Origin of the sequence: Gemmiger sp. An120 (genome assembly GCF_002160955.1) — a bacterium.
In the GTDB taxonomy this organism is placed as follows: Bacteria; Bacillota; Clostridia; order Oscillospirales; family Ruminococcaceae; genus Gemmiger_A; species Gemmiger_A avium.
This window is the reverse complement of sequence record NZ_NFLN01000001.1, coordinates 1-230,686: the sequence shown is the minus strand read 5'-3', so window position 1 is coordinate 230,686 and position 230,686 is coordinate 1. Positions and strand designations below refer to the sequence as shown.

Here is a 230,686-nt window from a genome sequence, read left to right as displayed (position 1 = left end):
GTAACTTTCATACCGGGGCACAAGGCCCTGCAGAATGCGGCAGGCCGCCTCCGGGGTGGGCTCCTCCACCGTCACGGTGCCGAACCGCCGTTCCAGGGCAGCGTCTTTCTGGATGCAGCGGCGGTATTCTTCCTGGGTGGTGGCCCCGATCAGCTGCAGTGCGCCCCGGGCCAGCAGCGGTTTCAGGATGCTGGCCGCGTCGATGGCGCCCTCGGCGGCGCCTGCCCCCACGATCACATGGATCTCGTCAATGAACAGGATGTCGTTTTTATCCCGGGACAGTTCATTCAGCAGGTTTTTGAACCGCTCTTCAAAATCGCCCCGGTATTTGGTGCCTGCCACCAGCGCCCCCATATCCAGGCTGATGAGCCGCCGGCCCCGCAATGCAAGCGGCGCGGTGCCGGAGGCGATTCGCTGGGCCAGGGCTTCGGCCAGGGCGGTTTTGCCCACCCCCGGTTCCCCCACCAGGCAGGGATTGTTTTTGCGTCGGCGGCACAGGATCTCTTCCAGGCGGGCCAGTTCTTCCTCCCGGCAGAAGACCGGGTCCAATGCCCCTTCCGCCGCCATACGGGTCAGGTCCTGGCCGTACTTCTCGCTGGCCCGGCTGGCTCTGGCCGGCGCAGCGGCCCGGGGCGGCGGCAGCGGCAATACCAGCTGACCGGACAGCTGACGGCATTCCCGGGCGGCTTCCCCGGTTTCCACCCCCATCTGGGTCAGCCAGAGGCAGGCGGTACAGCCCGGATCCTCCAGCATGGCACAGAGGAGATGTTCTGTCTGCACATATTTAATGTGGGCGCTGCGGGCCCCCACCTTGGCGAACTCCATGGTTTTGCGCAGTTCCGGCGCGGGAGCGCTGCGCACCGCCGACGCACCAGGCGCCGCCAGTGCCTCCACCCGGCGGTCCACCGCCTCGGCGGTGATCCGGTGCGCGCGCAGAAACGCGGTGGCCGGGCCGGGGCCCTGCTGCAGGATCGCCGCCAGAAGATGCCCGGTGCCCGCCTGGGCCAGGCCCTGCCGTCCGGCCAGGGTCAGCGCCTGCCGCAAGGCCTGCGCCGCCGACCGGGAATATCCCCGATACAACTGCATGATCGTTTCCTCCGATGGCAAAAGATTACATCCGGAGTATGGCCGCTGCAGCGGCGCTTCAATCAGCAGGGCGCAAAAAATGCCCGTCGGAGACACCGGCGGGCATTTGGGTTTACAGCACCCCTGCTTTGCACATTTCGATAAACTGGCGGGCCACCCGCGGGCTGCGGCCGCCCGCCCGGATGGCAAACGCCTCCGCACGGGTCAGCAACTGGTCGGCAGGCTGATCCACGCCGTACTGGGCGGCCAGATCCTGCACGATGCGGGAGAACCGCTCCTTATCCGGGCGGGTAAAGGTGACGGTCAGGCCGAACCGGGCCGACAGGCTCATCAGTTCCTGCATGGTATCGGCGTGGTGGATGTCATCCCCCTCCCGGTCGGACAGGGTCTCCTTAATCAGATGGCGGCGGTTGCTGGTGGCATAGACCGCGATATTGCTGCTGCGGCCACCCACGCTGCCCTCCAGAATGGCTTTGAGGGCGGCAAAATTGTCGTCGTTGGCGGCAAAGCTCAAATCATCAATAAAGAGGATGAATTTCAGCGGGTTGGCGGCCAGCGAATCCATCAGCCGGGGAATCTGGTACAGCTGGTGCTTTTTCACCTCCACCAGGCGCAGGCCCTCCGGCGCAAACCGGTTGGCAATGGCCTTGATGGCGCTGGATTTACCGGTGCCCGCATCACCATACAGCAGCACGTTGTTGGCAGGCTGACCAGCCAGCAAGGCCCGGGTGTTGGCCACCACCTTTTCCCGCTCGGCCTCATAGCCGGGCAGCTGATCCAGCCGCTGGGGATCCGGATGTTCCACCGGGATCAGTTTGCCGTCCTTGACGGTAAACACATGATACCGGGCAAACATTCCGTAGCCGGTACGGCCCACGTTGGCCAGACGCGCTTCATAGGCGGCCGTCAGATCCGCCGGGGTTGCGCTCCACCGGGGCAGGAATTCCAGCCGGGGCGCTGTCGCCAGCACCTCGTCGCTTGCCAGGGCGGTAAGACGGCTCAAGAATGTCAGTTCACTGTCCAGCATGGCACGCATCCCCTCCGGCGCCCCGCCGGGGCCGCAATGCCGCACCACGTACAGGTCCTCCTGCTGGAGAACAGCTTCCTTTAAATATCGTCCCCAATCCAGCGTATGGGGAAACAGCGCCGCACAAAACGCGCCGTAGGCGTCAGCAAAGGCAATTTCATCCGCGGGGTCACATTCCAGCAGCGCCAGCAGGCGGGCCACCACCGGGTCTTCCAGCAGCCCGCGGAAGATCACCAGGCCCCGCATCCGCAAGGCGATCGGTCGAATCTGCAAATCCCATCCCTCCCTCTCCGCAGCAGGCATGCAATCCCGCCGTGGGAATGGTTTCATTATACCGCGGGCTCCCCCTTCGCTTCAAGCCGCTACTTGACAAAAGTGCATGAATGTTGTAGGGTAAAGATTATTAAATCTGCCAAGAAACGACCATTCAGAGAGGGGCCTTTACCGTATGTTGACCTTGGACCGTATCTACCACGCTGCGTTTGTGCTGAAAGAGGTGGCCCGCAAGACCGACCTGATTGCCGCACCCAATCTGTGCCCGGACGCCCAGCTGTACCTGAAAACCGAGAATCTGCAGGTGACCGGCAGCTTCAAACTGCGGGGAGCCTACTATAAAATCAGCCAGCTTTCCGAAGAGGAAAAGGCCCGGGGGATTGTGGCCTGCAGCGCCGGCAACCATGCCCAGGGTGTGGCGCTGGCCGCCACCAAGAGCGGTATTCCCAGCACCATCTGCATGCCGGACGGGGCCCCCATCAGCAAGGTGGAGAACACCAAGCGTCTGGGCGCCAAGGTGCAGCTGGTAAAGGGCGCCTACGACGATGCCTACGCCTACGCCTGCCGCCTGCAGGAAGAGACCGGCGCCACCTTCATCCATCCCTTTGACGATGACGAAGTGATTGCCGGACAGGGCACCATCGGTCTGGAAATTCTGGATCAGCTGGCCGATGTGGACACGGTGATTGTGCCTATCGGCGGCGGCGGCCTGATCAGCGGCGTAGCGTTTGCCATCAAGAGCCTGAAGCCGGAATGCAAGGTGTACGGCGTACAGGCGGCGGGCGCCCCCAGCATGTTCAACAGCGTAAAGGAACACAACCAGATCACTCTGGACACCGTATCCACCTTTGCCGACGGCATTGCGGTAAAACACCCCGGTGACACCACCTTTGCCATGGTAGAAAAGTATGTGGACGAGGTCGTAACGGTAACCGAGGACGAGATTGCCGCCGCTGTGCTGGCCCTGATCGAGAAGCAGAAACTGATTGCCGAGGGCGCCGGTGCGGTAAGCGTGGCTGCGGCCATGTTCGGCAAGCTGCCGCTAGAAGGCAAGAAAGCTGTCTGCGTGGTGAGCGGCGGCAACATCGACGTGAATATCCTGAGCCGGGTGATCACCCGCGGCCTTGTGATGAGCGGGCGGAACGCCAACCTGACCATTGCGCTGGAGGACAAGCCCGGCCAGCTGCAGGGGGTCAGCGAGATCATCAGCCGCTGCGGCGCGAACGTGGTAAGCGTACACCACGACCGGGGCGACACCAGCATGTCCATCACCAGCTGTTTCCTGAAGCTGGGGCTGGAAACCCGCGATCGGGACCAGATCGAGCAGATCCGCGAGGAATTGACCAAGGCAGGCTTCAAGCTGGTCACCGAACGGGTATAACAGCATTGTATAAGGGCCGTCCTTTGCGCAAAGGGCGGCTCTTCGTTTTGTCAATTTTGCCATCGAGATATGTTCCAGGTTTTGTTTTGCAGAAGCATATTCCCGTTCGCCCGGATTTTCCCTCTTGTTTTTTATGCCACACGTCAAAAAGCTTTTCTTGCATTTGTAAGATGTGCACAGGGCAAAACCACCAAATTTGCAGGAATGATTTCATGCTTCATGCGAATAGCCTTTTGCGCCGCTTTCCTGTATGATAATAAAACAGTGTGCGAGAGACAGAGCGCAGCACAGAACCGTCTGGTTTGTGCTGCGCTTTTTTATGTATGGAACGGAGGCAACAATGAAAAAATTTCTGAAACGCGCCGCACTGGTCTGCGGGGCACTTGTGGCAGTTCTGGTACTGGCAGTTGGTGGGTACATCGGGTATCTGCAGCTGCAATACTACCGCATTGAGGACGGAATCCCGCTGGAGGTCGTTACCCCCCAGGAGGCGACGCTGCAGACGGACACCCCCTATACCGCCATAAGCTGCAATCTGGGATTCGGCGCGTACGGGCCGGAGTACTCCTTTTTTATGGACACCGGCGTTATGGAGGACGGAACCCCCACCCAGGGGATATACGGCAAGGCCCGAAGCCAAAAGGACGTATTGGCCAACACTACCCTGGCGCTGGAAACTCTGCAGCCGCTGGATGCGGATTTTTTTCTTTTCCAGGAAGTTGACCGGGATTCCCACCGCAGCTATCAGGTAGACCAGCGGGAAATGGTCGCCGAAGCTTTTCCCGGCTATGGCTACACCTGGGCAGAAAATTTTCACAGCGGCTATCTGGCGTACCCGCTGAACGACCATCACGGCGCGGTAACCGCCGGTCTGCTGACCCTGACCCGGTACTCTGTATCCGATGCGGTGCGCCGCAGCTACCCTATTGACGATAACTTCTTCATCAAATTTACCGATCTGGACCGGTGTTTTTCGGTCATGCGGCTGCCCGTGGAGGGCACCGACCGGCAGCTGGTGCTGATCCACAGCCATATGTCCGCTTACGACAGCGGCGGTATCATCCGGGCGCAGCAGCTGGAATTGCTGTGCCAGGTCTTGGAAGAAGAATACGCCGCCGGGAACTATGTGATCGCGGGCGGTGACTTCAACCACGCCCTGTATGGCACCGAACTGGCGTTCCCCTCTCAGCAGCAGTTCCCCGGCTGGGTACAGTCGCTGGGTGACAGCGATCTTCCGGAGCACTTCTCTTTTGTGCAGGCAGACAACGGTTTTTCTGTGCCTACCTGCCGCGGGGCGGACATTCCCTACGAAAAAGGGGTCAACTACACAACGGTGGTGGATGGATTTGCCGTGTCGGACAATGTGATTGCCAAAGCGGAAAACCTGGACACGGATTTTGCGTTCAGTGACCATAACCCTGTGCAGCTGACCTTTGAACTGGCCGCATAACCCAGCCTGTATCCGCGCATAAGACGGCAAGCCGGCGGGTCTCTCCTCTCCTGCCCGGCTGCCGGGTTTTGGCGCATACAATAAAAGTCAGGAACATTTCCCGCCGGAGGGATCGTTCCTGGCTTTTCTGTGTTTTACTGGTCCTGCTGTGTCTCCGGCTCACCGCCTGCCGCCCGGATCTTCTCCTGTGTATCCGCCAGGACCTGCCTGCGAAGCGCCAGCATGGCCGGGAACTCTTCCAGGTTCTCCCAGCCGTAGGTCTGCTGCAGCTGGTATTCCAGCGGAATCCAGGTTGCAATGTCCGACTCGTTGTGCTGGATCACCGCCTCAATCCGGTCCAGCGCCTTATATAGCCGCGCTTCCGGAGTCCCGAGTGCATCCATCTCGGCAAACAAGGCATGCATCTGTGCTGCATCGGCAGCCGGAGCGGTATCCACCAGCTGCGCCAGCGCCAGGCGTTCCTGACTGCGGTGCTCGTCCGTCTTTTCAAATGCCGGAATATCCCCGGTAACCGCCTCGCCCAGATCGTGGATCAGACACATCCGGATCACCTTATTCATATCCAGTTCCGGAAATTCCGACGCCAGCAGCATGGCTAGCAGCGCAGTGCGCCAGCTGTGCGCGGCCACCGTTTCCCGCACACCCCCTGCCGTATAGGCATGGCGGGGATTGGTTTTCAGGGTTTCGATCCGGCGGAGAAACGCAAGAAGCTGAACAGGATCCATACAGAATTGCTCTCCTTTCACAAGCGATGGTATCGATTTGCTGTACAGTATAGCATATCGGCCCGTCGAATGCCATAGCATACACCAGAAGGAGGGTCTTTCATCATGCTGTTTGTCTTTTTGCAGAACATCGCTTCCCACTTGCTTTTCTGGGCGCTGCACCTGGAGGCGGGAAGCTTTCCCCGGCCGCTTTCGCCCCGGCAGGAGGCAGAGGCATTCCGCGCTTTGCGGGCGGGCGACCCACAGGCCCGGGACAGGATCATCCGCCACAATCTGCGGCTGGTGGCGCATATTGCCAAGAAGTACTACGCATCCTTTGGCGACCAGGACGACCTGATCAGCATTGGCACCATTGGACTGATCAAGGCCGTAAACAGCTTCGACTCGGAAAAACAGGCGCGGTTCAGCACCTACGCCAGCCGGTGCATTGAGAATGAACTGCGGATGCAGTTCCGCAAGGTGCGCCGGACTCCCACCGCCCTTTCCCTGCAGGATCCACTGGACAATCAGGAGGGCGGTCTGACCGTTATGGATGTGGTGACCGACAATTTTCTTTTGGACGAGGACTACGAACAGCAGGAAGAACAGCTGCGCTTGCATGAGCTGGTGAATGGGCTGCAGGGCCGGGAACGGCAGGTGTTAATCCTGCGCTATGGTCTTGCCGGACAGCCCCCTCTGACCCAGTCCGAGGTGGCGCAGATTTTGGGGATCAGCCGCAGCTACGTATCCCGCATTGAAAAAAAGGCGGTGGAAACCCTGCGCAGGCGGTGGGAGAAAGAGCCGTATTCCGGCAAGGCACAATAATGGACAGCAGCCGGGCCGCTCTGTGAGGGCGGCAAAAAGATGCAGGGTGCACCTGCCGGGGAAAGCGTTTTTTGGCGTTGTTATCTGTTAGCAAAAAAAGCCCCGGAATCTGGCTGAACAGCCAATTCCGGGGCTTTTTGTATGGCTCCCCAAGTTGGACTCGAACCAACGACCCTGCGGTTAACAGCCGCATGCTCTACCGACTGAGCTATTGAGGAACGGAACATTTATTATTATAGCGCGTTTTTTTGATTTTGCAAGAGGTTTTTTGCAATTTTCATCGCCGGTTGACGGGCAAAGGGCGGGCATATTATAATACTGATTGTGGAATTTTGTGCATCACATCCCCACTGGGGCTGATTTCCTTATTGGAAGAGGACAGAGCATGCAAAAGAGATTTGACTGGAAAGAGGAAGGCATCACCCTGCTGCTGGAACTGATCGGCAGCTTCATGGTGAGTATCGCCCTGTACAATTTTGCCGCACAGGCGGAGTTTCCCATGACGGGATTCTCTGGTCTGGCGCTGATCTTATACCGGTTGTTTGATCTGCCCATCGGTATCACCACCATTGTGATGAACATCCCGGTGGCTCTGCTGTGCTACAAGCTGCTGGGACGCGCGTTTTTTCTGCGTTCCATGCGGTGTATGGTGATCAGCAGCCTGATGGTGGACTACCTGGCCCCCCTGCTGCCTGTATACCGGGGCGACCGGATTCTGGCCGCGATCTGCACCGGCGTGCTGGGCGGATTTGGCTACGCGCTGATCTATGTGCGCGGATCTTCCACCGGCGGCGCGGATTTTATCACCATGGCGGTCAAAGCGGTGCGGCCGCACCTGTCGCTGGGCGTGATCGTGATGGCGCTGGACATGGCCATTGTGCTGCTGGGCGGCATCATCTTCCAGGATGTGGACGGCATCATCTACGGCTGCATCATCAGCTATATCTACTCCATCGCGGTGGATAAGCTCATGTACGGCATGAATGCCGGCAAACTGGCGCTGATTGTAACCGCACCGGAAAGCGGCTCCACGGTCAGCCAGGCCATTCAGGACGCCTGCGACCGGGGCGTCACCCTGCTGAAAGGGCGGGGCGGCTATACCAACGACGACAAATCGGTGGTTATGTGCGCCTGCAGCAACAAACAGATGATTGAGGTGGAACGGGTCGTGCGCAAGGTGGATCCGCAGGCGTTCATCATCATCCTGTCCTCTCACGAAGTGCTGGGCGAGGGCTTTATCGAACGCTGAATTCCCTTTTATTGGACAGACAAAAGGCCTCCATGCCTGCGGGCATGGAGGCCTTTGCTTTGCAGAATTACTCGCCGATCTGGGCGAGGCTGGGCATGACGGCCCCTTTCTGGGCCACTGTAAAAGCGGAGCACCGGGAAGCGAAGGTCAGCAGCCGGGACAGCGCCGCGCTGTCCAGACCGGGCAGATCGGCGGGCGTGCAGCCGTTTTCCAGCAGCTGATAGAGCAGCGCGCCGATGAAGCAGTCCCCCGCGCCGGTGGTGTCCACGACCGGGCCCGGGCAGACCGGGCAGGCTGCGTGTCCGGCAGGCGTCCAGGCCTCCGCACCGTCCGCGCCCCTGGTGATGACCACCATGCGGCAGCTGGCCGTCAGCAGGGCTTTGGCGGCGGCCTCCCGGTCGGAGATGCCGGTGACGAACTCCACCTCTTCCTCCGACAGCTTCACGATATCGGCCAGCGGCAGGAACTGGCGGATGGCAGCCTGGCAGGAGGCCGCGTCCGGCCAGAGCGGCAGGCGCACATTGGGATCAAAGCTGACGATAGCCCCATTTTCCCGGGCGATCTGGATAGCCCGACGGTGCGCCTGGCGCACCGGTGCATCCACCAGATCCACCGAGCAGAAATGCAGCACACCTGCATCCCGCAGCAAAACCGGGTCGATCTGGTCCTCGTTCAGAAACAGATCGGCGCTGGGTTTGCGGTAGAAGCTGAACTGCCGGTCGCCGTTTTTGTCCAGTGCCACAAAGGCCAGGGCGGTATTGGCTTTATCGGTGCGGAAGACACCGGCCGTCTCCACCCCGTGGGCCTGCAGGTTGGCCACCAGATAGTCGCCGAACGCCTCGGTACCCACCTGGGAGATCATGGACGCATAGCCGCCCAGGCAAGCCACGGCCATTGCCACATTGGCGGGTGCGCCGCCGGCCACCCGGTCAAAGCCGGTTACATCCGCCAGCGCGCAGCCGGACTGCTGCGGCACAAAATCGATGAGGAGTTCCCCAATCGCCACCAGTTTTTTCATTTCGTTTCCTCCTGCGGTACAAGCCAGCGCATCTGACAGGGCTGCATCCAGCCGATGCTGCCCTCCATCACATCACCGCTGATCAAATCCACCCAGCGGCCGCCTACCAGCGGCGTGGTGAGTTCCTGCCAGCTTTCCGAGAAATTGAACACAGCCATCAGGCAGCGGCCGTCTTTCTCCCGCACCAGAACCAGCACATGCGGATTGCCGCAGTCGGCGGTATGCACGGCGGCATCCGCGTCAAAAAGCGGCTCGCCCCGGCGCAGGGAAATCAGCTTCTGCAGGCCGGTAAACATCCGCCCTTCCACCGTATCCGGATTATGCCGGTTCTGGGCAGCTTCCCAGCTGAAAACGCCCCGATGCAGGAAACGGCTGTCCCCCGCTTTGGCGGGATCGTTTTTGTAGCTGTAATCGTTGCGGGCCGCAATCTCGTCCCCGCTGTAAATTACCGGAATGCCGGACTGGCTCAGGATCAGGCCGTGGATCAGCAGATCCCGGCGCAGGGCCATATCCAGTGCCCCGTTATCCCGCTGCTCCAGCGCCGCCTGCACGCCGCACAGGCTGGCGGCAGTGCCGCAGCTGCGGGCGTCCTGGGTGGCAGGATCGTAGTTGTACAGCTCGCCCCGGGCAAAGGAGCCGGGATAATTGCCCTCAAAGAAATGGTAGAGGAACTTTTTGTGCTCCAGCGGGTCCATCCCCAGATAGCGCACCGATTCCTCCTCCAGGCCCCAGCCGATGTCATCGTGGCAGCGCACATAGTTGACAAAGGTGTATTCCCGGGGCAGGGCCGCCAGTGTATCCAGCTGCCAGCGCAGCAGGGTAGCGTCCCGGGTGGCTACGGTATTCCAGATGCAGACCATGCTGCTCACGTTGTAGAGCACGTCACATTCCGGCTTATCCACCGGGCCGAAGTAGGGGGCCACCTCGCTGGGCTTCATGACTACCTCGCCCTTGAAGATCACCGCCGGGCAGACCAGCTTGGCCAGGATGCGCAGCATCCGCATAATGGTATGCACCTGGGGCAGGTTACGGCAGCTGGTGCCCAGCTCTTTCCAGATATAGGGCACGGCGTCGATGCGGAACACGTCCACCCCCAGATTGGCCAGGAACAGCAGGTTACAGGCCATCTCGTTAAAGACCACCGGGTTGCGGTAGTTCATATCCCACTGGTAGGGATTGAAGGTGGACAGCACATACTTGCCCATCTCCTCGCACCAGATGAAGTTGCCCGGCGCGGTGTTGGGGAACACCTGGGGCATGGTCTGCTCAAACTGGCGGGGAATGTCATAGTTGTCATAGCACTGGTAGCGGGCCTGGTACTCCGGGTCGCCTTTACGGGCACGGACGGCCCAGTCGTGCTCATCGGAGGTATGGTTGACGATAAAGTCCAGGCACAGGCTCATCCCCCGGGAGCGGCAGGCATCCGCCAGCTTTTCCAGGGCTTCATTGCTGCCCAGCCGCGGGTCCACCTGACGGAAGTCGCTCACGGCGTATCCCCCGTCGTTGAACTCTTCCGGCATCTTGAGCAGCGGCATCAGATGCAGATAGCGCACCTGCAGTTCCGCCAGATAGTCCAGCTTTTCCCGCACGCCGTCCAGGTTGCCCGCAAACAGATCGGTATAGAGCATCACGCCGATCATGTCCGACCGGCGGTACCAGTCGGGATCCTTTTCCCGGGTGGCGTCCAGCTTGACCAGGGCGCTTTTGCGATGGATGAAAAATTGCCGGGCGGCATCCAGCAGCTGCTGAAAATGCTCCGTCTGGCCGTACAGTTCGCAGTAAAGCCACTTGAACTCGTCGTAGCAGGCGGCCAGCCGCCGGTCAAACTGGCGGGAACGGGCTGCCGCAGTGGATTCACTCATGGGTATCCTCCCCCTGACGTGCCGGTTGCCGCCGCACCTGTTCGTCGTTGGCACGCCAGGTGCGGGGCGACACGCCCATCTCTTTCTTGAATACTTTGGAAAAATGCAGCGGGTTGGCATAGCCGACCATCGGCGCGATCTGGCTGATGGGATAATCGGTGCTGCGCATCAGTTCCATGCTTTTGGACAGGCGGTACCGGATCAGATATTCCTGGGGCGTGCTGCCCATCATCTGCCGGAACACCCGCCCGAAGTAGGTGCGGTTCAGGTTACAGGCTGCTGCCACCTGCTGCACGTCAATATCCCGGTGATAGTTCTGCGCGATGAAGTTCAGCGCCTCCTGCACGTAGAAGCTCTTCTGGGACTGGTTGCGCAACTCCCGGCGGGAGCTGGACGCCTGGGTAAGCGCGTCCAGCAGCAGATACAGATGACCCAGCAGGAACAGCGGCGAGGCGTCCTTGCTGCGGACGATGGATTCCATTTCCTGCCGTACCGGCCGATGTGCCAGCGGCGAGCGGAACCGGTATACCGGATGGGCCATATCCAGCCCGGCCTGTTCCAGGCGTTTCAGCGCCTGGAGGCCGTCAAACTCCACCCAGGCATAGGTCCAGGGGTCTTTTTCGTCCGCCCAGTAGGTGTTGACCTGGCCGGGGCAGATCAGGAAACCGTTTCCCGCCGAGAGCTCATATTCCCGATCCGTCCCGTCCGGCCCGGCACTGCGCAGAACGCCGTGCCCGGACAGGATCAGGTGAAACAGGTAATGGTTGCGGATGGCCGGGCCAAAAGAGTGCAGCGGTTTGCACTCCTCCCAGCCGTACTGAAAGATCAGCAGATCCACAAAGTTCTCGTTGGGGAAGATGGAAAAGGAATAGTTGTCGTCCATGGAGATCTCCTTGCCCGGCCGCCGGCCGGCTCTTAACCCTGTCGGGTCAGTTCAAACTGCATGGCCCGGTAGTCGCCGCCCACATGGGGGAGCGGGATACCGCCGTACATCAGAACATCGCCCCGCACCGCATCCGCGCCGTTCACGGAATAGAGCGCATCCGGCAGAAGGTTGCGGGGATACACGGTAGCAAAGGCATCGTTGGAGCGGGCCATACCGGTGACCACCGTTACCAGGGCCGCGGAACCGTCCGGCGCGGTCTGCTGCCAGGCGGTAAAGGGGCCGGGGGCAAAGGGGTCGGTAAGCCGGTCATAGTCGCCGTACTGGATCAGATCATACAGATGCCGGAACCGGTCGATCTCCAGGCGCATCTGCTGACGCTCCGCCACGCTGAGGCTGCGGGGGTCCAGCTCATAGCCAAAGGTACCCGCCATCGCCACCGCCGCCCGGGTATCCAGCCCGGTTACACGGCCGGTCTGCTCGTTGGGAACCGCCGACACATGGGAGCCCACCACGCTGACCGGGTAGCAGAAGGAGGTGCCGTACTGGATCAGCAGGCGATCCATGGCGTCGGTGTTGTCGCTGGCCCAGATCTGCGGGGTGTAATAGAGCATGCCGCAGTCAAACCGGCCGCCGCCGCCGCAGCAGCCCTCCAGCAGGATATGCGGGAAGTCCTTGCGGAACTGCTCCAGCATGGCGTACACACCCAGCACAAACCGGTGGTAGACCTCGCCCTGCCGCTCGGCAGGCAGCGCAGCCGACAGCACGTCGGTCAGGCTGCGGTTCATGTCCCACTTCACATAGGTAATGTTGGCGCTGGAAAGCACTTTTTTGATCTGAGCATACACATACTGCCAGACCTCGGTGCGGGAGAAATCCAGCACCAGCTGGCTGCGGCCGCGGGTAGCCGGACGGCCGGGAATGCGCAGCGCCCAATTGGGATGCTCGGCAAACAGCCGGCTGTCCTCGCTGACCATCTCCGGCTCGATCCACAGGCCGAAGTCCAGGCCCAGTTCATTGACGGCGTGTACCAGCGGCGCCAGACCGCCGGGCAGCTTCTGTTCGTTGACGAACCAGTCGCCCAGGCCGCCCCGGTCGTCGTTCCGGGTGCCGAACCAGCCGTCGTCCATCACCAGCAGTTCCACGCCGGTTTCGGCGGCACAGCGGGCGATTTCCAGCAGCTTTTCCGAGTCAAAATCAAAGTAGGCCGCTTCCCAGGTATTCAGCAGCACCGGACGGCGCCGGTGTGCCCACTCGCCCCGGCACAGATTGTCCCGGATGGCCCGGTGGAACTGATGGGTCATGCCGGAAAAGCCTTCCCGGGAGAAGATCATGACGGCTTCCGGTGCGGTAAAGGTTTCGCCGGGGGCCAGGGTAAAGCGGAACTGCCAGGGTGAAATGCCCAGGGTCATGCGGGCAGTGTCAAACTGGGTGCGCTCCACCGCCGCCTCAAAGTTGCCGCTGTATACCAGCGCAGCGCCCAGGCACCAGCCGTGGGTCTCCCCTGCGTCGGGGGCGCAAAACATGATAAAGTTGTTGTGCTGATGGCTGGTCGCCCCCCGGGTGGAACTGACCATCTGGATGCCGGGAGCCAGGCGGCGCCGGTGAGGATGACGTTCCCCGGTATGGCGGCCGTCAAAGGTGATCAGGTCCAGATCGCCCTGGTGCAGATCCAGACACAGGCTCATTACCCGGGTCAGGGCCACCGGTTTATCCCCCGCGTTTTCAATGCGGACAGCCCGTGTAATCATATCACGGGATTCAATCACGCCATAGTAGAGCACCGCCCGCAGACCGGTAACCGGGTCTTCCAGGGTAATTTCCAGCGTCTGTGCATCCTCTTCCTTTGCAAAAAAGGCAGGCAGGCCCGGAAGGGCGTATTTGCCCGGCCGGATTACATGGCTCTGATACCGCAGATCCGCCGCACGGCTGCCGTCGGCGTTTTCCACCTCCAGCACCGGAATGCGGAAGTCCCCCACTCCGCTGGAGGGATACTCCTGCGGCTGGGTATCCAGCGAAAAGGTACGGGTATGCCCCTCACTGTTGGGATTGGGCGAAAAGCCACGGTCCGCCTGGCGCAGGCGATAGGCAAAGCTGCCGCCGCCCACGCGGGGGCCATAATAAGTATGCAGTAAATATCCGCTGGGGTCAACCATGAATTGATAGCTGCTGGAGCGGGTATGCAGGGTAAACAGATGGTTTTCGGCTTGGTATCCGATCATAGGTTTGTCCTCGTTTGAAATATGTTTCACTATACGGCAAGGCAGCCCCGGCCTGTACGGCACGAGGCTGCCCGCCTGAAAGAGAGCATGAGGCGAGCGAACGTTTTACTTGCCGCCTGTCATGGAGATGCCTTCCACGAACTGCTTCTGGAAGATCAGGTACAGGATGAGCATGGGAATCATAGCCAGCAGGCTGCCCGCCATCAGTACCGGGTAGTTGGTGGTGAACTGGCCTTTCAGGGTGGCCAGGCCGGAAGACAGGGTCATCATGGTGATGTCGGTGTTGACGACCAGAGGCCACATCAGGTCTGCGTAGGCAAACACGGCGGTGAACACGGTAAGCGCCGCCACCGAAGTGCCGGTCAGAGGCGCCATGACCCGGGTAAAGGTCTGCCACTGGTTGCAGCCATCCAGATAGGCGGCTTCGCCGATCTCATCGGGAATGCCCATGTAGCTCTGGCGCAGGAAGAAGGTGCCGAAAGCGCTGACCAGGCCCGGGAACACCAGCGCGAAGATGCTGTTGGTCAGGCTGAACTTGGCCAGCATCTGGTACTGCGGAATGGTGAAGATCTGGCTGGGCATCATCATCTGGATCAGAATCAGGCTGAACAGCAGATTCTTGAACCGGAAGTTCAGTTTGGCGAAGGCGTAGCCCGCCATGGAGCTGAACACCACCGCGCACAGAACGCGGAAGAAGATCAGCAGAATGGTGTTGATGTACAGATTGACGAAGGGCAGACTGGTGATGGCGTAGGTGAAGTTTTCCAACACTACCTTGGCCGGGAAGATGGTGGGCGGGACCTGCATGCTTTCCGCCAGGGTCTTCAGGCTGGTAAGGATCATCCACACAAAGGGGAAGATCATCACGATCGATCCGGCGATCAGGAACAGATAGGTGAGGATCTTGCCGATCAGCATGGAGCGCCGCAGCGATTGTTCATTTTTCATCGGAGCCCCTCCTTACACATCGTAGTTGACCCACTTCTTCTGGCCGATGAACTGGATGATGGTCACCAGGCCGATAAGCAGGATGGTCCACATACAGATAGCCGCCGCGTAGCCCTTGTTGCCCGCCACGAACGCTTCGCGGTAGAACAGGTACATCAGGCTCTGCACGTCCGGCAGAACCGGGTTGGAGGTGTCGATCATCATGTAGATCAGGTCGTACACCTTCAGGGAGGCCATCATTCGCATGATCAGGGTAACGAACAGAGTGGGCGAGATCATGGGCAGCGTGATGCTGAAGAACTGCCGGATCTTGCTGGCGCCGTCGATGTCGGCGGCTTCGTAGTAGGTGCGGCTGATGTTCTGCAGGCCGCTCAGCAGCAGCACCGCATCGTAGCCGACCGCGCTCCAGATTGCCACAATCGCGCAGGCGATCAGCGCCGTGGAGGGATCGGTCAGCCAGTTGATCTGCTTGCCCAGAATGGTGTTGATAATACCGTACTGGCCATTGAACATCCAGCGCCAGACCATGGCCACCGCCGCAGGGGCCACGACCATCGGCAGGAAGTAGATGGCGCGGAATCCGGATTTGAACCGGACCTTGGCGTTCAGCAGCAGGGCCACCAGCAGGGCCACTGCCATACCCACGGGAACAGTCAGTACACAGAACCAGATGGTGTTCCAGGTAGCTTTCCAGAACTCGGGGGTGCTGAACATGGTAATGTAGTTTTCAATGCCGTTGAAGGTGGATTTGCCAAAGGTCTGCGTTTTGGAGAAGCTCAGCCGGATGGTATCCAGCAGCGGGTAGTAGTTGAGCACCAGCAGACCCAGAATGGTGGGCGCGATCATCAGGTAAGCCCAACGCTGTTCCCGCTTCTCCGCCTGCGTCAGTTTTTGCTTCATGATACGATCTCCTCTCCAGGCATCCGCCGCAGAGCGCGGCCCCTAAGAGCCGCGCTCCCCTGCCGCGGGGCAAAAGGCTTTATCAGCCCGCCGCCTCGGCAATAGCGTCGTTGATGATGGTGTTCATGTTGGCCAGGCCGGTATCGATGTCCACCGTGCCGCCGTAGATCTTGAGCAGTTCATCGGTGATCTTGCTCTTCCAGTTGGGACGGGACTTGTCGTTGACCGACTGCACGCTGTAGTCGAACATCTCGATGAAGGCTTTCACGTTCAGGTCGTAGTCGAACTGATCGAAAGCGGAGACCCAGGTGTCTTCCAGGCCGATGTAGGCCGGGATGGCGGCGCCGCTCTCACCCTGGATGCGCTGGCCTTCTTCGCTGCCCAGGAAGCGCAGGAAGTCCAGAACGGTTTCATTGTTCTGGTTGCTGGCGCTGGTGGCGTAGCACAGACCGTTGGAGATGGTGGCGCGGCCGTCGCCGCTGGCGGGGTTCGGGCAGGCGGGCAGAACAGCCACGTCCCATTTGCCCTGCATGTCGGGGTAGTTCTTCATTTCGCTCATGATGTTCCAGTCACCTTCCAGGAACATAGCGCCCTGGCCGGAGAAGAAGGCGTTGCCGGGAGCGGTCTCTGCGAAGTAGACCTGATCGGGGCACCACTCGTTGTCCTGCAGGCCGATGTAGAACTTCATAGCCTCGATGGTGGCGGGCTGGTCAAAACCGGCAGCGGTCTTGTCCTCGTTCAGGATGTAGCCGCCGTTCTGGTACACGAAGTTCCAGTAACCCAGCTGATCGTCGGCGTAGGCCATGTAGCCGTACTTGCCGGTAGCCTCGTAGATAGCGGCGCTGGCGCTTACCAGGTCATCCCAGGTCCAGGTGCTGTCGGGGTAGGCCACGCCGGCGGCGTCGAACATTTCCTTGTTGTACACCAGACCAACGGTATCCTTATCCTTGGGCACGCCGTAAATCTTGCCGTCGCTGCCCTGCGCGTTGGACAGGGACACTTCAGAATAATGAGTGGTGTAGAAGTTGGGATCCTCTTCGTCATACAGGCCGCTCAGGTCAGCCAGCATGCCGTTGTCAGCGTACTGCAGGATGTAGTTGGTGTGCATCCAGAACACATCCGGCAGGGTGTTGGAGGTAGCGGCGGCTTCCAGCTTGGTCCAGTACTCGTCCCAGCTGGTAACCTGGATTTCCACGGTCACATCGGGGTTGATCTCGTGATAGGCATCCGCCAGAGCCTGCATACCGTCGCGCTGGGCGGTATCCCAGATCTGCATGGTGATGGTTCCGTCGCTGCTCTTGGAGCCGCAACCGGTAAAGCTGAGTGCCAGCGCTGCGACCAATACCAGCGCCAGAATGCTTGCAATCTTTCTCATGTGGATTTGCTCTCCTTTCAAACTTTGCGAACCGTTTTCCGCAGCGGCCGTCTGCGGTTTTCGTTGATTATATGGTATGGCGATTTGCGTCCTGGGTAAATGGCGGTGTGCAGTATAAAACATGTATTTTTGCAGCTTCCGTCGCATTTCGGACAGGTCAGGTTGCATTTGGACTATTGCGCCCGTTTTTCTTCTTGTTTGTCGGTTCTTTCTGTGCAAAACGTCAACATTTTTCTGGCTTGAGCAGGCGTTTGGCCGATATTCACAAAAAGAATATGTCTTTTTTGTGAATATCGTTTCATTCCCATGGGATAATGCAACTTTTTCCCCATGCGAACAACACGATCAGACAATTCTTTTTTGGGTAGCAAAAAGCACGACACGCAATGCGTGCCGTGCTTTTGTGTAAGGGCAATCAGGTATTGGGATTGTTTTTGAGCACCACGTCGTGGCTGCCGCCCTCCACAATGCTGGTAGAGGACACCACGGTCAGACGGGCCTTTTCCTGCAGCTCCGGAATGGTAAGAGCACCGCAGTTGCACATGGTGCTGCGCACCTTGTACAGGGTGGTGTTCACGCCGTCGGCCAGGGAACCGGCGTAGGGCACATAGCTGTCCACGCCTTCCTCAAAGCTCAGCTTGGCGGCGCCGCCCAGGTCGTACCGCTGCCAGTTGCGGGCGCGGTTGGAGCCTTCGCCCCAGTACTCCTTCATATAGCTGCCGTTGATCCGCACCTTGTTGGTGGGGCTTTCGTCAAAGCGGGCAAAATAGCGGCCCAGCATAACGAAATCCGCGCCCATGGCCAGAGCCAGGGTGATGTGATAGTCGTGCACAATGCCGCCGTCGGAGCAGATGGGCACATAGATGCCGGTCTCGGCAAAATACTCGTCCCGGGCCTTGGCAACCTCGATCACAGCGGTAGCCTGGCCGCGGCCGATACCCTTGGTCTCGCGGGTGATACAGATGGAACCGCCGCCGATGCCGATCTTGACAAAGTCAGCGCCAGCCTCCGCCAGGAAGCGGAAGCCTTCCCGGTCCACCACGTTGCCGGCGCCCACCTTGACGGTGTCGCCGTACTTCTCCCGGATCCAGGCCAGGGTCTGGGCCTGCCAGGCAGAGAAACCTTCCGAAGAGTCAATGCAGAGCACGTCCACACCGGCTTCCACCAGAGCGGGAACACGCTGCGCGTAGTCACGGGTGTTGATGCCCGCGCCCACCACGTAGCTCTTGCCGGCGTCCAGCAGCTCGTTGACGTTTTCTTTGTGGCTGTCGTAGTCCTTACGGAACACCATGTACTTCAGATGGCCCTCGGCGTCGATCAGGGGCAGGCTGTTGATCTTGTTGTCCCAGATGATGTCGTTGGCTTCCTTCAGGGTGGTGGTGTCCGGCGCGGTGACCAGCTTGTCCAGCGGGGTCATAAAGCTGCTGACGCACACATCGGTGGACATGCGGCTTACACGGTAGTCGCGGCTGGCCACGATGCCCAGCAGCTTGCCGTGCGGGGTGCCGTCGTCGGTAATCGCCACGGTGGAATGGCCGGTCTTCTGCTTCAGGGCCAGCACATCGGCCAGGGTGGCGTCCGGGCTCAGGTTGGAATCACTGGTGACAAAACCGCGCTTGTAGCTCTTGACATGAGCCACCATGGCGGCCTCGTCCTCGATGCTCTGGGAGCCGTAAATAAAGGAGATGCCGCCCTGACGGGCCAGCGCAATGGCCAGCTTTTCGCCGGAGACAGACTGCATGATGGCGCTGACCATCGGAATGTTCATGGTAAGGGGGCAGTCCTCCTGGCCTTTGCGGTACTTGACCAGCGGGGTCTTGAGGCTGACCGCATCGGGGATACACTTCTCCGAAGAATAGCCGGGAACCAGCAGGTATTCGCCAAAGGTACGGGAGGGCTCTTCAAAATAATACGCCATATTCTTTCTCCTTTGCTTTTTGTCCAATTCCGCGCGAAGAACAGAAAACGGCACGGAGAGCATAGTTTTCCGGGCCGCGCGGCAGCGTCTTATATTTGTACGAGTATATCACATTTCGCCGGGAAATGCAAAATGCGGGCGGCACAAACTTTTTCCCTGCCAGAGAGCAAAAGCATACATTTCGCCCGGCAAAGAGCCGAACAGTCATACTTTACAGCGGCTTTTGCTTTTGCCCTTCAGCGTGGTACAATATACAGACCGAAAGGCTGCGGCATGCTTGCTTTCTGCCCAGCCGCTTTGCTCGCTTCCGGGCACTGTCAGGCAAAAAGATTTTTCACCGCAGGCCCGGCTGCCAAACACAAAAACCCCCGCCGGAGGGACGGCGGGGGTTTTTGCGCAAAGAGAGATCGGCGAGACGCCTGTGAAACCGTGTGCTTGAAAACCGCAGGGGGTGCGGCAGGAGGAGGAGCACACCAGACGCCTCAGAACACATGAAAAAGGTTGTAACTTTCTTGCAATTAAATTGTAACCGTTTTGATACTCTTTGTCAATAGGTTATTTCAAAAAAGTTACAAAAATCAAAAAAACGGTCCCTTGCCGGGCAGATTTGCCGGGCAAGGGACCACTTTTTCTGTTTCGGATCGGGCGGCGATCAGCCCAGCCACAGCTGTACATCAAAGCAGGGCTTGTTTTGCCGCCAGCCGGTGATGCGCCAGCTGCCGTCCTCCATGCGGGCGCGGGTCAACGGTGCGCTTTGCCCCAGGGGGATTTCCTTGTGGTAGTGGATGGTCATGCGGCGGACCGCGGCATTCTGCCACTCCTCCACCGGGATCACATCACAGGCCACATCGGCATAACGGGTGTTGTTCACATGCCCGTTCATATCGCACTGGGTATAGCGGGCCAGCACTTCTCCGGCCGGTTCCATGTCCTGCGGCCGGGCGGGCAGGCCTACCTCCAGCTGACGATCCACCTGTACGGGCCAGTCCAGTTCCATTTCGGGCGGGGCTTTGCGCAGAATATGGCGGCTTTCGGTATCCACCAGAACCCAGCGGCTGTCCACACAGGCAACCTCCTCCCCTGCCTCGTCATAAACCAGGGTGATCCGCTTATAGGTGGCCCGCTGGGGCGCTTCGGGCAGGGTAACAAAGCGCAGCGTTTCGTCCACATGGGGCACACGGTAGAATTCCAGCGTCTGGCGCACCAGCAGAAAAGCGGTGTGGGTGCGGGCGTACACCTCATCGGTCAGGCCCATGGCGTTGCAATGGTCGGTAGCCACCTGCTGGGCAAAGCGAAGCAGCGCACCGGGCAGCATCCGCCCCTGGAAATCCGCCTCATGACGGAACAGAAAAAACGACCGGGTAAAATTGGGGATAAAATCCATCTTCCAAGCACTCCTTTCCGATGGGCAGCGCCGCAGAATCAGTATTCGTCGCGGCGGCGGCGCACACTGCGCCGCCAGGCGATCCAGGCTACCGCCAGCACCGCCAGACCCAGCAGGGTAGGGATGGATTCGCCGCTGTCTTCGCTGTAGCTTTTCATGCTGCTCCAGGCCTTGTCCATGGCGGCATTCACCTCGTCCGGCAGCACCTCAAAGGTCTCGGTGTTGGCCAGCACACTCTCGTCAGGATAGGCAATGGGGCTGTATTTGATCTCGTCGTCCAGGCGCTCCCACACCGTATCCAGCGGGGTGGAATAGCCCAGATATTCAATATTGGCCAGGCCCACATCCGGCTCACAGAGATAGTTGATGAAGATCTCCGCCGCCTCTTTGTCGGCACAGCCCTTGGGGATGCAGATAGCGTCCACAAACCGGTTGGTTCCCTCTTGGGGAATCACAAAGCCCAGATCCGGATTTTCATCCATCATGGTCAGGGCATCGCCGGCGTAATAGGGGGCAAAGGCAGCCTCGCCGCCCTCCATTTTGTCAAAGATCTCGTCCATTACATAGGCCTGCACCAGCGGTTTCTGGGCCTTGAGTTCCTGGGCGATCTGCTCCACCTCTTCCACATTGGCGGGATTCAGACTCATGCCCAGCCGCCGCGCTGCAATGGCAAAGGCGTCCCGGCTGTTGTTGAACATCAGGATCTGGCCGGAATAGGCCTGATCCCACAAAGCATCCCAGCTGTCCGGCTCCCCTTCCACCATGGTGGTGTTGTAGACAAGCCCCACCAGGCCCCAGGTATAGGGCACCGAGTAGGCATCGTCCGGGTCATAGCTCAGGCCCCGATAGGCGTCGCCCACATCGGCCGCGTTGGGAATGTTGGCAAAATCCAGCGGTTCCAGCATGTCCTCGGCAATCATCTTGCCCACCATGTAGTCGCTGGGGAAGATCACATCGTACCGGGCACCGCCGCTTTTCAGCTTGGCGTAGAGGCTTTCGTTGGTATCAAAGGTGGTGTAGTTCAGCTTGATACCGGTGAGGGTCTCAAAAGCGCTGAGCACATCCACGCTGCCGTCGGTGCCGTCGGAAATATACTGGCCCCAGTTGTAGACGTTCAGGGTAATGTTCTGGTCAGCCAGACGGTCCCAGTCGTAATCCGCGGATACCGAAATATCCTCCGTGACCGGGAGGGTATTCTCCCCCGCCGCGAAAGCGGAAAGCGGCAGGCAGAACGCTGCCAGCACCGCGGCCAGCACAGCCGCAAATCGTTTGCTCATACTTCCTCCTTCTTCGCCGCCTTGTACCGGGCGCGGCGGCTGTCCGCCAGGTTGGAGATCAGGATGATGGCCAGAATCACCAGGAACATGATGGTGGACAGGGCGTTGATCTCCGGGCTGACCTTTTTGCGGGTCATGCTGTAGATGGCGATGGGCAGCGTTTGCAGCGTGCCGCAGGTAAAGTAGGAAATGATGAAATCGTCAATGGAATAGGTCAGGCTGATCAGAAAGGCCGAGAAGATGGCCGGGGCCAGTTCCGGCAGCACCACCTTGAAGAATGCCTGCCGGTGGTTGCAGCCCAAATCCAGCGCAGCCTCGTACAGGCGCACATCCATCTGGCGCAGTTTGGGGGCCACGTTGAAGATCACGTAGGGCAGGCAGAACGAGATATGGGCGATCAGCAGACTGGGGAAGCCGATCACATCCTCCGGGAAAAAGCGCAGGAACGCCGGGGCGTTCTGGTTCCACCAGGCGGCAGCGCCGCTCCAGGCCACAAACAGCAGCATCAGGGAGACGCCGGTGATGATCTCCGGATTGACCACCGGAATATAGCTGACGTTGTTGATGATCAGGCGGCTTTTGCGCCCCATGCCGCTGATACCGATGGCCGCCATGGTGCCCACCACCGTGGCGATCACCGCGCTGATCAGCGCCAGCGCCAGACTCAGGCCCAGGGCGCTGAGGATCATGTCGTTGTGGAACAGGCTCTCGTACCATTTCAGGGTAAAACCGGTGAAGTTGCTGCGGCTTTTGCTTTCGTTAAAGCTGTAGACCATCAGCACCACGATGGGCAGATAAAAGAAGCTGAACAGTAAGACCAGATAGGCGCGCATCAGCGCGCTGCCATGCCGTTTGCCCATCATACCACCCCCTCAATGCCGTCCTCGCCGCCGGAGGTGTTGGTGACCCCCATGCAGAGCAGCACGATCACCATAAGCACCAGGCTCATGGCGCTGCCGAGGTTATAGTTGTAGCTGTTGCCCAGGAACTGCAGTTCGATCAGATCGCCCACCAGCATATTGCCGCCGCCGCCCAGCATCCGGCTGATAATAAAGGTGGACACGCTGGGCACAAACACCATGGTGATGCCGGTGGAGATACCGGGCATGGACATGGGGATCAGCACCCGGGTAAGGATCTTGCGGGTGTTGGCGCCCAGATCCTGCGCGGCTTCGATCTCGGAATTGTCGATCTTGACCATGATGGTATAGAGCGGCAGGATCATATAGGGCAGGTAGTTGTAGACCATGCCCAGCACCACCGCGCCGGAGGTGTTGATCATGGGGAAATAGGTGATGCCGGTAGGCAGCGAACAGCCAAACAGGCCGTTGAGCGCGGCGTTGATCCCGTTGACCAGGTCAAACAAGTGCATCGCGCCGAACAGCCGGTTGAGCAGGCCGTTGTTTTCCAGCAGGGTCATCCAGGCGTAGGTGCGCAGCAGAAAGTTCATCCACATGGGCAGCATCACCAGCATCAGCATGATGCGCTGGTGGTTGGCCCGCAGGCGGCTGAGCCACCAGGCGGCCGGAAACGCCAGCACCAGACAGATGACGGTGGCGCGGGCGGCCAGCAGCAGGCTGCGCAGGAAAACCGGCGCGTATTCCCCGATCTGGCGCAGATTGTCCAGGGTGAACTGCCCGGCTTTGTCGATAAAGGCAAAATAGGCCACAATCAGCAGCGGCACGGCGATGAAGATCACCATCCATACCACATACGGATAGGCCAGACGTGTATCTCGGCGCATGGCTTATTCCTCCCGGGGCATGATGTGGATCTCGTCCGGCCCGATGCACATGCCGATCATCTCGCCGGGCTGGCTGGCGCGGGTGGAATGGATGATCCACTCGAAATCGCCCTGCTCCACATGCATTTCAAAGTGCACACCCTTGAAGATCACATCCCGCACCACGCCGGTGAGCTGGCCCTGAATGGCCGGCACCACCTGGATATCCTCCGGGCGCACCACCACCTGCACCAGCTGGTTGGGGGCAAAGCCCTTGTCCACGCAGGTGAATTCCCGGCCGGCAAACTCCACCAGGAAGTCCCGGTGCATGACGCCGTTGAGGATGTTGCTCTCGCCGATGAAGTCCGCCACAAAGGCGTTGGTGGGCTCGTTGTAGATATCCTCCGGGCTGCCGATCTGCTGGATCAGGCCGCCGTTCATGACCACCACCGTGTCGGACATGGTAAGGGCTTCCTCCTGGTCGTGGGTCACGTAGATGAAGGTGATCTCCAGCGCCTGCTGCAGCCGCTTGAGTTCCAGCTGCATCTCCTTGCGCAGCTTGAGGTCCAGCGCGCCCAGCGGCTCGTCCAGCAGCAGGACGCGGGGCCGGTTGATCAGGCCGCGGGCAATGGCCACCCGCTGCTGCTGACCGCCGGACAGGGTGGTAACGCGGCGGCGCTCGAACCCTTTAAGGCCCACTACCTCCAGCATCTGCAGCACCTGGCTTCGGATGGCCTTTTCGTCCCGGCTTTTCAGGCGCAGGCCGAACGCCACGTTCTCGAACACATTCAGGTGCGGGAACAGGGCGTATTTCTGGAACACCGTATTCACATGGCGCTTATAGGGGGGCAGGTTGGTGATATCCTGCCCGTCGAACAGCACGCGGCCGCTTTTAGGCTGCACAAACCCGCCGATCACCCGCAGCGTTGTGGTTTTGCCGCAGCCGGACGGCCCCAGAAAGGTGACAAATTCCTTGTCGTGAATATCCAGCGAGAGACCGGTAAGCACCGGTTCCCCGTCAAAATCCACCACGATATCCTGTAAGGAAACAACAACCGGATGTTCCATTCTGCACACGCCCCCAGAACCGGGCCGTTTTGTGCCGCCGGGGCAACACAAAAAGCGGGGGCCTTTGCCGCCCCCATAGCCCATTATTTATTAAGGTATACTATACAAAAACAGCCGAAACTTGTCAAGAAAAGGGCGGGGAAAATCCATCCTGCCACCCTTGCGCCATCGCGCCCGACGCGGTATACTGGCAGAAAAGGCACAAGCGGGAGGCAGCGATGAACATTCAGATTTTTGGCACCAACAAGTGTTTTGATACCAAGAAAGCCCAGCGGTGGTTCAAGGAGCGGGGCGTTCGGTTCCAGATGATCGACCTGAAACAGAAGCCCATGAGCCGGGGCGAGTTTGACAACGTCTGCCGGGCCGTAGGCGGATGGGAAGCCCTGACCGATCCCAAGGCCAAGGATCAGGCCACCCTGACCCTGCTGCGGTATCTGGCCGGGGAGGAAGCCAAGGCCGACAAATTGTATGAAAACCAGCAGCTTCTGCGCACCCCCATCGTGCGCAACGGCCGTCAGGCCACCGTGGGGTACTGCCCGGAGGTCTGGCAGGGCTGGGAATAACAAACTGTAAGGGCGTGACCGCGGTCACACCCTTATCGTTTACAGCATATTGGTGTAGCCCATCAGGAATCGATCCACTTCCCGGGCGGCGGCGCGGCCCTCCGCGATAGCATGCACCACCAGCGACTGGCCCCGGCGCATATCCCCGGCGCAGAACACCTTCGCCACGCTGGTGGCATAGCCGTCCGGCGCGGTGGAAACGGTGCTGCGGGGGGTACGGGCGGTGCCGAACGCATCGGCAATGCTGTCCGCCGGGCCCAGGAAACCCGCCGCGATCAGCACCATATCCGCCTTGATGGTGCTTTCGCTGCCCTCCACCGGCACCATACGGGTGCGGCCGGTGGCTTCGTCCTTTTCCGGCTGCAGCCGGAGGGTTACGATCTCTTTCAGGCGGCCCCGGGCATCGGGCACAAACTGCTGCACCGTGGTCTGGTACAGCCGGGGATCGGCGCCGAACACAGCGATGGCCTCCTGCTGGCCGTAGTCGGTTTTGCAGACACGGGGCCACTGGGGCCACTCGTTGCCCGGCGCGCGGGTATCCGGCAGCTTGGGCATCATCTCCAGCTGGATCACCGACTTGCAGCCCTGCCGCAGACAGGTGCCCACACAGTCATTGCCGGTGTCGCCGCCGCCGACCACCACCACCCGCTTGCCGCGGGCGGAGAGGGCGGATTCGCTCCCGGCCAGTACCGCCCTGGTGGCGGCGGTGAGGAAGTCCACCGCAAAATGGATGCCCTTGGCATCCCGGCCGGGCAGCGCCAGATCCCGGGGCTTGCCCGCCCCGGCGCAGAGCACCACCGCGTCGTACTCCGCCATCAGGTCGGCGGCGGGCAGATCAGCGCCCACCTCCACGCCGGTGCGGAACGCAACGCCTTCCGCCTCCATCAGGCGGATGCGGCGCTCCACCACCGACTTATCCAGTTTCATGTTGGGGATGCCATACATCAGCAGCCCGCCCGGACGGTCGGCCTTTTCCAGCACGGTGACCTGGTGGCCCCGGTGGTTCAGCCGGTCGGCGCAGGCCAGACCGGCGGGGCCGCTGCCCACCACCGCCACCCGGCGGCCGCTGCGCACAGCGGGCGGCCGGGGCTGCATGAGCCCGGCGGAAAAGCCGTACTCAATCAGCGCCAGTTCGTTTTCCCGCACGGTGACCGGATCCCCGTTGAGCCCGCAGGTGCAGGCCGCCTCGCACAAAGCCGGGCAGACCCGGCCGGTGAATTCGGGGAAATCGTTGGTCTTGAGCAGACGGGCCAGCGCATGATCCCAGTTGCCGGTGTAGATGCCGTCGTTCCATTCCGGGATCAGGTTGTGCAGCGGGCAGCCGGTGGCCATCCCGTTGAGCACCATGCCGGACTGGCAGAACGGCACGCCGCAGTTCATGCAGCGGGCCCCCTGCTCCCGCCGCTGCTCCTCCGAGAGGGGCGGGTGAAATTCATTGAAATGCCGGATACGCTCCAGCGGGTCCTGTGAAGCGGTGTTGCACCGCGTATATTCCAGAAAGCCTGTTGCCTTTCCCATTTGTCCCCTCTCCTCTCATCGGCCGCTCACGGCGTAGAATGCTTCCAGTTCCGCCTGCTGCCGGGTCAGGCCCTTTTCCTCAAAACGGCCGATGGCAGCCAGCATGCGGCGGTAGTCGTTGGGCAGCACCTTTTTGAAAAGCGGCAGCCAATGGTCGAAGTCTGCCAGGATCGCCGCGCCCCGTACCGAGCCGGTGGCCTGCACATGGGCTTCGATCAGCCCGCGCAGTTCCTCCGCATCGTGCTTTTCGGTAACGGTGCTCATGGTAACCAGTTCTTTGTTGAGCCGCAGGTAGAAATCGTGCTTTTCGTCCAGCACGTAGGCAATGCCGCCGCTCATGCCGGCGGCGAAATTCTTGCCGGTGGAGCCCAGCACCACCACCCGGCCGCCGGTCATGTATTCGCAGCCGTGGTCGCCCACGCCTTCCACCACCGCCGACGCGCCGGAGTTGCGCACGCAGAACCGCTCGCCGGCCGCGCCCGCGATAAAGGCCGTGCCGGAGGTGGCCCCGTACAACGCCACGTTGCCGATGATCACATTGTCGGCCGCCTCAAACCGGCTGCCCTTGGGCGGATAGACCGCCAGACTGCCGCCGGACAGGCCCTTGCCGAAGTAGTCGTTGGAATCGCCTTCCAGCCGCAGGGTAAGGCCCTTGGGGATAAAGGCGCCGAAGGACTGGCCACCGCCGCCGGCGCACTCCACCGTGAAGGTGTCCGCGGGGGCATCATGCCCCAGGCGGCGGGTGATCTCGCTGCCCAGAATTGCGCCGAAGGCCCGGTCGGTGCTGGACACCGGCACCTGCACCCGGCGGGGGCCGCCCTGCATCGCTTTGTCAAAGGCAGGCAGAAGAACCCGTTCGTCCAGGGTGTTCTGCAGCTTGAAATCAAACACGTCCTGAGCGCGGAAGTGGCAGGCCGCGCCGCTCTGGCTGTGGTTGGCCAGCACGCGGCTCAGGTCCACCGCGCCGCCCCGGCCGGTGGTTTCGGCGCGGACCTTCAGCAGGTCGGTACGGCCTACCAGTTCCTCCACCGTGCGCACGCCCAGGCGGGCCATGATCTCCCGCAGTTCCCGGGCCACAAAGAGCATGAAGTTCATCACGTATTCCGGCTTGCCCGCGAAACAGGCCCGCAGCTTGGGATTCTGGGTGGCGATGCCGCAGGGGCAGGTATCCAGGTTGCACACCCGCATCATCACGCAGCCCATGGTGACCAGCGGCGCGGTGGCAAAGCCGAACTCCTCGGCGCCCAGCATGGCCGCGATGGCCACGTCCCGGCCGCTCATGAGCTTGCCGTCGGTTTCCAGAATCACCCGGGAACGCAGACCGTTCCGGATCAGGGTCTGGTGGGCTTCCGCCAGGCCCAGCTCCCAGGGCAGGCCCGCGTTGTGGATGGAACTCTGGGGCGCGGCGCCGGTGCCGCCGTCACAGCCGGAGATCAGCACCACCTGGGCGCCGGCCTTGGCCACGCCGGCCGCTACGGTGCCTACGCCGGCTTCGCTTACCAGCTTGACCGAGATGCGGGCGGCCCGGTTGGCGTTTTTCAGATCGTAAATCAGCTGGGCCAGATCCTCGATGGAGTAGATATCGTGATGAGGCGGCGGCGAGATCAGGGACACGCCCGGCGTGGAATACCGGGTGCGGGCGATCCAGGGATAGACCTTCTTGCCGGGCAGGTGGCCGCCCTCGCCGGGCTTGGCCCCCTGCGCCATCTTGATCTGGATCTCCCTGGCACTGACCAGATATTCGCTGGTCACGCCGAACCGGCCGGAGGCTACCTGTTTAATGGCGCTGTTCTGCTCGGTGCCCAGGCGCTCCGGCTTTTCACCGCCCTCACCGGAATTGGATTTGCCGCCCAGCCGGTTCATGGCAATGGCCATGCACTCGTGGGCTTCTTCCGAGATGGAGCCATAGGACATGGCGCCGGTCTTGAACCGCTTGACGATCTCGGTTTCCGGCTCCACCTCTTCCAGAGGGATGCCGCCGCCTGCCGGGAAGTCAAATTCCAGCAGCCCCCGCAGGGTGTGGGGACGCTTTTCGTCGTCCACGCGGGCGGTATATTCCTTGAAGCGGCTGTAATCGCTGTGCTGGGTCGCCTCCCGCAGCGCGATGATGGTTTGGGGATCATAGAGGTGATCCTCCGTGTCCTCACCGGAACGCAGCTTGTGCCGGCCCACGCTGTCCAGGGTGGTATCCACCCCCAGACCCAGCGGATCAAAGGCGTGGCTGTGGCGGTATTCCACATCCTCGCCGATCTCCTCCAGACCGATGCCACCCACCCGGCTGACGGTATTGGTGAAATAGTCGTCGATCACATCCTGCCGGATACCGATGGCCTCGAAGATCTGGGAGGACTGATAGGACTGCAGGGTGGATACGCCCATCTTGGCGGCAATCTTGACAATGCCGTGCAGGATGGCGCTGTTGTAGTCGTCGATGGCGGTGGACACATCCTTGTCCAGCATGCCCCGGTCCACCAGCTCCTCGATGCACTCGTGAGCCAGGTAGGGATAAATGGCCCGGGCGCCGTAGCCCAGCAGGGTGGCAAACTGATGCACGTCCCGGGGCTCGCCGCTTTCCAGAATGATGGAGACGGCGGTGCGTTTTTTGGTGCGGACCAGGTACTGTTCCATGGCCGACACCGCCAGCAGGGACGGGATCGCCAGATGGTTTTCGTCCACGCCCCGGTCGGACAGGATCAGAATATTGGCCCCGCCGCGCCAGGCCCGGTCACAGGCGACAAACAGCCGGTCCAGCGCCCGCTTGAGCGGCGTATTTTTGTAGTACAGCAGGGATATGGTGGCGACGGAAAAGCCCTCCCGCTGCATGGCGCGGATCTTCATCAGATCCACCGCCGTAAGGATCGGGTTCTCGATCTGCAGCACCCGGCAGTTTTCCGGCTTTTCCTCCAGCAGGTTGCCGTCCGAGCCCACATATACATGGGTATCGGTGACCACCTGTTCCCGGATGGCGTCAATGGGCGGATTGGTGACCTGAGCGAACTGCTGCTTGAAGTAGTTGAAAAGCAGCGGATGACGGTCGCTGAGCACCGCCAGCGGGATATCCGCGCCCATGGAGGCGGTGGCCTCCCCGCCGGTGCGGGCCATGGGCAGGATGGCAGATTTCACATCCTCATAGGTGTAGCCGAACGCCTTGTACAGCCGGTCCCGCTGCTGCTGGGTATAGTGTTCCGGCCGCTTGTTGGGCACCGGCAGCTCGCTCAGCTGCACCAGGTGCATATCCAGCCACTCGCCGTAAGGGCTGCGGGAGGCATAGCGCGCCTTGCATTCCTCATCCGAGATCAGGCGGCCGGCACGGGTGTCCACCAGCAGCATTCTGCCGGGACGCAGCCGGTCTTTTTTCACAATATGTTCCGGCGGGATGTCCAGCACCCCCACCTCGGAGGACAGGATCAGCCGGTTGTCGTCGGTGATATAGTACCGGGACGGGCGCAGGCCGTTCCGGTCCAGCACCGCCCCTACCAGTTCACCGTCCGAGAACAGGATGGCCGCCGGGCCGTCCCAGGGCTCCATCATGGTGGAGTAATACTGATAGAAGTCCCGTTTTTCCCGGCTGATGGTGTTGTCGTTGCGCCAGGGTTCCGGAATGGTGATCATCACCGCCAGCGGCAGCTCCACCCCGTTCATGACCAGGAACTCCAGCGTATTGTCCAGCATGGCAGAGTCGGAGCCTTCCCCGTTGATCACCGGGAACACCTTCTCCCGCTGCTGGCGCACAAAGGGGCTGGTCATGGTCTCTTCCCGGGCCAGCATCCGGTCGGCATTGCCCCGGATGGTGTTGATCTCGCCGTTGTGCAGGATCATCCGGTTGGGATGGGCCCGCTCCCAGCTGGGATTGGTATTGGTGGAAAAGCGGGAGTGCACCAGCGCGATGGCGCTCTCGCAGTCCGGGCTGGACAGATCCGGATAGAACCCCCGCAGCTGCTGCACAAGGAACATGCCCTTATATACAATCGTACGGGAAGACATGGACGCCACATAGGTATCCACGCTGCTCTGCTCAAAGGTGCGGCGGATCAGATACAGCCGCTTGTCAAAGGGCAGGCCCGGCTCCACGTCCGCGGGCTTTCGCAGAAAGCACTGCATGATGCAGGGCATGCAGTCCAGCGCCCGTTTGCCCAGAATCTCCGGCCGGACCGGCACCGAACGCCAGCCCAGAACCGGCACGCCCTCCTTTTCCGCGATGATCTCCAGCATCTTGCGGGCCTGGCTGGCGCGCAGGGTATCCTGCGGGAAAAAGAACATGCCCACGCCGTAGCTGCCGGCCTCCCCCAGCGTTACGCCGCACTCCGCGGCCGCCCGCCGGAAAAAGGCATGCGGAATCTGCAGCAGGATGCCCACGCCGTCGCCGGTTTCACCTGCGGCATCCTTGCCGGCCCGGTGTTCCAGTTTTTCCACGATGCGCAGCGCATCGTCCACGGTGGCATGGGACTTTTTGCCGTCGATGCTCACCACGGCCCCGATGCCGCAGGCGTCATGCTCAAAGCGCGGATCGTACAAAGTCTGTTTGCGGTCCATAACCCGTTCCCCCTCTTTATGCGGACACAAAAAAGCGGCGTTCGCAGCCCCTGCACAAACGTGCAAAGGCTGTGAACGCCGTTGTCCACTGTATGGGGGATATTCTACTCCGAAACAAACCCCTTTGTCAAGGGTTGGTTTATAGACAGCGCAGCAGATGGATGTAAAATTCCACCGTGCGGTACAGGGTCTCCAGCGGCACACGCTCGTTGTTGCCGTGGATCATGGCCCGCTCTTCCTTGGAAAGTTTCATGGCCGAGAAGCGGTACACCCGGTCGGTGATTCGGCAGTAATGGCGGGAATCGCTGCAGGCCATCATCAGATAGGGCGACACCACTGCCTGGGGCCAGGTGGTGCGGATGGCCCGGCCCAGCGTGTTCCAGGCATCACAGTTGGTATCGGAGCAGAGGGACGGGTTCATGCCGGTCTCCACCCGGTACTGGATATCCGGGTCGCCCACCAGCTTTTTCAGCCGTTCCACCGCGCTGTCCACCGTTTCAGGCGCCAGCAGACGCAGGTTCATGCCCACGGTGGCCGAGGGCGGCAGCACGTTGAACGCCTTGCTGCCCTCCATGCGGGTGAGGGCGCAGGTGGTGCGCATCATGGCGTTAAGTTCCCCTCCCGCGGCCCGGCAGATCTGGTTGAGCAGCGGCTGGAAGCACCACAGGTTGGCAAACAGCACCTTATACCCGAAAGAGGAGTACCGGCCCAGGGTGTTGAACATGCCGGCCACCGGCGGGGTGAGCCGGGCCGGGAACGGGTGTTCCTCAATTTTGACCATGGCTTTGGCCAGACGGCCTGCCACCGTATGGGCCGGCGGCGTGGAAGCATGCCCGCCGGCACTTTGCAGGGTGAGTTCCAGATTCACCGGGCCTTTTTCGGCCACGCCGATCAGGGCGCATTCCCCCGGCACGCCGGGGAATACCTTTTCCACCACGGCGCCGCCCTCATCCAGCACAAAGGCCGGGCGCACGCCCCGCTCTTCCAGCCAGGCCACCATGGCCGGGCAGCTGTCGCCGCTGACCTCCTCGTCGCCGGAGAAAGCCAGATACAGATCCTGTTTGGGCTGGTAGCCTTCCGAGAGCAGCTGTTCTGCCGCCTCCAGCACACCGCACAAAGTACCCTTGGTGTCCAGCGTACCGCGCCCCCAGAGCACACCGTCCTCGATCAGGCCGTCAAAGGCGGGCTTGTCCCAGCCGTTTTCCTCCACCGGCACCACATCGTAGTGGGCCATACAGACGCTGGGGGCGTCATGGGCCTGGCCGGGAATCCGGTAGATCACGCCGGTGGCGCCCACGCGGGTGCGCTCCGCCGCCGCGTGTACCAGCGGGAACCGCTCCTTGAGCAGCGCCCGGAACCGGCGGAACTCTTCAAAATCGGTCAGGCTGTCATCCGAATGAGACACCGTCCTGACCCGGATCATCGCCTGCATATCCTCGGTGATTTTCTGTTTATTCAGCGTCGCTTCACCGGGAAGCGGTTCCGGCAAAGGCAGCGGTTTGAACATAGCCGCCCGCACCAGAATCACCAGGATGAACAGCACAAGTGCCGCCAGCAAAACCCATAACAGCCATATCATAGAAGATTACTCCTTTCGTTCTTGGGTCAGACAAGGCCCTTTTTGTACAGCAGACGGACCACGCCGATGGAGATCAGCGCCCCTACCGGAACCAGAATGCCCACCGAGCTGGACAGGGAGGGCACGCACAGAAACAGCGCCACCATAAACACCGCCGGGGTCAGGGCGATTTTCCAGTTTTTGCTGATATAGACCACCGCCAGGCCGCCGAACAGGGCCGGGAGAATATTGTCAAAGGCGGGTTTCAGCACCGGGTCATTGAGAAGCGGCGTCAGGAAGGACAACCCCAGCACCCCCAGCGCTATCACCGCAGTGGTGACCAGCGAGCTGGTGGCGATCGCAATGGTGGAGATGATCTCCCCTTCCTCACTGCCGGGACGGACACGGGCGTTCTCCATGGCGTTGAGCGCGCTGGGCGCTTTCAGGTTGGTGATGTTGCCGGTGACAAAGGCCAGGTAGGAGCCGCCGGAGCCCAGCATCGGGCCATAGGTGAACACTTCGATAATGCCCACCGTCCAGAAGATGGGGGCCACACCCAGCAGCCCTTTGAACACCGCCGTCAGAGAAGGCCAGGCATTGTAGTACACGCAGATGGATACCGGCACCGCCAGCACCACCGAGATGGCCAGTACCATCCAGATACGCCCAACGGTATGGGTACGGTCGTCGTAGCTTTTCATGAGCAGATCTCCTTTCTCAGCCGATGAGCGGTGTGATGATCACCGCAAACACCAGCGAACCCAGCATACTGACGGTGAGCGCGTAGGTCTCCAGCCATTTCCAGCCGCAGCGGCGGATGAGAAAGCCGCAGATCCCCATAAGCAGCGCCGAGAACAACAGCACAAAGATCGGAATAAAGCCGGGCAGTCCGCTGCGGATATCGGAGAAAACCATTCCCAGAAACGCCGAGATCATGCCCAGGAAAAGCGAAGTCAGGAACAGGTCCCCCCACTTGCTGTCCTTTGTTTTGAGTTTCAGAATGCCGTGCTGCATCTTTTTCAGGGCAAACAACACCACAAACATGCCCGGCATAATGCCCAGGGTCATGACCCAGGCAATGGCGGAATACACCCGCGGGTCGGTGATGGTTTCCGACAGGGAAACGCCCAGCGCCTGGGCAGTGGTGGTAGCAGCGGGCAGCTCGTAGGTAATGGCACCAATGATGCTGAGCCGCACCCAGGGCAGCGGAATTCCCAGAAACTTCGCCAGGGTGATGACCCCCAGCAGGATTGATACCGCCGGCGCAACCGTAAATACCGCCGTGGACAACACGGTGCGCCGCAACACCGCTTTGTCCATGCCAATGGCACAGCCGCGCCGATAAGCCCGGACCAGGAAGAAGATGGACTGGGCAATCACAAACAGGATGACTGCGCCCGCCACGCAGAACAGGAACAAGCTATTGGGATTAAATTGCATAACACGCCTCCTCACAGGTGGTACCTGCTTACAGCAGGTTTTCTTTATCATAATACAGTGACAGAGAATTGGCAATCTTTTACCCCAAAAAGGCGCCGCATTCTTTTGTGCATTGAAAGCCGGGCATCCCCGTGCTAAAATGTTGGCAAAGAATGTAGCGAAAGGACGAACGACCATGATCAACACACTGCGGCGCATTGACCGCAAACTCAGCGATGAAGACGCTATGACTGTACTGCGGGAGAGTGAATACGGGTTTCTGAGCACCATCAACGAGGACGGAACCCCGCACTGCGTTCCCCTTGCCTTTGCTCTGTATAACGGCGCGCTGTATTTCCACTGTGCCCGTGCCGGCCAGAAGCTGGATAACCTGCGTCGGGACAACCGGGCCCAGTTTACCTGCGTGCGCAACAGCCGCACAGTGCCGATGCAGTTCACCATTGAGTTTGCCAGCTGCATGGTGGACGGCCTGATACATTTTGTAGAAGACGAGCAGGAACGGATGGACGCCATGCGGGCCATCTGCGAAAAGTATGATCCGGAAGGTCTGGATACCCCTTCGTATGAGCGGATCATGCGCGGTATGCCGGCGGTAGTGATGCTGCGCATGGAGATCACTGCCCTGTGCGGCAAGGCCAACCGGGGTAAGCTGGGATGATAACTTTCTCTCCCGCGCACAAATGAACCATGCCAAAAAGAGAGCTAACTGACGAATCAAAATCAGTTAGCTCTCTTTTTATGAATAATGAAAAAGTGTTGCCAAATCGTTGCCACAGAGGGCGTTAACCCCTCAAAAAGCCAGCAAAATCAAGCTTTTCCGGGCTTCTGAAATCATTCCCACTCGATGGTGCCGGTGGGCTTCGGGGTCAGGTCGTAGAGGACGCGGTTGACGCCCGGGACCTCATGGGTGATGCGCTTGGTGATCAGCTGCAGCAGGGTGAAGGGTACATCCTCCACGGTGGCGGTCATGGCGTCCACCGTGTTGACGGCGCGAAGGATGACCGGCCACTCGTCGGCGCGGCGGCCGTCCCGCACGCCCACCGAACGGATGTCGGGGATCACGGTGAAGTACTGCCACACACGGCCTTCCAGGCCGGCGCGGGCGAACTCTTCCCGCAGGATCGCGTCGGAGGCACGCACCGCTTCCAGGCGGTCACGGGTAATGGCACCCAGGCAGCGCACGCCCAGGCCCGGGCCCGGGAACGGCTGGCGGTAGACCATGCTGTCCGGCAGGCCCAACGCCTTGCCGCAGGCGCGGACTTCGTCCTTGAACAGCATCTTCAGGGGCTCAACCAGTTCAAAGTTCAGGTCTTCCGGCAGGCCGCCCACATTGTGGTGGCTCTTGACCGTCTTGACCGTTTTGGTGCCGCTCTCAATAATATCCGGATAGATGGTGCCCTGGCCCAGGAAGCGGATGCCCTCCAGCTTGCGGGCTTCTTCCTCAAACACCCGGATGAACTCTGCGCCGATGATCTTGCGCTTCTGCTCCGGATCGGCCACGCCGGCCAGCTTATCCAGGAAGCGGTCCACCGCGTCCACATACACCAGGTTAGCGTCCATCTGGTTGCGGAACACCTCCACAACCTGCTCCGGCTCACCCTGGCGCAGCAGGCCGTGGTTTACATGTACGCAGGTCAGCTGCTTACCGATAGCCTTGATGAGCAGCGCGGCCACTACGCTGGAATCCACACCGCCGGACAGGGCCAGCAGCACCTTGCCGTCTCCTACCTGGCGGCGGATCAGTTCCACCTGATCGGCGATGAAGTTTTCCATATTCCAGTTGGGCTGGGCACAGCAGATGCCGAACACCCATTCAGACAGCTGGGTGCGGCGCGCTTCCTGCATGGTGGGGAGACCCGGCTGGCCCTTATGATCCAGCAGCATCACCGGCACCGGCAAATCGTACACATAGGGGGCCACGTCAATCTCCACACCGTCCACCACACGGTTGGGGCCGCCGTTCAGGATCACGCCCTTTACATTGGGCAATGCTTCCAGTTCTTCCCGGCTGATGTCATGGGGATGGATCTCGCTGTACACGCCCAGGGCGCGGATCTCGCGGGCCAGGCGGGGATTTTCCTCGCTGCCCAGGTCCAGGATTACGATCATATCCTGTTTCATATTGTACCTCCCGTATCGATTCTTCCGGCTCCGCAGCACACGGGCCGGTCATACAGTTTCATTATAGCGCACCCGGCACAGGCATTTCAATATGCCGGCAAATCTCTTGCACCGCCGGCAAAACCGGATATAATGAAAGTACACGATCCATTCCGTGCGGCGTAACGCCGCAAAAAATTTTTTGCATCGGCTGCAATAAACGATCTGTGCCGTGCATTACCAAGATGACAGGAGCGAACAAGTCATGCTGATGAGCCTATTGGCAACTGGCGCTGCACCCGCCACCGCGTCCCCCAGCCGGGAATTGGAACGGCTGCTGGGCGGAGTGGCTGCCGGAGACCGGGATTCTCTGGCGGAACTGTACAGCCGCACCCGGGCGGCTGTGTACGGGTTGGCGCTGTCCTACCTGAAAAACGGGCAGGATGCCCAGGACATCACCCAGGATACCTTTGTACGGGTCTGGGAGAAGGCCGGGCAGTATCGTCCGCAGGGCAAGCCCCTGAGCTGGATGCTGGCAATTGCGCGCAATCTGGCCCTGATGAAGCTGCGGAGCGCCCGGCACACCGACCTGCTGCCTGACGAGGAGTGGGTACTGGTGCCCGCGCCCGACTCTCCGCTGACCGCTGAGGACCGGCATCTGCTGGAACTGGCTGTCAACGCACTGGCCGACGAGGAACGCCGTGTGGTAATGCTGCACGCCGTAGCCGGTCTGAAGCACCGGGAAATCGCCGATCTGCTGGAGGTGCCGCTGGCCACCGTCCTGTCCAAATACCACCGAGCATTGAAAAAGCTGAATAACCGGCTGAAAGGAGATGGAGCGCAATGACCAACCGTGAACTGGAAGCGCGGCTGCGGCAGGCAACCGAGCGGGCTGTTCCGGACGAGCTGGATGCGATTCTCTCCCGCTGTGACAGCCCCAGGAAAGGAACTGTGATCGTGATGGAAGAAAAGAAGAAATCGTTCAGCCCCAAGGCTGGATTGTGGATTGCAGCCGCCGCTTGTGCCGCGCTGGTACTGGGCGTAGCAGGCTTTGGTTTGGGTGCCGGCTGGCAGGCCGGCGGCCAGGTAGCCAGCATTGTTTCGCTGGACGTAAACCCCAGTGTTGTGCTGGAAGTAAACAACAAGGAAAAGGTGCTCAGTGCCCAGGCCATGAATGCTGACGGCGCCGCCGTGCTGGGCGATATGAATCTGAAAGGCAGCCAGCTGGACGTGGCGGTAAACGCCATCGTGGGATCCATGGTTAAGAACGGGTATCTGGATGAACTGGCCAACTCCATTCTGATCACCGTGGAGGACGACGATACCGCACGGGGCCAGGCACTGCAGCAGTCCCTGACCCAGGAAGTGAGCGAGGCGCTGGCTGCCAATGCACAGGACGGCGCAATTCTGGCCCAGACAGTGGACCACAGCGACACCGCCCTGCAGCAGAAGGCGGACGAATACGGCATCACGCTGGGCAAAGCCACCCTGATTCAGTCGATGGTGGATCAGAACCCCCAGCTGCTGTTTGAAGATCTGGCCGGGCTGACGGTCAACGAACTGAACCTGCTGGCCGCCAACAACAAAAATACGCCGTCTCAGGTTGTTTCCACCGGTACCGCCAGCGACAACGCCTACATCGGCGTAGATGCAGCCAAAGCTGCCGCTTTTGCCCACGCGGGTGTGAACGAAGCTGACGTGACCGCTTTGGAAGTTGACTTTGACTACGAAATGGGCCAGATGGTCTACGAACTGGATTTCCATGCAAGCGGCGTGGAATACGAATACGATGTAAACGCCTCTACCGGCGCCATTGTAAAATTTGAGCAGGACGGGCAGAAAGCCGGGCAAACCACGCAGGGCGGACAGAGCCAGAGCAGCACCTCTTCCGGTGAACAGGGCACGGTTTTGACCGCTGAACAGGCACAGGAAAAAGCGTTTGCCCATGCAGGTGTGGACGCTGCATCTGCCACGGTAACCAAGTGTGAGCTTGACCGGGATGACGGCCGCCAGATTTATGAAATCGAGTTCTGGGCCGGACGCGTTGAGTACGATTACGAAGTTGATGCGGCAAGCGGCAATGTGCTGAAGCAGGAGCAGGAGACCCACGCGCTGGGGCTGAACGAAGCAATCACTCCGGACGCCGCCCGGGACGCCGCGTTGGCGGCAGCCGGATGCGCTTTGAACGATGTATGGGATCTGGATGTCAGCGAAGAACTGGACGAACGTGTTCCCTGCTATGAGGTGGAATTCAAGCACGGCGGTATCGAGTATGAATACCGGATCAGTGCCGCCGACGGCAGCGTGCTGGACGTCAAGCAGGAGCGTGACTGATTCATCTCCAATAAAATAAAATAAATCCGCCGGGCGAAGCAAGCGCTTCGCCCGGCGGATTTTTCTTTTGGCAATCAGAAATGGATAAACTTCTGAATATCCTTGTTGGCGCCCATGATCAGGATGGTCTCATCGCTTCCGAACACATGCTCCGGCTTGGGCAGCGGCTCCAGCACTTCGCCACGCTTGGTAGCCAAAATGCTGATATGGTACTTCTGCCGCACAGCCAGCTGAACAATGCTTTTACCCAGCCAGCTTTCCGGCACGGTGGTTTCATAAATAGAGTGGTCGGCCGTCAGCTCAATGTAATCAAACACATTGTCGGAACCGAAGCGAACTGCCGAGCGGATAGCCATCTGCTTTTCCGGATACACCACATCGTCCGCGCCGTTGCGCAGCAGGAACTTGGCATGCACATCCCGGTTGGCACGGGCCAGCACAAAACGGGCGCCGTAATCCTTCAGCAGGGCCGTGGTTTCCAGCGAACTCTGGAAATTATCGCCGATGGCCACCACACACAAATCAAAGTCCCGCACACCCAGCGACGCGATGAACTGCTCATTGGTGGAGTCGCCGATCTGCGCGTTGGTTACCAGAGGCAGCACCTCGTTGACGCGGTCTTCGTTGATGTCCACCGCCAGCACATCGTGGTTCATTTCATTGAATTTCTGCGCCATATGACGGCCGAAACGGCCCAGACCAATCAAAAGAATGGATTTCATACTATTCCTCCTGTACAGTTATAGGCAATCAGCCAATGGTAATCCGCTCCTGCGGCAGCTGGGACGGTGCAGGAATGTGCCCGCTGACCAGCGCGTAAATCATGGTCAGACCGCCTACGCGGCCAAAGTACATCAAGAGAATCAGAATTATCTGAGAAATCGGCCCCAGGCTGGTGGTGCACCCCAGCGTCAGACCCACCGTACCGATGGCAGATGCACACTCAAACAGCACCATGCTCAGCGGCAGACCTTCGATCAGGGTAATGGCCACCGATCCGGCCACAAACAGCATTATATACATCACGATGATTGCCACCGCGCTGCGCAGCACGTCCTGGGGAATGCGGCGGCCGAAGGTGTTTACCCCGTCCCGCTTGGCGTATACGGCGCGCACAGTCAGGAACACGATCGCCAGCGAAGTGGTCTTGAAGCCGCCGGCCGTGGATCCGGGAGAGCCGCCGGTGAGCATCAGGAAGATCATCATCAAGATGGTGACCGGATGCAGCAGGGTCAGGTCCACAGTGTTAAAACCGGCGGTACGGGGCGTGACCGATTGGAACAATGCCGCCCAGACCCGCTCGCCCAGGGTCAGATCCTGCCAGGCAGTCTGGTTGAACTCATACAGGAACAGATAGAGTGCCGGCAGAACCAGCAGAAGGCCGGTCGTAACCAGCACCAGCTTGGTCTGCAGCCGGTAGGCATGGAAATGGAACTTGTTGTGCAGGATATCGCTCCAGGCAAAGAAGCCGATACCGCCCGACACGATCAGAACCATAATGACCAGGTTGACCAGCCAGTCACCGGTATACGCCACCAGCGAGCTGAACGGTGCGCGCACCCCCATCAGGTCGAATCCTGCGTTGCAGAACGCCGACACAGAATGGAACAATCCGTACCAGGCGCCTTTCAGCGGACCAAACTCCGGAATGAAACGGATCGCCAGCAACACCGCAGAGATCAGTTCCATGGTGAGGGTGAAACGAAGAATAAAACCGGTCAGCCGCACAATACCGCCCACCTGAGGCGCGGAGATGGACTCCTGCATCACATACCGCTGGCGGAAACCGATCCGCCGCCCGGACAGCAGCGAAACGATAACCGCCATGGTGACCACGCCCATGCCGCCGATCTGGATCAGCAGCAGAATGACCGCCTGGCCGAAAACCGACCAGTAGGTAGCGGTGTCCACCACCACCAGGCCGGTCACGCAGGTGGCCGAAGTCGCCGTAAAAAGTGCGTCAATAAAAGGGGTGAGTTGCCGGCTCTGGGACGAGATAGGAAGCATCAGAAGCAGCGCCCCCGCCAGGATCAACAACGCAAAACTGCCCAGGACGATCTGGGCCGGCGCAATATGCCGCAATCGCTTTTGCACGTTCTCCTCCGAAATATTCAAAATGTAATAAACCCGCCTTTCCAAACCTGGCAAGGTACAGAAAGGTGCGTTGGCTCTACTATAATACATCTATGCCCCGTTTGCAACCCTTGTTTTCGTGCAGCCCATCTTTTTTTCGTCAAATGCTTGACAAGAGGCAGCATCAGGTATAACATATGAATAGATGTTCATATGTTTTTTCAAGGAGGCGACTGAATGCAGAGAGATGACAGCGTGGAACGGTGCGGGTTTTTGCACCTGCACAAAGACACCCTGGCCCGGGTTATGGCCCAAATGCCCGCCGATGAAGAACTGTACGATCTGGCAGAGCTGTTCAAGGTGTTTGGCGACTCGACCCGGATCAAGATTCTGTATGCCCTGTTTGAGTCGGAACTGTGCGTATGCGATATTGCCCAGCTGCTGAATCTGACCCAGACAGCGGTAAGCCATCAGCTGCGGGTGCTGAAAGGCAGCAAGCTGGTGAAGTTCCGCCGGGAGGGAAAAACTGTATTCTACTCGCTGGACGACGAGCATGTGCGCAGCATCATCGGGCAGGGTATGGAACATCTGAACGAGTGATCCGGAGCTTTCCCTTAAATAATTTTTTATTTACCTTAATAGTAACAGGAGGAAACAACCATGCGTAAAGTATTCAAACTGACCGATCTGGACTGCGCCCACTGCGCCCAGAAGATGGAAGATGCCATCGCCAAACTGGACGGCGTGGAAAAGGTACATGTGAACTTTCTGGCCCAGAAGCTGACGCTGGTGGCCGACGATGCCCGTTTTGATGAAATTGCCCGGCAGGCCGCCGAAATCTGCCATCGGGTAGAACCGGACTGCACACTGGATATCTGAAACCGAACTGCCGGGAGGGAACGGCTATGAGCAAAAAGCAGAAAAAGATGTTGGCCCGTATTCTGGCAGGCGGCGCGCTGTTTCTGGCCGCAGAGCTGGCACCGGTGGAAGGCGTGGCACGGCTGCTGGTTTTTCTGGTCCCCTATTTTGTGGTTGGCTGGGACGTGCTGTGGCGGGCGGTGCGCAATATCGCGCACGGACAGGTTTTTGACGAGAATTTTCTGATGGCACTGGCCACGGTGGGCGCACTGGCACTGGGGCAGTACGATGAAGCCTCTGGCGTAATGCTGTTTTATCAGGTAGGCGAACTGTTCCAGAGCTATGCGGTAGGGCGCAGCCGGCAGTCCATTGCCGCCCTGATGGACATCCGCCCCGACAGTGCCAACCTGGAACGGGATGGCGAGATTGAAGAGGTGGATCCGGACGATGTAGCCATCGGCGATGTGATCGTGATCCGTCCCGGTGAAAAAATCCCGCTGGACGGACAGGTACTGGAGGGCAGTTCCTCCATCGACACGGCGGCCCTGACCGGCGAATCCATGCCCCGCATGGTAGAGCCGGGCGGCGAGGTCATCAGCGGCTGCGTGAACCTGACTGGTCTGCTGCGGGTACGGGTAAGCCGGGAGTTTGGCGATTCGACCGTCTCCCGCATTCTGGATCTGGTGGAAAATTCCAGCGAAAAGAAAGCCCGCACCGAGGCGTTCATCACCCGGTTTGCCCGCTGGTATACCCCCATCGTAGTGATTGCGGCGGCGGCTCTGGCATTTATTCCGCCGCTGTTTGTGGGCGATTTCCGCGGCTGGATCACCAGTGCGCTGACCTTCCTGGTTATCAGCTGCCCCTGCGCGCTGGTGATCAGCATCCCGCTGAGTTTCTTTGGTGGAATCGGTGGGGCTTCCCGCTGCGGAATCCTGGTCAAAGGCGGCAACTATCTGGAAGCCCTGGCCAAACTGGACACGGTGGTCTTTGACAAAACCGGCACCCTGACCCGCGGCACCTTTGAGGTGGTACAGGTTGCTCCCCAGCCGGGCGTCAGCCAGGAGGATCTGCTTCTTACCGCCGCGCTGGCCGAACAGTATTCCAACCATCCGATTTCCCAGTCCCTGCGGCGGGCTTGCGGCGGGGAACTGGCAGCCGAACGGGCACGGGATGTGGAAGAAATTGCCGGACGGGGCGTCCGGGCGATGGTAGACGGGCAGGAAGTACTGGTAGGCAACGCCCGACTGCTGGAAGACCACGGGCTGCGCGTACCGGGATGCAGCGAAGCAGGTACCCTGGTGTATGTGGCCCGCAGCGGAGCCTGCCTGGGATATATCCGCATTGCCGACCAGCTGAAGCCTACTGCCGCCGAAGCGATCGGCCGTCTGAAACAGCTGGGTGTGCGCCGCACCGTTATGCTTACCGGCGACTCGGAGACGGCTGCCAAAGCCGCGGCCGCCCCTCTGGCGCTGGATGAGATCCATGCCGGGCTGCTGCCCGCCGACAAGGTACAGCACGTGGAGGATCTGCTGGAAACCAAGGCGCCCGGCGGTCAGCTGGCCTTTGTGGGAGACGGCGTAAACGACGCGCCGGTACTCTCCCGCGCAGACGTGGGTGTTGCCATGGGCGCGCTGGGTTCCGACGCCGCCATCGAAGCGGCCGACGTTGTTCTGATGGACGACGACCCCGCCAAAATTGCCCTGGCGGTGGAAATCGCCCGCCGCACCCTGCGGATTGCCCGCCAGAACATTGTGTTTGCCCTGGGCGTCAAGGGGATTTTCCTGCTGCTGGGTGTGCTGCGTATGGCCACCATGTGGGGCGCCGTCTTCGCCGATGTGGGTGTGGCCATTATCGCCATTCTGAACGCCATGCGTGCGCTGAAAGTTCCCCGCAAGGACACCTGATTTTTTGTGTTCATATGCATTTTTTCTTCCCTCTCCGCCTTTGCAGAGGGGGAAGTTTGCGTATCTGTGGCTTTTTTCGTCCAGAAACATGGACTTTTGTTGAATCATCTGGTATAATGGTCAGCGTACAGGCGGGAGGTGTTTGCTGTGTCGGGTGTCTACAAACAGTCATTCAAACAGAATTATACGGATAACGTGGAGCTTTCCATCTTCAACTGCGGGCTGGAGTCCTGCACCCCGGGCTACACCTGGGGCCCTGGTATCCGGGATCACTATCTGATCCATCTGGTGGTATCCGGCAAGGGAACCTACCGGGTGGGCCAGCAGGCCTATCCCCTGGAAGCCGGGCAGCTGTTTTTGATCAAGCCCAACCAGCTGATCAGCTACACCGCCGATCTGCAGGATCCCTGGGAATACTACTGGGTGGGGTTCAACGGTGCGTTTGCCAGCAAATTTGTGCAGCAGACCCCGTTTACCGATGCCCGCCCTGTGCACCGCTGCAAGGACACGGAAACCCTGAAAGAGCTGCTGCACTGCATCTATCTGCATCGGGGCCCGGAGCCGCAGAACGAAGCCATGATGGTGGGGTATCTGTACCTGTTTATGGCCAACCTGATCAAGGAAGCGCAGGAAATGGAAAGCCGTACCGGAAATTCCAGTTCCCAGTATGTGCTTAACGCCATCAAGTACATCCAGTTCAACTACTCCCAGGACATCAGCATCGACGACATTGCCAAGGCCGTGGGGGTAAGCCGGAGCCATCTGTACCGGGTATTCATGAGTAATGTGGGGCAAAGCCCCATCGATTACCTGACCAGTTACCGCATCAACGAAGCCTGTGCGCTGCTGCGCACCTCGCAGCTTTCCATTGCTGAGATTGCGGTATCGGTGGGATTTTTTGACCAGTTTTATTTTTCGCGGGTGTTCAAAAAGGCCAAAGGGGTACCTCCCAGCAAATACATGGCCAGCTTTGAGCATCCATCCACCTCTGAAAAGTAAGGAACCGCATCCTATGAACCGCTATCTTCTCCGTATTCTCAAGTTTTATCTGGTGGTAGGCGCCCTGTGTGCCTGCGGATATGCCGCCCTGCTGCTGGGCGGCTATTTTGATGAAGCCCCCATGGTCGGGTATATCTGGCAGGATGCCGCAGGCGGGGCCTTTCCCGAGCAGATTGCCGGGCAGCTGGGCGATGATCTGGTGCTGAATGTGGTCAGCGTTTCCGGTGACCCGCTGGAACAGGCCCGCACCCTGCTGGAGCAGGGCGCGCTGGCGCTGGTGCTGGACATGGCGCAGGCGCCCGAGGATCCGGCTGCCTTTTCCTCGCTGGCCGCCGAATACCAGATTCCCATGATCTGGCTGGGGGAATATCCGGGCCGGGCGGCACTGGAATACGAAAACTGCTGGTACGTAGGCAGCGACCCCGCCCAGGCCGGCGAACTGCTGGGGCAGGAAGCGGCGATGCTTTTCCGTGACGGAACGGCCGCCGATCAGAACGGCGATCTGCTGCTGCAGTATGTGTGGGCCGGGAACACCGGGTTCTCCGGCTCTGCTACCCTGAAAAAATATATTCTGGACGAATGCGAGCACTACGGCGTCTATACCGCCGACGCCGGTTCTCTCAGTGCCGGCATGCAGGATCTGGCTGAGCAGGCCGCCCTGGAACTGGCCGAGCCTGCCGCCCAGCCGGAAATCCTGTTCTTTTCCGATCCGCAGGCGCTGGAGGCCATGGAACTGGCACGGCCGTCCCTGGCCTGGTGGGGCGAGGGGGCTTTGCTGCCCGTGCTGACCACCGCCGGCAGCGAAACCGAAGCCGCCGAGCTGATCGAGAGCGGCCGCGCTCTGGCGGTGGCCTGGTACGACGGTGCGGAAGCTTCCCGGCTGACCGCCGCCATGCTGAAGAATGCGGCCACCCTGAGTTTTGTGGGGCAGGGGCAGGATATCCAGCCCGATGGCCAGACCTTTGCAATCCCCTACCAGCTTATGACCGCCTGAGCGGAAAGGAGGGCTTCCTATGTCGCTGCGAAAAAATACCGTCGTACCGCTGGAAATTGAGAGCCTGTCCAGTGACGGCAACGGCGTGGGCCGGGTGGATGGCCAGGCAGTCTTTGTGCCGGGCTGCGCTGCGGGCGACCGTATCCAGGCCCGTATTGTAAAGGACTGCGGCCGGTATGCCTTTGCCATTGTAGACCAGCTGCTGCAGGCAGGCCCGGGCCGCGTGGAACCGGATTGCCCGGTATGCGGCCCCTGCGGCGGATGCTGCTTCCGGCATCTGGACTATGCCGCCGAATGCCGGGCCAAAGAAGGGTTTGTGCAGGATGCCTTTACCCGCATCGGCGGATTTGACCTGACGGTAGAACCCATCCTTCCGGCCCCCTCTCCCCTGCGCTACCGAAATAAAGTGCAGCTGCCGGTGGGCACAGGCCCGGACGGGCACCTGACCACCGGATTTTATGCCGGACGCAGCCACCGGATTGTGCCCTGTTCCGATTGCCTGCTGCAGCCGGAATGGATGGATCAGGCCGCGCAGAAAGCCTGCCGCTTGCTGGAACAGGCCGGCGCTTCGGCTTATGACGAGACCACCGGCAAAGGGCTGGTGCGCCATCTGTTCCTGCGGCAGGGCTGGCACAGCGGCCAGCGGCTGCTGTGTTTTGTGATCAATGGGGACGCTCTGCCCCGGGAAAAGGACATTGCGGCTGCGCTGGCCGAAGAATTTTCCCTGACCACCATTCTGGTAAACCGCAATACGGCCAACACCAATGTGATTCTGGGCCGCAGCACCCGCACCCTGCTGGGGCCGGGCCGCATTGAGGACACGCTGGCCGGTGTGCCCATCCGGATGGGGATCCATGAATTTTATCAGGTGAACACCCCCGCCGCCGAACAGCTGTATGCCGTGGCCCGGCAGTATGCCGCCCTGCGCCCGGAAGACCGGCTGCTGGACGTGTACTGCGGGATGGGGACCATCGGCTTGTCCATGTACGCGGACTGCGCCCGCCTGACCGGCATCGAAGTTGTGCCCCAGTCGGTGGATTCGGCCCGGGAGGTAGCGGCCCGCATGGGCGCAGACCGGGCGGAGTTTTTCTGCATGGATGCGGGCCAGGCCGCGGAAAAGCTGGCTCGCCAGGAGGGCTATAAGCCGGATGTGATCGTGCTGGATCCACCCCGCAAAGGCTGCGACGCGGCCACCCTGGACGCCGTAGTGCAGATGAGCCCTCGCACCCTAGTGATGGTAAGCTGCAACCCGGCCACGGCGGCACGGGATGCGCGCACTCTGGCGGAAAAGGGTTACCAGCCCCGCCGCGTGCAGCCAGTGGACCTGTTCCCCCGCACCAAGCATGTGGAGACGGTAGTACTTTTGTCCAAACTCAACACCAAGCAGCATATCGAGGTGGAGTTGAATCTGGACGAGCAGGATTTGACATCGGCGGAGAGTAAAGCCACCTATGATGAGATCAAAGCCTATGTGCTGGAAAAGCACGGCCTGAAGGTGTCCAGCCTGTATATCTCCCAGGTTAAGCGGAAGTGCGGACTAGATGTGGGGCAGAATTATAATCTGTCAAAGAAAGAGGACGCGAAAGTGCCACAGTGCCCGCCGGAAAAGGAAGCGGCGATTGTGGATACACTGAAATATTTTCAGATGATTTAGAGATAAACTAAAGGACATGGGTAGCCGCCAATAGGCGGTTACCCATGTCCTTTAGTTTAGGCCCTTAATATTATTTTTAAGGGTATTTTAGATATACTTATTGAGTCTTAGCTTTTCGTTTTCTGCACTGTGGACACCCCTTGCCACGAAGCAAATCATGCGGCCGAATATCCCAACAATAGTTACATACCTTGCATTCGATTTTGACCTTCGTACTTGCACCAGAATATGTACCAACAACTTTCAAGTCAGGAAACTTTTCAGCCAGTTCTTGCTCAAACTGCTGTTGAGTGCGTTTCATTGATCCGCCACACTTGGGACAGCCATGTCCCGACATAAGGGTTACCGGATCTCCATCCCATATATACCCGCAATGTTTGCATTTTACCAACACTTTGTTAGCACTACCAGTGTACTTCCCGAGCACTTCGATTTTTGAGTTTTTTATTGAGAGCAAATTCACAAATTCAGCATGAGTACGGGTATTTTTCTGCGCGGCACGTTTCCTTCCACAAAGTGGACACCCTTGCCCTTTAAGAAGATGGTTAGGTAATGCGCGCCATTCATTCCCGCAGACCGTACACCTACATAAGAGCTTTTCTTTTGATCCCAGATAGGGTTCCTTAATTTCAATAGATGGGTTTATTTCAGCCATTCGCTCCAAAAAGGTATGTGGATCACTTCTATGTGCTAGATTTGTTGATTTTCTACCACAAACTGGACATCCATGTCCGCTCAGCAGACTATTTGGAGTAGCTTCCCATTCGTGGCCACAAATATTGCAACGCAAAGACACCTTCGAAGCGCTATCAATATATTCGCTACGCAAAACAATGTTGGGGTTAATCTCCTTAAGCTCAGAAATGAATTTCTCCTGTTTTTTCTTCTTGCTTTTTTTCTGAGCATAACCTCTTACACATACCCATTGTTGTTCTGACAGTGCCAAACCATACTTTGCAAGCAACATCGCTATGGTTTCTTTCGTTTCATTCCATGTTGCATTTCCAAGATTGTGTTTGCAGACAATACAATCCGAAGAATACGGTGGAGTGTCTTCCTTGTAATCCGTAAAGATATTAATAAGACGGATTCCTTTCTCTGCGCACCGTTTTCTTTTCTCAGTATCCCGCTTTTTCTTATTATAATGCCAATCCCAGCTGCCTGGTTCAAAAGCAACATTCAGGCACGGAATGTAGATATCTAATTCCATACCAATCATTTCGTGATTTCTGGTAAGTACAGCATCTTCTCCGAGACATAGTCTAAATGCATAGAGGATTGCCTGCTCAAAAAAAGACGTTGAAGAATGTGCACACTCAGGGCACCCGTGTCCAGCTAATACACTATACGGCGTAGTAAACCAAACCCGTCCACATTCTGCGCATTTAAAATGTATTTTTTGGTGATTGTTATGATATTCATCAAGGCATTGTATGTTAGGATTGACCTTATGTAAGTCTTCTACAAACTGCTGATGGCTGCGCCGTTGGGCGTTTTTCTGGTTGGATAGGCCGCATCGTGGACACCCGTGCCCACCCAGCAAATCATGAGGAGTTGGTGACCACTCATACCCACATTTACCACATCTTACTTTTATTTTATGTTTGTTACCTGTATATGTGCCTATGACAATCAAATTGGGATTTTTGTTACGAAGTTCTTGAACAAATTGATCGTGTGTTTTTCGGAGGCTATTTCCAATTTTTCTTTTGCCACATTCAGGACATCCGTGACCATTTAATACCGAATTTGGCTTAGCCGCCCATTGGTAGCCGCAAACCTTGCATTGAAATCTGATTTTTGTCAAGGCAGTTACATATTGATCCAATGGTTGGATATCGGGGTTTATCGCCTTTAATTCTATTACAAATTCTTCATTACTTTTCTTTTTTGACATCTAAACCCCGCCCCCCGCAAAAAATCCTATTTTCAATTTCTAAAGGCCATTAGAAATAGCAGAGCCTTCAACGTTATAAAATTGTCGCCATAGATATTGTATTCTTACTGTCGTTGCCCTTAGTGTTCTACCCAGCATCATCGTAGCTATTTTGGCAATCTGGCATTCGGTATGGTTCCTTCTAGTAGTAGTTGCTTTTTTTATCAATTCAGGTGTTGGTAGTCTCAGAGTTCTGCTGTGATGGTTGTTGGCTGATCGTAGCCATCAACTGAATATCTTCCCATTGAGCTTTTCGTTCCGCATTTTTCTCAACCTGCCACATACTCAAAAACAAAAATCCAAATGACAGCACGGTTGCTATATCACTGATTTTTTCGTTGTACAAAATCGGAATTGGGACGGTCAATCCAACAAATAGTATTGCAAAAGCTATACATTCAAATATCGTTGCAGCCTGATGCACTCGTTTTTCGTTCTTAGTAGAGAAAAACCAAGGAGCATACCTTTTTAGTATCATGAGCTGAGATTGATTGAGATTGAGTGAGCCAATGGAATTAAAAGTATCAAGTTGTTGTTTGTGTTCTTCATTCTTTAAATCCACACTATTTCGGAACGTTTGCGCAAGGGTATAAACAAACGAAGAAATCGATATGGCTATGAGCGCCTGATCGCTTATTCGAAACACAATTAACGCTGCTGCTAAAGCAAAGAAACCTACAGCCAAACATAGTGTAATGTTGTTTTTCTTCATAGTCCACTCTTAACCCTTTCCCCCGCCCAGCCACTTTTTAATCTTGGAATCATTGACATTTACATCTGATTTATAAAAGATTTAGCTGCGCCTCGGTGAACATTCCACTTTTCCTGAGCAACTTTTTTAGGCACTCCTCATACGCCTTATTAATTGCAACACGAACCGCCTCTTTTAAGTATACGATTCCCACTATAATCTGAAGCTGTCGGTCGAGTTCCTGCAAAGTGGCCTCAGCATAAAACTCCGCATTCACTGGGTAGACACAAACCCCGGTAAGTAAAGTTGTCTCATTGATAAATTTGCCATATTCTTTAAGGTATTCCTGTAAAACATTCCATTTTCTTCTTTTGTCTTGTGTCTGAACTGCAGAAATGGCCTTTGCCGCTTTTTTATCCGCTATGATGACTGTATGTGTCATCTCCGCGGCTTTTTTTACGTACCCTATCATCTTGGTGGCATTTTCTTGCGCTGGCAAATCTATTTTTTGATCTACTTCAAACATCTTAAGCAATCTCCTGTCGTATAAATATATTTAGGTCGTAGGAAGCAAATCGACAATATCTCCTATATTAACTCCCAGCACACCGCAAATTTTCCCCAGCGTTTCTAGGGTCACTTCTTCATCGCGGTTTAGTTTTGTCATAGTATTGGGAGCGATTCCCGCCGCTCGGCGTAAGTCTGCCTTGCTCATTTTGCGATCAATGAGCAGTTTCCAGAGCTTATTGTAAGAGATGGCCATATGGGTACCTCCTGTCAGAAAATTCGACTGTTTTATTATACCAGATATAGGAACTCGGGACAATTAGTTTTCGCACTCCAATACGAAATTTTCCAACCAAGACCGAGGGTTCTGCAAGGCTTCCGCGTATGCTTTGCCCAGCCACCGCTGAACAAAAACAGGCACAGAAATCTGCCCGCCACCCGGGCAAATCTCTGTGCCTGTTTTACCTGTTCGGGCAGGAGCGTATCCGGCGTGCGGAAGCAGGATGGATAGCCACTGCGTGGACAGGCGGGGTGTCCAGAGGGGCATAGCCCCTTTGGCTCTGGGTTTCCAATAGGGGCGAGCAGCACCCCTGTTGGCACACGATTTTCCGTAGGAAAGTCTAGTGTGTTATACCTTTGCTTCCGGCTGGCGCCGGGAAGGGGCTGGCTGCGGCATCTGCAACTTGGGCAGATGGGCAGCGGGCAGACACTTCTCGGCGGCAGTAGGGCAGGAGGATTTTGTACAGCCATGGACGAAATCAGGATTTGCACAGCGGGCAAAATCCGCCTGGCCGGAAAAGGAAGCAAAGGTATATCAACCCCTTGTCCCGCCACAGCGACAACGCCCTCATTAGTCTGCTTCCCCCTTGGATTTCTCACGGCTTTTGTAGACATTGTACTGGTTCTTGCACCGTGGGCTGCAAAAGGCCGCATTGGACCGGCTGCCCAAAAACACCTTCTGGCAGTGCTTGCACAGGCGCAGGGGCTGGTCATTGTCCACCAGCATGAAGCTGAACATCATCTGGATACCCAGCAGCAGCGAATGAAAGTCCCAATAAATGGTTGGCTTATATTAGACGAACCAACTTTTTTGTAGCATGAGAAAGCGCGACATTGTAGTGTTTGCCCTCCGCACGCTTCTTAGCAAGATAGGCAGCAAAGGTCGGATCCCAGTGGCAGACATACTTGGTCGCGTTGTAAAGAGCGTAGCGTAGGTATCGAGAGCCATGCTTTTCCATGTGTGGGTAGCAATTCTTGAGTTGTCCAGACTGGTAAGTTGAGGGCGACATCCCAGCGTAGGCCAACAGCTTGTCCGGGGAATCAAAACGAGTGAAGTCACCAACCTCAGCAAAAATCATGGCAGCCATTCGGAATCCAATCCCTGGGATAGTGGTAATGGGAGAATTAAGTTCATCCATAATGGCTTGAATTTGCTTTTCAATTTCAGCAATTTCGTCGTCCAGTTCTCGGATGAGCCGGATGGTGTGCTGCAATTCAAGAGACTTGGCAGGCATCCAGGAGCCAATAGAATTTCTGGCGGCATCCCGGATTTCAAGAGCCATGTCCCGTTTGTAGTGGCCTTTAGAGGCGGTTTCGAGCAGTGTTTTCAGCCTCGTCAAATGAGTTGCGGCAATCTGTTTGGCACCGGGGAACTCCTCCAGCAGGGCGTAGACAGAAGCAATATGCAGAGAAGGAACGAGCTTTTCCAACTCTGGAAACAGGATGCAGACCAGTCGAGCGATAGAACTTTTCAGCTTGGCACGCTCTTTCACCTTGTCAAAACGGTATCTGGTCAGTGACTTTGCGCACAGATACCCTGACTGCCTGGGGTGTTGCCGTTCTTAGCAGATCTGAGATGAAAAAATCTATAAAAACGGTAACTTTTACAGCTTGAATATGGTATTATTATCAGCATAGAAATGTGTTTTCAGAGGAGTGAAGAGGATGGACAAGCTATATAAAACAGTGCTCGCAGCGGTGACAGCTGCTTCGGTACTCGTCTGCAGCGCCTGTGCGGGCGCTCCGGCAGCAGGTCAGGTCCAGGACCCGGATGCCGGAAAAACATTGCCGGAGATGACAGAGAAGATTACCATACCTGCCTCGATATTTAAGTTTGCCAATACAGATATCGAGGACAACATGGAGGCTTTTGAAGATTACTGTACCGATGTAAGGCGTGACGGGGATGATCTAATTCTGGAAGTGACGCCGACGCAGAAAGAAGAACTTATAGAGATGTACGCCGGGTCCATTGACGATGTGCTGGAAGATATGGAGAAAGACGAACAGGGCTATTATGTAGAGGCGGATACCGATCACAGCCGTTTCATATATCATATCGACGAGAATATCGACGGTATTCTACAGGCAAAGATGCTGTTGACGATCACGACATCGGATGTCCTGACCGGAATCATGGAAACAGGGGATCCAAACTGGAGTGTCAGCGCAAAGATCGTGAACTGCCATACGGGGCTGACTGTCGGTGAAGGCACATTTCCGGACGGGAGCATCACCTTCGGGCCCGGCGAATGGAAGGCCAGCTATGACGGCGGCGCATGGCTTGGTGCCAGACAGGAAGAGGTTATGGACATGACAGGCCTTACCGGGCCTTATGAGGGACTGACCGATACACAGAAAGGGGTCGTTACATCTGTCGTGCAGATGCTGGACTGGATCGAAGGGAAATATGAGCAGCAGTTTCATTATATATCCTACGCGCCGGGAGACGCCGTCGAGCAGGAACACCTAAAGGTGTATCCGGAACAGGGCGGTGAATCGGATGTCGTGACAGTGTACCGTACCTATGAAAACGGCCTGTACCGGTATGAAGATGATTACGGAGAAATTCTGAAGCGCCCTTCCTACGAAGAGCAGGTCCGCATATTTGCGGAGCAGTATCTGCCTTCTGAAGGGATAAAGATATACACGGAAATTAAGGATGGAGGAAACGGTGCGGCGGATGGAGAATCGTTTTTAAAGGAGGTTTCCGCTGTGACGTATATTTTTATGGATGAGGCCCTATGTTCAGGCCAGTACGAGACATTTTTGGAAGCCGTACCGGACTGGCTGACGGAGAACTGTCAGGGCGTGCCGGCTGGGATCTATCTGCGCATGGCAGAGTCTGAAGCGTGGAAACAGATTGGCAGATCTGATTATGAGGATAAACTCCGGGAAGATATCTATACCGAAGAGGCGGAGTGCGCGATATCCGGGAGCGGGAAAGTGACCGTATATTAGCTGAAAGGAAGAGAATTTATGAGGAAGGTATTACTGCTTATCGTATGCTGCGCCCTTGTATGCAGTTTGAGCGGATGCATCGTTTTCAAGCGGGGATCATCCAATGCATATCGTTCTGATGAAGAATTGGCGGATGAAATGATAGAAAACATTATCAGGTGCGCAGAGAAGGAAGATGCAAAAGCGCTGACGGGATTATTTTCGCAGTATGCCGGGGAAAGTACGTTAAACTTAACGGAACAGGCGGAAGAATTCATAGAGTTTTTTCAGGGCGAATGCAAAAGCTGGAAAGGAAATGCAAGTTCCCATGAAAAAAGTGAACACGGAAAAATAACATGGCGGGAATTGAGAGGGCACTATTCGGTTATTACAGATGAAGCACAATATGAAATCGCATATATTTATATTCCTTTTTACAGAGAAGAACCGGATAAAGAAGGGCTTACTGCGATAGAGATCACTACGGAAGAAACTTTTAACAAGGATGAATTTCTCTGGAGTCTGGATCAGAAACCGGGTATCTATGTGACAGAAACCGGGGAAGAGACGTATTCGGAACAGAGGCTGATCACTCCGGAAGAACTGATCCGGGCGGCAGGACTTACAAAAGAACAGTACAGCAAAGTTGATCTGGAACAGTTTATTGAGGATTTTGACATCACGACAGAAGATGTGGATACGCTCAACATACCTTTGCTCCTGGAAGAATACGAACCGGAACGCAAATTCGGCATGTATGATGTAAGTTATCTCCTTGAAGACGGCATAGAAGAACGCACATCTGACTTTACGGAAAATGTATATGCTGTCGCTTTTATGGAAAATAAGAACACAAGTACAGAATGTGTATACTATGATCTGTTGGACAGTAAAAGATATCGAACGTCGGATGCGTATCTTTTTGATGATCTCCACCAGGTACAGGGCGGATATTATGCGGATGGACAGCAGATTGTTGAGGCGTTAGACAAGTATGGTGTTTTTGACTGGGAATCCGGAACGGGTGAAGAGGAAATCACAGATCCCCAGCATATGGTGCTGGCTGTATTATATGATGACGGAACGGTCTTCCGTGTAGAAGCGTCCGGCTTGTTGTCGCAGGCGCTGCCGGACGAGTACGATGAAGTGAGGGATATGCTCCTGTCAGGAGAATACAGCGGAAGTTAGGGGAAAATAAGTATTGTTTCAAAGGAGGAGGCTATGGACAGAGTATTTGAAGATGAATTTATGGAGGCCCAGTCGCGGATTGTTGCACTATGCGTCGAATTCGCGGGCAACAGGGCAGATAAGGTTTATGCTTATGGCTCCATCGAAGAAAGCAGTATTTCTTTCAATGCATTTTTCAACATTGACGGTCAGATTAAAACAACAAATAATATAGCTGCCGATCCGGACGCGATATGGGATTTTCTGGATCTTGGAGAATCAGATCTGGAGAAGATAAGACAAATATGCATACATTACGGAAAACCTGTCCCCACAGAATTAAAAATAATCTATGACTGTAAAAGCGGTAAAATAGACACGGAATATAAGTATGAAAGTATCTGTTCCGCAAAGACGGGGATAGATTCAAGCGAGATTTTTATGAAGTGGTTAGATGAGGTTCGCCAAAGCACATGGAAGAGATAAAACAGCATTGTGAAAAAGTCATACAGATACTCTGTTCCGATTATAGTATGCAGTTACAGTATTCGGGAATAATCAAAAAAATATACGACGTTATGCAGCAGATCATATCCTGCGATAATGTTAATGAACTCCCGGATATCCACTGGAACAGCATAGCGCGGTGCTTTGCTGACGAAACGACGGATTATCAAAGTCCTGTACTTTTTGAGATAGATAAAATCGCGAAGCTGACAGCGGAAAAATAATGAAACAGTTGAGAAAAACAGAATGGCGGAGAGGATACCCCATTAAGAAAAACCTTGCCCTGTGTGCATGGGGAATGCTGGCGCTCGCAGGCTTCGCCGGGATACTGGCGCGCCCGGAGAATATTCCGTCGCTGGCAGCGTGTGTTCTTGCATTGGCGGGCGCAGTCCTGACGCTGCCGCGCCTGCTCCGATATTATAGAACAACATACCAGAGTCTGCCCGCTCTGAACAGGCGGTTTACAAAAGAAGAGCAGGAGGAGCTGATCGAACAAGAAAATTTTGAGACGATCACTGAGTTGAAGACAGAATCAATGCGGTGGACAGACTTTGCTGAAAGTGTGCACTGGCTCCGGATTAATGGAAGATATGTTCCGAAAGAACTTGTGATCTTAGGAGGGGCTGAAGTAACTTACAGTGTAATGAATCGGGACACAACACCGTTGATATTCCTTTATGCGACCGGTGATATGGTAAAAATTGACCTTGGAGTTCAGGTCAGTGTTCAGAAGATCCGGGAACTTAACGCATATCTCTGGTCCTGTTATCATATTTTCCCGGGACGCACAGACAGGAAAAAGGCAGATGAACTCAGCAGTATATTCAGGGTAATTTACACAGAATATCTGAAAGAAAAAGAACCCAGGAAAGAGAGCAGAGTTCTTGCAGACCTTATAGAAGATGCAGGAGAATTGCGGAAGAAATGTATCGAGAGAATGCCGTCATATTTGAAAAAGGTTGACGAAAAAGCATGGTGGAATGAGAAAACGAGAAAGAAGATGCAACAGTGGAAAAAAGACCGGGAGAATACATCATGAGTGAAATAAAGTTTAAAGTTATTAAAGATGGGAATGAAAAGAAATATATTCCCTTGATCAGAAAAATGCTGAATCGTTCCCTTATGGAAATAAAAGAATGCTTAAGTAATAATGGCTATATTGATATATGCAGTCTGGATAACATAGACGGACTGCAGCATATGAATGAACTGATTGATGAGTTACAGAAAAAAGGAGCGGAAATTGTACTGTATGAGAATGACAGAGTTGTAGAAACTGAATTCTTGAAAAACATTCTTGAATCACATTTCGATACAGAAAGATATTTGCAGGAAACGGACGATAAAGTTATTGAGCAAGATTGAGTGATTTTAGGAGTGAGATTTATGAGGATTACAGACATTTTTGATGCGGTAAGAGACGCAACTTATTCGGACTTCCGGAAGTTTTATACAGGTGATCCGAATCTATTCCATAAGTATACAGGATTAAGTTTGTTTCAGTTACTGTTTGTCAATGACCACAACACAGACGAAAAAATAAAGATGATTCGATTTTTAATATCTGAGGGGGCGGATGTTAACTTTAAAAGTCCAAAAGATCAAAGAAATGCACTGCATATATTTTACTTTTCGGTTATGAGGCCCGATCCACAGTACATATTAAAAGTAACTCAGCTGCTGGTTGAGGCTGGGGTGGACATAAACGCCAAAGACAAATATGGGGCAATTCCACTTAATTATGCGATTACTGTTGTAAAGCTGCCGACAGAGACGGCTATGCCGGTATATCAATATTTAATAGATCACGGTTCAAATATCTATGAAAAAGACAATTTTGGGAAAGCATGCATTGATTATGCAAAGGAATTTTCATGGAGAAATGATCTTGTAAGTCTAATGGAAGGAACCGAATCATGAGCAAAGTGAGAAGAAAAATAACAAAATATGAGATCATTCTCTGTGTTCTTGTACTGGCGGTCATAGTTGCCGGTCTGCTTCTGCCTAAGACAGGAGAGCTGGTGTTACTGGATGAATTCTGCAATATATCCGTCATATGGATCGTGTGCATCTATGTGGTCGTGCGGGTCATACATAACTGGAAAACAGGGGAAAAAAGTAACAAAACAGCAGGAGTGATCATCGCGGTTTTCTGTGCGGCAGTCTGCATGTGGTTTACGAAGGATTTTGCCGCTGATCTGGCGTCGGGTACGAAGACGGTCACGCTGACAGATATAGAAGTAAGTGAAACACAAGCGCATACCAGCATTTTTTCGCATCATTATTATCTGATGGGGACGGATTCTCAGGGATTAAGGACCCGTGTGGAAATATCAGCAGATGACTATACGATGATGAGCCAGACAGGAAATGGAACTGCGGTTCTTGTGTATTATGAGCATACCGGACGGGCTGTGTCGGCACGCTGAGAGGAAGTTATTGCTACGACAGCATAAGGGAAGTGGTACGCAGGGTTAATCGAAACACCGGGATAGGGATCTTGAACAAAACGACCATATATACAAAGTCCAGACATGTCTCGGTGGAAACCCTTGCAACGGTGTACAAAGGGAACATAATAAAAAACTTAATAATGGACTGCCAATCTTACAAAAAGTACCGCCCAAACGAGACTACGGGCGGTATTTTTGTATCTTGGCGGAGAAAGGAGGAACTTCCCACGGGGGCTTGACTGAAAAGTTGAGCCCTTTTTTTACGCCCAAAAACAGGAGGTAAATAAAAAAGACTCTGAGTTCAATGCGGAAGCAGTTGAAAGCAAAATTGCTGCATGATATAATAAACGTGATATAAGTGTCCAAACAAGAGGATGGGTCTACTCTCTGTCCTCTTGGAACATAAAAACGGAATCAGATGGGAGCGTGAACAAATGGCGGAAGATAAAATGAGACCAAATCAGGGCCAGGGTGAGATTGTAATTTATCAGGCGGAAGATGGACTTACAAAGGTAGAATGCCGGTTTGTGGACGAAACCGTTTGGCTGACACAGCAGCAGATGGCGGAACTGTTCCATACGTCCAGAAGCAACATTGTGGAGCATATCGGCCACATCTATGAAGAAGGCGAACTGGATGAGACTTCAACCTGTCGGAAATTCCGACAGGTTCGAATGGAGGGCAACCGGCAAGTAACCAGAGAGCTGCCTTTCTATAATCTGGACATGATCATTTCTTTGGGGTACAGAGTAAAATCTTTGATTGCCACCCAGTTTCGCCGGTGGGCCACTGAGCGCCTAAAAGAATATATGATCAAGGGCTTCACGATGGACGATGAGCGCCTAAAAAATTTGGGCGGTGGCAACTATTGGCGCGAACTGCTGGAACGGATTCGGGACATTCGTTCTTCGGAAAAAGTCATGTATCGTCAAGTGTTGGACTTGTACGCCACCAGCGTGGACTATAACCCCAGAAGTGCGGAATCTGTTGCGTTTTTCAAAATGGTGCAGAACAAGCTTCATTGTGCAGCGCATGGACATACGGCTGCGGAAGTGATCTATGAGCGGGCCGATGCGGATAAGCCATTTATGGGGCTTACCACCTTTTCCGGGGATTTTCCCACGGCAAAAGATATTGGGATTGCCAAGAATTATCTGACGGAGGAAGAACTGCGGGTTCTGAATCAAATGGTATCCGGTTATTTCGACTTTGCCGAGGTGCAAGCCATTCGTCACCGGCCCATGTATATGAGTGATTATGTGGAGCAGCTGGATAACATTCTTCGGGCGACTGGGGAAGAAGTATTGACCCATGCAGGGAAAATCAGTCATGCACAGGCGATGGAAAAAGCGAAAGCAGAATATAAACGTTATCAAGCACAAACCCTTTCCCCTGTCGAGGAAGAATATCTGAAGACCATCAAACAGTTGGGGAAAACGGCCAAGACGGAAGCGGAAAAGCAGGATGATACTTCTAATCCAAGTTAAAATAGCCAATCCAATTTTTCGATTGGCACCACATGAGGAAGATTAAGATGCAGAAAGAGAAGATAAAAGTTTACACCTATACCAGAGTCTCCACCGCTATGCAGGTGGATGGCTATTCGCTGGATGCACAGAAAGCCAAAATGAAAGCCTACGCAGACTATAACGATTATGAGATCGTCGGTGAATATGAGGACGCGGGAAAGTCTGGAAAATCCATTGAAGGCCGGGCGCAATTCAGCCAGATGATGGAGGACATCAAATCCGGAAAAGATGGCGTGTCCTATGTTCTGGTATTCAAATTGTCCCGCTTCGGCAGAAATGCGGCGGACGTGCTTTCTTCCCTTCAGGTCATTCAGGATTTTGGCGTCAATCTGGTATGTGTGGAGGACGGCATTGATTCTTCCAAAGACGCGGGCAAATTGATGATCTCCGTCCTGTCTGCTGTGGCGGAGATTGAGCGCGAAAATATCCGTGTCCAAACCATGGAGGGCCGTATCCAAAAAGCAAGGGAGGGCCGCTGGAACGGTGGCTTTGCCCCCTATGGGTATCAGCTGGTGGATGGGAAACTGATTATCAACGAGGAAGAAGCGGAGGCGATCCGCGTCATCTATGACCAGTATGTACATACGGATATTGGTGCAAACGGAATCGCTAAATATCTGGAGAACCATGGCATCCGCAAAATCCCCCGGCAGAATGGGAAGAATCCTCTGTTTGACGCACATTTGATTCGCTTGATTTTGAAAAATCCGGTGTACTGCGGGAAAATCGCCTATGGCCGACGCAAGACGGAAAAAGTTCGTGGCACAAGATACGAATATAAACTGGTGGAGCAGGACAACTATTTGCTTGCAGACGGGCAGCATGAAGCGATTGTTTCAGAAGAAGTCTGGCAAGCGGCGCAGGTGAAGCTGCTGGCACAAGCAAAAAAGTATGAACACGTCAACCGCGGGAAGGACGAGCATGTACATCTTCTTTCCGGCATTGTAAAGTGCCCTGTCTGCGAGGCAGGAATGTATGGGAACAAAAGCATCAAGCACAAAGCGGACGGCACCAAGTATAAGGATTTTTACTACTACGGTTGCAAGCACCGCTCCATGATACGTGGGCACAAGTGCGATTACAAGAAGCAGATTCGGGAAGAACTGCTGGACGATGCCGTGGCAGAAGTCATTGTAAAGCTAGTGAGCAATCCGAAGTTTGCTGCCATGATGCAGGAAAAAATCAACATGAAGGTGGATACTGCCGCCATTGACCAGGAGATTGCAAATTACGAAAAGCAGCTTCGCCAGCACTATTCCATCAAATCAAAGCTGGCAGAAGAAATTGACTCTCTCGACCCGGATGACCGGCACTATGTGCGGCGCAAGGCTGATCTTGATGACCGCCTTTACAGGATGTATGATAAGATTGAAGATACAGAATCGTCGCTGATTGCTGCCAGAGCTAAAAAGCAGGCCATTGAAGCAGAAAAGCTGACCGGCGACAATATCTATAAAGTGCTGATTTACTTTGAGAAGCTGTATGGCGTGATGAACGATGTGGAGCGGCGTCAGTTGATGGAGATGCTGATCTCTGAGATTCAGATTTACCCGGAGCGTCAGCCCAATGGGCAGTGGTTGAAATCCTTTAAATTTAAGCTGCCGATCATTGAGGAAGATACGAGTATCAGTTTGGACGATAAAGAGCAAGTCGAAACGGTGATTCTGCTTTCCCGATAAATATTTCATTTCAAATCAAAACAGGACGCCCCGGCCAACAGGCGGGGCGTCCTGTTTTTGTTTGGTTTCACAGGGTCTGTGACAGCAGCGGCAGGCGCGCTTTCAGATCCTCCTGCCCGGCGTAGCGGAATACTGCCACACGGCTGCCTTTTCCGATGGCAAGCCTCTGCCAGACACCGCCCGGTTCGGTGGCGTGGATCACAAAATCCAGGCCGGGCCAGGCGCTTTCCTCATACGTCCATCTCAGATTTACAAGGCGATACAGGTCCATCTGTGCCTGTGCCACCGGGCGGGCAAGGGCCGGCATCAGCAGATCAAAATAGGTCGCGTCCAGGCTGGGCGCATAGCGTGCCTCGCCGTTTTCCGGGTCTGGCGAAAAATAGTTAGGCTGCGAACCGCTCTGCGGGCTGTACCCTTTCTGGGTCACCGTATACCAGCCCGGCGCAAGAAGCGAGAAGTCCAGCTGGGCATAGTTCTCCGCTTTTCCATCCAAAGAAGGCTGGTCCGGCAGTTCCTCCCAAGGCAAAACCGTTTGCTGCTCCAGCGATTGCAGCGAGACATATCTGCCGGAACATCCTCCAGCGGAAAACGGGCCCACTGGCTCCAGACCTGGGCAGCGCTGGATGCTACCATCAATGCCAGCAATACCAAAAAGACCACCTTCTGACACAGGATCGCTTTGCGGGGGCCTTTGGAGGACGGCGGGGCAAGCCCCTGGATCAGGGCCTGGTAGGTGCGGTGGAGCAGCCGGCTATCCTGAACCGATTGTACCCAAATCCCAATCATACAGGCCGCAAGCAGCAGAGCGTTCGGTCGGAACAGAATCAGAAGCTGCAGCGGCAGCCGGGCGGCGCGGTCAGACTGAATGTCATATTCGCTGCTGTAAAAGAACATCGCCCAGACCAGTAGCGCCGCCAGGATTGCATAACCGGCCCACCTCCTGCACCGGCAGGAGATGATCCGCTTTCGGATTGGCTCCAAAGAGATTCCCCGGCTTTCCCGGTCGGAATAGATTTCCGCGGCGTTGGGGTCGGTGGCGCAAAAGAGATAGTACACGCTGGAGACAGAGCTGATATACCGCCAGCCGGCTTCTTCAAAGAGCTCCCGCTCCTGCGGGGCATTTCCTCCTCTTTCCCCGCCTTGACCACCAGGCGGAAGCGGGTGCCGGGCACCCCGATCGGGCTAAAAACTGCCTGAAAATAGCCCAGCTTCACCGGAAACAGCCCTTCATTGGCCCGGGATTCCAGCCAGCTTTCCATGCCGGGGCCGTCATAGAGTGACAAGGGAAGTAGTTTGCGGGTCATTTTCATAAAAGAGCCTCCTCTCCGTCACGAACACAGGTTTTCAGCCGTTCCAGTTCCTCCCGATAGGCCTTGCGCCCTTTCTCGGTCAAACGGTAGGTCCGCTTGCGGCCTGCCACGCTGCTTTCTTCAATCAGCCGCTCGTCCTGAAATTTGCCCAGCAGCGTATACAGGGTGCCCGGGCCAAGATGAATCCTGCCGCCGGTTTTCCGGGCCACATACTCTGTAATTTCCGTGCCGCACCGCTCCTGTTTCAGAAAGGACATCAGAATGTAAAACATCGGTTCGGTGAGAGCGCTGCGCTCTTTTTCTCCCACACAATCCCCCCTTTTCTTTCTGCTGCGGGGTAATATCGTCTAACGATATTGCAACATCGCGTCGCGATATTGCCAATCGAGATGGGCCGCACGCAAAAAATTCCCGGTCTGCTTTGCGCAGGCCGGGAATTTTCGTTCCGGTATTTTGTTTACAGACGGGCCAGCGTGAAGCCTTTTCCGTTCACTTCATCCACATGGGACACAATCACAAACGCAGTGGGGTCGATTCCGCTGATACAGGCCCGCAAAGCCGGCAGTTTGCGGTAGGGCACCACCGTCAGCAGGATCTTGGATTCCTGGCCGGTATACCCTTTTTCAACCGCCAGCAGGGTGGCACCGGCATCCAGCTGATGCAGCACCGCCTGGCGGATCTCTTCATAATGGTCGCTGACCACCACCATCTGGCTCAGGCTGGAACCGGCGCTGAGGGTCTTGTTCAGCACCATGGAACTGAGCGCCGTGGCCACCAGGCCGTAGAAGATCTGGGTTACATCCCGCAGCGGAATCTGCAGCAGCAGGATGGTAAGGTCGATGGCATACAGGGACAGATGCACCGGGATATGGCGCTTTTTGTTCAGAATCAGTGCCAGAATATCCACGCCGCCGGTGGAAGCACCTGCCCGGATGACCAGGCCGATACCCAGCCCAATCAGGCAACCGGCAATTACGCTTGCCGCCAGCGGATCCGGCATCCATCCGTTCAGGCCGGGGCACCGCTCAAACAGGCGCAGAAACAGCGGAAATACAAAGGTAGAGGCCAATGTGGTAAGAGCAAACGCCCTGCCCAGCACCAGCCAGCCTGCCAGGAACAGCGCCCCATTGGCCACGGCCGCACCCAGACTGACCGGAATATGCAGATAATTCTGCGCTACCACGCCCAGACCGCTGACGCCGCCCACCACAATGCTGTGATCCAGCATCAGGGTGCTGATGGCAAAAGCGACCAGCAGGTTTCCCGCCAAAATGGACGCCGTGCAATAGATGCCTTTTTTCATATATACTCCCCCGTTTCCCCCATTTTTCCCTGCGCACAGAGTCAACTATAGCACAACCCATTGTGCCGAATTGTGATACATGTTACAATTTGGGCAGAAAGGGAGAGATTGTCATGCGCATACGGGATGAGCAATTTGACATGTTTGAGGCCGTGGGGCAGCTGCTGCATTATCGGGCCGGCGAGCTGATCTATATGCAGCAGGATTCGGCGGATATCCTGTACCTGATACGGAAAGGCCGGGTACGGGTCTATCTGAGCACCGAAAGCGGCGAAGAGGTCACGCTGGAAATCGTGGAAAAGGGGCGCATCTTCGGCGAATCCTCCTTTGTGCAGGACGCCTGCCGTCCCACGACCGTCTCGGCGGTGACCGACACGGAGTTGGTGGCCTGCCGCCTGTCGGAACTGGGGCCGGCGCTCTGCGGCTCCTGGGAACTGACCAGTGCCCTGCTGCAGATGATGTCCGACACCTGCGATTACCTGTCCCGCCTGGTCAAGCGGGCCTACCTTTACGATCGGCGGGAACGGCTGGCGGCCTTTTTGCTGGAGCAGACCGCCGTGGACAACCCCGACAAAGGGATCGTGGACGGGGCACTGCCCTACACCCATGAGGACCTGGCGCTGGTGGTAGGGCTTTCGCGGGTAACGGTGACCCGCGTGCTGGGAGAATTTCAGCGTCAGGGCTGGGTGGAATGCGGCTACCGGAAGATCCGGGTGCGGGACCGGGAGGGGCTGCGCCAGGCTCTGGGGCGTTTTGGAAAATCCGCCTCCTGAATTTTTGACAGATCCTGTAACGAAACCGGGGCAAAAGGGCACTAATGCAGTGAAAGGAGGGGCGATATGGAGGCATTGCTGGATGAACTGTTTGCCGCCTGTCACCGGGATGTGTACGCCTATCTGTACAGCTTATGCCGGGATGCCTCTCTGGCGGAGGATCTGACCGGGGAAGTGTTCCTGGAGGCCGTGCGGTCGATACGCGGATTTCGCGGCGAGGCGGACTGCAAAACCTGGTTGTTTTCCATTGCGCGGCACCGGTGGCTGGCCTGGCTGCGAAAGAAGAAGCGGCAGCCGCAGCTGGAAGCCCTGCAGGATTTTTTGCCCGACGGGGGCGAAAGCCCGGAGGATCTGGCCCGGTACACCGACCTTTTGGCGCGGGTCCGCAGACTGCTGGACAAGGAACCGCCCCGCACCCGGAAAATTGTGGCCATGCGGCTGGATGGCTACTCCTTTTATGAAATCGGGCTGGCGTGCGGGGTATCGGAATCGTCAGCCCGGGTAATCGATCATCGGGCCAAGGCCCGCATACGGGATGCATTGCAGAAGGAGGGATACGATGGCCAGTGAAATCAGTTGCGATATCTGCCGGGATCTGCTGCCGCTGGTGCAGGACGGGGTGGCCAGTGAGGACAGCCGGGCAGCGGTGGAGGCCCATCTGCGCAGCTGCCCCGCCTGCCGGGCCCTGGCCGGCGATGCCGCGCCCCCGCCGCCGGACGGCCAGGAACTGCTGCGAAGGATACGGCGCCAACTGCGCGGGGCGCTGATCATTGTGCTGCTGGCCGGGATTCTGTTCGGTCTGGAGCTGACCGAGGGAGTGGACATGTTCTACAACAGCCTGCTGATGCCCGCGCTGGGGGCGGTGGGGTACCTGGTGTACCGCTGGAAAGCGTTGTGGCGGATTCCCCTGCTTCTGCTGGTGCTCTGCGGCGTTGTGGCGCTGCTGAAGCTGCTGCGCGGGCTGGCGGTAATCGACGCGGCCTCGCTGCTCATCTGGACAGGAATTTATTGCCTGTTCGCCCTGGTCGGGGTATTGATTGCCGGGCTGCTGCATTTTGCCTTGAAAAAGGAGGGCTGACGGATGACGAAACGGATACTGAAAATCGGCGCACTGGTGCTGGCGCTCTGTTTGCTGGCCGGGATCGGCTGGTTTGCCAACGGCCTGCTGGGCAATCCGGTGTCCCGCTGGCTGGCCCGGCACAGCGCCGAAGCCTATCTGGCCGAGGTGTACCCGGGCACCGACTATGTGATCGAATCGGTGCGGTACAGCTTCAAATCGGGGGACTACAACGTGCAGGTGGTCTCCCCTTCCAGCATGGACACCCGCTTCACCCTGAGCCTGTCCATGACGGGGCGGCTCTGGTGGGACAGCTACCAGACCTCTGTGACCGGCCGCTGGAATACCTGGGACCGGCTGGAGACGGAATACCGGGCCCTGGCCGACCGGGTGTTCGAGGACCCGGGCTTTCCCTATGACAGCAACATCGCCTACGGCAGCCTGTGGATGGATCAGGAGTATGGCGAGCCGGCCCCGCCGGGTTTGCTGCTGAGTGAACTGGAACTGGACAAGCAGTATGATATGCAGCAGCTGGGAGCCGAGTGCGGCCGGCTTTGCTTGTATGTGCGGCAGGAGGAGGTGACCGCTGAGGCGGCGGCTGAGATCCTGCTGGATGTGCGCCGGCGGTTTGACGAGGCGGGTGTATCCTTTTATTGCATCGACTTTGTGCTGAACGGCCCCCGGAATCCGGACGGAAGTATTCCCCGTGATGACCGCCAGGTAGAAACGCGCTATTTCCTCTATAATGACATTGTGGAGGACGGACTGGTGGAGCGGGTGGAACAGGCAGCCAAAGAGGCCGAAGCCTACCACGCTGCCCGGGATGCGGAAAAATAAGCAAAAACAGGGCCGCCGCGTTGGCGCCGGCCAGACGGCCGGAGGTCAGGGCCCAGCCCTGAGCACAGCCGCCGTAGGTGACGTAGGCCTTGTTGGACTCGTTGAGCACGCCCAGAGAGTCGTTGCCCACCACATACACATTGTCGATGGCGGTGCCGTCGGTCTTGAGCAGGTTCATGTTGGTGTCCACATCCAGGCCGCCGCAGGTGGAGTACACGTAAGCAGCGCCCTTGATGCAGTAGATCTTGCCCTCGGTCTGGCCGTGAACGTCTTCCAGGTTGATGGTCATGCCCAGCTTGCTCTCCAGATCCTCCAGAGAGTCGGCCACCACTACGGTATTGAATTCCTCGCCCATGGCGATGATGTCGTCCAGATTCTCCACCGGGGTGCCCTCTTCGTAGGTACCGCCCTGGTTGAAGAACATGGGCTGATTGAAGGAGATCAGGCCCTCGGTCTTGATGGCGTTGTACTCCTCCTCGTTGATGAGCACGTAGTAGTTGGAACCGGCCTCCCAGGCATTGAACGCGATGCCCAGGCCGTTGTAGTTGCCGTCAAAGCTGTCGCCGTTGCTGTCGATCATCTGGTAGTTCAGATCCAGCACCAGAGAGGTCAGGATGCTCTTGTCGTCGTTGCTGTAGTCATCCGAACGGATGATGGTATCCAGCTGGGCAATGTGGTCTTCCACAGCCACGTCCTCGTTGTAGAGGGCGCCGCCCAGCTTCAGGCCTTCCTGAATGGCAAAACCGTCGCACTGGGTCATGCCCTTGGTCTTCCACACATAGCCGGTATACTCGGTGGTCATTTCGGCATTGCCGATGTAGCCGCCGGTGGCCAGGATCACGGAATCGCCGTAGATCTTATAGATAGTGCCGTCGTAGTACTCCGCCTGCACGCCGATCACCTTGCCCGCGTCGTCCAGCAGCAGGTTGGTGGCGGTCAGTTCGGTCATGTAGTCGTTCTTCTCGTTGTAGCCCTTGGCCTTCTCCATGGAGTTCACATAGGCCAGATCCTTGGAGGTCATGGTGGAGTCATAGTACATGGTCCACAGCTTCCAGCCATGAGAATCATAGAACGCCATCATGCTGTCCAGGAAGGAGAAGTCGTAGTTGTCTTCCAGCCAGCCGAAGGTCTCGCCGGACTCATCGATGAACAGCTTGACCAGTTCTTCCTTGGCATCGCCGTCGGTGTACTCCATCCAGGCAGCCAGCAGCTCGTCCGGATCCACGAAGTTCTCGCCGCCGTTGGCCGCCACCTGCTTGGCCGGGTTCACACCCAGAGGGCCGGCGGTGTTGGTGCCGTTGCCGCCGATCTTGGCAGCGGTTTCAATGCCGAAAACGGTAGCGCCGTTCTCGGCCGCGCTCAGATAGCTGGCCATGCCGGAAGAGCCCAGGCCAACCACGATCACATCATAGCCTTCCAGGGTCACTTCCTCGGTGCTCTTTTTCACCGGGGTATACCACTGAGAAGAATCGCCGCCGTTGGCGTCGATGATCTCGGCAACGATGGTCTTGGCCGCGTTGCTGGAAACCGTGGCGCCGGAGATGGCGTCCACCGCCAGAGACTGGCTCTCGATGATGCGGGGGTAGAGGTTCTCTTCTACCGTGGCGTAGATGGGGCTGTACTCGTCCTCATCGGCCTGGGTAGCGGAACCCGCGTTGATGGTGGTGATGTCGGTGATCTGGTTATCCGCAAAGGTTACGGACAGTTCCATCTCACCCATGACGCCGTAAGAGGGGGCCTTGGCGGTATAGGTGCCGTCGGCCACCGCTGCCTTCTCCGAAGACTCGGCCTCTTTGCCCATCGCAGCGTCAATGGCAGCCTGCGCAGCCGCCTTCACGCCGTTGCTGGTCAGGGTAGCACCGGCCACGCCGTCGATCTCGGCGCTCTGGGCCTCTTTCACCTGCGCAGCCAGCTCTTCCAGAGCCGCGCCGCCCACAGTGGGGGTCTCATCCGCGCCCTCGGCGGTGACTTCCAGGATGGAATTTGCGTCGGTGGTGATGGTCACGGTAACGGTGCCGCCGTAGCCCTGCCCTTCGCCGGTATAGGTACCAGCGGTGTAGGCGCCCTCACCGGACTGAGCGGCCGAATTGCCTCCGCAGGCGGAAAGCAGCATGGCTGCCGCCAGCACGAAAGGAAGAATTCGTTTCGTTTTCATGGTCGTCCTCCTTAAGATAAATAAAAGCGGACAAAGCCCGCTGAGTTCAGTATACCGGCCTGTGAAAAGAAAAGCAAGATTTGTGCCGCTGCCTGCCGATTAGAAAAACTGATGCATCCATCAGAAAAACTAAACAATAAAAATCAGCCGGCACGATATCTGTTCCGGTACGCAAAAAACCGCTGCCCGCAATATGCGGGCAGCGGTTTTTCGCGGATTTTATCGGTTGGTTAGTCTAAAGCCCTATGCCTCGCTTCCGAGTTGCGAAAGCGATTGGATCAGCCGCTCACGGGCGGCTTTCGCCGTCTGTTCCGGCTGTCTGTTGGAAAGATACAGCAAGGCATCGTTCCACTCCCGAAGCGATGCCGCGGCTGCCGGAATATCAGCCAATACACGGGCTAACCGCGTCCGCTCATAATTTGACAGTAGCCGCAGGTCAGAGAGATAAAAGACGCCCATTCGCACCTGCAAGACTTCAAGCAACGGAATTTCCGCAATCATAGTATATTCTCACCTCTATCATGCAGTTTTTTGCACTCCGATTACAGGTTGAGCCTGTGTATATTATAGGTTTAACTTCTATAAAATACAAGCACAACTTGTATCATTTTTACGAGGTGTTATTATGCAAAATCGGATCAAGCAGCTGCGAGAGGAAAATCACATGACCCAAGTTCGCTTAGGAATTGAACTGGAAGTATCGCAAGAGACGATCAGCGCCTATGAAAAGCAAAAGCACTACCCGAGTTTTGCTCAGCTGCTTCGACTGGCAACCCTGTTTCATGCGAGCATCGACTATATTATGGGGTTATCTGACGTCCGTACTCCAACGAATCCGGCAGCAAGCGGCGATTTGGGAAAGCTGATGGCACTGGGGCAGAGAATGGATGAAAAGCAGCTTGAACTTGTGCTTGCTTACGCGCAAGGGATGCTTGATTGTCCCAAATGAATTTTAAACGAAAAGGGGCCGGCTTCCTCATGGGAAACCAGCCCCTCCGTTTTTTAATCAGATTGTTCTTATTTATTATGGAATTCCAACTTCAAAAAGAACCCGGCGCCCACCATAAAGTGAGTACCGGGTTTTTCATGTTATACACGCCGCTTTTTTCCGGGCGATCGTCGTAAGTTCTCTGACAAATCCACCCCTATCAGCGCTTCGCGGCTTGTTTTTAGTACATGCCGCCCTTGATGGTCAAGTCCATTTCGACCATAGAGCTGCATAGAGATATGTAGAGAAATGCAGCGTTCAAGCCATTTTTTCAGCTTTTCTTTCTCCTTCCAATTTCTCATAAGTCTACGTATTTCTACGCATTCTGAGAGGCAATTGGCGTAAGTTTTGGCGTAAGCTACATGTTTGCTCTCTTATAGGTTTACAGCGATATTATCAAATGCTTTGAGCACGGAAGAATAGTCTGTATGTGTGTAAACATCGAGGGTTACACTCGCATGGGAGTGGCCCATCAGGTACTGTAAGCTCTTTACGTCCAATCCTGCTTTTTGAGCATTTGTGCAGAACGTATGGCGTAAGACATGGGGTGTAACACGTGGAAACGCTGTGCGCGTTTCTTTCTCATGCTTATTTTGGATATTTCTGAGATAGTTTTCGAGGTGCATTGCTACTTTAGGCATACCGTATTGGTCCAAAAAAAGAAAACCGGTATGTCCATCAATCATAAACTCTCCCTTGAATGGATTACGATTCTGTATCACACGGCAGAATGCTTCATACACTTGATCGGTTAGCGGAATTCGCCGAATTCCACTTTTGGTTTTGGGTGGCGTAATGAAGTACGGTTTGCTGGCTGTCCGGCATAATTGATGCGTGATTTCAAGATACCTGTCTTTCAGGTTCACATCGCTTAAAGTCAGCCCATATAATTCACTTACTCTAAGTCCAGTCCCTAGCAAGATTACAACATCATCATAATAGTTTCCATTCCCATAATTCCGAAGAAAATCCAGGAACATCTGCTGTTGCTCTTTTGATAGTGCATATCTCACATTTGCATCATTTGGCAGGATATCCGACATCTTAAACTTAAATGGATTCTTTCTTATCATATCGTCATCAACTGCCATCTCAAAGGCCGGACGGACAACAGTCTGGATGATTTCTATTGTGTTTGTTTTCAAGCCACTGTCATGCAGTTCCAAAAACCACGCTTTTGCATCGGAGATCTTGATCTGTTTTATCTGCCGCTGTCCAAATGCGCTCGCTCGTATCCGATTAATTGCAGACCCATATGCACGCAACGAGTTTGATTTCAGATTGCGCCGCAGGTTGATATAGCGATCAACTAGCTCAATTACAGTGATTTCCCCTGCGGCATAATCTATGCCATCCCATAGATCCTTTGCAATCTCAGCTTCTTTCTTTCTGAGTTCGGTCAATGTTTTAGCATTTGCCGGTAAATCTGCTTAGAGAGCTGCTTCAACGCAGAAATATCCCATCCCAACTCCTGCCTTGCCAGATACCGAAATGCGGCAGGAGCGATGGCAACCCACATCAGCCTTTCACAATATGTATAGTTCATGACAAACCTCCGTCTTACTTCCGCCCCACCAGCATCCGGGAGTCGCCCAGCATCATCATGGCCGCCCGGCGGCGGGAACCGAAAGCCTCCTGGGCCGTGTCGATGAGCCGTACATCCGCATATCCCATGTCCCGCAGTTCCTGGGCGAAGGCCTCCATGTTCCCGTACATGTGGGGCTTCATCTCATCGTTGAGGGCGAACACGCCGCCTTTTTTCAGCACCCGCAGGGTCTCCAACAGCAGAGCCTGCTTGTCCGCACCCATTACATTGTGGTAGACATAGTTGCTCACCACGGCGTCGAAACTCTTGTCCGGGAAGTCCAGCTTGTTGGCGTCCCCATGCTGGAACCGGCACCGGGCGGCTACACCTTCGCTTGCGGCGTTTTTCTCGCACATAGTCTGGTTGTAGCCGAAGTCTGCGCCCCAATAGTCAATGCCCGTTACTTTTGCCTCCGGCCACATCAGGGCCGCCCGGATGGACAATGGCCCGGAGCCGCAGCCTACTTCCAGAAGCTGCCCTTGCCCGTCAAAATCCAGATGGGAGAGGACAACCAGATGGGTCCGATCCATCATGCCGCCGCCCCCAAAGGCATACTGCCGCCGTATCCAGGCGCACCACAGGAGCAGCGCCAGCAGAATCACTGCGGCAATCACGAACACCACACCAAGCGCCGTGATATGGAACACCGCAAAGGACAGTACCGCCAGTACCACAGACAACGCCAAAAGGGAACCTATCACATAGAAAACAGGGTTTGACATCCAGCTCCCGTAATGTTCCCCATGCGTCCCAAGGCGGATTTCTTTTTGCTGAACTTGATTTTGCTTCATTTGAACCATCTTCTTATTATCAAATTTTTTGCAGCAGCAGACACAATCCCGCCTGGGCCGCCGCCATGAGGGGGCACAGCAAGAGCGGCCACTGGAGCAGATGCTCCGGCAGAGCGTATTCCTTCATCCAGGCTTTGAACCCATAGCCTGGGTGCCCTTCGGTTCCTGAGATGATAAAACGGCGTTTTGCTTTTTTCTGTATCAGCCAGAAGTCCAGAAAAAGCAGATCACAGACATTGACGACCATCCACTGGATATATCCCGTCAGGGCCAAACGCCAGAAGCCGGTTGTCCCGCCCTCCACAGTGCTGACCGCACCATAGAGAAGGAGGGGCAACCACTCTCCGAAGCAGATCCAAAGCCGGTAAAAACGATTTTCGGCCTTTGTCGGCGGATCTTTTGCCGCCTTGATGATGGCGGGCGGATAGCAGGGAAACATCAGCCGGGGCCTATACAGCGCCACCGCCGCGGCGAACAGGTTAAAATAGGCCGCCATGGCAATCCCGTCCAGGATGGTGCGTGTCCAATTCACATATATCCCCCTTTCACTTGTAAGTAATCATAAGGTTAGCAATAACTAACCGATATGTATTCAGTATACCTTATCCCGCGTGAAAAAGCAATGCACCATTGATGCCTTCCCACGACAAACGCATGAATGTGTTTCCCAACTAAACCTATCGATTTTTAAAATTTTTACAAGTTCATAAGTTCATCCAGATATTTTTCCGGATTTGTTCCTATCGCATACCGTTTCTTTTTCATGCTCATTGGACAGCGTCCCACTTCTGATATCTTCAAGATATTCAATGCCAGCTTCCTGATAATATTCAGATTATAAGCTGCCTGCTTCTCTAATGTGTGATTCCCATCTTCCCGAAATGTACATCTAAATGCCAGTGATAACTTTCTATCATCCAATGTCCGCGCACTGCTCTGGCGGTTTCTTCTATCTCTGTTGGCAGACTGCTGATAAAATATCTCTCCTCCACAGTCTCTTTCCCATCTGCTCCTGTTATGGTGTTCCGCGTCAGGATTATGCTCTTTAGCCCCATCCACTCTTTCTTCTGGCTCAGCCACGAAATATCTTCTGTCTGCCAGTACTCCCTCTTCTCTATCTTCCCCCGCGCTTTTTCTACTTTCTTTTTGTATGCACATTTTTTCAGCAGTCCTCCATCCGAAAAATATTCCCTTACTTCTTCCAGCAGGCTTCCCTGGTTCCCTTTTAATGCCAGCACATAATCCGCACGTTTCTTCCGGATTTTCTTTACTATAGCTGTTTGTGTTCCCATGGCATCTGTTGTGATAATGGTTCCCTTGATGTTCAGGCTGTCTATTAATTCAGGAATTGCTGTAATCTCATTCGTCTTTTCTTCCACGCGCTTTTGCCCCAGGCAAAAACCTCTTTCGTCTACTGCGCTGACAATATGATTGCCCTTCTGATTTTTATTCCCATTCCCCCTCTGGGTTTTGCCATCTATCGCAAGCAGGCGCTTTACTTTCTCTCCCTCTTCGCTATTTAACAGTTCATTCCATTTTTTCTGGAAATTCTCCAAAAATCCAGAGGGTAGTATTTTCGTTGAACAGATTTCGCAGCGGGGTAAAATCGTTGTCCATGCCGCCGTTTGCGCTGTCCACATTGTCGTTGACAGCGATAAACCGCACACCCTTTTGAGGGAACAGCATTTCCGTGTAAAACCCCACTTGCAGGTAGTTTCGCCCCAACCTCGACATATCCTTGACGATAACGGTTCCCACTTTCCCAGCTTCAATGTCTGCAAGCATAGACTGAAAGCCCGGCCTTTGGAAATTTGCCCCGGAATAACCGTCGTCGGTGTACCAGCGCAGATTGGTAAAGCCGTTCTGTTTTGCGTAGGCTTCGAGTATCCTTTTCTGAGACGAGATTTGTCAAGGAGTGTTTTTGCAAAGCAGTGTGCAATTTGCATTGACAAGCAGCAAAAAGAACGCTATAATAATGTCGTTATCGATAATGATGTTATTATTTAGGCGCAGAGGAGTGAAGACATGGCCAATAGGGATCATTCCCTGGATGATGGGATCATTCAGGCTGCTTATTCGGAATTTCTTGCTTACGGCTTTCAGAAAGCCTCTCTGCACAAGATCGCCGAAAAAGCCGGTGTTACTACGGGGGCAATCTACACAAGATACAAGAATAAAGACGCGTTGTTTGCCAGTCTGCTTCAGGATTTTTTTGAGACGATGCAGGTTCTCTTTGCTCCCATCGCGGAAGAATACGAAAAAGCAAAGTGCAGCGCGCAGCCGGATGATATCCTCCGCGCCATAAACGCCGAAGAACAGGTATATTTTCAACTGCTGACCGAGCACTGCAATGACTGCACTTTATTTTTCTGCCGCAGCGATGGCAGCTCCATAGAAACCGTGCTGCATAAACTAATGGATCAAAAAGCGGAACAAACGGTGGAATTCTTTTCGCATATCTATGGGAAAGCGCCAAATGCCGATGCGATCCGTCTTTTGGTGGGCTCACAGTTCTGGTACTTCCGCCAGCTGCTGGATCAGCATATGGAGGAAGGCAGAATGCTTACCTGCTTACAGGCAGTCCTTGATTTCACCAACGCTGGCTGGCGGCAGCTATGCGATACCTTGCAATAAATCCGAAAAGTTAATTCGGACGGTCCATCCGTCCGTTTCTTACGGCCGCTGGTTAGAGACGGCTAACTAATAAGAAAAGAGTTTGCGATGATAGATTTTGAATTTGAATTTCAATATGCAGAAGAAAAGCAGCCCACCTTGCAAAAAGTCGGCGGCAGCATCCCAGCCGGACGCTGTGTGGTGCTCTGCGGCGGCAGCGGCTGCGGAAAGTCCACACTGCTACGGTGCATCAACGGATTAATCCCCCAGTTTTACGAGGGAGAGCTAAAAGGCTTTTGCCGCCTGAATGGGCAGGACACCGCCGGAATACGTATCGGCGAGATCGGCGAGTTGGCCGCCTCGGTCTTTCAGGATCCTCGCAGCCAGTTTTTCACCGTGAACAGCTCCAATGAAGTGGCCTTCGGTCTTGAAAATCACGGTCTGCCGCAAGATAAAATCCGACGGCGGGTAGATGAGGCCTTCCGGATCTTTCATCTGGAGCGGCTGAAGGATCGCAATGTCTACGAGTTGTCCAGCGGCGAGCGACAGCTCATCTCCATCTTGTCCGCGTGGGCAATGGACACAGATATTTTTCTGCTGGATGAGCCCACGGCCAATCTGGACTTTGCAGCCACGCAGCAGTTAAAAGAGATTCTGCTTGCCCTGAAAAAGCAGGGCAAAACGCTGCTGCTCAGCGAGCACCGACTCTACTATCTTGCCGACATTGCCGACGAATTTTGGGTCATGGCAGACGGCGAGATCAAAGGAAAATATACTGCCGCAGAGGCAAAGGCGTTCTCAGTGGAGCGGAGACAAACACTTTCTCTGCGCACGCTCGACCTTGCGGAGATCACCGTGCCGGAGAAAGAGCCGCTGCCGAAAACCGCGCCGACGGCGCTTGCCGTCTCAGATGTCTGCTATACATACGGCAGGAAGGCCGGAGATACCCTCTCTGGTGTCAGCTTTTCCGTCCGTGAGCATGAGATCGTCGGCCTTGTGGGCGCAAACGGCTGCGGCAAAACGACCATCGGCAAGCTGATTGCAGGGCTTTACCGCCCCTCCGGCGGCAGGATAATGCTTTTCGGAAAGTCGCAAAATCCAAAGCAGCTGCAAAAGCAAGTGCTGTTCATCCTTCAGGAGGCGGAGTTCCAGTTCTTCACAGGCTCCGTCCTGCACGAACTGCAATACGGCCATGCGGTGACACCGGAGTTTGAAGCAAAAACGGAAGCGCTGCTGAAAAGTATGGATATCGGCATTCAGACGCCGGATTCCATATCTTCATACTTCTCCACAAACACCGCTAGAGCCTGATACAGCGCCGTTTTACGCAAAACCGACCAAATTATAAGTTCATATTTCTCTATGCAGCCCCACGCAGAAATGGCGTAAAAATGGCGTAGAGAAACCGACTGATTTGCAGGTGGAGAAGAGCACTACTACTCTAAGAAAACACAAAGATGAGCACGGCCTATACAAACGGTTCGTGCTCATCTTTTTCATAGGGTAGTCACCATAAGAAAGAGGCAGCAGATTTCTCTGCTGCCCCATCAGAAAACATGAGATGCGGTCATTCACTTGTTATAAGGCTTCAACAGTCTCCAAGAACTGCCCCATGCTCACTGCTCCATGCGGCAGATTTTCCTCGTCTTGGAACACCATGTAATAGCGGTACCGATTTCCCGCTGCGTTCCGCCAAGCCGCACCCAGTTCGATCTTCTCCTGACTGTCGTCGTTTTTCAGGTGATCACCCTTGGTTTCGGCAAGGATGATTTTGCCGCTTTGTGTCATAATCATAATATCAGGGTAGTGGTTGAAGTAGCCGTTGATGGCAAAGCCGTGCCGGGCGATATTCCGGTGCCACCAAAGCACATTGGGAATGGCTGTCAGCCGCTTCACTAGCTCTTGTTCCAGCTCGTTCATGCCCTCCTCAGCCTCATAGAGCGACTTTCCGTAAATCGCCGTGCTGCTTGTTGGATGGATTGCCGATGGCAGACGGTAGGACGGCTCGCACACAATTTTGCCACGGTCCAGCCATGTGAAGAAGGTCTCCTTGTAATGTTGATCCAGCAGGCTTTCGATTTTGGCACGGATTTTTGCCGCAAAGCCCAGTGGGGCCTTTTCCATAGCGGCAAGCTGTTCCCGATCCATCCCGTCCACAATGAGATTGACATAAGCGCGTAAATCTCCGCCATCCACCATGTTCAGCTTGTCCAACTGGTGGATCATCATGTCCTTGCACTGGCGCACTCGGCTTTCCGATGGGAGATTGCTGAAATATTCCTTGAAATACCGCTGGTCGGCGGCTTCCATCTGGTAAGCCCTCGGCACACTGCGGCCAGACGCCACATCGACCTTGACGATCTCATCGTCTGCCGCATCAAAATCAATATCGTATGCTTTACCTTTCAAAGTGAAGCCGTCGGCAAGCTGCTCCTTGCTCAGCAGCACCTTATCCCCGTTCGTAAACAGGGATTGCGGGATCACCTGGAAGAACTGCGGGATCAGCAGCCCGTCCACGCTCCCTCGATATTGGGGGATGATAGGAAATGTGTTCACTTTGTCCCGCACCTCCCACGGCAGAACGGCAGCAAACGGATCGTTGTCCGCGCCCTGCACCGCCTGATTGTATGCGTCGCCCGCCTGCCGGGCCTCGGCAAGCATACTGTCTGCTTTAGGGGCGGAATCCGGCGTTTTTTCGCTCTCCCTGCGCCGTTGCAGCTTTGCCCAGATGGATTTCCCGTCCAGCCCGGCAAAGTCATCCTGCGCGGTTTCCGGCTCGAACATCGGAAGCTGTTCCGGCACGGGAGCAGGTTTAGCAGGTTCTATCGGCTCGGCAAGCCGGTAATCCCGGTCGCTGAATCCCGCGCTGTTCAGCCCGCGGATGATCTGCTGTACTGTATCGTTAAAGTCGTTGGAAGAAGTCAGCACATAGGACATATTCAGGGCTTTTGCTTTGTGCTCGGCGGTGTAGGGCAGGCGCAGAATACGCCCCAAAATCTGCTCCACATCCACCTGACTGGTCTTGTTGGCAAGAGAAGCCAGAATATAGGCAAACGGGCAGTCCCAGCCCTCTTTCAGCGCGTTTACCGTGACGATGTACCGTATCGAACAATCCGGGGACAGCAAATCCACGTTTTTCAGCTCGTTCACATCGGCGGTGCGGATGGCTATGTGTCCGGCGGGAATCCCGGCTTCCACCAGTTCTTTCCGCATTTTTTCAAAGGTGGTTGCGTCCTCCTTCCCCTTTGGCTGTGCTTGGAACAGGGCAATGGGGCGGATGTACTTTCCACCGTTCTGATATTCTGCGTTGGCGATTTCTTCCAACCTATCCCGAAGGTCAATCGTGTCCATCAGCACCTCAGCCTGGCTGTCCCGGTTATAGACGATCACCGGAAGCTTGACCATGTGCTCCGCCTTGAGCTGCACCGCATCCACATAGGAGATGATGTTGCTGCGCTTTTTGGGTGTGGCGGTCAAGTCCAGCACAAAGCAGGGGTTAAAATTGGCGAGCATTTCTATACTCAACTCGGATCGGGCATGGTGGCTCTCGTCCACGACCACCAGTGGATTGAGTTGGTTGATGACCTGAAACAGCGCCGTTTCATCCGCATTCTCAATGGGGTTTTCCGGCGCGCCCAGCACTTTGGCAAAGGCGGCAAGATTGCTGTTCTCCTGATAGGCTTTTAAGCCCTCTTTACCCCGACCGCGGAAAGAATCGTAGGACAGCACCATGATGGAGAGCTGTTCGGTGACGGCAGTTGGGTTGAAATTCTGCCCGTTCAAAAGCTCCTGCTTGGTATAAACCTCTACCCGCCCTCCGAAATCCACATCAATTTTCTGCCGGTAAGGATGGCGCGGGTCTTTTAGGGCTTTTGCGGTTTGCGTCAGAATTGCGTCGGACGGCATCAGCCACACCACCGCCTTAGTCTTGGTAAACGGCAGTGCGTCAAACACAGGCCGGACGGCGCTGCAGGCGAGGAAGGTTTTTCCGCCGCCGGTGGGCACCTTGAAGCAAAGGTTGGGAACGCCGGGCAGCACATCCTGATACTTACAACCATAGTTGTATAATTTTCTGAGTATATCCCGGCATCGTACTTTGGAAACAATCCTTGATTAGGCGCCACTATTCCACCGATAATAGGTAAGCGAAACTGTCCTCCGTGTGCATGGCCACTCAAAACAAGGTCAATATTTTCGGATACATAGTCTTCAAATGCTTCTGGTCTGTGTGAAAGCAACACACAATAATTGTCAGTTAGATTCATATTATTGATTTTCGTTTTTATCATGCTTTGCTGAAGGGGGGCTCTATCTGTAAAATCGGGGTCATCTAAGCCAGCAAGCTGTATGCTTTCCGTGTTTTTTATCAATTGTACTGCTCTATCATGGAGAATAGCAACACCTTCATCAAGCAATATACTTTCTAATTCCTGATATTGCTCACCAAGCCATGCCTCATGATTTCCTGTTACATAATAGCAAGGTGCAATCCCTGTAAGAGTTCCCACGAGTTTTTGGGCTATATCAATATTGGTCTTGTTGGAATCTACCAAATCCCCAGTTATTACAATAATATCAGGCTTTTCTTTTTCTATCAATTTTATTAATTGACTGTTGTTTTCACCGAATTCGGCATTGTGTAGGTCAGAAACGACAACAATACTATAATGATCAAATGAAGCAGGGAGCCTATCGCTTGCAACCGTATAGTGCGTAATCCCCACAGTTGTATTGCTCCATGCGGTCCATATTACGAGAAGAACCATTATTACTGTTACTATATAAAAATGCCTTTTTGATTTTTTCCTTAACATAATGCTTCCCTCGCTTAATTTCCCGCTCGATAAACCTGAGTACTTGCATGAGAAGGCTGTCCGACAACCACAAGATCCCTCGGGAGGCCCAGTCCTACATCATCGACTCCACCGGCGCCCCAGTCTGCGCTCTGCTGCCCTTCTCCACATGGGCGGTCTTCTTCGCCGGTCTGTTCTACGCCGAAGCCGGTATCCCGGAGCTGGGCTACGGCAGTGCTATTGACACCTTCTACCACATCATCCCCTTTACCTTCTACGCCATCGCCGCCGTAATCATCGTCCCCCTGTTCGCCTATGGCCTGATCCCCAAGTGGGGGCGGATGCGGAAGGCATATCAGCGAGTGAATGAAACCGGGCAGGTCTACTCTCCGGAGAGCCGGGACCTGAATCTGGATGAGGAGGATGAGTCCCCCGACATCAAAGGTAATATCTTGGATTTCGTCCTGCCCATTGGTGTGCTGATTGCCTTGACCATCGTCACCGGCGAGCTATTCCTGGCCCTAATCGCGGCTATAGCCGTGTGCTTCCTGCTTTATATCCCCAGGCAGAAAATGACCGCCGCCCGTTTCTGCGACCTTGCCATGCATGGATTCTGCAACATGATCCCCACCGTTGCCATCATCTTCTTTGTCTTTGTCATGCAGCAGGGCATGACCGACATCGGAATCGCCAGCTATGTCATTGACGCCGTGCGGCCCGTGATCAGCCCCGTACTGCTCCCGGCCATCACCTTCCTGCTGGTAGCAGCGCTGAACTTTGCCACCGGAAGCGCCTGGGGCATTCCTGCTCTGGTCAGCCCCATCATCCTTCCGCTGGCTCTGTCCATCGTCGTCAACCCTCTGGTGGTCATGGGTGCCATCGTCTCCGGCGCCACACTGGGCAGCCATGCTTGCTTCTACTCCGATGCAACTGTCCTGACCTCCAGCTGCTGTAAGATGAACAATATGGATCACGCGCTCTCGCAGTTGCCCTATGCTATGTGTGCGGCCGGGATTGCAACGGCGGGCTACCTGATTTGCGGTTTTCTTCTGTGATGAAATATGGTATGATTTCGATGGAGGTGTTTGCATATGCGTATCGTACTTGGGGATATTACTAAAATGGACACGGACGCCATCGTCAATACCGCCGTTTCCGATCTCTCCCCCTGTCCCGGAATATGCAGCGCAATCTTTGCCGCAGCGGATACGGAGGAGTTGAAAAAGGCCTGCCGGAAGATTGGGCGATGCCGAATCGGCCACGCTGTGGTCACGCCCTCCTGCGGACTTCCGTCCAAAATCATTTTCCATGTGGCTGGCGCTGGCTGGTATGGCGGGGTCCAGCGGGAGCGAATGCTCCTGGAGGAATGCTACCGCCGGGCGTTGCAGAAAGCTCTGCTCTACAATTGCAGGACTGTGGCAGTTCCACTGATCTTCTCCGGCGACTGCCATATGCCTCGGGCCGAGTCTATCCGCATCGCGGGAAAAGTTATCCGGGAGTTTGAGGTTCGCCATCCGGACATTGAGGTCACTCTGGTTCTCTACCAAGAGGGGGTCTATGAGATGGCCCGCCGTCTGCTGGCTCAAGATAAGCCAGACTCTACTGAAGCTGATGTTGGTCGCTCGGAGCCGGAGCCTGGCAAATCACCGAATCGCCCATCTATATAACACAGTAAGCAGGAGGCTGGTCGATACCGACCGGCCTCCTGCTGCTTTGAATGGCTTTGCCCATAGATAGAGGCGAAGACATTTTCAGGTCTTTACAAAGAGGTTTCATTGAATCATAGTTATGCCGCCGGCATACGCCTTTGCAGGCCCCGAATCTTTTTGAAACCTCGTTTCCAAGGATAAGAGTCACCGTCTATGCGATTGGGCTTGTGTAGGTAAACCGGTGCCCGTTGAGCTCCATGTCCAGCACGACGCTCGTCTTGGCTTCAGCATAAACAGACGGAGGGAGCAAAGCGGTGACAACTGTGATATATTGCGTTATAGTCTGACGTTCATCCGGATTATCCCAAGAGGAAATCTCGGTTTCCTCCGTTTCACCGTCAACTGCGTAGTTTTCCTGAGGGATGGGCTGACCATCCGCCAGCACCGTCACACTGACAGTTTTACCCACCGCGTCTTCCGGCGCACCGCACACCACGGGGAGGAAGTCCTCTCCTTTAAACTCATACAACCGGATTTCCACCATACCAGTATCCGGGTCATAGGAGCAGCGAAACTCGGGGCTTCCGCCCATATGCTCGGCCACATAGGTTTCCGTTTCTCCATCGGTCCGCTCAATGGTCAGGGTGATCTCAAAATCCGGATGGCTCCCCTCGCCGTTGGCCGCCCAATATGCTTCGAAATCGGGCACAAAATTATCATACATCGCGCTGTAATGCCCGGTATCGATCTCCTCCCTGGAAATGCCTTCACCAAAGATGTCTTCATAGAAAGCCTTTTGAGAAACTAAATCAAACACATCGATCCTGGCCGATGAAATGGTCTCCGGATTGGCCAGAGTCGCGTCTATCAGCCCATAGGAGCTGTTTATGATGGCAGTGTAGATTTGGCATTCCTCCTGCGCATCCGGTTCCTCCGCATCAGAGGATGGCACTTCATGCGGGTCAGAAGCCTGCAGTTTCGGAGAGCCTGTCGAGGATTCCACGACAGATCCTGTATCCGAATTTTCTGTTATTTTTTCTGCCGACTCTCCACACCCAGCCAGGACGGTCAGACACAGGAGAACGGGAATGAATAAACTCCATTTTGGTTTTCTGCAGTCACTCATCGCGGCCCACATCCTTTCCTTCTGTTTTTTCTAAAGCCTTTTTCCTGCGAACCAAAACGAAAAAAGCCAGTGTCACTACTGCGGCTAAGAAAATGGCGGCGGCAATGGAGAGCACTGTCCATCCGTTTTCATACTCTTCCGGCAGATCTGCCGGCGGGGAAATGGATTCCCCGTCAGCCGGGTCGACGGGATCTACATTTTCCCTTCCGGCTGAAACGGCGGCGGCATCTCCAGATGGGGATATCTGAATCACATCATTTGTGCAGTAATAACTATACATACCTGTTTTTTCAATTTCAGGCCGATAATCCTCCGGAACCGCGCTTTGATCGGTGGTGAGGTTCCTTAGACCGTCCACAGGAACTACAAGCTTTGCAGGTGCCGTCTCGCCGCTCCATGCATCTGTGATTGGGATTTCCATGATGCTCCGATAGACGGAATACATGTACTCCTTAGGATACTCTTCGCTTTCTTCCAAACCGTCCGTGCCCCAAAAGAATATTTCTCCATCCTTTTCAATGGCCCCCATGCTGGATAACTCAGACTGTCTTAGGGTCATCATTTTGTTTTCAGGGTCTTTGGTGTATTCCTCCGGCCATCTGTCTTGACGGAGGGTAGCGACGCTGACAGCGAGATACTCATTTCCACTTGGAAGCCCGGCGGCAGGGATCAGTTCAAAAATATCCACCTGCCCTTCGGTAATGACCTCATCAGGCTCAAGAACCCGGATACCATAGAGCCGATTATCGCCTTTTTTGGAAGCAAGTTCAACGTCGGCGGTGTATTCGCTTTCCTTTATGACTGTTTCTCCAAGCCAGGCCTCTTCTTCCATGCCGGAGTCATCTGTCAGAATTGGTTCTGCTGCCAGCTTGCCCTGCAAGGGAAAACTGCTGGAAATAGAACCCACAAACGCTGCGGAATAATATTCGGCGTCGGAACCTCTATATGCTGTCAGCGTAGCTTCCGGACCGATTTTGAGAACGCCTTTCGTCCCTTCTGCCATAAACCGTATCGCAATGGGGGATTTCTTGGTCTCATTGATAATCAGCGAACCGTCCCCGATGATTTCCAAGCTTCCACCCCATCCGAATCCCCACACAACAAGAGCGGAAATATGGTTTTCCCCAACTAACTTCAGCTTCAAATCATCTCCCATTTCATTGGTGTTCAAACTGGTGTTCGGGTGATTGTAGTTGGTCAGCGTGATGGTGTTGGTCTCACGATCATAGGCCGCTCCCGCTACTTCGACAGCCGGCTCGCTGCTGCTGAATAGAAGCTGCGCTTCTTCTCCTTGAATCAGTTGAATCCAGGCGCTGCTCCATTCTCCGGAAGACGGTCCGTTTTCCGCGAATGCCGCTACGGGCAATCCAGCAGCGATGCAAATGGTCAGCAACACTGCAATCAGTCTCTTCATGAGCTCTCCTCCTTTTTCCGGCTTTGCCGGGGATAAAGCTGGACAGGATACAATGGCATGGTATCCCGATGTTTGTATGGTTCTGATAGTCTCATCCTATTTATGAGATGATGCTTTTTTTCTGCGTGCAAGGAGGATAAAAGCCGTAACCCCTGCTGCAACTGCTGCGGCAACGATCAGCCCAACCGCCATATAGGAAGTTTCGCCGTCATCCTTTTCCGGTTCGGGTTCCTCTGCCTGCGGACTGTCCGGTGAGACTGGTTCTTCAGAGCCGTTGCCATCGGACGCCTGAGCGGAGGTTTCCGGGGTTTTGCTTTCCATGGAAGCAGTTCCAGACGCTTCAGACTGTGGGCTATCCGAGGAAGCGGCTACCGGCACAAAGGGCTTGTCGGATCCGAGGATAGCGATCCGCCCCGGGGAAGGGGCTTCAAAAATCAAAGCGTCGCCCTCGGAAACGGTTTCAAGAGGCTCCGGCTCCTCACCGAGATAAACCGCCTGATGATGGCTTTGGCTTTTCAGATGATCATTTAAGGGGATGCGGATCTCTATCGGAATGTCCCCCAGCTCCAGCCGTCTGCCGCTTTGCCGGATCGAAATCTCATAGACCGATAAAAGCCCTGGCAGCTGGGCTTCCAGTCCGGGATCGGCGCAGAGCAGGCTTTCCGCCGCCATTGTATCGGCATAGAGCTCTGCATCCTCCGATAAATCCGCTTGGAGGGAGACGGACACGCCGTTATCCGGAAAGGTGAGTTCCACCTTCCCGGAGCCAGCCGCAGCAGGGGCCGGCCCGTCTGCTTCCGGGCCGCTGGAGGCCCAGGGCCCCCAGTCCCCAACATCGGCTACCATATATTGGCCGTCCGGATCCCCGACGATCATAATCCACCGGGCACGCACCCGGATGGTGTATTCCTCCTGCGGCAGGGTCACGGTATCGGATGAGAAAAAGACATAGGGCTGGATCTCCGACGTCTGGTTTTCCAACACCTCGCCTTCGAGAAGCAGATGAGCCTCGTACTCGAAACTGTCGCTGGAACCGGCGTTTTCCGGCTTATCCCACTGCACTTGATTTTTGTAGCCTGACCAGCGGGGATTGCCGGGTATATATTCTTCCGCAGCCAAAGCAGGCTGGGCAAGCGCTGGGAGCGTGATGCAAAGCGCCAGTGCCATTCCCCATATCCGCTTTTTCCATGTAGCCCGAATCTCCATGGCACACTAGATCCTCCTTTTTTACTGTAAGGCGCGGGAAGAAGCTGTCTCCCCGCGCCTCTTGTTTCCTGCTCTCAGTTCAGTACTGCGCCGCCCCACTCGACCGCCTCAAAGCCGCTACGGTCCATGGGAACGATTTCCGGCTCGGGAACCGCGCCGCCCTCGTACCGGACAAAGCCAAACCACAGGCGGAATATGTTGTCCGGCTGGACCGAGAAGCGGACCGGCATTTCCGCATCCACCCCTTCGGTGAGCAGCGGATACATCACATAATCTACGCCGGGCTCCAGGTAATCCGTCCAGTATTCGATAAAGTCCAGAATTTCCTGCTCGTTGAAGCCATAAGCCTCCAGCACCCGGCGGTAGGTCTGCTCCCGCTGCTCCGCCTTCACCACAAAGCCCTCGTCCAGGCGGAAAATGGAGGGATCTGCCAGGCTTTCGTAGAACAGGAAGCCATATTTGCCGCCTGCATCCTCCAACGTGCCGTCCGGATGGGCGGTAACTGTCCATCCGTCCCCATACAGCGGGTCGGACACGGTCAGAAGCTCCGGCCGGTCAAAGGTGACGGTGATCTCCGTCTTCGTTTCGGGGTACAGGTAGATGTTGGGCTTTTTGACCTCCACTCCCCTGGGGGTCATGGAGGAGGGATCCTGATTCATGGAGTTGAGCCGGTCCAGAAGGGCCTGAGCCTCGGCTTCCTTGCCCGCGGCGATCAGCTCGGCGTACCGCTGGTACAGCTGGGCGATCCTCCAGTCCTGCCAGTTCTGGCCTTGGACATCATCGAAGGCGTTGAAATCCCCCGCAAGGGACTCATACCCGTTATCGCGGATGTTCCGGATATAGGCGTCCCCGTCCCCGCCGAACAACTCGGTGATCCCCCAGTTCATGTCGATGGTCATCTGATCCATGAAATCAATAATGGGATGCTTGTTCTCGGCAATATAGTCCACCACCGGCTGGGACTGGATCACCCCCTGGGTCACCTCTGCGGCGGTACCGATCCGCTCTGCGCCGGGATGCTTGACCATCTCCGATGTGGCGCCGATTCCGGTTAGGATATTATCGATAAATTCCATCCCGGGGGAAATATTGGCGTAGGGGCTGCTGCCCGGGGTCATATCCTCCACCGCTTCGGTCAGGGTGGAAATCTTTTCCACCCCATTCTGGAATCGCTTGGCCCCCCGCCGGACAGCGGCAGAGCTGGGGGTCTGGCTTGGACTTTCCCCCCGGGGTCTGGTCCAGTTCTGGATCGTCTCCTCGGTTAGCATGAGATAAACGCCTCCGGCGGCGTCGGAGCCGGAGGGCCGGTAGCCCTCAAAACTGCTGGGCAGCGACCCGGAGGGCGGGTCGTCGGCGTAGACCGGCGTTATGGCGGCCGACGCCGCGATGATCGCCGCCAGGGCAAAAGGCATCCATTTTCTTCTCATTGCAGTTTTCCCTCCTTTTTCGTAAATTCCGTGTATTCCGCTATGGTCTGGGAGAGCGCCTGGTCCTTTCCGTCGTCCAGTTCCGTCGCCTGATCCAGATAGGTCAGGGCCAGGGGGTAGTTCCCCCGGATGCAGTTGGCCACCCCCAGATAACAGTTGGTGTAGGGATTCTCGGGGTTCAGTTCGTAGGCCCGGCCGAGGAAGAAAAAGATGGTAGGCAGGACATAATCCATATCGCGTGCAGTCACTTCGTCCAGTATGCTAATCCCTCGCATCAGGTTGGCGGTCTCCCACTGGGGATAGGCGTACACGGCATCCAGCCAGTTGTTTCGGAAGCCTACATCGCTTCCCATTTGGCGGCACAGCTCGCCGTACTGGAGGAAATACTCCTGGCTTCCTTTGTCGGCCACTTTCTTCAGAGCTGCCTCTGCCCCGGCCGGATCTCCAGCCACGAGGCAACACTGGGCCAGGAGCAGATGTACCGTGTCGTCCGCCGGGAGGAACTCCGGCGCGCCGTTTTCCGCAATATCCTTTTCACGTCCGGCAGTGTATTCCGCCGCCAGTCGATCGCCTTCAATCAGATCACCTGAGAGCGCCGCCTCCGTCAGTTGTGCAATCAGCGGGTTCTCAGCTGGGCTTTCTTCGGACAGTCCGGACGCTGGAAAAAGAAGTCCCGTTCCGGCCGCAACTGCAATCAACAGTACGCATCCTGCCGTCGCCAGCTTTTTCTGGGGATACCTGCGCCGCAGCACTGCCAGGGCCGCGGCCCCAGCCGCCAGGGCCATGCCGAGGATCCCCCCCAGCAGACTTCCCTTCAGGAAAACAGTGCAGCACAGAAACAGAATAAACACAAGGATCGATATGGTCATCATCATTTCAGTTCCCTCCCTGCGCAAGCTGTCCTCGGACCCGTTCCAGCGCAAAACCCGCGTGAACGGACACCCCGGTCCAATCTCCGGTATGGCTGCTGCCGATTTTCGGCATGATGTCCAGACTGATCTGGAACGCCTGCTGGGCGTTTTGCAGATCTCCCAGTTCCTCATAACAGGCGCCCAGGGCGTACCAGATGTAATGTTCGTCTGGTTGCTGAGCCAAAGCCGCAGTGTATTCCCGGATTGCCTCTTCATACCGGTCCACTCCATTGAGAACCATCCCCCGGATATAGTGGGGGAAGCCGGCTTCCTCCTTCATGGAGATGAGGGCGTCCGCCAGCTCCAGCGCCCTTTCTCCCTCGGGATCCTCCCATCGATAATAACCCAGATCCACCACCGTATTGTCTGTGGATGCGGCGAAGGCCTGGATATAGGCGTTGAGGTATTCGTTCTCCTGGATCTGCTTCAGCTGCTCCTCCGGCAGCTCGTGGTAACAGGCGGCGCCGGGGAACCTGTCGCTCATTGCATACCAACTGTCCTCCACCGTGAGGTAGCTGACGAACTGATAGAGCATATAATCGGCGTAAGGGTCATCGCTCTCTTTGGCGATATCCGACAGGCGTACTCCATAGTCCGCCACCGCCGGGTAGTCGTCCAGCAGCATGGCGGCCCTGCCGGCATAGCTGAGGGCTATAAAGCTGTCAGGATCCTCCTTCAATGCCGCCTCTGCCAGCTCCAGGCACTCCTCTCCCTGGGCCAGCATAAAATAGCCGTACATAGCCTGTTCGGTAAGGAAGGGGTCACCTGTTTCCTCTGCGGCCCGCTGAGCGTAGGCGGCCCCCTTTGCGGTGTCCCCCAGCTTCAGATAGATACCGGTAAGCTTCTTCATGTGGGCCAAACGCTCATCCTCACTGTCCTCAGCCATAAGCTCCTCCCGGTAGAGGGTATCGTATCGGTCGACACAGGCGAGGATCTCAGAGGATTGCGAGGATCCCGGGACAACCGGATACCCGTCCAGCATGTAAAGGACCAGGTACTGGTAGGCGATCTCTTCCGGGAAATCCTCTGCCAGCCCCATAGTCCGATGCATGATATCGTTGTCCACTCCGCTTTCTCCGACGCTATCTCCCGCCTGAGCCCAGGAGATCAGGTCCGCGCAATTATACTGCACCTCCACCTGCGCCCGGCCGGCCAGAAGCCGTTCCACGGCGCTGGGGGAGAGTCCTGTTTCCTCTTGTGCGGCGCCGCTGTAAATCTGGGCCGCCGCCAGCTGCACCACAGCATCCTGCTGGAGTTCTTTTTGCGCATCGGACAGCTCTTCGGCCTGCCGATATGCCTCCAGCAGCCGGAAGCACAGGGCCGATGTGATCTTTCCCTGCCGGTACTGTTCCTCCAGCAAAGTAAGTTCATTCGCTCCGGCAGTTATATTGACCAGCTGCGCTAGGGTCTCGTTGCGGGTGTGTGCACTGGCATGGAGAGAACCAAAGTGTCCTCCTTCCGCATACTGCTCCAGCGCGTCCAGCGTTTCCAGATAATCTACATACTCCTTTCGGGCAGAGAGATAATCCCCTGCCGAAAGATAGGACTGTGCGGCGGAGAGCTGCTGCTCCATGCTGGCCAGGAAGCCGGTAGACCCGGCCTCCGTGGTGGTAGGAAGGGCTCCCCACAGCAGTGTGAGCGCCAGAACAAGGCAGGAGAGGGCCGGGCGAAACCAGCCGCTTTTCCATACCGGCGATTTGGGAGGCGGGGCTGCGGATGCGTCGTCTTCTCCGGAAGGCTTCTGCGCGCTGGGCATTTCAGTTGGCAAACCAGTGGCCAGGGGCCGTCTGGAAGCGGCGGCGAGGATCCCGGTCAGCACAGCCCATTGGACAATGGCCGAGACCAGCCTGGCCAGCCCGGCGGCGAATACGCTGTCGCCCGCTGGCTGGAGCAGAGCGACCGCTGAGCTCAGCATCGCAGAACCCATGAACAGCCCGACCATGATCACTGCGGAGAAGATGGCTGAAACAGACACACCTTTCGCTCTCTTTTCACCTGTAACCGTTTCCACCACATGAAAAAGAAGCATAGACGTCAATACAGAAGCGGTCGCATTGATCAAAACAGCGGGAATCCAGACGCTCCAAAGGTTTTGGAACATCGGCGCAAGGTAGGTTTGGAGCAGCGACAGCAGCAATTCCCGGCCGTAAAATACGGCGAGCAGAGGAAGAATCCCGCTGAACAATAGCCGGAAAGGGAACCTCTTATCAGGCCGGGCTGACCGGGCTGCAGCCAACACAAAGGCCGCGCCGCCCAATATCCCGGCAGAATCCGCAAGGAACAGGGTCAACACATCCAGCGAATGTTTTTCTATGTAGAGCAAGGCTGTTTTCAAAAGAAAGGGAAGCAAAAGCTGGCAGCAAAGCCCGCCGAACAGCCATTTTGCCCAGCCGCTTTGATATGCGTCAGCCAACGTTCGCATCAGTCGTTGTTTTTCTTCTTTCAAGGCAAAAGCCTCCTTTCAGTGGAGTCATTGTTCATCTGGCCGAGGGGCTTGTTCCGGCTGAGAAAGAGCCGTGCCGCATTCCGGGCAGAATTTCACTCCCGGTTCCGCAGCCGCCCCGCATTGTGGGCATACAGCAGGGGACTCTGCCACCAGTTTTGTTCCACATTGCCGGCAAAATTTTGTTCCCGCTGTGTTCTCTGTCCCGCAGGATGGGCAAACAGGACCTGCCGAGGCCGTCGTGACAGCCTGCGCTGCTTCCGCCGCGCGGATTCGGTCAATCTCCAACTGTGCATGTGCAGCCTCATCGTAATGGGCTTTGGCCGACTGACAGGCCTCCAGTATCTCTGGCTCTATCTGGCCGCCGGAAAGAAATTGGCCATAATAATACTCACCGATTTTTCTCAGCTCTGTTTCCGCAAGAGCCTTTTCCGATGTAATTTTTCCGTTCAACTTGCTCATCGCAATCGCTTCGTTGGTTTTATCCCCCAAATTTTTTGCCAAGCTGCCTAACTTATCCAGAAACGCCGTAACAATACTCCTCTCTTATGATTTTGTTTATCTGACAGATCCGTTTTCCAGAGCCGTTTTCCGGCTCATGATTCAGTCTTTCGACGGGTCGATTCATTAAAAGCTCATTTTCGAGATACTGTACGATCCGATCCGACATAGCGGCCATCGTCCGTTCTTTTCCCTGTTCAGACAATCCCCCGCATGGCTGCAGCAACGCGACCCTCAGCTCGGTTCCTACCTCCTTTTCCTCGGCAGAAATAGAAAAGACGCTGATATTTCCATACACCTTTGCCCTGGCCACGATCGCGTCTTCTTCCTTGTGATAGGAAATGCTCTCTTCATCCAACACATCGTAGATCGCCATCAGCACATACCGCCTCACATAGGGAAGGATCCGTTTTACATTTTCCATATCATCGCCTCCTTTTTTCTTTATCGGTTCTCTATTTGTGGCTGTCATTCGATATATCCGCTGATGGGTTCCAGATACATCGAGTCTTCTGAGACCAGCTGATACCGGTCGCCATGATACCCGTCGCTCCAGCCGTTTTCCGCTTTGTAGATTTCCCCGGTTTCGGTATCGCAGATACGCTCGTATCCGAGGGTTGCATCGCTTTGCTTTTGACTGATGATATCCTGACTGGTGTTTCGGTTTTCCCAGGAGGACATAATCCCGTCTAGCACCTCGTTTGCATTCCGGCTGAACTCCATAGCCCGCGCGACGGTTTCAGTTCCTGCCTGTTTTACGGCATTTACATAGCTTTCAGAATATTCCAGGCTCCTTGCGCACTCCGTAAGGATGTCGACCCATTCCAGAAAAGAATCTTTCACGGCAGTTACAGCCATCACATTATAGGCCATATAATAGCCGCCATCCGCCGATGGGACCTGATATCCTACTGGTGGCCCCGCCGCAATCTCAGCACTTCCGAAATCCACCACTGACGCGGCAAACATGCCCTCACCCTCTTTTCCTCCTTCGGTAAAGGTAGCCCGTAGAATCTCATCGTTCAGTGCGTAAGCACTCAAACCGCCGGTTGACGGGAAACGCTCGGTGACAGCAAATCCTTCAAACCGGGGGAAGGTATAGCCAGTATAACCCGGCTCAGCCTGCACAGCAAAATCTGCATACTGCGGAAAAATTTTAAAAAAGTTCTCAGTAGAGGGGGTTGACAGGACTGGTGCCAGGGCAAATATCTGCATTCCGGGGACGCCTGAAATCCCGGAATAATAAGCCCAGGCGTCCTTTCCCTCCTGACTGTGGAGCAAAGCATCTGCCTTCAGCAGCACGAAAATCTGGTTGAGAGGCTCAGCAGGATCCTGGACCCGGATGGAGTGATACATGCCTGTGCCGCCGCTCGTTACCGTCCATCCCTTGGGGATTTGCAAACTGAAATCTGCTGTTTCATACAGCTCCAGTTCGACCGATTTGGCTGCTGTTGGCGTGACGGCGATCTCGTCCTTCGATGAAGATAAAGCTTCCTCCGAAGGAGGGGTATCTGGTTCTGTGTCCGAAGGATGGGTTTCCAATTTGGAATCCGAAGAGATCTGAGACTGCGCAAGGTCTCCAGCTTCTCCGCATCCGGAAAGGGTAGTCAGAAAAACTGCTGCCACTAGTAGAAATATAAATATTGTCCGCCTCAACTTTTTCATACCATAAGTCCTCCTGATCCATACAAACGCTTTAGATAGAAACGTAAAATTTGCTGAAATAGTGATTTCACGGGATTGTTTTACAGCTTTATATCCACTCCTTCCGGTTTCTTGTTTGCAGAAAACTTCTGCGCAAATAAAATAGCGCCGCATCAGAAATTCTGACACAGCGCTATACCGCTTTTCAGATCTCCGCGCCAGTCCCTTAAACAGAGAATAGCATGGAGTATCCTAAAATATAAGGTTACATTCATCTCTTTTTTGTTTTTATGCTGTTTTTTCTGAGATAACAAGGGGTTGCATTTGTCTCAAGCCCTAAAATCCGGGCTTTTTTCAAGGGCGGCGTCTTCTTTTTCCGGAATCCACTCATAATAAAATTGCAACAGGCCGATTCGGCTTTTGGTACCTGTTTTTTCATTGAGACTGCTAATATGGCGGTACAGTACGGGTCTTGAGATCGCCATCTGCTGCGCGATATCCTGCACACTGCTATCGGAAACCAGAAGATACTGCAGAACATCCTGCTCTCGGTCGGTCAATGAAAAAAGACTTGCAAAGGAAGAAAACTTTTCTTTTGGCGTGTATCCTGTTGCCGGGGCCTCGGGCGGGGCCAATGCCGTATGGGATCTAGTCGTATAGGCAAACATCAGAATACTGACAGCAACAAACAACACCAGCATGAAGATGACCAGTGTGAGGTTTCTGCCTGAAAGGAGCAGAGTTACTGAGCTGTTGGTAATCAGCGCCGCCACAAGGTTATTCACCGCCCGTCCCATGCCTGCCCAGAGATCTGGTATACGCATGCAAGCCGCAAATTCTAAAAAGCTAGTGGTAAAAAACACAACAAAAAATCCGGAAGCTATATAGGCGATCACTACTCCGGTCAAAAATGGGCCGCCCCACCGAAGTATTATCACACACAGAACAGAGAATACCATTACGCAGTACATCATAAGCGTCATGTATTTTCTGTTCCGAATATCAAAGAGAAAGCCTGCCGCCAGGCCGCTCAGCGCCAGCAGAATGCGGGGCCATTGCCCGATATCCATTGCGCCTGCAGCATGGCCTAAGGTGATTGCGTTGTCCAATGTGCTGAATACGCAGGCCATCAGGGCCACTAGAAAGACCAGGAGTAAGCCCGTCGTTATTTTTTTCTGTATTGGGCCGTTTGTTTTCTCCAACGCTTTAGATAAAGTTTTCTCTTCACCCATCAATTCCACGCGAAAAACATGCCTCGTCCGTATAAACAGAACGCTCAGCACTGCTAGAAAAACAGAAAGAATGACCGCTTCGGCAATTTCTATGTTGATTAAGTTGTTATTGATATATTGCAGAAGAATACCGCCCGCATAGGCAAAACCCACCAGCCGGGCCAGTGTTCGCTCCCCATGGATGGTACAGACAGCCAAATAGTGAGCCGAACTGCCGAAAAGCCCCATCAGAAAAAACAAAATCAACCCTGCTGTTAGGGTAATGGCGTATGAGATATGTTGCTGGATTAGAAAAATGCAGATGATGGAGACCAGAACGGTAGAAAAGGTAAGTAGGGCTTTGAACCGTTCATGAACCGCCCGATTCAAAACCGGATACAAGATAAATCCCAAAACGCTGATACCGAGTGCGTAATTTTGAGCAATCACTGTCTGATCCTCACCAACCATACGAGACATCATATTGACATAAAGATACTCCACGCCTAAAAAGACGAATGTAAATATGCTCAACAGCAATATGGCATTGATGGATGCTGGTGTTCTCAATCCCCTTGTCTTCATAGATTCCCCTTCACTTTATGCAATACGCATGGTCTCATCACACACTCTCTTATATTCACCATTATAGGAGATATAGGCTGTATATTGTTAACGCCCATTAGGAAGAGGGTGATATTATATTCATCAAACTCCACGACTCAGTGCTGTCCGGGACGAACTCTACGATGTCGGCAATATTGCAATCCAGAGCAACGCAAATCTTACGAAGAGCCTCCATAGAGACATCCTCGCCCTTTCTCAGTTTCGTCATGGTGCTGGATGACAAGCCACTCTTCTTGTGAAGATCACCCTTACTCATTTCTTTATCAATAAGTAATTTCCAGAGCTTTTTATAGCTTGCTTTCATGATCTTTACCTCCGAATAGGTCGTTTTTAATTAGCATAACACGAATTGTCCTGTTTCGCAAGAAAGTCTCCTTGCTTTCAGACTATTTCAACGTTATTGCACGATTATGTAGCGAATAAGCGATGCTTTCAACCAGTAAATCAAAAAGAGATTGTATGCTGCTCATATCGAATTTACTCGGAACTGAGCTACCAGCTTATAGAATGTACTCCGCTTTAAGCCAAGCGTATTCATTGCTGCAACCGCAGTGATTTCCCTCCGCCTCCACTGCTGGTAAACCTCATCCCAGTTCGCCGGATACGCGATGGCCGGGCGTCCAAGATGTACGCCGTTCTCCTTGGCCACTGCAATCCCTTCCGCCTGCCGCTGTTTGATAGTCAGACGTTCCTGCTCAGCGATGCTGGCCAGCACTTCGATGAGAATGTTGTTGATCATATCAAAAACCCACTGCTGCCCCTCCGGCAGGTCAATCATCGTTGTGGGCAGATCCAGAACCTGAATCTTGATGTGCCGGTTCTTGAAATATTGCAGTTCCTGGATGATATGCTCCTTGTTTCGGCTAAGCCGGTCCAGGGATTTCACAACAAGCGTGTCGCCATCCCGCAGCATGGTACTTTTGAGAGCAGCGTATCCCGGCCTCTCCAAACTAGCGCCACTGGCGTGATCCGATACAATATCCCGCTCATCGATGCCATGATCCAGCAGAGCATTGATCTGACGATCAAGGTGCTGTTCTTTTGTGGACACTCTGGCATAACCGTAGATCTTTTTCATCTCAAACCTCCTCGGAAATTCAAATTACATCCGAAAATGTCTGTTTCTTTTCAGATATATCCGTATAATCAGAAATAGCCTTTTCGGATGTTGAAAACGGGGGTGCGCCCCCTGATTGTGCGCTATCCAAAAAGGTACACCTTTTCAGAGCTATCTTATTTCACCGGCAAAGTTCGTGAAATACAACACGTAAACTCATAATCTTGATGAATTTTTGCTTTTCGGACATTCACGTCGGAATATTCGATGTTAACAAAAGTTTCTGACTTTATATTCCGAAACTGTTGACCTCTTGCTTTCTTTTGAGTATAATATTGAAAAAGAGAGCAGGAGGCGCACTATGACTGAACTTATAAATCGCCCTGAATATCTAAATCAGCTGATTCAACATCGAGATGTGGATTTGGTCAAGATTGTAACTGGCATCCGGCGATGCGGAAAATCATCCCTGCTGGATCTGTTTCATCAATATCTGTCCGATAGTGGAGTACCTGACGTCAACGTAATTCACATGAATCTGGAGTCGTTACGCTACAGGAACCTTACTAACTATCTTTCTTTTTATGACTATGTCAGTGAGCGCATACCCAAGAGCGGGAAAACCTATTTGATCTTCGATGAGCTTCAAGCAGTGGAGCATTGGGAAAAAGCCATTGAATCCTTCCGTCTTGACTTCGATGTGGATATTTATATTACGGGCTCCAATGCTTATCTGCTTTCGACGGAGTTCTCAACGCTGCTCTCCGGCAGATATGTTGAAATCCGCATGTTGCCATTATCTTTCAAAGAATTTTTGGCATTCTATGAATTTGCTCCCTCTGTCACAACTGAAGAAAAATTTCAGAGGTATCTGCAGTTTGGCGGTATGCCGATTCTGAGAGAATACCAGTTCAATGAAGCAAGAAGCAATCAAGCACTAGAAGGCATCTATTCTACCGTAGTGCTGCGCGATATCCTCCAGCGAAACAATCAGGTAGATCAGAAAATCCTACAAAAAATCATGCTTTTCCTTTGCTCCAACATCGGGAGCATTACTTCACCCAACAACATTGGAAATGTTTTGTCGCATGAAGGCGACATTCAACAGGGCAGCAGAAAAAATGTCGCTGGTAAAACGGTCGATAAGTACATCTCGATGCTGCGCAGTGCCTTTATTTTCTTCTCTGTGGGAAGATACGATGTAAAGGGCAAACAACTGCTGAAAACACTGGGAAAGAACTACATCATCGATATGGGCTTCCGCAATATGCTCCTGGGTTATCGCGATGCAGACCGAGGGCACATCATCGAAAATATTGTGTTTCTGGAACTCATCAGACGTGACTATCGCGTTTATATCGGAAAAGTTGGGGAAACTGAAATTGATTTTGTTGCAGAGAAGCCGAATGATAAGCTGTATATCCAAGTAACGGAAAGTATGCAGTCACCAGAAACGCGTGATCGAGAACTTAAGCCCCTTCGGATGATACCAGACAATTACGAAAAAATCGTATTGTCCATGGATAGAAACTATATCAATTCTTATGACGGTATCAAATCTTTGAACCTGATCGATTGGCTACTGTCTTGATCAAAAGGTGTGATCCGAGGCAGACTCACCACAGTCGCACGATAGGTCCGGTGGGTGGATCGTTCGTGATTAAGGAGACAGGTATGGCACGACAATATAAGTTGGCCCGAAAAATGAAGAAAATCACGCTGACGGCAGCAGCACGGGAGCTGGGGGTAACGCAGCCAGCTCTCAGCAGCTGGGAGAGTGAGCGGAAGGCGCCTTCAATTGAAGCGTTGATTCGCATGGCGAAGTTTTATGGAGTCACAACTGATTTCTTGCTCGGGCTTTCTCAGGAAGCTGATCCAAGAAAAGACTGGCTTGAGCCAATTGACCCTTCACTGATTCCAGTTTTACATGAAACACCAGTATTTTCTCCGACTCGTGGCTGGGCATTTGTTGACGCGGTTACCAGCGAATTACATTTTGCGAATGGCGAAACCCTGCCTGCTTCCAATTTGACAGAATTGTATATTATGGCACCTGTTCTTATGTGCCCGTCGGTTCCCAACAATCCGGCGCTCACTAAGTCCGAACTGTCAAAGTATGATGAAGTGTGGGTGGAACCAATTTCCACTGACCGTATGTTGCGGCAAGAACTGCGTGGATGGTACTGCGTGAAAAAGTATTATGTAGAAAACACCGTAGGTCAAAGATTCTATTTTGATTTCTATGGCGCTAAGTGGTTGGCATTTTCGTTGGAAGAAAAGGAGACCCAAAATGAAGTATAAATTGTATCGTGCTCAGTATGAAATGCAATTTGATGAAAACGGCGAGCCGCTCGAATGGGAAGATGCGTTTGAATTGGTAGGTGTGGAATATGCCCAGGATGTTGATCGTGCAACTCCCCTTCTGATCAAGGCAATTACTGATGAACTTGGCACGACACCCCAATATGCCAATTGTGAAGTCGCTGCTTATGCACCGGATCTGTATAGACAAGAGTTGAGCGAGGATTACGACTACGAGATGATGGGGATTGTGTATCCGCCAAACGCGAATCACAATATATTGATTCCTTTCCTGGTTAAGGAAGAAACAGAGACTCCGGACTGATTGGTCTGTGTTTCTAACGTGAAACAGACTGCGTTTCCTTGTAAGATCCAAAAGCAACGGGTTGCCTTGGTATCAGCAGTTGCAAGGAGCGTAGCTTCTATGGATTATTTTTTAGCAGATATTGATTTTGATCTGGACATCCGATATACTATATACAACAGTATCCGTCATTGCTTCGGCGATGAAAGTATTCTAGTTGCACAGCGTCTGAAAGAGCCATTCTTTCAGGCGCTTTTTTGTTCTGATGCTTCTCAATGAAGAGGCACAGATCGAAATAACGCGCAGGGACGTGGCCTTGCGCCGTCAGTTCGTATCATGGCTTTATGCCACAAAAGCACTCAGAGGATGAAAGTCCTTTGGGTGCTTTTTTATATAGATTGGAGTCGCAAGGCTCCCCACCTTTTTTCTCGGGGAGCCTTCGGGCACACCCGTTTACATAGATACTCTATAAAGAAAGGCGGGTGTGTTAATGGACGCACTCAAAGATGCATGTCGAGCAAGTGGCGACTATTCGATTACACTGATTCCCTATTATGCACAGGTGATTGCCGATTTCGATACCGCCGACACAGTGCGACAGCGCAGGTTTGAATCATTGCAAAAACTTCACGGCCAGCTTCATCTTTACAAAAAAAGAGGGTATGATGCTGAGCTACTCTGTTCACTGGCCGCGCGAAAAGCGGAACTCATTATGAAAGCAAGCACAAAGGCTGAAATGGCACAGTTGGACAGGCCAAAACCGCCTCACTATGATGGCGTGAAGTTCTATCCGAACCCTTACCTGACTCCGGAAGAGGAGTTGATCTGCTGGTGCGAGACATCTCTCTTGGCCCCGCTGGACAACACCGCCGTGCAAAGGTACATGGAAGTGTTTCGCCAAGTCTTTCCGGAAAAGGCCAACTGGGCATTTGGGGAGGTGCTGCAGTGAGCAATCATGCAATGGTTACCGCTTCTCAATTTGACCCGGCGCAGCTCACCTTCCGGGATTTAATCTGTCACTACGGTACAGGACGAGTGATCCATATCGATGGCAGAGGCGCCAGCAAGCAGATTCAATATCGCTTTGGCATCCAGACGGAGATTGGTGACTTTGAAGTGCATGAGTGGATGAAACTGGTCCGTGTTCTTATTGAACGAGCCGGCGAAGAACCACTTCAGCAGCGCCTTGTAGAACTGCTTGAACAAGAAATGCCTTGGCTGCACAGGGATTTTGAACGCCAGTTGGAAGCGCTTGAGCTGCACGCACGCAGAATATTTGAAAACCCGGAATGGGTTGCTTACGAGAAATTCAACAGGAGGTAGCACATGAGTGCGAATCAAATCAGTAATGAGCATGACCGTATGCGCGAACTAATCGGCAAAATTCACGATGCCGACGTAGCCTATTACCAGCAGGATCGCCCGATCATGACAGACCGGGAATATGACCAGCTGGTGGATGAGCTGCAAGCACTGGAAACCGAGACTGGACTGATCCTGTCCAACTCGCCCACGCAGCATGTGGGCGGAGAGATCCTGAACGAACTGGTTCAGGTACGACATACCAAACCGATGCTGTCAGCGGGAAAGACCAAGCAGGTCGAAGATCTGGTCAAGTTCGCCGCCGGTCGAGCCGTGTTGCTCAGCTGGAAGATGGACGGGCTGACGATCGTGCTCCGGTACGAGAACGGCGGCCTGCAGCAGGCCATTACCCGTGGTCGGGATGGTATCATCGGCGAAGACGTGACCCATACGGTCCGTACCTTTCTGAATGTCCCACTCACCATACCCATTCGGGAGCCATTTGAGGTGCGCGGCGAAGGCGTCATCTCTTGGGACAATTTTGAGAAGGTCAATCTCAGTCTGGGAGGCGACTACACGCATCCGCGCAACCTGGCTGCCGGCAGTGTGCGAAAGCTGGACTCCGGCGAGTCCAGAAAACGGAAATTGGAATTCTGGGCGTTCGACCTGGTCAGTGATACGCTGGAGCATCAGAGCAAACTGGCCCAGCAGGAGCTGCTGCAAAACAGTGGTTTTTCTGTTGTGCCCTATATCTTCCTGCCCGAATCTCATACGGAGCAGGAGGTGCGCGATGCTGTTGGCGCATTCCAACCTAAGCACTTTGCCTATCCGGTGGACGGAGTCATCATGGAATATGATGACGTTTCGTATGGGCGTAGTCTGGGTGCAACCGGGCATCATGAAAACCGGCTCATTGCTCTGAAGTGGCAGGATGAACTGTATGAAACTCGCTTTACCGGTGCAGAACTGGCAACGACCAGAACCGGTATGGTGAGTATCACCGGTTTGTTCGACCCCGTCAACATGGACGGTGCTCTGGTGAGCAGAGCCTATCTGCACAACGTCGATATCTTTGATTCGTTCCAGTTTGGAATCGGTGACACGATCAAGGTGTACCGCGCCAACATGATCATTCCGCAGATCGCAGAGAATGAAACGCGCAGCAACACCTTCTTCCTGCCGCTGCAGTGCCCTTGCTGCGGGCACAGTCTCTCGATCCGCCAAACTTCCGGTGGAACGCGACAGCTTTACTGCGAAAACCCGCACTGCGCTGCCAAACTGGTGCAGAAGTTTGCTCATTTCTGTGAGAAAACCCGGATGAACATTGAAGGATTATCGGCGGTTACGCTGGAAAAATTCATTGGCCATGGCTGGGTGAAGAATTTCGGTGATCTCTATCAGCTGGATCAGTTCCGGGATGAAATCATCAGCACGGACGGATTCGGTGAGAAATCCTATGAGCGAATCCATGACGCCATCGAAAAAAGCCGCAGCTGCACCCTGGCAAAGTTCATTGCCGGACTCGGCATCCCAATGGTCGGCAGGCACGCCGGTCGTGAACTGGACCGTTTTTTCCACGGGTCCTGGGACGAGTTTGAAGCTGCGCTGCAAAAGCATTTCGACTTTACGGTCTTGCCGGATTTTGGCCAGACCATGAATGACAACATCTACGCCTGGTATGCGGACAAAGAGGAAGAAAAACTCTGGCGTCCGCTGCTGGCACAAGTACATTTCAAAAAGGAGAATACGGATATGGAATCCATCAAAAAGACCCCGTTTTGGGGAAAGACCGTTGTCGCTACCGGAAAGCTCATGGGCTATACCCGTGACGGGATTCAGGAGAAGCTGCTGAAGCTCGGCGCCCGACCTGCTTCCTCGGTAACGAAAAAAACCGATTATCTCATCGTTGGGGAAAAGGCTGGCAGCAAGCTGACCAAGGCGCAGCAGCTCGGCATTCAGACCCTGACTGAGGAAGAATTCGAGAACATGATCGCGGAATAACCGCAGCACAACCGTAGCGGAGCAGCACAGACTGCTCCGCTTTTCTTTTATGAAAGGAGCCAGAACATGAACAAGCGTCGCGTAATTATCGAAGGTCGCCCTGTTGCGGCTGTCACTGTGGGCTATCCTGCTTATATCCAGCAGTCGAACGGGATTTTGCGTACTTCTCCGATCGTGGGAATCGGCAGCTTGTCCCCTTTTGAACTGCAATTTGAAACCCAGAACACGCGCTACACCCTGAACATTTTGACTGCAGATGAACTCTGTAGACCGAATGGAGGGCAGTCTGCATGAAACCCCCGAAGGAAACCAAAGAGGAACGCTTTCGTCGAGTGGCAGAAGCACGGGTCAATAAGATTCTATGCATGATTCGGTTATTGGGAAATTGCGCTGGGACTGCTGTCTACAGGTATTCCCAGGACCAGGTGGATCAGATATTTGACACGCTACAGGCAGCACTTAGCTCAGCTAGAGCAAGGTTCGAGGGCCCCAGGTCCCGCTTCAGTCTGTCTCGGCCCTATAACCTGCGCCGCACAATGAAGCTCAATCCGCATGTAGCGCTGAAAATGCCGGATGGCTGCATTGTTACAGCAGTTGTGTATGCCGAAGATGAGTATCCGGCCATTAATGTGTATTGCCAGAGCAATGATGATGAGCCGGAGCTGGTCTGCTTTGTCGAGTACAATGCCGAACACGAACCGGATCAGGCGCTGCATATCGGGGTGTACCGTGAGGATGAAGAGGATACACAATATTATGCGCCCTATAGGGCAGAAGGGATTTGAATGGAAGAACAGATTGATATCTTGAAAACCCGGCGAATGTCTTGGGATGCCGTGAGCCGAATCTTGGAAGAATCCGTTCATGAGCTCCTCGGGAAGAAGATCCGGATCAGGGCCTGGGCGGAAGATACGGACTACTGGGGTGCTATTGCTCAGGATTATAGGTTCAGTTTAGATGATTTGAATCGCCTGATGGACTCGGTCCAGGCAAATAGCACTGTGCGGCTAAGGACGCTACCGGAAGACGACACAACGACGAACAGTTTCGGTATGGATCTGGGAGAGCTTTTGCTCAAGCGAAAACTCCAGGCAAATTGGTCTGATTGGCATATTGCGAAACCTTGCCTGTGGTTGCTCGGCTATATCAGCCGCCAAACGCATCCGTATACTGCGACCGGGCTTTTGAATTCTCTGCCGAAAGACAAGCTCATGAGCACTGAGGATGTAAAAGACTACCTTTACCGGAATGGCTGTTCAGATCGCGCACTTTCGGAAATCCGCGAGGCATATCTCGAAGAATTTGGCAACGAGCTGTGTTGGCGCTATCCAATTTCGGACGAAAAACATCTCGGCGCTTTCATTCTTGTCGTGCAGGAAGGATTTCTGCATATTCCGTATGATTGCGTGTACTATGAGCCGTATGAACTTTTGGAGATGGATGACATCGCGCTCCATAACGCCGAATCGCTTGAGTTGTTCCTTGCAGACTGGATCAATTTTTCTGATGATCTGGTAGATGCGCTGAATGCTATGAGAGACAAAATGTCGCCCCAGCTCTAAGTTTACACAAAATGTACGGCAGCCTTCGGGCTGCCGTATTCTTGAATATCGGAGGTATATCACAATGGATAACAGACTGAAATACATCGGCGAGCACCTGGAGGAAATGCTGATCAGCCCGGATGAGAAGTTCCGGTTTCACTGTACGCAGTGCGGCAAGTGCTGCATCAACCGAGAGGATATCCTGCTGAATCCGAAAGATCTCTACAACATCGCGGCTACGCTGTCTATCTCGCAGGAAGAAGCGGTTGAACGGTATTGCGAGACCTATATGGGCGGGACTTCGCGGCTGCCTATCGTGCGGCTCCGGCCGCAGGGCAGCATCAAACGTTGCCCGTTGCTGAAGGATCGAAAGTGCATGGTTCATAAGGCGAAACCCACCGTTTGCGCCATGTATCCTTTGGGCCGTTGCCTTGCAATCTCACAAGATACAATGAGCCGTATTGAAACCGCTGAACTGAAACCGCAGTTTATTCTAAACGATGTGAGCTGTGGGGATTATGCCGAAGAGCATACCGTGCGCGAGTGGCTGGAATCCTTCGGTATCCCCGTTGAGGATCAGTATTACATTCGCTGGCAGCGGGTTGCAATGCTTGCATCGAAGGTAATCAAAGGTGTGGAAGGCAGCTGGACGACCCACGGACTCAATATGTTGTTGACGCTCATCTACAACGTGCTGTATCTTGGGTATGACATGGACAAGGAGTTTGAGCCTCAGTTTGAAGAGCGGGCCGAAGAGCTGCGAACCATTCTGGTCAAGATCGAGTCCGGTATGGGAGGTGCCGAGAATGCAGGATGAACGGAACCAAAACCAGATCATCCGTAAGGATGCCCGGGAGTGTTTTGTAGAGAGCCTGAGCGATGCCTTTCCGATTGGAAGAGCTCACTTCGCTTTTGCTTCCTACGATGTTTCCCGACCTGCAGGCCATCGCCAGACCAACAATATCCAGATCTATATCGGCATGGATGAGATCCTCGAAATCTGTCGAAAACTGGAGTGTGGCGAACTGCGGTATCTCCTCCAAAGCAAGAAGAAAGCGAATGATAAGACGCCCCTCTTTCAGTGGCTTGGCGGGACTTCTGCAGAAAAGCTGCAGAGTTACGGACGTGCCCGGGCAGATGGGAAAAGCCTATCCCGAACAGCACAGCTCCTGCCAGGCGCCAAGGCAGACTTTTTACTCGTGGCTGACAGTGGTCCGGGAGAGACAAATGCCAAGGGCCTGATCGTACCTCGGTTTGGAAACAAACCAGAAAACCATGTTGCCATCAGTATGAGCTTTGAAACGTTCAGCGAGTTGGTGCTGATGACCAGAACACATTTTAATGCTTGGCTTGCAGCGGAATACGTAAAGCGTATATCCGTTACAGCAGCAAACACCGATACAATGGCCGTGTCCTCAGTGGACTCCACAGAGATGGAACAAAAGGCCATGTTCTAATAAGCGCAGCGGCGTCCTTTCTTTTGAAGGGGCGCCGCTGCTCACTTAGAATAGTTTATTGTGAAACCGCAGACGCTCGGAGAGTCTGCGGCTTCTTTTTGTATTGAAATTGTATGCTGCATTTTCTTTATAAAACTATTAAAAGTACATTGCCAAATGAACCGTTTGAGTTGTAAGGTGTATATGTAGGTGAGAGGAGGTGCAGAGTGTGTGATAAATCAGTACATCCAACAATATGGGAAACGCCTCTATGGCCTTTGTCTGACCCTCTGCACCAATAAACTGGAGGCTGACGATTTGTATCAGGACACATGGCTACAGGTAGTCAAAAATTTCTCTCGCTATGATACAAGCCGGGAGTTTGAGCCGTGGCTCACCCAAATATGTGTCAACCTTTATCGGAACGCTTTGCGGCGCCTCTCAAGAAGCCCATTCCTCTCTTTCCGCAGCAATGAAGAGAAGGATTATCTGCTCTGCTCTATACCTGCCCCAGAGCAAAAAACAGATTACAGTCCACTCTACGAGGCAATTGATCACTTGCCGGAAAAGTATCGTCTGGCCGTGATACTCTATTATTTCGACGATATGGACATAACAGCAACCGCGCAGATTTTAAGGATTCCCAACGGTACTGTAAAATCGCGGCTGAACAAAGCCAGAAAACTGCTCAGGGAGGCGCTTGGAAATGAAACAGATTTATGATTTTGAAAAGCGCACGCCTCCGGTTCTCAATGAACAAATGCTCTTGGCAGAACTGGAGCGGCGCAAACTGCGGATTCAGACCACCATCGCAGTTCTGGCAGGATTCCTTTTGATGATTGCTGCTGTGTTGCTGGGATACTCGGCTATCGACTGGTATCCTATTCTCTCACTACTCTGCTTTGGATATATCATCACTGCGGCAACAGGCGGTGGTGTGATCGCCATCGTCTATTCTTGTAAAGGAGGTAAGACAACATGAGTACCATTGCGACTGTCCCCGTAATGATTGTACTAGCCCTCATCATCATCCTGCCATTTATTGTCGGCTTTTTTGTCTATCGTGATGCTAAGCAGCGTGATATGAATGCAATCCTATGGGCATTCGTCGCCGCACTGGCCCCCGCTTTCATCGGCCTTATCGTGTATCTCCTGGTTCGCGGAAACTACATGAACTTCAGATGCCCGCAATGCAGCACGCCGGTTATGGAAAGCTATGTAGTTTGTCCTAAGTGCGGGGCTAAGCTTCGCCCCGCTTGCCCAAACTGCAAGACGCCGGTTGAGCCAGATTGGAAGGTCTGCCCCAAATGCACCACGCCGCTCCCAGAGTACCATGCTGATATCCAGACGCCGGTGCGTCCCAAAGATCGGACCGGTTGGAAGATCCTTCTGGTGATCCTTTTGATTCCGCTGCTGCTGATTTTGTTTGCTGTCTTCGGACTTATGGGGCTGAAAGCTGGCGGTTCCGTCAGTATGCAGGAACTGAGCCGGGACGAATACTACGCCGAGATGGAGAGTCTGTCGCAAGGTGAAGCCATAGAAAAGGTGCAAAAATGGCTGGATGGTCTGAATCAAGAAGGAACTCGTGCTCACGCCCTGCGTTATGACTATTACAACGGTAGCAGCACTGAGTATTATTTCCTCGTCTACGTTCCTGGAGGCGGAGATTCCACTCACTCTGGCTTAGGCCAATCTACGAGTATTTTCGGAACAACATTGAAGTTGGAACTGGAGGAAACCGGCAATGACGGGACACTATTCAGCATCATGTCTACTGCAGAAAAGGTGCCGAATCTGAAGATCACCTTGGGCGGAAAGCGGATTCCCTGTGATGTGGATACCGTTGACTTCAACCCCACTGTGTACTATATTGTTCCTAATTATGATGAACTGGAGCCCGGGGCTACGGATATCTTCATGCCGGAACGCATCTCCGTGGTTCGCATTATTGGAAATTCTAATGTGGGCCATGTGGAAATTCAGAATAACGATCAGGCGCTTGAGATTTTGGATGGTATTGACAGCGCACCCTATCTTGACCTGGAGCATGACATCTATGGAAACCCGGATGGGACCGGTGGCTATGACTTCAAAGATGGTTATGAGATTCGGATTGAGTACCAGACACATGATGAACTGATTAGTCACGCAGATATGATTACCTGTCTGGCATTCGAGCAGGATGGCAGTTACTACCTGATTGACGATCGTCCAGACAATGGCCGCATTATCCGTCAGATTGATGAGACGTTCTACCTCGAATTAGAGTCCCTCTTTGAAGAAACATCTTAATGCTGGTGATATCAAAGGAGGTTCTGTGATGGAATTTGTGCTGAATTTCTTGTTAAATTACATAACCCTCAGCGTGGCTGGCATGGCATTTGTCTTAATCCTGGCCGTATTAATTTGGAAAAGAAAGGTTCTTGCATTCAAAGACAAAAAATGCCTCATGGCGTTACTGGTCATTCTTGTTGTCTACTTTGCATTTATCCTCATCGTAACAATTACATCTGGATCGATCCATCCCACTGGCGGGCCAACTCCTACGAGTCCATAATTTGAACTAAATATGGGCTATCAATAAACAAAGCAGCGACCTTGACTCTGCAAAGTCGCTGCTTTGTTTATTTTGTCGGTTCTGCGCCTATGTGTCTGGCTGTACGATATCCGGGCCGCCCTCGCGGACGGCCGCCTGCCCGAAACCGCTGCCCGCCAGTCCGCCGCCCGCCTGATCGCCCTGGCCAGCGCCCTGCGCGGGGGGTGAGCACCGGACGGCCGTGACTTTGGGAGATTTCTTTCACACGCTGACATTCTTCTGTCTTGTATAGTACGCGGCGCGGGGATTTGTGCACGCCACACAAATCCCCGCGCCGTTTCGGTTTCAGCCCCATCGGCGGATGCGCGCTTTTCTGTGTTGCTTGCAGCGTTGGCGCTGTAAATCCATACCAAATAGAACGCAAACCGGACAGAATCGACAAACCAAATTGACAAAACCGCCGGTACTTTTTACAGTATATTACAGTATAAGTAACCGACAATTCGCGTTTGCCGCCCCCCGGACGGCCGCTATCCCAATCGCAGAAAGCGAGGAAACCATCCATGAACACGCCCCTTCACGGTTTTACCGAAATCCGGCAGGCCCCGCTGCCGGAACTCGACGCCACCCTGCACGAGATGGAACACGCGCAGACTGGCGCGCGGCTGGTCTGGCTGGAGCGGGACGAGGTGAACATGACCTTTGGCATCGCCTTCCCCACCCTGCCAAAAGACGACACCGGCGTCTTTCATATCCTCGAGCACTCGGTGCTCTGCGGGTCGGACCGCTACCCGGTCAAGGAGCCCTTCGTCGAGCTGCTCAAACACTCGATGAACACCTTTTTGAATGCGCTGACCTTCCCGGACAAGACGCTGTACCCCATTTCCAGCCGCAACCCCAAGGACTTTCTGACCCTGATGCGGGTGTATCTTGACGCTGTGTTCCACCCGGCCATCTACCACAACCCCGCCATCTTCCGGCAGGAGGGCTGGCGGTACGAGTTTGACGCCGACGGCCAGCCCCACTACAAAGGCGTCGTGTTCAACGAGATGAAGGGCGCGTTCGCCGATGCGGATGAGCTGGAGACGAACGCCCTCAACCGTGCCCTCTTTCCCGACACGCCCTACCGGTTTGTGTCGGGCGGCGACCCGGCCTGCATTCCAGACCTGACTTACGAACAGTTTTTGGCCGCCCACCGCAAGTTCTACGCGCCCTCCAATGCGCTGATCTTTCTGGACGGCGCCGTGGACCTGGACACCGTGCTGCGGGTGCTGGATGAGGAATATCTGCGCAGTTTTGCGCGCAGCGAGCGCACGGTGTTCCCGCCGCTGCAAGCCCCGGTGGACGGCGGCGTGCAGCGCATCGAGTACGAGGTGGCCAGCGAGGCCGAGGAGCCCGGCCGCACCCGTCTGGGCTACGGCTTTGTGCTGGGCAGCTACGCCGACCGCGAGACGCTGGTGGCCGCCGGGGTGCTGGCCCAGGTGCTGGCCGGCGACAACGAATCCCCGCTGTGCCGGGCAGTTTTGTCCCGCCAGCTGGCCAAGGACCTGATGCTGCGGGTGTATGACAGCGTAGCCCAGCCCTGGCTGCAAATGGAGATCACCGACCTGCACGCCGAGAACGCGGCCGCCGCCGAGCAGGCGGTTCTGGACGAGCTGCGCCGCCTGGCCGAGCAGGGCATCGACCGCGCCAAGCTGGAAGCCGCCCTGGCCCGGCGGGAATTTGAGATGCGGGTGCGGGATTTCGGCCCCTACACGCCGGGCGTGGGCCTGTGTATGCAGACGCTGGAAAGCTGGCTGTACGGCGGCCAGCCGGAAGCGAACCTGCAGGTGGGTGACCTGTTCGACAGCCTGCGCGCCAAGATGCGCGAGGGCTACTTTGAGGACCTGCTGCGGCGCATCTTCCTCCAAAACCCGCACAAGGCCAAGGCGGTGCTGACCCCGAGCCACACCGCCGGCGAGGCCCGCCGCCAGGCCGAGGCTGACCGTCTGGCCCGGGAGGCCGCCGCCTGGACCGAAGCCGACCGAACCGCGCTGCAACAAAAGCAGCAGGAGCTGGACGCCTGGCAGCAGACGCCGGACAGCCCCGAGGCGCTGGCCACGCTGCCCAGCCTGACCTTGGCCGACCTGCCCGCCGCCCCCACCGACCTGCCGCTGGAAACCGTCACCCTGGCGGGGGTTCCGGTACTGCGGCACCGGGTCAAGACGCGGGGCATCGTCTACCTGACCTTCTATTTTGACGCCGACGGTTTGCGCCCCGAACAGATGAGCGAACTCGGGTATCTGTGCCAGTTGCTGGGCCACCTGCCCACCCGGCACTACACGGCGGAACAGCTCAACGACCGCATCCGGCTGACCTGCGGCGAACTGCGGTTCTACGCCACTGCCTATGCGATCCCCGGCGAGACCGGCCGCTGCCATGTCAAACTCTGCCTGAACCTGAGCGCGCTGGAACCCAAGCTGGCCGCGGCGCTGGACCTGGCCGCCGAGGTGCTGACCACCACCGACCTGAGCGCCGAGCCCGCCGCCCGGGACATCCTGCGCCAGCTGCGGACGCAGCGGATGCAGAACTGCATCATGGCCGGGCACAATGTGGGCATTGGCCGGCTGGCGGCGCAGTTCTCGGCTGCCGGCGCGGCGCAGGAATATCTGACCGGGTTTGCGGGCTACCAGTGGGTCAAAGCCCAGGAGGATCATTGGGACTGGGCCGCCCTGCGCCCGGCCTTGCAAAGCCTGCTGGACGCCATCGCCTGCCAGGCCCGGCTGACGCTGGCCGTGACCACCGACCATGACCTGGCCGGGCAGACCGCCGCCCGGCTGGCCGCGGCCCTGCCCGCAGGCGCCGCCGCCCCCGAAGCCACCGCGCTGGCCCCCTGGGGCGCGCGGCGGGAGGGCATCGCCATCCCGGCCGACATCGCTTTTGCCTGCTGCGGCGGCAACGTTCTGGCAGGCGGGCAGCCCTACACCGGCGCCTGGCAGCTGGCATCCAAGCTGCTGGGGCTTGAATACCTGTGGAACGCCGTGCGGGTACAGGGCGGCGCTTACGGCACCGGGCTGGCGGTGCGGGATACCGGCCTGGCGGCCTGCTGGTCCTACCGCGACCCGCGGGGCGTGCAGAGCCTGCAGGCCTATACCCGCTGCGCGGAATTTCTGCGCCAGTTCTGCCGGGAGGGCCGCGATTTGACGGGCCTCATCATCGGCGCAGTGTCGGACAGCGAGCCGCTGCTCTCGCCCCAGGCCCAGGGCACCACCGCCGACACCTGGTACTGGCAGGGCGTGGACTACACCGAGCGCTGCCGCCGCCGCAAAGCGCTGCTTTCCGCCACGCCGGACACACTGCTCGCCCTGGCCGACGCGCTCGAAACGGCATTGCAGGGCGGCGTCTGTGTGGTCGGCGGCCAGCCCCAGTTGGAAGCCTGCGGCCTGGACCACATCGAGAGCGTTTGAAAGGCCACCGAGGAGGATACCATGGAGGACAAAATTTACAGCGAATACTGTGCCATTCTGGCCGAGGAGCTGCAGCCCGCGATGGGCTGCACCGAGCCCATCGCCGTGGCCTACTGTGCCGCGCTGGCCCGCAAGACATTGGGCTGCCTGCCGGAGGATGTGCAGGTGTACGCCAGCGCCAACATCATCAAGAACGTCAAGAGCGTGGTCGTGCCCAACACCGGCGGCCAGCGGGGGCTGACCGTCGCAGCCGCCGCGGGCATTGTGGCGGGTGACGCCGATGCCAAATTGCAGGTGCTGGCCGGCATCACGCCGGAACAGGTGGAACAGATCGCCGGTTATGAAAAGCGGGGCATCGTCCACGTCCATCCCTCGGAGAAAGACTACATTTTTGACATTCAGGTGCGGGTGAACGCCGCCGGGCACACCGCCTTTGCCGAGATCGCCGGCTTCCACACCAACGTCATCCGGCTGGAACAGGACGGCGCCGTGCTGCTCGACCGCCCCTACACCGAGGAAGGCCCCAAGCACGCCACCGACCGCAGCCTTTTGACGGTGGAGCGCATCGTCGAGTTTGCGGACGCCGTTAAGATCGCCGACGTGCAGCCGGTGTTGCAGCGGCAGATCGATTGCAACACCGCCATTGCCCGGGAAGGCCTGCAGGGGCAGTGGGGCGCAAACATCGGGCGGATCTTGCTGGAATCCTACGGCGACTCCACCCACAATCGGGCCAAGGCCTGGGCCGCCGCCGGGTCGGATGCCCGGATGAACGGCTGCGAGCTGCCGGTGGTCATCAACTCGGGCAGCGGCAACCAGGGGCTGACCGCCTCGCTGCCGGTCATCATTTACGCCCGGGCGCTGGGCTCGGCGCAGGAGGAACTTTACCGGGCGCTGGTGGTTTCAAACCTGGTGACCATTCACCTGAAAACCGGCATCGGCAGCCTGTCCGCCTACTGCGGGGCCACCGCCGCCGGGTGCGGTGCCGGGGCCGGGGTGTGCTACCTGCACGGCGGCCGGTACAAGGAGATCGCCCACACCATCGTCAACGCGGTGGCCATCGACTCGGGCATGATCTGCGACGGCGCCAAGGCCAGCTGCGCGGCCAAGATCGCCTCGGCGGTGGAGGCGGGGTTGCTTGGCTGGAAGATGCAGCAGCACCACAGTCAGTTCTACGGCGGCGACGGCATTGTGGTCAAGGGCGTTGAGAACACCATCCGCAATGTGGGCACCCTGGCCAGCGAGGGAATGCGGGAGACCGACCGCACGATCATCCGGCTGATGACCAGCGGGATGTGCTGAGAGGCAAGCCAGCCAAAGCCTCGCCGCCGGCGCCAAACCCAAACGAATAGCAATAACAACCGGCCTGCCGGGAGATCGAGAGATGTCCCCGGCAGGCCGGTTGTTCAAAAGTCAATGTTGGCGTATTTTTCTTTCAGCAGGGTGAGCAGTTCGGGGTATTTGTCGCGGCTGAGCAGGATTTCGCCGTCATAGCCGTCAAACTGGATGGCATAGGTTTTGCTGTTGCCATCCGCCCGGATGAAGGAAACCTTGGACAGGTTGACGATAAAGGACTGGTAACACCGGTAAAAGCCGCACCCCTCCAGCATCTGTTCCAACTGGTTCATCGTGTAGCCCAGCGGGTGGATCTCGGTGCCGGACTGGGTGACGATGCGGTTTTTGCGGTTGCTGCGCTCGACAAACAAAATGTCGATGACCGGCGTGAGCTGGTAGCCGCTGCGCGTTTTGATGAGCAGGCTGCGGTTGGCGGCTTCCCGCTTGGTCTGCTGCAAATCGAACACATAGCGCAGGCGGTTGACCAGCGCCTGCAGCGCCAGCGGGTCGAAGGGCAGCAGCAGGTAGCCGGCGCACTGGCTGCGGTAGGCTTCAAACGCCCACTCTGTGGTGTCGGCGTACATCACGACCTGTATGTCCGGCTGGTTTTGGGCGAGAACCGTGGCCAACCAATCCCCCGTGCTGGTGCGGTTGGGCGGGGCCGGCTGGTGGTTGCAAAATACAACATCCACCTTCTGCTTCTGGAGCAGGGTCACAGCCTCCTCCGAAGTGTCCGCCTCGCCTGCCAGTGTAAACACTTGATACATGCGCAGCAGGTTCCACAGTTGCGCCCTGCGTTTTTGATCGCTTTCGACGAGAAGAGCCCGCATTTTCATCTCTTCACCCCGCTTTTGTTTCACTTTGCCCAAAGGCCATAAACGCATCGGTCAGCGCGTCCACGTCGCCGGTGTAGCCCGTTGTCAGCAGCGCGAACGGGCCGTTGCTGGCCGGGGAGATCAGGCTGCCGCTGTTGAACAGGTCGATGCTGCCCTCAGTTTTCAGGCTTTCATAGGCGGCGTACTCGGCGCTGTCCTTGTCCAGCGCATCCAGGTCCCACCAGTAGAACTCGGCTCCGCTCTCCGAGACGGCCAGCGAGCACAGCCCGTCGCTGGCCAGCGTGAGGCGCTCCCCGCTGATCAGCCCCTTCTCTTCCAAACAGGCAAGAAGGTTGTCCATCGTTTCGTCCCAGACGGGGGCGTCCGGGTCCTCCGCCTGCGCCGCCGGTACGGCGGCGGACGGCGGCACGAAATCCGGCGTGGCGGCCACATAGGCGAGGGTGCCGCCAAAACACAGCACCAGCAGGATCGAGAAGATCACCGTAAAGCGTTTCATTTCGCCGCCTCCTCCCCGGGCAGGGCAAAGCCCTGCTTCGCAAGATAGTCCCGATAGGTGGGGCTGGCCGCCAGCAGTTCGTCGTGGGTGCCGGTGGCTTCCAGCTCGCCGCGGTTCAGCACAACAATCAAGTCAGCATCCATCACCGTGCGCATATCGTGCGCCACCACAAGGATGGTGTGGCCCTTGAGTTCCTCGCGCACCGTGCGGAAGATCGCCGCGTCGCTGCGGTGGTCAAGGCTGGCCCCGGCTTCGTCCATCAGCAGGTAGGTGGGGCGGATGTACAGGGCCCGCGCAATGGCGATTCGCTGCCGCTGCCCGCCGGACAGCAGCGCGCCCGCCGCGCCCACGTCGGTGTCATAGCCGTTTGGCAACTGGCGGATAAAGCCGTCGGCATCGGCCAGGCGGGCCGCCTGCTCGACCCGGCGCTGGTCGGCCGAGCCGGTTTCGCCGTAGGCGATGTTGTCGCGGACCGACCCGGAGAAGAGCGGGTTATTTTGCAGGATATACCCGAACTGCCGCCGCAGTTCGCAGGGCTTCGACTTGTCCACCGGCGTGCTGCCCAGCCAGATACGGCCGCTGTCCGGCGCATAGATGCCCTGGAGGAGTTTGAGCAGGGTGGATTTGCCCGAGCCGTTGTTGCCGATGATGGCCGTCACCTTGCCATGGGGGATCGTGAAGGACAAATCGTGCAGCACCGGCTGCTGGGGAATGTAGCCGAACGAGACGCGCTCCAGCCGGATATCCTGCGCCGTTTGTTTGTCCGGCAGCGGATTGCCGGCCTGGGGGTCCTCCTCCGGGCCGTCCAGCAGCACGCCCACATACTGCAAAGCGCCCTGGGTGCCCTTGAGGGTCTGGTAGTGGGTCAGCACCTCCGCCGTATACTGGTCCACCCGGCCCTTGTAGGTGGAGAAATCGTTGATGCCGGTCTCGGGCATTTTGCCCTGGCGGATCAGATCCGACCCGCACAGCGCGATGACGATGGTGCCGATGGTGTTGTAGAGGGAGTTGGACAGCGTCTGGACCGCCACCATGAAGGCGTAGTAGAGGTCGGCCTTGTACCGCGAATCAATGGCTTTGAGCCCCTCCGCCATCTCCAGGTCCTCCATTGCCTGGGCCTTGACGTGTTTGGCCGCCGAGATATGCTCGGAGAAAAAGGTGGTCATCACGTTCAGGCTGTCGTACCGCCGGAGCATCATCTGGTATTGCAGATGGCCCACAAGTGCAAACACCAGCACCGCGATGGGTAGCAACAGCAGCATGTACAGCGAGAGCGTGCCGTCAAAGCGGTACATCTCCCAGCAGCAGCGGAAAAAGCTGTACAGGGACACAATGGTGTTGAAGGCCATCTGGACCACCAGGCTGGCCTGGGTGATGTCGTTGACCAGGCCGGAGATCAGGGCGGAGGGCTGGCGGCGCTCCACCTCCCGCATGGGCAGGTGGAGGATCTTGCGCCAGAGCAGTTTGCGCGCCCGCAGTGTGACCAGGGCGCTGCCGTACCCGCCGGTCAGGTTGATGAGCATGCTGAGCAGGGCGTTGAAAACGTTCATCAGCGCATAGCCGATGATGACCCCGTTGTACAGCTCACCCTTGTTGATGCGGATCAGATAGTTGGAAACGGCCAGCACGACCTCGGTGTTGGCAAACCCCAGGAGCAGCGAGAGCAAAAACAGCCACCACGGGATCGGGAAGCGGGTGAAAAAGGACAGGTACGCCCCAAAGGAGAACTTGGCTTTCTGCTTGTTTTTCATGCGGAGGCCCCTCCTTTCAGGTCCATCATTTCACGGCAGAACGCGCTTTGCTGCAAAACCGTCTGGCGATCGCCCGCCGCGGTGACCGTCCCGTGTTCCAGCACCAGGATCCAGTCGGCGTTTTGCAGCGTCTGGGCGTCGTGGGCCACATACACCACCGTCTTACCGGCCATCAGGGTGCGGATGCTCTTCCAGACGCAGTCCTTGCCGGCTATGTCCATGGCGGCGGTCGCCTCGTCCAGCAGCAGGATGTCCGACTTCTGCAAAAGTGCCCGCGCTACCGAGAAGCGCTGCCGCTGCCCGCCGGACAGGCTGGCCCCGGCTTCCCCAACCGGTGTGTCGTAGCCTTCCGGCTGCTCCCGCACAAAATCCAGAATGCCCACGGCCTTGCAGACCCGGTCCAGTTCCCGGTCGTCCGGCGTGCGGTCCAAACCATACAGCAGGTTTTGCCGGATGGTGCCGGAATACATCACACTCTCCTGCGTCACATACCCAACGGCCTGGCGGAAACTGTGCAGGGAGATACCGGCAATGTCCTGTCCGCCCACGGCGATGGTCCCCTTCGCCAGCGGGTACAGCCGGTCGATCAGGTTCAGCAGCGTTGTCTTGCCGCTGCCGGAGGGGCCCACAATCGCGGTAATTTTTCCTGCCGGGATCTCGGCGCTCAGGCCGGTAAACAGTGGTTTGTCCCCGTAGGAAAAGCACACGTCCCGCAGCGAGATGTTCCCCCGGAGCACTTCCGCAGCACAGCCCTCGTCCAACGGCTCCTCCCGCTCGTCCATGATTTGGGACACGCGGTCCACAGACCCCTGCGCCCCCTTGAAGTTGGACCAGGAATTGCAGTAGTTGCTGAGGATGTTTGTGAGCTGGATCGCAAACCCATAGTAGGCGATCCACTGGGTCAGGTCCAGTGCGCCGGTGCTGTAAAAGGCGCGGCCCGCCAGGATGATCGCCACACTTTGCAGCGCGCTGGCGATGGCGTTGATCGGCAGCGCCAGGCCGCGCACCCACAGGTCGGTCACCTCGGCCTGGTAGGAGGCTTTCATCCGTGCTTCGCCGGCGACCGCTTCTTTTTCCTCGGTGCCCATCGACTTGATCAGCAGCATATTGTTGGCCCGCTCCGCGATGGCCGCGGTCAGCTGTGCGTTGCGCCGGTTGATCAGGTCCGCCACGCCAAAGCGCATCCGCCCCAGCACAAAGGAGATCAGGATGTTGACGGGCAGCACGATCACCAGCGCCCACATCAGCCGCTGGTCATAGCTGGAAACGCGCCCCAGCATCAGCAGGCTGGAGTACGCCGTGGTAAACACCGGCAAAAGCACCTGCATGATCAGGGTGCTGATGCTGGTCACATCGGTGGTGATGCGGCTGAGCAGTTCCTTGGGGTTGTTGGCCTCATAGAATTGCAGCGGCAGATGCACGACCTTTTTCCATACCATTCGCCGCAGGTTCCGGTCGATCCGCGCCAGGCACAGGTTGCTTGTCAGGCTGGAAATGGAGCCGATCACCAGCGACAGCAGCGTAAAAAACAGGTAGGGCAGCACGACGGCGAAAAGGCCCACCTGGCCGGCGAACAGCGCGGCGCTGTATTCGGTCGTGCTGACACTCACGTTGGCAATGAGGGCCGATACCGCCAGATACCCCACGATCCAGAGATAAGGCAGCCGCGCCTTGCCCAGCATGACAAAAAAGCGCCGAAAACTTCCGTACCGCTTGCGGAACAATGCGTTCTGTTCCATTTGCTCCTCCCTTCCCTTTCCGGCAATGCCCCGGAAAGCAAGCGAGACCCGCCGGTTTTGCGGGCGCGGCGCGCCCGGTGGCCGGGGGCGCCGCAGCCGCGCACAAAACTGGCTGGGTCTCCATTGACTTTACTGTCCTGCCTGCGCCCGGTCAAGCGTTCGGGCGACAGGGGCCGGCGGCGCCGGGTGTGGCTGTGTGAGGGCTGCCGCTTTCATCCTGCACACATCCTTTCCCAGACGACCGGCTTGGTTATTGGCTTTATTTTACCACATTTTTACACGGGAAAACAGCAGCGGTGTCGATTCTGTCCGATTGCGGGTCTATTCTGCCGCTTTCCGCCGCAGGGCTCAGTCATACATGTACCGGGCGATCACGTCCTTGACCTGCTGCGGCTGCATCACACCCACCTGGCTGTGAACCAGCTTGCCGTCCTTGTAAAACTGGACGGTGGGCACCGCCCGGATACCGTACTGTTCGGCCAGGCCGGGGTTCTCGGTGGTGTTGAGTTTGACGATGTTCAAAAATGGGATCTCGGCGTCCAAATCCTCGAGAATGCGGGCAAAGAGCTTGCAGGGCACGCAGGTGGTGCCGTAAAAATCGACGATCACAAAACCGTCTTGGACAAGGCTTTCAAAGTTTTCGCTGTTGGCCTGTTGAATCATAGGGGTGCCTCCTGTTGTGTTTCATGGGGATGGGTCATTCCGCGTCGGGCAGCGGGTTTTTGTCCCGGTACAGCCGGTCCGCGTGGGCGCGCCAGACCTCCTCGGCATGGGCAGCGTACTGGTTGAATGTATAGGTTTCTTTGGGCATGGCGGCCCGGGCCTCCTCCGCGGTGGTATGCCAGGTGGCGGCGTAGTCCTGCAGGAACGCGGCGTAGCCCGCCTCAGTCACGGCAAAGCCGTCGTTTTGGGCGTAATGCTGCCCCAGCAGGCAGCAGCGCAGGCTATCAAAGCAGGTGTCCTGGGTCATGGCCACCAGTTCGGCGTAGCTTTTGACCGGGATGTTCCCGGCAAACTGCTCGGGGGTCATCTGTTCCAGCACCATGCCGCTCTGCCGGGCGATGGCACGGCAGCGGTCCAGCTCCCGCTCCACCGCCTGCTTCCAGTCCGCCTTGCAGAGCACAAACGCGGACCCGTCCAGCACCGCCCGCTTGATCCGGGCGGCCAGCGTCCAGGCGGCCTGCGCGGCGGCTTTGTCCCGCTGCTGCGCCAGCAGGTAGCGCCGGTACCCGGCCACCGTGCGCACCCCCGGCAGCTTGCACGCGGCGGCCATCTCGTCGGTCAGCGCGGGCACAACCCGCTTTTGCACGGCCTGCACGGTCAGGGCGACCTCGCCCTCCGGCAAGGTCGCCGTGCGGGTCTCGCCGGCCTGCATGCCGATGGCCAGGGCTTCCAGCGTTGGATTGTACATCCCGCTGCCCGCCACAAAGCGGATGCTGTCTTTTTGAAAGCGCGGCAGCGCAGAGTGCAGCGAACAGCGGACCATATCGCCGGCAGCCGCCGTGCCGCCCGGCTCCCAGGTCACATACGGGTTGCGGAGCCGGTCCAGCTCTTTTTGCAGAGCGGCCTGGTCGGGCACAAACGCCGGGATGTCCAGAGCCACTTCATGGTAGTCCTTGGCGGCAACAAGTTTGGATTGCATACGTTTCCTCCTATTTTCCCACCGGCAGGGGGATGCGCGCGGCGGTGAACCCCTGGCCCTGCACTTCCCGGACGGCGGCGATGGTCAAAAATGCGCCGGGGTCGATGCGGCGGATGGCCGCCTTGACGCCGTACAGCTTCTTGTTGGGGATGACGCAGAACACCACGCTGCCCGGCGTCCGCCGCAGGCCGGTGTCTGCGTGGAGCATTGTCACGCCGGCCTGCGCCTCGCAAAGCAGGGCTTGCCGGATTTCCTCGTAGTGGTCGGAGATCACCAGCAGCTGAAGCTGGGCGGCGCCTGCCACCATGGTCCGGTTCATCACAAAAGTTTCGATGGCCAGGGCCATCACGCTGAACCAGAGGTTGCGCCCGCCAGCCATCCAGAACGCCATGGCCATCACGCCGTAGTCAGCGGCCATTTTGACCCCCGCTACCGGCAGCCGGATGGTTCGGTGCAGGATCATGGCCAGCGAGTCGCTGCCGCCGGTGGAAGCGCCGGCCCGCAGTGTAACCCCCACGCCGGCCCCCACAAAGCAGGCCCCGCACACCAGGGCCGCGAAGCGGTCGGTTTCGAGCAGGGAAAAGGCGGGCAAACGCTGGCACAGCCCCAGAAACACTGGATAGGCCAGCGACCCGGCCGCTGTGTTGATAGCAAACTCCCGCCCGATGCAGATCCATCCGGCCACCAACAGGCCCAGGTTCAGCACAAAGACGGACACAGCGGTGTCCAGCCCAAACAGTGTGTGGAGGATCAGCCCTACGCCAGTGGCGCCACCCACCGCCAGCCCGGCAGGCAGGTAGACCGCTGCCACCCCGTAGGCCAGCAGCGCATTGCCGGCCAGCACGCCCGCCAGCCGCCCCAGGTAGCCCAGCCAGCCGGGTTTCATCGCGGCTCCTCCTGCGGTTGTGCCAGGAAAGCCAGCGCACTGTGCACCGCCACATTGCCCTCGCCCACTGCCTTGGCGTACTGGTAGGGGCGGCCGGTGCAGTCCCCGGCGGCAAAGCAGCCGGGCAGGTTGGTGCGCTGGGCCCGGTCCACCTGGATATGGCCGTTTTCCATGGCAAGGCCGGATAGGAGCGCCTGCGGGGCCACCGTTTCCCGCAGGCAGAACACGCCCTCCACCGGGAGGGTCGCATCCGCCCAGCGCACCCCGGTCACCCGGTCGTCCCCCTCGATGGTCTGGGGCCGGCCTTTGTGGCAGCCCGGTGTATCGGCCAGACCGCCCGCGTAGGTGCAGAACAGTTCCACATGGCCCGCCACGCTTTGCAAAAAGCGGACGTCCTCCTCCAGGCTCTGGCTTTCGCACACCACCGCGATGTTCCGCCCGCGGTACAGCTCGCCGTCGCAGGTGGCGCAGCAGCTGACCCCCTTGCCCAGCAGCCGGTTTTCGCCGGGGATCTGCCCGCGTGCCGCCACGCCGGTGGCCAGGATCAGGCAGCGCCCTTCATAGAAATCCGGCCCGGCGCAGACAGCATAGTGCCCGCCCATCTCGTAGACCGCCGCCACCCGTGCTTGCTGGATTGGGACGCCAAGATCATCCACCTGCCGCAGAAAAGCGTCCCGCAGCTCCCGGCCGGTCACCCGGGGCAGGCCGGGGTAATTCAGGATACGCTCTGCCTTTTCGACCTTGTCACTGAGCCGACGGCTGCCAAACCAGAGGAACGAAAGCCCCCTGGCCCTGGCGGTCAACGCGGCAGATACCCCGGCCGGGCCGGTGCCCACGATCAGCAAATCCCACATGAACGGCGCCTCCTGTCCATCTTTTATTATGCAGTATACAGGGCCCGCTGCCGCCGCTCAAGGGGGATTGTCTATCTCGTCCGAAATCCGGCTTATTTTGCCGGGGCGAGGCTCAGGGGCCGCCGGCGTTTGAACTTTTTCATTTGGCCCTTCGATTTGCCCTTCGGCGCCGGATCTGTATGGCGCATATTTTGTCAAGTCTCCCACCTTTCCTCACAAGCGCCCTGCCCACCAGGCATCGGCCGACATTTTGGACATGCGGGCCGATTTGGAAAAGCTACCGAATTGCTATGGTTATCCAATGGGGCGGGCATATTTTGTCACGGAAAGAAAAAGCCCCCTTGACAAATCGCTTTCCATTCGTACTATTTATGATGAATCACCGGGATAACAAGTCAATTTCCGCAGAAAAGCTCCGGTGCTCACGAAAAACGATTCTCCACTCCACCTGCTCCACAGGCTTAAAATGCAGAGAGGAGCAAGCCGCATGGAGCTTTCCTTGTTTTTGCTGATCATAAATAATGGCCGTAGGACCGTCTGCACCGCCGATAATGCCAACTACCATGGCGCATGAGGCAGCGGTGGGCTGACCCGGGGCCGGCGGGGCCTGCCGGGGGCGGTCCCCTTCATTGCAGTCTGCAATGTCCATCACACCATCTGGAGGCTCCGGTGTGATGGTATAGCTCATGGCCACATAGTGGCTTGGATACTCCAGCTCTGTATCCGGCATCAGACTCCAGTTCATTTCCTGTGCCTCATACTCCTGCAAGGTCAGAATATACTCCTGGCCGTCATACGAGAAACGAACCGTATCCCCTGGAGTGCTGAGCCGAAAATGCGGACCAGGTACGGAAACTGCATCCGGGAGCAAGGTGACAGAGAGTTGGCGGATTTCTGGCTTCCGCTTGGTTGCCCAGGGATAAGAGGATCGCAGGATGACCCATGCATAGTTCAAATCCAATCCATAGTGCTCCACGGTACGCTTGGCCTCGTCCTCCACCACACACTCAGGCCCCAGGCACGGATTATAGGAGGTCCCATAGCCGTGGGTGGAATGCAGCTCCTTTCCGTTCAAATGGAGCAGAGAATGAAAATCCATGTGGAGGGGATTGTCCAGATCCAGCTGCATCTGCTGCTCCTGAGTGAACTGCCGCTCTGTCTCGTTTTCCGGAGTAAGGTCCCATTTGTTCAAGAAGTCGCGGATTGCAGCGGTCTCCACCCGCATACAAAAGTCCATTACAATCCCCTTGCCGCAGAGATAGATGGATGGGATCGCCCAGTGGTATCCAGCCCAGTCGAATTCCTTGCGGATGGGCAATTCTTTCCCAGGGCGTCCCTGACGACTGCTCCTGAACCCACCGTCGAAGGAGACCTCCCACTTTGGTGGCGGCTGCGGGGCATCTGGATTCATGTCCAGGTCATAATAATCTTCCGTGAATTTGATTTTGTCGTAAGCAAACCCGCTCTGTACCTCGTGGAGATACTGCCATGGGTGTTCCATGGGAGCGAGGCCGGTCTGCTGGGCCAGCTGCTCCAGCACTTCCGTTTGCTCTTGAGTGGGGGGATTTTTTGCAAGAAATGTTTGAAACTGCGACTCGTCCCACTGCCATGCCTGTTCCAGCGTATCGCAGCTGCCGCAGGCCAGCAGCAGCCGCAGAAAGTCCGAAAAAGTCCGGGCCAGCGGATGAACATAGTTCGGAGCAACATTCATCGGGCTGATGGCAAACACCATCTCCCCAAAGCCGCGGATCAGGCAGTAGTGGATGCCATCCACACCCGCCCAGCCGATGATTTTGGCCCCCTTGGGGGTGCAGAAATAGGTTTCATCCCCGGCGCGCTTTTCAACCCCCAAGAGCGCCAGGTCAATGCTCTTTTTGGTAAAGTTCCGATAGGTCCATTCCATTGATTTTTCCTCATTCATAACCAGCACTGGCCTGCCGACCAGTGCTGATCAGCTCTGTGCCGTAATGCTCCGACCAAAAGCCGTTATCAAGTGAGATCGTGAAGAACGGCGTCATTTTGTTATATAGTTCTGTGTCTGTGGGTTTGGGAAGCCCCAGCAGAAAATCACAAAACTTCGGTGTCACATCGCCGGTGATGATCTTCCCATACTGCCAATCGGAATCTTTTTGCTTCCCGTATTGGAGCGCCAGATCTATGCACTCCGTTTCATCTGCCCAGCAGTGGATCTCAAATGTCTTCGCGGTTTTCAAAGCGTTGAACACATGGATTTGCCACCTGCTGTTGGTTTCCTCGGTGCCATCCAGTTCCACGAACCATTGCTTGGCGGCATCTTCCACGGGATAAGGCTCAGACTTGAGTTCACTAATCAATCCTGGCAGAACATCTTCTATATTCTTACGCTCCATAAGGCACTCCTCATTTATTTGTCCGTGAACCCTGCAGCAAAGATTTTGTGGCATATTATAATAACAATGTCTCAAGTATCAAGTGTACAGTAGTACAAAGTATTGGTGTCGGTATCATACAGTCCAACCGTGACATTGAAAGAGGAGCGCTCCAAAATGTCAGTCTCTTGGTCTTTCTGGCGATCTATCAGGATGTAGTAGCCATTTTGGATTTCTCGCACAAGCGGATTGCCGGTCCCGTCGTTGATAAATGGCCCAATACTGCTTGTTTCATCGTTCACTCCATACACCAGAGCCTGTACTGTTTCGTCCAGTGGGAATGCCTTCCACTCCGCATTCCCTTTAATTTCATCCAGAACACTAAGATCGCTGAAACTGAGGGCAACGCTCGAGACCCCATCGCCGTGGAAGCCGCCATGCGTATCCGTAGCAGATATTTCTTTTCCGCCCGATGCATCAATGCCAAGCTCTGCTGAAACGGTTTCTTGTACACTTTTTGAACCACACGCTGAAAAAGCGAAGAGGAAAAATAGAATTGCTAAAGAAAAGGCTGTCTTTTTCATAGTTCTTAATTCTCCTTACTCTTAGATACAACATTTTTCGACTCAAGACATCAAACTATTTCTGCTTTGACCGTTTTTTAGGATCAGGTCGCCGATCATACCGAAAAGACTTGCCACCACAAAACACCACATCCAGATTATCCACAGATTGTTCAAGCCTTCGCCGTAGTCATAACTGAACAAAGCGCCAGCAACAAACCCGCCAATGTAGCCGAGCGCAATCAAAGGCGGCGAGACCTTGTTTTTTCTTATTATGCCGGTGAACACAATTAGAAGCACACCTGCCAGGCAAAGAATGAAGGGGAACTCCTTCATGCCATGCAAGTCAAACAACAGGTATCGAAGTATGAGATAGGAAGCTAGGACTGCAGCCAGAGATAAATTGCCAATCGTTCTTTCTTTCATGGTTATTCCTCCTGCAGGGTGGCTTTCGCATACCGCCAACGCCATTCATTCCAAAACGCTATGTAGCCGTTTCTGGTAAACTCATCCTCTGGGATCTTTTTCGGTTGGCAGGACTGATAGTAGCCCGCCACCTTATCTGCAAAGTGGAGCACTTCTGCTTGATATTCACGCAGCGATATCCATTCTGACTGACCGGATGGGAGTATAAGCCGAACCCCATCGTTTTCGTGGATGACAGACCAGTCCAATCCATTATCGCATCCAGAAATCGTTACCTGAGATAAATCCTTATTCGCAATTAGAAAATGACCGCAGCACGGAACCATCTGAATATCATGTTCTGACATGACCTTATCCTCAGTCAAGGTTTTCAGCAGATAAAGCGCTGTCGCGCTGACGGTTCCGTCATACTCCAGCGCGGCATCCCCAATCCTTACCGTAACATGGCCGTGGAGGCAGAGATCTTCAGGATCATCCTCCGGCCCGCAAATCCAAGTGAATTCGTCAACGTCAATAAGAAAGGTTCCCAAAGTGTTCACCGCCTTTATCCTGTAATCTCCAAACAGTAAAATGATGGCCGATTGTTATCGTTGTTGTCCCAGTTCTCGGCGCTGATGATTTCTTTCATGTCACCTATGGTCAGTTCCTCCATCCGGAGCGTTCTTTTTCGGATATACGGCCTTTCATCGTATTCCCAGTAGCCCAGGAGCCATACATTCCAAATTTCCACGCAATCAGTCTGGAGCAGTGCTGATTGGATGTAGTCCATAATTTGCCTGGCTCGCCCATCGGTATATTGAGGTAACTCCAGAAATAGCTGAGAACAAAGCGATAGACTTGTATCGGCGGCGCCAAAAGCGCCAGGTGGTTGAGTTAAGTGATGACCTGCCAGGGGTTACTGCTATTTATGAAGGTGAGAACACGCTTGCCGCCTGTATCCTTAAACTCCCCGCACGGTATCGTGAAGTGATCCTGCTCCGATACTATCAGGGGTATAGTGTAAAGGAAGTGGCTGCAATCCTTGGACTGTCCCTTTCGGCAGCATCGAAACTTAACCAGCGCGCCAAGAACAGATTAAGAGAGCTGTATGAAAAGGAGGACAGATTGTGATCACCGATGAAATGCTGAGAATTGCCGCTGCTGAAGCCGATCAGGCCATCCGCGAATCGTTGCCGAGCCCAGAGGATTGTGACCACCAGTTTTCCTCTGAGTTTGAGCGCAAAATGAGGCATGTAATCCGCCGAGGACGCCATCCCGTGGTATATAAATATATGCAGCGCGTTGCATGCTTCCTAGTCGCCGTAACACTGATCAGTGCCTCATGGCTCACAGTGGACGCAGAGGCCCGCGGTGCCTTTTTTGCCTGGATACGGCATCAATATCAAAACTATGTGGAGTATCGGTTTAATGGGGTGGCCACTGATGAAGAAAAGACGACCAGTTTTGCTCCCACATGGTTACCCGATGGATATGAGGAAACTAACGCACAATCTTTAGGAAACACTTCTTACAGAACTTATAGCAACGGAAGCGGTGAAATGATTCATTTCATGTGCTCCTCCGGTGCAGACGCCACAAGCCTCTTTTTGGTTTCAGATAACATGACCACAGAGAAGGTAATCGTGGGAACACAGGAAGCTGATCTCTACCTGGATGCCGATCCCCAAAATGCAAATGCTTTGGTGTGGCAGTCTGAAGATGGGACTATTCTGTTCTGCATTTCGGCATCACTGACCAAAGATGAAATGGTCAAAATTGCAGAATCGATTACTGTGACCCCGTAGAATAATTGGCAGTATATAAAGCTTTGACTCAAAACTTGATGTCAAAATATTTCTCTATGTTATTGATTGGGAGGCAAGTATGGGTAACACAATCTTTTTTGTCGTGATCCTTTTTGTCTTTTTCCTTGCCATCGAGTTCATAATGATGGGGGCATTTCAGGCCTCCAGTTCCACAAAGACAAGAAGTATCTTAGGCAGCTTCTGCCGAATCTTTTTGATAACCTGCATTTTGGCTTATCTGCTCTTGGTTGGACTATTTCTCTTTGTTGGAGTCGATCTTCTCCTGAATGGGCAGATAAGCAAGGGTATCTCCCTATTGCTCAGTGCTGCTATTGTCGCAGTCTGCGTGTATGTGTGGTTGATACGTGGATGGATTAAGCATATTAGAGAAAAGCGCTGGAAGGACACTTAACACTTAATTAGAGGTATTTGTGAGGATGGAAAGAAAGCATTTTGGAATTATGTTGTTCTTGGTGGGAAGTATAGGATACTTGATTCTGAGCCTGTATCTGTCCATGAACCGATTTAATTACAACGGAATGACCGGCACCTATGCTGCCCTGCTCGGCAATGAACTGCTGGTTCCGTACATAATTTTTTGCGCTATGGGAATAGTTGGGTTCATCATTTGCGTGTACGAAACTTATTTTTGCAAAAAAAAATAATAGATGCATCTATTGGGAGTTACTGTATAAAGGGTGGTTTACGCTACCTACTACATTACATCGGCTGACGGTTCATTTGTGGCAAAAGTGATAACCAGCAGAGGGAAAGGAGTCATATATGCAACGGGGCATGGCGCTACGGGAAGCGCCATGCCCCATCTTATTCGGCCCCCCGACAAATGGGAAGTTACTTGTTCCTTTTTGCTTTAGCTGCTTTTATGCCCCAGCCAATCAACAATATAAGCCAAGCGCATAATCCTGCGATAAACCCTGTAGTCCCTATGCTTTCAAACTGCAATTTCAGCGCAACATTGAATATTTTTACAACAATAGTTCCACATAGCATCAAAGCAAGCAATAAAAGAACTTCCAATCCAATATATTTAAAAATTTTATTTTTCATAAATGGCCGCCTCCACAGCTTCTAATTTGTTGCCCTGTTTGTTCTTAATTATAACACATAAAGGAAATCGCTTTCAAGTTGTCCCTGGCCAGAAAGTAATTATACCTAGGGCGCACTTACTCACCACCCGCAAGCGGGCGGAGGTACTGCCTGACGGCAGCCGTGCGCTCTCCGAGGGGGACGCTCCAGCGGGCCCACGTCCTGCTGGTAGCACCGAAGCTGGGAGCCGTCAAAGGACCGGCTTCGGTGCTACCAGCTTCAGTGCTTTATGGTGGCCAAGAGGGGCTTAAGCCCCTCTCTTTCAAAATGTGTGCTTTTCAGGGGGAAAAACCCTTGACAAATCGCTTACTGGCAGGTGATTATATGAGAAACAAATTTACTTTCAAAGCCCAGTTATTCTGGGGCGTTATTATTGCCATTGTAAGCTGCACGCTCTCGTTTACTCTACAAAAAAGTTTCTTTATGAACGCCGCCTGGATCATATATGGGTTGATGTGGATTTTCCATCCTGTATACCCGGAAGGTTTTGATGATAAGCGTGGACGCCAACTTGCCCGGGTTGCCGGTATTATCTGTATCGCTATTGGGCTGATCGTAAAATTTGGGATTGGATGAAGCATATCCTGTACTTAACAGCAGGGTGATTCCTCAGTGAGGTAAGAAAGATGGGAAAGAAAACCATGTTATTGGGAATTGCAGTTATCGTGGCTGCGATTGCTCTATCGATTAGTAATATTATCGCTATTGTGGGAGGAATCGCAGGACTCTTCATTGCAATCATCGGATTTTTCATGCGTGACAAAGAGAAGTAGCACTGCGTCTGCAATATTTGAAGTGTAACACGAAAAATACAAATTGCTCTCTCTGGCGAAACACCGTATAATGAGATTTAAGATCACACAAAGCGAGGGTGCTTCGTTATGGCCAGAGTTTCCACAAAAGCGAACAAGAACATCTACCAAAGAATTCGGGAGGCGCTTCATCTAACCAGAGAAACAGCCAGCGATCTGCTGGAATCTCTTCCTCCTGAACGCATTGAAAAAATAGAGAATGAGCGGTCTCTCCCGCATCCGGATGAAGTCCTGCTGATGGCAGAAAAGTATAAACAACCCAACCTCTGTAACTATTACTGCGCCAATCAGTGCCCGATCGGGCAGCAGTATGTCCCAGAGGTCAAAGTCAAGGATCTTTCGCAGATCGTTCTGGAAATGCTGGCTTCTCTCAACTCTATGAACAAGCAGAAGGATCGGCTGATTGAGATCACTGCAGACGGAGCCATCAGTGAGGATGAGCTGGCGGATTTCATTTTCATTCAACAGGAGCTGGAACGCATCTCAATAACCGTAGAGACTTTGCAGCTCTGGGCAGAACGTATGCTGGCTACCGGCGCCATCGACGCAGAGCGGTATCAGGCATACAAAGAGAAACTGGAGAAACGGTAATCATCGTCGAAATTTGCTGCGTCAGTGGAAATAAGCACCTCTATTTTGCTGATTCTGTGCTGGCGATGTACAATATTTCTTGATACAATGAATTCATCAGCTAACAGTACAAAAACTGTTTTCTGTGAGGTGATAACATGGATGCGAGGAGAAGAATGCAAGCACTCCATTTGATGGACATGCTCCAAAGAAACCCCGCATACGCAAAAGCGCTTGGGATCGAGATCATCATGCAAAAGTTGGTTGAAGATAGGGTATCTCATATCGGCTATGTTTGGGGTTTCACAGAGCAGTGAAGCCCCTTTTCTGTACACGGAAAGAATTGGTATTCAATAGAACGGAGAGGAAGAAACGATCATCTATGAACTGTTATGATGAACAACTGCGCCAGCTTCAGGCTCAGTGTGCCCGAAAGAAAAAGCTAGTGGCCTCTATTGAGGAACTGCGTGTTCAGCGGGAGGCCTATGCGGCCCGTGCGCAAGAACTCCAGCAGATTATGGCTGACGAACAGGCAGATGTGGAGCGATTGGAGGGGCGGAGCCTGTCTGCGTTCTTCTACAATGTCATCGGGAAGATGGATGAGAAATTGACGCAGGAGCGGCAGGAGGCCTATGCGGCGCGAGTGAAGTATGATGCAGCCGCCAGAGAGCTGTCTGGTATTGAAGAAGATTTGAAACGGTATGAGGCTGAACTGGACTCGCTCCAGGGATGTGAGAATCGCTATGCCTCCATCCTACAGGAAAAGACTGCGGCAGTAAAATCAGCGGGCGGAAGCACTGCCGAAAAGATCCTCCAGTTGGAGGAGCGGAAAGGCTATTTGATGAGCCAGAAACAGGAATTGCAGGAGGCGATGGATGCCGGCAGCGCTGCTCTGTCTTGTGTGGATCAGATCCTGTCGGAACTGGACAGTGCGGAAGGCTGGGGAACCTGGGATCTCGTTGGCGGCGGTCTGCTCACAGATCTTGTGAAGCACAGCCATCTGGACGAGGCCCAGGCATCTGTGGAAACCTTGCAAACCCAGCTGCGCCGCTTCAAAACGGAACTGGCCGATGTGACGATCGATGCAGAGATTCGGGTCACCATTGATGGTTTCCTGCGGGTGGCCGATTATTTCTTCGACGGAATTTTTGCCGATTGGGCTGTGCTGGACCAGATCCAACAGTCACAGGAGCAAGTGCATCAGACAAAAAGTCAGATCAGCATCGTATTGGATCGTCTGCAAGTTTTGATGAATCAGACAGACGTGGAGATTTGCCACTGTTCTCAGGAAGTGGCACAGTTGGTCGCAAACGTATCCATGTAAAGCATTGCGTACACTAAGAGGAGGAGATAATGGAGAAATCAAATACCGTAACACAGGAAGTATATAAACTCTGGATCAGCCAAAATGAACACATCGTTTCATTTCATGAAGAAGAAGGCGACGACTATGAGCAATTGGTGTTCACAAATCAGAACGAGAAAATGGATTTTGTGTTCCAAAAGTCTTCCAACGGGTTTCGCATCCAATAAGAGTAATTCCACATAATCACAAGGAGATTTGTATGAGATTTGTCATTGACCATCTTTCAAAGCATTTTGAGAAAAAGGAGGTTTTGAAAGAGATCACATTCACTTTTGAGGAGGGCAAAATCTACGGTCTGTTGGGCCGAAACGGCGCCGGTAAGACCACGCTCTTCAACTGTCTAAATCGAGACATCCGGGCTGATGGCGGCACTTTTTTCCTGGATGAAAACGGTACGCCCAGAGAAATCTCCGCCGAAGACATCGGCTATGTGCTCTCCACCCCGACAGTACCTGAATTTCTTACCGGGCGCGAGTTCTTGAAGTTCTTTCTTGACATCAACGCCTCTTCCATTCAAAATCTCCGGTCGTTGGACGAATACTTTGACATGATGAGCATTGCTCCAGAAGACCGGGACAAGCTGCTGAAGGATTACTCCCATGGCATGAAAAACAAAATGCAGATGCTCATCAACATCATTGCCCAGCCCAAGATATTGCTGCTGGATGAGCCGCTCACATCTCTGGATGTGGTGGTGGCAGAGGAGATGAAACAGCTGCTCCGTTCCCAAAAGGATGGCAAAATCACCATTTTCTCTACCCACATCATGGATCTGGCCTTGGATCTGTGCGATGAAATTGTGCTCCTCAGCCATGGTGTGCTGGAGGTCGTAGAGAAATCCAATCTGGACAATCAGGAATTTAAAGAAAAAATTATTGCGGCACTGAAAGAGGAATCCTATGCTTAATACATTGCGGCTATCCTTTTCCCTAAAGAACACCTATCGGGTGAATGCCATCCTGCACTCTCTCAAACAGATCCCGCTGCTGAAACGCCTTTTGCCGGAAACTCTGTATCAAGTGCGCGGATTGAAGGTCTTTGCCAATGTTCTGACGGCGCTCTGGGAACTGATCACCATTTTTCTCTTCAAGTACCTCTACTTCTTTATTATGGTCTGCGGTTTGGAACTGATCCGTCCGGAGCTTCAGTCCAAAGAGGCATTTCTGCACGTCCTATTGCTTCTGACGCTGATAGGCTCTTTCATGCACACCAATATGTTCGATGCAACACGGGACAAATACTATGCCATGATCCTGCTTCGAATGAATGCCCGGGAGTACACTCTGGTCAATTACGGATATTACCTATTAAAGGGAATTGTCGGTTTCCTACCATGGGTACTTGTGTTCGGTCTTGGCCGGGAAGTCCCTTTATGGCTGTGTCTGTTGATCCCGTTTGCCGTTGCAGGAACAAAGCTGGCGGTGGATTCCTATTCTCTGTGGGACTATGCGCAAACCGGCCATGTACGCAACGACAGCAAATGGAAAAAATGGCCATGGCTGCTGACTGCCGTCCTGTTGGCTCTGGCCTATCTGCCCTTGCTGGTTGGGGCCGTGCTGCCGCTCAAGGTATCTGCTGTTCTGTGGGTCCTCTGCATCCCGGCAGGATTACTGGGGCTCCGCCAGATCCTCTTATTCCGTTATTATCGGGAGATCACTCAGGAACTGCTGGCTGGTCTGTTTACCCAAATTGATGCGGTTCAGAAGGCGGTGAAAACCGCGAATGAAAAAGTTATCTCCGCAGATCTCACCATCACCAGTCAGAAAAATGGATTTGAATTTCTCAACGAGCTGTTCATCAAGCGGCATCGCAAGATTCTGTGGCGCTCAACGCTCCGGATCGCTGGGATCTGTGCCATCCTCTGTTGTGGAGTTCTGTTTCTCATGGCCTTCAAACCAGAGTTGAAGGCAGACATCAACGAGATGGTTATGACTTGGCTTCCTTACTTTGCCTTTATTATGTACCTGATCAACCGTGGCACTGGCTTCACCAATGCGCTGTTTATGAACTGTGACCACAGTTTGCTGACATACTCGTTCTACAAGCAACCCAAGTTTGTGCTGAGGCTGTTTCAGATCCGGTCGCGGGAAATCATCAAAATCAATGCCGTGCCGGCTCTGGTCATCGGCGCCGGGCTCTCGGCGATTCTGTATGTGTCCGGTGGCACGGAAAATCCATTGAACTATGTAGTCCTGGTGTGTTCCGTGACAGCTATGAGTGTCTTTTTCTCTATCCACTATCTCACCGTTTACTATCTGCTCCAGCCCTACACGGCGGGGACGGAGATGAAAAGTGGTACCTACCGCATCGTCATGGTCCTGACGTATGTGGGATGTTACGCCCTGATGAATCTTCGGCTGCCCATTTTGGTGTTCGGTGTTGCATGCATCGCCTTTTGCGTGCTGTACTGCGCAGTTGCCAGTGTGCTGGTCTATAAATACGCACCTCGAACTTTCCGGCTTCGAACATAAGGATACTGAAGAAAAACAGCTGGTGTCTTCCATCAGGAGGCACCAGCTGTTTTTTACACAAAAGAATGGAATTCCTTACATGTCTTGAGATATGCGCGTGCTTTGGCAACCCATGCGGTTACATGGTTAGCTGGGGCTCCCATAATTTGTCCAATCTCCCGGCTTGTATAGCCCCTTGCTTTCAGTCTTAGAGCACGGATACCTTTGGCGGTCACACCTGAAACCTCATGTTCTGCTTTGTCAAGCAAAGTGTTGAGATCAATATAATCAATCTCTGGTAGTGCAGCCTTGGTAACAGATTGCCCCATGATATCCGGGTCAGTCAAAGCTTCTCTTGTGGTTCGGACTGAGGCATACTCCAAAGCAGAACAGATCTCATTCCAAATCAAACGATACGCATAAGTGGAGAATACCCCGCCCTTATCTGTTGCTGCAGCTTTGCACAATCCGATACATCCGATCTGAAATAGATCATCGTAAGAAAACATACCCAATTGTTGGGGACTATGTACTTTGTCGTGGATGACTTTATGAACCAGTCTGAGATTCTCTGTAACAAGGGTACACTGTGCGTTGTTCAGTTTCATGAAAGCGCCTCCTTGCTGGATCGAATTGCAGCACGCTGCGCATACTGCTGTAGCATACGAGTGCTCTCATCTATGACCTTACGGCAGGAATACTCACTCAAAAAACCGATATGTGCCTGTGATTGAGGCGCCTGAAGGAGAGCGGCAAGCCAGACATAGGCATCTCTCTTTGTCATGTATCCGTTCTGATGAATTGCATCAAAACAGCGATGGGCTTGAATTCTTAATGCCCTCAACTCACGGTTTGCTGGAGTGCCTAATGGCTGCGCGGTGCCAGGCCGCGTGCGGACATAGGTATCGCACTCGGGATAGTTTCTACAAACATACAGAGTATTGTGCTGCGAATTGTCTTTATAGATCCCATCGGCGCTCCGCAGAATCATTGGTGCCCCACAATAAGGGCAGCGCATTTTACTAGGATTATTCCCTTTCTTTTTGTTTTTTCTCATTATGAGGTTCCTCTATTCAGCTAAAAATAGAAAAAGAGCCGGAAAACCGCATGGGAAACAAGATGGCAAAGGAGATTTCATATTCATCTCCAGCATCTTGCTGATCCCAGCAGCCTTCCGGCTCTAAAATGATCAGATGTGACTTGCGCCGTGTGGATCGCTCATTGCGCGAAATCCGATACAGTTCCCCGCCCGCAGGGAGGGTCTGACTCCGGGAGCTCTTCCGAAGAGACTGTATGCCTGAGCGCAAGCCCCTGCCACATCTTCAGAATAGCATACCAAACGGCGATTGTCAAGCCTATTTGTTATATATTCGATTATAACAATGTGATTATTACCAATCGTTTTGTATGTTGCGTTTTAAAATCAGTCTGGGAGCGTTTTCATCGTTTCCCAATATTGCAGTAAGCAATACCACCTCCTATCCCTACACAAACGCCTATAGCAAAAACCAACACTCCGACCATCACAAATATCGGCCATGTTTCCTTGTCTGCGTTCATGTCACGTTGGTCCTCCTGGGCCAGTGCGGAGGACACACCTGTTTCCTCCGGGAGCGTAACCGTCAGCGTATCATCCGACAGATTTGAGAGAAGATAATTTTTGCTTCCGCCTATCTCCAAATGGAGTATTCCATTTTCATCAACTTGGATGGTGTCTGGATAGAGCCCCATATCTGTACGGAGCTGAAACTCGGTGCCGGCCCAGTCTATGCCCAATTGAATTTCAAGGTACGACGGTTCCAGTATTTGCAATTCGGTTCCGTCGGTATCCGCATAAGCTGTTTGGCCCATAAAGATGCATAAACAAAGGAGCACCAGTAATATGGTTGTTCTCGCTTTCATTCTGCCTCCTCTGGATATTAAGGTCACGATGATTTGATCAGTTCATTCAAAACCATGTCAACTTCATCGTAGGAATTGATAGAAAGGTTTGTTTCAGCCAAGTAAGATAATGTTCTCGACCATTCCGGAAGAGAAACACTATCTTTATTTGGCATACAGATCAGCTTGAGTATTGTATTGTGACGGTAATACATCACAAGGCGCAGATTTGATACCACAGTATCCTGCTCCCGCGCCAGTCTATCCAACAGATGCTCCGTCTGTCTCATCCCCTTTGTGAACGCCAATACAGTTCTACAAATAATCACTCCGCATTCGTTTCAACCGCAACAACTACTGTTCTGGCTCCGTCCCAGTCATATGCACAAGTGATGAGTGTAAGTAGTGTGAGGTCGCTATTGGGCATGGCATCGGTATCCTGCAGCATTTGCTCTGCAAATGTAAGGAAGTCATTATCGCTTTGGAACATGGTTTGGTTAAACGGAAGTTGTGTTAAGTCCGTTTTCATCGCGGACACAACGCGGAAATAGCGTGTGCTATCTGCCGTATGCAGTATAATCTGTGAATGCTCTTCGCGGAATTCTGCATCAAACATATTGCGAAGGCACGCAAACATCGATCCATCCGACATGTTGTGACCAAAAATCACCAAATTGCGTGAATCAAGTGTACAGTCGTATTGAAAAAACAGGCTGCCTGCCATACGCCAAGTATCATCGTAATTGCGTCGGAGATAGTGCTCCGGATCATCCTCACTGCTCTGCAGAACAGGATAATCGATTACTGTCCCCGGCACAGTGAGCCAAGCTTTGATATCCGGGTACTGCCGCTGCATAGCGAGAATATCTACGGAGGACTCCTCGCCAACAGAATCTCCGGGGCTTGTGGCCCCGGAGACAGTTTCAGAATACTCATCTTTTAGTTCCGCAGCATCCCGGGCGGTCAGCTGCGGTCGGACAATCATAAGCCAGATCAGGCCAATCAAAGAAATCCCCAGTATTCCATAGAGAAATCCTTTTAGAAAGTACCTCATTGCTCGTGATCCTGCTGTTCCTGCTTCGAATCATCATTGCGCAGGGCAAGGTCGCGCTTGCGGCTCATGACCAGAATACCGACAGCGGCTCCAGCTGCTACAACACCGAGCGCAACCGGCAGCCAGGGCAGGTCACCGGTCTGAGGCAGTGTCGGCGGGGTCGGAGTCGGGGGTTCCGGAGTAGGCTGCTCAGGAGTGGGAACGCGGCTGTCATACATGATGACAGTCTGGATCTCGCCAGTGGGTTTGACCTCAAACTCAATCTTCTCTGCGACCAGATACCCATCAGGTGCGCTCTCCTCGATCAGCACATACTTGCCGGCGGGGAGTTTTTCGATGTAGTAGGGCTTATCCGAGGAGACCCAGCTGGCAACCACATTGCCGTTCTCGTCTTTGATGACCAGGTGGGCACCAGGCAATTCCTGCTTGGTGGTGATGTCCTGCTTGGAAATCTCAACACGGATGATATCATCACGCATAACCACCATGCCGTCTTCCATCTTCTCCCAGTGGTCAAAGATCAACCAGTCCTTACCGGTGCAGACATAAACATCTGCAGCATTGATGAGATCGCCGTCCTCATTCTTACTCTGAACCAGTTTGAACCGGATGTCTTCTGCAAGCGCATAACCGGGTGCCGGGTTTGTCTCGGTCAGGGTATATACCTTGTCGAAGAGCAGACCGCGGATCTCCACAGGTTCTTCACCACTGATCCATTCCCGGACCACATTGCCGTCCGTATCTTTGATCGTGAGTTTTGCTCCGGGAAGTTCCTCATCCCCAGTCAGCTCGCGCTTGGAAACGTGGAAGGACGTAGCATCATTCTGGAAAGTCGATTCAATGGTGACAGTAGCGGATTCTGCGCCTGCATAGGTGAAGGTAATCTCTGCATCCGGAGCGTCCAGATAATAGCCGTCCGGCGCCTTAATCTCGCGAATGATATAGTTGCCGCTGTTCTTGGTGTGATCAGCGTCAGTGCCGTAGATGTTTTCAGGGATATAGACGCCATCGACACCATAGTACTGGCCGCGCATCGGCAGATCGCAAATGAAGGTGGTGTGACCGTTTTCATCCGTCGGCGCAGAGGTAGCAATCAGATCCCCGGCGTGGAAGAGCAGTTTGCCATCTGCATTGTAGATATTATCAGTGGTAATCAGATTGTAGACAGCACCTGCGACCAGTTCACCAGTTTTGATATCCTTCTTGTAGATATCAATCTCAGGTTTCACGCGATCATTGTGGAATTTCAGGGTCTGCTGCTCAGTGAACTCTGCATTTGCATCCTCTGCATTGATGATCTCAAACTCGGTCGTGGTGGTATTGCCGTTCTCATCCGTGCTGGTGATGCTCTGTGCCATAACCACGCTGTTGGTCTGGTTGTCCCAAGTGAAGACAACATCGTAGCTCTGAGCAGTGCCGGTATAACCATAGGGCGGCTTGGTCTCCTCAATGTGGTAGCTTCCAAGCGGCAGAGTCACGGTGACTTCTCCGATCGTACCGTCGTGGATCACACTGAGGAAATCGTAGGTGGCCTGAGTGCGGCCAGGGCGGAACACGTTGATATCGCTGGTGCCGTCGCCGGTGGTGACTACGGCCACAACGTCGCCCTTGGCATACCACAGGGTACGGTTGCCTTCGGCATCAGTCTGCCGATCCTGGGTATAGATATCATCATTGGCAGTAATGGTATACTGCGCACCAGGAATTGGACGATCTTCATAAACAAAATGTCCAGGACGCGCCATGCCGGAGTATTCAGGATCAAGGATGTCACCCTCATCTTCCTGCCAGCCCAACAGGACTTCACCGATTTTTCGAATGGTGAGTTTGCCGAGGGTCTCGTGGTTGATGTACTCTTGGGTGAGAATGTACTCATCCATGCCGTTGACGGCATTGCCAACCACTTCCCACGCAGAATCCGAAGAGATCTCGAACTCTACAGAATACCGCTCATCGTTCAAGAATCCGTTCGGGCCTTCCAGCTCTTCAATGAGATAACGCCCCAAAGGCAGTTTTTCGGGCGTCTTCATCATACCATTCTCATCGGTATAGAACACATCGGTTTTGACAGTGGGATCACCGCTGTCGGGGTCGATCATGGACAGGCGTTCCCTGCTTCCATCATCATTAAGCTTATAGATGGCAAATGCAGTATTGGCCAGCTTGACAGCCTTGCCAGTCTCGGCGTCCACCTTGACTAGCTTCAAGTAGCCTTCCATCTCCTCATCCAAGATGTTGTAGGTCACATAGCTGTTGCTGGGCTCTGTTACACTACCATTAGGCTGACAGAAGATACTCTGGGGCGTGTCGCTGTCCACCGTAAAGCCAAAGGGATCGGCCTGGAACACATCTTTCGGGATAGTGGTCTCAACGACCAGATACTGGCCATAGGGCAGGCCGGTCACACGAATGATGCCTTCCTCATTCGTGTAAATTTCGCTCAGACGATATTCGTTGGTCGTGCCAGTAGGTACCCAGCCGAGACCGCTGCCGTTGGCGAAATCGCCTGCATCGGTCAGAGTCGCGTTATAAGCGTACACCAGCTCGGCCTCGCTCTCGAACATCCGGGCGATTGCCTGGGCTTCGCCAGTGAAATCATATTTCAGAGTGTCGGGGTCGTAGTTGTCCTTGCGGTAAGCGTCCAGTACGCTCTGGATGTTGTAGCTGCCGTCCGGGTTGCGGGTGAACTGGTCTGCCTTGCTCAGGTCGGGGATGCGGTAGACGGTAAAACCAGCGCCTTCCAGCTTGGGAGCGGGGCTGCCCGGGCCGGTGGTGCTTACCAGTTTGCGCAGTTCGAAACCGCCCTTCAGCACGGCATCCAGGCTGTGTTCGCCTTCACGGACTACATAACCGGATTCATCACCATAGGACAGGGTTTCGTAATGGTTGATCTCATCACAGAGATAGCCTTCTGCATAGCTCAGGTAATAACCATCATAGGTTTTGAAACCTTCCGGCGAACGTCCCTCCGCTACAGCGGAATACTGGTTTTTGTAGACATAGTCGGTGTATTCGCCATAATACTCCTCCAGCGGAGAGTACTCACCAGTAGGCTCCAGTTTGCGGTTCAATTCAGGATACTGACCGGTGATGTAGAACTTGCTGTTGGTATCCACGGGCAGCACAAGGCCGGTAGCCCGCTCTACCAGGTAGTATTTGCCCAGGTACAGATTCCCGAAAACCAGCAGCCCGTCTTTGATCTCGGCGCTCGCCACCAGATGATCTTTGGAAAGGATAGGCAGGTAGGAATCATCCCAGCCACTGTTGGTGCGCACTGTGGTATGCCAGATGGGATTGCCGTCCTGATCGGTGATCTTGCTGTAATCAACCACACCACTCACACCATCAGGGTGGAGAATATCCTCGGCGGCATAAAGGTCGTAAACGGCCCCTTCAATGCTGGCTTCGCCATGGGGCGCAGTACCGGGAACTTCCCAGTCTTCACCATTCTCGGCCACCGGGGTGGGACGCAGCTGATCCAAATCGGATTTCGCCAGGATGATCTCGCCCAGAACGCGGTCATTTTGGAAAACATTGTCCTGGGGAATCATGGTGTAGCTGTCCTCGTTGTTTGCGAGGCCGGTGCTGTCAGTCACATAGGTTCGACCGGCATCCTGCGGCCGACCATAAATGGTTACGGTTGCTTCTCGTCCGTCGAAGGTCAGCTTTGTGCCGCCGGTATAGCTGGTGGAAATGTCAGCATTGTAGTCGGCGTTATCCAGCCATATCACACTGCCGTCTTTATCCTTGGTGATTTCGATATAGTAAGCACGCTTACCAAACGGAGTACCGGGCTCACCTGGATGGTCAATATCTGTCCAATCGCCGAAGTAGCCGTCCGGCGCTTTGGTCTCGACGATGATAAAACGGCCCTGGTTGCGCTGGGTGTAGTACATGGTCCGGGAGGTATCGAACTCGGTGCCATAATCGGTGCTGTTGGCGACGGAATAAGTTCCATCCTCATTGCGGACCATATGGTATCCGTTATAGGTGGGTGCTGTTGCTTCGCGCGGCTTTTCAGCGTGGAACGGGATATACATCTGAGAAACAACATCCCATTCGAAGACCTCATATTCCGCATCAGAAGCGATCGTTTCGCCGGTTTCGCTGTCCGTTTTCCGGATATTGACCTGCAACGACCATTCATCGTTTCGCATGAGGTATTCATCCGAACTGTCCATGGGGACCGAGATGGTCTGCTTGCTTCCATGTTCACCATCGTAGAACTCAAATCCTACCGGGACGACCGTCTCATCGAAACGGAAATCAATGCTGGCCAGCTCGCTTTTGGCCGCAGCAATGGCTCGGTCTACCATGCCTTGGGCTTCGGCGCGCAACTCAGACTCTGCGCTGGCCTTGGCACTGGCCGCTGCTGCGTCTGCCTCAGCCTGGCTGGAATACGGACCCTCGCTCCCACTACGGCTGCTGGTGGAGGTCTTGGTCACACTGTAGTGCAAACTCCAGCTGGCGCTGGCGTCACCGCCGTTGTTCTGGAACTCATCGTCCATCGTATGGCCGCTGGTGGTCACAGTCTGCTTTTCCGCCGGAGTGATGCTCCAATTGCCACCGTCAATCGTACCACCCTTTTCCAAGGGTTCAATCTCAATGGTGGCACCGTCCACTTTTTCGCCGGTTTCAAGTTGCTGCTTGTCTACGTTGACTGTGTAGTTCGCATCAAAACTGCCGCTGGCAGTCTGGGGCGAAGCCGACCAACTGGCGTAATACTCGGCACCTGCGGGAGGAACGTCCGGATCAATGCTGCCAGTGGGAGGTCCGATCAGTGCAACAGTCTGCCAGCCGGAAATAGGGGGTTGGTAGATGTAGGTATAATAGTCACTTTCCGCCACATAAGTGGATACACCGTTGCTCATCTGCTCGAAGGAACGGATATAACTCTGAGCCGGAACGCTGTCAGGATAGTTGGAAATAATCCAACGCTGTACCTCATCATAGACGGAATCCATAGCAGCATCGGCACTCATCAGACCGAGAGACAGCTGGCCCAAACCGCCCCAAATATTTACTTGGTTGCTAAAATGATCGCCGGGCGTGTACTGGGCCGCCGTTACGATGGAAGTGTGCGAATAATTGTAGGTAGGACATCCGTTAGGACTGCCCTTCGCACCGTGGGTGCAGCAGTATGCTTCCTGCCCGTTAAACCAAATCAGCCATGAACCATTTACTTTCTGCACACTCGTGATTTTACCAGTCTTTACATCCGGCTCGGGGCGTGCTTCGTAAGTGCTGATTCCATTGGCCTTCGTCGGCTGTGTCTCCGTTTCACCTTCCAGATGGACATTCAAGGTCTTTTCCAGACTGGAACCATCCGGAGCGTTGTAGCGGAATGTCACGGCAAAATCGTGGTCTGCCTGCACATAGATGCCGGTCGTGACTGCAGAAGATTCTACATAACTGCTGTTCAGAATGGCAGCAGTGGTCTGCTCATCTGCCGGATTGCCGGAATAGTCCAGCAGGATCACATCTTCAGGCAGGATGATCTGCGAAGTGCTGTTGTTGGCGGGATATTCAACCTGCACAAAGATGGGCACAATGGCAAAGGACTCGCCGGCCTGACGGTGGACTGTGATGGACAGCCCATCCGAATTCAGCGCCTCGGAATCCATATAGCCAATGGCAACCGACGGGTCATCGTTCCAGTGGCTGATGCCAATCTTGGTGTCACCAGTCGCAACGGGAAGACCATAGCTGCCCATATAGCTATCTGTGGGTGCATCAGGAAGATCCCCATACAACATCTGGTGAATCTCTTCCAGATCGGGAGGAGATCCGGCATCGTCACCACCATCCCCTTCGCTCGGAACAGAGGGATTCTCGATGGTCGCCTGCATGGTTACAACCAGCGCAGCAAGTGCGGAATACGCAGCCGCTACGGCCTCGTTTGCCTTTTCTTCCTCCGTAAGGGACAGGTACAGGTCTTCCGCAGCAGTTACCGGAGCGGAGGCTTCGTCTGACAACACCGTAGCTTCGTCCAGAGCGGCGATAAGATCAGGATTTTCTTTATCTGCCTGCCAGGCCTGGCTTGCCAGCGCCCAGCTGTTGACTGCCGAGAGAATGCTCTCACGATCGAGCGCATCTACAGCGGCGATAAAAGCCTGTGCCTGTTCACTCAGGGTCGGGGAATCCGGAGCAGGCTCCTCTGTGCTGGTACTGGCACTCTCGGAAGTTGCTGCAGAACTCGCTTCGGATGCGACTTCCGATTCCGGTACAGAACTGGAGTCCGGCTGCGGCTCACTTGCCGACTCAGACACAGAACTGACCTCGCTCGAAGCAGGGATTTCTTCAGCGAGCACAGTCGCCGGCATCAGCGACATACACATAAGAAAAGCAAGGAGCAAGGCCGTAAAACGGTGCCTAAACTTGTATTTCTTCATAATTTCCTCCATAAAAACAGGCGCCTGCCATAAAGCAGACGCCCAAAGATGATTGATTCGGTTATTCAAAGGTGACAACCCAGTAGGTATATTGCCCCTGGTCGGTCGAGCAGAACCAACAGCCAACGCCCATTTTTGTGAACTGGTCACTGACAATGTTCGCATAATGGTCCGGACTGTTCTTCCAGGCTTCGCAGACAGCGGCGGCGGACCCGATCGGACCACGAGCACAGATCTCACTGGCTGTTACCATACCGGAATGGTCAAAGGGACCACCGGCGACAAAGCTCTCACACCGCGAGCTGGCCGTAGTACTCAGACTGTCGTCCATCTCCAAAGCGCCAAGCCCGACCGATGCGCGAATTGCGTTGATACCGTCCTGCACTGCCCAGTATGCGCTGTCAGTGCTGTCGATGTACCACCATTTGTCCGTCCCCTCAGCAACACTGAACGGGATTGCACCAGTGGCAACAGTCTCGCTTGGTGCGGTCGTCTTGTCGGCTTGCACCGTTGACTCCGGGGCGGGAGAGGCTTCCTCAACCGGCTGTACAGAACTGGAAGGTGCAGAACTCGGAATCGGATTAGGAGTTGCGCTCGGATCAGGAGCTGCGCTCGGCTCAGGGGCGCTCGTGGCAGCGGATTCCGGTTTGTCCGGAGATGGTGCAGGGGTTGCCTCCGAAACACTCACGCTGCTTTCGCAAGATGAACTTTCCGAAGATTCAGCTGCAGGTGAGGCATTGCTGCAACCTGCCAAAATCAGAGCTGACAGGATTACCGCGATCAGTTGTACTTTCATGTCACATCCTCCTTGTGCTTTTTCCTTATTACACGGATATGGCACAGCATTTACAACGGCTCAGCCGGATTTCAGCATATCGTAGCCTCTGTCTGCCTCCTCGAAGCACCGATCCAGGATTTCCTGAAACCGATTTTCATCCAATTCAGTGTCCAGCCAATGCGTGCTGCGGTAAGCATAGCACCCCACGTCCTGATTGATCGCATGGCTGCCAAGCACGCTGGTCAAGTTCAATTGGTTGACCAGCCGCTGTTTCTTGGCGCTACCCGGGTGATTGATGCCCTTCGCCAGACTGATCACCAGCAGCGGATGCAGCGGAGAAATAGACACCTGCATGTAGTAGCCTTGGTAGGGCGCTGTCAGCGAAGTTTCATCCTGATCCTCGACCGGGAGCACCTGTGTAAGCATGACACGCGCATGTTCCGCCAGTTCTTTGCGGCGCTGTTGTTCTTCTTTGCTCATGAAATAGTTCATAATTATCCCCCCTTTCACCGCGGAGTAGCCACATGAGTGATGGCTCCCCAAATGCGGTTGGTCTCATGGTTGATTCCCAGGATACGAATCGTCACCCGGGCGCCTCTGGGAGGACGGCCTCGTTTCGGGTAACTGCACAGACAATCGATGCCGCCATCCAAAGCCACAAAAACCCCTGTGGTGTCCACCATACTCACGGTTCCCACATACCGGTTACCTACAGAGTATCGGCGCAACGCCTTTTCATACGGGTTTTCACCGGCATGCTTGATGGAGGCGGCGACACGAATATGTTCACGATCACTGCGATCGATCCTGAGAATCTTGACCAAAATGCGCTGCCCGGGCTGGTACACGGCACTGGCATCCAGCATGCGCTGGTAGCTCAGTTCCCTCAGCGGGATGTAGGTTTCAAGCCCGAACAGATCCACAAAGATACCGGCTCTGATCACCGACACAACACGGGCTTCCGCGCATACGCCCTCATACAGCAGATTGTTCCCATCTCGGTCCGTACCGAAATAATAGGAACGGCGGCGGGCTGCCATAGCTTCCAGACGACTGGCTACTGCAATACCGGCTTCGCCGTCAATTCCTTTGACGATGTAGTCCACTTCTGCACCAAGCCGCTTGGTCAGAGTATAGTGCAGCACTTCTTCTTTGGACCTTCCGCGCAGATCGTCAGGGATTTCCACAGCCTCTTCTGCCGGAATCATAATTTTGAAATCACCGTGGTACAGGACTGCAAGGGACCGTGTGGGATTATCCGTAGGCCGCTCCACACCCTGAATAGTACCCGTCAGGATGCGTTTTGTTTTCATGGACTCGACCAGGTCCAGCAGTGCATCCCGGGCTTTATCGGCTTCGGTCTCTACGCTGAGCTGGCCATCAATGGAAACGGCGGTGGGTTTTGCTTTGGTGCGGCGGCGCCGAGGTGCGGCGGGCTTTTCAGTTTCACCGCCAGACGCTCTTTTCTCAGACTGACTTTTGCGGGAGCGACGGGATCGTGCCTTCGGCGCCTCTTCAGCCGGGATGCTTGCGCTTTCAGAGTCAGTCTGGAGGATGGGCACTTCTTCAGCCCCTTCGGCGTCGTCTTCTGATGTCAAAGCCTCCGTAGACTCCATTTCAGAATCAGTCTGGGAGAAGGCGGTTTGCGCTTCGCCTTCAGACACCTGATCCAAAATTTCTGTCGATTCCATTTCAGTCTGGGGAATCGCCTCAGTCAGAACATTCATTTCGTCATTCATTTGGTGCCTCCGTTATCATTAAAAATCTTCCGGCGGTGATGCTGAGCTGTACAGACTCGGTCGCATCTTTTTCCGTTCCGGTTTCGGTTCTGGGACGGGTTCTGGTATCGTGCGGGTTATAGAGGGTTGAGGAGTATAATCCAGAATACTGCGTTTCTCAATCTGAGCTGCCATGGGGAGCCTGGTGTAATCCAGCTTGTTCAGCTTCAAAACATTGTGGCCACGAATGATTACCAGGAGTTCTTCGTTCGGTAGCCGAAGGACCTCGTCAGGTGTGAGCAAACGCCGTTTGCCTTGGCCTTCCGTGTGCCGGTATTGCGGTATCATCTGCGCAACGGCGAGGGTTTGCCGAACCGTCATCGTGGTATTGATTTGGATACTCATGTCGCCGCTGCGCGCAGAAAAATATTCGGCGCTGATGTCATCGGTGCAGCCGAGCATCAGCTGCACATCAGTATTACCCAGGATCTCAGCCCAGAGATTGTTTGGGTATCGATTCTGAAGTTGGCCAAGGCTTTGGATAGCAAGCATGACATAGATTGCACGACTTCGGATCACTGAAAGGGTTCTTGCGAAGTCCGAGCCGTCAGCGGCGCCGCCGAGTTTCCCGACGTTGTTGAACTCGTCGAAAACCAGATTGACAGGGACGGCGCAGCGCATCTGGGGAGTGCTGTCCGCATAGCGAACCAGTTTGATGAACAGGAACGAGAAGAACAGCGATGACAGAAAGGCCATCGTGGCATCCTGGTCACTGAGGATCACAAAGTATGCGCATTTCCGTTTCCCGGGCTCCGTGAGATCTATGTCGTTTTGGCTGATGATCCGGCGCACGGCTTCGTTCTGGAGAACCTGTAGCCGCGTGCCGAGGCCGAGAATAATGCCTGAACGAACCGTGTCACTTGCCTGGGAAAACAGATTGAATGGTGCCCTGGCTGGATGGTCAATTGGCAGTTTCTCGAACATGGCGGTCAACTGTCGCTCGTTATTTTGGGTGAGCAGCTGATACACAGCGGCCAGGTTTTTCTGGTCCGGGCTTCTGGTTCGGTCCTGATCCACATAGAGGATGAGAGCCCTGAGCAGATTGCCCTCGCCGTTATCCCAGAAGTGGTCCCCTTTGCCTTCGCTGGTATTTCCAATGATTACATTGGTCAGGACCTGAGCAAGAAGAGTATCGCCATTCAAGTCGGACATGCAATTCCATGAATCCCCGTGCTGCGGGTTGACCAGATTGAAAACCCGCACCTCATATCCGTTCTGTTGAAACAGCGCGGCAAGATCTCCGTACATCTCCCCTTTTGGATCTGTGATAATCGTGGATTCACCGCGCCGGATGATGTTAAACAGCGCCGGACGAATCACGGCTCGGGATTTCATCGTTCCTGACGAGCCACAGATGGTAATGTGACGATTGAGGCGTGTATCGACAGGCAAACAAATAGCCTTGCCATCTTTTTCACCCAGGATAATACCCTCGGCCTGCGGGATGGGCTTGGCCTCAAGGACCTGCCGCATTTCCTTATCGCTCATCCAGGATGCTGTGCCATACGTTCCTTGTTTGCTTACCGAAAAGCCTCTGGGGTCATTCGTTTTCCCTCCGAAGCGGTCATGCAGCTTTATGTAAGCAGTGAGCCCGCCACCGGCAAGTAGGATAAGCCCCAGGCTTTTGAGCCCTCCGATGCTGAAGGTGTTTTTTATGCATGGCCCCACCGACCAATCAACAGGCCGCATAACAGTCTGTCCGCTCATACCACCATTTGATTGCCATTCTTCGTAATTGTTGAGCGTCTGGCCGAGCAAGCCGCTGATATAGAGCAGCATGAATAGCGCAAGCAATACGGTCAAACTGATCACGATCCGTTTGAGCGTTTCATTCACGGGCATCCCTCCTCTCTGTGAAACTGATCCAAAACTGCATTCAGCGATATAACCTTTAAGGTCACCTCCGGCGGAAGATATTCCCGGAGCAGTTGCATCTGTTCTGGAAAACACAGCACCTCAAAAACTCCGTTCTGGATTCTGATGGCTTCGCGGAAGCGGATCAGTCTCGCAAGATCGCCATCCAAGTGGGACAATACATATTTGCCGTCAATGTAAGCGTCATACTCCAAAGTGCCCCGGCCATACGAACGAACATCTGCATCAAAGAGCAGGTCCATCAGGCGGTTGTTCCAGTTTTGGATGGTAAACAACCGCAACAGGCTTGCCCCAAACTCGTTCAGTGGTACGAAATGTACATGCTGATAAATGGAGTCAAACCGGAACTCAGGGCGATGGGTGCGTTCGGATTCCAGCAGGGTATCCATGGCCGTCATCTCAGACTCACCCATCAAAACCGCAGAATCGACTATCTCAATGCCGGCATTCAACCGGGCTATTTCCTGGAGACTCAGACGGGACTTGAATTCGCCCATGCCGCTCCATTTCATGATAGAGCTTCGCGTGTTATAAATCGCATAGCATCCACCGGGGTAAAACAGCGCGCCCACGGTTCGGGTGAACATGGTCTTGTTCTGTTCCGATGCGTTGATTTTCTTCAGATCTCTTGCAAGGTACAGGCTTGGCCGCTCCGATACGGTATGCTGGATGGATTCCATCTGCAAAGCAGGGAGAAGATAAGGCACGATTTCGATTTCCGATTGTGCGCACAATGCGGTCGCCTCAGCCACACGATGATTCCGGTCCCTATGCGCAGCATCTCCGGGAAAGCGATGGCTCCAGAACGAGGCCATATAGTAGTCAAATGCATCCGGGTGCATCCATTCCAAAATGGGAAGAGCACCTCTGTACAACCGAACCGACTTAGCGGCTCCTTTGCCACTGATTTGGACCAGTTTCGTCTGTACCGAATCAGCGCCAGGCAAACGTACCAGCTGCGGTTCGCTCATACGACGGACAAGATCTCGCATTACACGAGGGTTGCCCAACAAATGAAGAGAGTGAATGGGGTATTCACCCGTCACGGACAGCATGGAAATGAGCCGGTATGCCAGACTGCCGGGGCGCAAGGTAAGCATTGTGATACACCTCAGAATGATTGGGTCTTACCGACAAGAGGACTGCTCTCTTTGTCGGATTGCTGCATAGTCGATGTCCCCAAAAAGTGGATTCCTCTGCGCTTTTTCTGCCAATTGCAGCTATGTCATTTTGAAGCGGCGGAAAAGAGCAGTTTTTACATATCTTTTTGGGACTGTTTCGGGGCAAATTCGGACAAGGCTGGACCGTTTGCAGGAAAGTCTTTTTCCTGACTGAGCCATTGGATGAACTCCTCGGAAGGGACAACATAAACTTCTGTTCTTTCGCTGTCCGATTCAGCGCTGCAGTAGTAATGGCGGCATCGTGAGGGTGCGTCATCCAGCATGGTATAAAGAGCTACAATGTCCGAAACCATATTGATCTCGATATTATCGTGATCCCTGCGTTGGCGCTCCGGCCGATCCCGTGAGTAGACGTGCCGATAGATCAGCACACAATCTTTGAACCGGCAGGGGGCTTGGTTGTGGAAAAACCGCTGCATTTCAGGGAACAGGATAGAACGAATATAGTCGGCTGATCCATGTTCTTTTTTCGGAAGCAGCATCGGCATCCGCAGTGAGAACCACCCCTCATCTGTGAAGCCGATTTCGACAGGAACTACGGAAGCGGTCTGCTTGGCAACCATCATGGCTGCGTCAGGCGCACCGGTATAAGCCGGCAGTGCTCTGGCAACCAGCACGGCTTTTTCCATCAGTTCCGCTACTCGCAGCGATACATCGTAGGTCAATTCCATGTTTTTAACACCGAACATACAGCGGGTATTGCTCACGGCCATATCGAGCTTGGCCATAAGCCGTTCCAGTTTTGTCAGCGTTCTGGCAAACGAACTGATGTCGTCCATTCCTCATCACCTCCTCGGTAAAACAATACCTCGGGGATTTTCTCCCCGTTGAACTCAACCGTCGCAAACAAACAAGGCGCCGCAGGTAGTACCAGCTGCGACGCCATCTGTATATTGGGTAATACAAAAATGTATTTGGTATCATCGTCCTGCGGATGCAGCAATTTACTCAAGTGCTGTTCACCTTCGTACAAAACCACAATTTCATAGCCGGTGTTCTCTTTCAGAAAGAAGAGTTGCGCCGGGTAAGTCGCAGGATAGTGCGCCATGGGATCGACGACATTGATGAATTTCAGCAGTACCCAAACGGCCAGGATCATTCGCTGATCGGGCTTGCATAATCCATCCAGGCCAAGATAATAGCCGCCGCCAACATCGGTGATCTGCATGTTCCGTTTGAGATTGCGGATGATTTTCTCGGCTGTACTGCGCGGCTTATTATAGAGCATCTGCAGGATCTGCGTTTTGGGCAGGGCTCCGTATTGGGACAGCCATTTGATCACATGCTGCTCATCTTCCAGCAACATAATTTCACCTCCTTGCTGTACGCATTTTCATATCAAATGCGTATTTCATTCTGAATGCGTTTGATTCTGCTGCCGTTCGTGGAGAAGGGTCTCCAGTTCGGCACGGTCAGTGGTAATCATTTCTTTCTCTATTTTGGATGCCTTGATCACCACCGGGACCTTATTATTGTTGGAGCTGATCAGAGCCTCACCCCGTTCAAACTGGGTAATGGCGCGCACTTCTGTGCGGGTAAGCTTGAGCGTTTCCCGGACATGCTCAGCCTCATCGGGTTCGAGGTTCAGGATAATCTTGTTTTTCGAGTTGTTGATAATGGCTCTGCCGTACCGTCCGTCATCAAGACCAAAGAAGTCCGATAGGTCTTGTGTTGCAGAAATTGCAGCGCCGCCAAATCCACGGATGACCTTAAAAATCTCCAGACAGAACTCGGCGGCCATACGGTTGGACCCGGCACCGATGAGCTGCCAGATTTCGTCGATAAAGATGGCCTTCCGTTTGGTACGGTCAGATTTGATTTCATCCCACACATAGTCCAGAGCAATGAACATGCCCACAGGAAGCAACTTTCCCTTCAGTTCACTCAGGTCCAGAACAATATACTTGTTGCTCAAGTCCACATTGGTGGGGCGGTTGAAGCTCTGGGCCGACCCGGTCACAAACCGGCTAATGATGGCCGCCAGTCTTTGTGTCATGGGGTTTTCCTGCAGGTGTTTGTGTAGATCGCCCAGAATCGGCATTTTCTTCATCTTGGGCGGAGTTGCCGACAGATCTTCATATACCGACTGGTTATCATGGGTGATTCCAAAGCCTGCGTAGGTTTTGATCAAAGCCTCATCCAGCATCTGCTCTTCCTCATTGGTGATGTCAGGAATCAGAAGGCCAAAGAAGATCATCAGCTGCTGGATTTTACGGGCAAGAAGAGAATCCATTTCCGAATAGTCAATTTCATCAATGAGTTCCATCTCAGGGGAAATCGTATGACGGATCTCCATGATATTGATACAATGGGGTGATCCCGGTGCTATGCGGATAAATTCACCACCGATCTTGTTGCAGGCACGCCGGAATTCGTGGCCTTTAATCGGAGCAATGATATAGCACTGGATTCCGCGCATTCGCATCCGCAGTGCCAACAGCTGCATGGTGAAGGTCTTACCGGCGCCCGAGGTCCCCAACAAGTTCAGATTGGCATTTTTGTGCATTTTGGTGTTGAACAAGTCCACAATGCACAGGGAATTATTATGCCGGTTGACCCCAAGAAGTACGCCGGTATCGTCGGACATCTCGTAACTCGTAAAGATATAGCTGGAAGCGGCGCCGCTGGTCAGCACGTTCCGCTGTGCCTTTTTCTCCAGTTTGGGGGCTATCTTTAAAAACGGCATGATTGACTGCAGCGCAGCTTCCTGCTGGAAATTGCACTCGCTGATGAACATGTCCATGGATTTGAGCAGGTCGGTCATTTGCTGCTTGCGCCACAATAGCTCCTCGTAGGTCTTTGCTGACACGGTAATGAAGGTGCTCATGTAGAACAAATCTTCGTTGTCATTGGCAATACCGTTTTTGATGTAGTAGCCTGCCTGGATGGAATTGGCCAGCTCCTCGTAGTCGGTGCTTGTGTCCTGCATTCCTTTGATTTTTGTTCGGTTCCACCGGATTCTTTGCGCAACCTTGTCGATGGCTTTGCTGCGGTTTTCGCGCCGCAGATGGATGTCAATGTCGATTCCTTCGCCTGCGTTGATCAGCGCAGACATCCATCCGGCCCGTACCTTGCTGGGGTATCCGTTGCCTCTGATATAAAGGATCGTATAGTATCGCCCGTCCATGATGATGTAGTTGTGGTGGGTAAGGTCGATGCCACGGGGAGCCAAAAAATGTGCGATAGGGATGCTCGGAATCGGGTCAATACCGATGACCTTATTCTCTGCAGCCATGGTATCAACCACGACGCGGTTGACCCGCGACGAAAAAGGTTCATTTACACAGGAATGCCGGTTATAAAACATGTACAAAATCTCTGCGGTGGCTTCATCCGGGTCTTTTGGTTGCACGATGCTGTTTCCACATTGAAGGAAATATGCCCGGGCATTGTGTTCTACGGTCTGAAGTGCAGCATAGATTTTGGCATAATCGTTGCTTTCGTGGCGGCCAACAGCCTCGTACTCAAAGACGAGGAAGAACCGCCTCGTAAGAGCCTCTCGGCTCCCAACGTCACGGATCAGTTCGATGTATTCTTCACCGAGCGCGCGGCACTGTGCGTTGTCCTCCTGTGCCAATTCTGCTTGTACCATTGCGATGTGTTTGTCAGAATCAGCCTTTCGCGTTATGGACTTGAATTGCAGGCGCATAGGGGAGATTTTCAGCCAGCTCGCAAAACTGGAAATAATGTTGTACTGTTCCTCATCGGACCTCAGTGTGAAATTGATGGGCTCGATCTCCAGGATCTTGATGTAACGGCCATCGGACATTTCAAGGATGCCATTCCTCAGATCCCGGATTCCGAGATAGTCCTGGACAAAATCAAGCTTTTGCTTTTTTGCCCTTGGCTTTTTTGCGTTTTTTTCCTGTTTGCTGCGCATATTGGTAACCAACCCTCCTGCAATGAAGCTTACGGCGATGCGTGAAAAAACAGACGATATTCCAGAGATACTGTAAGAGAGAGCCTCCATCAGCTCCCATGAGGGCGACTACTCCAAGCGGCAGCAGGGTCACCGTCATGCAAACGATGCGGATCGTGGTGGGCATGGGTATCCAAAACAGCTCCGGATACCCAACCAGCCCCACTAAAAAGATTGCTTCCACTGCGCATCGGGTCTCCACCATTCCTCCCAGCAGCTTGCCGGAATCGGTGTAGTTTGCGGGGATCGCATAGATATTGCTGTATTCTTTTTCTTCCATTGTCTGAACTCCTGGCTCATTCACTGTTCTGTGATGGCTCCGTCGTCTGGAGCCCGGTCCCGGATAAAACGGGCGCATCATAATCGACGTTGATGGGACGGCGATAATACGACACATAGTCCGGGGAGTTGAGGACAACACCTGAACCACTTGTGCAATGAACCCACATGTGCGCACCATCCTCATTCTCGCCTGCGTATATCAAAACATGGTTGACGGGTACAGTGCCGGGCACAGCCATAAATCCAAGATCGCCCGGAAGCAGTTCCGCCTCCGTGATGGCATAGCTGTTATCCCATTGGTTCCAGCTTCCAGCTTTGATGCTTACGCCCATTGCCGTTTTGAACACCCAGTCCGTGTACCCGCTGCAATCCAGGCCGTAAGGAAGGATCGTGCCGGTTGCGCTGGAGCCGGTAGCCGTGACCACTTTGGGGGTGTTCCATTCATCGTTCCACCCGGCATCGGATTTTCCGCCCCAGAAATATGGAACCTTGCCAACGAGTGACAGTGCTGTTGACAAAATGTGCTTGCGCGTTTCGTTGCAGTTCTGCCGCTCGACAAATGCGATGAGTTCTTCATCTGTGAGCGGAACCGATTCTCCGCCTTGACTGCCGCCCTGGGCACCGTACAGCGTCTTCTGTAAGGCTGTCGCCATATTACTGATAGCTTCACCATAGGTGATTCCAAAGTTGTCATACGGCGCGTCAGGATCGATTCCAAACGCATCCAGAACGACATCCTGATCAAACGGATGGATGGTACATTCCAGATACACAACCGTTTCTGTGCTGGGGGTGAGAGTTTCAGTCCCATCCGGCACATAGTATGTGGCACTGGTCGTGCCGGAGATACGGCCATCGGTGTAAACGGGAACCGTGACATCTTCGGCACGGTATGCAGTGGTGGTTACAGGCTCCAAGGTTGTGATGCTTCCGTCGGGTTCATAGTAGCCCCCTCTGACGGCTACATCATACCGGAATTGCATCTGGCCATTCACGATACCGATAAAGGTTTGACCATATACCACAGTAACGGTAACTTCCCGGTATGTGGTGTAGGTCAGGGGAATGACCCGTTCCTTCTCTTTCTCTTCGCTGGAAATGGGAAACATTTGCTCTGCCACAGCGTCAAGTTTCGCAGTCATATCATCCGCGCTTGTGCCTTGCTGCAGCATGGATGCGGAATACGCAGCCAATACATACGCGGCATTGAAACCGGAGGCACTTTTCGCTTCGTCGATCAATGACTCTATGGACATTTCATAGTCATATCCACCGTCCTGGATAAGTTGATCCACGCGTTCGAGCGCTACCTGGTATCCCCGGTCTACGGCTGCGGAAACTTCAGCAGACATTTCTTCATACGACTGCATCATAGACATGGGGTTGTCCATGTCAACAATCGACCCGTTCAGGCCCAATACGCCGTTGAGCACGACTGAGGGAATGGATACGATCAGAATTACAAATATGAGAAGAAGCACACAAAGACATGCGAGTATCTTAAACAGGGTGTGCCGTAACGACCACGCCGCTGAAAGGATTGCCCCCCACGGGCCACCTGCTGCGGTTCCGGCTGCAATCTCTGATACAGCTTTCCCGCTCTTGATGCCGGATTGTACCAGGGCGGCTGCTCCGTTTGACACAGCTTGTCGGGTTCCGGTTTGCCCAGCTTGCTGGAGAGCATCGCTTAATTGACGGGCAGCACCGGCATAGTTGTCTCTGCCGTCTCCGAATTGCTGTTTTTCCGGTTCTGCCATCTGTTATCCTCCTGAAAAACAAGGCGGGCCAACGGAATGTCACCGAAGGCCCGTCTTGAATATATTTATCGTTTCCGGCGCGGTGGCTGGAAATCATAGTTTTCGCGCCGCTCAGGTTCTTTGAAGCGACTGGGAGTGTTCTTGTAACGGACGGTTTCCACCGAGACCGTTTTAACGTTTTCGCCATCATAAACGGCCTGACCGTTCTCGTAAACAGGACGGCGTTCCACCGCCGCGTCTCCGTGAATTGCAATCCACTGCTTCCCATCGAAGCTCTCGTAGACCTGGTAGTCGCCCCTGGGCGTATCAAACTGTGCGGTGTCATAGAATGCTGTACCGGAACCATCTTCGTGACGAACTTCGAAATGCCCGTCATCACGATGTCTGGAATCAACCGCAACAATCTGCTCCTCAAAGCCAGGCATGAACTTCCGGAATTCAGCCTGATTATACGCGATTGCTGCATCACCCTGTTCAAATCGAGGCGCATCTGCTTTAGGCTGCATAGCATACCATTCCACGCCATTGTCCGACTGCATGACGCTGTGTGGAGCATCTGGCTCGGCAAAGAACGCACTGTTGTACCAGAGCGAACTTCCGTTATCCGTGGTTGCCTCAAGCACACCTTCGCCAACCGTGCGCAACATCGTCCCCTCGGCAGCGCCAGGGAATGTTTCTGCCACCCGGGCAGCTTCCGAAGCACTTCCTGTGAAGTTGGGTGCGTCATAGAAGGCGCCTCTTCCTTCACCGGTTGCGACCTGATACCACGAGCTTCCGTCTGCAGCATTGACCAGCGAGTGAGGCGCCGTCGGGGCCTCAAACTGTGCAGCGTTGAACAGTTCAACATTGCTGGTTTTACCGGCAGCATCGGTTGCCGTCGTGCTGATATGGCCGCCGGTGATCTGCGTGTTGCTCAGAGTATGCCGTCCCAACTGCGGCATATAGTTACCGAGACTGCGGTTCGCAATATCGCCGCCAATGCTACCCGACACACTGTCAGGGCGTGTAGCTACAGAGGAGATGGAATCGCCGGTCAAGGTGGCGCCGTTGCGCGCAGCAATACCGCCAAATGCGCGTCCGACAAAGCCAACACTGCCGCCCAACCCCATTCGACTGCCGCCTTCCACTACAGCATCGCGCACATAGCTATTCGGCTTGAAACGGTTAGCGAACCCAGCTGCAAAACCGGTAGCTGTAGCCGTTCCAGCTGCAGAGGTATTCCGGAAAACACTGCCTGCGCTGCTGGCGCTACCGGCGAATCCGGTAAGCACCCGGGCGGCCATCAGCATTTCCATACCCATGCTGGAACCGGTCTGTGCTACGTTCAGGCCAATGGAGGCCAAGTAGCTGTCAAATCTTTGCGCCGTCTTCAAAAACGCTAATGCGCAGAAGAACCAAAGAAAGATCGAACCATGTCCGGTCGAAACCGCACCGCCGTTTCCAATATACTGGCCCACAGACGAGCTGAAGGCTCGCAGAAACCATACATTCATGACAAGTAACAGGAGCTGCGAGCCGACCATACGGCACCAGCTCTTGAATACCTGGTTGGTTTCTTTGGAGCCACCCATGGCGAAGGCGAGTGGGCTGGTGTAGCAAAGCACACCGACCACGATATACCGTTCTACGGTTTCAAGCAGCAGTTTGAAATAGTTCCAGCCAATCGAAATAAGCAGAATCAGCAGCAGAATTGGAGCAATAACGGTTACTGTCGATGCGATTGTCAGCAAACCATTGCTGAGCGTCTCCTCAAGGCCTGCAAAAGTAAAATCCTCGCTGGTCATGCTGAGATCCAAGAGCGCTGTATATGGAGCACGCGCAATGTCCAATGCCACCATAAATATCGGTCTTGCATACCCGATAAGCAGGGCAAAAATAGAGCTGCGTGCGATTAGATGCAGCGGGTGTTCCGCCTCGGTGATGGGGCCTCCAAACGTCCGAAACAGCTGCCAGACTGTAATCAGAAAAAGAATCGCCCACGCCATATACTGCATGACCGTGTATGCCACCGTGATGAAGGGGAAGTATTCCTCCATAACGGTCATATCGGCACCCAAAGCGTTCAGAAACAGCCCAGATACAGCGTCCATCAGCGAAGAGGCAATGCTGGAGATCCAGGTGATGATCCCTTCAAAAATCCAGTCTAACATGCTGGTTCACTCCTTGCTTTCTCTTCCATGGCTCTCCGTCAGGGCGTATACTGGCCGCCAGAGATCAGCGGCTGCAGGTAAGCAACGATGAAGCCCAGCGAGCTCAGTACGATCCAGGTGATAACAATGCGCTTGAGCCAACCCGTGGCTTCGTCAACAGCCCGCTGATTCCGCGAAACCATACGGATAATCAGTGCGATAGATGCCACTGTAACGGCTACGATCGTGCTGATGGCTACCAGCTCGCCATAGACATCTTGCATGATCGTGGAGAAGCGGCTCCAGATATTCTCACCACCGGTCGCAACATCTTCTGCGAATACCGGCTGTGCGGTAAGCATCGTCATGTAGAGGATGCCAGCAGTGGCGCAAAAAAGCGGCTGCAAGCGCTTTTTGCACAGTGAATAGAGTTTTTGCATTGATTTGTCCTCCTGTTTTTCGATAAAAAATGCCGCTTCCAAAGCTTTGTGCTTCAAAAGCGGCGTTTTCGTTTTGTCCTACTTTGGGACAATATCAGTATACCTTTTTCGCATTTACATGTCATCGGCGCCCACCTTGCCAATTTTGTGCCTTTTTCTTTGCCATCACATTTTCATCAAAGGCTTTCAAGCAATGTGAGGATTTCAAGCCAGGAATCAACCTCGTTGGAAGGAGCGGACCACAAACGAATTGACAGAATGGTGATGGCCTGCTGACGAAGCCGGTAATAGTGACGCGAGGAGATGTCAAGCCGGTACAGCAGGTCAGCATGGCTCAGTTTTTCGGGGGCCAGGTAGGTTTGGTAGATGAGTTCATACATTTTGGGGCCATTGTCAGGCTTTCGTTTCAGAACAGTCAGAGCCTCGTTGACCCGATCCAGCAACAAACGGGACTTTTTTACGCTTTCCAGACGACTCTCCAGTTTGCGGTTCCCAAGACCCATTTCCAGATCCATCTTGCCGAGCAGAGAGTCCAGATCCCCCAGCGGGTGATCCAGATCCGCAGCAATCGTATCGGGGAAACATTCCAGCGCCCATGCGATATTCCGGTATTGTTCCAGGAGCAGCCTTGTGTTGTGATACATACGGCGCTGCTTTTCCTGCTGGGCTTGCCGAATCCGTTCGTCCTTGATCTGATCGTTTCCCAGAATTCCTCGCTGTGTCAAAATCCGGATGAAAGCATCGGACTTTTCTTGTATCTGCTGTTCTTCTTGTTCGTATAATGCCTTTTCGGCAATCGGTTGTTTGGCCACGATAATCCTCCTTATCTTGTCGATCGTTGAAAAACGATTCAGGTGCTTTCGATAAAACTTCACACTCACTGCAGTCAAACATACAATTCTTGCAATTCCAACACAGAGAAAAATACGCGTATTTAATAGAGTGCGAAACTGCAACGCGAGCAATTTCATCCTGTGCTGGGACGCAGCTCGGTTCACCGCTTAGTTGTCTGCTATACCACAAAACCATCTTGCAAAGACGGGCATGGTCTGTGCCAGAAATGTGCGTATTCTGCCCCATAATGCGTATTTTGGTCAAAATGCGTTCAACATCGGCCTGTTTCGGCAATTCAGAATAGGGTTCGGTCGGATACAGGGAATTGAATACCAGGCACCCAAAGGCGCCGGGGAGACGGTAAAGAGGAAAGGCACCCTCATGTTTTCTGAAAAACCTCCAGACCTTAGTCCGTTCCCAGCCCCAGCGTTGACCGAGGTATTCAAGTGTCAGAACTGCTCCGTATTCACCAAACTGAACTGCCGGCGCTAAAAAAGAAAACGCATTGCGTGAATCCTGCCATGTTGTGTGGCACCATAGATCCAGCAATGCGTCTGCTTCTTCAAATTTGTAGTTATGCTTGACAAGCCTCTGTGTGATATTGCGCGGGAGGCAGAGGAAACCATACCCATCTGTGGCATATACTGTTCCGGCTGAGCATCCCTGGCCGGAGCAGCTGATGACCCAGTCGCAGATCTGGTAATCCAATCGTTTGGTCTTCTGATCCAGGCTATACCTTATATAACCGAGCGATTGTAGCTGATCCATAATCTGAAGCGCCTGAGCATGTCGGCGAACTCCGAGGATGCTTTTTAGGCCGACGATTCCGCCAGACCACATACCGGGCACAACTTCATTGTGATAGCCACAATAACATGCCGTGCCTTTTCTGAATGCTGCCCGAGCCGCGAGTCTGCTCCAATAACCCAATACGCCCTTGCCCTGAGGAAGTTGGGCTCTGGGAAGCTTGACCCAACGATATTTGAGCAGGCACTTCATGTCATGGTTCCTCCTGATTGCAGGTTTGGTGTGATGATCTTTGGAACGGTGTGTTTAGATGCGGACTCTTAACCCCTCCAGGTTACTTGTTTTTATGCCGACCAGATACCAGGCTCTCCCCAGTTCAATTCGGGTGGGTATCCACCGGCGACCAATCAGAACGTCGAAAGTCGTGCCGCAGTGCAGGCCCCCATAATAGTTCTCCAATCCGAAGCGAATATCCATGCGCTCATTCTCGCGATCATAAACTAAAACTCCGCTTTTCATAAGGTTCTCCTTTCCTCTCGTTGAAAAAAGCACACTGGAAAGATACCCAGTGTGCTTTTTAACAACAAAGACCGCTACTCACAAATGTGAATAGCGGCCTTTTGATTTACCTATTCGGCGCTTCTCTTTGGCGTAAGATTGGCGTAAGTGTGGCGTAAGTTAGACTATCCAACCCTGAAAAATGGCCTATTTACAGGCTTTTTTTGTGTTGCTCAGTACATGCCGCCCATGCCGTCCATGCCGCCGGGGGCAGCCGGAGCTGCCGGCGGTTCGGGCTCGTCAGCCACCAGGCTCTCGGTGGTCAGAACCATGCTGGCCACGCTGGCAGCGTTCTCCAGAGCGGAACGGGTCACCTTGGTGGGATCCACGATACCGGCCTCGATCATGTCGCCGTAAACCTCATTCTGAGCATCAAAGCCATAGTTGACCTTGCCGGAAGCCATGATCTTGTCGATGATCACGCTGCCTTCCAGGCCGGCGTTCTTGGCGATCTGGCGCAGAGGAGCCTCCAGAGCCTTCAGGACGATCCGGGCGCCGGTGCGCTCGTCACCCTCCAGCTCGTTGCAGACCTTCTGCACAGCGGGCATGGCGTTGATGGGGGCGGTACCGCCGCCGGCCACAATGCCCTCTTCCACAGCCGCCTTGGTGGCGTTCAGGGCGTCCTCGATGCGGAGCTTCTTATCCTTCATCTCCACTTCGGTAGCAGCGCCGACCTTGATGACGGCCACGCCGCCGGCCAGCTTGGCCAGACGCTCCTGCAGCTTCTCCTTATCGAAGTCGCTGGTAGCAACCTCCATCTGGGCACGGATCTGGGCCACACGGTCCTTGATGGCCTGCTTGTCGCCCATGCCGTCCACAATGGTGGTGGTCTCCTTGGTGACCTTGACCTGACGGGCACGGCCCAGCATGTTCACGGTGGCATCCTTCAGCTCGTAGCCCAGCTCCTCGCTGATGACCTGACCGCCGGTCAGGATGGCGATATCCTGCAGCATCTCCTTGCGGCGGTCGCCGAAGCCGGGGGCCTTGACAGCCACGCAGGTGAAGGTGCCGCGCAGACGGTTGACAATCAGGGTGGACAGGGCCTCGCCCTCCACATCCTCGGCCACGATGACCAGCTTCTTGCCGCTCTGCACGATCTGCTCCAGCAGGGGCAGGATGTCCTGGATCACGCTGATCTTCTTGTCGGTGATCAGGATGTAGGCGTCGTCAATGACGGACTCCATCTTCTCGGTATCGGTGACCATGTAGGGGGTGATGTAGCCACGGTCGAACTGCATGCCTTCCACGACCTCGGAGTAGGTCTCGGCGGTCTTGCTCTCTTCAATGGTGATCACGCCGTCGGCACTGACCTTCTCCATGGCCTCGGCGATCAGCTCGCCCACGGTGGCGTCGCCGGCGGACACGGTAGCCACACGGGCGATGTCCTTGGAGCCGGAGATCTTCTGGCTGTTGGCGGCAAACGCTTCCACAGCGGCCTTGACAGCCTTCTGCATGCCGCGCTTCACATCCATCGGATTGGCGCCGGCCGCCACATTCTTCATGCCCTCGTTGACCAGAGCCTGCGCCAGAACGGTAGCGGTAGTGGTACCGTCGCCCGCGGCGTCGTTGGTCTTGGTGGCGACTTCGCGCACCAGCTGAGCGCCCATGTTCTCAAAAGCGTCCTTCAGTTCGATCTCCTTGGCGATGGTCACACCGTCGTTGGTGATCACCGGGCTGCCGAACTTCTTGCCCAGCACCACATTGCGGCCCTTGGGCCCCAGGGTGATCTTAACGGTATCGGCCAGGGTGTCAATGCCGCGGGAAAGGGCCTTGCGGGCCTCTTCACCATGCAGAATCTGCTTTGCCATAGTAACTCTCTCCTTTTTGGGCGGCCGCGCCCTCAAAGCGGGCCGTTGTCAGTATTAGCTGTGAATGTCAGGAACGATGCGTCCGGGATTACTCCACGATAGCCAGGATATCGCTCTGGCGCACGATGGTGCACTCCTCGCCGTCCACCTTGACCTCGGTGCCGGAATACTTGCTGGTGAGCACCTTGTCGCCCACCTTGACCAGCATCTCGACCTCTTTGCCGTCCACAAGCCCGCCGGGGCCTACAGCCAGCACTTCGGCAACCTGGGGCTTCTCCTTGGCGGAACCGGCCAGGATGATGCCGCTCTTGGTGGTTTCTTCTGCTTCCACGGTCTTGATGACGACCCGGTCAGCAAGAGGTCTGATCTTCATAACGCATAGCCTCCTAAGCTTGTATAATAAATTTTGCTTTGTTTTTGTTTAGCACTCATTATCCCTGAGTGCTAATACATATTTTACGCAGTTTTGATACAAAAATCAAGAGGGTAAAATAAAAATTTTTTGTGAACAGTTTGCAAAAGCGGCCCCGGACTGCCAACCCGCCAAAGCGGGCGGCCCGGGGCCGCTGTATCAGGATATGCAATAACTGCGCGGGTTATCCTTCGGCAGGCAGAACAAACCGCACCGCGCCGGGCACCACCCGGGCTTCCAGGCCGGGAAGCGGGGCGCACTCCCCGTCCCGGTTCACCACAATGTTGCCGCCGTCTGCCGGGTGCACCGTCACATGCCGGGCCCGGGTGGTCCAGATCACGTCCTGCAGCTCCGGCAGGACCTCCCCGTTCCGCATGTGCCGGCCCTCCTTATACAGGCCCAGCACCCGGGCAATGCGCAGCAGACTGATACGGCGCACCACCACCACGTCCAGCAGGCCGTCGGTCAGGCTGGCCTGGGGCGCGGCATAAAATCCGCCGCCATAGGTACTGCCGTTGCAGACAGCCGCCATCAGGCAATCCTGTTCCATACGCTGCCCGTCGATCTCCAGCACCAGACGGCGCCCCAGCGGGCCCAGCAGCTGCTGCAGGATGGACAGTTTATAGGCCATCGTGCCGCCGCACAGCGGGATGCGCCGGAATTTCGGGATGCCATAAGCCACCTGGGCGTCCAGCCCGGCGGAACAGATGGCCGCGCAGTATCCCCGGTCGGTCAGGATCACGTCCAGCGACTGGGCTTCGCCCCGGATCTGGGCCTTTACATCCCGGAACCGCTCGATCGGGCAGGCAAAATTGCGCACAAAATCGTTGCCGCTGCCCAGCGGCAGACAGGCCAGTTCCACCTGCGGATGGCCGGCCGCCCCCTGCAGGATTTCATTGAGGGTGCCGTCGCCGCCGCAGGCGTACAGCCGCACCGGCCGCCCGCAGGCTGCCATATCCCGGGCAATGCGGGCCGCATCCCCCGCCGCCCGGGTGATTTCCACCCGTACGTCCACGCCCAGTTCCCGGCTGACCTGCCGGATACGGGGTTCCAGTTCCACCGCCGCATTGGTTTTGCCGGCCACCGGATTGATGATGAAGATATGTTCCATCGGATCGTCCTTTCACGGCGGCAGAGAGCCGCCGGTCTGATTCCTTCTTTTTTATTGTACCGGAACTGCGGCCCCGGGGCAATAGGCAGACCCGCCATAACCGGTTTTCTGCACAAAAAAGGACTGCGTTCCTCACGGAGCACAGTCCTGTATGGCGTTGGAAGAATCAGTGGATAAAGGCGCTGTGGATGGCAGCCACGGCCCGGTCAGCCTCGGCCTGGTCGATAATCACGCTGATCTTGATCTCACTGGTGGAGATCATGCGGATGTTCACATTGGCCTCATACAGGGCCTCGAACATGCTGCTGGCCACGCCGGAATGGCTCTGCATGCCAGCGCCCACGATGGAGACCTTGGCCACGCCGGTGTCCACCTTGATGTCGGTGCCGCCGATACGGCTCAGGTTCTCACGCAGGACGGCCAGGGCCAGTTCCGCGTCGGAACGGGGCACGGTGAAGGTCAGGTCCTTGCTGTCGTCACGGCCCACGCTCTGCAGGATGATGTCCACGTTGATCTTTTTCTGGGCAAGAGCCCCGAACACCTTAAAGGAGATGCCCGGCACGTCCGGCACCTCCAGGATCGAGATGACGGCCACGTTGTCGTCCTTGGCCACCCCTTTGATCAGCATACCTTCCACGTCTGCTACCTCCTTCACAATGGTGCCGGGGATCGGATTGAGGGAGGACAGAACCTCCAGCTCCACCCCGTATTTCTTGGCAAGCTCCACGCTGCGATTGTTCAGTACCTGCGCGCCCAGGCTGGCCAGTTCCAGCATCTCGTCAAAGCTGATCTCCTGCAGCTTGCGGGCGTTCTTAATATGACGGGGATCGGCGGTGTACACGCCCTCCACGTCGGTGTAGATCTGGCACCGGTCCGCATGCAGTGCCGCCGCAATGGCCACCGCGCTGGTATCGGAACCGCCGCGGCCCAGGGTGGTGATGTCGTCCATCCGGTTCAGGCCCTGGAAGCCGGCCACTACCACCACACGGTTGCGGGCCAGTTCACTCTCGATACGCTCGGTGTCCAGCTTGGTGATGCGGGCCTTGGTATAGGCCCGGTTGGTACGGAAGCCCGCCTGCCAGCCGGTCAGGCTGATGGCCGGGGTGCCGATGGAATCCAGCGCCATGGCCAGCAGCGCAATTGAGATCTGCTCGCCGGTGCTCAGCAGCATATCCATCTCCCGCTGGGAGGGGTCATGGGTGATCTCCGCCGCTTTTTCGATCAGGTCGTCGGTAGTATCGCCCTGGGCAGACACCACCACCACCACATCGTTGCCCGCATTGCGGGTGTTGGCCACGATCCGGGCCACGTTGAAGATCCGTTCACGGTCGGCAACCGAGCTGCCGCCGAACTTTTGCACGATCAACGCCATATCATCACTCCTTCAAACGATTCGGCAAACGCCGTTATTCAACCACAGCGCCGGTATTATCCGGCAGCAGGCGATGCAGGGTAAAGGCTTTGAGCGCATCGTCCTGGGCCAGGCATTCCGCCGCCCGGGCAAAGAACCGCTCGTCGCTGCGGTGCAGGACCGCCATAATGGTGGGGCCCGCGCCGGACAGGTAAACCGCGTAGGCGCCCAGATCCAGCGCCAGTTCAAACACCTCCGTACCGCCGGGAATCAGCGGCAGACGGTATTTCTGATGCAGCGCGTCCTTGGTGGCCACATGCAGCAGGTCATATTCCCCGTCGCAGAACGCGGCGGTGGCCAGAGCGGCCCGGCTCAGGTTATAGACCGCATCTTTATGGGAGACAGTCCCCGGCAGGGCCTGACGGGCCTGCTCGGTGAGCAGCTTGAAGTTGGGCACGAAGGCGCCGAACACCAGGTCTTCCCGGATATCCTTTTTTACGCTGTACACCTGGCCCTCGTCAAAGGCGCTGGTAACAAAACCGCCCAGCATGGCGGGGGCCACGTTGTCCGGATGGCCCTCAATGGCGGTGGCCAGCGTGAGCATCTGCCGCCGGGTGAGCGGGCCGCCCAGCAGGGCGTTGGCCCCCAGGATGCCCGCCACGATGCAGGCGGAACTGGAACCCAGGCCCCGGGCCATGGGGATGGTGTTGGTCTGCACCATGCGCAGGCCGGTGAACGGCCGATCCACCTGGTCATACACGGCCTTGGCCGCCCGGTAAACCAGGTTGGAAGAACCGGTGGGCACCTTGGTACCGTCGGAGGTAGAGATCTCCAGACGGTCGCAGGGAGAGAATTCCACCACGTTGTACATACCTACCGCCAGGCCCAGCGCGTCGAATCCGGCGCCCACATTGGCGCTGGTGGCAGGAACGCGAACTCGGATCATCAAGCACTCCTCCTCATTCTTCCAGACGGCGCAGCACCTGGTGCACCGTACCGCCGGCGGCCGCCACTTTTTGTTTCAGGGCTTCCAACGCATCGGGGGTGAGCGCCGGGGTCAGCCAGCAGAGCTGGCCTGCCTGCGCAAGCACCGGCTCGCCGCCGCAGAAAGCGCTCATTTCGTTCTCGCCCACACCGGATACCCGCACCAGACAGACGGCGGGCGCCGGGTCCTGCAGCAGGCCCTCCGCGGGGGCGGCCTCCTGCCAGAACAGGCTGTCGTGGATGTGGGAACCATTCTTGAGCGCGTCGATCACATCGGCCACCACCGCGCTGGCGGTGGGCAGTTTGCCCGCGCCCTTGCCGTAGAAGATCACGTCGCCCAGCATATCGCCCTTGACCAGCACCGCGTTGAATACGTCTTCCACGCCGGCCAGCTGGCTGGTCTGGGGAACCAGCATGGGCTCCACACCGGCCCAGACCTGCCCGTTTTCGTCCTGGCGGGAGTGGACGATCAGCCGCACGACCCCGTCCAGCCGGGCCGCCGCCTGCACGTCCAGGATGGTCACATCCCGGATGCCGCGGGTGGGCACGTTCTGTGGATAAATATGATGGCCGAACGCCAAACTTGACAGGATGCTGATCTTGCGGCAGGCATCGGGGCCGTCCACATCGTCGCCCGGATCCCGGGTCTCGGCGTAACCCAGCTGCTGGGCCAGCTTGAGGGCCTCGGCAAAATCCATGCCTTCGCGGGCCATCTTGGTAAGCATAAAGTTGGTGGTACCGTTCACAATCCCCTGCACCTGGGTAATCACGTTGGCTGCCAGGCACTGGTGCATGGGGGTGATAATGGGGGTACCGCCGCCCACGCTGGCCTCAAACAGGAATGCCGCCCCGTGGGAACGGGCAATGGCCAGCAGTTCCGCCCCGTGGGTAGCCACCAGTTCCTTGTTGCTGGTGCAGACGCTGCGGCCGCTTTCCAGCGCGGCTTTTACATACGGATAGGCAAACCGCACCCCGCCGATGGTCTCCACCACCACCCGGACCTCCGGGTCGGACAGGATCACATCGATGTTATTGACAAACAGGGCGGCGTCCGGATGGCCGGAGAAATCCCGGATATCCAAAATATACTTGACCTCCACCGGTTCCCCGGCGCGGCGGCCGATCCCGGCGGCGTTGCGGCGGATGACCTCCAGCACACCGCTGCCCACCGTACCGAATCCGAGTATTGCGATCTTAGCCATAAGGCGTTCTCTCCCCTCTTTACAAATGGTAACGGGGGATCACACCCCCTGGCGCACCTCCACCACTGTGCGCTGACGGCCCAGACGGAGCAGCATCTCCTCCACCGACATCTGCATGGTGTTGGTTCGGATGGAAACCGCCACCTGCGCGGCGCCGTTTTCCGGCGTGGACTGGTTGATGGTCACAATGCTGGCGCCGGCGTCGGATATCCCGGCCAGAAGCGCCTGCAGGGCACCGGTTTCGTCCAGCAGCGTGGCCAGGACCGTGACCACTTCCCGGCTGTTTTCCGCGTCAAAGACACAATCCTTGTACTTATAGAAAGCGCTGCGGGAAAGCCCCACCTGCCGGGCCGCGCCGGAAATGTTGGCCGCCGCGCCGGACGCCAGCAGTTCTTTGGCACGCACCACCTTGATGAACACCTCCGGCAGAACCTGCACGTCCACCAGCAAGAACTTTCGCTGCATTGATGTGTCCTCCATATGCGAACAGTTGTTTTTGAAACTAAGCCTACTATACCACTTTTCCATGATAGAGCGCAAGAGAAAAAACAGCTGCGGACAGGCTTTTCGGCGGTTTTTGGCGATATGCCACAGATTTGTAAACAATACCGGCCGCCGGACACACACAATACACAAACCCCGACCTGTGCGCCGAGTGCATACACAGGCCGGGGTTTTCCAGCTGAAAACGCTGTTTTACGGATGCAGGATGCAGGTGTCGGGCACGTTGCTGCTCAGGTAATAGCCCACCCGGGTATTGGGGCAGTTGGGGCCCGCGATATCGCCGCTGTCGGCGCAGAAGGTCAGCTGCAGCACATCGGAGGAGGAGTTGAACTCCTTCTTCTCCAGGCCGTCCTGCACGATGTTCATATAGTCGCGCCAGACCTTCTTCATGGGATCGTTGCTCTGGTTGCGGATATCCCGCATGCTCTTGGGCTGGTCATAGCCCCACCACATGCTGGTGACGTAGTAGGGGGTCAGGCCCACAAAGGTGTAATCCTTCCAGTCGTTGGTGGTACCGGTCTTGGCGGCAGCGGCCATATTGCCGCCGGTGGGCGCCATGCCCGCCGCTGTACCGTTGATCAGCACGTTCTGCAGCATCCGGTTCATAACCATGGCCGCCCCTTCGTCCAGGGCCTGGGTCACGGTGATGTCGCTGGTCTTGTCGATATACACGTCACCGTTGGCATAGGTGATGGCGGTGTACAGATGGGGGGTTACATAGGTGCCGCTGTTGAAGATCTGATAAGCGGCCGCCAGCTCCAGCGGACTGATACCGACGGTCTGGCTGCCCAGTACCATCGGGCCGTAGTCCATATCCGTCTCGGCGGACAGCTTGCTCAGGTGCAGGGTGGTATGGGCAAAGTCAAACATACGGTTGACGCCTACCCGGCTGCCTACCCATACCGCAATGGTATTCTTGGACTTGGACAGCGCATCACAGGCCAGGATCGGCTGGTTGGTGATGGAGTCCACGTTGGCGGGCCAGGACTTGAACGCATTGGGGTCCGCCTGCACGCGGGCATCGTTGACGTTCAGCGGATAGCCCATCCGGTTGCAGTAATCCACGTCCAGAACCTTTTTGTCTTCCTTGGTATAGAACGGAATGTCCATAAAGGGCATGGAGTAGTGGATCGCACCGTCCTGAATCGCCAGGGCATAGGCGGTAAGGGGCTTCATGGAAGAACCGTTGGGCCGGTAGCCCTCGGTAACACGGTTGTAGGTCAGGTTGCCGGTCTTCTCGCCCAGGCCGCCCACCAGGGCTTTGACCTCGCCGTTGTAGTCGATGGTGACCATGGCCGCCTGCGCGTCCACATAGCGGTAGTACTTGCCGTCCTTGCTCTGCTTGAGGGTGCCGTCCTCGTTATAAACGGGGATGTCATCCTCGCCCAGGGCATCCACCTCCTGCTGGTAGGTCATATCCGGGAAGTACTTGTGATCCTCGTTGTACATGAACTCTTCCATGGTACGCTGCATGTCGATGTCCATGGTGGTGTAGATCTTCAGACCGCTGTTGTACAGAATATCGTAGGCGGCGCTTTCCTCGCCCGCTTCCAGGCCCTCTTCTTCCATGATGTCCTGCACCGCCGCCTTGATGACTGCGTCGGTGAAGTACGAGTTAATGGAGGAATTGGTGCTGGAAGCCGTGTCGTCCGCGCCGGTGGCCAGCACCAGCGGCGAAGCCACTGCCTGGTCATACTCCGACTGGGTGATCTTGCCCTGCTCCAGCATCAGGCCCAGGATATGATTCCGGCGGGTGATGTGGTTCTCCGGGTTGATGATCGGGCTGAACTTGGTGGGGCTCTTGGTGATGGCGGCGATGGAGGCACACTCGGCCAGGGTCAGATCGCCCACGTCCTTGCCGAAATAGGCCTGCGCACCGGCCTGCACACCGGCGATGGTACCGGTCAGGCTGATGGTGTTCATGTAGGCTTCCAGAATGGTATCCTTGCCGTACTTATCGTCCAGCCAGATGGCACGGAAGATCTCACGGATTTTACGCATGGGATCGGTGTCATCGTCGCCCGTGATATTTTTGATCAGCTGCTGGTCGATGGTGGAAGCGCCCTGCTGGGAAGAATACAGCGTGATGCGGCCGCCGGTGAGCTTATCCAGGAACAGGTTGATGGTGGCCGAAATGGTACGCTTCCAGTTGACGCCGTTGTGCTCGTAGAAGGTTTTGTCCTCGGTGCACACGAACGCCCACTTCAGGTTGTCAGGTACTTCGCTGTGATCGACCCATTTGCGGTCGTTGTTGCGGCTGAGCTCGGCGGTGACCTCCCAGTTGCCGGTATCGTCGTTATAGGCCAGCAGCTGGGTGGTATAGGACAGTTTCATGTTGTCCAGATCCAGAAGGGTCGCGTCATCCTCGGTGACCTTGACCACATACATGCTCAGCAGCACGGCCAGCACCGACGCCACCATGATGCCCAGGCAGCAGCAGATGCAGAACAGCCGGACCAGGAAGCGCAGCACACGCCATTTCTTTTTCTTTTTGCCGCCGCCCCGGCGGGGGGGCTGACCGCCATCTCCGGAACCCTGGGCCGCGGGCCGGGGCTCGGCACTGCGGTGGGTCTGGCTGGTGGAAATCACCCGCCGTCCGGAGGACGGATGGGATGAAGAATGGTTGCTGGTTGCCATGAAAGGGGACCTCCTTGTAAACCTCTCGTTCAGGGGAAATACAGCCGCTCTGCGGCCGGAAAGCAAGGGGATGCACATGCGGCAATTTGCTGCATGTAGTGATATTATACCACAACCACCCGTCAAAAGTATAGAGACCACCGGTGAAAATTGCCGTTTGGCCACCGGTGAAAATTGCCGTTTGGGCGGTTGAAACCGGGAAATCGGGCCAAACTAAGCCTGATACCGTTTGCCATGGTATCGGATAACGCAAGAACGCGCAAAGGAGGATTTCCGAATGAGCAAGCGATGGTTTTGGGTGCTGGCGGCCCTGTGCGCACTGGCGCTGGCACTGGCGCTTTTGTGGATGCTGGCCCCCCGCTCGGTGGAACCGGCGCCCCGTCAGCCGCTGTATATCCTGCGGGATGTGAACGGGCGGGTGGCCCGGTATGAACCGGACCAGGATACCGCGCAGCCCCCTGCCGAAGTATACGCCGGGGTATACACCAACCTGTTGCCGGAGCAGGACGTGCTGGCACTGCGGGAAGGCATCCCGGTTTACAGTGAGGAAGAGCTGCAGCGGCTGCTGGAGGACTTTGGCTGGTAAGGGGTGGAAATACCATTGCGAACATGGTAGAATAAAAAAGAAATGAAACAAAACGCCGGGAGTATTTCCCGGGATGGAGGCTGCCATGAATATACTGGATCATCCCATCGACGCCGCCCGCATTCTGCAAAAAAAGCGGGCCTTGAAGCGGGAACTCAGCGCCCGGGAAGGGCTGGTGGAAAAGCGGGTCGCCATTCTGAGCGGCAGCACCATCGGCGAGGTGCAGAACATTCTGGAGGTGTTCCTGCTGGCGCAGGGGGTGCGCCCGGTATTTTATCAGGGCGGCTACGGGCTGTTCTACGAAAACCTGGTATTCGACGATGGCAGCCTGGCGGCCTTTGCGCCGGATTTTGTGTATATCCACACCAGCAGCCGCAACATCCGCAGCTGGCCTTGCCCTGCTGACAGTGCGCAGCAGGCCGAGGAACTTCTGGAAGCGGAATACAGCCGGTTTGAAGCGGCGGCGAAAGCGGCCCTGAAACTGGGCTGCCCGGTCATTCTGAACAACTTTGATCTGCCGGTGTACCGGGTGATGGGCAACCGGGAGGGCAGCGATCCGCGCGGCCGGGTACGGTTTGCCCGGCGCCTGAATGAAAAGCTGGCCGCTCTGGTGGACGCCACCCCCAATTTGTATCTGAACGATCTGGCCTACCTGCAGGCTCAGCTGGGCATGGAGCGGTTCAGCGACCAGACCGCCTGGTACGCCTACAAATATTGCTGCGCCATCGAGTGTATTCCCTATCTGTGCCAGAGCGTGGCCAACATCATCAAAAGCTTGCTGGGCCGCAACAAGAAAGCGCTGGCGCTGGATCTGGACAACACCCTCTGGGGCGGCATTGTGGGCGACGACGGGCCCGAGGGCCTGACCCTGGGCAGCGAAAGCCCCGCCGGCATGGCCTACAGCGAATTCCAGACCTATTTAAAGGAGTTGTCCCAGACCGGTGTGCTGCTGAACGTGTGCAGCAAAAACGAAGAGGCCAACGCTCTGGCCGGCCTGGCCCGGGGCGACAGCGTACTGCGGCGGGAGGATTTTGTCAGCTTCAAGGCCAACTGGGACCCCAAGCACGAGAATCTGGCCTCCATGGCCAAGGAGCTGAACCTGCTGCCGGAAAGTTTTGTATTTGTGGATGACAACCCGGCGGAGCGGGAGATCGTGCGCACCCAGTTGCCCGGCGTGGCGGTGCCGGAACTGACCTGCCCCGAGGAGTACATCGCCGCTATCGACCGGAGCGGATACTTTGAAGTGACTACCCTGTCGGCAGATGACCGCAAGCGGGTGGAGATGTACAAGCAGAACGCCCAGCGGGCGGCCGCGGAGCAGAGTTTTACCGATTACAACGACTATCTGCGCAGCCTGGACATGACCGGTGAGTTCGGTGCGTTTGACAACGAGCACGCCGAGCGTATCTGTCAGCTGATCAACAAAACCAACCAGTTCAACCTGACCACCCGCCGCTACACCCCCGCCGAGGTGGAGAGCCTGATCGGCGACGAGGGCCACATCACCTTGTACGGCCGCCTGGTGGACAAGTTTGGCGACAACGGCATCGTGACCGCCCTGATCGGCAAATGCGAGGGCGACACCCTGGACATGGAACTGTGGATCATGAGCTGCCGCACCTTCAAGCGCCGGCTGGAGCATGCCATGTTTGACGAGCTGGTGCGGCTGGCCCGGGAGAAGGGCATCAAGCGGATCGTAGGGCATTACTATCCCACCGCAAAGAACTTGCTTGTACGGGACTTTTATGCTACAATCGGCTTTGAGCAAACCGCCGAGGATGAAGCCGGGAACCGCACCTTTGTGTTTACCGGATTCGAGGGGTATCAGCCCCAGTGCGGCGTAATGGAAATCAAACGGGTATAAGGAGAGATATGAATTATGGAGCGTGACGCGATTTTGGCCGAAGTGCAGGAGATCTTCCGGGACAACTTTGACGACGACAGCCTGGTGATCGGGCCGGCCACCTGCGCCGACGACATCGAGGACTGGGACAGCCTGGAGCAGATCAATCTGCTCACCGCCATTGAACGCCGCTTCGGCATCAAGTTCAAGCTGGAGGATGTGCGCGGGCTGCAGAACGTGGGCGACCTGCTGGATCTGGTGCAGCGGCTGACCGCCTGAATCCAATCTCCGGGCCGGACGCCGGCCGGGCGTAAATGCCCGGCGTATGCGCCCGGCCCTTTCTCTGTGGGAGGAACTGTTATGAACCACTATACCATGGAACAGCTGCAGCCCGGCATGGCCGAGGAATTCACTGTGACCGTGACCGAAGAAATGATGGCGCAGTTCTGCGCTATGAGCGGCGATGTGAGCCCCATCCATATGGATGCGGAATACGCGGCCGGGCGGGGGTATCCCGGCCGGGTGGTGTACGGCATGCTGGGCGCGGCCTTTTTCTCCACCCTGGCGGGGGTCTATCTGCCGGGTGAACACTGTCTGCTGCACAGTGTGGAGACCAAGTTTGCCAAGCCCGTTTTTATCGGGGATACCCTGACGGTACGGGGCGAGGTGACCGAGGTGAACCCGGTGTTCGGGGAGATCACCATCCGGGCCAGCCTGACCAATCAGGATGGGAAGAAGGTCACCCGCGGCCTGATCAAGGCCGGCGTGGCCCGCTGAGCAAGAGGAAGGAGCAATCTATGCAGAACGTCTACCTCATCACCGGCGCTTCCAGCGATGTGGGCTGCGCGCTGATCCGCCGTCTGGCAGATCACGACAGCCAGGCACTGATTGTGGCCCAGGGTGCCGGCGATCTGAACCGCCTGGCCGAACTGTGCCGGGAGTTTCCCGGCCGGATCCGCACCTACGATGTGGACCTGACCGACGAGAACGCGCTGAACGCCTTTATTGCCGATGTGCAGGCCAGCTGCCCCGCCCCCACCCATCTGGTGCATCTGCCTGCGCTGCGGGTGATCAACACCAAGTTCAAGAAGTTCGACGAGGAACGGTTTGAACTGGATCTGTCGGTGCAGGTACGCAGCGCGGTGAAGCTGTGCAAGACCTTTGTGCCCCTTATGGCCAAGGCCAAACGGGGCCGGGTGCTGTTTATGCTGACCAGCTATCTGATCGGTGTGCCGCCCAAGAACACCGCCGCCTACATCATGGCCAAGAGTGCCCTGGGCGGGCTGGCCAAAAGCCTGGCCGCCGATTACGCGCCCTTTGGCGTAACGGTAAACTGCGTGGCCCCCAGCATGATGGAGACCCGTTTTCTGGCCGACACCAGCGATCTGATCGTACAGGCCAGCGCCGAAGCCAATCCCATGGGCCGCAACGCCCGGGTGGAGGATGTGGTTCCCGCCATGGAGTTTCTGCTGGGTGACGAAGCCGGCTTTATCACCGGCGTGACCCTGCCCATTACCGGAGGGAGTGCATTTTGAGCGCGGTGGAGTTCCGGCTGGCGCGCCCGGAGGAAAAGCAGCGCGTTCTGGATTTTGTCAACGCCAATTTTGACTGGCGGCTTCCGCTGGTGAACCGCCCGGAGTGGTTCCGCTTCTATTACGAAAGCGGCGACGGGCTGCAGTTCGCGGTGGCGGAGGAAAACGGCGAATGGCTGGCCGCAGCCGGTTACATACGGGCCAACCGCTCCCCTGCCCCGGATATCTGGGTATCGGTCTGGGTGGCCCGCAAAGGTCACAACGGGGTGGGACTGGAGCTGATGGACGCCCTGCCCCGGCTGACCGGCGCCCGTGTGGTAGCCTGCAACAACATCCGGCCCAAGACCATGGCGTTTTACCGGTTCCTGGGCTGGGAAGCCGACCGGGTCGGGCACTTTTTCCGGCTGGCTGACCGGGCGGAATACCGCCTGGCCGTGCCCGGGCCGAACGCCGGGCGGCTGCCCGCCGCCGGAGACCTGGCGCTGGAGCCGGTGCACAGTGTGACCCGGCTGCAGGGAATGGGGATGCCGCCCAGCTCCCATACGCCTGTCAAGGACATCTGGTACATGACCCGCCGGTATTTTGATTTTGATCACTACCGGTATGACGTATGGTGCGCCACCGAACGCGGAAAACTGCTGGCCTATCTGGTGACCCGCACCGCCGAGGTGACCCTGAGCGACGGCAGCCAGGTAAAGGTGCTGCGGATGGTGGACTTTATCGGCGAGGATGCGGTACTGGCCCGGCTGGGTACGACGCTGGACCGTATGCTGGCGGAGAGCGGCGCGGAATATCTGGACTGCTACTGTGCCGGCATCCCGGCCGAAACGATGGCGGCTGCCGGTTTGAGCCAGCGGCAGGAGGGCGACGGGACGGTTATCCCCAATTATCTGGACCCACCTGTGCAGGAAAACACCGAATACTACTATTTCACCAACCGGCCGGAAGGGTTTGTGCTGTTCCGGGCGGACGGTGATCAGGACCGGCCCAACCTGCCGGCCGACTGACAGCCCGTCAAAGGAGGAATCTGCTGTGGGACGTACAAGGGGAAATCTTGCGCTTCTGATCCTGGGCATCACCTTCTCCGCCATTGGTATTCTGGAATACGGCGGCCTGCTGGTTGCCTGCGTGGTTTGCCTGGTGCAGGGCGGGCCCCTGCCTCCGGTGCCGGTGTTTCTCTTTCTGCTGCTTCACGGCGGGATCTTTGGCGGGGTCGGGCTGGGTGCTTTGTCCGCCCGGGCCCGGGGAGCCAGGAAAAAAGCCCGTCTGATGGCGGAGGGCGTTCCCGTGCTGGCACATATTGTAGAGGTAAAGCGGGATTACTCCGTGCGCGTCAACCGGCAGTACGCCTGGCGTGTGATCTGCGAACTGGAAGAGGGCGGCACCGTGTACCGGTTCCGCAGCGACCGGCTGTGGGAATACCCGGAACTGAACAATGAGTATGTAGCTGTCTACCGGGATCCGGCCAATCCCCGCTGCTACTATGTGGATGTAGAGGGCAGCTGCCGCCCGGTTGTGGAACTGTAAACATACAAAAAATGTCCCGCACAGTTTGTGCGGGACATTTTTTGTTACAATCAGCCGGCTACACGTTCACCGGTCATGGTCTGCTCCACAATGCTGTCCATGATCTCCCGGGTCATGCTGCCGCTCAGATAGCCGAACACGTTGCCGTCGGTATCGATCATGAATGTGGTGGGGAAAGAATACACCCCATAACTCAGGAACAGTTCGCCAGTGGTATCCATGAGAACCGGATAGGTATAGCCCTGCTCATCCAGCCAGGCAGCGATCTCTTCCGCGGACTTGTTATCCGCCGGATACAGGCTGTCCTCCGCTTTGGGAGCGGCTACCCCCAGCACCACCAGGTCGCCCTCATTCTCGCCCCATTCCTCATACAGGGCCTGCAGATCGGGCATTTCCTGCTGGCAGGGGCCGCACCAGGTGGCCCAGAAGTTCAGCAGGATGGTTTTGCCCTCGTAATCGGCCAGGGTATGGGTATTGCCGAACTGATCCTGGAGGGAAAAATCTATGGCCGGAACGGTCTGTTCTTCCGGCTGGCTGTCCGACGCTGCGGAAGACGAGGACGCGCTGTCCGGCGAAGAGGCCGGTTCGCTTGTGTCCGGTTCCGCCTGGGAAGAACTTTCTTCCTGCTGCACCACCGACGAGGAAGTGCTGCTCGTACCGCCGCTGCCCAGCCCGGCCAGATAACCGGTAAAGCTGCTCATCTTGCCGGAGATCATGAGCACGCCCAGCAGGATCAGCAGGGCGCCGCCCGCTTTGGCTGTGTATTTCAGCCAGTTCATGTGGCTGCGGAAGAACCGCAGCATCTGGCCGGTAAACAGGCCCACCAGCAGGAAAGGCAGCACAAAACCCAGCGTATACACCCCGATCAGCACAAAACCCAGCACCCGGCTGTCGGAGGAACCGGCCAGCAGCAGCACGCTGGTCAGGGTGGGGCCCACGCAGGGGGTCCAGGCAAAGCTGAAGGTAAAGCCCATGACCAGCGCGGGGATGGGGCCCATTGCCCATTTATCCAGCCGGAAGGGCAGCCGCAGCTCCTTGGTGGAGATGCCGCCGAAGAACAGCTGCCACACGCCCATCAGCAGCACCACAATGCCGCCCGCCACCGTGAACGCGGTGCGGTACCGGCTGAAGAACTGCCCCAGGGCGGTAAAGCCCATCCCCAGCAGGAAGAACGCAAAGCTGATGCCCAGCACAAAGAAAAAGGTGTTGAGCAGGGTACGCCGGCGGGCGGCCTTGTCCAGCGCGGCTTCCGGCGCACCGCCGGCCAGATAACTCAGATAAAGCGGCACAAGCGGCAGCACGCAGGGCGAAAAGAAGCTCAAAAGCCCCTGAAAAAACACGGTAAGCGCGGAAACGCTGGTTTGCAGATCAAATCCCATAGTAACTCCTTTCGGTGGGCTGAACGCCCGGGAAACTGGCCCGCCCTTTTTGGCAGAGCGGAAGCTGGGTATCAGTATACCATATTTTTTCCGGCTTGTGTGTGACAGAATCACATCGGTTTGCATTCCGGCCGGCGGCCGTGTACAATAGAAAGAGAAACTCCGGCGCGCCGGCGCCGGGAAAGGGTGTGGGGTATGGATTTTTCCCAGTTGGCATCGATCCGGAAAGACAGCCTGAGCCAGGCTATGGAACAGTTTGTATTCTACCCGCTGGCATTCGGCCGCTGGAAGCAGGGGCCGGGCATTCCGGATGCCCGGCGCAGCCTGTCCCAGCATTACAAGCTCACGCTGGTGGCGGAGGGTACGGCCCGGTTTTCCTGCTCATCCGGCACCCATGTGCTGCACAGAGGCGACGTGGTGTTAATGGCGCCGTTTATCCCCTATGAGGTGCGCATGGACCCGGAGGACGGGCTGGACATGTTCTATCTGTACTTTGAAGTAACCCCGGCCTCCAGCCTGCCGGCGTTCAGCCAGCTGTTCCAATGCACCGACGCGGCGCTTTATCCCGGCCTGATCGACCCGGCACTGCGGATCATGCTGGAACAGAACCTGGATCTGTACCAGCGGGGTACGCCCGGACAGTTTTTGTCGCTGCAGCTTCTGCTGACCCGGCTGATGCTGGTGATGCGCCAGCGCAGCGACGGCCTGCCTGCCCCCCGCCGGGCTGCCCAGGTATCCAACGGCGAGCGGGTGGTGCAGGAGTGCGTGGAATATCTGGACGAGCACATGCGGGAAAATGTACAGGTGCAGGATCTGTGCAAAGCCGCCAACGTATCCCAGAGTTATCTGTACAAGTGCTTCGACCAGATGACCGGCATGTCCACCCGGGAGTTTATCCGGCGGTACCGGATGCCGCAGATTGAGATGCAGCTGCGGCAGGAAAACCTGAGCATCCAGCAGATTGCTGAGCAGAATGGGTTTTCCTCGGCCAGTGCGTTCAGCCGGATGTTCCACAACCAGTACGGCATTTCCCCCGCCGCCTACCGCAAACGCAGCCGCTGAGCGCGGTTCTTATACAGGAAAACAGGCGCTGCCCGCCGGATGCCGGGGGCTGCGCCTGTTTTCTGTGGACCGAATATACGGGAATCGCTTAATCAGGTTTGGCGGCTGCCGGCCGCCGGGACATCAGGCTATGAGGGAATCTTCTCCACACAGCTGCACACGCCGCTGCAGGGGGAGGTCTTCAAATTCATCGCTTGCGTCGTCAAATTCCTCGCCGGCATAGCGGCATTCATCCAGCGCCATGGCCTCCCGGATCGAAGCCCAAAACTGTTTCAACATACTGCCTTCCCCTTTCTATCAGGTTTTGTATCTGAAATGGCAAACCGCGCGCCGTGGGTAAGCTTGCGGGACCCGCAGCGGTTTTTGTTTGCTCTCTGCCCTTAATACGAAGTTATACGGCTCTTTATTTCAATTCGATTACAAATTTTGCAGATTTTTTCTTCTTTTTCGATTTAGTGCGGTTTTTCTTCTGTATGTACCAAGTATACCGCAGATTTCCCGGCTAAATCTTCAACGTTCTGTTTCAAAATCGTAAACAGTGCCGTGTTCTCCAGCCTATGCGGCTTGCCCGGGAAATGTTCCCTCTACGGCTCTGTTCCCTGTCCGCTGTTTTCCAGGCAGCGGCGCAATTTCTGCAGGCCGCGCTGGCCACGCTTTTTCACCGTCTCATAGGGCAGCTGCAGGCTTCGGGCTATCTCGGTATAGCGCATTCCTTTCCAGTAGCGCATGCGCAGAATACGGGCGTCTTCCGGGTCCAGCATCTCCAGCGCCCGCACAAAATCGGTACTGCGCACCCGGATGCTTCTCTCCTTGAACAGCTGTGCCGCCGCCTGGCAGGCCCGTTCCCAGCGGCAGTTCTGGCGGAATTTGTCCAGCGCTTTCCGGTCGGCAATGGCCGCCAGATAGCTTTTCAGGCTGCCGGATTCAGGGTCAAAGCGCTCCCACCGCAGACAAAAATCCCCCAGCGCCGCCAGCACACATTCCCGGATGTCTTCCGGGTCATCCAGACGGCGGGCGCAAATTCCCCACAGCATGTGCTGATATTGTTCGATCACAGCTGCGCAGCCGGCTTCCCGGTCTATGCCCAGAATCCGCAAAATTTCCTTTTCTTCCATCTACGCGTGCCCCTTTCTGGAAATGATTTCGCCGGTTTTCGGCAGAAAGGGACAACGCTGTTCTATTTTTTTATAAACGGCTGCGCAAACGGTTGTTTTGGACTGTCCTTGCCAGAAAAAAACAGGGCGGGGACATATGTCCCCGCCCTGTTTTACCTTGCCATGATTTGCTGTACGGCTTACTGCTCGGCCATACGGATCGCGTCTTCCGCGTCGCTGAAGCCCATGTTTACCGCCAGCAGGCCATCGCCGTATTTGTTGAACATCCCCACGGGAATCGCCCACAGATCATCCACCGCGTCGTCGCCGGGCAGATCGTCCCGCACGTTGATGCTTACCTTGTAACGGATCTCGCCGTCCCGGTGGTCCAGTTCGAAATTGCCCACCGTCAGGCCATAGTTGGCCCGGGTCAGGTATTCACAGACCTGCGCCATACTGCTCTTGTCGGCGCTGATGGCGATGTTGCCGTAGGCCAGCAGGGCCCGGCAGTAGTTCTCCTCCCCGCTGATGGGCCGCACATAGACTACAATGTCGCAGGATTTGAGTTTGGTGCGGTTCAGATTGAACCCCATCGTAAACTTGTTTTTGTCCGCATCAAAGCGATAGTTGTAGCCTTTTCGGTCCAGAACGTTCCGCACGCAGGCGATTGCCTGCCGCATGGTAGTTGCCATTGGATATTGCCTCCTTTTTCTTGGGGCCGCAGTGCGGTCCCGCCTTTACTATAGAGTTCGCCGCAAAAGGTGAAAAAGGGACAAAACACAATAAAAAAATCCCCGCTCCGCCACGAGGGACGGAACGGGGATTCAAGACTGTTTCTCAGATGGAGATGGTATTGGACACATCCAGCAGGAAGGTGTCGATGGTCTTGTGCATGGACAGAGCCACGTTGATGTCAAAGTCGACGATCTTGTCGGCGGAGACAGCCACAACGCGGTTGTAGATGCCGCGCTCCAGCAGGGCCACAGCGTGGTAGCCCATGGTGGAAGCGGTGACGCGGTCCCGCAGGGTGGGAGAACCGCCGCGCTGCACATGGCCCAGAACGGTGGCACGGGAATCAATGCCGGTGGCCGCCTGGATCTCGTTGGCGATATCCTGGGCATGGCCCACGCCCTCGGCCACGATCACGATAAAGTGCTTCTTGCCGGTCTTCTGGGTAAACTTCATCCGGCTCAGGATGTCCCGTTCCAGATCGTAGGGACGCTCCGGAATCAGGGTGGCCACGGCGCCGCAGGCAATGCCCACATTCAGGGCGATGTAGCCGGCGTTGCGGCCCATAACCTCCACCACGCTGCAGCGGTCATGGCTCTGGGTGGTGTCGCGCAGCTTGTCGACCATCTCCACCGCGGTGTTCATGGCGGTGTCGTAGCCGATGGTGTACTCGCTGCAGGCGATATCGTTGTCAATGGTGCCGGGGATGCCGATGCAGGGAATGCCCAGCGCAGCCATATCCTTGGCGCCGCGGAAAGAACCGTCGCCGCCGATCACGACCAGCGCGTCGATGCCCAGTTCACGGCAGCGGTCGGCCGCCTTCTGCTGGCCTTCCTTGGTCTTGAACTCCAGGCAACGGGCGGTGTACAGAATGGTGCCGCCGCGGTGGATGATCTCAGACACGCTGCGCAGGTCCATCTCCCGCACTTCGCCGTTCAGCAGGCCGTTATAGCCGCGCTCGATACCCATCATGCGGAAGCCCTTGCTCAGGCCGGTACGAACCACGGCGCGTACGGCAGCATTCATGCCAGGCGCGTCGCCGCCGCTGGTCAATACACCGATTGTTTTGATTTCCTTCAACATAACTGCTGCCTCCCAAATACTCTTTCTGCCATTGTGTTTTGGATTGATCTTACTTTTTCTGCGCACGGGCGGCCTGCACCGCCACGTTTCCCTGGCCAAGGATCCGTTCCAGCTCTTTGCGGAGCAGCGGATGATCCAGTGCCCACATGGTGCGGGGCGCCAGTGTGAGCTGCCGCACATCGGCGAAATACATATACACCTGCATTCCGCCGTCGAAGATGCTGAGCAGGTTCTGCACCTTGCGCATCTGCGGGCATTCCCGCGAGGGAAGCTTCAGGTACAGGGCCATCGGCGCTTCGCTCTGACGTGGCCGTGCCGCACCGGCGGGCTGATACTCCTCAATGGGCACGATCTGCTCCACGATCAGTTTGGCTGCCTCGTCTTCCTTGACCGAAACGCGGCCGGTGACCACCACCACGCTGTTGTCCACCAGCACCGGGCGGCATTCCGCCAGCACGCGGGGGAACAGCAGCAGCTCCATACTGCCGGTCAGGTCTTCCACCGTGGTGAAAGCCATCATGGTGTTGGAACGGGTGGTCATCATGCGGGTTTTGACCACGGCGCAGACAATCCTCACTACCTTAGAATCATAATCTTTTGCCTGCTCGCCTGTCAATTCATTTATCTTGCAGCCTGATATATTTTTGATGTTTTCCCGGTACGCGTCCAGCGGATGGCCGGAAAGGTACAGCCCGCTGACCTCCCGCTCCATCTGCAGCAGCTCGGTTTTGGGGTATTCGGGCGCGTCCTGCATGGCGTAGTCCTGCGAACTCTCCTGCCCGCCGGACAGCTGGGAAAACAGGTCCAGCTGCCCCTCCAGGTTGCGGCGGCGGTCGCCCTCCACGCTTTTCAGGATGCCCTCCAGGTTCTGGTTCAGCGCCCGGCGGGACCAGCCGAAGCTGTCGAACGCGCCGCTCTTGATCAGGCACTCCACCGCCCGGCGGTTCAGTTCACTGCCCTGCATCCGCTCGCAGAAATCGTACAGGGAACGGAACGGCTTTTCCTTGCGCTGGCGCACCACGTTGGCGATCAGGTTGCGGCCCACGTTCTTGACCGCGTTCAGCCCGAAGCGGATATCCGCCCCGTCCACCGTAAAGCCGCCCTGGCTGATGTTGATGTCCGGCGGCAGCACCCGGATACCCAGACGCTGACACTCGCCGGAATACTCGATCACCTTATCGGTGTTGTCCAGCACGCTGGTCATAAGCGCGGCCATGAACTGGCCGGGATAGTGGCACTTGAGATAGGCGGTCTGGTACGCCACATAGGCATAAGCCGCCGCGTGGGATTTGTTGAACGCATAGGAGGCGAAGCTGGACATATCGTCAAAGATCTCGTTCGCCACCTGGGCGGGAATGCCGTTGGCCACGCAGCCCTTGCACTCGTGGCCCGGCTCGGTATTGCCGTAGACAAAGTGCTGGCGCTCCTTCTCCATGACGTCGTGCTTTTTCTTGCTCATGGCGCGGCGCACCAGGTCGGCCTGGCCGTAGGAGAAGCCCGCCAGTTCCCGGCAGATCTGCATGACCTGCTCCTGGTAAACGATACAGCCGTTGGTCACGTCCAGAATATGGGCCAGCTGCGGGGTCTTGTACCGGATCTTGTCCGGGTCATGCCGGTTGCGCAGGTAGGTGGGGATGGAGTCCATGGGGCCCGGCCGGTACAGGGAGATCAGAGCGATGACATCCTCCAGGCTGCGGGGATGCAGGCCCATGAGCACCTGTTTCATGCCGGTGGATTCCAGCTGGAACACGCCCTCGGTTTCGCCGCGGCCCAGCATGGCGTAGGTATCCGCATCCTCATAGGAGATGGCATCCAGCGTGAAAGAAGGCTCCATCTCCCGGATCATCTCTTCCGCGTCGTGCAGCACCGTCAGGGTGCGCAGGCCCAGAAAGTCCATCTTCAGCAGGCCCAGCTCCTCGATGGTGGTCATGGTGAACTGGGTCACCGGCACCCCGTCGTTGGAAGCCAGCGGCACATACACGTCGGTGGCCTCCGGGGTAATCACCACGCCTGCCGCGTGGGTGGAGGCGTGCCGGGGCATGCCCTCGATCTTTTCAGCGGTATCCACCAGCTCCTTGACCACCGGGTCCGCGTCGTACTGGGCTTTCAGCTCCGGCGAGACGGTAAGCGCCCGGGCCAGGGTCATCTTCAGCTCCATGGGAACCAGTTTGGCAATGGCGTCCACCTTCTGATACCCGATGTCCAGCACCCGGCCCACGTCCCGCAGGGCGTTGCGGGCGGCCATGGTACCGAAGGTGATGATCTGGGCCACGTGATCGCTGCCGTATTTCCGGTTTACGTAGTCGATGACCTCCTGCCGGCGCTCGTAGCAGAAGTCCACATCAAAGTCCGGCATGCTGACACGTTCCGGGTTCAGGAAACGTTCAAACAGCAGGTTGTACCGGATGGGATCGATGTTGGTGATGCCCACGCAGTAGGCCGCCAGGCTGCCCGCGCCGGAGCCGCGCCCCGGCCCCACCGGGATGCCCTGGCTTTTGGCATAGCGGATAAAATCGTAAACGATCAGGTAGTAGTTGGTATAGCCCATGCGGCGGATCACGTCGATCTCGTAGCGCAGGCGCTCCTCCAGCGCGGCGTTCACCCCATCGCCATACCGGCGGGCCAGGCCCTCCCAGCACATCTTTTCAAAATACTCCTGGTTGCCCATTCCGTCCGGCGCTTCGTAGTAGGGCAGTTTGGTGACGCCGAACTCAAAGTCGAACTGGCATATCTCGGCAATGCGGTTTGTGTTTTCGCAGGCCTCGGGCGCGATGGCGAACAGGTCGTACATCTCCTCGGTGCTCTTGAGATAGAATTCGTCGGTCTCGAACTCCATCTTGTCCGGGTCCTTGATGGTTTTGCCGGTCTGGATACAGATCAGGATACTCTGCATCCGGGCGTCCTCTTTGCGCAGATAGTGGGCGTCGTTGGTGGCCACCAGCGGGATCCCGGTTTCCCGGCTCAGGCGGATCAGCTGGGGCAGGATCTGCTGCTGTTCCGCCAGGCCGTGATCCTGGATCTCGATGAAATAGTTTCCCGGCCCGAACAGGTTGTTGTAGTATTCGGCTATACTGCGGGCCCGGTCATAATCGCCGGAGAGCAGCGCCTGCGGCACCTCGCCCGCCAGGCAGGCGGACAGGCAGATCAGCCCCTCGTGGTACTGTTCCAGCAGTTCCCGGTCGATGCGGGGCTTGGAGTAAAAGCCCTCAATAAAGCCGGCGGAAACCATCTTGATCAGGTTTTTATAGCCCTGGGCATTTTTGCACAGCAGCACCAGGTGGTGGCTGCCGTCCACCCGGCTGACCTTATCGAACCGGGTACGGTTGGCCACGTATACCTCGCAGCCGATGATAGGCTTGATCCCCGCCTTTTTGGCCGCCTTATAAAAATCCACACAGCCGTACATGGCCCCGTGATCGGTGATGGCGATGGCAGTCTGGCCCAGCTCCTTGACCCGGTCGAACAGCCGGTCGATCCGGCAGGCGCCGTCCAGCAGGCTGTATTCGGTATGCACATGCAGATGGGTAAATTGTTTATCGCTCATGGTTTTTGCTTCTCCTGCATCTGGGCGGCGATGCTTTCCAGTTTTTTGAACCGGTGAGACAGGCCGGATTTGCTGATGGGCGGATCAAACCGGGCTGCCAGAGCTGCCAGCGGAAGATCCGGGTATTGCCGGCGCATGGCGGCTGCCTGCCGCAGCGTATCGGGCAGCGCATCCAGGGCGTCGTTTTCTTCCAGGAACGCAATGGCCCGCAGCGCCTGCACATTGGCGGTGGCAGTCTTGTCCATATTGGCGGTATCGCAGTTGTTGAGCCGGTTTGTTTTGTTGCGCAGTTCCTTGTATACCTTGCGGTTCATCATCTCCATCGCGCCGCCGGTGGCCCCCATAAAGGTAAGAATGTCCTCAATGGGTTCGCTGGCTTTCAGGTAGACCACATTCATCCCCTTGCGGCGGGTGCGGTGGGGGCGGAATTCATGCTCCGCCAACAGAGCCTCGAAGTCCTTTGCCAGGTTGAGCCGGCCGGTCATGAACTCCAGATGATATTCCTTCTGCGGGTCGGTGACGGTGCCGCAGCACAGAAACGCCGCCCCCACATAGGCGCTGGCGCACTGGGGGCAGCGGAACAGCCGGGGATTGATCCGCAGGCTGGCCTCCTGGCCGGTATGGCCCAGCAGCTGCAGCAGATGAGCCACCTGCGTGGGCTCCTTGACGGCAAACTCCCAGATGCTGCCGCTGGGGCGGTTCTTTTCCACCAGCTCCCCCTGAATCCCATTCAGGGCAAACATCCGGCGGGCCAGCTGAGCCACCGGCAGGGATTCGGTCTGCAGCACCGTGCCGTTCTGGTCAAAATAGCGGCCGAAGCAGGCAAATCCATAGCAGGCCGCGAGACTGCAGCAGGGCCGCGTGATCTTGCGGGCTGCGATCTCCTGTTTAACATCCTGGGCAAAACTCAAGGCGTGAAATCTCCTTTTAAGCAGCGCCGCCCGACACCCTACCCGGGCATCGCGCGGCGCCTGATACTTCTGATAAAAAGCCGGTTCAGCTGGTACGGTTTGCATCCCGGTGCTGTACGACCGGGGCATACCCCAGCTTTTCGCAATAGTCCGCCAGCAGGCGGGCAAAGGTAATGGACCGATGTTTGCCGCCGGTGCAGCCGATGGCAATGGTAAGCTGGCTTTTGCCCTCCTTTACATAGAGAGGCAGGGTCAGCGCCAGCAGTTCCTGCAGCTTGGTCAGCAGCTGCTGCGAGGCCTCGCTGGCCATCACATAATCCACCACTTCCTGGTCCAGGCCGGTCTTTTCTTTCAGTTCAGGCACGTAATAGGGATTGGGCAGGCAGCGCACATCCCAGATAATGTCCGCCTCTTTGGGCGTACCGTACTTGAAGCCGAAGGACAGCACGGTCAGCGCCATGGAGTGCTGCCGGCTGTTCAGGAACAGCGCACAGATCCGCTGCTTATTCTGCGCCGGGGAAAGCAGCGAGGTATCCAGAATATAGTTGGCGTGCTCATACAGCGGACGCAGGATCTGCCGCTCCCGGGCCAGGGCCTCGGTGGTGGACAATCCCTCGCTGATGCTCATGGGATGGCGGCGGCGGGTTTCCTTGTAGCGGCGCTGCAGCACCTCGTCCGACGCGTCCAGAAACAGCACCTGAAACTCGGCCTGCTGGCGGTCCAGCTCGCCGAGCGCCTGAATCAGTTCCCGGCTGGAGCGGGCGCTGCGCACGTCCAGGCCCACCGCCACCTTCTGCAGCAGAGTTTCGCTCTGCTGGGCAAAGTCCACCAGGCGGGACAAAAGTCCCGCGGGGATATTGTCAATACAGAAATAGCCGATGTCCTCCAGCGCGTGCATCGCCACCGACTTGCCCGCACCGGAAAGCCCGGTCACGATCAGCAATTCCACTTCCTTGTTCCCTCCCCTGCGCCGGGCTGCCGCTCAGCGCACTACCCGGATCTCCTTTTCCAGGGTAAATCCGGTCTTTTCCTTTACAATCCGGCAGACCTCGTCGGTCAGCCGCAGTACATCCTGGCAGGTAGCCTGCCCCAGGTTTACCACAAAGCCGCAATGCTTTTCACTGATGGCGGCATCCCCGATCCGGAATCCCCGCAGGCCGCACTGGTCGATCAGGGCACCGGCATACGCCCCCACCGGGCGTTTGAAGGTACTGCCTGCGCTGGGCAGTTCCAGCGGCTGTTTGGACTTGCGGCGGGACATGTAATCTTCCATGGCCGCGCCGATCTCCTGCACATTGCCGGCACGCAGACCGAACCGGGCGCTGAGTACGCACCAGGGCCGGGATTCAAAAATGCTGGTGCGGTAGCCCAGAGCCAGCTGATCCGCGGGCAGTTCCTTTACCTGGCCTTCCTCATCCAGGAAACGTACCGAAGCCAGCACATCCCGCATTTCCCCACCGTAAGCGCCCGCATTCATATACACCGCGCCGCCCACCGTGCCGGGGATACCATAGGCAAATTCCAGGCCGGTCAGGCCAGCGTCCCGGGCGACGGTGCAGACCCGCGTCAGCAGCACGCCCGCCCCCGCCGTGATAGAGTCCCCCTCGGCGCAGACGCTGCTCAGCGCCCGGGAGGTGCGGATCACCGCGCCGCCGAAGCCCTCGTCTGCAAACAGCACGTTGGAACCGTTGCCCAGCAGATAGTATCGCACACCCAGCCGGTGTGCCTCCCCCATCAGGGCAAGCAGCGAAGCTTCGTCTTCCGGCTCGCACAGCAAGCCGGCCGGGCCACCGATACGGAAGGTAGTATAGCCCGCCAGCGGCACACCGGGCCGGGCGGAAATGCCCCGCTCTGCGGCAAACTGCTGCAAAGCGGAAAGAGACTGCTCAGAATCGGTCACAAAAGGGGCCTCACTTTCTGTTCTGATTTCCCAGGCTGGCCGCGCCCACAACACCTGCGTCGTTGCGCAGTTCGGCGGCCTTGATGGTCACCCGGCGCTCGCCGTTGCGGGCGTACTCTTCCAGGTCCACCAGCGCCCGTACCGGGGCCAGCAGGGTCTCGCCCTCCTTGGACACGCCGCCGCCGATGCAGATGATCTCCGGCTGGAAGATGTTGATGATGTTGGTCAGGCCGCAGGCCACGTACTTGACAAAGTCCTTGACCACCTGGGTAGCCAGCGGGTCGCCGGCACGCATGCCGTCAAAGGCGGTTTTGGCGTTTACCTTGTTGATGTCCCCGTCCACCAGGGTCCACATCATGTTCTGGGGATTGGACTGCATGGCGATACGGGTGTCCTCAGTAAGAGCACGGGCAGAGGCGTACTTCTCCCAGCAGCCCTTTCGCCCGCACATGCAGGGACGGCCGTCCATCTGGATCACGGTGTGGCCCAGCTCGGCACCGGCGTAGTTGAAGCCGGAGAAGATCTTGCCGTCGATGATGATGCCGCCGCCGATACCGGTGCCCAGGGTGATGACCACAGCATACTTGGCGCCCTTGGCCGCGCCGGCAATGTACTCGCCGTAGGCAGCGGCGTTGGCATCGTTCTCAATGTACACGTCACAGCCCAGCAGCGCCTGGATGTTGGCACGCAGGGCCCAGTTGTTGTAACCGAAGTTGGCGTTGAATTCCACAATGCCGCTCTCGGCGTTCACGCTGCCGGGGGTACCGATGCCCACCCAGCGGATGGCTTCCCAGGAAACGCCCGCTTCTTCCACCACCTGGCGGCACAGATCGGCGATGGCCTGTTCCACCTCCTGCGCCGGACGGGGCAGATTGGTGTCGCAGGTTTTCTTATAGACGATGTGGGATTCCTCATTCACAAGGCCCGCGGTAATGGTGGTACCGCCCAGATCTACGCCAATGGTATAGTATGTCATATGAAACACTCCTTACAATGTATTCCTAACGCAATCCCCTGTTACTCCTGCAGGCCCAATCGGTTCAGCAGTTCCTGGGCCGCGTTGTAGCCCATCTTTTTCTGGCGGTTGTTGATGGCCGCCGTTTCCAGAATAACCGCCAGGTTACGTCCGGGCATGACCGGGATCACGGTGCTGGGGATCTTGACCCCCAGAATATCGTAGGTCTCGGTCTCCAGGCCGGTGCGGCTGTAGTTCTTGGTCTTGTCCCAGGGCTCCAGTTCCACCACCAGGTCTACCTTTTCGCTGACCTTGACCGCGCCGATACCGAACATCCGGGCCACGTTCACGATGCCAATGCCCCGCAGTTCGATAAAGTGGCGGATATTTTCCGGCGCGCGGCCCACGATCGACCGGTTGGACACCCGGCGCAGATCCACCGCGTCGTCGGCAATCAGACGGTGGCCGCGCTTGACCAGCTCCACGGCGGTTTCGCTTTTGCCCACGCCGCTGTCGCCCAGGATCAGTATTCCCTCGCCGTAGACCTCAACCAGAACGCCGTGCCGGGTAACACGGGGGGCCAGTTCCACATTCAGAATGCTGATCAGGCCGCTCATCATGGTGGAGGTACTCTCGGTGGAACGCAGCAGCGCTACCTCATACTTCTTGGCACACTCGTACATTTCCGCCAGCGGTTCAATGCCGCGGCTGACGATCAGGGCAGGCGGGTGCATGGAGAACAGCTTGTCCACATGGATGGCACGCTGTTCCGGCGTGACCTCCTGCAAAAAGGACATTTCCGCCATACCGCAGATCTGGATGCGCAGCGAATCGAAGTACTGGTAATAGCCGGCCAGAACCAGACCGGGCCGGTGCACGTCCGCCGAACAGACCGGGATGTCTTTCAGATCCCGGGGGGCATAGGCGACTTCCAGATTCATATGTTCAACCAGGTAACTCAGAGGCACAGAAAATTGCGGCATACCAACACCCTTTCCCATTTTTTGCATGGAAGTTTTTCCCGCTTCCCGGCGGCCGGCCTGGCCGCCGGGCTGTACGGAATTACATCTTCTATTATATATGAATTTACCCCGATTGGCAATTTCCTTTTTCGTCTTTACAGTGCGCGCAGCCGAACTTCCCATTCGATCCGGTCAGGGTCGTACCAGCGGCCCGCGCGTTCCAGTTCGGCACAGGCTGCCGCGTCCCGGCTGCGCAGCCAGAATCCCATCCGCAGCAGATCCTGGCCCTGCCCGAAGGTCTGCCGGGTAATGCGGCGGGCGGTTTCTTCCAGCTGTGCGGCGATTTCGTCCGCCAGTTCCTGTTTGCCGGTGTGGATCAGCCCGCCGGAGTCGGTCAGATTTTTCAGATAGCCGCTCAGGCGGGCGTTCAGGGTCAGGGTATCCAGGGAAGGCTCCCAGCCCAGCAGCGGCAGTTCCAGCGTATACCGTACCGGGCCGCGGCCGGTGGACGCTTCCAGCGAAACGCTGCGCACCTGCCCCTCGATCAGGGCAGCCAGGGCAGTGGCCTCCCGGTCCCACACAGCGGTGCACTGACCGCCCAGGAAAAGCCGGGTATCCCCCGGCACGGCGGTACCGGCGCGGCAGTCTACCTCCAAACAGGGCAGAATCCCGGCTTCGGCCCCGGCCAGGCGATAGAGACGCTGGGTATACAGGCTCTCCCCTTCCGCCTGCTCCAGCTGCCGCAGCAGGGCATACCGATCCTCGCCGGATGCGGGCTGCCAGTCTTCGGCCAGTGTCTGTACGCCGAACACCGCCATATTGGGGCGGCCCGCGCTGTCGTTGGACAGATAGACACAGGCCTCGTACATAGCCTTACCCTGCGCGCCCGGCCCCAGCAGGAGCAGTTCGTTCTGGCCGTAAAAGGCAGTGAGCGGGCTGGCAGACTGGGCATCCTGCAGCGCATCCGCCACCGTGGCCCCCTGCCCGGAAAGCACCAGTGCCTCGGGTTTTGCCTGGCCTGCGTCGGCGCTGGCGCTGCTGGTTACATACACCAGCACCGCCCGCCAGCCGGTTGTATTCCAATCCAGATACAGGGTGTTGACCACCGCCCGGCCGCTGAGCGGTTCCCCGGCACAGCCGGAGGTCAGCAGCAAAAGCAGAACCGCCAGCAGCAGTTTGGCATGCTTCATGGTTTTTTCCTCCTTTTGGGCAGCAGGGCGGCCGCCAGCGCCAGAGCCAGCAAACCGCCGCACACCCATTCCATCTGCTGCGCGGTGCATGTTCCCAGCAGCACGGCCAGGGCGGCACCGCCCGGAATCAGCAGCCAGCGGGAGCGGGCGGTGGGCAGCAGCCCCTGCAGCAGACGAAGCAGCGCCCAGGTACTGAGCATCAGCCGCAGCAGTGCCAGCAGCATCCAGATGGCGACATGCACCGCGTCCAGCCGCCGGAACACCGACACGCCGCCCAGCCGGGCCACCGTGTAGACCGGGTGGCTCTGGTCGGCATAGCCCGCGCCCAGCACCGCCTCTCCCAGCACTGCCAGCGCGGCGGCCACCACCGCCCAGCCTGCCAGCACCGCCGCCGTGACCCGCTGGCCCTGGCGGGGCGTGGGCGCCAGCCAGGCGGGCAGCAGGAATTCCGGTACAAGCAACAGCCGGGCGGGCAGCGCCTGCCACAGCTGGGTCTGCGGCGAGGCCACCACCTGCAGGCTGCTGACCCGCAGCTGCCCCAACACCGACAGTAACAGAAGAACCGCGCCGCCGCCGCAGGCCCACAGGAACACATTGGCGGTGCGGGTGATGCCGCCCAGCCCCGCATGCACCCCGTACAGCACCGCCGCAGCCACCACCGCCGTGTACCAGAACAGGGAGAGTTCCGTTTCAGTTGTATCGCTGTAAAAGCGCTGGGCCTGGTAAAGCTGACAGGCCACCGATACCGCCAGCGCCGCGGCAAAGGCCCCCCGGCAGAGCACCGGCCCGTCGGGCGCCAGACCCCGGCCCGCGGGCAGCAGCAGAATCCAGAGCACCGGCACCGCCAGCGCACAGGCCAGCACCGTGACCTGTGCCCCGGCGCCGGTGGGACGGGTCTGCAGAAGCAGCGGGGCCAGCAGGGCGGTAAACACCACCAGCCCCTGCTGGCGCAGGCTAATCCTCGGTTTCATGGGGCGGCACCTCTTCCCGTATGGTATAGGGGCGGCGGGCCAGCACCCGCCAGGAAAAGCGGAACATCCCGTCCCGCAGCATCCCGGGCCGGGCCGGAACCAGCGGGGCGGTATAGGGCATCCCGAGAAAATCGGTGTTGCAGGCGGAGACCGCCATCACCGCAAACATGCAGGCCACCCCCAGCAGGCCGGCCACCCCGCCCGCCAGGGTAAACAGCAGCCGCAGAGCGGTGGCGGGCTCATAGAGGGCCGGGATCACAAACATGCTGATGGAAGTAAAGGCGGCCACGATCACCACCGGCGTGCTCAGGATGCCTGCATTGATGGCCGCGTCGCCCACGATCAGCGCGCTCACCAGGCTGACCGTGTGGCCGATGGGTTTGGGCAGGCGCAGGCCCGCCTCCCGCACGATCTCCAGCAGGATGAGCACAAAGATCATCTCCAGAAACAGCGGCAGCGGGGTGGCCCGTTCCGCCGCCGCCACCTTATACAACAGCTGGGGCGGGAACAATTCCGGAGAAAACTGGGCAATGGCCACATACACCCCAGGCAGCATCACCGCCAGCAGAAAGGCCAGGAATTTCAGGGCCCGCAGCAGGCTGGCGAAATAGGCCTTGGCAGCGTAGTCGTCCAGGCTTTGAAAGTTCTCAATAAAGAAATGGGGCAGGATCATGGCAAAGGGGCTGCCATTGACCAACAGCACCAGCTTGCCCTCGCAGATTTTGGCGCAGGCCGCGGCGGAGCGCTCGGTATAGCCGGCCTGCTGAAAGAAGCTGAACGGCCCCTTTTGCAGGAAAGGGGCCAGGTAGCTGGAATCCAGCAGCAGCGGGATTTTGGTGTTCTGCAGCCGTCGGCGCACCTTTTCCACCAGTTCGGGCGGGGCCAGGCGGCGGTTGTAGCACAGGGCCACCTCGGTGCCGGTCAGGTCTCCGGCGGTGTGCATCTCGATCACCAGGTCGGGGGTGCGGATCAGTCGGCGCAGCAGGCTGATATTGACCCGCAGCAAATCGCAGAAGCCCTCCCGGGAACCGCGGATATTGCCCTCCCCCGAGGGTTCAGATACCGACCGATAGGCCAGCAGCTGGCTGGAAAGCGCCACCGCCACCGGGCTGCCATCCACCAGCAGGACGGTCATGCCGGCGGTCATGCGGGCAACCAGGTCGTCGAACGTCTCCACCGGCGTGGCCTCCACCGGCAGGTCGCTGGCATGCAGGATATAGTTGGTCAGGGCCGCACCGTCCGGCATGGGCGGGCCCTCCCGACTGAGCAGATCCAGCAGGATCACCCAGAGTTTTTCGGTACTGGACAAGCCGTCAAACATGCAGGCGGCGCACTCCACACCCCGGATCCGCAGATTTTTTGCATACAGATCCATGGAATCGCCAAACATCTGTTTCAGTACCGGAAGATCCTTCTGCAGGCTGCCGGACAGTTTTTCCAAAGACACGGGCGTCACCTCCCGGTTTAGTATGCCGCCCGCACCGCCGGATTACTCACAAGGAGGAATGTGTTATGCTGACCGCCGTTGTGCGCACCGCCCTCATCTATGTGCTGGTGATCGGCACTATGCGGCTGATGGGCAAACGCCAGCTGGGGGAATTGCAGCCCTCGGAACTGGTGTCCACCATTCTGATCTCCAACCTGGCCTCGATTTCTATCGAATCCACCGAACTGCCGCTTTCCGCCAGCATTGTGCCGGTGCTGCTGATCGCGGTGCTGGAACTTTTCAGCAGCGCACTGGTGTTCTGCCGGCCCCGGCTGGGGCGCATCATGGCGGGCAGCCCGGTCATTGTGATCCGCAAGGGGGTGATTGATCAGGCAGCCCTGCGGCGGCTGCGCTTTACCGCCAGCGACCTGATGGAGGCACTGCGGGACCGGCAGGCCTTTGATCCCACCCGGATTGACTACGCGGCGGTGGAGACGAGCGGCACTTTGAGCGTTTATCCCCCGCCCCAGCCGCAGCCGGACGCCCCGCCGCTGCTGCCGGTGCTGGAAGACGGTCTGCCCTGCCCGGAGAACCTGCGGCTTTGCGGCAAGGATGAAGCCTGGCTGGCCCGGCAGCTGGACAAAAAAGGGCTGCAGCCCGGCCAGGTGCTGCTGGTGCTTACCGATGGGGCCCAGCGGGTAATCCTGATTCCACGCGAAACGCAATAAGCGAAAGGAGACGCAGACAATGCAGCGAATTTCGGTGGCGCTGGTGATTCTGCTGTTTATCGCGGCGGCGGTACTGGCAGGCACCGTGTTTCTGGACCGGTTTGCCCAGACGGCCGACGCCGGATTTGAGCAAATTCTGACCGCCGGCGATGAAGGACAGTTTGCGGAAGCACAGGCACTTCTGGGGGAATTGCAGGACTATCTCAAACGCTGTGAGCCCTGGCTGGCCCTGATCGTGCGGCGGGATCAGCTGGGGCAGGCCCGCACCGCCCTGGCAGGCATCCAGCCCTATCTGGCAGCCGATTACTGGGCGGACGGCAAGCTGGAACTTCTGCGGGCACAGGAGCAGCTGCGGGCGGTACTGCATCTGTACCGGCAGGTGTTTTAGGCAAAAGAACCGCCCGGCCTTTGGCGGCCGGGCGGTTCTTTGCTTATATCAGGTTTCTTTTTCTTCTGTGGGCGGGGCAGGCTCCTCATCGGGCTTTTCTTCCCGGCCGTTCATCAGGCCGCGGACCTCTTCCCAGAAGCTCTGCACGTCGCTGAACTGGCGATAGACCGAGGCAAACCGCACGTAGGCCACCTCGTCGATCTTTTTCAGCTCCTTCATGGCCAGGGTACCCACCTGGATGGAGGTTACCTCCTTCTCGCAGGAGCGCAGCAGTTCCTGCTCGATATTGGCCACCGCGTCCTCCAGCATCTGGTAGCTGACCGGGCGCTTTTCGCAGGCGCGCAGCATGCCCATCAGCAGTTTCTGCCGGTCGAACGCCTGGCGGGAATTGTCTTTTTTGATAACCATCAGGGGCACGATTTCCACCGTTTCATGGGTGGTAAACCGCTTGCCGCAGACCAGGCAGGCGCGGCGGCGGCGGATCTTGCTGCCGTCATCCGTGGGGCGCGAATCGATCACCTTGGAATCCGGCGCTCCGCAATAGGGACATCTCATCCGGTGTTATCCTCCCGTATCGGGCCCGGCCGTGCCGGGCGGGGTCTGGCCCCGCAATACCGGGGCGTTGTTTGGTACTATTGTACATGATTTGGCCTGCTTTGTCCATACAGGCGGGTAAAAAAGAACAAGCCGGGCGTATCGTCCGGCTTATCCTTTTTACTTGGCGGTATCAGGCTTTCTTGGCGCGGGGGGCCGCTTTGCCCGGATTGCGGGATTTGCGGTGCTCCCAGAAGGCCCACAGCGAGGTGGTGATGCACAGAGAAGTGTACACACCGGAGATCATACCGGCCATCAGAGGCACGGCAAAGGTGTAGATGCTGTCCAGGCCGAACACGATGGACACCACGCAGACAACACCCAGCGCCAGGCAGGTGGTGATGGTGGTATTCAGGGAACGGCGCAGGCTCTGGCTGATGCTGGTGTTGACCAGCTCGTCAAAGCCCAGCTTGTTGCCATACAGGGTACGGTTCTCGCGGATACGGTCGTATATGACCACCGTGTCGTTGATGGAGTAGCCCAGGATGGTAAGCATGGCCGCAATGAAGTTGGCGTTCAGCGGGATACGGCCGATCACAAACACGCCGTAGACCATGCACAGGTCGATCAGCAGGGCGATGACCGCCATCACGCCGGCGGGCAGACCGCCGATGTTGCGGAAACGCACCATGATGTACAGCAGGATCAGCACCACAGCGGCAGCCACGGCCACCAGGCTCTTCTGCAGGAACTCGTTGCCGATGACCTTATCCACATTGCGGACGGTCAGCTGCTCGAAGTTGTTGTCGGCAAAGGCGCCGGCCAAAGCATCGTCCAGCTGAGCCAGCTGCTCGGTGCTGATGTTGGAAGCACCGGGCATGGTGATGATCACGGTGTTGTCGCCGGTAGCGGCGTTGCTGCCGGTCTGGATGCTCAGGCCGCTGCCCAGCACGTTCTCAGCCTCGGAACGCACCTCGTTCAGATCGATGGTGCCCTCATAGCCGTAGGTCAGGATGGCACCGCCCTTGAACTGGATGTCCATATCCACGCCCAGCACCACGCTGCAGACCAGCACCAGGGCGATCAGCGCGCCGGAGATGGAGAAGAAGATCTTGCGGTGGCCCACAAAGTTCCAGGTACGGGGCTCGGCGTTCTTCTTGGAAGCGCCATACAGCCAGGGGTCGCGCAGGGCCTTGATGCGGGAGATACCCCGCAGCATGACGCGGCTGCACAGAATGCCGAAGAAGAAGTTCAGGATCACGCCCACCAGCAGGGTGTAACCGAAGGAGTACACCGTACCGGCGGTGGAAGGCCCGAAGGCAAAGAACAGCGGGCTCAGCAGCTTGGCCAGGAAGCTGTCGGTGGGGCCGAAGGAGCCCATCAGGATCACGGCCACGATCATCACGGTGATGTTGCCGTCCACGATGGGGGCCAGACCGCGGCTGAAGCCGGCGTTCAGCGCGCCGTCCAGGGTCTTGCCGGCGCGCAGTTCTTCCTTGATGCGCTCGGCGGTGATGACGTTGGCGTCAACGCCCATGCCGATGGCCAGGATGATACCGGCGATGCCGGGCAGGGTCAGGGTGAAGCTGTTGAACACCCCGAAGTAGCCGGACACGGCCGCCAGGGTGGCGGCAACCTGGCCCAGCAGCGCGATGCTGGCGATGAAGCCAGGCAGGCGGTAAACCAGGGTCATGAACAGGAAGATCAGCACAAAGGCAATCACGCCCGCCAGCACCATCGCATCCAGGCTGCCTGCGCCCAGAACCGGGCTCAGGGTGCTGTAGCTCTCCGCCGAGAGGGCGAAGGGCAGCGCGCCGGAATTGATCTGCCGGGCCAGGGTAACGACCTCGTCCTGGGTGAAGTTACCGGTGATCACGGCGCGGCCATCGGTGATGGCCGTCTCCACGTTGGCTACACTGATGCACTCGTCATCCAGCCAGATGCTGATGGGGGTACCGGTGCCGGCCAGCTCGGTGGTGGCAGCGGCAAACGCCGACTTGCCCTCATCGCTGAAGGTCAGCTGCACCAGATACTCCGGCGTAGTGCTGTTTACCTGCTGGTAGCCGGCGGAAGCGGACTCCACCTCGCTGCCTTCCAGGATGATCTCGCCGTCGGCGGTATCCCCCTTGCGGAAGACCATATGCGCGGTGGTGCCGATCTCGTCGATGGCCGCCTGCGGGTCAAACTCGGTGTCGCCCTCTTTCCAGGGGAAACGGACAATGATACGGTCGTTGCCCTCGTCCAGATAGATTTCGCTGTCGGTGATGTTCAGCGCCAGCAGACGCTGCTCGATAACCGACTTGGCGGCTTCCAGCTGTTCGGGGGTGGCATCCAGATCATTCGCCGGCATAAAGGTCACGTCCACGCCGCCCCGGATGTCAATGCCGAAGCGGATGTCCTGCGCGCCTTTGATGTAGGTGGTGGCTGTGTCTCCGTACTGGTAGCTGACCCCGAAAAACGCCGTCCAGGCGAAGATCAGGATCAGGACCGCTACCGCGAAGAAATGCCAGGATTTGCCTTTTCTCTTCATGGGAACCTCCCTATATTTTCGGGCCCGCGGCCCGGAAGTGCCGGATTACTCGGCCAGCAGTTTTTCCACTGTGGCCAGACGCACGCAGATGCACAGCAGCTGCGAAGCGGTGCGCAGCTCGTCCAGCTGCGGATAGGTGGGGGCGATGCGCAGGTGGTTGTCCTTCGGGTCAATGCCGTAGGGGAACGCCGCACCCGCACCGGTGAGCACCACGCCCGCTTCCTTGCACAGCTGCACGGTGCGCTTGGCGCAGCCCTCCTGCAGGTACAGGCTGATGAAGTAGCCGCCCTTGGGGTCGGTCCAGCGGGCGATCTTGCCGCAGCTGGACAGCTGCTCGGCAAAGGTCTGCTTGACCAGGTTGAACTTGGGCTCCAGGATGGCACGGTGCTTCTTCATGTGCTCCAGCACGCCCTGGCGGTTCTTGAGGAACTGCACATGGCGCAGCTGGTTCATCTTGTCGTAGCTGATGATCATGGGCACCATGTTGGAGGTGATGTGCCGGATGTTGATATCGCTGGCCGCCACCGCCGCCACGCCCGCGCCCGGGTAGGTGATCTTGCTGGTGGAGCAGAACAGCAGCGGACGCTGGGGATTGCCCGCCCGCTTGCAGGCCTCCAGAATGTTGGGGATCTCGATCTGCTCGTCGGTCAGGTGATGGACACAGTAGGCGTCGTCCCAGATGATCTTGAAGTCCGGGGCGGCGGTGCGCATCCGGGCCAGCCGGGCCACCGTCTCGCTGCTGTACACATACCCGTCCGGGTTGGAGTAGACCGGCACGCACCAGATACCCTTGATGGTTTCGTCCTCACGGACCAGCTGCTCCACCATGTCCATATCCGGGCCGTCTTCCCGCATGGGAACCGACAGCATCTGGAAGCCGAAGTATTCGGTCACCCGGAAATGCCGGTCATAGCCCGGGGTGGGGCACAAAAACTTGATGCTGTTGAAGAAACGCCAGGGCCGGATGCTGTCCACAAAGCCGGCGCGCCAGCCCAGGTCGATCAGGTAGTACATCATGGCCAGGGAAGAGTTGCCGCAGACGATGACCTCCTCCGGGCTGACCCCCAGCAGGTCGGCAAAGAAACGCCGGGCCTCAGGCATACCGGCCAGCAGGCCGTAGTTGCGGGCGTCCACACCGTCCTCGCCGATGTAGTTGTCCATGTGCAGCATTTCCTTGGACAGGTCCAGCTGCTCGGGGCAGGGCTTGCCGCGGGACATATCCAGCTTGAGGCCCTGTGCCTTGTAGCAGTCGTACTCACCCATCAGCCGGGCATGTTCCGCTTCCAGCTGAGCGCGATCCATTGCAAAGTAATCCGCCATGATCATCTTTCCCTTCTACAATCAGATTCTTTTCCCACTCTATGCGCGCACGCCCGTCCGCGTTTTGGCCCGCGGCCGGGCGTACCCGCTTATTATAGTACAATTCCCGGTTGGAAACAAGCGTTTATGCCGCCTTTTTTGCAAAATCGACCCCCGCGGCCGTTGTTTGCCGCGGGGGTCGAAGACATTTTGCAGGATCAGACCTTCATGTTCAGGCCCTGCTCACCCTTTTCGGTGTTGTCAAATTCATAATCGTTGCCGGGCAGCACCGCGTTCATCACGATGCCCAGGATAGCGGCAATGGCCAGGCCGGACAGGCTGATGGTCAGCTCGGCGCTCTGGTACAGGGGCAGGCCGTTGGGATAGGCGCTGTTGAAGCCCAGCGCGCTGACCAGAATCACCGCCGCGATGATCAGGTTACGGCTGTTGGTGAAGTCCACCTTATTCTCCACCACGTTGCGCACACCGATGGCGGAGATCATGCCGTACAGGATGAAGGAGATACCGCCCACGATGGCAGCGGGGATGGTGTTGATGGCAGCGCCCAGCTTGGGGCAGAAGCTCATCAGGATGGCAAAGCAGGCGGCAATCCGCATGACCAGCGGATCGTAGATGCGGGTCAGGGCCAGCACGCCGGTGTTCTCGCCGTAGGTGGTGTTGGCAGGGCCGCCCAGGAAGCCGGCCAGGCTGGTGGCCAGACCGTCGCCCAGCAGGGTGCGGTTCAGGCCCGGGGCACGGATGTAGTTCTTGCCGGTGGTGGCACTGATGGCGGCGATGTCGCCGATATGCTCCATCATGGTGGCCAGGGCGATGGGCATGATGGTCAGGATGGCGGAGATGTCAAACTTGGCCATAGCGCTGGTGCTGAGGGGAATACCGAACCAGTCGGCAGAAGCGATGGCGGCGAAGTCCACCCGACCCATGATCAGGGCCGCCACATAGGAGACCACCACACCGATCAGGATGGGCAGGATCTTGACCATGCCCTTGCCCCAGATGTTGCAGACCACCACGGTGCCCAGGGCGATCAGGGCCAGCACCCAGTCGGACGAGCAGTTGTTGATGGCGGAGGGGGCCAGGATCAGGCCGATGGCGATGATGATGGGACCGGTGACCACCGGCGGGAAGAACCGCATGATCCGGCGCACACCGAAAGCGGTAATCAGGCCGCTCATGACCAGATACAGCAGACCGGCCGCCACCACGCCGCCGCAGGCGTAGGGAAGCATCTCGGTGTTGGGAACGGTCAGGTTGCCGCTTTCATCCGCCAGCATGGGGGCCACAATGCCGAAGCCGCCCAGGAACGCAAAGGACGAGCCCAGGAACGCGGGCACCTTGCCGCCGGTGATAAAGTGGAACAGCAGCGTGCCCAGACCCGCACACAGCAGGGTGGTGGAAACGTTCAGGCCGGTGAGCAGCGGCACCAGCACGGTGGCGCCGAACATGGCGAAGGTGTGCTGCGCACCCAGCACCAGCGTTTTGCCCGCGCCCAGTTCCCGCACATTGTAAATGGCGGTCATCTCATTTTGTTTCTGCATGGAAGTTCTCCTCTCCTCTTCACATCTCTATCGCAGCTGCCCCAAAGGCAGATACGCCATAAAAAAGGCACCGCCCCGAAAGAGGCGATGCCGTATGCTGACTAAATAAGGAAAACGGAAAGAAAGCCGCCCCGGGCGGCCAAAAAACGGAACAGGCGCATCCCGGATTTTTTCTGCATGGCGCGCGCCCCCTTCCGCTCAAATCTTAACCATCATACCAGAAAGCGCGGCCGGATGCAAGACCCTTGCCGCGCTTTTTTTACAACAAACTACAAACAGCGGATCAGCAGCATATAGAGCAGCGTACCGCCGGCGATGCTGAGCAGGGTGTTTCGCCGCCATACATGCAGCGCCACCGTGGCCGCCCCCGCCGCCAGCGCCGGGACCCAGCCGGACAAAGCGGCAAAGGAGGTGCTTCGCAAACAGTAGACCACCAGGATGGCCATGACCGCTGGCGGCAGGCGCTCGCCCAGGCGGCGCACCAGGGCGGGAGGCTGCCCGCCCCGGCCCAGCGCCAGAAACGGCAGCGCCCGCAGAGCAATGGTCACCCCGGCGCAGACCAGGATCAGCAGCAGCGTATGAAGTTCAGGACGCATGGTGTGCCTCCTCCCCCGCCGGCTGGCCGCCGGGGATCAGCAGCGCCGCCGCCACCAGCATGGCCGGGATGATAAACCGGTCCTGCCCCAGCACCAGCAGACAGACAAGCCCCGCCGCCAGCCCGATCAGAGCGGGCCGGTGCCGGCGGGCGGCCAGCCACTGTTCGGCAAATATCACCAGAAACAAAGCGGTCATGGCAAAGTCGATGCCGGTGGCATCAAAAGGCAGGCTGGCCCCCAGTATTCCGCCCAGCACCGAGCCGGCTACCCAGTACAGCTGGTCCAGCGCGCTGATCAGCAGCAGGGTGCGGTCCGGGTTCAGGCCCGGCGGGGTCTGCTCGCTGCACAGCAGCGAATAGGTCTCGTCAGTCAGAGAGAAAACCATATAGGGGCAGGCTTTGCCCATGGCGCGGAACCGTTCCAGAAAGGTGACCCCGTAAAACAGGTGGCGGCCATTGACCGCCAGGGTCATCAGCGCGGTGGTCAGCACCCCGGCCCCGCCGGTGATCAGACCCACCAGCGCGAACTGCATCGAACCCGCGTAGACGATCCCGCTGATCAGCAGCGCCCAGGGCCAGCCGTAGCCCGCCTGGCTGAGCAGCACCCCGAACGCCACGCCCAGGAACACATAGCCGCAGAGTACCGGCAGGGTGCGGCGCAGCGCATAGCGCAGTTCCTGCTTCATCCCTCTTCCCCCTTTTGAAAAGCACCCGGAGAAGCGCTCTCCGGGTGCCGGTTTTTACAGCTGAACCTTGTGGTAGACCTTCTTGCCTTTCTTGACCACCACGCCGCCGCGCAGAGCTTCCTCCGCAACGGTCAGGGTCGGGTCGGTGACCTTCTCGCCGTCCAGCAGGATGCCGCCCTGGGCAATCAGCTGACGGGCTTCCCGCTTGCTGGGCACCAGGCCCGCCGCCAGCAGCAGATCCAGCACGCCGATCTTGCCGTCGGTCAGCTGGTCAGCGGTCAGGGTGGTGGAGGGCATGTGATCCGCGTCGGCCGCGCCGCTGAACAGGCTGCGGGCAGTGGCCAGCGCCTTGTCGGCCTCTTCCTTGCTGTGCACCAGGCTGGTCAGCTCGTAGGCCAGTTTTTCCTTGGCGGCGTTAATGGCCTTGCCGTCGTGCACATCGATGGCCTCGATCTCGTCCAGATCCACGCTGGTCAGCAGGCGCAGGCAGTTCTGAACCTCGGCGTCGTCGATGTTGCGCCAGTACTGGAAGAACTCGTAGGGGCTGGTTTTCTCGGGATCGAGCCACACAGCGCCCTTTTCGGTCTTGCCCATCTTCTTGCCCTCCTTGGTGGTGAGCAGGGTGAAGGTCAGGCCGTAGACCTCCCGCTGGTCGCAGCGGCGGTTCAGTTCCACGCCGCCGATGATGTTGCTCCACTGGTCGTTGCCGCCGAACTCCATCTTGCAGCCGGTCTCGCGGGCCAGCTTCAGGAAGTCGTAGCTCTGCATCAGCATGTAGTTGAACTCAATGAAAGAGAGCCCGCGCTCCAGACGGGTGCGGAAGCACTCGGCGGTGAGCATCTTGTTCACCGAGAAGTGCACGCCGATCTCCCGCAGGAAATCGATGTAGTTCAGGTTCAGCAGCCAGTCGGCGTTGTCCATCATCAGGGCCTTGCCGTCGCTGAAATCCACGAACTTGCTCATCTGGCGGCGGAAGCAGTCCGCGTTGTGCTGGATGTCCTCCCGGGTGAGCATCTTGCGCATATCGGTCTTGCCGGTGGGATCGCCCACCATGGTGGTGCCGCCGCCCAGCAGGGCGATGGGCCGGTGGCCGTAGTCCTGCATATGCTTCATGACAACCAGCTGCAGGAAATGGCCCACATGCAGGCTGTCGGCGGTGGCGTCAAAGCCGATGTAGAAGGTGACCTTCTCGCTGCCCAGCAGCTTGCGCACCGCTTCTTCGTCGGTGCACTGGGCCACCAGGCCACGGTCTTTGAGCATGTCGAATACATTGTCGTAGGTTCTCATGGTTTACCCTCCTGTTTTTTGCGGCAAACGGCGCAAAAAAACGCCCTCTGCCAATGTGAATTGGCAGAGGGCGGACAGTTCCGCGGTACCACCTCTGTTCACCGGCGCCTCACGGCGACGGCCTCACGGGTGCAAACAACACCCTAGCGCTGTAACGTGCGCACACGGCCCGGCCTACTGTTGGTTCAGCCTGCTGCTCCGGGATGTATTCCCCCGCCCGCGCGCCGCTCTTTTCACCAGCCAGAGCTTCTCTGTACCGCGTGGATGGCGAGGTACTGGTTCCCTTCCCCGCATTTAATAGTCAAAGTTTACCGCCGCCGGACGGTTTTGTCAAGCCTTTTGCGCTGCAAAGCCGGATATGGTATAGTAATAGGGATTTGAAACTGTCCGGGAGGGATCGGTTTTGCGATGTGAACTTTGCCCCCGCCGCTGCGGGGCCGACCGTACAAGGCAGGCCGGGTACTGCGGGGCGGGCAGCGCCCTGCGGGTGGCCCGGGCCGCGCTGCATTTCTGGGAAGAGCCCTGCATCAGCGGCGCCCGGGGCAGCGGCACGGTGTTTTTCAGCGGCTGCCCGCTGAAATGCTGCTACTGCCAGAACTGGAAGATCAGCGCTGAGGGATTCGGCAAGGAGATTGCCCTTGAAAGGCTGACCGAAATTTTTCTGGAACTGCAGGCCAAGGGGGCCCATAACCTGAATCTGGTGACCGCCACCCCCTGGCTGGAGTGGATTCTGCCCGCCCTGGACGAGGCCCGGCGGCGGGGCTGCACCTTGCCGGTGGTATACAACACCGGCGGGTACGAAACGCTGGAAACGGTGGAGCGGCTGACCTCCTACGTGGATATCTGGCTGGCGGATGTGAAGTATGTGTCGCCGGCGCTTTCGCGGGAATATTCCGGCGCGGCGGATTACTTTGCCGTATGTGAGCAAGCAGTGACCCGGATGCTGGAACTTACCGGCGCGCCGGTGTACGACGGGGAAGGCATCCTGCAAAGGGGCGTGATTCTGCGTCACCTGGCCCTGCCGGGCTGCCTGGAGGATTCCAAGGCGGTGCTGGACTGGATGGCCGCTCTGCCGAAGGGCAGTTTTATCCCCAGCCTGATGAGCCAGTACACCCCTTTTTACAAGGCGGCGGAGCACAAAAACCTGCGGCGGCGCATCAGCACCTGGGAATACCGCCAGGTAATCGACCGGGCGGTGGATCTGGGGCTGACCGAGGGCTATATGCAGGAAAAAAGCAGCGCGCGGGAGGAGTACACCCCGCCGTTTGATCTGGAGGGCGTATGAACACCATGAGTTTTGTGGGCGCAGTGGCCAGCCTTGGCTATCTGGCGCTGTTCTGGTGGTGCGGCTGGGCGCTGGCCCGGCGGGCGCTGCCCGGGGATGGGGCGGAAGTGCTGCTACCGCTGAGCGGAGCATTCTGCACGGCCCTGCTGGCAGGACTGCCCGCCGTGTTTGCGCTGGGGCTTGGCTTTACGCTGCCGGCGGTGCTGGCGGCGGGGGCCGCGGCGCTGGGGCTGGGGCTGTGGGCGACATTAAGCGGCAAACAACCCGCCCTGCCCCGGCCGGGCAAGGATCTGGCGGCGCTGCTGGCCTGTGTGCTGCCGCTGCTGGCGGTGACCCTGTGGCTGCTGCACACCCATGTGCTGCTGGGCCGGGACGGCGCCTACTGGTGCGGCCAGAGCACCTACGGCGATCTGCCCATGCACCTGGCCTTTATCAAAAGCATTGCGGTGCGGGGGCAGTTTCCGCCCATCTATCCCCTGCTCAGCGGCAGCGAGGCTTTCGGCTACCCCTATTTGAGCGAGACGGTGAGCAGCGTTTTCCTGCTGACCGGTGCCTCCCTGAAAGCAGCCTATATTCTGCCCTGTATCCCGGCGCTGGTGTCGGTGTTCGGCAGCCTGTGGGCGCTGGGCCGGTCGGTGCTGGGCGGGCGCGGCGCGGCCAGCCTGGCCTACTGGCTGTTTTTCATGGGCAGCGGATTCGGGTTTGTGTATTTTCTCGGCGGCGGATGGGAAAACTTTACCCGCATCTTTACCGCCTACTATGAGACCCCTACCAACTATGTGGAGGAGAACATCCGCTGGGTGAATCCCATTGCCGACCTGCTGGTGCCCCAGCGGGCCACCCTGTTCGGCTGGGCGGTGGGTTTTGCCTGTTTGTATCTGCTGTGGCGGTTTGCCTGGCAGCAAGAGCGTCGGCTGTGGGGCTGGCTGTGGCTGCTGGCCGCGCCGCTGCCGCTGCTGCAGGCCCATGCGGCGCTGGTGCTGGTAATCCTGGCCGGGGCCGGGTTTGTGTTTGCGCTGGTCCGCGGCCCCCGCACCAAAGCGGCGGTGCTGCCCTGGCTGGCCTGGGCCGGGGCGCAGGCGGTGGTGTGGATCCCGCTGGTGTTCACCCAGCTGATGACCGGCGGGCAGACCGGGGGCAGTTTTTTTCAATGGCACTGGAACTGGGCCAACGAGGGAGACAACTATTTCTGGTTCTATATCAAGAACATCGGCCTGGTGTATCTGCTGATTGTGCCCGGTTTTCTGTGGGCGGGGCGCAAACTGCGGGAACTGTATGCCGGCGGGCTGGCCATCCTGCTGCTGGCAGAGGTGATGCTGTTCCAGCCCAACCCCTATGACAACAACAAGCTGCTCTACTTCTGGCATCTGCTGAGCTGCCTGCTGGCGGCGGGACTGATCTGTGGGCTGGCCGCAAAGCTGCCCAAGAAGCCCGCCCGGGTACTGCTGGTAAGCGTGGTGGTTCTGCTGGGCTGCGTGGGCAGTGTGCTCACGATAGGCCGGGAGTGGGTGAGCGAATACCAGCAGTTCGGCGCGGCAGAGGCCGCGGTGGGCAGCTATGTGGATGAGAACGCCCCGGCCGACGCGGTGTTCCTGACCGGCACCCAGCACCAGAACCCGGTGGCCAGCCTGGCCGGGCGGCAGATCGTGTGCGGCTCGTCGCTGTATGTGTACTACCACGGCAAGGATTATTACGGTCAGGCAGAGCTGGTGCGCCAGCTGTATGAGGAACCCAGCGAGGAACTTCTGGCCCGGCTGGGGGTGGATTTTGTGATGATCGGCCCCTGGGAACGCAGCGATTACGCCGCCCTGGACGAGAACTTTTACCGCAGCCGGTACCCGGTATGGTACGAGGCAGACGGGTACAGCATTTACCAGATCACAGAACCGTAAAAAACGCCTGTGCGGTGCATAGCACCGCACAGGCGTTTTCTTGTTTTGGGATAAAAGGTTATTCCGCAGCGTCCGCCAGGGCAAAGTCCACATTGCCCAGCGCGATGTCCACGCGGGTAACCTTGACCCGGACGGTATCGCCCAGCGCCCAGCTTTTGCCGGAAATGGGGTCGGAGACACGCACCCCGTCGGTGAGCACCGGCTCACCCTGGCAGATTTCGACGGTGCGCAGCATGCCCTCCACGGTATTGGGCAGTTCCACATAGACGCCGTGGGCGGCCACGCCGCTGACCACACCCTCGAACTCCTGCCCCAGACGGGCCTGCATATACTCGGCCTTGTAGCAGCTGGTGGCGCTGCGCTCGGTCTGCATGGCCAGCACCTCCCGGGCGCTGGACTGGTCGGCCGCGGCCTGGGCAAAGTCCTGATACCGCTCTTTCAGGGTATTCTCACTTGCGCCGGCGATCAGATCGCTCAGGATCCGGTGGATGGCCAGGTCGGGGTACCGGCGGATGGGGCTGGTAAAGTGGGCATAGTCCTCCAGCGCCAGGCCGAAATGCCCCTTGGGCGCGGTCTCGTAGCAGGCCTTGGACATGCAGCGCAGTACGCCGGTGTGGATGGCCCGCTCCAGCGGCTGGCCGCGGGTAGCGTCCAGCAGCTGGGCAAAGTCGCGGGGGGCAGGGCCCTCCGGCGGGAATTTCACATTCACATTGCAGGCGGTGAGCAGGGTCTGCAGACGCTCCAGTCGCTCGGCATCGGGCTTCTCGTGCACCCGGTAGACAAAGGGCGCCTTGGCCTTGCGGGCCGCTTTGGCAGCGCACTGGTTGGCCAGCAGCATGCACTCCTCAATGATCATCTCGCTGCGGCCCCGCTCCCGGCAGACCACGTCCACGCAGCGGCCGTTGGCGTCCAGCACGATCTTGGCCTCGTCGCTCTCGATCTCCAGGCCGCCCCGCTCCTTGCGGCGGGCCGCCCGCAGACGGTACAGCTCATCCAGAACCGGCAGCTGCAGCGCCACCTGCGCATATTTATCCGCCAGCTCGGCGTTGCCCTGCCCGGCCAGCAGGGCATTGATCTCGTCGTACACACCCTTGACCCGGCTGCGGATAACCGTTTTGGCAAAGGCATAGCGCACGATCTCGCCCCGGGCATCCAGCTCCATCATGCAGGAGAAGGCCAGGCGCTCCTCCTGGGGGTTCAGGCTGCAGATACCGTTGGACAGCTGCCGGGGCAGCATGGGCAGCACGCTCTCGCCGAAATACACCGAGGTGCCCCGCTGGAAGGCCTCGCCGTCCAGGGCGGTACCGGGCTTGACATACTCGCTCACATCCGCGATGTGCACGCCCAGCCGGTAACCGGCAGCGGTACGCTCGATGCTCACCGCGTCGTCGATATCCTTGGTGGAGGCAGAGTCAATCGTAAAAATGGGCGTATCCCGCAGATCCAGACGGCCCCGGATCTGGGCGGGCTGCACGGTGGCATTCTCCAGCGTCCGGGCTTCGGCCTTGACCTTTTCCGGGAAGCGCCGGTTCAGCCCGGCGGCGTAGAGAAGCGCCTCAATGCAGTGGCCGGCCTGTTCGGCACTGCCGAACCGCATGGCCACACCGGCCCGGTGGTCGGCGTGATGGTCGCCCCGTTCCAGGATTTCCACCGCGGCCTTTTCGCCGGGGCGGGCGCCGCCGTCGGCGCTCTTTTTGATATACAGCAGGTTGTCCGGGCTCACGTCCGGCTTCAGGGCCAGGCGGCCCTCCGCCTCCACGATCTCACCCACAAAGGTGTTGTGGGGTTCCAGAATGGAGACGACCTCCCCTTCCTGAGAACCGGCCACCCGGGGATGGTCAAACAGACGCACCAGCACCTGGTCGCCGGGCATGGCGCCCAGCAGGCTGCGGCCGGGGATGAAGATATCCCCTTCCCCGTCCAGGCGGGAGGCGAAACCGAACCGGCGGCCCAGCTTGACCAGCCGGCAGGGGAACGCCTTGTCCGCATCGCCGGTGCGGGTCAGGAAATAGGCGCCGTCCTTTTCGCGCAGCATTCCGCGCCACACCAGTTCCTCCACGGTGCGCTGAACCTTTTTATCGTTGCCCAGCCGCTTTTTTAGTTCTTTCAGGCGGCAGGGCCGTTTTTCGATCTCTTTCAGAATCTTGGTTTGCAGTGACATATAATTTTACCCTTTCTCATTCTTCCCTGTCGGACGGCCCCTGCCGCCCGGCACGAACAAAAGGGCCCGCGAACGGCGGACCCTTCCATTCTTTTTTACCTGTACAGATCAAGCACCCAGGTGAGCGCTCAGCACGCCGACCAGGATGGTGACCACGATGAACACCGCACCGGCGATCTTGGTGGCCTTGGCCAGGTTGGCGTCGCGGCCACGGCTGCGGCCGGCTTCGGCCTGGCTGTCACCGCCCATGATGACGCCGGACAGGCCGCGGCCCTTGGGCTCCTGCATCATGGTGAACACGATGATGGCAACGGCGGCGATGATCAGAACAACGCCGCTGATGATCTCAAGAATACTCATGAATGGACGCTCCTTTTACGAATACGCAGTTTGATACAAGACTTAATGTAGCATATCCGGCGGATAATTGCAACCTAAAAACGAAAAAACCGCAAAAAAAGCCCGGTTTTGCCTCCACTCCACGAAGCGTAGGTTGTGCCGGGGCCGCCCGACCTGTTATGATTACGGCAGACAACAACCCGAAACGGGAGGAGAACGATATGGACACCTATGTGACAGGCAGCACCATCCGGCGGCTGCGGGAGGAAAAGGGGCTTACCCAGGCGCAGCTTGCCGAAACGATCGACGTGAGCGCCAAGGCTGTTTCCAAATGGGAGACCGCCAAAGGATTGCCGGACATTTCGCTGATCGAACCGCTGGCAGCGGCGCTGGGTGTTTCGGTGATGGAACTGCTTTCCGGCCAGACAGTGGTAAACCGGAACCGGGCCGGCAACATGCTGCGGGCACGGTTTTACGTATGTCCTCTTTGCGGCAATGTGATCCACGCAGCCGGAGAGGCGGTGGTAAGCTGCTGCGGTGTGACCCTGCCGGCGCTGGAGCCGGAGGATACCGATGAGGATCACCGCATCCTGGTGGAGCCGGTGGAGGATGAAGCGTTCCTGTCGGTACCGCATCCGATGACCAAAAACCACCGCATCTCGTTTCTGGCATATGTGACGGCCGACCGGTTCCAGCTGGTGAAGCTGTACCCGGAAGGAAACGCGGAATGCCGCCTGCGGCTGCAGAAATCCGGGTATCTGTACCTGTACTGCAACCACCACGGCCTGATGCGCCAGAAAGTGTGACCGCATAAAAAACGGGCGCCCGCTGCGGGGCGCCCGTTTTATTGTTTAGTGACGGCCGTGGAGAACCGGGCTCAGCGGCTTGTAGATCAGGAAGGTCAGCGCCGCGTCGATCAGGCCCTTGACCAGGGTGAACGGTGCGTTGAAGACCAGCAGGCATTCCAGCAGGCCATCGGAGCCGGGACGGATGGCGTTGTAGGCGGCCAGGATCTTGTCCATGCCGCCGAACATGGCAGCGTACACCGGGTAGCTGATGAAGTAGTTGACCGGGATGGAGATTACAGCCATAACCGCCGCGCCCACCAGAGCGCCGATCACCGCGCCCATACGGGTCTTTTTGTATTTGTAGATCAGACCGGCAACGCCCACAAAGGACGCGCCCAGCAGGAAGTTGCACACTTCGCCGATGCCGCCGGTGCTGCCGCGGAACAGCAGATTAAACAGGTTCTTGAGCAGGCAGACCACAATGCCGGAGACAGGCCCCAGGCTGAAAGAAGCCAGCAGGGCGGGCAGTTCGGACACGTCCATCTTGACAAAGGACGGGATGATGGGCAGACTGAAGTCCAGGAACATCAGCACGGTGGCAATGGCCGCCAGCATGGCGGTAACAACGGTCTTGTGGACTCTTGCAGAATGGGTAGTCATGATAGGTACTCCTCCCGGGCAGTTTCGCCCTGTTTGATTTTTGCGAAAGGCTGCCCCAACGTGTGGACAGGGAGGAAACAAAAAACGCGCCCTTCTGCAAAGCATTGCAAAAGGGCGCGGCAAATGTACAGATACCCTGCCGTTTCTTTCATCCGGACTATACCGTCGGCTCTGGAATCTCACCAGATCGGCATCCATACAGGATGTTCGCGGGCTGTACCGCCGGTGGGGAATTGCACCCCGCCCTGAAACAGACTTTCTGCATAGTATTATATGCGCTTTGCATAGAAATTGCAACAACAATTTTGCAATAAGCGGAAAGGTCTGGTATAATCGTGGAAGAATACTCCGAATCGGCAAGGCAGGTGTTTCGTTTGTTCGACACATTACGGACCTATTGGACAGAAAATCCGGGCTCGCTGCTGCGGCTGGGCGGCGCGGTCGTATTGTTCGCCGTCGTCTATCTGATCAGCCGCCTGGTGCGGCACAAGCTGCTGCCCTGGGCACAGAAGCGGGTGGACCGGCGCAAGAACCGGCTGCCCGGTATCCTGCTGAAGGGCTTTTCCAAGCCGCTTCCGGTGCTGATCTGGGTGCTGGGGCTGTATGCGGCGCTGTTCTTTCTTCCTTTGCCGGATGCCTGGCTGGACGAACTGCTGCGCTGGGCGCTGCGGCTGCTGCGCATTGCCCTGATCGGTCTGCTGGCCTGGGGGCTGATCGGTTCCAGCGATATTGCGCCGATGATGGTGCAGAATGTGCAGGGCAAGCTGGACGTGGAGGTGGACAAAACCGCCGCCGCCTTCATCAATAAGATTCTCAAGATCGTGGTGATCTGCTTTGCCGTGGTGATGGTGCTGGGCGAGATGAACTTTGACGTGAACGGTCTGCTGGCCGGCTTCGGTCTGGCTGGCCTGACCGTTTCGCTGGCCGCCAAGGAAAGCGCCACCAACCTGTTCAGCGGGCTGATCCTGATCACCGAAAAGCCCTTTTCGCTGGGGGACTGGATCCAGACCGGCACGGTAGAGGGTTCGGTGGAGGATATCGGGTTCCGCTCTACCCGGGTGCGCACACTGGACGGCTCGCTGGTAACGGTGCCCAACAGCCAGCTGTGCGCCGACAACATTGTAAACGCCACCCAGCGCACCCTGCGGATGCTGCGGTTTACGCTGGGGGTCACCTACGACACCCCCCGCGCCACCATTGAAAGCCTGATGGAGGAATTGCGGACCATGCTGTCCGCCCGGGAGGATGTGGACAGCAGCACCGTGCGGGTACGGTTGACCGGGTTTTCCGCCAGCAGCATCGACATTCTGGTGCAGTGCGCGGTGAAAACACCGGATCTGGCCGTGTTCCTGGCCACGCAGGAGCAGATCAATCTGGAAATTCTGGACATCATGCAGCGGCAGGGCGCGGAGTTTGCGTTCCCCTCGCAGACGGTGTATATGAAACAGGAATAAAGGCAAGGCCCGGACGGTTTCCGTCCGGGCCTTATTCTTTGTCTTACAAAAAGCTGAGCTGGTTGGTATCCGGCAGATCGCCCAAGGCGCCCACCGATTTCAGGGATTCCATCACCGCGGTGGATACGCCGCAGGCCTGCTGCAGCTCCTGGGCGGAGACGTACTCCTCCCCGTGGATGGTGGCATTCTCCAGCGCCATGGCCGCCGACTCGCCCACGCCTTTCAGGGCCATGAAGGGCAGGCGGACCTTGCCGTCCTCCAGGGTATACAGCTTGGCACGGCTCTTGCCCAGCTGGATGGGCAGGAACTCACAGCCCCGGGCCAGCATCTCGTTGACCAGCTGCAGCGAAACCTGGATGTCTTCGTCCTTGGCTTTCTTTTCCTCTTTAAGCCGGGCATTGACCTGCTGCAGGTGCTGCCAGGCCACCTTCTGGCCGCCGATGGCCGCCTCATAGTCGATGTCGTCGCCCCGGACGGTGAAGTACACCGCGTAGAACGCCGCCGGGTGGTACACCTTGAACCACATCAGCCGGATGGCCGCGATCAGGTAGGCCACTGCGTGGGCCTTGGGGAACATATACTGGATCTTGCGGCAGGAGTCCATGTACCAGTCCGGCACGCCGCACTCCTTCATCTTTTCCTCCGCGCCCTCCGGGAAGCCGTTCTTTGCCACCTTGCCCTTACGGGTAAGCTCCATGATATTGAAGGCCAGTTTGGGTTCCAGGCCTTTATGGAGCAGGTAGGTCATGATGCTGTCACGGCAGCCGATAACGTCGGAAATGGTGCACACGCCGTTTTTGATCAGGTCCTGGGCGTTGCCGTTCCACACGTCGGTACCGTGGGACAGGCCGGAGATCTGGATCAGGTCGCTGAAGTTCTTGGGCTGGGCCTCCAGCAGCATCTGGCGCACAAAAGGCGTGCCCAGTTCCGGGATGCCGAAGGTGCCGGTCTGGCTGTCGATCTGCTCCGGGGTAACACCCAGCGCCTCGGTGGAGGTAAGCAGGCTGATAACCCGGGGATCGTTCATGGGCACCTTGTCCATGGTGATGCCGGTCATGTCCTCGAAATACTTGTACATGGTGGGCACATCATGGCCCAGCTCGTCCAGCTTGAGCAGGGTGTCGTGCAGGTATTTGAATTCAAAGTGGGTGGTAAGAACGCCCTTTTCCTTGTCGTCCGCCGGGTGCTGGATGGGGCAGAAATCGTAGATTTCATAGTTGGAGGGCACGACCACCATGCCGCCAGGGTGCTGGCCGGTGGTGCGCTTGACCCCGGTGCAGCCCTGGGTCAGGCGGTTTTCCTCCGCGTGGTTCACGATGCGGCCCCGTTCTTCCAGGTATTTGCGCACATAGCCGTAGGCGGTTTTATCCTGCAGGCCGGACACGGTGCCCGCCTTGAACACGAACTCCTTGCCGAACAGTTCCTCGGTATACCGGTGCACATGGCTCTGGTATTCGCCGGAGAAGTTCAGGTCGATATCCGGTTCCTTGTCGCCGTAGAAACCCAGGAAGGTTTCAAACGGGATGTCGTGGCCGTCCACCTCCATGGGGGCGCCGCAGACGGGGCAATTTTTGTCCGGCAGGTCAAAGCCGTCGGCCACGCTGCCGTCGGTGACGAACTCGCTGTGCTTGCACTTGGGGCACAGGTAATGGGGCGGCAGGCTGTTGACCTCCGAGATGCCGGAGAAGTGGGCCACGGCGGAGGAGCCCACCGAACCACGGCTGCCCACCTGGTAGCCGTGCTCGTTGGAGTAGGCCACCAGTTTGACCGCGATCACATACAGCACCGCGTAGCCGTGGCCGCAGATGGAGTCCAGCTCTTTCTGCAGCCGCTTTTCCACCAGTTCGGGCAGCGGGTCGCCGTATTTTTCCTTGGCGTGGGTCCAGGTGGCGCTGCGCAGCTGCTCCTCCGCGCCCTCGATGGAGGGCGGATAGGTGCCTTTGGGGATGGCCCGGATGCTGCCGTCGATGCTGTCGGCGATCTTGTTCGGGTTGGTGACCACGATCTCAAACGCCTTTTTCCGGGGCAGATAGGAGAACTGGTCCAGCATATCCTCGGTGGTGCGGTAGAACAAGGGCGCCTGATTGTCCGCGTCCTTAAAACCGTTGCCCGCCTGCAGGATGGCCCGGTAGGTGGCGTCCTCCGGGTCCTGGAAATGTACGTCGCCGGTGGCGATCACCGGTTTGTGCAGCGCTTCGCCCACCCGGATGATGGTCTTGTTGAACTCCTGGATTTTTTCGATGGAGTCCACCATATGCTCCCGCAGCATATACTCGTTGTTGCCCAGAGGCTGGATTTCCAGAAAATCGTAGAACTCCGCGATGTTGCACAGTTCTTCAAAGCTCTGGCCCTCCACCACGGCGCGGTAGAGTTCGCCCGCTTCACAGGCGGAGCCCACCAGCAGGCCCTCCCGGTAGCGGTTGATCAGGCTGCGGGGCACCCGGGGCCGCTTGAAGAAGTATTTTACATGGGCTTCGCTGATGATCTTGTACAGGTTACGCAAGCCCTGGGAGGTCTGCACCAGCAGGATCAGGTGGTTGTATTTCTTCTTGAGCACGTCCCCGTTGCCGCCCAGTTCGGTGTTGATCTGGCGCACGTCGGAGATGCCCTTTTCCTTCATATCCGCCAGCATGCGGCAGAAGATGCGGGCCAGCGCGGCCGCGTCGTCCACCGCCCGGTGGTGGTTGAAGGGCTCGATTTCCAGATACTTGTTCACCGTGTCCAGCTTGTAGTTGTGCAGGCCGGGGTACAGTGCCTGGGCCATGGGCAGGGTGTCGATGTAGGCGTTTTCCAGCTCAAAGCCCGCCTCCTGGGCGGTTTTGCGCATGTACAGCATATCGAACCGGTGGCCGTTGTGGGCCACCAGAATCCGGTCGCCGGCAAACTCGGCAAACTGCTTGATGGACTCCACCGGGGTGGGGGCGTCGGCCACCATGGAATCGGTGATGCCGGTGAGCTCCACCACCCGGGGCGGAATGGGCTTGCCCGGGTTGACAAAGGTGCCGAACTGGCCGGTGACCTGGCCGTTTTCCACCAGCACCGCGCCGATCTCGGTAAGCTGTTCCTGCGCCGGGTTCAGACCGGTGGTCTCCACGTCGAACACCACAAAGCTGCCGTCCAGGCTGCCCGCCGCCTGGGCGCCGTAGACCACCGGCACCATGTCGTTTACATAGTAGGCTTCCAGGCCGTAGATCAGCTTGAAGTCCGGGTCGTTTTTCCGAATGGCATCGGCGGCCAGCATGGCCTCCGGGTAGCCCTGCACCACGCCGTGGTCGGTGATGGCGATGGCCTTGTGGCCCATCCGGTGGGCGGTGCGCACGATCTCGCCCGGGTCGCAGAAGCCGTCCATGCTGCTGAGCTTGGTATGCAGATGCAGCTCCACCCGTTTCTGGGGGGCATGATCCTCCCGTTTGCGGCGCTCCACCACCATCACATCATAGGGAATCAGCACATAGTCGCGCTCGTACTTGTCGTAGCTGCAGTCGCCCTTGATGACCAGGGTGGTGCCCTTTTTCAGCTCCTCCCACTTGCTGCAGTCCTCCCCTTCCTGGGCGCGGATCTTCAGATTGATGGAGCCGGTATAGTCGGTGATGGATACGATATAAATTTTGCGGAAGCTGCCCTTGACCTCGGTGGCAAACACATCGCCCCAGACCATGGTCTTGCCGCCCTCGCCGCCCAGCTGGATCAGCGGGGTAAGCTGGGCAGGCTTGAACTCCTTGCCATGGAAGATGCGCACCGGCTTGTCGGTAAGATCCAGGCCGGGGATGCGGGGCAGCTTCTTCTTGTCCTCTTTGAAGGTGGGCTCGGGCATCTTCTGGCGGATATGCTCCTCCCACTGTTTTTCCGACACAGAGGCCCCGCCCTCGAGACGCACCTCCGGCAGGTAGCCGGTGCGCTTTTCGATCAGCTCGGCCAGGCGTTTCGGGAACTGAATGGATTCCAGAAACAGGGTGCCGGTGGGAATCTTGAACAGGATCGCCCCGTTTTCCCAGGAGATCTGGGCCTTGTCCAGAAAGCCGTTGAGGGGCAGGTCCTGACGTTTCAGATCCTCTACCATGCCCCAGATCTCGGCCGGGGTGATGGCTTCAAAGGGAAAATGGCAGCAGCATTCCACCTCCATCCCGGCAAACAGCGGCTGCAGCGACGCGCCCAGGCGGGCACAGAGCGACCGGTCCACCGGGGCCGCGCTGTGCAGCCCCACCACCGCCCGGTTCAGCGGGCGGAACAGCTCCACCGACTGCACCGCCACCCCCGCAAAACTGCGGGAGAACTCCTCGTCGGAGGTAAACTGGGGCCAGAGCTCCGACACCAGACGTTCCATTCTTCCCTCCCCTTTCGTTTGGTCAAAAGTGCGCCCGGCCTGCCCGCGAAAGGCAATGCCCGGCGCACCGCTTGCTTACAGTTTATAGACCTCGTCCACCAGCTGGCCCACGATGTCGCCCCGCAGCATCCGGATCTTTTCGCCCCGGATAAAGAGCAGCGCCTCGTCCTTGCCGCCGGCAATGCCGATGTCCGCCTCCCGGGCCTCGCCCGGGCCGTTGACCACGCAGCCCATTACGGCTACCTTGACCGGCTTGTGATAGCCGCGCAGGCGTTCTTCCACTTCCTGGGCGATCTTGGCCACCGGGATGTTGGTGCGCCCGCAGGTGGGGCAGCTGATAATCTCCGGCCCGGCCACGGGATAGCCCGCGGCCCGCAGGATGTCGTAGCCTGCCTGGACCTCCTTTTCCGGCTCGTCGGTCAGGGAGACCCGCAGGGTATCGCCGATGCCCTGCAGCAGCAGCCCGCCAATGCCCATGCCGGATTTGATCAGGCCCATCCGGTAGGTACCCGCCTCGGTAACCCCCACGTGCAGCGGGTAGTCACAGGCTTCGCTGAGCAGACGGTAGGCCTCCATCATGGTGGGCACATTGCTGGACTTGATAGAGATAACAATGTTGTTGAAATCGTGTTTTTCCAGCAGGCGTACATGGTACAGGGCGCTTTCCACCAGCGCCTGGGGGGTGGGCGCGCCGTACCTGGCCAGGATCTCCTTTTCCAGGCTGCCGGCGTTCACACCGATGCGGATGGGGATGTTTTTGGCGTTGCAGGCGTTTGCCACCGCCTTGACCCGGTCGTCCGCGCCGATGTTGCCCGGATTGATGCGGATTTTATCCGCGCCCGCGTCCACGCAGGCCAGGGCGATGCGGTAGTCAAAATGGATGTCGGCCACAAAGGGGATGTCCACGGCGTTCTTGACCGCGTCCACGATCCGCACATCCTCCAGGGTGGGCACGCTGGCCCGCAGGATCTGGCAGCCCGCTTCGGCTACCCGCCTGGCCTGGGCCACGTTGCCCGCGATGTCGGCCACCGGCACGTTGAGCATGGTCTGCACGGCGATGGGATTGTCCCCGCCGATGCGCACCTTGCCGATCTGTACTTCCCGTTTACGAACGCGCTCCATAGTGTTTTACCTCCCCGGCCGGTCAGGCTGAAAACAGCAGGCGGCCAATATCGTTATAGGTTGCAAAGGCGATCAGCAGAAGCAGGCAGGCCATCCCCGCCAGGTTGACCCACATCTGGAACCTGGCCGGAATGGGCCGGCGGATAACCGCTTCCACCAGCAGAAACAGCAGCCGGCCGCCGTCCAGCGCCGGGATGGGCAGCAGGTTCATGATGCCCAGGTTGATGGTGATGAGGGCCAGCAGGCTGAGCAGTTCGGTCAGGCCCATGGCGGCTGCCTGGCCGATGGCACTGACGATGCCCACCGGGCCGGACAGGTCGTTGACGCTGGCATTGCCGGTGAACAGGTCCACCAGGCTGCGGAACACCAACCGTCCGTAATAGGCGGTATACTGCACCGACTGGTACAGCACCCCGCCCACCGTTTTTTCGGTGGCCAGCACCTTGAAGCCCATATCCAGGTAGGTGCTGCCGTCCTCAGCGGTGACGGTGGTCAGGGTCACGCCAGGCAGGCTGACCTTTTTGCCGTCCCGGATGACGACGAAATCGGCGGAACCGCCGCTGGCGCGCTCCAGTTCATAGACGATATCCGAAGCCACAAAGCAGCGGCGACCGTTGATGGAATAGATCTCATCCCCCAGCTGCAGCCCGGCGATCTGGGCGCCGGAGTTCTCGGTGATTTGGGCCACCTGCCGGGTGACCAGATAGTCCTGGCCGCTCAGCAGCACCACCAGCACCAGAAAGCCCAGGATAAAGTTCATGATGGCGCCGGCGGCCATCACCAGCGCCCGGCGGGGAATGCTGACCCGGTCAAAGGGTTTGCCGGTTTTCAGCTCGGCGGGCACATCGTCGGCAAGGGGGTCTTCCTCATCGCTGAATTCCCCCTCCATGCTCACGTAGCCGCCGATGGGCAGCGCCCGGATGCTGTACCGGGTACCGCCCCGGATACGGGAGAAGATCGCCGGGCCCATCCCGATGGAAAACTCGTTGACCTGAATCCCGCACCATTTGGCGGTAATGAAATGGCCGAATTCATGAAAAGCGATCACCAAACCGAATACCACCACGGCGGCGATCAGGGTTATCAATGCGGACATGGCATACTCTCACTTTCCCAGCCCCGGAGCCGCAATGCCGGGTGTTCTGTCAAATATGGGCCAGCACAAAGCTGCGGGCCATCCGGTCGCACTCGTATACGTCCGGCAGGGTATAGGTTCCTCCAAAGGATTCGCTGTCCACCACGGCTTCCACCAGGCGGCCGATATCCAAAAAGCCGATCTTGTCCTCCAGGAACAGCCGCACCGCCTCCTCGTTGGCGCCGTTGGCCGCGCAGGGGGCCAGGCCGCCCTTGGCGATGGCCTTTTTGCAGGCGGCCAGGCAGCGGAAGGTTTCCTCATCCGCCACGTCAAAGGTGAGCTGTTTGAGGGTGGTGAAGTCCAGTTCCGGGGCCGGGCCGGGCACACGCTCCGGCCAGGTGAGGGCATACTGGATGGGGATGCGCATATCCGGTACCCCCAGCTGGGCCAGCACCGAATTGTCGCTGAACTGCACCATGGAATGGATGATGCTTTGGCGCTGCACCACGATCTGGATTTTTTCCGGCGGCAGGCCGAACAGCCACACCGCCTCGATCAGCTCCAGGCCCTTGTTCATCAGGCTGGCCGAATCGATGGTGATCTTGGCGCCCATGTTCCAGTTGGGGTGCTTGAGGGCATCCGCCCGGGTCTTGCCCGCCAACTGCTCCCGCTTCATGCCGAAGAACGGCCCGCCGGAGGCGGTAAGCAGGATCTTGGTTAGGGTTTTGGCCGAGTGGGCGTCCTGCAGGCACTGGAAAATGGCGGAGTGCTCGCTGTCCACCGGCAGCAGGTGCACGCCGTTCCGGCGCACCGCCTCGGTGACCAGGTGCCCGCCGGTTACCAGGCTTTCCTTATTGGCCAGGGCCACGTCGTTGTGGCTCTCGATGGCGGCCAGGGTAGCGCCCAGGCCGGCAATGCCCACCACCGCGTTGAGCACCGCGTCCACCGGATGGCGGGCCAGTTCGATCAGGCCCTCCGGCCCGCGAAGCAACCGGGGCGGCGAAGGCATCCCCGCCAGCAGGCTTTCCATTTTATCGGCGGCAGCTTCGTCCACCACCGCTACCCAGTCGGGCTGGAATTCCTGCACCTGCTGCGCCAGCATCTCCACCCGGGAATTGGCAGCCAGGCCATGTACCCGGTATCCCTGCGCCCGGATCACGTCCAGGCTCTGGGTGCCGATGGAGCCGGTGGAGCCCAGCAATGTGATTGTCTTGCTCATTGTCTGCACCTCACTGTGCCACCCGGTAGAACAGCAGCGTGACCGCCAGCGTTACAAAGGGAGCAATAAACATTACGCTGTCGAACCGGTCCAAAATGCCGCCGTGGCCGGGGAAAATTTTTCCGTAGTCCTTGATGCCCTGCTGGCGCTTGACCACTGAGGCGAACAGATCGCCCAGGATACCCAGGCCGGAACCGATAGCGCCCATCACCGCGATAAGCAGATAGGTGCGCCAGGTAATCCCCACGCCGCTGAACATCAGGCTGTACAGCCCGCCGATCTGCTCATAGATAACGGTGATCACCACCGCCAGCAGCATGGAGCCGAACACCCCGCCGATGGCGCCCTCCACCGTTTTGTGGGGGCTGACCACCGGGGCCAGCTTATGCTTGCCCAGGAAACGGCCGGTAAAGTAAGCCGCCGAATCGCCGCCCCAGGCCATACCCAGGATCAGCAGGATAAAATAGATGGCGTCGCTGCCGTACTGTTCCATGGGAAGGAGATGCTTGAGGTAGACCAGCGAATAGAAACACAGGATCACCAGCCCCGAAAAGCAGACCACGCCGCTCATCCGGGCAAAATCCAGTTCCGCATGCCGCCAGAGCAGGCAGACGCACAGATACAATGCCACCAGCAGCGAGCAGGGCAGCAGCACGGCCCAGGCGGCCGGCATCGTGGACACCATCACCAGCACGGTATAGGGCACCAACGGTGCGAACACGATCCATTCACGGCGGCCAAAGCCAAAGGCGTGATAGATCTCCCACTCGGCCAGCAGACACACGGCGGCCACGATCAGATTGAACAGGACGCTGTCAAACAACACCAGCACCAGCGCCAGAACAACCAGCGCCACAGCAGATGTGATGATTCGCGTTTTCAAATAGGCTCCCCCACTTTCGGTATAGGTAGTATTTCCCGCATCAGATGCCGCCAAACCGGCGGGAGCGCCGGTTGAACTCCTCAATGGCAAGATCCAGGTCATGGCGGGTAAAGTCCGGCCAGAGCACATCCATCTCCACCAGTTCGGAATAGGCGGCCTGCCACAGCATGAAGTTGGACAGGCGCTTTTCCCCGCTGGGACGCAGGATGAAGTCCGGGTCTTTCTGACCGGCGGTATACATCCGGTCGCTGAGCAGCTGCTCGGTGATCTGCTCCGGCTGCAGGGTGCCCTGGCGCACCTCTTCCGCCAGCAGGCGGGCCGCCCGGGCAATCTCCTGCCGCCCGCCATAGTTCACCGCCACGTTCAGCACCATGCCGGTGTTGCGGGCGGTTCGGGTTTCGATCTCGTTCATTTTGCGCTGGTATTCCGCCGACAGGGCGGTGCGGTCCCCGAGAAAGACCACCCGGTTGTTTTCTTTTTCGTAGTCAAAGGCCTTGATCAGGTAATCCCCGAACAGACGCATGATCGCGCCCACCTCCTCGGCGGGACGGCGCCAGTTCTCGGTGGAGAACGCATAGAAATAGACCGAGGCCACCCCCAGCTCGTTGCAGTAGCGGGTGATATCCTGGAACACTTCCGCGCCCCGCTTGTGGCCTGCGGTGCGGGGCAGGCCCCGCTTTTTGGCCCAGCGGCCGTTGCCGTCCATAATAATGCCGATGCTTAAGCCCCGGGCAAAATCCGCCGCATGCTCCATGCTGCCAGCTCCTTTCGTTGCGGGACGGCTTCACATACAAAGCGCCGAGCACAAAGCAGGAAAGCGCCTCTGTGCGCGCCGTACCGCCCCGTATCGGGGCAATTTGTACCGCAGCGCCCCGGCGGGTTTCCTCCTCCATGCTCGGCCGTAAAGACCGTGCCCTTGTACTGTCCGTCAGCGGGAACGGTCAGATCTCCATGATCTCCCGGTTCTTCTCCTCGCAGACCTTGTCAATCTCCTTGACGGCCTTGTCGGTAGCCTTCTGCATCTGTTCTTCCAGCTTCTTCAGGTCGTCCTCGGTGACTTCGCCCGCCTTCTTGGCAGCCTTGAACTTATCCAGCGCGTCGCGGCGCACGTTGCGCACCGCCACCTTGGCCTCTTCGCCCATCTTCTGCACGTCCTTGGCCAGCTGCTTGCGCCGCTCCTCGGTGGGGGCGGGGAACACCAGACGGATCACACGGCCGTCGTTGGTGGGGTTGATGCCGATGTCGCTGGTCTGGATCGCCTTCTCGATCGCGCGCAGCAGCGAGGCGTCCCAGGGGGTGATGGTCAGGATGCGGGCTTCGGCTACCGCCACCGCCGCCACCTGCTGCACCGGGGTGGGGGTGCCGTAGTAGTCCACCGTCAGCTTATCCAGCACGGCGGGATTGGCGCGGCCGGCACGCACGGCGGCCAGCTCCTTTTCCAGATGGCGGATGCTCTGGGACATTTTTTCCTCGTAAACCTTGGTCATTTCGCTCATGTTGATTCTCCTTTTGTGATCAAAGTCGGTTGCGCGGTTCCGGTTTTACAGCAAGGGCGGCCGGATGCGCCCGTTTTGTCTTTTATTCCTGCACCAGGGTGCCGATCTCATCGCCCTGCACGGCACGGGCAATGTTGTCCGGGTCGCGCATGTCGAACACCAGCACCGGCATATGGGTATCCCGGCACAGCGCCGCGGCGGTGGCGTCCATCACGCCCAGCTTCTCCTCCAGCACCTTGCTGAAGGTAAGGGTGTCGTACTTCACCGCATCCGGGTATTTCTTCGGATCCTTGTTGTAAACGCCGTCCACCATGGTGGCCTTGAACATCACGTCGGCGCCGATCTCCGCGGCCCGCAAGGCAGACGCACTGTCGGTGGAGAAGAACGGGTTGCCGGTGCCGCCGCCAAACAGCACGATGCGGCCGGCTTCCAGGTTGCGCACCGCCTCGCCGCGGGTAAAGGGCTGGGCCACCTGGGGCATCGCCAGCGAGCTCATCACGCAGGTTTCCATCCCCTGCTGCTCCAGCGCGTCGGCCACCGCCAGGCAGTTCATGATGGTGGCCAGCATCCCGATCTTGTCGGCACAGGTACGCTCCATCTTGCCGCTGGAACGGCCGCGCCAGAAGTTTCCGCCGCCTACCACAATGCCGATCTGGGCCCCCAGATCCCGGGCCTGTTTGATGCCCCGGCAGATTGCTTCCAGGGTGGGCTCGTCAAAGCCGACGCCCTTGTCGCCGGCCAGGGCTTCGCCGCTGAGTTTGAGCAGAATCCGTTTGTATCGTATCGCCATACTTGTTCATCCACCGTTTCCTTGGATTTGATTTCTTTTATTTTACAATAAACCTACGACAAAGTAAACACCAAAACCGCACCGGGACGGCGCGGCATGCCAGGCAAAGAAAAAACGGGCGGGAACGATGCAACGTCCCACCCGTTCAAGGTGCTCATTTTTGCTGTGCAAACTCCCGCTGGACCATCCGGCGCATATCGTCCGCTTCCAGCATGGCGGACACCGGCGAGGAATGCAGCTCCCCGGCGGCATCCCAGCCGGAGGGAATCGTCAGTTCCGCGCTGGTCCCCTGCGGGCTGCCGGTAATATACATATGCCAGCCCAGCGCCTTGCAGAACTCCCGGCAGAGATACAGCCCCAGACCGCTGCCCCGGGTAGACGGCGGGGAAAACGGCTGTTCGCTGTTCAGCCGGTCAGCCAGCGCGGCGGGCAGGCCCGGCCCGTCGTCCCGCACCCGGAGAAGGTGCTTGTCTTCGCCGGGTTCCAGTTCCATCCAGACATGGCCCCGGGCGCCGCCGTGGTACACCGCGTTGGAAAGCAGGTTCAGCACCACCCGGTCGGCCAGGATACGGTCCGTCATGACCGCCAGCGACTGCGTCCCGGCGGAGAAAGCAAGCGCCACCCCCTGGCGTGCCGCGCAGGGCGCTACCAGCTGCGCCAGCCGTTCCAGGTGGGAGACCAGTTCCACAGCCTGCGGACGGACCGCTGCGCCGGCGCTCAGGCACTGGTAGGCGTCCAGAATATTTTCCGCCATACGGCCCAGCACCGCCGCGCTGTCCTGAATGCTCTGCAGCGCGTGTTCCTGCTGGGGGGTATAGCAGCCGGGGCTGCGGCGCGCGGCCTCGGCCAGAAATTCGGCGCCGGTAAGGATTACGTTCAGCGGGCTTTCCATATCCTGACAGAACCCGCTTAAAAATGCCTGCTCCCGGCGCTGCGCGTCCTGATCCTGTACGGTTTTGGGGTCGTCCATACTTCATTTCCTCCGCAAATACGCAGTATCACCCGCCCCGCGCCAGACCGGCCAGACGCTCCAGCAATGCTTTGCTGGTCATCCGTTTGCCGGGATGCTCCCGCCCGAAATGTTCGGCCATCTGACGATACAGCGGCGTATTCCGGGTTTCCAGGATTTTCAGCGCCCGCCGCATGCTGGTATCCACCGCGGATACACTGACGCTGCCAGCCTGGGCAGCGGGTATGTAGACCTCTTTGAGCAGCGCGAAATCGGGGCCGCAGGCCATGGCCGCCTGCAGACAGCAGCGGAAGCAGCTGTAAAAGCTGTCGCCGGGACGCAGGCCCATCCGTATGAGCCAGACGTCCAGCGGGTCCTGCCCGTCGGCCGCAAAGCTTTCGCATACATCCAGCGCGCGGCTGGCCAGGCGCTGCAGGGTGTAGGGCTTGACCAGATAGTAGTCCGCCCCGGCCTGCAGGCACCGCGCCTGCAGCGCGGGCAGCTCCGCGTCGAACACAACGATCACGCGGGGCGGGCAGAGCAGTTCCGCCTGCCCCATCGCCACCAGCAGTTCCCGGGCATCCATATCGCCCCGCAGTTCCAGCGAGGTAATCACCAGATCCACCGGACGCTCCCGCAGGGCGCTGAGCAGCACACTGCCCTCGGTGAATGTGCCCCGAACCGCAAATTCGGGACGCATGGAAAAGTAATCTGCCAGCAGGCCCAGCTGCTGCAGGTTGTTTTCCGCGAGATACAGGTCAAGTGCGGGCCACCGGCAATCTGTTCCGCCCATTCCTTTCGCGCCGCCTTTCCATCAGAATTTTTGCATCAGCTCGTGCAGCACGTCCTGCCAGTTCTCCAGCGGGACGGCGTTTTCATACAGACATTGAAGAAGCTGTACGGCGGCCAGCCTGTTCAGCGGACCGAGCACGCAGGAATCCGTGCGAACGCCCGTTTTCTGCCGGTACTCCAGACAAATGCGCCAATTCTGTGGTCCTTCCTGCCATAGAGCATACAACATTTTCCCCTCTGCCTGCAAGTGCCCCAGCGAAGAAAATGAGCGCACGAACCGACAAATCTCCTTTTCTTTCATCCAAAACAACTCCTGCCTCACATGGAATTTTCTTTGCAAGGTTCCCCTTCTGAGGATACCCCGGCCGCCGCCCGGCTGCAAGCAGAAAAAATCGTCTTTTTTCGTCACCGCTTTCCGCGCCATACCGCTTTCGCCCTTTTGCTGCCGGCATCAGAGGCGTACCGGGCGGCTGTTCCTGCCGCGAAATTTCCGCACAGGCAAAATTCTTTTTGGAAACCCCTTGACAAATTCTGCCGGATGCTTTATACTCATCAAGTGCCGTGGGCCTGTAGCTCAGTTGGGAGAGCGCTGCGTTCGCATCGCAGAGGTCAAGGGTTCGAATCCCTCCAGGTCCACCATGAAAATGCCCCGGTCGGTGACCGGGGCATTTTACATTTTCCGGAAGAAAGGCGGTTTTTATGGAATTCCAACGGATTGACCGGCGCAGCTGGCCCCGGGATGCGTGCTTCAACCATTACTTCCACGCTGTTCCCTGTACCTACAGCATGACGGTCAAGCTGGATATCACGCCGATCCGCTAGCAGGGCGTAAAGCTGTATCCGGCCATGCTGTACGCCCTCTGCACGGTGGTGAACCGCCACGCCGAGTTCCGCACATCCCTGGATGAGGCAGGCAATGTGGGAGTATTCTCCGACATGGTGCCCTGTTATACTATTTTTCATAAGGATACCGAGACCTTTTCCAATATCTGGACGGAGTACCATCCCCGTTTTTCGGAGTTTTTGCATGCGTATCAGCAGGACCTGCAGTGCTATGGCCAGAATCCGGGGCTGGAAGCCAAGCCAGGCACACCGGCCAACAGCTTTCCCGTTTCGATGATCCCCTGGACGACCTTTGACGGCTTCAACCTGAATCTCCCCAACGGGGCCGGGTATCTGCTGCCGATCTTTACCATGGGAAAGTTTTACCAGCAGGAAGACCGGTACTGGCTGCCGCTGTCTGTACAGGTGCACCACGGCGTATGCGACGGATTCCATCTGTGCCGTTTCATCAACGAACTGCAGGAACTGATCCGGCAGGAGGGTATTTTTGCGGCCGGTGAACCGGTGTAACCAGCCGGATTACAGGGCGGACGGAATAGGGCGGAGAAAAGTTTCATAACATTATAAAAGGCCATAAATCGTTTACGATTTTTCTCTCGACATCCGGCCGCCGGTTTGCTATAGTAGGGAAACACGCAGCAGCCAGACTCTTTGCAGGGATCTGCCCCATGCTGCCAAAAAGGAGAATGCTTCATGATCGTTCCTGTTCTGTTGTTTTGCGTAGGGCTGGTCTGCCTGATCAAGGGCGGCGACTGGTTTGTGGACGGTGCCACCGGCATCGCCCGCCGTTTTCATCTGCCCGAACTGCTGATCGGTGCCACCGTGGTCTCCATCGGCACCACCCTGCCGGAGGTTATGGTCTCCACCACCTCGGCGCTGGGCGGGCACGGAGAGATCGCCTATGGCAACGCCATCGGCTCGATTATCTGCAACACGGCCCTGATCGCCGCCCTCACCATTGCGGTTCGGCCCGGCAAGGTCGATCCCAAAAGCCTGCGCACACCGGTGATCTTCTTCTTCCTGGCGGCGCTGTTCTACGCGGGGATCGCCTACACCACCGGGTATTTCAGCCGGGCAGCCGGCCTGATCCTGCTGGCACTGTTTGTGGTGTACATGGTCATGACCGTGCGGCAGATGACCGCCAAACCGGCCGCTGCCGCACCAGAGGAACCGGCTGCTGAGACGGAACCGCTTTCCCGGGAACTGATTTTGCTGGTGGTAGGCGCGGTGTTGATTGCCATCGGCGCCAATCTGCTGGTGGACAACGGCACCCTGATTGCCCAGGCGCTGGGCGTGCCGGAATCGGTGATTGCGCTGACCTTTGTGGCGCTGGGTACTTCCCTGCCGGAACTGGTTACCGCTATCACCTCGCTTGTTAAAGGGCACAGCGCTCTCTCGCTGGGCAACATCATCGGCGCGAACCTGTTCAATCTGGTGCTGGTAAGCGGTGTGTCGGTGGCACTGGCCCCCTTCAGCATCCCCCAGACGGCCCAGATTGCCGGCCATAACGCCTCGCTGGTCATGGACATCCCGGTGATGTTCGCCGTAATGCTGCTGCTCACCGTGCCCGCCCTGTTGCGCGGCAAGCTGAGCCGGGTACAGGGAATCGTTCTGCTGGCCATCTACGCGGTATTCTGCGCGATCCAGTTCAGCATTTAATCTGTCAAAAACGGGCCGCTGTCGGAAAGGACAGCGGCCCGTTTTTTATGGCCAGCCCGGTTCCGGTGCGGGAAGCGCATCGGGCAATGCAGTAAGATAATACAGGCGGGCGGAATAGTCCGGCATGACCCGCACTTCCTCGTTGTATCCGGTTCCGGCAAACCGGGCTTTACGCCGCAGGCCAGCCTCCATGAGAAGGTCCCCGGCGGCCGTATAGCTCTCCTTTTCGGTGTCGAGCATATACCGGTCCGCCGCCGCGTGAACCAGCAGGCCACTGGTGTTGACGCTGACCGGCAGCACCGCATTGAGCAGGGTACCGAAATCCCGGATATCAATTTTCTGGGCGCGGGACTCCACCTGATACCGCCGGTTCGGGTCCAGGCCCGCCAGCCGCAGCGGCGGCGTTTCGCTGTTGGGCTCGATCCGGCCCACTGCGTCCAGCACCAGTGCTTCGGTTTTATCGTCCGACACCACCATCCAGGCGCACGACTCCCCGCCCGCCGCCGGCACAAAGGGCGATGCCAGCCGGTAAAGCTGACCGAACTGGAACAGCTTCCGGTGCTGTTTGTAGAAAGCGATCTGGGCCGCCACCACGCTTTTCTCGGCAGGGGACAGGCGGGTCACGTCCAGCTCATACCCCAATATGCCGAATGCCGCCACGTCAAAGCGGGCCTCCAGCTGGGAGGTGCGCAGGGTCTGGTGGTTGGGTGAGGCGGCCACGTGGCAGCCCATAACGCTTTGCGGATATCCGCCGCTGGTGCCGCTCTGGATCTTCATCCGTTCCCAGGCATCGGTGTCGTCGCTGGTCCAGATTTGCGGCATATAGCAGAGCATTCCCAGATCAAACCGGTTGCCGCCGCTGGCACAGCTTTCAAACAGAACCTCCGGATAGCTGCCGGTGACCTGTTCCAGCACCCGGTACAACCCCTGCATCCAGCAGAGACTGAACTGCCCCTGTTCTGCCAGCACCGGGCTGTAGCAGTCGGTCATATGCCGGTTCATGTCCCATTTGATATACCGGATAGGCGCGGAATCCAGCAGCGCATTCAGCTGGCCGATCAGGTAGTCCTGCACTTCGGGGCGGCACAGATCCAGCACCAGCTGATGGCGGCTGAGAGCGGGCGAAATTCCCGGCGTCTGCACCGCCCAATCCGGATGGCTGCGGTAGAGCTCGCTGTCCGGGCTGACCATCTCCGGCTCCACCCACAGGCCGAACGCCAGCCCCAGATCGTTCAGTTTACGGCCAAGACCCGCCAGTCCGCCGGGCAGCTTTTTGCTGTTGACCGTATAATCGCCCAAGGAACAGGTGTCCGAATCCCGTTTGCCAAACCAGCCGTCATCCAGCACAAACAGCTCGATCCCCAGCTTTTTGGCCTCTCTGGCCAGGCGCAGCAGTTTTCCCTCGTTAAAGTCAAAGTAGGTGGCCTCCCAGTTATTGAGCAGAACCGGACGGGGCCTGTCGGCCCAGGGGCCGCGCACAATATGCCGCTGCACGAACCGGTACAGGTTCCGGCTGACGCCGCCGGTTCCCTGCCGGGAAAAGGTGAGGACGGCTTCCGGGGTATCCAGCATCTCGCCGGGGGCCAGCGTCCAGCTGAAGTGCTCCGGCTGGATGCCGGACAGCACCCGGGTCTTGCCATAGGGGCCGGTCTCCACCCGTTCCAGATGGCTGCCGCTGTAGATCAGGTTAAAGCCGTAAACCCGGCCGGAATCCTCCCCTGCCCCCGGCTCTGCCAGCTGGAAAAAGGGATTGCAATAGTGGGAAGAGTTGCCGGTGCGGCTGCCGAACTCCCGCACGCCTTCGGTAAGCGGCGCAGCCTGTGGACGGCGTTCCCGGGCCCAGGCGCCGGTAAAGGTGGTAAGGGTATACTCCCTGCGGGGCAGATCCAGCTGGCTGCTCAGGCACCGAAGAATGGTTACCGGGGCATCACCGGTGTTGCGCAGCCGCAGCCGACGGGTAATTACATCACAGGCCGGGTACAACGTGTAGATCAGCTGCGCTTCCAGGCCCTTTGTGGTGGTAAAGGTGCTCACCAGGGTCTCCGCACCGCCCCAGGCGGCGGGCAATCCCGCGGGCGGCAGCGGTTCTTCCCGCTGTTCCGCCCCGCAAAAGGCCCAGTCACAGACGGAGCTGCCATCGGCAAACCGGGCGCTGACCATGCCCATCCGGAAGTCCCCACGGCCATCCGGGGTAAGTTCCAGGCAAAGGTGCAGCAGCGAGTCCGGTTCCGCACCGGCCACCACCACATCCGTGCCATACCCTGCGCCTGTTTTTTCTCGCAGGGCCGGCACATCCGGCTGGATCTTCGTACCATAATGCAGCGTCTCCAGCAATGCACCCCGGCGCGCCATGTAATACCCGGTATGATCGGTTTCCAGGCAGATCAGATCTCCGTCAAGCCGGATCATTGCTCCCGCCTCTCTTTCAGTTCAGCCGCAATACGGCGGTTCATCTCCTCGGTCAGGGCGTATTTTTTGCGGAAATAGAAGATGGAAACCAGCAGGCCGGCAATCGGCACCAGAATCATCAGCACCCGCAGCCCCAGCAGGGTACCCGCCGTCTGAACGGCGGCCTCGGTATCCAGGCCGATCAGGTCAATGCCCACGCCCGCCACCAGCACACTGATCGCACTGGCCAGCTTGACCACAAAGGTCTGCATGCTGAAGATCACGCTTTCGTTGCGGCGTCCTGTCTTCCACTCACCGTAGTCCACCGAATCCGCCAGAAATACGGTGGTGAGCACGGTGGCCAGGCCAAACCCGATGTAGATGATAAAGGCGGCCAGCCCCAGCAGCGGAACGTTGGAAGAGCCCAAACTGCCCAGCACAAACAAAAACGCGTAGCCGAAGATGGTCACTCCGATTGAGCCGGTCAGAATCGTCTTGCTGCTCCAGCGACGGCGCAGTACCGGCAGGCTGACCATGCTCAGAATCTGGCCCACCCCGCCGATGGTGCCGAACAGGCTGTACAGGTCACTGTTTCCGATATCATATTTGAAGAAATACAGGGCCAGCTGGGTGGTCAGGTACAGGGAGGCGTTGAACAGGATAATCCCCACAACCACCACCATGGCCTGGTCGTTGGCAAGCAGGGCGCCGAACATCTCCCGCATGGTGGGCGCTTTGCCGGCCGGGATGGCTTTTTCCCGGATGCCCAGCACGCAGATCAGTTCTGTAATCACGAACAGTACCGCGATAGCAGCAGCAAACAGTGCAAATCCCTGTCTTTCGCTGCCGCCGATCCGCACCACAATCAGCATGGTAAGTACGGTGGGTATCGCATAACCGACCGCGGCACTGGTACGGCCGATGACCGACAGGTTTTCCCGTTCCCGGCCTGCGCTTGTCAGCGCGGGGATCATGCTCCAGAACGGGATGTCCATCATGGTATAGGTCACGCCCCACAGTACATAGGCCACCGAGGCGTAGACCAGCACGCCGGTTCCGGTAACGCTTTCCGGCATGGCAAACATTCCGTACAAAACCAGTGCATTGGTCACCGTACCGGTGAAGATCCAGGGACGATACCGGCCAAAGCGGGTATTGGTTTTTTCTACGATGACCCCCATCAGCGGATCATTGAAGGCGTCAAATACCCGTGCTGCCATCATCATGATACCGGTAAAGGTACCGCTGATCCCCAGTACTGTGTTGTAATAGTACAGAATAAACCCGGATACCAGGGCGTAGACCATGTCTTTGCCCACAGCGCCGATTCCAAAACTAATTGTTTGCCGCATCTTGTGTTGCATCACAATCCCCCTCTTTCTGAATCGTAAAGTTCAGGGTTACCGGCTCCATCCCGGCAGCTTGTAAGGTCAGGGTCGCCTGCCCCGCCCGGCCCAGCGTGCGCAGATAGGTTCCGGTCATACCGCCCTCCAGCGGAAGCGCCGACGGGCCAATCAGTTCCGCGTCCCCCTCCACCGTCAGGGTCACGGCCCGGCTGGCAAAAGGTGCCAGACAGCCATTCTGATCCACCGCCCGGATACGTACGGTGGCCATGTCCCAGGTATTTCGCTCGGTCAGGATCTGTGTATCCGAGCGGACTTCCAGCCTGATTCGCTGCACCGGTTCCCGCACCTGCTGTGCAACCGGCTGGCCGTTCCGGATTGCTTCAAACCGCCAGCTGGTAGCAATTTCGCCCCAGCCGGCCACGTATTTGCCAAACAGGTCCACCGCCTGCTGATAGGTAAGCCGGTTTATCAGCATGAGTTTAGCTGCCAGCAGCAGAATCCGCGGCGGCAGTGCGCCGGTTCCATATTTGGCCGCCGCCAGCAAGCACTGCCGAAGCTGCTTGGCCACCGAGGGAGAAAAGCCTTCTTTTTCCTCCAGCAGGCTGCCGATCCGGTCGTCAATCGGGATGGGCGGATGCTCCATATGCGGGTATTCTTTTCCGGGGAAGAACTCCCGCACAAATTCTCCGTTCTTGTACAGGCGAATCGAATCCGCATTGGTAAACGCATATATGGTTCCCAGATCCCCGGCCGGATGTTCTCCGATATCCATGGTGCTGCTGATTTCCAGAACGGTATCCCTCCTCCCCTCTGCGGCGTATACCGCCGCGGCGGGTTTCGGATTCCGGAACATGTCCAGAACGCCATGGTAGCATACCCGGTCACCGCTGCCGAAGTCCTGGTGCGTGTTATAGTCAAACATGCACCAGCCAAAGCACCCGGCAATATCCGTCTGTGCCGCTACGGCATCCAGCACACGGGCGTGGCGCAGGGCATGCTCCAGCCGTTTGCCTTCCCAGTCACCGCTCTTGGTGGGGAACATGTGTCCGTTGTATTCCGAAACCAGATACCCTTTGCTTGTATCCGGCGTAACCTTTCGTTTTGGATCACAGCCCCTGTTTGTGCCGTTGTGGACAAAATCGTTATAGGTATACACATCCTCCAGCAGATGGCTTTTGGGAAAATTGCGCACGCCGCCGGTGGGACGGGTGGGATCCAGCTGATGGGCCATCGCGTTGGTACGCTGATAAAAGGCATCGTCATCGGCGCTTTCGTTGATCCGGACACCCCACAAAAAGATGCTGGGATGATTGCGATACTGCAGCACCATCTCTTTTACATTCTCGACTGCCTGATCTTTCCAGGCTTCGTCCCCGATATACTGCCAGCCTGGAATCTCTGTAAAGACCAGCAGCCCCAGCTCATCGCACCGATCCAGAAAAGCATGGCTTTGCGGATAATGGCTGGTACGCACGGCGTTGCAGCCCAGTTCATATTTCAGGATCTCTGCGTCCAGCGCCTGCGCGCGATCCGGTACCGCATAGCCCATATACGGCCAGCTTTGGTGACGGTCCAGGCCGCGCAGTTTGATTTTCTTCCCATTGAGATACAGGCCGTCTGCCCGGAAATCCACCGTGCGGAAACCAAACCGCACCGTCTGCTCATCCATCAGGCGATTGTCGCGCCACAGTTCCAGTCTGGCCGTACACAGACGCGGCGCATCCGTGCTCCAGAGCGGTACGTTTGGAAAGGAGGTGGTAAGGGAAGGAACAAAGGGCTGTTCCGTTTTCCAGAGTTCTGCGCCGTGATCGTCAGTTACCCGGACCCGGAGCGTACAGCCATCCGCATCCACTGCTTCGGACGACACGGAAAACACACCGTCCGCACTGCCATTCACAAACACATTCTCCAGCATGGCAGGACCGCGCACCTCCAGCGTTACCTCTCGGTACAGGCCGCCGAAGGTCATATAGTCGATTGCTTTGCCGAAAGGCGGAATGTTCAGTGTTTCCCGGCTGTCTACCCGCACCAGAATGAGGTTCTCTTCTTCAAATCGAAGGTGGTCTGTTAAGTCTACCGTGAACGCCGTGTATCCGCAGGAGTGGGTGTACAGGGAAACGCCATTCAGGAACACCTCTGCCTGATGAGCTGCTGCGCCAAAACGAAGTTGTACCCGACGCCCCCGCCAGGCAGCCGGTGGTGTAAGAATGTGCAGATAGGCACTCTCCCGCTGGTAGTCCTCTTCCGGGGAGTAGTTCGCCTGCAACATTGTAGTGGTATGCGGAATACGGACAACCTCCAGTGTATCCGGCAACGAGCCGGGTTTCGCCTGGCGCAAATCATCCGAATAGCACGGGGTAAAAAACCAATTATCATTCATGGGATACTGCATAGGTCAGGTCCTCCGTTCAATTCCTTTCATCAGCACATCCATCATGGCATCCAGTGCCTGCTGATAGCTCATTCCGCTCTCTGGAAACGCCGGAGCTGTCAGGAAGTATTCCATACTGCCGATGACCATTCCCTGAAAAACCGGCAAAGAAAACGGTTCCAGTTCACCCTCGTCAATGCCCTGCTGCAGCAGAGCCAGTGTGGGCTCCCAACCGGTTTCCAGATGGCGGCGAATACAGCGATAGACAGCAGGATATTTCTCCGCTACAACCTCCACCCGGTACCAGTTCACCTTCTGATACTGCTCCGGCAATACGATAATCAGCCGCCGGATCTTTTCAGTCAATGAGAGGGCCGGATCCTGCAAAATTCGTTGCTCGCATTGCTTGATCTGGGTAAAACCATGCTCTGCCACCGCTAAAAGAAGCTCTTCCTTACTTTCAAACATTTGATACACGGTTTTTTTGCTGATACCCAGGGAAGCGGCCAGTTCACTCATGGTAAAGTGCGTACCTTGCTCCGAGACAAGTTCCATCGTTTTCTCCAGGCAACGCTCATAAAGTTCCATGCTTCGCAGGCCTCCTTTCTGTTTTCGCCCTTTAGGAAACCAGATTTCAATTTTTAGTTTCCATTTGGTTTCATTATACTGTGGCACCACCAAGCTTGCAATCCGGCAAAAAAAATTCATCGCTTCTTGCCAAAAAGCGATGAATCGATTTGTTTATATTGCCAGGATCATACTTAAAAAAGATTCGGGCCAAAGAACTCTTCAAAAGCCTGTAATTCATCTCTCGGACGCAAACCTGGTGCGCTTCCAGACGAGGCCGTTAAGACCGACCTTCCGGTGGAAGGTCGGTTAGGCCGAGAGTCCCTGCGAGCTGAACCGGAGCGCGCAGCGCGAACGGTGAAGCCGCCCGTCATCCGTCCGCCGCAAGCCTGGTGCGCTTCCAGACGAGGCCGTCAAGACCGACCTGCCGGTGGAAGGTCGGTTAGGCCGAGAGTCCCTGCGAGACGAACGCGAGCCACAGGCGAAGCGTGAGTCCGCCCCACGGGAAACGACCAGTTTCCCGTGGGGGAAGCAGCACCAAACAAAAAAAGCCACCCAAATTGGGTGGCTTTTTTATTTGGTGCGCTTCCAGGGACTCGAACCCTGGGCCCGCTGATTAAGAGTCAGCTGCTCTACCAACTGAGCTAGAAGCGCATATGGTGACCCGTGGGAGAATCGAACTCCCGTTTGCGGCGTGAGAGGCCGCCGTCTTGACCGCTTGACCAACGGGCCATATGTGCCGTACGGTGTTACCCGTACGGCTTTAAAAGAGAAAGCCGGCGCCTACCTATTTTTGCGGGTCGTCTCCAACCAACTATCTTCGGCACGACAGAGCTTAACTACTGTGTTCGGAATGGGAACAGGTGGGACCTCTGCGTCATCGGCACCGGCCGTATATGCTAAACCTCGTTCAGCCTGGCCTAACATATTCTCTTTTGGTGAAAGCGCGATGCGCCTTCAAAACTGAACAGCAAGTTCTGCTTGGCAACTGGAGTACCTTCTTAGCCTTTGTGGTCAAGCCCTCGACCTATTAGTACACGCTGGCTGAACGTGTCACCACGCTTACACCTTGTGCCTATCAACCTTGTAGTCTTCAAGGGGTCTTACCTGATTGACTCAGTGGGATATCTTATCTTTGGGCCGGCTTCACGCTTAGATGCTTTCAGCGTTTATCCGATCCGCACATAGCTGCCCAGCTGTGCCACTGGCGTGACAACTGGTGCACCAGAGGTGCGTCCATCCCGGTCCTCTCGTACTAGGGACAGATCCCATCAAATATCCTGCGCCCACGACAGATAGGGACCGAACTGTCTCACGACGTTCTGAACCCAGCTCGCGTACCGCTTTAATTGGCGAACAGCCAAACCCTTGGGACCGAATACAGCCCCAGGATGCGATGAGCCGACATCGAGGTGCCAAACCTCCCCGTCGATGTGGACTCTTGGGGGAGATCAGCCTGTTATCCCCAGGGTAACTTTTATCCGTTGAGCGATGGCATTTCCACTCACATACCACCGGATCACTAACTCCAACTTTCGTTACTGCTCGACCCGTCGGTCTCGCAGTTAGGCTGGCTTTTGCGTTTGCACTCTCTTGCTTGGTTTCCGTCCAAGCTGAGCCAACCTTTGAACGCCTCCGCTACGCTTTAGGAGGCGACCGCCCCAGTCAAACTGCCCACCTAACAATGTCCCCCGACCCGATTCAGGGCCGCAGGTTAGAATTCCAATATCGCAAGGGTGGTATCCCAAGGTCGGCTCCGCAGCAGCTGACGCCACTGTTTCCTAGCCTCCCACCTATCCTGTACATACAATATCGAAACCCAATATTAGGCTACAGTAAAGCTCCATGGGGTCTTTCCGTCTTGTCGCGGGTAACCGGCATCTTCACCGGTACTACAATTTCGCCGGGCGGGCTGTTGAGACAGTGCCCAAATCATTACACCATTCGTGCGGGTCAGAACTTACCTGACAAGGAATTTCGCTACCTTAGGACCGTTATAGTTACGGCCGCCGTTTACTGGGGCTTCAGTTCTCTGCTTGCACAGATCCCCTTAACCTTCCAGCACCGGGCAGGTGTCAGCCCGTATACGTCATCTTTCGATTTAGCACAGACCTGTGTTTTTGCTAAACAGTTGCTTGGGCCTATTCTCTGCGGCTCATCTCTGAGCACCCCTTCTCCCGAAGTTACGGGGTCAACTTGCCGAGTTCCTTAACAACCCTTCTCCCGTTGGCCTTAGAATCTTCTTCCTACCTACCTGTGTCGGTTTGCGGTACGGGCGCCTGACAAATACACATGGCTTTTCTCGCCTCTCTCCATGCTGGACTTCG

At 56.9% G+C, this 230,686-nt stretch carries 210 protein-coding genes, 4 tRNA genes, 2 rRNA genes, 4 pseudogenes, 1 riboswitch and 1 other annotated feature (1 of these 222 cut by a window edge); of the genes and pseudogenes, 79 read left to right on the top strand and 141 right to left on the bottom strand.

The annotated features are described in order from the left end of the window. Both B5E65_RS16670 and B5E65_RS01065 read right to left on the bottom strand, forming a co-directional pair. On the bottom strand, positions 1-1,086 hold the 5' end (the start) of the coding sequence (locus B5E65_RS16670) for an ATP-dependent Clp protease ATP-binding subunit (RefSeq protein WP_087169926.1). It extends 1,185 nt beyond the left edge of the window; 1,086 of the gene's 2,271 nt are visible here — the first part of the coding sequence; the start codon lies at positions 1,084-1,086; its stop codon lies off the left edge, out of view. Between the two features lie 112 nt (positions 1,087-1,198). After that, a complete protein-coding gene (locus B5E65_RS01065; RefSeq protein ID WP_430672995.1) occupies positions 1,199-2,386 on the bottom strand; it encodes an ATP-binding protein in 1,188 nt (395 codons plus the stop codon). A gap of 175 nt (positions 2,387-2,561) precedes the next feature. Here B5E65_RS01065 and ilvA point away from each other — a divergent pair, with 175 nt between their 5' ends. Both ilvA and B5E65_RS01055 read left to right on the top strand, forming a co-directional pair. Further along, a complete protein-coding gene (ilvA, locus tag B5E65_RS01060) occupies positions 2,562-3,767 on the top strand; it encodes a threonine ammonia-lyase (RefSeq protein WP_087169924.1) in 1,206 nt (401 codons plus the stop codon). Positions 3,768-4,107: 340 nt separating this feature from the next. Beyond that, positions 4,108-5,217, top strand: a complete 1,110-nt coding sequence (locus B5E65_RS01055) for an endonuclease/exonuclease/phosphatase family protein (protein ID WP_087169923.1) — start codon at positions 4,108-4,110, stop codon at positions 5,215-5,217. Between the two features lie 134 nt (positions 5,218-5,351). On the opposite strand, the gene B5E65_RS01050 is transcribed toward B5E65_RS01055, so the two are convergent. Then, positions 5,352-5,942 carry an HD domain-containing protein gene (locus B5E65_RS01050; RefSeq protein WP_087169922.1) on the bottom strand — a complete coding sequence of 197 codons (591 nt, stop codon included), beginning with the start codon at positions 5,940-5,942 and terminating at the stop codon, positions 5,352-5,354. A 105-nt stretch (positions 5,943-6,047) separates the two neighbouring features. Between B5E65_RS01050 and B5E65_RS01045 the strand changes: the two genes are divergently transcribed. Beyond that, on the top strand, positions 6,048-6,746 hold the full coding sequence (locus B5E65_RS01045) for a sigma-70 family RNA polymerase sigma factor (RefSeq protein WP_087169921.1): 699 nt from the start codon (positions 6,048-6,050) through the stop codon (positions 6,744-6,746). 142 nt (positions 6,747-6,888) lie between these two features. On the opposite strand, the gene B5E65_RS01040 is transcribed toward B5E65_RS01045, so the two are convergent. Then, a tRNA-Asn gene (locus B5E65_RS01040) sits at positions 6,889-6,964 on the bottom strand. A gap of 167 nt (positions 6,965-7,131) precedes the next feature. Between B5E65_RS01040 and B5E65_RS01035 the strand changes: the two genes are divergently transcribed. Further along, positions 7,132-7,995 (top strand): YitT family protein, encoded by an 864-nt coding sequence (locus B5E65_RS01035; protein ID WP_087169920.1) that lies wholly within the window; start codon positions 7,132-7,134, stop codon positions 7,993-7,995. A 67-nt stretch (positions 7,996-8,062) separates the two neighbouring features. Here the strand turns inward: B5E65_RS01035 and B5E65_RS01030 are convergent, their stop codons facing one another. The 13 genes from B5E65_RS01030 to B5E65_RS00970 form a co-directional block, all read right to left on the bottom strand. After that, a complete protein-coding gene (locus B5E65_RS01030; protein ID WP_087169919.1) occupies positions 8,063-9,013 on the bottom strand; it encodes a carbohydrate kinase family protein in 951 nt (316 codons plus the stop codon). Beyond that, positions 9,010-10,875, bottom strand: a complete 1,866-nt coding sequence (locus B5E65_RS01025) for an amylosucrase (protein ID WP_087169918.1) — start codon at positions 10,873-10,875, stop codon at positions 9,010-9,012. Before B5E65_RS01025 ends, B5E65_RS01030 begins: the two co-directional genes overlap by 4 nt. Further along, complete coding sequence (locus B5E65_RS01020) at positions 10,868-11,758, bottom strand: AraC family transcriptional regulator (protein WP_087169917.1); 891 nt, start codon at positions 11,756-11,758, stop codon at positions 10,868-10,870. Before B5E65_RS01020 ends, B5E65_RS01025 begins: the two co-directional genes overlap by 8 nt. A gap of 32 nt (positions 11,759-11,790) precedes the next feature. After that, positions 11,791-13,980, bottom strand: a complete 2,190-nt coding sequence (locus B5E65_RS01015; protein ID WP_087169916.1) for an alpha-galactosidase — start codon at positions 13,978-13,980, stop codon at positions 11,791-11,793. 105 nt (positions 13,981-14,085) lie between these two features. Beyond that, positions 14,086-14,928, bottom strand: coding sequence for a carbohydrate ABC transporter permease (locus B5E65_RS01010; RefSeq protein WP_087169915.1), 843 nt, complete (start codon positions 14,926-14,928; stop codon positions 14,086-14,088). A gap of 12 nt (positions 14,929-14,940) precedes the next feature. After that, complete coding sequence (locus B5E65_RS01005; RefSeq protein ID WP_087169914.1) at positions 14,941-15,828, bottom strand: carbohydrate ABC transporter permease; 888 nt, start codon at positions 15,826-15,828, stop codon at positions 14,941-14,943. Positions 15,829-15,910: 82 nt separating this feature from the next. Next, a complete protein-coding gene (locus tag B5E65_RS01000; protein WP_087169913.1) occupies positions 15,911-17,203 on the bottom strand; it encodes an ABC transporter substrate-binding protein in 1,293 nt (430 codons plus the stop codon). 415 nt (positions 17,204-17,618) lie between these two features. Continuing rightward, positions 17,619-19,121, bottom strand: a complete 1,503-nt coding sequence (locus tag B5E65_RS00995) for an IMP dehydrogenase (protein ID WP_087169912.1) — start codon at positions 19,119-19,121, stop codon at positions 17,619-17,621. A gap of 652 nt (positions 19,122-19,773) precedes the next feature. Further along, positions 19,774-20,505: an acyl-[acyl-carrier-protein] thioesterase gene (locus B5E65_RS00990; protein ID WP_087169911.1), complete on the bottom strand. Its 732-nt coding sequence runs from the start codon at positions 20,503-20,505 to the stop codon at positions 19,774-19,776. Between the two features lie 38 nt (positions 20,506-20,543). Continuing rightward, positions 20,544-21,782, bottom strand: a complete 1,239-nt coding sequence (locus B5E65_RS00985) for an ABC transporter substrate-binding protein (RefSeq protein ID WP_087169910.1) — start codon at positions 21,780-21,782, stop codon at positions 20,544-20,546. Beyond that, complete coding sequence (locus B5E65_RS00980) at positions 21,779-22,642, bottom strand: ABC transporter permease (protein ID WP_087169909.1); 864 nt, start codon at positions 22,640-22,642, stop codon at positions 21,779-21,781. Before B5E65_RS00980 ends, B5E65_RS00985 begins: the two co-directional genes overlap by 4 nt. Then, the gene (locus tag B5E65_RS00975; RefSeq protein ID WP_087169908.1) at positions 22,642-23,526 is read right to left on the bottom strand and encodes an ABC transporter permease; all 885 of its coding nucleotides are present in this window, start codon (positions 23,524-23,526) and stop codon (positions 22,642-22,644) included. Before B5E65_RS00975 ends, B5E65_RS00980 begins: the two co-directional genes overlap by 1 nt. Before the next feature lie 3 nt (positions 23,527-23,529). Next, positions 23,530-24,573 carry an ABC transporter ATP-binding protein gene (locus B5E65_RS00970; RefSeq protein ID WP_087169907.1) on the bottom strand — a complete coding sequence of 348 codons (1,044 nt, stop codon included), beginning with the start codon at positions 24,571-24,573 and terminating at the stop codon, positions 23,530-23,532. A 218-nt stretch (positions 24,574-24,791) separates the two neighbouring features. Here B5E65_RS00970 and B5E65_RS00965 point away from each other — a divergent pair, with 218 nt between their 5' ends. After that, a complete protein-coding gene (locus tag B5E65_RS00965; RefSeq protein WP_087169906.1) occupies positions 24,792-25,136 on the top strand; it encodes an arsenate reductase family protein in 345 nt (114 codons plus the stop codon). Between the two features lie 39 nt (positions 25,137-25,175). Here B5E65_RS00965 and B5E65_RS00960 read toward each other — a convergent pair whose 3' ends face one another. The 5 genes from B5E65_RS00960 to B5E65_RS00940 all read right to left on the bottom strand — a co-directional run bounded on the left by B5E65_RS00960 (position 25,176) and on the right by B5E65_RS00940 (position 34,185). Then, entirely contained in the window at positions 25,176-26,654 is a 1,479-nt protein-coding gene (locus tag B5E65_RS00960) for a glutamate synthase subunit beta (protein WP_087169905.1), read from the bottom strand. A gap of 15 nt (positions 26,655-26,669) precedes the next feature. Continuing rightward, a complete protein-coding gene (gltB, locus tag B5E65_RS00955) occupies positions 26,670-31,187 on the bottom strand; it encodes a glutamate synthase large subunit (RefSeq protein ID WP_087169904.1) in 4,518 nt (1,505 codons plus the stop codon). Positions 31,188-31,326: 139 nt separating this feature from the next. Continuing rightward, entirely contained in the window at positions 31,327-32,766 is a 1,440-nt protein-coding gene (locus tag B5E65_RS00950) for a M20 family peptidase (protein ID WP_087169903.1), read from the bottom strand. A gap of 26 nt (positions 32,767-32,792) precedes the next feature. Then, complete coding sequence (locus B5E65_RS00945; protein ID WP_162614079.1) at positions 32,793-33,446, bottom strand: hypothetical protein; 654 nt, start codon at positions 33,444-33,446, stop codon at positions 32,793-32,795. Between the two features lie 16 nt (positions 33,447-33,462). Next, on the bottom strand, positions 33,463-34,185 hold the full coding sequence (locus tag B5E65_RS00940) for a DUF5058 family protein (RefSeq protein ID WP_087169901.1): 723 nt from the start codon (positions 34,183-34,185) through the stop codon (positions 33,463-33,465). A gap of 175 nt (positions 34,186-34,360) precedes the next feature. Between B5E65_RS00940 and B5E65_RS00935 the strand changes: the two genes are divergently transcribed. After that, positions 34,361-34,843 (top strand): pyridoxamine 5'-phosphate oxidase family protein, encoded by a 483-nt coding sequence (locus B5E65_RS00935; RefSeq protein WP_158098478.1) that lies wholly within the window; start codon positions 34,361-34,363, stop codon positions 34,841-34,843. A 173-nt stretch (positions 34,844-35,016) separates the two neighbouring features. On the opposite strand, the gene guaA is transcribed toward B5E65_RS00935, so the two are convergent. Beyond that, on the bottom strand, positions 35,017-36,306 hold the full coding sequence (guaA, locus tag B5E65_RS00930) for a glutamine-hydrolyzing GMP synthase (RefSeq protein ID WP_087169899.1): 1,290 nt from the start codon (positions 36,304-36,306) through the stop codon (positions 35,017-35,019). A gap of 244 nt (positions 36,307-36,550) precedes the next feature. Here guaA and B5E65_RS00925 point away from each other — a divergent pair, with 244 nt between their 5' ends. Beyond that, complete coding sequence (locus B5E65_RS00925; RefSeq protein ID WP_087169898.1) at positions 36,551-37,132, top strand: RNA polymerase sigma factor; 582 nt, start codon at positions 36,551-36,553, stop codon at positions 37,130-37,132. After that, positions 37,129-38,619, top strand: coding sequence for a PepSY domain-containing protein (locus tag B5E65_RS00920; RefSeq protein WP_087169897.1), 1,491 nt, complete (start codon positions 37,129-37,131; stop codon positions 38,617-38,619). The genes B5E65_RS00925 and B5E65_RS00920 overlap by 4 nt, the downstream gene beginning before the upstream one ends. A 74-nt stretch (positions 38,620-38,693) precedes the next feature. Here B5E65_RS00920 and B5E65_RS00915 read toward each other — a convergent pair whose 3' ends face one another. Beyond that, positions 38,694-39,341, bottom strand: coding sequence for a potassium channel family protein (locus B5E65_RS00915; protein ID WP_087169896.1), 648 nt, complete (start codon positions 39,339-39,341; stop codon positions 38,694-38,696). A gap of 28 nt (positions 39,342-39,369) precedes the next feature. Next, the gene (locus B5E65_RS00910) at positions 39,370-40,713 is read right to left on the bottom strand and encodes a TrkH family potassium uptake protein (protein WP_275532851.1); all 1,344 of its coding nucleotides are present in this window, start codon (positions 40,711-40,713) and stop codon (positions 39,370-39,372) included. 216 nt (positions 40,714-40,929) lie between these two features. Here B5E65_RS00910 and B5E65_RS00905 point away from each other — a divergent pair, with 216 nt between their 5' ends. The 6 genes from B5E65_RS00905 to rlmD all read left to right on the top strand — a co-directional run bounded on the left by B5E65_RS00905 (position 40,930) and on the right by rlmD (position 47,101). Continuing rightward, positions 40,930-41,292: an ArsR/SmtB family transcription factor gene (locus tag B5E65_RS00905; protein ID WP_087169894.1), complete on the top strand. Its 363-nt coding sequence runs from the start codon at positions 40,930-40,932 to the stop codon at positions 41,290-41,292. A gap of 60 nt (positions 41,293-41,352) precedes the next feature. Next, positions 41,353-41,571: a heavy-metal-associated domain-containing protein gene (locus B5E65_RS00900; protein WP_087169893.1), complete on the top strand. Its 219-nt coding sequence runs from the start codon at positions 41,353-41,355 to the stop codon at positions 41,569-41,571. 26 nt (positions 41,572-41,597) lie between these two features. Next, positions 41,598-43,454 (top strand): heavy metal translocating P-type ATPase, encoded by a 1,857-nt coding sequence (locus B5E65_RS00895; protein WP_087169892.1) that lies wholly within the window; start codon positions 41,598-41,600, stop codon positions 43,452-43,454. A 147-nt stretch (positions 43,455-43,601) separates the two neighbouring features. Then, entirely contained in the window at positions 43,602-44,453 is an 852-nt protein-coding gene (locus B5E65_RS00890) for an AraC family transcriptional regulator (RefSeq protein ID WP_087169891.1), read from the top strand. A 13-nt stretch (positions 44,454-44,466) separates the two neighbouring features. Continuing rightward, complete coding sequence (locus B5E65_RS00885; RefSeq protein WP_087169890.1) at positions 44,467-45,447, top strand: type 1 periplasmic-binding domain-containing protein; 981 nt, start codon at positions 44,467-44,469, stop codon at positions 45,445-45,447. A 19-nt stretch (positions 45,448-45,466) separates the two neighbouring features. Further along, complete coding sequence (gene rlmD, locus B5E65_RS00880; protein WP_087169889.1) at positions 45,467-47,101, top strand: 23S rRNA (uracil(1939)-C(5))-methyltransferase RlmD; 1,635 nt, start codon at positions 45,467-45,469, stop codon at positions 47,099-47,101. Positions 47,102-47,198: 97 nt separating this feature from the next. Here rlmD and B5E65_RS00875 read toward each other — a convergent pair whose 3' ends face one another. From B5E65_RS00875 to B5E65_RS00860, 4 genes are all read right to left on the bottom strand, one after another. Beyond that, positions 47,199-48,998 (bottom strand): zinc-ribbon domain-containing protein, encoded by a 1,800-nt coding sequence (locus B5E65_RS00875; RefSeq protein ID WP_087169888.1) that lies wholly within the window; start codon positions 48,996-48,998, stop codon positions 47,199-47,201. A gap of 208 nt (positions 48,999-49,206) precedes the next feature. Beyond that, on the bottom strand, positions 49,207-49,749 hold the full coding sequence (locus tag B5E65_RS00870; RefSeq protein ID WP_087169887.1) for a hypothetical protein: 543 nt from the start codon (positions 49,747-49,749) through the stop codon (positions 49,207-49,209). A 70-nt stretch (positions 49,750-49,819) separates the two neighbouring features. After that, entirely contained in the window at positions 49,820-50,254 is a 435-nt protein-coding gene (locus tag B5E65_RS00865; protein WP_087169886.1) for a hypothetical protein, read from the bottom strand. Positions 50,255-50,284: 30 nt separating this feature from the next. Beyond that, positions 50,285-50,491, bottom strand: coding sequence for a helix-turn-helix domain-containing protein (locus B5E65_RS00860; RefSeq protein WP_087169885.1), 207 nt, complete (start codon positions 50,489-50,491; stop codon positions 50,285-50,287). A gap of 492 nt (positions 50,492-50,983) precedes the next feature. Between B5E65_RS00860 and B5E65_RS16825 the strand changes: the two genes are divergently transcribed. Continuing rightward, positions 50,984-51,331, top strand: a complete 348-nt coding sequence (locus tag B5E65_RS16825; RefSeq protein ID WP_206406259.1) for a hypothetical protein — start codon at positions 50,984-50,986, stop codon at positions 51,329-51,331. Here the strand turns inward: B5E65_RS16825 and B5E65_RS00850 are convergent. Then, positions 51,303-52,037, bottom strand: a pseudogene (locus B5E65_RS00850) (transposase); the annotation flags it as partial. The gene B5E65_RS16825 and the pseudogene B5E65_RS00850 sit on opposite strands and share 29 nt — an antisense overlap. A gap of 142 nt (positions 52,038-52,179) precedes the next feature. Here B5E65_RS00850 and B5E65_RS00845 point away from each other — a divergent pair. The 9 genes from B5E65_RS00845 (at position 52,180) to B5E65_RS00800 (ending at position 60,789) form a co-directional block, all read left to right on the top strand. Further along, positions 52,180-53,475, top strand: coding sequence for a hypothetical protein (locus B5E65_RS00845; protein WP_087169884.1), 1,296 nt, complete (start codon positions 52,180-52,182; stop codon positions 53,473-53,475). Between the two features lie 18 nt (positions 53,476-53,493). Then, complete coding sequence (locus B5E65_RS00840; protein WP_087169883.1) at positions 53,494-54,642, top strand: DUF5104 domain-containing protein; 1,149 nt, start codon at positions 53,494-53,496, stop codon at positions 54,640-54,642. 33 nt (positions 54,643-54,675) lie between these two features. Further along, positions 54,676-55,107, top strand: coding sequence for a hypothetical protein (locus tag B5E65_RS00835; RefSeq protein WP_087169882.1), 432 nt, complete (start codon positions 54,676-54,678; stop codon positions 55,105-55,107). A 244-nt stretch (positions 55,108-55,351) separates the two neighbouring features. Then, positions 55,352-56,167 carry a hypothetical protein gene (locus B5E65_RS00825; protein WP_087169880.1) on the top strand — a complete coding sequence of 272 codons (816 nt, stop codon included), beginning with the start codon at positions 55,352-55,354 and terminating at the stop codon, positions 56,165-56,167. Continuing rightward, positions 56,164-56,493, top strand: coding sequence for a hypothetical protein (locus B5E65_RS00820; protein ID WP_087169879.1), 330 nt, complete (start codon positions 56,164-56,166; stop codon positions 56,491-56,493). The genes B5E65_RS00825 and B5E65_RS00820 overlap by 4 nt, the downstream gene beginning before the upstream one ends. Positions 56,494-56,514: 21 nt before the next feature. After that, positions 56,515-57,048, top strand: coding sequence for a hypothetical protein (locus B5E65_RS00815; protein ID WP_087169878.1), 534 nt, complete (start codon positions 56,515-56,517; stop codon positions 57,046-57,048). After that, positions 57,045-57,557 carry a hypothetical protein gene (locus B5E65_RS00810; protein WP_070087484.1) on the top strand — a complete coding sequence of 171 codons (513 nt, stop codon included), beginning with the start codon at positions 57,045-57,047 and terminating at the stop codon, positions 57,555-57,557. Before B5E65_RS00815 ends, B5E65_RS00810 begins: the two co-directional genes overlap by 4 nt. 458 nt (positions 57,558-58,015) lie before the next feature. Then, the gene (locus tag B5E65_RS00805; RefSeq protein WP_087170061.1) at positions 58,016-59,068 is read left to right on the top strand and encodes a virulence RhuM family protein; all 1,053 of its coding nucleotides are present in this window, start codon (positions 58,016-58,018) and stop codon (positions 59,066-59,068) included. A 47-nt stretch (positions 59,069-59,115) separates the two neighbouring features. After that, positions 59,116-60,789 (top strand): recombinase family protein, encoded by a 1,674-nt coding sequence (locus B5E65_RS00800; RefSeq protein WP_087169877.1) that lies wholly within the window; start codon positions 59,116-59,118, stop codon positions 60,787-60,789. Positions 60,790-60,856: 67 nt separating this feature from the next. On the opposite strand, the gene B5E65_RS00795 is transcribed toward B5E65_RS00800, so the two are convergent. The 4 genes from B5E65_RS00795 to B5E65_RS00780 form a co-directional block, all read right to left on the bottom strand. Then, complete coding sequence (locus B5E65_RS00795) at positions 60,857-61,315, bottom strand: hypothetical protein (protein WP_143402937.1); 459 nt, start codon at positions 61,313-61,315, stop codon at positions 60,857-60,859. Next, a complete protein-coding gene (locus B5E65_RS16820; RefSeq protein ID WP_481810346.1) occupies positions 61,213-61,845 on the bottom strand; it encodes a hypothetical protein in 633 nt (210 codons plus the stop codon). Before B5E65_RS16820 ends, B5E65_RS00795 begins: the two co-directional genes overlap by 103 nt. A gap of 250 nt (positions 61,846-62,095) precedes the next feature. Beyond that, entirely contained in the window at positions 62,096-62,407 is a 312-nt protein-coding gene (locus tag B5E65_RS00785) for a PadR family transcriptional regulator (RefSeq protein WP_343286375.1), read from the bottom strand. Positions 62,408-62,556: 149 nt separating this feature from the next. Then, a complete protein-coding gene (locus B5E65_RS00780) occupies positions 62,557-63,402 on the bottom strand; it encodes a YitT family protein (RefSeq protein ID WP_087169873.1) in 846 nt (281 codons plus the stop codon). A 113-nt stretch (positions 63,403-63,515) separates the two neighbouring features. On the opposite strand from B5E65_RS00780, the gene B5E65_RS00775 reads away from it, so the two are divergent. The 4 genes from B5E65_RS00775 to B5E65_RS16815 all read left to right on the top strand — a co-directional run bounded on the left by B5E65_RS00775 (position 63,516) and on the right by B5E65_RS16815 (position 66,069). Then, on the top strand, positions 63,516-64,175 hold the full coding sequence (locus B5E65_RS00775; protein WP_087169872.1) for a Crp/Fnr family transcriptional regulator: 660 nt from the start codon (positions 63,516-63,518) through the stop codon (positions 64,173-64,175). A gap of 66 nt (positions 64,176-64,241) precedes the next feature. Next, complete coding sequence (locus B5E65_RS00770; RefSeq protein WP_087169871.1) at positions 64,242-64,745, top strand: RNA polymerase sigma factor; 504 nt, start codon at positions 64,242-64,244, stop codon at positions 64,743-64,745. After that, a complete protein-coding gene (locus B5E65_RS00765; protein WP_158098477.1) occupies positions 64,735-65,253 on the top strand; it encodes a zf-HC2 domain-containing protein in 519 nt (172 codons plus the stop codon). Before B5E65_RS00770 ends, B5E65_RS00765 begins: the two co-directional genes overlap by 11 nt. A 3-nt stretch (positions 65,254-65,256) precedes the next feature. After that, on the top strand, positions 65,257-66,069 hold the full coding sequence (locus B5E65_RS16815) for a YfjL-like protein (protein ID WP_481810345.1): 813 nt from the start codon (positions 65,257-65,259) through the stop codon (positions 66,067-66,069). A 715-nt stretch (positions 66,070-66,784) separates the two neighbouring features. Here the strand turns inward: B5E65_RS16815 and B5E65_RS16810 are convergent. Further along, a pseudogene (locus tag B5E65_RS16810) lies at positions 66,785-68,182 on the bottom strand (FMN-binding protein); the annotation flags it as partial. Between the two features lie 285 nt (positions 68,183-68,467). Next, entirely contained in the window at positions 68,468-68,725 is a 258-nt protein-coding gene (locus B5E65_RS00755) for a hypothetical protein (protein WP_087169868.1), read from the bottom strand. Between the two features lie 124 nt (positions 68,726-68,849). Between B5E65_RS00755 and B5E65_RS00750 the strand changes: the two genes are divergently transcribed. Then, positions 68,850-69,173: a helix-turn-helix transcriptional regulator gene (locus B5E65_RS00750; protein ID WP_087169867.1), complete on the top strand. Its 324-nt coding sequence runs from the start codon at positions 68,850-68,852 to the stop codon at positions 69,171-69,173. Positions 69,174-69,586: 413 nt separating this feature from the next. On the opposite strand, the gene B5E65_RS00740 is transcribed toward B5E65_RS00750, so the two are convergent. The 6 genes and pseudogenes from B5E65_RS00740 to B5E65_RS00720 form a co-directional block, all read right to left on the bottom strand. Then, entirely contained in the window at positions 69,587-70,615 is a 1,029-nt protein-coding gene (locus B5E65_RS00740; RefSeq protein WP_087169865.1) for a tyrosine-type recombinase/integrase, read from the bottom strand. Continuing rightward, on the bottom strand, positions 70,612-70,758 hold the full coding sequence (locus B5E65_RS16145) for a hypothetical protein (RefSeq protein ID WP_158098476.1): 147 nt from the start codon (positions 70,756-70,758) through the stop codon (positions 70,612-70,614). Before B5E65_RS16145 ends, B5E65_RS00740 begins: the two co-directional genes overlap by 4 nt. Before the next feature lie 14 nt (positions 70,759-70,772). Beyond that, a complete protein-coding gene (locus B5E65_RS00735; RefSeq protein WP_242957446.1) occupies positions 70,773-71,471 on the bottom strand; it encodes a class I SAM-dependent methyltransferase in 699 nt (232 codons plus the stop codon). A 136-nt stretch (positions 71,472-71,607) separates the two neighbouring features. Next, positions 71,608-72,120, bottom strand: a complete 513-nt coding sequence (locus B5E65_RS00730) for a hypothetical protein (RefSeq protein WP_044993462.1) — start codon at positions 72,118-72,120, stop codon at positions 71,608-71,610. Positions 72,121-72,442: 322 nt separating this feature from the next. Next, the gene (locus B5E65_RS00725) at positions 72,443-73,228 is read right to left on the bottom strand and encodes an ISAs1 family transposase (RefSeq protein ID WP_087169863.1); all 786 of its coding nucleotides are present in this window, start codon (positions 73,226-73,228) and stop codon (positions 72,443-72,445) included. Next, positions 73,119-73,493 (bottom strand): annotated as a pseudogene (locus tag B5E65_RS00720) (recombinase family protein); the annotation flags it as partial. The gene B5E65_RS00725 and the pseudogene B5E65_RS00720, both read right to left, overlap by 110 nt. A 120-nt stretch (positions 73,494-73,613) precedes the next feature. Here B5E65_RS00720 and B5E65_RS00715 point away from each other — a divergent pair. Both B5E65_RS00715 and B5E65_RS00710 read left to right on the top strand, forming a co-directional pair. Then, entirely contained in the window at positions 73,614-74,222 is a 609-nt protein-coding gene (locus B5E65_RS00715) for a TetR/AcrR family transcriptional regulator (protein WP_087169861.1), read from the top strand. 87 nt (positions 74,223-74,309) lie between these two features. Then, entirely contained in the window at positions 74,310-75,512 is a 1,203-nt protein-coding gene (locus tag B5E65_RS00710; RefSeq protein ID WP_242957445.1) for an ABC transporter ATP-binding protein, read from the top strand. Positions 75,513-75,779: 267 nt separating this feature from the next. Here the strand turns inward: B5E65_RS00710 and B5E65_RS16435 are convergent, their stop codons facing one another. Continuing rightward, the gene (locus B5E65_RS16435) at positions 75,780-78,206 is read right to left on the bottom strand and encodes a DEAD/DEAH box helicase (protein WP_087169860.1); all 2,427 of its coding nucleotides are present in this window, start codon (positions 78,204-78,206) and stop codon (positions 75,780-75,782) included. Then, entirely contained in the window at positions 78,107-79,015 is a 909-nt protein-coding gene (locus tag B5E65_RS00700; RefSeq protein WP_087169859.1) for a metallophosphoesterase, read from the bottom strand. Before B5E65_RS00700 ends, B5E65_RS16435 begins: the two co-directional genes overlap by 100 nt. A gap of 47 nt (positions 79,016-79,062) precedes the next feature. On the opposite strand from B5E65_RS00700, the gene B5E65_RS00695 reads away from it, so the two are divergent. Together B5E65_RS00695 and B5E65_RS00690 are read left to right on the top strand one after the other, a co-directional pair. Then, on the top strand, positions 79,063-80,049 hold the full coding sequence (locus B5E65_RS00695; RefSeq protein WP_087169858.1) for a Na+/H+ antiporter NhaC family protein: 987 nt from the start codon (positions 79,063-79,065) through the stop codon (positions 80,047-80,049). A gap of 36 nt (positions 80,050-80,085) precedes the next feature. Then, a complete protein-coding gene (locus tag B5E65_RS00690; protein WP_242957444.1) occupies positions 80,086-80,661 on the top strand; it encodes a macro domain-containing protein in 576 nt (191 codons plus the stop codon). Positions 80,662-80,854: 193 nt separating this feature from the next. Here B5E65_RS00690 and B5E65_RS00685 read toward each other — a convergent pair whose 3' ends face one another. From B5E65_RS00685 to B5E65_RS00630, 12 genes are all read right to left on the bottom strand, one after another. After that, a complete protein-coding gene (locus B5E65_RS00685) occupies positions 80,855-81,769 on the bottom strand; it encodes a hypothetical protein (protein ID WP_087169856.1) in 915 nt (304 codons plus the stop codon). Then, complete coding sequence (locus B5E65_RS00680; RefSeq protein ID WP_087169855.1) at positions 81,762-83,183, bottom strand: hypothetical protein; 1,422 nt, start codon at positions 83,181-83,183, stop codon at positions 81,762-81,764. The genes B5E65_RS00685 and B5E65_RS00680 overlap by 8 nt, the downstream gene beginning before the upstream one ends. Positions 83,184-83,279: 96 nt before the next feature. Next, positions 83,280-84,389 (bottom strand): hypothetical protein, encoded by a 1,110-nt coding sequence (locus B5E65_RS00675; protein ID WP_087169854.1) that lies wholly within the window; start codon positions 84,387-84,389, stop codon positions 83,280-83,282. 74 nt (positions 84,390-84,463) lie between these two features. Further along, the gene (locus B5E65_RS00670) at positions 84,464-85,816 is read right to left on the bottom strand and encodes a hypothetical protein (protein ID WP_143402935.1); all 1,353 of its coding nucleotides are present in this window, start codon (positions 85,814-85,816) and stop codon (positions 84,464-84,466) included. After that, positions 85,813-86,691, bottom strand: coding sequence for a tetratricopeptide repeat protein (locus B5E65_RS00665; RefSeq protein ID WP_087169852.1), 879 nt, complete (start codon positions 86,689-86,691; stop codon positions 85,813-85,815). Before B5E65_RS00665 ends, B5E65_RS00670 begins: the two co-directional genes overlap by 4 nt. A gap of 1 nt (position 86,692) precedes the next feature. Further along, entirely contained in the window at positions 86,693-88,702 is a 2,010-nt protein-coding gene (locus B5E65_RS00660; RefSeq protein ID WP_143402934.1) for a tetratricopeptide repeat protein, read from the bottom strand. A 495-nt stretch (positions 88,703-89,197) separates the two neighbouring features. Further along, entirely contained in the window at positions 89,198-89,632 is a 435-nt protein-coding gene (locus B5E65_RS00655; RefSeq protein WP_071429672.1) for a zinc ribbon domain-containing protein, read from the bottom strand. A 52-nt stretch (positions 89,633-89,684) separates the two neighbouring features. Continuing rightward, positions 89,685-90,095 carry a hypothetical protein gene (locus B5E65_RS00650; RefSeq protein WP_087169850.1) on the bottom strand — a complete coding sequence of 137 codons (411 nt, stop codon included), beginning with the start codon at positions 90,093-90,095 and terminating at the stop codon, positions 89,685-89,687. A gap of 44 nt (positions 90,096-90,139) precedes the next feature. Next, positions 90,140-91,336: a hypothetical protein gene (locus B5E65_RS00645; protein ID WP_087169849.1), complete on the bottom strand. Its 1,197-nt coding sequence runs from the start codon at positions 91,334-91,336 to the stop codon at positions 90,140-90,142. 308 nt (positions 91,337-91,644) lie between these two features. Then, positions 91,645-93,111, bottom strand: a complete 1,467-nt coding sequence (locus B5E65_RS00640; RefSeq protein WP_071429664.1) for a LuxR C-terminal-related transcriptional regulator — start codon at positions 93,109-93,111, stop codon at positions 91,645-91,647. 97 nt (positions 93,112-93,208) lie between these two features. After that, positions 93,209-93,457, bottom strand: coding sequence for a helix-turn-helix domain-containing protein (locus B5E65_RS00635; RefSeq protein WP_087169848.1), 249 nt, complete (start codon positions 93,455-93,457; stop codon positions 93,209-93,211). 162 nt (positions 93,458-93,619) lie between these two features. Beyond that, positions 93,620-94,231, bottom strand: coding sequence for a recombinase family protein (locus tag B5E65_RS00630; RefSeq protein ID WP_087169847.1), 612 nt, complete (start codon positions 94,229-94,231; stop codon positions 93,620-93,622). A gap of 340 nt (positions 94,232-94,571) precedes the next feature. On the opposite strand from B5E65_RS00630, the gene B5E65_RS00625 reads away from it, so the two are divergent. From B5E65_RS00625 to B5E65_RS00545, 19 genes are all read left to right on the top strand, one after another. Continuing rightward, positions 94,572-95,801 carry an ATP-binding protein gene (locus B5E65_RS00625; RefSeq protein WP_087169846.1) on the top strand — a complete coding sequence of 410 codons (1,230 nt, stop codon included), beginning with the start codon at positions 94,572-94,574 and terminating at the stop codon, positions 95,799-95,801. Positions 95,802-95,884: 83 nt separating this feature from the next. Continuing rightward, the gene (locus tag B5E65_RS00620) at positions 95,885-96,511 is read left to right on the top strand and encodes a helix-turn-helix domain-containing protein (protein WP_087169845.1); all 627 of its coding nucleotides are present in this window, start codon (positions 95,885-95,887) and stop codon (positions 96,509-96,511) included. After that, positions 96,501-96,836: a hypothetical protein gene (locus B5E65_RS00615; RefSeq protein WP_087169844.1), complete on the top strand. Its 336-nt coding sequence runs from the start codon at positions 96,501-96,503 to the stop codon at positions 96,834-96,836. Before B5E65_RS00620 ends, B5E65_RS00615 begins: the two co-directional genes overlap by 11 nt. Before the next feature lie 99 nt (positions 96,837-96,935). Continuing rightward, positions 96,936-97,094 (top strand): hypothetical protein, encoded by a 159-nt coding sequence (locus B5E65_RS16140; RefSeq protein ID WP_158098474.1) that lies wholly within the window; start codon positions 96,936-96,938, stop codon positions 97,092-97,094. 211 nt (positions 97,095-97,305) lie between these two features. Further along, on the top strand, positions 97,306-97,764 hold the full coding sequence (locus tag B5E65_RS00610) for a hypothetical protein (RefSeq protein WP_087169843.1): 459 nt from the start codon (positions 97,306-97,308) through the stop codon (positions 97,762-97,764). Next, entirely contained in the window at positions 97,761-98,138 is a 378-nt protein-coding gene (locus B5E65_RS00605) for a hypothetical protein (RefSeq protein WP_087169842.1), read from the top strand. The genes B5E65_RS00610 and B5E65_RS00605 overlap by 4 nt, the downstream gene beginning before the upstream one ends. Positions 98,139-98,141: 3 nt before the next feature. Further along, positions 98,142-100,118 (top strand): NAD-dependent DNA ligase LigA, encoded by a 1,977-nt coding sequence (gene ligA, locus B5E65_RS00600; RefSeq protein WP_087169841.1) that lies wholly within the window; start codon positions 98,142-98,144, stop codon positions 100,116-100,118. A gap of 66 nt (positions 100,119-100,184) precedes the next feature. Beyond that, the gene (locus tag B5E65_RS00595) at positions 100,185-100,412 is read left to right on the top strand and encodes a hypothetical protein (protein ID WP_087169840.1); all 228 of its coding nucleotides are present in this window, start codon (positions 100,185-100,187) and stop codon (positions 100,410-100,412) included. Continuing rightward, complete coding sequence (locus B5E65_RS16365) at positions 100,409-100,903, top strand: hypothetical protein (RefSeq protein ID WP_206406258.1); 495 nt, start codon at positions 100,409-100,411, stop codon at positions 100,901-100,903. Before B5E65_RS00595 ends, B5E65_RS16365 begins: the two co-directional genes overlap by 4 nt. After that, a complete protein-coding gene (locus B5E65_RS00585) occupies positions 100,904-101,680 on the top strand; it encodes a hypothetical protein (protein WP_087169839.1) in 777 nt (258 codons plus the stop codon). 64 nt (positions 101,681-101,744) lie between these two features. After that, the gene (locus tag B5E65_RS00580) at positions 101,745-102,479 is read left to right on the top strand and encodes a YkgJ family cysteine cluster protein (RefSeq protein WP_242957443.1); all 735 of its coding nucleotides are present in this window, start codon (positions 101,745-101,747) and stop codon (positions 102,477-102,479) included. Then, positions 102,469-103,119 (top strand): hypothetical protein, encoded by a 651-nt coding sequence (locus tag B5E65_RS00575; RefSeq protein ID WP_087169838.1) that lies wholly within the window; start codon positions 102,469-102,471, stop codon positions 103,117-103,119. Before B5E65_RS00580 ends, B5E65_RS00575 begins: the two co-directional genes overlap by 11 nt. 210 nt (positions 103,120-103,329) lie before the next feature. Next, positions 103,330-103,821 carry an RNA polymerase sigma factor gene (locus B5E65_RS00570; protein WP_087169837.1) on the top strand — a complete coding sequence of 164 codons (492 nt, stop codon included), beginning with the start codon at positions 103,330-103,332 and terminating at the stop codon, positions 103,819-103,821. Further along, a complete protein-coding gene (locus B5E65_RS00565) occupies positions 103,805-104,080 on the top strand; it encodes a hypothetical protein (protein WP_087169836.1) in 276 nt (91 codons plus the stop codon). The genes B5E65_RS00570 and B5E65_RS00565 overlap by 17 nt, the downstream gene beginning before the upstream one ends. Continuing rightward, on the top strand, positions 104,077-105,390 hold the full coding sequence (locus B5E65_RS00560) for a zinc ribbon domain-containing protein (RefSeq protein ID WP_087169835.1): 1,314 nt from the start codon (positions 104,077-104,079) through the stop codon (positions 105,388-105,390). The genes B5E65_RS00565 and B5E65_RS00560 overlap by 4 nt, the downstream gene beginning before the upstream one ends. A 28-nt stretch (positions 105,391-105,418) precedes the next feature. Beyond that, positions 105,419-105,655: a hypothetical protein gene (locus B5E65_RS00555; protein WP_087169834.1), complete on the top strand. Its 237-nt coding sequence runs from the start codon at positions 105,419-105,421 to the stop codon at positions 105,653-105,655. 63 nt (positions 105,656-105,718) lie between these two features. After that, positions 105,719-105,862 (top strand): hypothetical protein, encoded by a 144-nt coding sequence (locus tag B5E65_RS16135; RefSeq protein WP_158098473.1) that lies wholly within the window; start codon positions 105,719-105,721, stop codon positions 105,860-105,862. Between the two features lie 335 nt (positions 105,863-106,197). Further along, a complete protein-coding gene (locus B5E65_RS00550; RefSeq protein ID WP_087169833.1) occupies positions 106,198-109,080 on the top strand; it encodes an insulinase family protein in 2,883 nt (960 codons plus the stop codon). Between the two features lie 21 nt (positions 109,081-109,101). Then, a complete protein-coding gene (locus tag B5E65_RS00545) occupies positions 109,102-110,379 on the top strand; it encodes an L-cysteine desulfidase family protein (protein WP_087169832.1) in 1,278 nt (425 codons plus the stop codon). A 104-nt stretch (positions 110,380-110,483) separates the two neighbouring features. Here the strand turns inward: B5E65_RS00545 and B5E65_RS00540 are convergent, their stop codons facing one another. From B5E65_RS00540 to B5E65_RS15945, 14 genes are all read right to left on the bottom strand, one after another. Beyond that, complete coding sequence (locus B5E65_RS00540) at positions 110,484-111,179, bottom strand: LytR/AlgR family response regulator transcription factor (RefSeq protein ID WP_158098472.1); 696 nt, start codon at positions 111,177-111,179, stop codon at positions 110,484-110,486. A 73-nt stretch (positions 111,180-111,252) separates the two neighbouring features. After that, a complete protein-coding gene (locus B5E65_RS00535) occupies positions 111,253-111,744 on the bottom strand; it encodes a hypothetical protein (protein WP_087169830.1) in 492 nt (163 codons plus the stop codon). After that, a complete protein-coding gene (locus B5E65_RS00530; RefSeq protein ID WP_087169829.1) occupies positions 111,741-113,495 on the bottom strand; it encodes an ABC transporter ATP-binding protein in 1,755 nt (584 codons plus the stop codon). The genes B5E65_RS00535 and B5E65_RS00530 overlap by 4 nt, the downstream gene beginning before the upstream one ends. Then, on the bottom strand, positions 113,492-115,234 hold the full coding sequence (locus B5E65_RS00525) for an ABC transporter ATP-binding protein (RefSeq protein WP_087169828.1): 1,743 nt from the start codon (positions 115,232-115,234) through the stop codon (positions 113,492-113,494). The genes B5E65_RS00530 and B5E65_RS00525 overlap by 4 nt, the downstream gene beginning before the upstream one ends. A gap of 348 nt (positions 115,235-115,582) precedes the next feature. After that, on the bottom strand, positions 115,583-115,897 hold the full coding sequence (locus tag B5E65_RS00520) for a thioredoxin family protein (protein ID WP_087169827.1): 315 nt from the start codon (positions 115,895-115,897) through the stop codon (positions 115,583-115,585). A 34-nt stretch (positions 115,898-115,931) separates the two neighbouring features. After that, a complete protein-coding gene (locus B5E65_RS00515; RefSeq protein WP_087169826.1) occupies positions 115,932-116,876 on the bottom strand; it encodes a trigger factor in 945 nt (314 codons plus the stop codon). A gap of 10 nt (positions 116,877-116,886) precedes the next feature. Further along, a complete protein-coding gene (locus B5E65_RS00510; protein WP_087169825.1) occupies positions 116,887-117,762 on the bottom strand; it encodes a YitT family protein in 876 nt (291 codons plus the stop codon). Beyond that, a complete protein-coding gene (locus B5E65_RS00505) occupies positions 117,759-118,616 on the bottom strand; it encodes an NAD(P)/FAD-dependent oxidoreductase (protein WP_087169824.1) in 858 nt (285 codons plus the stop codon). Before B5E65_RS00505 ends, B5E65_RS00510 begins: the two co-directional genes overlap by 4 nt. Positions 118,617-118,995: 379 nt before the next feature. After that, a complete protein-coding gene (locus B5E65_RS00500) occupies positions 118,996-120,519 on the bottom strand; it encodes a hypothetical protein (RefSeq protein WP_087169823.1) in 1,524 nt (507 codons plus the stop codon). Between the two features lie 10 nt (positions 120,520-120,529). Next, a complete protein-coding gene (locus tag B5E65_RS00495; protein WP_087169822.1) occupies positions 120,530-120,985 on the bottom strand; it encodes a hypothetical protein in 456 nt (151 codons plus the stop codon). 71 nt (positions 120,986-121,056) lie between these two features. Next, a complete protein-coding gene (locus B5E65_RS00490; RefSeq protein WP_087169821.1) occupies positions 121,057-121,548 on the bottom strand; it encodes a hypothetical protein in 492 nt (163 codons plus the stop codon). 42 nt (positions 121,549-121,590) lie between these two features. Next, on the bottom strand, positions 121,591-121,953 hold the full coding sequence (locus tag B5E65_RS00485) for a hypothetical protein (protein ID WP_087169820.1): 363 nt from the start codon (positions 121,951-121,953) through the stop codon (positions 121,591-121,593). 2 nt (positions 121,954-121,955) lie between these two features. Beyond that, positions 121,956-122,483 (bottom strand): hypothetical protein, encoded by a 528-nt coding sequence (locus B5E65_RS00480; protein ID WP_242957442.1) that lies wholly within the window; start codon positions 122,481-122,483, stop codon positions 121,956-121,958. Between the two features lie 14 nt (positions 122,484-122,497). Further along, on the bottom strand, positions 122,498-122,722 hold the full coding sequence (locus B5E65_RS15945; protein WP_143402933.1) for a hypothetical protein: 225 nt from the start codon (positions 122,720-122,722) through the stop codon (positions 122,498-122,500). A 95-nt stretch (positions 122,723-122,817) separates the two neighbouring features. On the opposite strand from B5E65_RS15945, the gene B5E65_RS16805 reads away from it, so the two are divergent. The 3 genes from B5E65_RS16805 to B5E65_RS00465 all read left to right on the top strand — a co-directional run bounded on the left by B5E65_RS16805 (position 122,818) and on the right by B5E65_RS00465 (position 124,149). Next, positions 122,818-123,063: an RNA polymerase sigma factor gene (locus B5E65_RS16805; RefSeq protein ID WP_481810344.1), complete on the top strand. Its 246-nt coding sequence runs from the start codon at positions 122,818-122,820 to the stop codon at positions 123,061-123,063. Continuing rightward, positions 123,060-123,737: a DUF4367 domain-containing protein gene (locus B5E65_RS00470; protein ID WP_087169818.1), complete on the top strand. Its 678-nt coding sequence runs from the start codon at positions 123,060-123,062 to the stop codon at positions 123,735-123,737. The genes B5E65_RS16805 and B5E65_RS00470 overlap by 4 nt, the downstream gene beginning before the upstream one ends. Positions 123,738-123,816: 79 nt before the next feature. Then, complete coding sequence (locus B5E65_RS00465) at positions 123,817-124,149, top strand: hypothetical protein (RefSeq protein WP_087169817.1); 333 nt, start codon at positions 123,817-123,819, stop codon at positions 124,147-124,149. Between the two features lie 440 nt (positions 124,150-124,589). Here the strand turns inward: B5E65_RS00465 and B5E65_RS15940 are convergent, their stop codons facing one another. Continuing rightward, on the bottom strand, positions 124,590-124,805 hold the full coding sequence (locus B5E65_RS15940) for a hypothetical protein (protein ID WP_071433763.1): 216 nt from the start codon (positions 124,803-124,805) through the stop codon (positions 124,590-124,592). A gap of 333 nt (positions 124,806-125,138) precedes the next feature. Here B5E65_RS15940 and B5E65_RS00455 point away from each other — a divergent pair, with 333 nt between their 5' ends. The 7 genes from B5E65_RS00455 (at position 125,139) to B5E65_RS16430 (ending at position 130,063) form a co-directional block, all read left to right on the top strand. Beyond that, positions 125,139-125,420: an oxidoreductase membrane subunit gene (locus B5E65_RS00455; protein ID WP_143402932.1), complete on the top strand. Its 282-nt coding sequence runs from the start codon at positions 125,139-125,141 to the stop codon at positions 125,418-125,420. Positions 125,421-125,470: 50 nt separating this feature from the next. After that, positions 125,471-125,617: a hypothetical protein gene (locus B5E65_RS16130; protein ID WP_158098470.1), complete on the top strand. Its 147-nt coding sequence runs from the start codon at positions 125,471-125,473 to the stop codon at positions 125,615-125,617. A gap of 108 nt (positions 125,618-125,725) precedes the next feature. Then, positions 125,726-126,247 carry an XRE family transcriptional regulator gene (locus B5E65_RS00450; RefSeq protein WP_087169814.1) on the top strand — a complete coding sequence of 174 codons (522 nt, stop codon included), beginning with the start codon at positions 125,726-125,728 and terminating at the stop codon, positions 126,245-126,247. Between the two features lie 361 nt (positions 126,248-126,608). Next, complete coding sequence (locus B5E65_RS00445) at positions 126,609-127,550, top strand: hypothetical protein (protein WP_087169813.1); 942 nt, start codon at positions 126,609-126,611, stop codon at positions 127,548-127,550. Between the two features lie 29 nt (positions 127,551-127,579). Then, entirely contained in the window at positions 127,580-127,759 is a 180-nt protein-coding gene (locus B5E65_RS00440; RefSeq protein ID WP_087169812.1) for a hypothetical protein, read from the top strand. 32 nt (positions 127,760-127,791) lie between these two features. Next, a complete protein-coding gene (locus tag B5E65_RS00435) occupies positions 127,792-128,499 on the top strand; it encodes an ABC transporter ATP-binding protein (protein ID WP_087169811.1) in 708 nt (235 codons plus the stop codon). Further along, complete coding sequence (locus B5E65_RS16430) at positions 128,492-130,063, top strand: hypothetical protein (protein WP_087169810.1); 1,572 nt, start codon at positions 128,492-128,494, stop codon at positions 130,061-130,063. Before B5E65_RS00435 ends, B5E65_RS16430 begins: the two co-directional genes overlap by 8 nt. Before the next feature lie 53 nt (positions 130,064-130,116). On the opposite strand, the gene B5E65_RS00425 is transcribed toward B5E65_RS16430, so the two are convergent. The 27 genes from B5E65_RS00425 to B5E65_RS00300 all read right to left on the bottom strand — a co-directional run bounded on the left by B5E65_RS00425 (position 130,117) and on the right by B5E65_RS00300 (position 165,656). Beyond that, positions 130,117-130,650 carry a sigma-70 family RNA polymerase sigma factor gene (locus B5E65_RS00425; RefSeq protein WP_087169809.1) on the bottom strand — a complete coding sequence of 178 codons (534 nt, stop codon included), beginning with the start codon at positions 130,648-130,650 and terminating at the stop codon, positions 130,117-130,119. Next, positions 130,647-131,099, bottom strand: coding sequence for a zinc-finger-containing protein (locus B5E65_RS00420; RefSeq protein WP_087169808.1), 453 nt, complete (start codon positions 131,097-131,099; stop codon positions 130,647-130,649). Before B5E65_RS00420 ends, B5E65_RS00425 begins: the two co-directional genes overlap by 4 nt. Before the next feature lie 383 nt (positions 131,100-131,482). Continuing rightward, positions 131,483-131,944, bottom strand: a complete 462-nt coding sequence (locus B5E65_RS00415) for a hypothetical protein (RefSeq protein ID WP_087169807.1) — start codon at positions 131,942-131,944, stop codon at positions 131,483-131,485. 304 nt (positions 131,945-132,248) lie between these two features. Further along, entirely contained in the window at positions 132,249-132,977 is a 729-nt protein-coding gene (locus tag B5E65_RS00410) for a class B sortase (RefSeq protein ID WP_087169806.1), read from the bottom strand. Next, positions 132,974-139,369 (bottom strand): prealbumin-like fold domain-containing protein, encoded by a 6,396-nt coding sequence (locus B5E65_RS00405; RefSeq protein ID WP_143402931.1) that lies wholly within the window; start codon positions 139,367-139,369, stop codon positions 132,974-132,976. The genes B5E65_RS00410 and B5E65_RS00405 overlap by 4 nt, the downstream gene beginning before the upstream one ends. 61 nt (positions 139,370-139,430) lie before the next feature. Then, positions 139,431-140,165 (bottom strand): CAP domain-containing protein, encoded by a 735-nt coding sequence (locus B5E65_RS00400; protein WP_087169804.1) that lies wholly within the window; start codon positions 140,163-140,165, stop codon positions 139,431-139,433. 60 nt (positions 140,166-140,225) lie between these two features. After that, the gene (locus B5E65_RS00395; RefSeq protein WP_087169803.1) at positions 140,226-140,639 is read right to left on the bottom strand and encodes a YbjN domain-containing protein; all 414 of its coding nucleotides are present in this window, start codon (positions 140,637-140,639) and stop codon (positions 140,226-140,228) included. Positions 140,640-140,653: 14 nt separating this feature from the next. Continuing rightward, positions 140,654-141,886 (bottom strand): S1 RNA-binding domain-containing protein, encoded by a 1,233-nt coding sequence (locus B5E65_RS00390; protein WP_087169802.1) that lies wholly within the window; start codon positions 141,884-141,886, stop codon positions 140,654-140,656. An 18-nt stretch (positions 141,887-141,904) separates the two neighbouring features. After that, on the bottom strand, positions 141,905-143,761 hold the full coding sequence (locus B5E65_RS00385; protein ID WP_481810343.1) for a VirD4-like conjugal transfer protein, CD1115 family: 1,857 nt from the start codon (positions 143,759-143,761) through the stop codon (positions 141,905-141,907). After that, positions 143,758-144,900 (bottom strand): hypothetical protein, encoded by a 1,143-nt coding sequence (locus B5E65_RS00380; protein WP_087169800.1) that lies wholly within the window; start codon positions 144,898-144,900, stop codon positions 143,758-143,760. The genes B5E65_RS00385 and B5E65_RS00380 overlap by 4 nt, the downstream gene beginning before the upstream one ends. A gap of 155 nt (positions 144,901-145,055) precedes the next feature. Further along, positions 145,056-145,760, bottom strand: a complete 705-nt coding sequence (locus B5E65_RS00375) for a DUF6100 family protein (RefSeq protein WP_087169799.1) — start codon at positions 145,758-145,760, stop codon at positions 145,056-145,058. Beyond that, entirely contained in the window at positions 145,727-146,287 is a 561-nt protein-coding gene (locus B5E65_RS00370; RefSeq protein ID WP_087169798.1) for a DUF5697 family protein, read from the bottom strand. The genes B5E65_RS00375 and B5E65_RS00370 overlap by 34 nt, the downstream gene beginning before the upstream one ends. A gap of 45 nt (positions 146,288-146,332) precedes the next feature. Next, positions 146,333-148,861 (bottom strand): VirB4 family type IV secretion system protein, encoded by a 2,529-nt coding sequence (locus B5E65_RS00365; RefSeq protein WP_206406257.1) that lies wholly within the window; start codon positions 148,859-148,861, stop codon positions 146,333-146,335. After that, a complete protein-coding gene (locus tag B5E65_RS16770) occupies positions 148,803-149,180 on the bottom strand; it encodes a hypothetical protein (protein ID WP_206406256.1) in 378 nt (125 codons plus the stop codon). The genes B5E65_RS00365 and B5E65_RS16770 overlap by 59 nt, the downstream gene beginning before the upstream one ends. A gap of 16 nt (positions 149,181-149,196) precedes the next feature. After that, the gene (locus B5E65_RS00360; RefSeq protein WP_242957441.1) at positions 149,197-150,939 is read right to left on the bottom strand and encodes an NlpC/P60 family protein; all 1,743 of its coding nucleotides are present in this window, start codon (positions 150,937-150,939) and stop codon (positions 149,197-149,199) included. A 65-nt stretch (positions 150,940-151,004) separates the two neighbouring features. Beyond that, complete coding sequence (locus tag B5E65_RS00355; protein WP_087169797.1) at positions 151,005-153,089, bottom strand: hypothetical protein; 2,085 nt, start codon at positions 153,087-153,089, stop codon at positions 151,005-151,007. A gap of 38 nt (positions 153,090-153,127) precedes the next feature. Further along, positions 153,128-153,508, bottom strand: a complete 381-nt coding sequence (locus tag B5E65_RS00350; protein ID WP_242957440.1) for a hypothetical protein — start codon at positions 153,506-153,508, stop codon at positions 153,128-153,130. A 176-nt stretch (positions 153,509-153,684) separates the two neighbouring features. Beyond that, on the bottom strand, positions 153,685-154,320 hold the full coding sequence (locus B5E65_RS00345; RefSeq protein WP_087169796.1) for a hypothetical protein: 636 nt from the start codon (positions 154,318-154,320) through the stop codon (positions 153,685-153,687). A gap of 1,075 nt (positions 154,321-155,395) precedes the next feature. After that, positions 155,396-155,608, bottom strand: a complete 213-nt coding sequence (locus B5E65_RS00340) for a DUF5348 domain-containing protein (protein ID WP_087169795.1) — start codon at positions 155,606-155,608, stop codon at positions 155,396-155,398. A 212-nt stretch (positions 155,609-155,820) separates the two neighbouring features. Next, on the bottom strand, positions 155,821-157,455 hold the full coding sequence (gene groL / locus B5E65_RS00335) for a chaperonin GroEL (RefSeq protein ID WP_087169794.1): 1,635 nt from the start codon (positions 157,453-157,455) through the stop codon (positions 155,821-155,823). An 88-nt stretch (positions 157,456-157,543) separates the two neighbouring features. Further along, complete coding sequence (locus B5E65_RS00330; RefSeq protein WP_087169793.1) at positions 157,544-157,828, bottom strand: co-chaperone GroES; 285 nt, start codon at positions 157,826-157,828, stop codon at positions 157,544-157,546. A 223-nt stretch (positions 157,829-158,051) separates the two neighbouring features. Next, a complete protein-coding gene (locus B5E65_RS00325) occupies positions 158,052-158,978 on the bottom strand; it encodes a diacylglycerol/lipid kinase family protein (RefSeq protein ID WP_087169792.1) in 927 nt (308 codons plus the stop codon). A 166-nt stretch (positions 158,979-159,144) separates the two neighbouring features. Beyond that, positions 159,145-160,350 (bottom strand): aspartate kinase, encoded by a 1,206-nt coding sequence (locus B5E65_RS00320; RefSeq protein ID WP_087169791.1) that lies wholly within the window; start codon positions 160,348-160,350, stop codon positions 159,145-159,147. 34 nt (positions 160,351-160,384) lie between these two features. Beyond that, on the bottom strand, positions 160,385-161,275 hold the full coding sequence (gene thrB / locus B5E65_RS00315; RefSeq protein WP_242957439.1) for a homoserine kinase: 891 nt from the start codon (positions 161,273-161,275) through the stop codon (positions 160,385-160,387). 13 nt (positions 161,276-161,288) lie between these two features. Then, entirely contained in the window at positions 161,289-162,515 is a 1,227-nt protein-coding gene (locus B5E65_RS00310; RefSeq protein WP_087169789.1) for a homoserine dehydrogenase, read from the bottom strand. A gap of 39 nt (positions 162,516-162,554) precedes the next feature. Then, complete coding sequence (locus tag B5E65_RS00305) at positions 162,555-162,980, bottom strand: ACT domain-containing protein (protein ID WP_242957438.1); 426 nt, start codon at positions 162,978-162,980, stop codon at positions 162,555-162,557. Between the two features lie 231 nt (positions 162,981-163,211). Continuing rightward, a complete protein-coding gene (locus tag B5E65_RS00300) occupies positions 163,212-165,656 on the bottom strand; it encodes a transglycosylase domain-containing protein (protein ID WP_158098469.1) in 2,445 nt (814 codons plus the stop codon). A gap of 277 nt (positions 165,657-165,933) precedes the next feature. Between B5E65_RS00300 and B5E65_RS00295 the strand changes: the two genes are divergently transcribed. From B5E65_RS00295 to B5E65_RS00265, 7 genes are all read left to right on the top strand, one after another. After that, positions 165,934-166,242 carry a BofC C-terminal domain-containing protein gene (locus tag B5E65_RS00295; protein ID WP_087169786.1) on the top strand — a complete coding sequence of 103 codons (309 nt, stop codon included), beginning with the start codon at positions 165,934-165,936 and terminating at the stop codon, positions 166,240-166,242. Between the two features lie 85 nt (positions 166,243-166,327). Next, a complete protein-coding gene (locus B5E65_RS00290) occupies positions 166,328-168,106 on the top strand; it encodes an HAD-IIIC family phosphatase (RefSeq protein ID WP_087170056.1) in 1,779 nt (592 codons plus the stop codon). A 15-nt stretch (positions 168,107-168,121) separates the two neighbouring features. Continuing rightward, on the top strand, positions 168,122-168,364 hold the full coding sequence (locus B5E65_RS00285; RefSeq protein ID WP_087169785.1) for an acyl carrier protein: 243 nt from the start codon (positions 168,122-168,124) through the stop codon (positions 168,362-168,364). Between the two features lie 81 nt (positions 168,365-168,445). Continuing rightward, positions 168,446-168,862 carry a MaoC family dehydratase gene (locus B5E65_RS00280; RefSeq protein WP_087169784.1) on the top strand — a complete coding sequence of 139 codons (417 nt, stop codon included), beginning with the start codon at positions 168,446-168,448 and terminating at the stop codon, positions 168,860-168,862. A gap of 20 nt (positions 168,863-168,882) precedes the next feature. Further along, positions 168,883-169,620, top strand: a complete 738-nt coding sequence (locus B5E65_RS00275; protein WP_087169783.1) for an SDR family NAD(P)-dependent oxidoreductase — start codon at positions 168,883-168,885, stop codon at positions 169,618-169,620. Next, entirely contained in the window at positions 169,617-170,624 is a 1,008-nt protein-coding gene (locus B5E65_RS00270) for a hypothetical protein (protein WP_087169782.1), read from the top strand. Before B5E65_RS00275 ends, B5E65_RS00270 begins: the two co-directional genes overlap by 4 nt. A gap of 25 nt (positions 170,625-170,649) precedes the next feature. Continuing rightward, the gene (locus B5E65_RS00265; RefSeq protein WP_087169781.1) at positions 170,650-171,144 is read left to right on the top strand and encodes a hypothetical protein; all 495 of its coding nucleotides are present in this window, start codon (positions 170,650-170,652) and stop codon (positions 171,142-171,144) included. A gap of 50 nt (positions 171,145-171,194) precedes the next feature. Here the strand turns inward: B5E65_RS00265 and B5E65_RS00260 are convergent, their stop codons facing one another. Then, positions 171,195-172,523 (bottom strand): cytochrome c biogenesis protein/redoxin, encoded by a 1,329-nt coding sequence (locus tag B5E65_RS00260; RefSeq protein ID WP_087169780.1) that lies wholly within the window; start codon positions 172,521-172,523, stop codon positions 171,195-171,197. A gap of 195 nt (positions 172,524-172,718) precedes the next feature. Between B5E65_RS00260 and B5E65_RS00255 the strand changes: the two genes are divergently transcribed. Next, the gene (locus B5E65_RS00255) at positions 172,719-173,585 is read left to right on the top strand and encodes a helix-turn-helix transcriptional regulator (RefSeq protein ID WP_087169779.1); all 867 of its coding nucleotides are present in this window, start codon (positions 172,719-172,721) and stop codon (positions 173,583-173,585) included. A gap of 123 nt (positions 173,586-173,708) precedes the next feature. On the opposite strand, the gene B5E65_RS16125 is transcribed toward B5E65_RS00255, so the two are convergent. From B5E65_RS16125 to B5E65_RS00195, 13 genes are all read right to left on the bottom strand, one after another. Further along, positions 173,709-173,864, bottom strand: a complete 156-nt coding sequence (locus tag B5E65_RS16125; protein ID WP_158098468.1) for a hypothetical protein — start codon at positions 173,862-173,864, stop codon at positions 173,709-173,711. A 305-nt stretch (positions 173,865-174,169) separates the two neighbouring features. Beyond that, complete coding sequence (locus B5E65_RS00250; protein ID WP_087169778.1) at positions 174,170-174,700, bottom strand: RNA polymerase sigma factor; 531 nt, start codon at positions 174,698-174,700, stop codon at positions 174,170-174,172. A 179-nt stretch (positions 174,701-174,879) separates the two neighbouring features. Next, positions 174,880-175,371: a YbjN domain-containing protein gene (locus tag B5E65_RS00245; RefSeq protein WP_087169777.1), complete on the bottom strand. Its 492-nt coding sequence runs from the start codon at positions 175,369-175,371 to the stop codon at positions 174,880-174,882. A 145-nt stretch (positions 175,372-175,516) separates the two neighbouring features. Beyond that, the gene (pfkA, locus tag B5E65_RS00240; RefSeq protein ID WP_087169776.1) at positions 175,517-176,491 is read right to left on the bottom strand and encodes a 6-phosphofructokinase; all 975 of its coding nucleotides are present in this window, start codon (positions 176,489-176,491) and stop codon (positions 175,517-175,519) included. Between the two features lie 49 nt (positions 176,492-176,540). Beyond that, a complete protein-coding gene (locus tag B5E65_RS00235; RefSeq protein WP_087169775.1) occupies positions 176,541-180,035 on the bottom strand; it encodes a DNA polymerase III subunit alpha in 3,495 nt (1,164 codons plus the stop codon). After that, positions 180,032-180,946, bottom strand: a complete 915-nt coding sequence (whiA, locus tag B5E65_RS00230; protein ID WP_087169774.1) for a DNA-binding protein WhiA — start codon at positions 180,944-180,946, stop codon at positions 180,032-180,034. Before whiA ends, B5E65_RS00235 begins: the two co-directional genes overlap by 4 nt. An 85-nt stretch (positions 180,947-181,031) precedes the next feature. Continuing rightward, a complete protein-coding gene (gene rapZ / locus B5E65_RS00225; RefSeq protein WP_087169773.1) occupies positions 181,032-181,895 on the bottom strand; it encodes an RNase adapter RapZ in 864 nt (287 codons plus the stop codon). Positions 181,896-181,928: 33 nt separating this feature from the next. Continuing rightward, the gene (murB, locus tag B5E65_RS00220) at positions 181,929-182,846 is read right to left on the bottom strand and encodes a UDP-N-acetylmuramate dehydrogenase (protein WP_242957437.1); all 918 of its coding nucleotides are present in this window, start codon (positions 182,844-182,846) and stop codon (positions 181,929-181,931) included. A gap of 10 nt (positions 182,847-182,856) precedes the next feature. Next, on the bottom strand, positions 182,857-183,822 hold the full coding sequence (locus tag B5E65_RS00215; RefSeq protein ID WP_087169771.1) for an ROK family protein: 966 nt from the start codon (positions 183,820-183,822) through the stop codon (positions 182,857-182,859). A gap of 41 nt (positions 183,823-183,863) precedes the next feature. Then, positions 183,864-184,784 carry an HPr(Ser) kinase/phosphatase gene (gene hprK / locus B5E65_RS00210; RefSeq protein WP_087169770.1) on the bottom strand — a complete coding sequence of 307 codons (921 nt, stop codon included), beginning with the start codon at positions 184,782-184,784 and terminating at the stop codon, positions 183,864-183,866. Between the two features lie 134 nt (positions 184,785-184,918). Further along, positions 184,919-185,953, bottom strand: coding sequence for a Ger(x)C family spore germination protein (locus B5E65_RS00205; RefSeq protein WP_087169769.1), 1,035 nt, complete (start codon positions 185,951-185,953; stop codon positions 184,919-184,921). Further along, on the bottom strand, positions 185,950-186,924 hold the full coding sequence (locus B5E65_RS00200; protein ID WP_087169768.1) for a hypothetical protein: 975 nt from the start codon (positions 186,922-186,924) through the stop codon (positions 185,950-185,952). Before B5E65_RS00200 ends, B5E65_RS00205 begins: the two co-directional genes overlap by 4 nt. After that, entirely contained in the window at positions 186,908-188,371 is a 1,464-nt protein-coding gene (locus B5E65_RS00195; RefSeq protein WP_242957436.1) for a spore germination protein, read from the bottom strand. The genes B5E65_RS00200 and B5E65_RS00195 overlap by 17 nt, the downstream gene beginning before the upstream one ends. Before the next feature lie 65 nt (positions 188,372-188,436). On the opposite strand from B5E65_RS00195, the gene B5E65_RS00190 reads away from it, so the two are divergent. Together B5E65_RS00190 and B5E65_RS00185 are read left to right on the top strand one after the other, a co-directional pair. Continuing rightward, a complete protein-coding gene (locus tag B5E65_RS00190; RefSeq protein ID WP_087169767.1) occupies positions 188,437-189,078 on the top strand; it encodes a DUF421 domain-containing protein in 642 nt (213 codons plus the stop codon). A gap of 19 nt (positions 189,079-189,097) precedes the next feature. Continuing rightward, entirely contained in the window at positions 189,098-189,466 is a 369-nt protein-coding gene (locus tag B5E65_RS00185) for a DUF4363 family protein (RefSeq protein ID WP_087169766.1), read from the top strand. A 48-nt stretch (positions 189,467-189,514) separates the two neighbouring features. Here B5E65_RS00185 and nrdR read toward each other — a convergent pair whose 3' ends face one another. From nrdR to tyrS, 7 genes are all read right to left on the bottom strand, one after another. Beyond that, a complete protein-coding gene (nrdR, locus tag B5E65_RS00180; RefSeq protein WP_087169765.1) occupies positions 189,515-190,021 on the bottom strand; it encodes a transcriptional regulator NrdR in 507 nt (168 codons plus the stop codon). Between the two features lie 172 nt (positions 190,022-190,193). Next, entirely contained in the window at positions 190,194-192,530 is a 2,337-nt protein-coding gene (secF, locus tag B5E65_RS00175) for a protein translocase subunit SecF (protein WP_087169764.1), read from the bottom strand. Positions 192,531-192,575: 45 nt separating this feature from the next. Beyond that, positions 192,576-193,856, bottom strand: a complete 1,281-nt coding sequence (locus tag B5E65_RS00170) for an aspartate aminotransferase type Ic (RefSeq protein ID WP_343286374.1) — start codon at positions 193,854-193,856, stop codon at positions 192,576-192,578. Positions 193,857-194,047: 191 nt separating this feature from the next. Continuing rightward, the gene (locus B5E65_RS00165) at positions 194,048-195,388 is read right to left on the bottom strand and encodes a uracil-xanthine permease family protein (protein WP_087169762.1); all 1,341 of its coding nucleotides are present in this window, start codon (positions 195,386-195,388) and stop codon (positions 194,048-194,050) included. Positions 195,389-195,657: 269 nt separating this feature from the next. Next, positions 195,658-195,984, bottom strand: coding sequence for a branched-chain amino acid transporter permease (locus B5E65_RS00160; RefSeq protein ID WP_087169761.1), 327 nt, complete (start codon positions 195,982-195,984; stop codon positions 195,658-195,660). Beyond that, complete coding sequence (locus B5E65_RS00155; protein WP_087169760.1) at positions 195,974-196,669, bottom strand: AzlC family ABC transporter permease; 696 nt, start codon at positions 196,667-196,669, stop codon at positions 195,974-195,976. The genes B5E65_RS00160 and B5E65_RS00155 overlap by 11 nt, the downstream gene beginning before the upstream one ends. 54 nt (positions 196,670-196,723) lie before the next feature. Beyond that, positions 196,724-197,956, bottom strand: coding sequence for a tyrosine--tRNA ligase (gene tyrS, locus B5E65_RS00150; protein WP_087169759.1), 1,233 nt, complete (start codon positions 197,954-197,956; stop codon positions 196,724-196,726). A 63-nt stretch (positions 197,957-198,019) separates the two neighbouring features. After that, positions 198,020-198,254, bottom strand: a binding site (T-box leader). Between the two features lie 105 nt (positions 198,255-198,359). Here tyrS and B5E65_RS00145 point away from each other — a divergent pair. Both B5E65_RS00145 and B5E65_RS00140 read left to right on the top strand, forming a co-directional pair. Beyond that, complete coding sequence (locus B5E65_RS00145; protein ID WP_087169758.1) at positions 198,360-199,241, top strand: radical SAM protein; 882 nt, start codon at positions 198,360-198,362, stop codon at positions 199,239-199,241. After that, positions 199,238-201,133, top strand: a complete 1,896-nt coding sequence (locus B5E65_RS00140; protein WP_087169757.1) for a hypothetical protein — start codon at positions 199,238-199,240, stop codon at positions 201,131-201,133. Before B5E65_RS00145 ends, B5E65_RS00140 begins: the two co-directional genes overlap by 4 nt. A gap of 58 nt (positions 201,134-201,191) precedes the next feature. Here the strand turns inward: B5E65_RS00140 and rnr are convergent, their stop codons facing one another. Then, positions 201,192-203,294, bottom strand: coding sequence for a ribonuclease R (gene rnr / locus B5E65_RS00135; protein ID WP_087169756.1), 2,103 nt, complete (start codon positions 203,292-203,294; stop codon positions 201,192-201,194). Positions 203,295-203,402: 108 nt separating this feature from the next. Beyond that, entirely contained in the window at positions 203,403-203,654 is a 252-nt protein-coding gene (gene secG / locus B5E65_RS00130; protein WP_087169755.1) for a preprotein translocase subunit SecG, read from the bottom strand. A gap of 200 nt (positions 203,655-203,854) precedes the next feature. Here secG and B5E65_RS00125 point away from each other — a divergent pair, with 200 nt between their 5' ends. Continuing rightward, on the top strand, positions 203,855-204,439 hold the full coding sequence (locus B5E65_RS00125) for a helix-turn-helix domain-containing protein (RefSeq protein WP_087169754.1): 585 nt from the start codon (positions 203,855-203,857) through the stop codon (positions 204,437-204,439). 45 nt (positions 204,440-204,484) lie between these two features. On the opposite strand, the gene B5E65_RS00120 is transcribed toward B5E65_RS00125, so the two are convergent. Next, positions 204,485-205,081, bottom strand: a complete 597-nt coding sequence (locus B5E65_RS00120) for an ECF transporter S component (RefSeq protein ID WP_087169753.1) — start codon at positions 205,079-205,081, stop codon at positions 204,485-204,487. Between the two features lie 136 nt (positions 205,082-205,217). Continuing rightward, a riboswitch (FMN riboswitch) is annotated at positions 205,218-205,338 on the bottom strand. A 117-nt stretch (positions 205,339-205,455) separates the two neighbouring features. Between B5E65_RS00120 and B5E65_RS00115 the strand changes: the two genes are divergently transcribed. Next, positions 205,456-206,535, top strand: coding sequence for a mechanosensitive ion channel family protein (locus tag B5E65_RS00115; protein ID WP_087169752.1), 1,080 nt, complete (start codon positions 205,456-205,458; stop codon positions 206,533-206,535). A gap of 43 nt (positions 206,536-206,578) precedes the next feature. Here the strand turns inward: B5E65_RS00115 and B5E65_RS00110 are convergent, their stop codons facing one another. The 11 genes from B5E65_RS00110 to B5E65_RS00060 form a co-directional block, all read right to left on the bottom strand. Beyond that, positions 206,579-210,859 (bottom strand): PolC-type DNA polymerase III, encoded by a 4,281-nt coding sequence (locus B5E65_RS00110; protein WP_087169751.1) that lies wholly within the window; start codon positions 210,857-210,859, stop codon positions 206,579-206,581. 75 nt (positions 210,860-210,934) lie between these two features. Continuing rightward, positions 210,935-211,981 (bottom strand): flavodoxin-dependent (E)-4-hydroxy-3-methylbut-2-enyl-diphosphate synthase, encoded by a 1,047-nt coding sequence (gene ispG, locus B5E65_RS00105; RefSeq protein WP_087169750.1) that lies wholly within the window; start codon positions 211,979-211,981, stop codon positions 210,935-210,937. Between the two features lie 22 nt (positions 211,982-212,003). Further along, entirely contained in the window at positions 212,004-213,077 is a 1,074-nt protein-coding gene (rseP, locus tag B5E65_RS00100) for an RIP metalloprotease RseP (RefSeq protein ID WP_087169749.1), read from the bottom strand. A gap of 49 nt (positions 213,078-213,126) precedes the next feature. Next, positions 213,127-214,275 (bottom strand): 1-deoxy-D-xylulose-5-phosphate reductoisomerase, encoded by a 1,149-nt coding sequence (dxr, locus tag B5E65_RS00095; protein ID WP_087169748.1) that lies wholly within the window; start codon positions 214,273-214,275, stop codon positions 213,127-213,129. A 10-nt stretch (positions 214,276-214,285) separates the two neighbouring features. Then, positions 214,286-215,158, bottom strand: a complete 873-nt coding sequence (locus tag B5E65_RS00090) for a phosphatidate cytidylyltransferase (protein ID WP_087169747.1) — start codon at positions 215,156-215,158, stop codon at positions 214,286-214,288. 40 nt (positions 215,159-215,198) lie between these two features. Next, the gene (uppS, locus tag B5E65_RS00085; protein WP_087169746.1) at positions 215,199-215,912 is read right to left on the bottom strand and encodes a polyprenyl diphosphate synthase; all 714 of its coding nucleotides are present in this window, start codon (positions 215,910-215,912) and stop codon (positions 215,199-215,201) included. A 187-nt stretch (positions 215,913-216,099) separates the two neighbouring features. Next, positions 216,100-216,654: a ribosome recycling factor gene (gene frr, locus B5E65_RS00080; protein ID WP_087169745.1), complete on the bottom strand. Its 555-nt coding sequence runs from the start codon at positions 216,652-216,654 to the stop codon at positions 216,100-216,102. 82 nt (positions 216,655-216,736) lie between these two features. Further along, a complete protein-coding gene (gene pyrH, locus B5E65_RS00075) occupies positions 216,737-217,444 on the bottom strand; it encodes a UMP kinase (RefSeq protein ID WP_087169744.1) in 708 nt (235 codons plus the stop codon). Positions 217,445-217,598: 154 nt separating this feature from the next. Further along, complete coding sequence (locus B5E65_RS00070; protein ID WP_087169743.1) at positions 217,599-218,414, bottom strand: sensor histidine kinase; 816 nt, start codon at positions 218,412-218,414, stop codon at positions 217,599-217,601. A gap of 28 nt (positions 218,415-218,442) precedes the next feature. Then, positions 218,443-219,186 carry a response regulator gene (locus tag B5E65_RS00065; protein ID WP_087169742.1) on the bottom strand — a complete coding sequence of 248 codons (744 nt, stop codon included), beginning with the start codon at positions 219,184-219,186 and terminating at the stop codon, positions 218,443-218,445. A gap of 21 nt (positions 219,187-219,207) precedes the next feature. Next, positions 219,208-219,609: a hypothetical protein gene (locus B5E65_RS00060; RefSeq protein ID WP_087169741.1), complete on the bottom strand. Its 402-nt coding sequence runs from the start codon at positions 219,607-219,609 to the stop codon at positions 219,208-219,210. 139 nt (positions 219,610-219,748) lie between these two features. On the opposite strand from B5E65_RS00060, the gene B5E65_RS00055 reads away from it, so the two are divergent. The 3 genes and pseudogenes from B5E65_RS00055 to B5E65_RS00045 all read left to right on the top strand — a co-directional run bounded on the left by B5E65_RS00055 (position 219,749) and on the right by B5E65_RS00045 (position 221,687). After that, positions 219,749-219,824 (top strand) — tRNA-Ala (locus B5E65_RS00055). A 60-nt stretch (positions 219,825-219,884) separates the two neighbouring features. Next, positions 219,885-220,538, top strand: a pseudogene (gene catA / locus B5E65_RS00050) (type A chloramphenicol O-acetyltransferase). A gap of 183 nt (positions 220,539-220,721) precedes the next feature. Next, positions 220,722-221,687, top strand: coding sequence for a calcium/sodium antiporter (locus B5E65_RS00045; RefSeq protein WP_087169740.1), 966 nt, complete (start codon positions 220,722-220,724; stop codon positions 221,685-221,687). 45 nt (positions 221,688-221,732) lie between these two features. Here the strand turns inward: B5E65_RS00045 and B5E65_RS00040 are convergent, their stop codons facing one another. The 8 genes from B5E65_RS00040 to B5E65_RS00005 form a co-directional block, all read right to left on the bottom strand. Beyond that, on the bottom strand, positions 221,733-224,096 hold the full coding sequence (locus B5E65_RS00040; RefSeq protein ID WP_087169739.1) for an alpha-galactosidase: 2,364 nt from the start codon (positions 224,094-224,096) through the stop codon (positions 221,733-221,735). Then, on the bottom strand, positions 224,093-225,439 hold the full coding sequence (locus B5E65_RS00035) for a glycoside-pentoside-hexuronide (GPH):cation symporter (RefSeq protein ID WP_087169738.1): 1,347 nt from the start codon (positions 225,437-225,439) through the stop codon (positions 224,093-224,095). Before B5E65_RS00035 ends, B5E65_RS00040 begins: the two co-directional genes overlap by 4 nt. Then, positions 225,411-227,813 (bottom strand): glycoside hydrolase family 2 protein, encoded by a 2,403-nt coding sequence (locus B5E65_RS00030; protein ID WP_087169737.1) that lies wholly within the window; start codon positions 227,811-227,813, stop codon positions 225,411-225,413. The genes B5E65_RS00035 and B5E65_RS00030 overlap by 29 nt, the downstream gene beginning before the upstream one ends. A gap of 3 nt (positions 227,814-227,816) precedes the next feature. Continuing rightward, positions 227,817-228,380: a TetR/AcrR family transcriptional regulator gene (locus B5E65_RS00025; protein ID WP_158098467.1), complete on the bottom strand. Its 564-nt coding sequence runs from the start codon at positions 228,378-228,380 to the stop codon at positions 227,817-227,819. Positions 228,381-228,937: 557 nt separating this feature from the next. Next, a tRNA-Lys gene (locus B5E65_RS00020) sits at positions 228,938-229,013 on the bottom strand. Between the two features lie 3 nt (positions 229,014-229,016). Then, positions 229,017-229,091 (bottom strand) — tRNA-Glu (locus B5E65_RS00015). A 42-nt stretch (positions 229,092-229,133) separates the two neighbouring features. Next, positions 229,134-229,250: ribosomal RNA gene (gene rrf, locus B5E65_RS00010) — 5S ribosomal RNA — on the bottom strand. Between the two features lie 119 nt (positions 229,251-229,369). Beyond that, positions 229,370-230,686 (bottom strand): 23S ribosomal RNA (locus B5E65_RS00005); the annotation flags it as partial.

Coding starts and splice junctions, on each gene's coding strand:
- B5E65_RS00200 (WP_087169768.1), bottom strand. CDS start 186,924: ATGAAACCGAGGATTAGCCTGCGCCAGCAGGGGCTGGTGGTGTTTACC.
- rseP (WP_087169749.1), bottom strand. CDS start 213,077: ATGTCCGCATTGATAACCCTGATCGCCGCCGTGGTGGTATTCGGTTTG.
- B5E65_RS00495 (WP_087169822.1), bottom strand. CDS start 120,985: ATGGAGCGTAAGAATATAGAAGATGTTCTGCCAGGATTGATTAGTGAA.
- B5E65_RS00215 (WP_087169771.1), bottom strand. CDS start 183,822: ATGACATACTATACCATTGGCGTAGATCTGGGCGGTACCACCATTACC.
- dxr (WP_087169748.1), bottom strand. CDS start 214,275: ATGAGCAAGACAATCACATTGCTGGGCTCCACCGGCTCCATCGGCACC.
- B5E65_RS00045 (WP_087169740.1), top strand. CDS start 220,722: ATGATCGTTCCTGTTCTGTTGTTTTGCGTAGGGCTGGTCTGCCTGATC.
- B5E65_RS00450 (WP_087169814.1), top strand. CDS start 125,726: ATGGCCAGAGTTTCCACAAAAGCGAACAAGAACATCTACCAAAGAATT.
- B5E65_RS00565 (WP_087169836.1), top strand. CDS start 103,805: ATGAAACAGATTTATGATTTTGAAAAGCGCACGCCTCCGGTTCTCAAT.
- B5E65_RS00895 (WP_087169892.1), top strand. CDS start 41,598: ATGAGCAAAAAGCAGAAAAAGATGTTGGCCCGTATTCTGGCAGGCGGC.
- B5E65_RS00980 (WP_087169909.1), bottom strand. CDS start 22,642: ATGGGCAAACGGCATGGCAGCGCGCTGATGCGCGCCTATCTGGTCTTA.
- B5E65_RS00360 (WP_242957441.1), bottom strand. CDS start 150,939: ATGGCAGAACCGGAAAAACAGCAATTCGGAGACGGCAGAGACAACTAT.
- B5E65_RS00365 (WP_206406257.1), bottom strand. CDS start 148,861: ATGCGCAGCAAACAGGAAAAAAACGCAAAAAAGCCAAGGGCAAAAAAG.
- B5E65_RS00765 (WP_158098477.1), top strand. CDS start 64,735: ATGGCCAGTGAAATCAGTTGCGATATCTGCCGGGATCTGCTGCCGCTG.
- B5E65_RS00340 (WP_087169795.1), bottom strand. CDS start 155,608: ATGAAAAGCGGAGTTTTAGTTTATGATCGCGAGAATGAGCGCATGGAT.
- B5E65_RS00545 (WP_087169832.1), top strand. CDS start 109,102: ATGGAGGACAAAATTTACAGCGAATACTGTGCCATTCTGGCCGAGGAG.
- B5E65_RS00620 (WP_087169845.1), top strand. CDS start 95,885: ATGGCACGACAATATAAGTTGGCCCGAAAAATGAAGAAAATCACGCTG.
- rlmD (WP_087169889.1), top strand. CDS start 45,467: ATGTCGCTGCGAAAAAATACCGTCGTACCGCTGGAAATTGAGAGCCTG.
- uppS (WP_087169746.1), bottom strand. CDS start 215,912: ATGGAGCATGCGGCGGATTTTGCCCGGGGCTTAAGCATCGGCATTATT.
- B5E65_RS00250 (WP_087169778.1), bottom strand. CDS start 174,700: ATGGAAGAAAAGGAAATTTTGCGGATTCTGGGCATAGACCGGGAAGCC.
- B5E65_RS01005 (WP_087169914.1), bottom strand. CDS start 15,828: ATGAAGCAAAAACTGACGCAGGCGGAGAAGCGGGAACAGCGTTGGGCT.
- B5E65_RS00700 (WP_087169859.1), bottom strand. CDS start 79,015: ATGTTAAGGAAAAAATCAAAAAGGCATTTTTATATAGTAACAGTAATA.
- B5E65_RS15945 (WP_143402933.1), bottom strand. CDS start 122,722: ATGGACTACATCCAATCAGCACTGCTCCAGACTGATTGCGTGGAAATT.
- B5E65_RS00370 (WP_087169798.1), bottom strand. CDS start 146,287: ATGTTGCTGGAAGATGAGCAGCATGTGATCAAATGGCTGTCCCAATAC.
- B5E65_RS16365 (WP_206406258.1), top strand. CDS start 100,409: ATGAAACCCCCGAAGGAAACCAAAGAGGAACGCTTTCGTCGAGTGGCA.
- B5E65_RS00490 (WP_087169821.1), bottom strand. CDS start 121,548: ATGAAAAAGACAGCCTTTTCTTTAGCAATTCTATTTTTCCTCTTCGCT.
- B5E65_RS00645 (WP_087169849.1), bottom strand. CDS start 91,336: ATGAAAAAGTTGAGGCGGACAATATTTATATTTCTACTAGTGGCAGCA.
- B5E65_RS00990 (WP_087169911.1), bottom strand. CDS start 20,505: ATGGATTTTATCCCCAATTTTACCCGGTCGTTTTTTCTGTTCCGTCAT.
- ilvA (WP_087169924.1), top strand. CDS start 2,562: ATGTTGACCTTGGACCGTATCTACCACGCTGCGTTTGTGCTGAAAGAG.
- B5E65_RS00330 (WP_087169793.1), bottom strand. CDS start 157,828: ATGAAGATCAGACCTCTTGCTGACCGGGTCGTCATCAAGACCGTGGAA.
- B5E65_RS00515 (WP_087169826.1), bottom strand. CDS start 116,876: ATGCAATCCAAACTTGTTGCCGCCAAGGACTACCATGAAGTGGCTCTG.
- B5E65_RS00935 (WP_158098478.1), top strand. CDS start 34,361: ATGATCAACACACTGCGGCGCATTGACCGCAAACTCAGCGATGAAGAC.
- B5E65_RS00885 (WP_087169890.1), top strand. CDS start 44,467: ATGAACCGCTATCTTCTCCGTATTCTCAAGTTTTATCTGGTGGTAGGC.
- B5E65_RS00305 (WP_242957438.1), bottom strand. CDS start 162,980: ATGCAGCGAAAGTTCTTGCTGGTGGACGTGCAGGTTCTGCCGGAGGTG.
- B5E65_RS00435 (WP_087169811.1), top strand. CDS start 127,792: ATGAGATTTGTCATTGACCATCTTTCAAAGCATTTTGAGAAAAAGGAG.
- B5E65_RS00655 (WP_071429672.1), bottom strand. CDS start 89,632: ATGAGCAAGTTGAACGGAAAAATTACATCGGAAAAGGCTCTTGCGGAA.
- B5E65_RS00110 (WP_087169751.1), bottom strand. CDS start 210,859: ATGGAACGTCTGGTGTCGGAGCTCTGGCCCCAGTTTACCTCCGACGAG.
- guaA (WP_087169899.1), bottom strand. CDS start 36,306: ATGAAACAGGATATGATCGTAATCCTGGACCTGGGCAGCGAGGAAAAT.
- B5E65_RS00415 (WP_087169807.1), bottom strand. CDS start 131,944: ATGAAAGCGAGAACAACCATATTACTGGTGCTCCTTTGTTTATGCATC.
- B5E65_RS00245 (WP_087169777.1), bottom strand. CDS start 175,371: ATGGCAACTACCATGCGGCAGGCAATCGCCTGCGTGCGGAACGTTCTG.
- B5E65_RS00810 (WP_070087484.1), top strand. CDS start 57,045: ATGAGCAAAGTGAGAAGAAAAATAACAAAATATGAGATCATTCTCTGT.
- B5E65_RS00445 (WP_087169813.1), top strand. CDS start 126,609: ATGAACTGTTATGATGAACAACTGCGCCAGCTTCAGGCTCAGTGTGCC.
- B5E65_RS00780 (WP_087169873.1), bottom strand. CDS start 63,402: ATGAAAAAAGGCATCTATTGCACGGCGTCCATTTTGGCGGGAAACCTG.
- B5E65_RS00905 (WP_087169894.1), top strand. CDS start 40,930: ATGCAGAGAGATGACAGCGTGGAACGGTGCGGGTTTTTGCACCTGCAC.
- ligA (WP_087169841.1), top strand. CDS start 98,142: ATGAGTGCGAATCAAATCAGTAATGAGCATGACCGTATGCGCGAACTA.
- B5E65_RS16130 (WP_158098470.1), top strand. CDS start 125,471: ATGGGAAAGAAAACCATGTTATTGGGAATTGCAGTTATCGTGGCTGCG.
- B5E65_RS00715 (WP_087169861.1), top strand. CDS start 73,614: ATGGCCAATAGGGATCATTCCCTGGATGATGGGATCATTCAGGCTGCT.
- B5E65_RS00160 (WP_087169761.1), bottom strand. CDS start 195,984: ATGCGTCCTGAACTTCATACGCTGCTGCTGATCCTGGTCTGCGCCGGG.
- B5E65_RS00555 (WP_087169834.1), top strand. CDS start 105,419: ATGGAATTTGTGCTGAATTTCTTGTTAAATTACATAACCCTCAGCGTG.
- B5E65_RS00425 (WP_087169809.1), bottom strand. CDS start 130,650: ATGAAACTGAACAACGCACAGTGTACCCTTGTTACAGAGAATCTCAGA.
- B5E65_RS00595 (WP_087169840.1), top strand. CDS start 100,185: ATGAACAAGCGTCGCGTAATTATCGAAGGTCGCCCTGTTGCGGCTGTC.
- B5E65_RS01000 (WP_087169913.1), bottom strand. CDS start 17,203: ATGAGAAAGATTGCAAGCATTCTGGCGCTGGTATTGGTCGCAGCGCTG.
- B5E65_RS00030 (WP_087169737.1), bottom strand. CDS start 227,813: ATGCAGTATCCCATGAATGATAATTGGTTTTTTACCCCGTGCTATTCG.
- B5E65_RS00585 (WP_087169839.1), top strand. CDS start 100,904: ATGGAAGAACAGATTGATATCTTGAAAACCCGGCGAATGTCTTGGGAT.
- B5E65_RS01020 (WP_087169917.1), bottom strand. CDS start 11,758: ATGGACGACAACTATTCCTTTTCCATCTTCCCCAACGAGAACTTTGTG.
- B5E65_RS00300 (WP_158098469.1), bottom strand. CDS start 165,656: ATGGCAACCAGCAACCATTCTTCATCCCATCCGTCCTCCGGACGGCGG.
- B5E65_RS00960 (WP_087169905.1), bottom strand. CDS start 26,654: ATGGGAAAGGCAACAGGCTTTCTGGAATATACGCGGTGCAACACCGCT.
- B5E65_RS16770 (WP_206406256.1), bottom strand. CDS start 149,180: ATGGAAGAAAAAGAATACAGCAATATCTATGCGATCCCCGCAAACTAC.
- B5E65_RS00805 (WP_087170061.1), top strand. CDS start 58,016: ATGGCGGAAGATAAAATGAGACCAAATCAGGGCCAGGGTGAGATTGTA.
- B5E65_RS01010 (WP_087169915.1), bottom strand. CDS start 14,928: ATGAAAAATGAACAATCGCTGCGGCGCTCCATGCTGATCGGCAAGATC.
- B5E65_RS00925 (WP_087169898.1), top strand. CDS start 36,551: ATGCTGATGAGCCTATTGGCAACTGGCGCTGCACCCGCCACCGCGTCC.
- B5E65_RS00770 (WP_087169871.1), top strand. CDS start 64,242: ATGGAGGCATTGCTGGATGAACTGTTTGCCGCCTGTCACCGGGATGTG.
- B5E65_RS00575 (WP_087169838.1), top strand. CDS start 102,469: ATGCAGGATGAACGGAACCAAAACCAGATCATCCGTAAGGATGCCCGG.
- B5E65_RS00185 (WP_087169766.1), top strand. CDS start 189,098: ATGCAGCGAATTTCGGTGGCGCTGGTGATTCTGCTGTTTATCGCGGCG.
- B5E65_RS00680 (WP_087169855.1), bottom strand. CDS start 83,183: ATGAAGAGACTGATTGCAGTGTTGCTGACCATTTGCATCGCTGCTGGA.
- B5E65_RS00190 (WP_087169767.1), top strand. CDS start 188,437: ATGCTGACCGCCGTTGTGCGCACCGCCCTCATCTATGTGCTGGTGATC.
- B5E65_RS16430 (WP_087169810.1), top strand. CDS start 128,492: ATGCTTAATACATTGCGGCTATCCTTTTCCCTAAAGAACACCTATCGG.
- groL (WP_087169794.1), bottom strand. CDS start 157,455: ATGGCAAAGCAGATTCTGCATGGTGAAGAGGCCCGCAAGGCCCTTTCC.
- B5E65_RS00390 (WP_087169802.1), bottom strand. CDS start 141,886: ATGAATGACGAAATGAATGTTCTGACTGAGGCGATTCCCCAGACTGAA.
- B5E65_RS00505 (WP_087169824.1), bottom strand. CDS start 118,616: ATGTGGGATTTGCTGATCGTGGGCACCGGCCCGGCCGGGGTATCTGCC.
- B5E65_RS00875 (WP_087169888.1), bottom strand. CDS start 48,998: ATGTCAAAAAAGAAAAGTAATGAAGAATTTGTAATAGAATTAAAGGCG.
- B5E65_RS00630 (WP_087169847.1), bottom strand. CDS start 94,231: ATGAAAAAGATCTACGGTTATGCCAGAGTGTCCACAAAAGAACAGCAC.
- B5E65_RS00255 (WP_087169779.1), top strand. CDS start 172,719: ATGGATTTTTCCCAGTTGGCATCGATCCGGAAAGACAGCCTGAGCCAG.
- B5E65_RS00355 (WP_087169797.1), bottom strand. CDS start 153,089: ATGTTAGACTGGATTTTTGAAGGGATCATCACCTGGATCTCCAGCATT.
- B5E65_RS00550 (WP_087169833.1), top strand. CDS start 106,198: ATGAACACGCCCCTTCACGGTTTTACCGAAATCCGGCAGGCCCCGCTG.
- B5E65_RS00675 (WP_087169854.1), bottom strand. CDS start 84,389: ATGGAGATTCGGGCTACATGGAAAAAGCGGATATGGGGAATGGCACTG.
- B5E65_RS01025 (WP_087169918.1), bottom strand. CDS start 10,875: ATGAGTGAATCCACTGCGGCAGCCCGTTCCCGCCAGTTTGACCGGCGG.
- B5E65_RS00610 (WP_087169843.1), top strand. CDS start 97,306: ATGGACGCACTCAAAGATGCATGTCGAGCAAGTGGCGACTATTCGATT.
- B5E65_RS00615 (WP_087169844.1), top strand. CDS start 96,501: ATGAAGTATAAATTGTATCGTGCTCAGTATGAAATGCAATTTGATGAA.
- B5E65_RS00260 (WP_087169780.1), bottom strand. CDS start 172,523: ATGGGATTTGATCTGCAAACCAGCGTTTCCGCGCTTACCGTGTTTTTT.
- B5E65_RS00900 (WP_087169893.1), top strand. CDS start 41,353: ATGCGTAAAGTATTCAAACTGACCGATCTGGACTGCGCCCACTGCGCC.
- B5E65_RS00025 (WP_158098467.1), bottom strand. CDS start 228,380: ATGGAACTTTATGAGCGTTGCCTGGAGAAAACGATGGAACTTGTCTCG.
- B5E65_RS00535 (WP_087169830.1), bottom strand. CDS start 111,744: ATGAAACGCTTTACGGTGATCTTCTCGATCCTGCTGGTGCTGTGTTTT.
- B5E65_RS00970 (WP_087169907.1), bottom strand. CDS start 24,573: ATGGAACATCCGGTTGTTGTTTCCTTACAGGATATCGTGGTGGATTTT.
- pyrH (WP_087169744.1), bottom strand. CDS start 217,444: ATGGCGATACGATACAAACGGATTCTGCTCAAACTCAGCGGCGAAGCC.
- B5E65_RS00465 (WP_087169817.1), top strand. CDS start 123,817: ATGGGTAACACAATCTTTTTTGTCGTGATCCTTTTTGTCTTTTTCCTT.
- B5E65_RS00120 (WP_087169753.1), bottom strand. CDS start 205,081: ATGACTACCCATTCTGCAAGAGTCCACAAGACCGTTGTTACCGCCATG.
- B5E65_RS00840 (WP_087169883.1), top strand. CDS start 53,494: ATGAGGAAGGTATTACTGCTTATCGTATGCTGCGCCCTTGTATGCAGT.
- B5E65_RS00540 (WP_158098472.1), bottom strand. CDS start 111,179: ATGTATCAAGTGTTTACACTGGCAGGCGAGGCGGACACTTCGGAGGAG.
- B5E65_RS00965 (WP_087169906.1), top strand. CDS start 24,792: ATGAACATTCAGATTTTTGGCACCAACAAGTGTTTTGATACCAAGAAA.
- B5E65_RS00070 (WP_087169743.1), bottom strand. CDS start 218,414: ATGGACGACCCCAAAACCGTACAGGATCAGGACGCGCAGCGCCGGGAG.
- B5E65_RS00280 (WP_087169784.1), top strand. CDS start 168,446: ATGAACCACTATACCATGGAACAGCTGCAGCCCGGCATGGCCGAGGAA.
- B5E65_RS01045 (WP_087169921.1), top strand. CDS start 6,048: ATGCTGTTTGTCTTTTTGCAGAACATCGCTTCCCACTTGCTTTTCTGG.
- B5E65_RS00815 (WP_087169878.1), top strand. CDS start 56,515: ATGAGGATTACAGACATTTTTGATGCGGTAAGAGACGCAACTTATTCG.
- B5E65_RS00170 (WP_343286374.1), bottom strand. CDS start 193,856: ATGATCATGGCGGATTACTTTGCAATGGATCGCGCTCAGCTGGAAGCG.
- B5E65_RS00625 (WP_087169846.1), top strand. CDS start 94,572: ATGACTGAACTTATAAATCGCCCTGAATATCTAAATCAGCTGATTCAA.
- B5E65_RS00945 (WP_162614079.1), bottom strand. CDS start 33,446: ATGAAAAGCTACGACGACCGTACCCATACCGTTGGGCGTATCTGGATG.
- B5E65_RS00690 (WP_242957444.1), top strand. CDS start 80,086: ATGCGTATCGTACTTGGGGATATTACTAAAATGGACACGGACGCCATC.
- B5E65_RS00825 (WP_087169880.1), top strand. CDS start 55,352: ATGAAACAGTTGAGAAAAACAGAATGGCGGAGAGGATACCCCATTAAG.
- B5E65_RS00635 (WP_087169848.1), bottom strand. CDS start 93,457: ATGAAAGCAAGCTATAAAAAGCTCTGGAAATTACTTATTGATAAAGAA.
- B5E65_RS00520 (WP_087169827.1), bottom strand. CDS start 115,897: ATGATTCAACAGGCCAACAGCGAAAACTTTGAAAGCCTTGTCCAAGAC.
- rnr (WP_087169756.1), bottom strand. CDS start 203,294: ATGTCACTGCAAACCAAGATTCTGAAAGAGATCGAAAAACGGCCCTGC.
- tyrS (WP_087169759.1), bottom strand. CDS start 197,956: ATGAGAACCTACGACAATGTATTCGACATGCTCAAAGACCGTGGCCTG.
- B5E65_RS00640 (WP_071429664.1), bottom strand. CDS start 93,111: ATGAAGACAAGGGGATTGAGAACACCAGCATCCATCAATGCCATATTG.
- B5E65_RS00485 (WP_087169820.1), bottom strand. CDS start 121,953: ATGAAAGAAAGAACGATTGGCAATTTATCTCTGGCTGCAGTCCTAGCT.
- B5E65_RS00845 (WP_087169884.1), top strand. CDS start 52,180: ATGGACAAGCTATATAAAACAGTGCTCGCAGCGGTGACAGCTGCTTCG.
- B5E65_RS00530 (WP_087169829.1), bottom strand. CDS start 113,495: ATGAAAAACAAGCAGAAAGCCAAGTTCTCCTTTGGGGCGTACCTGTCC.
- B5E65_RS00525 (WP_087169828.1), bottom strand. CDS start 115,234: ATGGAACAGAACGCATTGTTCCGCAAGCGGTACGGAAGTTTTCGGCGC.
- B5E65_RS00950 (WP_087169903.1), bottom strand. CDS start 32,766: ATGATATGGCTGTTATGGGTTTTGCTGGCGGCACTTGTGCTGTTCATC.
- B5E65_RS15940 (WP_071433763.1), bottom strand. CDS start 124,805: ATGAAAAATAAAATTTTTAAATATATTGGATTGGAAGTTCTTTTATTG.
- B5E65_RS00775 (WP_087169872.1), top strand. CDS start 63,516: ATGCGCATACGGGATGAGCAATTTGACATGTTTGAGGCCGTGGGGCAG.
- thrB (WP_242957439.1), bottom strand. CDS start 161,275: ATGATCCGAGTTCGCGTTCCTGCCACCAGCGCCAATGTGGGCGCCGGA.
- B5E65_RS00350 (WP_242957440.1), bottom strand. CDS start 153,508: ATGCAAAAACTCTATTCACTGTGCAAAAAGCGCTTGCAGCCGCTTTTT.
- B5E65_RS00915 (WP_087169896.1), bottom strand. CDS start 39,341: ATGAAATCCATTCTTTTGATTGGTCTGGGCCGTTTCGGCCGTCATATG.
- B5E65_RS00400 (WP_087169804.1), bottom strand. CDS start 140,165: ATGAAAGTACAACTGATCGCGGTAATCCTGTCAGCTCTGATTTTGGCA.
- B5E65_RS00820 (WP_087169879.1), top strand. CDS start 56,164: ATGAGTGAAATAAAGTTTAAAGTTATTAAAGATGGGAATGAAAAGAAA.
- B5E65_RS16815 (WP_481810345.1), top strand. CDS start 65,257: ATGACGAAACGGATACTGAAAATCGGCGCACTGGTGCTGGCGCTCTGT.
- B5E65_RS00235 (WP_087169775.1), bottom strand. CDS start 180,035: ATGAGCGATAAACAATTTACCCATCTGCATGTGCATACCGAATACAGC.
- B5E65_RS00685 (WP_087169856.1), bottom strand. CDS start 81,769: ATGAGTGACTGCAGAAAACCAAAATGGAGTTTATTCATTCCCGTTCTC.
- B5E65_RS00285 (WP_087169785.1), top strand. CDS start 168,122: ATGGAGCGTGACGCGATTTTGGCCGAAGTGCAGGAGATCTTCCGGGAC.
- B5E65_RS00395 (WP_087169803.1), bottom strand. CDS start 140,639: ATGAACTATTTCATGAGCAAAGAAGAACAACAGCGCCGCAAAGAACTG.
- B5E65_RS00290 (WP_087170056.1), top strand. CDS start 166,328: ATGAATATACTGGATCATCCCATCGACGCCGCCCGCATTCTGCAAAAA.
- B5E65_RS00580 (WP_242957443.1), top strand. CDS start 101,745: ATGGATAACAGACTGAAATACATCGGCGAGCACCTGGAGGAAATGCTG.
- B5E65_RS00975 (WP_087169908.1), bottom strand. CDS start 23,526: ATGCGCCGAGATACACGTCTGGCCTATCCGTATGTGGTATGGATGGTG.
- B5E65_RS00750 (WP_087169867.1), top strand. CDS start 68,850: ATGCAAAATCGGATCAAGCAGCTGCGAGAGGAAAATCACATGACCCAA.
- B5E65_RS00325 (WP_087169792.1), bottom strand. CDS start 158,978: ATGGAACATATCTTCATCATCAATCCGGTGGCCGGCAAAACCAATGCG.
- B5E65_RS01015 (WP_087169916.1), bottom strand. CDS start 13,980: ATGATCGGATACCAAGCCGAAAACCATCTGTTTACCCTGCATACCCGC.
- B5E65_RS00205 (WP_087169769.1), bottom strand. CDS start 185,953: ATGAAGCATGCCAAACTGCTGCTGGCGGTTCTGCTTTTGCTGCTGACC.
- B5E65_RS00860 (WP_087169885.1), bottom strand. CDS start 50,491: ATGGCCATCTCTTACAATAAGCTCTGGAAACTGCTCATTGATCGCAAA.
- B5E65_RS01035 (WP_087169920.1), top strand. CDS start 7,132: ATGCAAAAGAGATTTGACTGGAAAGAGGAAGGCATCACCCTGCTGCTG.
- B5E65_RS16825 (WP_206406259.1), top strand. CDS start 50,984: ATGGACGAAATCAGGATTTGCACAGCGGGCAAAATCCGCCTGGCCGGA.
- B5E65_RS16145 (WP_158098476.1), bottom strand. CDS start 70,758: ATGAACTATACATATTGTGAAAGGCTGATGTGGGTTGCCATCGCTCCT.
- hprK (WP_087169770.1), bottom strand. CDS start 184,784: ATGCCGCAATTTTCTGTGCCTCTGAGTTACCTGGTTGAACATATGAAT.
- B5E65_RS00165 (WP_087169762.1), bottom strand. CDS start 195,388: ATGCAGAAACAAAATGAGATGACCGCCATTTACAATGTGCGGGAACTG.
- B5E65_RS00275 (WP_087169783.1), top strand. CDS start 168,883: ATGCAGAACGTCTACCTCATCACCGGCGCTTCCAGCGATGTGGGCTGC.
- B5E65_RS00995 (WP_087169912.1), bottom strand. CDS start 19,121: ATGGCGTATTATTTTGAAGAGCCCTCCCGTACCTTTGGCGAATACCTG.
- B5E65_RS00125 (WP_087169754.1), top strand. CDS start 203,855: ATGGACACCTATGTGACAGGCAGCACCATCCGGCGGCTGCGGGAGGAA.
- secG (WP_087169755.1), bottom strand. CDS start 203,654: ATGAGTATTCTTGAGATCATCAGCGGCGTTGTTCTGATCATCGCCGCC.
- secF (WP_087169764.1), bottom strand. CDS start 192,530: ATGAAGAGAAAAGGCAAATCCTGGCATTTCTTCGCGGTAGCGGTCCTG.
- B5E65_RS00500 (WP_087169823.1), bottom strand. CDS start 120,519: ATGGAATGGACCTATCGGAACTTTACCAAAAAGAGCATTGACCTGGCG.
- B5E65_RS00710 (WP_242957445.1), top strand. CDS start 74,310: ATGATAGATTTTGAATTTGAATTTCAATATGCAGAAGAAAAGCAGCCC.
- B5E65_RS16140 (WP_158098474.1), top strand. CDS start 96,936: ATGGATTATTTTTTAGCAGATATTGATTTTGATCTGGACATCCGATAT.
- B5E65_RS00420 (WP_087169808.1), bottom strand. CDS start 131,099: ATGAGAAAAAACAAAAAGAAAGGGAATAATCCTAGTAAAATGCGCTGC.
- B5E65_RS00920 (WP_087169897.1), top strand. CDS start 37,129: ATGACCAACCGTGAACTGGAAGCGCGGCTGCGGCAGGCAACCGAGCGG.
- B5E65_RS00040 (WP_087169739.1), bottom strand. CDS start 224,096: ATGATCCGGCTTGACGGAGATCTGATCTGCCTGGAAACCGATCATACC.
- B5E65_RS00405 (WP_143402931.1), bottom strand. CDS start 139,369: ATGAAGAAATACAAGTTTAGGCACCGTTTTACGGCCTTGCTCCTTGCT.
- B5E65_RS00035 (WP_087169738.1), bottom strand. CDS start 225,439: ATGCAACACAAGATGCGGCAAACAATTAGTTTTGGAATCGGCGCTGTG.
- nrdR (WP_087169765.1), bottom strand. CDS start 190,021: ATGAGATGTCCCTATTGCGGAGCGCCGGATTCCAAGGTGATCGATTCG.
- ispG (WP_087169750.1), bottom strand. CDS start 211,981: ATGGAGCGCGTTCGTAAACGGGAAGTACAGATCGGCAAGGTGCGCATC.
- B5E65_RS00155 (WP_087169760.1), bottom strand. CDS start 196,669: ATGAAGCAGGAACTGCGCTATGCGCTGCGCCGCACCCTGCCGGTACTC.
- B5E65_RS00060 (WP_087169741.1), bottom strand. CDS start 219,609: ATGGCGCGGAAAGCGGTGACGAAAAAAGACGATTTTTTCTGCTTGCAG.
- B5E65_RS00865 (WP_087169886.1), bottom strand. CDS start 50,254: ATGTTTGAAGTAGATCAAAAAATAGATTTGCCAGCGCAAGAAAATGCC.
- B5E65_RS00440 (WP_087169812.1), top strand. CDS start 127,580: ATGGAGAAATCAAATACCGTAACACAGGAAGTATATAAACTCTGGATC.
- pfkA (WP_087169776.1), bottom strand. CDS start 176,491: ATGTTGAAGGAAATCAAAACAATCGGTGTATTGACCAGCGGCGGCGAC.
- B5E65_RS00375 (WP_087169799.1), bottom strand. CDS start 145,760: ATGGACGACATCAGTTCGTTTGCCAGAACGCTGACAAAACTGGAACGG.
- B5E65_RS00665 (WP_087169852.1), bottom strand. CDS start 86,691: ATGATGATGACCATATCGATCCTTGTGTTTATTCTGTTTCTGTGCTGC.
- B5E65_RS00870 (WP_087169887.1), bottom strand. CDS start 49,749: ATGAAGAAAAACAACATTACACTATGTTTGGCTGTAGGTTTCTTTGCT.
- B5E65_RS00560 (WP_087169835.1), top strand. CDS start 104,077: ATGAGTACCATTGCGACTGTCCCCGTAATGATTGTACTAGCCCTCATC.
- B5E65_RS00755 (WP_087169868.1), bottom strand. CDS start 68,725: ATGATTGCGGAAATTCCGTTGCTTGAAGTCTTGCAGGTGCGAATGGGC.
- B5E65_RS00695 (WP_087169858.1), top strand. CDS start 79,063: ATGAGAAGGCTGTCCGACAACCACAAGATCCCTCGGGAGGCCCAGTCC.
- B5E65_RS16125 (WP_158098468.1), bottom strand. CDS start 173,864: ATGTTGAAACAGTTTTGGGCTTCGATCCGGGAGGCCATGGCGCTGGAT.
- frr (WP_087169745.1), bottom strand. CDS start 216,654: ATGAGCGAAATGACCAAGGTTTACGAGGAAAAAATGTCCCAGAGCATC.
- gltB (WP_087169904.1), bottom strand. CDS start 31,187: ATGGACCGCAAACAGACTTTGTACGATCCGCGCTTTGAGCATGACGCC.
- B5E65_RS00510 (WP_087169825.1), bottom strand. CDS start 117,762: ATGAAACCCGGCTGGCTGGGCTACCTGGGGCGGCTGGCGGGCGTGCTG.
- B5E65_RS01055 (WP_087169923.1), top strand. CDS start 4,108: ATGAAAAAATTTCTGAAACGCGCCGCACTGGTCTGCGGGGCACTTGTG.
- B5E65_RS00940 (WP_087169901.1), bottom strand. CDS start 34,185: ATGCAATTTAATCCCAATAGCTTGTTCCTGTTCTGCGTGGCGGGCGCA.
- B5E65_RS00310 (WP_087169789.1), bottom strand. CDS start 162,515: ATGGCTAAGATCGCAATACTCGGATTCGGTACGGTGGGCAGCGGTGTG.
- B5E65_RS01030 (WP_087169919.1), bottom strand. CDS start 9,013: ATGAAAAAACTGGTGGCGATTGGGGAACTCCTCATCGATTTTGTGCCG.
- B5E65_RS00835 (WP_087169882.1), top strand. CDS start 54,676: ATGGACAGAGTATTTGAAGATGAATTTATGGAGGCCCAGTCGCGGATT.
- B5E65_RS00670 (WP_143402935.1), bottom strand. CDS start 85,816: ATGAGAAGAAAATGGATGCCTTTTGCCCTGGCGGCGATCATCGCGGCG.
- B5E65_RS00380 (WP_087169800.1), bottom strand. CDS start 144,900: ATGCTTACCTTGCGCCCCGGCAGTCTGGCATACCGGCTCATTTCCATG.
- B5E65_RS00140 (WP_087169757.1), top strand. CDS start 199,238: ATGAACACCATGAGTTTTGTGGGCGCAGTGGCCAGCCTTGGCTATCTG.
- B5E65_RS01050 (WP_087169922.1), bottom strand. CDS start 5,942: ATGGATCCTGTTCAGCTTCTTGCGTTTCTCCGCCGGATCGAAACCCTG.
- B5E65_RS00725 (WP_087169863.1), bottom strand. CDS start 73,228: ATGTGGACAGCGCAAACGGCGGCATGGACAACGATTTTACCCCGCTGC.
- B5E65_RS00800 (WP_087169877.1), top strand. CDS start 59,116: ATGCAGAAAGAGAAGATAAAAGTTTACACCTATACCAGAGTCTCCACC.
- B5E65_RS00650 (WP_087169850.1), bottom strand. CDS start 90,095: ATGGAAAATGTAAAACGGATCCTTCCCTATGTGAGGCGGTATGTGCTG.
- B5E65_RS00320 (WP_087169791.1), bottom strand. CDS start 160,350: ATGGCGTTGATCGTGCAAAAGTTCGGCGGCAGCTCGGTTGCCGACCGT.
- B5E65_RS00410 (WP_087169806.1), bottom strand. CDS start 132,977: ATGAGGTACTTTCTAAAAGGATTTCTCTATGGAATACTGGGGATTTCT.
- B5E65_RS00065 (WP_087169742.1), bottom strand. CDS start 219,186: ATGGGCGGAACAGATTGCCGGTGGCCCGCACTTGACCTGTATCTCGCG.
- B5E65_RS00295 (WP_087169786.1), top strand. CDS start 165,934: ATGAGCAAGCGATGGTTTTGGGTGCTGGCGGCCCTGTGCGCACTGGCG.
- B5E65_RS00985 (WP_087169910.1), bottom strand. CDS start 21,782: ATGAGCAAACGATTTGCGGCTGTGCTGGCCGCGGTGCTGGCAGCGTTC.